The following is a 228,110-nucleotide window of genomic DNA, read 5'->3' on the forward strand; positions in this document are numbered from 1 at the left end:
AATCGGCGGTGAAGGCACCGGCGGTGATCAGGCCTTGTTTGGTGCCGGTGACGGACATGTAGGCAGGTGTTGCCATGGGGGTTTGCTCCTTGCAGAAAGTGAAGCCGAACAGGCGAAAAATGCCGTGCGACTGCAAGGAGACAGTTCAAGACCCGTGCCAACTGAAATTTAATTGTTGTTAATCAGTAGCTTGTGTTTTTACTGTACGTTTTTTGAGCACTTTTACGCGAGAAAACCCGAAAAAGTGCGCAACTTCTTGCGCAGTACTGTGCAAGAAGTTGCGCAGTTGGCTGCAGGCCACGTTGAGTATGGCCCTCAGCAATGTATGCACAGGGTTATCCACATTTGAGTGCGCAAGAAGTTGCGCAGTTGGGGAAATCGGCCGGGAGCATTTCAAGAGGCAAAACGAGCGTCGACTGACCGATCGATCGTCGCCGACAGGCACCCACTCACTGACGACTGAATGCGCTCGCCATCGCACCTCATGCGCCATGACCCTGTAAACTGTCGGCCAACTTGTCCCCCCCTCAAACGAGAGCTGCCCATGGCCAACCACGACCTCACCTTCGTTCCCGATCTCGATGCCGACTCCATCTCCTCCGACGTTGTCGGTTTCGGCGGCGTGCTGGTCTCCACCCAGATCCCGACCCGGGCAGACGGCAGCCTGGAACTGGGCGACATCACCCTGCAGAGCGAATGCACCCTGCAAGCCCTGAAGGTGGCACTGGAGCGCGCCGGCAGCTCGATGGACAGGGTCATGCACCTGACCATCTACCTCACCGACATGGCCGACCGCGCCGCCTTCAATGCGGTGTACCAGCGCTTTTTCGCCAAGCCATGGCCAGTGCGGGCCGCAGTTGGCGTGGCCGCCCTTGCGGTTGAAGGCATGCGCGTGGAAGTGACCGCCATGGCGGCCAAGGGCTGAGACCAGCCGTAGGCGGTCGCCTGGCTCAGGACCGCGGCAGGCAGGCCAGCATCTGACGGATACGCTGCTGGGTATAGCCGGCTCGCGCAGCCGCCTCATCGATCGACTGCCGGGTCACTGTCTGCTCGATCAACCCGCCTTTGCGGGAAAATCCGGCCTGGCCAAGCACGACGAAATCGACCGGCTCGCTGATACCGTTGTAGGCACGGATATCGCTGGCGCTGCTGGCTGCTCGCCCTCTCCGGCAGCCGTCCCCTGGTTTGTCCGGGGACGACCGAAAAGGGGGCGTCAGGCCTGACTCGACAGCGCTGCAGCGCTGCCCCACAGGGATAGGGCCGGATGCCTGTGCGGTGATTGCATTGGTGTGCAACAACTGGTGCAGCGCGATTGAGCCTTCGCCAAAAGCCGGCCCGCTTTCGCCCACAAGCGCGAACGTGCCGTGCAGGCCCTTGCCTGCGACCCAGACGATCGATCCCAGCATGCTCGCCTTGGCGGCCACCGCTATGGGCAGTGTCTCGGAGTCCAGAGACTGCACCTGGCCATCCACCTTGTGGCGCAATGAGGTAGTGGAAACATAGCTCTGCACCGTGGCGCCGCTCACGGTGTCAAGCAGCGGCCCCTTGCGCAGGCGGCCCTTGCCATTTCCGATGAGGTAGCGCCCATTGCCGCAGGATGTTCTGGCCTGCCCTGGCGCAAAGGGCTCGACTTCCATCGCATACACGCAGAACTCCGGCGTGTGCTCGGCAAACCCTTTGAGTTCCGCCTTCAGAAAAGCGTTTCGGCAATCAAGGTCGCATCGATAGCGGACACCTTTGCGCATGATCGAAAGGCCGTTGGCGATATAGGTGAACCCATGATCGCCAACGGTGTAGGCGCCCTTGCCACCATCCGGATTCACTGCCAGCCGCGCACGCACGGCGATCGAGCCATCCTTGAACACTCGCGTCACCAACACTCGGGAATCACCCTTGCTGCTGGTCAGTGTGCCAGGCGTACCGCAATCCTCGGCGCCTGAAGCCATTGACGCGGCGAGCAGAAAGCCCGCAGCAAGCCCGGACAGTACCGTTGGGCCAGACATTCTCGATCCCCCCCTGCTCAAGGACCAGCCGCAGGAGCGGCGGAGATACTGATATAGAAGTCGATGGTGACTTCGCCCTTCTGGCTATCCGTCAGATAGGCCTTCAGCGGTTTCTGGGTCTGCCTGAGCGCCTTGACCTCCACCCAGTAGCTTCTGTTTTCAGTAATCACCCTGATTTCGGCAGCGCCCTGATCGGATGAGTCCTGGGTTGCGTAGGTGATGCGCAGGTCGCCGGAGGAGTTCAGGATCAGAAAGCGCTCCTGCCCGCCTGCCACCATGTCCAGTGTGGATCCGGATGGCAGCCCTTTGATCGAGGGCACTTGCCCCTGAAACGGGTTGCAACCGGAAGCATCACTGTCAAAGCCCGGTGCAGTGGTGTAGATGCGCGCAATCCATTCATTGGCCTCATCGGCCAGCAAGGCCGCCTGGAGCTGCTGCTGGGCATTGAAACGTCCATTGATGGAAATAGGCGCCAGGCCGGCTGGCCACGCGTTCTTCGTGCCGTCCGGCGGGGGAACCGGCCGTGACCCGATCGCGTCGGAGATGATCCGGTACGTCACCTCAGGGGCAGGCTGCAATGCAGCCAGGTAGTTATTGAGCGCCGCGACGATTTCGACCAGTTTCTCCTTGTACACCCTGTCGAATGCCTTCGCCCTGGAAATCGCGCCATACAACGAGTAGGCATTGGTAATCGACACGGCTCCAGAGCCAGCCTTCAGCTGGGCGATGCGCCTTATCAGCTCGTTACCGTCCTCCAGGCTGGCCCGCTCGTATATCGACTCGACACACATCACCGCTTGCACGCCACGGTGATAAAGCTGCTCTCTGGTGGGTTTGTACTGCGCAGCGGAAAAACCATAGAGCGATGCACTGCCAGCCGCAAGCGCTGCCACCTGGTGACCGTTGCCTGCAGTGACGGCCTTGTAGCCCCCAAGACCCAGCGCACCTGCCAGCGCCAATGACGATCCCGACTGCCAGTAGGCCAATCCGTTGGTCTTGCCCTGGAGCTCCATGCGGATCTTGCTGGCCAGTTGCGAGCCAGTGGCAGTCTTTGTTTCAGGCGCGATACTCTGCACATAAGGGTTGAACAGCGCACAGGATGCGAGCAGCGCGGCTCCGCCCATGACCAGCAGTCTGACCAGCCGTATCGTCATGATGCCAATCCTTTGGAAGGCTGTAACAACGACGATAGATCCGCCATGGCAAATAGCAAGTGCGCCAGTATTTAAGACGCCTGCAGCTGTCCTATGCTTCGACTCAGGGCCCAGTGCGAGCAGGATATGTTTCACCAACCCCCTGTTTCCAGTACCCTCGACGCAACTGCGGACATACATCTGATTCCATGCGAAAACTTCTGCTTGGCGCCCTGGCGCTTGTTCTGACTGCCATGCTCCTGGGCTATGGCCTGTGGACCGAACAACGCCCGGCCGGCCACTACCTGTCCGACCTTCGCGTTGAAGTGGCGCTGAACCAGGGCGTGCCCGCCGACAAGGGCAATCTGCTGGGCATCGAGCCACTGCTGTATCCGGGCGACTACCAGAACCTGGCCCTGCTGCACCGCAAGCTCGCCGCCTACCTTGAACACGCTCGCACCCAGGGCCTGGTCGGCCCGCGCACGATCGTGGTGCTGCCCGAGCATATCGGCACCTGGCTGTGGGCCCGCGGCGAAAAGAAAGAGCTGTACCAGGTCACCCGCCTGCAGGAGGCCTGGCAATGGCTGGAGCTGAGCAACCCGCTGCGCTACGGGCTGGCCATGTTCAACGCCGAGGGCGACGACCGCCGTGCCGATGCGCACCTGCGCATGAAGGCCACGCAGATGGCAGCCGACTACCAGCAACTGTTCGGCGGCCTGGCCAGGGAGTTCGGCGTGACCCTGGTGGCCGGTTCCATCGTGCTGCCCACCCCGTATGCAGAGCAAGGCATCCTTCACAGCGGCAGCGGCGCGCTGTACAACAACGGCGTGGTATTCGCCAGCGACGGCAAGGTGATCGGCCAGCCGCAACGCCAGCAATACCCCGACAGTGAAGTGCGCCGCTTCATCCGCAGCGGCGATGCCTATCCGCTGCAAGTATTCGATACACCCGCAGGCCGCCTCGGCGTATTGGTGGGCAGCGACAGCTGGTACCCGGCCAACTACCAGCAACTGGCCGCGCAGTCGGCACAACTGATCGCGGTACCCGCCTTCATCAGCGGCCGAGACAGCTGGACCGCCCCCTGGCGCGGCAACCGCCACCAGCCGATGGCCGTGAGCCTGCCGCTCAAGGCCGGCCAGGTCGAGGAAGGCCAGGCCTGGCAGCGCCTGATCGGCCACGGCCAAAGCGCCGATACCGCCCTGCTGAGCGTGTTCCTGCGCGGCCAGTTCTGGGAAATTGCCGGCGACGGCCTGGGCTTCACCAGCCGCGACGGGCACTACGTCAGTGCCAGCAGTCATCCCGGCGCGCGCCTGCTCAACCTCTGGCTGTAACCGATGAACCGACCACGGGTACGCCTGGGGGATCTGTCGGTGGGGTTCATCCAGAGCCTTGCGCAGGCGCTGCAGCAACTGGGGCATGATCCGGCCCCCCTTCTGCAACGCTACGGGCTTGTGCCTGCACGGCTGGCCGAAGCCGGTGCGCGCCTGTCGATTCCGCGCTACATGCACCTGGGGCATGCCGCCATTGCACTCAGCAACGAACCGGCGCTGGGCTTGCACATGGGCCGCCTGAGCCGCCTGAACCAGGCCGGCCTGGCCGGTGTAGCCGCCGCCCAGGCCCCTACCCTGGGCGAGGCCGCGCGTACGCTGGTGCGTTTCGAGCCGCTGTACGCCGCCAACTACCGTGGCCAGTCCAGCCTCCATGAGGACAATCAGGGCGCCTGGCTGCGCTTCTATTCGATCAGCCCGTACAACGACTACAACCGCTTCGTGGTCGACTCGGTACTGGCCGGCTGGCTGGCACAACTGTCGGGGCTGGTGGGGGTGGCATTGCAGGCGGAGCGTATGGAGATCGAGTTTTGCGCGCCCGCCTATGCCGACCGTTACCAGGCCCTGTGCAGCAGCCCGGTGCAGTTCGGGGCCACACATAATCAGTTGCGCCTGGACCGCGCCAGCCTGGCGCTGCGCAACCCGGCCCATTGCCCCAGCACCTGGCAGCACCTGTTGCAGCTATGCGAGCAGGAACTGGCGGAGCGCACGCGCATGCGCAGCCTGGCTGAGCGTATCGCCCATCTGCTGGGGCCGTTGCTCAACGGCGGACGTGAACCGGACCTGGGTGAAGTGGCGGCGCAGCTGCAACTGCCCACTTGGACCTTACGGCGCAAGCTGGCCGAGGAAGGCACGCAGTTTCGGGCGATTCTGAACGACACGCGCCGCGATCTGGCTGTGACCTACATCCGCGACACGGAGCTGGCCTTTGGCGAAATAGCCTACCTGCTGGGGTTTGCGTCGGCAGAGGCCTTCCAGCGCGCATTCAAGCGCTGGAACGGCGTGACGCCGGGGGACTTTCGCCGCAGCCAGCGGCGGGGCGCATAAGCCCGATCAGAGCTCGGTAGCGTCTTCGGCCGGCTCTGGCGGGTCGAGTTCGAATGCGCGGTATTCCAGCAGTTCTTCTTGATAGTCGTCCATTGCCTGCTCCTTGGTTTTCTCGATCATGTCATTGAGTCGTGCTTCACCCTAAAGTGCCCAGGTGAAGAAAAAATGACCGTGACGTGACAGGCTGGCGCAAGGTGGCTAGCCCTTCGCTGGCAAGCCAGCGAAAAGCACAAGCGCTCAGCCCATTGAGATAAACGTAGCAGGCAATCGATGATTTATCCGATGCGTCACAGCGGCGCAGGCGCGTCGGGCGTCGGGGCCGCTGGAGGCTGCGCCGGTGCGGCGGCAGGCTCGGTGGGCGGTGCAGTCTGTTCGACCGTGATCGGCGCCGCATCCTGGGGCGGCGCCACAGGCTGCGAGCTCTTGCTGTCGTCGACCAGCGGTGCAGCCGGCGCTTGCGCTGCCGGTACCGACACCACCGGCGCTGCGACCTCGGCAGTTGCCGCAGGGGCCGGAGCCTGCGCCGGCGCGGCCTCGACGGCCGGAGCGCTTGGCGCAGCAGGCGCAGGTTCGGGCACTCCCAGGTCGAGAGCCGGCTTGGCGGGTTCGGCCTTGGGCTCGACCTTGGCCTTCTTGCTCGGCTTGGGCAGGAAACTCTCGACCAACGCAAAGTAGCGCTCGTAGAACTTGGGCGAGGTCACCGTTTCGCTGGCCACTTTGACCATGGAGTCGTCCGACGAGCCGATCGGCATCGACACCGACCCCAGCACACCCACCCCGAGGCTGGCCGAAGTGTTGGATTTTTTCAGCGCATAACGGTCCTGCAGGGCATTGGCGAACATGGTCGAGCGCTGACCGGAACCGGTGTCGTTGGCACAGACCACGTTGAAGCTGATCTGCAGGTGCGAGTCGCCCGTCTGCTGGAAGCTCTTGTTGCCATTGACCTGGCCCGGTTCGCTGGTGGTGATGATGTAGCCCTGGCTGAGCAGCGCGCGCCGGGCAGCCTCGCAGGTACCTGCTTCGCTGACCGGAAAGCTGCGCGAGAAGGTGCCCGAGTCGTCGAAGTTCTCGTGTTCGTAGATGGCGGCTTTCTTCGAGGAACAGCCGGCAACGCCCGCCAGCACAAGGGCCAGCCCGAGCGCAGTGAAGACGGTTGACTTTGACATTGAAAATCCTGCGAAAAACGGTCGGCGCCTATTGTGCATCACATCCGCAGATGACTGAAACCGCAACCGGGCGATCCGGCACTAAATTTCACCTGCACAGCGGCTGGCCTGCACTACACAGCCGTCCTGAACCATTGGTCGCGATTTTTTTCGTTCACTATTTAACCAGCTTTCCCACGTCATACCGGGAAATGTCTGACTCCCCGCTACACCTTGAGCCCATCGATACTGGCCCGGCATGCGACAGAAAATGGCAATACGCCACTACGTCAGCCACTGACCATCGACCCAGGAGCATTCAAGGTGAAAAACATATCGGTGAAAGTGAAGCTGGCCCTCGGTTTCGCGAGTATCGTGCTGCTGATGGCGCTCCTCGCCGTGATCGGCATTCGCAGCCTCAACACCCTGACCACCCGTGCCGATCGGCTGGTGTCGGTCAATCACGTGCTCGACCACACCAATGACATTCGCGCCGCGCGCCTGTCGTATGAACACCACGGCGATGAAAACCTTGCGGCGCAATTGAACACCTCTTACAGCACCCTGGTGACGCTGATCGAGGAGAACCTCCAGCGCCTGGACGACGCAGTGTCCAGGCAGCAGTTGCAACACGTGCTGGAAAACATGCAGGGCTACATGCAGCAGTTTCGCCAGCTGCAAACCGCCCAGCAGGACATAGGCCGCATCCAGGCCGATTCCGAGCGCCTGGGCAGCAGCCTGCAGAACGATGTCCGTACGCTGACCCAGGCGCTGTACCAGGACGACGCCGGCAACGTCCGTCGCGACCTTGCCACCCTCAACGACGCCCTGAGCGACCTGCGCCAGAACAGCCTGGCCATGATGCGCGAGGGCAGCACCAAACGCCTGGACACGGTGCGTGAGGCCCACACACGCGCCAATGACAGCGTGAAGCGCCTGGGCAGCGGTCACCCGCAACTGGGTAGACTGCCCTCCGACCTGGACCAGTACCTGCAACTGGCCGAGCGCTTTGCCCGCGATGTCGAGCAGCAGGCCCGCAGCCGTACGGTGCTGGTGAGCAATATCGAAACCAGCCTGGAAGCGATCAATACGCTGATCGCACGCCAGAATCAGCTCAGCGTCGACGAATCCAGCCACAGCCGTGCATTGATGCTCGGGCTGCTGGTTGGCGCCATGCTGCTGGGCGGTGCGATCGGCTGGGTGATCATCCGCCAGATCACCCAGCCGTTGCAGCAGGCCGTAGTGATCGCGCGTCGTATCGGTGCCGGCGACCTGAGGGATAACAGCAGCGAGCTGCGCCGTGACGAGTTTGGCCAGTTGCTCCAAGCCCTCTCCCAAAGCGGCGACAACCTGCGCGGTGTGCTGGGCCAGGTGGGCACCGTTACCGCTCAGTTGTCAGCGGCGGCCGAGCAGCTCTCGGCCATCACCGAACAGACCCGTGCCGGCGTCGACAGCCAGAAACTGGAGACCGACCAGGTCGCCACGGCCATGAGCGAAATGGTAGCCACGGTGCAGGAAGTGGCGCGCAATGCCGAGCAGGCCAGTACCGCCACCCGCCAGGCCAACAGCCAGGCCAGCCAGGGCAATCTGGTGGTACAGCGCGCACTGACCCAGATCGACCAGTTGGCCGACGACATCGGCACCTCCGCCGACGCCGTCGGCAGGTTGTCCGAAGAGAGCGAACGCATCGGCAGTGTGATGACGGTGATCAATGCCATCGCCGAGCAGACCAACCTGCTGGCGCTCAACGCCGCCATTGAGGCGGCACGTGCCGGCGAGGCCGGGCGTGGCTTCGCCGTGGTGGCCGATGAGGTGCGCGGGCTGGCCCAACGCACCCAGCAGTCCACCGCAGAGATCGAGACATTGATCGGGTCATTGCAGCAGGGTGCGCAGAGGGCTGCAGAACGCATGCACACCAGCCAGGGCATGGTCGGTACGACAGTCGGGCTGGCCAATGAGGCAGGCGTGGAGCTGCAGGCCATCACACACACGGTCACGCACATCCAGGCCATGAACGTGCAGATCGCGACCGCCGCCGAACAGCAGAGCGCGGTAGCCGAAGAGATCGGTCGCAGCGTGATCAGTGTGCGTGATGTGGCCGAACAGACGTCCACCGCCTCGGCGCACACTGCCACCTCGGCGGCAGAGCTGGCGCGCCTGGGCACTGAGCTGCAAGGACTGCTTTCGCGCTTCAAGGTCTGAGGGGCATATTCTTTCGCCAGCAAGGCCGGCACCTGCAGGCAGTACGTCGCCAGCAGGTGCCAGCCTTGGCGGCCAGGCTTTTCTGCAGGCACAAAAAAAGCGACCTTAAGGTCGCTTTTTTTGTTGCTTCGAGGAGTTCAAGGGCCTCGAGGCGGATATGGCGCAGCGGACGGGACTCGAACCCGCGACCCCCGGCGTGACAGGCCGGTATTCTAACCGACTGAACTACCGCTGCGTATCGCACAGGCTTTCACCTGTTTGAAACTGGGATCTGGCCTGAAGCCTTGGCTTCGGACCTCAAACCGGTTGTTGAACCGATCTGGAGAAAAGTGGCGCAGCGGACGGGACTCGAACCCGCGACCCCCGGCGTGACAGGCCGGTATTCTAACCGACTGAACTACCGCTGCGCATAGTGGACTTGCGTCCTGTTCCTCTCTGGTAACACCGTCTTTCGAAAGTGTCGGGCCAGGAACATCTCAGGAAGTGGTGGGTGATGACGGGATCGAACCGCCGACCCTCTGCTTGTAAGGCAGATGCTCTCCCGGCTGAGCTAATCACCCGTGTGCTTCGCTGAGGTGGTGAAATTTACGCAGGTATCGAACCTAAGTCAATACCAGTGTTGAAGTTTTTTTCACTTTCGTAAAAAAACAGCTGCAGGCTTCAAGCAACAAGCTGCAAGTAAAAGCAGAATCAAAAGCCGATTGCACAGGTTCTTGCAACGTGCCGCGTGAAGCCCGCCGCTTACGTGTAAATCATCTTCTTGGTCATGCCACCGTCCACCACGAACTCCTGGCCGGTGACAAAACCCGCGTTGCGCGACAACAGCCATGCCACCATCGCCGCCACATCTTCCACGGTTCCTACCCTGCCCGCCGGGTGCTGCGCATGGTCGGCCTCGCTCAAGGGCTCGGCACGGCGCAGCGAAGGGTCCCGCGCATCGATCCAGCCAGGGCTGACAGCGTTGACGCGGATCTCCGGGCCCAGGCTCATGGCCAGTGCGTGGGTCAGGGCCAGCAGCCCGCCCTTGCTCGCAGCATAGGCCTCGGTATCGGGTTCGGACTGTGCCGCACGGGTGGACACCAGGTTGACGATGGCGCCGCAATGCGCGCGCAGGTAAGGCGCACAGTGCTTGGCCAGCAGCATCGGGCCACCCAGGTTGACCGCCAGCACGCGGTTCCAGTGGTTCAGGCTGAGGCTTTCGAGGGTGGTATTGTGCGGGTCGGCAATCGCCGCGTTGCACACCAGCGCATCCAGGCGCCCGAACTGCCCCAGCACCTCGGCCACGCCCACCGTCACCTGGGCCTCGTCGGCCACGTCCATGCCGACAAACCAGGCGTTGTCACCGAGCACCTTGGCCACCTTCGCGCCACGGGCCCGATCCAGGTCGGTGAGCACCACTTGCCAGCCCTCGCTGATCAGCCAGGCCGCGATGCCCAGGCCGATCCCGCGTGCAGCGCCGGTTACCAGCGCCACACGCCCGTTGTGGCTGCTCTCGCTCACCGACCAGTCGATCACAGCGCCGCCAGACCGCGCGCCAGGTCGGCCTGCAGGTCGCCCACGTCTTCCAGGCCCACGGCAACCCTGATCAGGCTGTCGCGAATCCCGGCGGCCTCACGCTCCTGCGGCGCCAGACGGCCGTGGGAGGTGGTGGCCGGGTGGGTGATGGTGGTCTTGCTGTCACCCAGGTTGGCGGTGATCGAAATCAGCCGCGTGGCGTCGATGAAGCGCCATGCGCCCTCCTTGCCACCCTTGACCTCGAAGCTCACCACCGCACCGAAGCCGCGCATCTGGCGCTTGGCCAGCTCGTGCTGCGGGTGGCTTGGCAGGCCCGCGTAATGCACCTTCTCGACACCGTCCTGCTGCTCCAGCCACTCGGCCAGGGCCTGGGCATTGGCGCAGTGGGCGCGCATGCGCAGGTTCAGCGTTTCCAGGCCCTTGAGGAACACCCAGGCGTTGAACGGGCTCAGCGTCGGCCCCGCAGTACGCAGAAAGCCCACCACTTCCTTCATGTGCTCGTTGCGTCCGGCGACCACGCCGCCCATGCAGCGGCCCTGGCCGTCGATGAACTTGGTCGCCGAATGCATGACGATGTCCGCGCCCAGCTTCAATGGCTGTTGCAGGGCCGGAGTGCTGAAGCAATTGTCCACCACCAGCAGCGCGCCCCGGGCATGGGCGATCTCGGCCAGCGCGCCGATGTCCACCAGCTCGGCCAGTGGATTGGACGGCGACTCGACGAACAGCAGCCTGGTATTGGGCTTGATCGCCTGTTCCCAGCCAGCCAGGTTGGCCAGCGGCACGTAGTCGACCTGCACGCCGAAGCGCTTGAAGTACTTCTCGAACAGGCTGATGGTCGAACCGAACACGCTCTGCGAGACCAGCACGTGGTCGCCAGCGCTGCACAAGGCCATCACCAGCGACAGGATCGCGGACATGCCTGTGGAGGTGGCGACCGCCTGCTCGGCGCCTTCCAGGGCGGCGATGCGCTCCTCGAAGGCCCTTACGGTCGGGTTGGTGTAGCGCGAATAGACGTTGCCTGGAACCTCGCCGGCGAACCGCGCAGCGGCGTCGGCCGCCGTACGGAACACGTAGCTGGAAGTGAAGAACAGCGGGTCGCTGTGCTCACCTTCCGGCGTGCGATGCTGGCCGGCGCGTACCGCCAGCGTATCGAAAGCGACCCCGTCGAGGTCGCTGTCCAGGCGCCCGGCATCCCATTGCTGTGTCATGCCGTTGCTCCCCTTGTCAGTTGTTGTAAAGGTCGATGATCGCGCTGACCGCCTGGTTCTTGACCTTGGAGGCGTCGTTGCGCGCCTGCTCGATCTTGTCCAGGTAGGCGGCGTCGATGTCGCCAGTCACGTACTGGCCATCGAATACCGCGCAATCGAAATGCTCGATCTTGATCTTGCCACCACCTACAGCCTCGATCAGGTCCGGCAGGTCCTGGTAGACCAGCCAGTCGGCGCCGATCAGTTCGGCCACGTCCTGGGTGCTGCGGTTGTGCGCGATCAGTTCATGAGCGCTCGGCATGTCGATGCCGTAGACGTTGGGGAAACGCACCGCTGGCGCGGCGGAGCAGAAGTAAACGTTCTTCGCGCCGGCTTCGCGGGCCATCTGGATGATCTGCTTGCAGGTGGTGCCGCGCACGATCGAGTCGTCGACCAGCATCACGTTCTTGCCGCGGAACTCCAGCTCGATGGCATTGAGCTTCTGGCGTACCGACTTCTTGCGCGCGGCCTGGCCGGGCATGATGAAGGTACGGCCGATGTAGCGGTTCTTGACGAAGCCTTCACGGAACTTCACGCCCAGGTGGTTGGCCAGTTCCAGCGCCGCGGTACGGCTGGTGTCGGGAATCGGGATGACCACGTCGATGTCGTGCTCGGGACGCTCGCGCAGGATCTTCTCGGCAAGCTTCTCGCCCATGCGCAGGCGCGCCTTGTACACCGACACACCGTCGATGATCGAATCCGGGCGGGCCAGGTAAACGTGCTCGAAGATGCAGGGGGAAAGCTTGGGCGCGATGGCGCACTGGCGGGTGTGCAGCTTGCCTTCTTCGGTGATGTACACCGCTTCGCCCGGCGCCAGGTCGCGGATCAGGGTGAAGCCGAGCACGTCCAGCGAGACGCTTTCGGAGGCGATCATGTATTCGACGCCTTCGTCGGTGTGACGCTGGCCGAACACGATCGGGCGGATGCCGTTCGGATCGCGGAAGCCGACGATGCCGTAGCCGGTGATCATCGCCACCACCGCGTAGCCACCCACGCAACGGTTGTGCACGTCGGTCACGGCGGCGAACACGTCTTCCTCGGTCGGTTGCAGCTTGCCGCGCACCGCCAGCTCATGGGCGAATACGTTGAGCAGCACTTCGGAGTCGGAGTTGGTGTTGACGTGGCGCAGGTCGGACTCGTAGATCTCCTTGGCCAGTTGCTCCACATTGGTCAGGTTGCCGTTGTGCGCCAGGGTGATGCCATACGGCGAGTTGACGTAGAACGGCTGGGCCTCGGCCGAGGTCGAGCTGCCCGCAGTCGGGTAGCGCACATGACCGATGCCCATGTGGCCCACCAGACGCTGCATGTGACGCTGCTGGAACACGTCACGTACCAGGCCGTTGTCCTTGCGCAGGAATAGTCGGCCATCATGGCTTGTAACGATACCGGCAGCATCCTGGCCGCGGTGCTGGAGCACGGTTAGCGCGTCATACAGCGCCTGATTGACGTTCGACTTACCGACGATACCGACGATGCCACACATGCGACGCAACCCCTACATTATGAAACTTGACGGATCAGCACTCAGGGCGCTTTGGGCCCAAGCAACTGTTCTTGAAACGGGAGATCAGCCGGTGCGCTGATTCCGCTGGCTAGCCACTGGCTGGTCAGCCCCAGAATGAGGTTTTTCGACCAGTCAGCCACCAATAGAAATTGTGGCAGCAGGCGAGACTCCTGCCACCACGGGTCCTGTTGTACCGGCCCCAGGCTCAGCAGCCCGACCGCCACCACGACGAGCAGGGCCCCGCGAGCGGCGCCGAAAGCCATGCCCAGGAAGCGATCGGTCCCGGACAACCCGGTGACGCGAATCAGCTCGCCGATCAGAAAATTGATCATTGCCCCCACCAGCAAGGTGGCGACGAAAAGAATGGCACATCCGGCTATCACCCGCGCCGACGGCGTCTGGATGTAGCCTTCAAGGTACTGCGAGATACCGCCACCGAACATCCAGGCGACCGCACCGGCGATGATCCAGGTAAGCAGCGACAAGGCTTCCTTGACGAAACCGCGCTTGAGACTGATCAGCGAAGAAACGGCGATGATCGCGAGAATCGCCCAGTCGACCCAGGTAAATGCCACAGTGCTGCCTGCAAACGGATAAGGCGGCGCATTTTACCAGAGCGGTGGGCTATCGGTAAGCGGTGATTTGCCGTCCGGCGGCAGCCGGACGGCGGGGGGTCAGCTACGTTCGGGCTGGAAGCGCACCACAAAACCCTTGAGGTTCTGCTGGCGGTTGATCACATCGCGCAGGCGCTCGGCTTCGGCACGCTCGATCAGCGGCCCGACGAACACCCGGTTGGTACCTTCGGCCGAGCGAATATAGGCGTTGTAGCCCTGACTACGCAGGGTTTTCTGCAGGTTCTCGGCATTGGCGCGGTTGGACAGGCTGGCCAGTTGCACCGACCAGCTCACCGGCAGGCCATTGCCATCGACCTTGGCAGGTGCACTGGCAACCGGCTTGGCCGGGGCCGCCGCAGGCTTGCTGACCGGCGCAGGCGTGGCCGGCTTGGCCTCCGTCACCGGCGCGGCGGGCGCTGGGGTGGGTGCAGTCACCACCGGTGCCGGGGCAATGGGCGTGCTCGGTGCGCTGGGTTCCTGGGCGGTGAGCGCCTCATCCTGGATCACCTGCGGCTCGGGCACCTCCACCGGCTCCACCTGCACCTGCGGCAAGGCCGGCACAGCCGGGGCGGCGGGCGCCTCGACATGCACCTGGCGCAGCTCGTCCTCACGGGTGAACAGCATCGGCAGGAAGATCACCGCCAGTGCCACCAGCACCAGCGCGCCCACCATCCGCTGCTTGACGACTTTATCCAGCAACGCCATTTGCCCCGTCCTCCATGGTCTGCCGGCTCAGCCACTGCAGGGCCTCGCCGACACAGAAAAATGATCCGAACAGCAGGATCTGGTCGCCTGCCGTCGCTTGCGCGCACTGCCCGTCAAGGGCGTCGGCGACGCTTGCATACGACTTCACGTCGGCGCCAAGGTTCTGCAACGCGGCCTGCAACTCGCTTGCAGGCCGGCTGCGGGCGGTATCCAGAGGCGCAACCGCCCAGTGGGCCACTTGCGCATGCAGCGGTTCGATCACCCCGGCCAGGTCCTTGTCGGCCAGCAGGCCGAACACCGCCAGGCGCCTGCCGGGCACCGGGCGCGAAGCCAGGCGCTGAGCGAGGTACTGGGCCGCATGTGGATTATGGCCGACGTCGAGCAGAATGCTCAGGTGCTTGCCCTGCCAGATGAACTGGCGACGGTCGAGACGCCCGACGATACGGGTGTCGCGCAGTGCCTGGGCGATCTGCGCGGCATTCCAGGGCAGGCCGGTCAGCAGGTAGGTCTGCAGCGCCAGCGCCGCGTTTTCCATGGGCAGATCGAGCAACGGCAGGTCGTGCAGCTCGACGGCATTGCCGTGCGCATCCACGCCCCGCCACTGCCAGTACTGGTCGGTGCTGGACAGGTCGAAGTCGCGTCCGCGCAGCAGGAACCGGCAGCCTAGTTCGCGTGCCTTGTCCAGCAACGGCTGCGGCGGGTCGAGGTCGCCACACAGCGCCGGCTTGTCGGCACGGAAAATCCCGGCCTTCTCGAAGGCCACCGACTCACGGGTATCGCCAAGGAAATCGCAATGGTCGACACCGATACTGGTGACCACGGCAAGGTCGGCGTCCACCAGGTTGACGGTGTCGAGCCGCCCGCCCAGGCCCACTTCAAGCACCACGGCGTCCAGCGCCGACTGCTGGAACAGCCAGAACGCCGCCAGGGTACCGGCCTCGAAGTAGGTCAGGGAGGTCTCGCCACGCGCCGCTTCGACGGCGGCGAATGCCTGGCACAGCTGCGCATCGCTGGCCTGCTGGCCGTCGATCTGCACCCGCTCGTTGTAGCGCAGCAGGTGCGGCGAGCTGTAGACCCCGACCTTCAGGCCCTGGGCCTGCAGCAGGCTGGCCACGAAGGCACAGGTAGAGCCCTTGCCGTTGGTGCCGGTAACGGTAATCACCCGAGGCGCGGGCTGGCCCAGCCCGAGGCGCGTTGCGACCTGCCGCGAACGCTCCAGGCCCATGTCGATTGTCGACGGGTGCAACTGCTCGAGGTAGGCGAGCCACTCGCCCAGGGTGCGCTGGGTCATACGTTGGCAGGCACCGGTGGTACCACGATCGGCTCGATCACGGGGGCGACGAACTTCGGCGTCGGCAGGCCCATCATCTGCGCCAGCAGATTGCCCAGGCGCGGGCGCAGTTCGGATCGGGCGATGATCATGTCGATGGCACCGTGCTCCAGCAGGAACTCGCTGCGCTGGAAGCCTTCAGGCAGTTTTTCGCGCACGGTCTGTTCGATAACCCGAGGGCCGGCAAAGCCGATCAGCGCCTTGGGCTCGCCTACGATCACGTCGCCGAGCATTGCCAGGCTGGCCGAAACGCCCCCGTAAACAGGGTCGGTGAGAACCGAGATGAACGGGATGCCTTCTTCGCGCAGGCGCGCCAGCACGGCGGAGGTCTTGGCCATCTGCATCAGCGAGATCAGCGCTTCCTGCATGCGCGCGCCGCCCGAGGCCGAGAAGCAGACCATCGGACAACGGTTTTCCAGGGCATAGTTGGCGGCACGCACGAAACGCTCGCCGACGATGGCACCCATCGAACCGCCCATGAAGGAGAACTCGAACGCACTGACCACCACCGGCATGCCCAGCAGGGTACCGCTCATGGAAACCAGGGCGTCCTTTTCGCCGGTCTGCTTCTGCGCAGCAACCAGGCGGTCCTTGTACTTCTTGCCGTCGCGGAACTTCAGGCGGTCGACCGGCTCCAGGTCGGCACCCAGCTCATTGCGGCCTTCGGCGTCGAGGAAGATGTCGATGCGTGCACGTGCGCCGATGCGCATGTGGTGATTGCACTTGGGGCACACATCCAGGGTCTTTTCCAGCTCCGGACGATACAGCACGGCCTCGCAGGACGGGCATTTGTGCCACAGCCCTTCGGGTACCGAGCTCTTCTTCACCTCGGAACGCATGATCGAAGGGATCAGTTTGTCTACCAACCAGTTGCTCATGCTTTCTTTCTCCAGTAGCGGCGACCGGCAGGCAAAAGTTGCCGGGTCACGCGTATGCCCTTGAGCTCAATTCGTGTATGACGCGATGATGAAACGTGGCCGGCGGTGCGCGTTCAGCGCGGTACCACCCTGCCCCAGCTTCATCGTCAACCTGTAAAGGCGACGCCGGTGGCGCCACCCGGTAATTTCGATCGGCCCGTGGGCGCGATCCGGCAGCAACGGGCTGCGAAAGCTATGGACGATGGCGCACCGCCAGCCGTCACATCGAGCATTCGCCCGCCCCTCACGCCTGGCGCACCGCGCGCATGAACGCCTCGATGCGGGCCGGGTCCTTGATGCCCTTGGCCTGCTCCACCCCACCACTGACGTCCACTGCGTAAGGACGCACCTGGGCGATGGCCGCCCCGACATTGTCGGCCGAGAGGCCGCCAGCCAGGATGATCGGCTTGCTCAGGTGCTCGGGTATCAGGGACCAGTCGAACGCCTCGCCGGTTCCACCCGGAACGCCGGCCACGAAAGTGTCGAGGAGGATGCCGCTGGCCTTGGCGTACTGCTGGCAGCCGGCCTCCAGGTCATCCCCGGGGCGAACCCGCAGGGCCTTGATCCAGGGACGGTGGTAGCCGTCGCAGTCGGCCGGGGTTTCGTCGCCATGAAACTGCAGCAGGTCCAGCGGCACGGCGTCGAGGATCTCGTTGAGCTCACAGCGGCTGGCGTTGACGAACAGGCCCACGGTGGTGACGAAGGGCGGCAGTGCAGCGATGATCGCCCGCGCCTGCTGCACGTTCACCGCCCGCGGACTTCTGGCGTAGAACACCAGCCCGATGGCGTCGGCGCCCGCCTCGGCCGCGGCCAGCGCATCCTCGATGCGGGTAATCCCGCAGATCTTGCTGCGAACGGCGGACATGGCCTGTGAACCTCAGCTGAACCGGAAAGCTCCGGATGTTAGCAAATGCCTTGCGGGCCGTCAGCCGTCAACGACTCGTAACCCGTAAGGAAATGTGGCCCGATGAAACGCTCGGGCAGTTCGAACTCGTCATGGTATTCCACCTGCACCAGGTACAGCCCGAACGGGTGCGCGGTCACCCCGCCGGTACGACGCACGCGGCTTTCGAGCACTTCCCTGGCCCACTCGGGCGGACGCTCGCCGGCGCCGATGGTCATCAGCACGCCGGCAATGTTGCGCACCATGTGATGCAGGAAGGCGCTGGCACGGACATCCAGCACGATCATGCGCCCATGCCGGCTCACCCGCAGGTGATGGATCTGCTTGATCGGCGACTTGGCCTGGCACTGGCCGGCGCGGTAGGCGCTGAAGTCATGGGTGCCCACCAGGTAGGCTGCGGCTTCGGCCATGCGCCCGGCATCGAGCGGGCGGTGATTCCAGGTGACCTGGTCGCCCAGGTGCGCCGGGCGGATCTGGTCGTTGTAGATCACGTAGCGGTAGCGCCGGGCAATGGCCTTGAAGCGCGCGTGAAAGTGCGCCGGCATCTGCCTGGCCCACGACACGCTGACGTCATGCGGCAGGTTGATGTTGGCGCCCATGGTCCAGGCCTTCATGCTGCGCACCGCCCGCGTGTCGAAATGCACCACCTGGCCGCTGGCATGCACGCCGGCATCGGTACGCCCGGCGCACTGCAGCGACACTGGCGAGTCGGCGACCTTCGACAGCGCCTCCTCAAGGGTCTGCTGCACGCTCGGCACGCCACTGGCCTGGCGTTGCCAGCCACGGTAGCGGGTGCCTTTGTATTCCACGCCCAGCGCGATTCTGAAAAAGCCTTCGGCGGCCATTTCGGCTGCGGCGTTATCGATGATTTCCAAGGGGATACAGCCTGTCGGTTTACGCAATGGCGCGGATTATAACGACAACGGCAGCCACGAGGGCTGCCGTTGGCCTTTCAGGTGGGCGTTCAGCTCATCTGCGAACGCAGTTCGATGGCTTCCTTGCGCTGGGTCTCGGTACCTTCCTTCATCACTTCATCGAGTATCTCGCGGGCGCCGTCGTTGTCGCCCATGTCGATGTAGGCACGTGCCAGATCGAGCTTGGTGGCGGCTTCGTCGGTACCGGAGAGGTAGTCGAACTCCGGCTCGTCGAGCATCAGGTCGGAGGCGTCCTCGGCGGTGAAGTGCGGCGCGATGGAAGGCTGCTCGAGGTTCTGCGAGAGCTTGTCGAGCTCGGCGTTGACGTCGTCCAGCTCGGCGGCAAAGCTGGCGTCCAGCGGGTCCGGCTCGTCGGCCAGGGACAGGTCGAAATCATCAGCCAGGTCCGGGAAGCTGTCATCCAGCCCCAGTGAGTCATCGAACGCGGCCAACTGGGCCTCGATATCCAGTGGCGCTTCAGGCGTAGCGGCGGGTGCAGCTTCAGGCGCCGGTGGCGCAAGGTCGGCGCCCATGTCGAGGTCGAAGTCGGACAGGTCATCCAGGATTGGCTCGGGCTCGACCGGTGCAGGTTCGGGCATCGGCTCGGCAGGCACCTCGGCGGGTGTCTCGGCCGGCACTTCAGTCACTGCCTGCTCCTGCACGTCGGGCACGTGCGGCGCTGGCGTCTCGGCCTGGGCCTGGGCCTGGGTCTGCTCTTGCAGCAGGGTATCGAAATCGAGGTCGTCGAGCGCCGCGATATCGGCAGGCGGCGTGGCCTGCGGGGCCTGAGGATCATCGATCTGCAGGTCTGCCAGGCCCTCGAGACCTTCGAGGTCTTCAAGGCCTTCCAACCCCTCCAGGTCATCCAGGCTCAGGTCGAAGGCGCTGTCCAGGTCGTCTTCGCCCGGCAACTCGATTTCCGGCTCGGGCTGCGGGTCGTCCTGCAGCAGGTCCTGCACATACTGGGCATCCAGCTCGGCGGCCAGGGCCGCAGCGCTGACGCCCGCTGCGGCCACGCCGAGCATGGCCGGGTAACGCTGCTTGAGCGATTCGACATCGGCGTGGTTCTGACCATTGGCAACCAGTTGGCGCTCGTGGCCGACAAAAGCGTCACGGTCGCCCTGGCGGGCATAGACTTCCATCAGCTTCAGGCGCAGGTCGGCGCGCTCGGGGGCCTGCTCCACCGCAGGCTCCAGCAGCTCGGCGGCATGGTTCAGACGACCGCGGGCAATGCTCAGGTCGACTTCCGCCAGCAGGGCATCGTCATTTGGCGCGGGGGCGTCCTCGGCCGGTGCCTGCACGGCAGCCGCGATGACGGCCGGTGCCACCACCGCAGCCGGGGCCGAAGACGGAACCTCTACCGGCTCGGGCGCGGGCTCGACCACGGGGGCCGGCTTGGGCTCGAATTCCGGCTCCAGCTCCAGCTCGGACTCCGGGTCCAGCCTGTCGTAGGCGGGTGCTACCTCGGCAGCCGCAGCCGCTGCAGCGGAGGCCGCCACCACACCCGGCGCCAGGGTCACGCTCGGCGCGGAGACCTCCAGGCCCTCGAAACTGCTTTGCGGCAGGTCCATGTCCGGCCCCAGGCCCAGGTCGCTTTCCTCGGCCAGGGCTCGCGCCATGCGCATGTGCTTTTCAGCCTCCTGCTGGGCACGACGCTTGCGCGCCAACAGCAGCAGAAGCAACAACAGCACCAGCAAGGCTGAACCTGCGATCAGCGCCAGCAGCCAGCTGTTGCCCAGCAGGTCGTCGAGCATCTTGTCCGAATCGCTCGGGGTAACGGCAGCCGGCGGCGTTTCGGCCACCGGCGCGGTATCCACGGCAGCCGGCGCCGGGGACACCACCGCTTCGCTCGGTACCGCCTGCTGCAACTGGGCATCGATCGCCGGCTGCTCGGGCGCAGGCACGCTCGCCGGCGCGGTGCTCTGGGCTTCCAGGCGCGCCAGCTGGTCGTTCTTCAGTTCGATCAGGCGCTGCAGCTTGTCCAGCTGGCTCTGCAGATCCGCCACACGGCTTTTCAGCTCGGCGTTGTCACGCCGGGTGGTGTCGAGGCTCTCTTCGGCCATCGCCAGCTTGTCGGCCAGGGCCTTGCTGTCGCCAGCCGCACCTTTGCCGCCGGGTGCCACCAGCTTGAGGTTGTCCTGCTGGGCGATACGCGCCGGGGCGGCGCCGGCCGCGTCACGCCGGGTGGCGTCGAGCTGGCGCGCACGCGGGCCCAGACGGCGCCCCTCACGCCAGGCCGCATACTGCTCGGCCACTTCCTTGACAGCCTGACCCTGGGGGATGGCGGCGATCTGCTGCTGGTCGGGCAGGCGCAGTACCTGGCCAACCTTGAGCTGGTTGATGTTGCCGTTGTAGAAGGCATCGGGGTTGAGCGCCTGGATCGCCAGCATGGTCTGCTGCACCGATCCACCCTGGCGCGCCTTGGCGGCAATCTGCCACAAAGTGTCGCGACGCACGGTGGTGTGGCGGGCGGGCGCGGTCACCGCAGGGGTGACGCCCGAAGCCGCCTGGGCCGCTTCGGGAGAGAATTTGGAGGCGTCGATCAGTACGCTGTAGTCGCGCAGCAGGCGGCCCTGGGGCCACATCACCTGCACCAGGAACTTGACCATAGGGGCCGGCAGCGGCTGGCTGGAGGTCACCCGCAGCACGCTCTTGCCACTGGGGTTGATCACCGGGGTGAAGGTCAGGTCGTTGAGGTACGCCTGGCGTTCGACCCCGGCCTTGCTGAACTCTTCGGCCGGCGCCAGGCTGGGCACCACTTCGGCGGGAGTGAGGTCACGCACATCGAGCAATTCGATCTCGGCATCCAGCGGCTGGTTCTGCCCCGACTTGAGGGTCAGCTCGCCCAGCCCCAGCGCATGCGCCATACCCGAGGACAGCGCCGATGCCGCGGCTATTGCTAACACCAGTTTGCGAATTCGAAGCATGACCTCATCCTTTGTATGAACCTTCCCCGGCTACCGAGAAGAAAGTGAAAAACCGCCGTGAGGCATTTGACTGGCATGACCACCGGATCATGTTGGCAAGGTGCCCCGCAAGCGCGTGACGGCCGCTCACTTCCAGTATTTCAGAAACAATGTGCAAATCGTCGCCAAGTATCTTTTACGCAAGGTGTTTTATCAACAACTCCGCCAGCTGTACGGCGTTCAACGCCGCGCCTTTGCGCACGTTGTCGGTGGTCAGCCAGAGATTGAGCTGTTCGGCCTCGTCGACACCGCCACGCACCCGCCCGACATACACCACATCCTGGGCCACCGCATCGCCGACCGGGGTCGGGTAGTCACCTGCCTCCACCAGTTCGACACTGTCGGCGTGCTCCAGCACGGCGTTCACCGCCGCCAGATCGACCGCCTTGCGACTGTGCACGGCCACAGTGTAGCTATCGCCGAAAAACACCGGGACTTGAACACAGGTCACGGAAATCTTCAGCGAAGGCAGGCCAAGCAACTCGCGCAGCTCACTCACCAGGCGACGCTCCAGCGCGCCATGGCCCTCGCTGTCGCTGGTACCCACCTGGGCCAGCAGGTTGAACGCCACCTGGCGATCGAAGAAGCGCGGCTCCAGCGGACGCGCATTGAGCAACTCGGCAGTTTGCCGGGCCAGTTCGCCCACCGCCTCGCGGCCCTGTGCCGACACCGCCATGCACGCCGTCACGTTGACCCGTTCCAGTTCCAGCAGGTGCTTGAGCGGGGCCAGCACCACCGCCAGGGCAACCGCGGCAGCGCTCGGGCTGACCAGTTGCACGGGCAGGCTCTGACTGTCGATGGCCTGTGGATTGGCCTCGGGCACCACTGCTGCCACCTGTTCGGCCGACAGCGCGCCGGACAGATCGATCACCGCACACCCGGCGGCACGCGCCTTGGCGGCGAAACTGCGGGTAACCGCAGGGCCTGCGGCGAAGAACGCCAGCTTGACCTGGCTGAAGTCGAAGGCATCGACTTCGCGCACGCGCAGGTTCTTGCCACGGTAGTTCACCGAGCTGCCCGCCGACTCGTTGCTGGCCAGCAGGTGCAGGGTGCCCAGGGGAAAATCGCGCTCCTCGAGGATTTGCACCAGGGTCTCGCCGACGGTGCCGGTGGCGCCGATCACGGCGATATCGTAGGTCTGAGTCATGGACAGTGCCTCTGGCAGAACGGGGGGAGCGGCACTTTACTCGGATTGCCGCAGCGAGACCACCCGGTGCCGGCAAAGGCATCAGGCCACCACAAAAAAGCCCCCTGCGTCGCAAGACGAGGGGGCCTGTTCTACCGCGCAGCAGCGATCAACGCTCCAGCAGGATCCGCAGCATGCGACGAAGCGGCTCGGCCGCGCCCCACAGCAGCTGGTCGCCCACGGTGAAGGCGCCCAGGTACTGCGACCCCATGTTCAGCTTGCGCAGACGCCCTACCGGGATGTTCAGCGTGCCGGTGACGTTGGTCGGGCTCAGCTCCTGCATGCTGATCTCGCGCTGGTTCGGCACCAGCTTCACCCAGGGGTTGTGCTGGCTGATCATGCCTTCGATGTCGGCGATCGGCACGTCCTTGTTCAGCTTGATGGTCAGCGCCTGGCTGTGGCAACGCATGGCGCCGATGCGCACGCAGATGCCGTCGACCGGGATCGGGTTCTTGAAACGACCCAGGATCTTGTTGGTCTCGGCCTGGGCCTTCCACTCTTCACGGCTCTGACCGTTGGGCAGCTCCTTGTCGATCCACGGGATCAGGCTGCCGGCCAGCGGCACGCCGAAGTTCTCGGTCGGGTAGGCGTCGCTGCGCATGGCCTCGGCGACCTTGCGGTCGATGTCGAGGATGGCCGCCGCCGGGTTGGCCAGGTCATCGGCAACCGCCGCATGGGTAGCGCCCATCTGCTTGATCAGCTCGCGCATGTTCTGCGCGCCGGCGCCGGAGGCCGCCTGGTAGGTCATGGCGCTCATCCATTCGACCAGGCCGGCTTCGAACAGGCCGCCCAGGCCCATCAGCATCAGGCTGACGGTGCAGTTGCCACCGATGTAGTTCTTGGTGCCGGCGTCCAGCTGCTGGTCGATGACCTTGCGGTTGACCGGGTCCAGCACGATGACCGCGTCATCCTGCATGCGCAGGCTGGAAGCGGCATCGATCCAGTAACCCTGCCAGCCGGCTTCGCGCAGCTTGGGGAACACCTCGTTGGTGTAGTCGCCACCCTGGCAGGTCAGGATCACATCGAGGGTCTTGAGCTCTTCAATGCTGTACGCATCCTTGAGCGGAGCAATGTCCTTGCCCACGGATGGCCCCTGGCCCCCGACATTGGAGGTAGTGAAGAACACCGGCTCGATCAGATCGAAATCCTGCTCTTCGAGCATCCGCTGCATGAGCACGGAACCGACCATACCGCGCCAACCGATCAGACCTACACGTTTCATCGCAACTACACCTTCGCTAAAAGTGGGCCGCCGCCTGGAAGAAACCAGCGGCGGGCCCGAGAGATTACAGATTCCGCAGCGCTGCGACTACTGCGTCGCCCATTTCCTGCGTACCTACCTTGCTGCAGCCCGCCGACCAGATGTCGCCGGTGCGCAGGCCCTGATCCAGCACCAGGCTCACGGCCTGTTCGATGGCCTCGGCCGCCGCCTGCTGGTTGAAGCTGTAACGCAGCATCATCGATACCGACAGGATGGTCGCCAGCGGGTTGGCGATGCCTTGCCCGGCGATGTCCGGGGCCGAACCGTGGCACGGCTCGTACATGCCCTTGTTGTTGGCATCCAGTGACGCCGACGGCAGCATGCCGATGGAACCGGTGAGCATGGAAGCCTCATCCGACAGGATGTCGCCGAACATGTTGTCGGTGACCATCACGTCGAACTGCTTGGGCGCGCGCACCAGTTGCATGGCGGCGTTGTCGACGTACATGTGGCTGAGCTCGACATCCGCGTAGTCCTTGGCCACGTCCTCGACGATTTCACGCCACAGCTGGCTGGAGGCGAGCACATTGGCCTTGTCCACCGAACACAGCTTCTTGCCGCGCACGCGGGCCATGTCGAAACCGACACGGGCGATGCGGCGTATTTCGCTCTCGCTGTACGGCAGGGTGTCGTAGGCCTGGCGCTCGCCGCCTTCCAGTTCGCGGGTGCCGCGCGGCGCACCGAAGTAGATGCCGCCGGTCAGCTCGCGCACGATCAGGATATCCAGGCCGGCGACGATTTCTGGCTTGAGCGAGGACGCATCGGCCAGCTGCGGGTAGAGAATGGCCGGACGCAGGTTGGCGAACAGGCCCAGTTGCGAACGGATTTTCAGCAGGCCGCGCTCAGGGCGGATATCACGCTCGATCTTGTCCCACTTCGGCCCGCCCACCGCGCCCAGCAGCACGGCGTCGGCCTGGCGCGCACGTTCCAGGGTCTCGTCGGCCAGCGGCACGCCGTGCTTGTCGATGGCCGCGCCACCGATCACATCGTGCGCCAGGCTGAAGCCGAGCTGGAACTTGTCGTTGGCCAGTTCCAGCACCTTGACCGCCTCGGCCATGATTTCCGGGCCGATGCCATCACCTGGGAGAATCAGAATCTGCTTGCTCATGGGTTCCTCATCATTCAATTCAAGCGGTGCGCCGCACTGGCGTACCGGGGGAAACTCAGCGTTGGGCCCAGAGCACGATCACGTCGGTGCTGAAGGAGCCATCGGCTTCTATCTGGTAATGCTGGCGAACTTCGTCGCCCATCGCCTGCTGCAACTGGCGAATCGCCGCACGCATCGGCTCGGGGGTGCGCATGCGCTCCACCCACGAGGTGTATTCCAGGCGCAGGCGCTGGCGCGTGTGGCTGCGGGTGCACAGGCCGGCTTCGCTGACCTGTTGCAGCCACTCGCCGGCAGAATAATCGCGCACGTGGCTGGTGTCGCGCAGTACTTCGACGCTTTGCAGGTAGGTGTCGAGCAGCGGGCTGCCCGGCGACATGACGTCGACGAACGCGGCGACGCCGCCGGGCTTGAGCACCCGGCGCACCTCGCGCAGGGCCAGGCCCAGGTCGCTCCAGTGGTGCGCCGAGTAGCGGCTGAAGACGAAATCGAACGAGGCGTCGGCGAACGGCAGGCGCTCGGCGGCGCCACGCTCGGTGACGATGTTGTTCAAGCCACGTTCGATGGCGGCGGCGCCGACCACGTCGAGCATCTGCTGCGACAGGTCATAGGCGACCACTTCGGCCACCAGCGGGGCGACATGGAAGCTCACGTGACCGGCACCGCAGCCAAGGTCCAGCAGGCGGGCGTCGGCGTGCCCGGCAAGCTCGGCCTGCAGCAGGGCGAATTCGCTACCCTGGGCATGCACGGCGCTGCTCAGGTAGGCAGAGGCTTGTTCGCCGAACTGGCGCTGGACGACTTCGGTGTGGGCGGTGCTGCGGGTCATCATGGATCTCCTGGGGCGGCTTGGCCGGCACATCACTGCATCATTCAGGCGTCGCGAAACAACCAGGGCTGGCTAGCACGGTGCCTGGCTTCAAACGCTGCAATCGCATCGCCATCCTGCAAGGTCAGGCCGATGTCATCCAGGCCGTTGAGCAGGCAATGCTTGCGGAACGCGTCGATCTCGAAGTGGAGCACCTTGCCGTCCGGCCGCGTCACGGTCTGCGCCTGCAGGTCGATGGTCAGCTGGTAGCCCGGGTCCGCCTCAACCTGCTTGAACAGCTCGTCGACTTCCTCGTCGCCGAGGATGATCGGCAGCAAGCCGTTCTTGAAGCTGTTGTTGAAGAAGATGTCGGCGTAGCTGGGCGCAATGATGCTGCGAAAGCCGTACTCTTCCAGCGCCCAAGGCGCATGCTCGCGGCTCGAACCGCACCCGAAGTTCTCCCGCGCCAGCAACACGCTGGCCCCCTGGTAACGCGCATGGTTGAGCACGAAATCCTGGTTCAGCGGGCGCTTGCTGTTGTCCTGGTAGGGCTGCCCCACGTCCAGGTAACGCCATTCGTCGAACAGGTTCGGGCCGAACCCGGTGCGCTTGATCGACTTCAAGAACTGCTTGGGGATGATCTGGTCGGTGTCGACGTTGGCACGGTCCAACGGGGCGACCAGGCCGGTGTGCTGGGTAAAGGCTTTCATGCTGCGCTCCCTTGGATCAACTCGCGTACATCGACAAAACGACCGGTTACTGCGGCAGCCGCCGCCATTGCCGGGCTCACCAGGTGGGTACGCCCACCGGCGCCCTGGCGCCCCTCGAAGTTGCGGTTGGAGGTGGAGGCGCAATGCTCGCCACTTTCGGGGCGGTCCGGGTTCATCGCCAGGCACATCGAGCAGCCCGGCTCACGCCATTCGAAACCGGCCTCGAGGAAGATCTTGTCCAGGCCTTCCTGCTCGGCCTGCGCCTTGACCAGGCCCGAGCCCGGCACCACGATGGCCTGCTTGATGGTCGAGGCCACCTTGCGACCCTTGGCGATCACGGCCGCGGCGCGCAGGTCTTCGATGCGCGAGTTGGTGCACGAACCGATGAACACGCGGTCGAGCTGAATGTCGGTGATCGCCTGGTTGGCGTTCAGGCCCATGTACTTGAGCGCGCGTTCGATGGAACCGCGCTTGACCAGGTCGGCCTCGGCAGCCGGGTCCGGCACGCGCTGGTCGACCGCCAGCACCATCTCGGGCGAGGTGCCCCAGCTGACCTGCGGCTTGATCTGCGCCGCGTCCAGCTCGACCACGGTGTCGAACACCGCGTCGCTGTCGGACACCAGGTCTTTCCAGGCTTCGACGGCCAGGTCCCACTGCTCGCCCTTGGGCGCATACGGACGACCCTTGACGTAGGCAACGGTCTTCTCGTCGGTGGCCACCAGGCCCACCCGCGCACCGGCCTCGATGGACATGTTGCAGATGGTCATGCGACCTTCGACCGACAACTCGCGAATGGCGCTGCCGGCAAACTCGATGGCATGCCCGTTGCCGCCGGCGGTCCCGATCTTGCCGATCACGGCCAGCACGATGTCCTTGGCAGTGACGCCGAACGGCAATTGCCCTTCGACGCGCACCAGCATGTTCTTCATCTTCTTGGCCACCAGGCACTGGGTAGCGAGCACGTGCTCGACCTCGGAGGTGCCGATGCCGTGGGCCAGGGCGCCGAACGCGCCGTGGGTGGAGGTATGCGAGTCGCCGCAGACCACGGTCATGCCGGGCAAGGTGGCACCCTGCTCCGGGCCGATGACGTGGACGATGCCCTGGCGAACATCGTTCATCTTGAATTCGGTGATGCCGTATTCGTCACAGTTTTCGTCGAGGGTCTGCACCTGCAGGCGCGACACCTGGTCGGCGATGGCCTCGATGCCGCCCTTGCGCTCTGGCGTGGTGGGCACGTTGTGGTCGGGGGTGGCGATGTTGGCATCGATGCGCCAGGGTTTGCGGTTGGCCAGGCGCAGCCCCTCGAAGGCCTGCGGCGACGTCACTTCATGAATGATGTGACGGTCGATATAGATCAGCGCCGAACCGTCGTCGCGCTGCTTGACCAAGTGCGAATCCCAGAGCTTGTCGTAGAGCGTTTTGCCAGCCATCAGACTTTCCTCATCAGTCTTTCTATGCCAATAACCCCTTGGCTTGTACGGACGATGCTATGGGGTTAGATTGAATAACTCAAATTCATAGTTTTTATGCTTTGGATAACTTTCAGGAATCCAAACCCGAGGAACTCATTCCGTGGACCTGGCCAACCTTAGTGCCTTCATCGCCATCGCTGAAACCGGGAGCTTTTCCGGTGCCGGCGAGCGCCTGCACCTGACCCAGCCGGCCATCAGCAAGCGCATTGCCGGGCTGGAGCAGCAGCTGGATGTGCGCCTGTTCGACCGCCTTGGCCGCGAGGTGAGCCTGACCGAAGCCGGCCGTGCCCTGCTGCCGCGTGCCTACCAGATCCTCAACGTGCTGGACGACACCCGGCGGGCCCTGACCAACCTCACCGGCGAGGTCAGCGGTCGACTGACCCTGGCCACCAGCCATCACATCGGTCTGCACCGCCTGCCGCCGCTGTTGCGGGCGTTTACCCGTCAGTACCCGGCTGTGGCTCTGGACATCCAGTTTCTGGACTCGGAAGTGGCCTACGAGGAAATTCTGCACGGGCGCGCCGAAATCGCCGTGATCACCCTCGCCCCCGAGCCCCACAGCCTGGTGCGCGCGGTGCCGGTATGGGACGACCCGCTGGATTTCGTGGTCGCCCCCGAGCACCCGCTGGCCTGCAAGGGCGCGGTGGGCCTGGCGGACATAGCCCACCACCCGGCCGTGTTCCCCGGCGGCAACACTTTCACACACCATATTGTGCAGCGTCTGTTCGAGGCCCAGGGCCTGGTCCCCAACATCGCCATGAGCACCAACTACCTGGAAACCATCAAGATGATGGTGTCGATCGGGCTGGCCTGGAGTGTGCTGCCGCGCACAATGCTCGATGAGCAGGTTGCATCCATCGACTTGCCGGGCATACAGCTGTCGCGCCAGCTAGGCTACATTCTGCACACGGAACGAACGTTATCGAATGCGGCCAGAGCCTTCATGGCCCTGCTCGACAGTCACGCAAGCCCGGCGTAGCCCGCCCCTGCCCCGGGCGGCCCGCCACCAAGGACGTATCACCCGCCAAAGGTCTGGTACCGATGCCCAAGTCAGCCAATCGTTTTGCGCGCCTTCCCCGTATCCACGCAGCAGACCCCCAGGAGCTGGAACAGGCCTGGGAGAGTGCGCCGCAGTTGCTCGCGGCGCTCAATGGTGCGCACCTTGGCGCCTGGGTGTGGGATGTGGGCAGCGGGCGCATCAACTGGTCACGAGGCACCCAGGCACTGTTTGGCTTCGATCCGCATCAACCGCTGACCCACGACATCGACTACCTCGACCTGCTGCCGGAAGAGGACCGCGCACGCATGCGCCAGGCCTTTCATGCAGTGCTCAACGGCGAGCCGGTGGACCAGGCCCTGCGCCATCGCATCCGCTGGCCGGACGGCAGCCTGCACTGGCTGGAAGTGAACGGCAGCCTGGCCACCAACCGAGACGGGCGCCTGCAGATGATCGGGGTGGTGCGCGAGATCACCCGCCAGCGCGAACGCGAAACCGCACTGATCAACTCCGAAAAGCGCTTTGCCACGCTTTTTCACCTGAGCCCGAACGTGGTGCTGCTGACCCGGCGCGCCGACGGGCTGATCCATGAGGTCAACCAGCACTTCGAGAACATTCTTGGCTGGCCCGGCGCCCAGGTGATCGGGCGTACCACGCTGGAACTGGGCCTGTGGGCCAACCCCAGGCAGCGTGACCAGGTGCTGGAGGCCACCAGCGGCAACAACGGCCCGGTGACCCTGGAAGTGCAGTTTCGCGCCAGCAGCGGGCAGGTCCACGATGGCATCCTCAGCACCCAGGCCATCGAACTCGAAGGTGTCACCTACCTGCTCAGCACCTTCGTCGACACCAGCGAGCGCAAGCGTGCCGAACAGGCCCTCAAGGACAGCCAGGAGCGCCTGGACCTGGCACTGGACTCTGCCCAGCTGGGTACCTGGGACTGGCACATCCCCAGCGGCATGCTGTACGGCTCGGCCCGCGCGGCACAACTGCACGGCCTGGCGCCGGTGCCGTTCCACGAGTCGTTCGAGGCGTTTTTCGAAGGCGTGCCCGAGCTTGAGCGCAGCGGCATGCGCCAGGCCTATCGCAGCCTGCGCGAAGGCCCCGCGGGCAACTACCAGATCACCTACCGCATCCAGCTGGAAAACGGCGCCTCACGCTACCTGGAGAGCCGCGCACGGCTGTACCGTGACGACCAGGGCAACCCGCTGCGCATGGCCGGCACCCTGCTGGACATCACCGAACAGGTTGAACGCGAACAGCGCCTGACCAGCTCGGAGGAAAAGTTCGCCAGCCTGTTCCAGGTCAGCCCCGACCCCATCTGCGTCACCCGCCAGGACACCGGCCAGTTCATCGAGATCAACCAGGCGTTCACCCAGACCTTCGGCTGGTGCGCCGACCAGGTACTGGGTCGTACCGCCGAACAACTGGGGCTGTGGGCCGAATCGGCCGCCCGCGCACGACGCATCGAGCAGGTGATTCGCGACCAGGCGTTGAACAATGTCGCGGTGGTGGTCAATCACAAGGATGGCCAGCCCCTGACCTGTGTGATTTCCAGCCGCCTGATCAAGGTCGACAACCAGCCCTGCAGCGTCACCACCCTGCGCGACATCACCCAGCAGCAACGCGGCGAAGCCGCACTCAAGGCCAGTGAGGAGAAGTTCGCCAAGGCCTTCCACTCCAGCCCCGACGCCATCACCATCACCGAGCGCGACAGTGGCTGCTACCTGGAGGTGAACGACGGCTTCTGCCGGCTCACCGGCTACAGCGCCGACGAGGTGATCGGCCAGAGCATGGCTCAGATCGGGTTGTGGGCCGACGACAAGCAGCAGACCCTGCTGTTCGGTGAAATGCGTGAGCGCGGGCGGGTGCACCACCGCGAAATGCTGGGGCGCAACAAACGCGGCGAAATCCTCACCGTGGAGGTGTCGATGGAGCCGATCACCCTCAACGAGACAGACTGCCTGCTACTGACTGCCCGCGACGTCAGCCAGCTCAAGAATGCCCAGGCGCAGATCCGTCACCTGGCCTACCACGACCCGCTGACCAACCTGCCCAACCGCGCCCTGCTGATGGATCGCCTGAGCCAGCAGATCGCCCTGCTCAAACGCCAGAACCTGCGCGGCGCCCTGCTGTTCCTCGACCTCGACCACTTCAAGCACATCAACGACTCGCTGGGCCACCCGGTGGGCGATACGGTGCTCAAGATCATCACAGCCCGGCTTGAAGCCAGCGTGCGCCTGGAGGACACCGTGGCGCGCCTGGGGGGTGACGAGTTCGTGGTGCTGCTGAGCGGCCTGGAAGGCAGCCGCGAAGAGGTCACCGACAAGGTTCGCCAACTGGCCGACACCTTGCGCGAGCTGCTGGCCGAGCCGATGTCGCTGGACGGCCAGCGCCTGCAGGTAACCCCCAGCATCGGCGTGGCGCTGATCCCCGACCACGGCACCACGCCGGCCGACCTGCTCAAGCGCGCCGACATTGCGCTGTACCGCGCCAAGGATTCGGGTCGCAACACCACGCAACTGTTCCACACCACCATGCAGAAGGCCGCCAGTGAACGCCTGCGCATGGAGAGCGACCTGCGCATGGCCCTGGCCAGGGGCGAACTGGCGCTGCACTTCCAGCCCCAGGTGGATGCCCGTGACAACCGCATCGTCGGGGCCGAGGTGCTGCTGCGCTGGCACCATCCGCTGTTGGGCCAGCAGCCGCCCAGCCAGTTCATCCAGGTGCTGGAGGAAAGCGGGCTGATCCTGGAGGTGGGCAGTTGGATACTCGACGAAGCCTGTGACGCCTGCTCGCGCATGCTGCAGGACGGGCTGATCGATCCGATGGATTTTAGCCTGTGCGTGAACATCAGCCCGCGCCAGTTCCGCCAGAACGATTTCGTCGAGCGGGTGCGGCGCAGCCTGGACGACTACCGCCTGCCCTACCAGATGCTCAAGCTGGAGATCACCGAGGGCATCGTGATCCAGAACCTGGAGGACACCATCAGCAAGATGCGCGAGCTGAAGGCGTTCGGGGTGAGCTTTGCGATGGATGACTTCGGCACCGGCTACTCGTCGCTCACCTACCTCAAGCGCTTGCCGGTGGATGCGCTGAAGATCGATCAATCGTTCGTGCGCGATGCACCGCTGGACCCCAATGATGCAGAGATCGTCAAGGCCATCGTGGCCATGGCCAGAAGCCTGGACCTGGCAGTGATTGCCGAAGGGGTGGAGCTGTCGGAGCAACTGGAGTTTCTGGAGCGGCTGGGGTGCCATCTGTACCAGGGGTACCTGCACAGCCGGCCATTGCCGCTGAACGAGTTCAGGGCGATGCTGCTGCAGGCACCGGCGGACTACTGACACACAGCAGCACGGCAGTTGCCAGCAAGGCTGGCCCCTGCAGTGAAGAGCCGCGCGAACCGGGCACAAAAAAGGGCACCCGAAGGTGCCCTCTTTCACTCAGCCCACACTCAGTTCAGCGCAGGTTTCTCGCCGTTGATCGGGATGCGCTTGGCCTTGGCTTCTTCAGGCACAACACGCAGCAGATCGACACTGAGCAGACCGTTGGCCAGGCCCGCCGACTTCACTTCGATGTGGTCAGCCAGGCGGAAGGACAACTTGAAGGCCCGCTGGGCGATGCCCTGGTGCAGGTAGGTGACGCTTTCACCACTGCTGTCACGCTTGCCGCCACTGACGGTCAGAACGCCTTTTTCCACTTGCAGGTCGAGGTCCTCTTCCTGGAAGCCAGCTGCAGCAACGACGATTCGGTAGTGGTCTTCGCCATGTTTTTCAACATTGTAGGGTGGGTAGGTGCTACCCGACTCGCTACGTGCCGCGGATTCGAACAGGTCGTTGAAACGGTCGAAGCCAACGGATTGACGGAACAGTGGAGCCAGAGAAAATGCGGTAGTCATGGTACATCTCCTGAAATATCAGCGAGTTGGTGATTGCGCGACCCGACTTCGGCATCGCGTACTCCCTAGATAAGGACCCGCCCTAACATTTCAAGCATCGACCACAAAAATTTTTTCAGGCCGCCTCGCTGACCGGAATACCCAGCAGCCGCGCCACGCGATCACAGTCGGTCTCGCGGCGCAGTTCGGTAAACAGTGCCGTGGCTTCGGGGTAGGTACGGGTCAGCATCGCCACCCACTGCTTCAGTCGCCCCGGTGCCTGACGCTCGGTCATCTGTTCCCGGGCCTGCACCCAGAAGTCCTGCAGCAGCGGTTGCAGTGCCTGCCAGTCCAGCGGCACGAACTCGATGCCCTGGCGCTCGGCGGCAATCTGCCGGGCCAGGTCCGGACGCGACACCAGGCCGCGACCGAGCATGATGTCCTCCACGCCGCTGACCTCGCGGCAGCGGCGCCAGTCTTCCAGCGTCCACACCTCGCCGTTGGCGAACACCGGCACCTTCACCACCTCCTGCACCCGCGCCACGTACTCCCAGTGCGCCGGCGGCTTGTAGCCGTCGACCTTGGTGCGTGCGTGCACCACCAACTGGTCGGCACCGCCTTCGGCCAGGGCGCGGGCGCAGTCCAGCGCACCGTCCGGGCTGTCGAAGCCCAGGCGCATCTTGGCGGTGACCGGGATATGCGCAGGCACAGCCCGGCGCACTTCGCGCAGGATGGCATGCAGCAGCTCGGGCTCCTTGAGCAGCACCGCGCCGCCGCGGGACTTGTTCACGGTCTTGGCCGGGCAACCGAAATTGAGGTCGATGACGGGGGCCCCCAGCTCGCAGGCCAGCACCGCGTTATCGGCCAGGCATGCCGGGTCGGAGCCCAGCAACTGCACACGCAAAGGCACGCCGGCGGCGGTTTGCGCACCGCGGCCAAGCTCCGGGGCCAGCTTCTCGTACACATGCGCCGGCAGCAACCGGTCGCACACGCGAATGAACTCGGTGACACACCAGTCGATGCCGCCCACCTGGGTCAGTACGTCGCGAAGGATGTTGTCGACCAGCCCCTCCATGGGGGCCAGGGCAATTTGCATGGCGTGGGTCTCGCGCGAAAAAGGCCGGCAGTCTAGCAAAAACCGTGGCTTATCGGGCTCCGGCCATCGCGGCGCCGTAGCCCTCGATGAATTCTGCCGGCATGCGCCTGGGCTTGCCGGTGGACAGCTCGATGCACACGAAGGTGGTCTGCGCCCGCAGCAAGGTGGTGCCATCGCTTGGTCGCACCAGCTGGAAGTGACGGGTCATCTTCAGGCGCTGGTCCCAGTCGACGATCCAGGTGGCCAACTGCAGGATGTCGTCCTCATAGGCGCTGGCCAGGTAGTCGATCTCGTGACGCACCACGGCCATGGCGCGGTCCAGGCGCCGGTACTCGGCCAGGTCCAGCCCCAGGCGCTGGGAATGACGCCAGGCGCAGCGCTCGAGCCAGGTGACGTACACCGCGTTGTTGGCGTGCCCCAGGCCGTCGATATCCTCGGCACCGACCTGCAGGTCGATGGTAAATGGCGTTGCCCGATCCCAGCTCATGCCCGCTCCCGATCTGTAGTGAACGGGCAGAGTGTAACGGATGCTCAGGCCGATTGGCGCACTGGCCGGGCACTGCGTTGCAGCAGCGCAAGCACGCCGTCGACCAGTTGCGGGTCGGACAGCACACGCATATGCCCGCCCTGGGGCAACAGCAGCAGCTGGCTGTCGAACCACGCCTGATGAATCAGCCGCGCCTCGCTGACGGCGACCAGCGGGTCGTCCTCGGCATGCACGATGAAACCGGGCAGTTCCAGCTGGTAGACGGCCACGTCCAGGCGCGAGATCGGCACCCCGACCTCTCGCTCCACCTGGCGAATGAAGGCTGCCCGCGCCCGCGCCGGCAACCCCAGGTGCCGCGCCATGCCGCGCAGCACCTCGAGCAGGCGCGCCGGCGCGGCGATGCTCACCGCCACCTCGGTACGCAGCCCCCACTGCAGGGCCAGCAGCGTACTGGCACCGCCCATGGAATGGCCGATCACCCCGTGCAATGGGCCCAGCTCGCCGGCCGCCTCGAGCAAGGCGTGGGCGAACGACACCACGTTGGCCTTGTTTCCACGCGAGCGGCCGTGGGCCGGCCCTTCGAGCGCCACCGCACAATAGCCGGCGGCCACCAGGGCCTCGATCAGATGGGCGAACTGGGTGGGGCGCCCCTCCCAGCCGTGCATCAGCAGCACCGTGGGGCCTTGCCCCCAGCGCAGCGCACTCAGGCCAAAGCGCAGGGTAATGCGCTCGGCACGCGCCAGCAGCGGCAGTTCCCAGTCGCGTGGCGGCAAGGTGCGCGGGCTCATGAAGGCCTGGCGCATCTGCCCGGCCACCCGATTGGGTGCCAGGCGTCCAACAGTGGCGTTGATACCACGAATCCAGCTCAGGCTGTTCATCACGTCGCTCCAGATCAGATCACCGCGGACTTGGCGGCACGCAACACACGGTCGGACAATTCGCTGGTACCCAGCGCTCGCGCCAGGGCCAGGCCGCCGACCATCAGGGCCAGGTCGGCCAGCACTTTGTCGGCGTCTTCGGGGGTGTCGGCCAGGTTGGCCATCATCAACTCGATATGCTCGGTCAGCACCGCGCGAAAGGTCGCCGGCAACTGATTGATCTCGCCCAGAGAGCTGGGCAGCGGGCAGCCGCTGTCGACGGCATCGCGGTGTTTGCGCGACAGGTAGAAGGCCGCCACCAGGGCACGACGCGCCTCCCCGTCCAGCGACGCGTCGACCTGTGCCAGCAAGGCCCGGCGCTCGCCAAGCAACTGGCAAAAGGCTTCGAGCATCAGCGCATCCTTGTTCTCGAAATGCGCATAGAACCCACCCACGGTGAGCCCCGCAGCGCCCATCACCTGCTGCACACTGGGGTCGGCCGGGCCGTTAAGGATCAGCGCACTGCGCGCCGCATCCAAAATGCGCTGGCGGGTCTGGGCTTTTTTGTCGTGCATGGCAGGCCTCCAAATATTATGGAGCTAATATTATGCTCATAATATTTATTGGCAAGCACTTTCTCCTGCGGCCCAAGGGCGAAAGAGATTTTTTCGAGGGAAAAAACAAAAGGCTCATTCAATAATCGAATGAGCCTTGAAATCCCGCAGAGCGGGTAAAATGGCGTCCCCTAGGGGACTCGAACCCCTGTTACCGCCGTGAAAGGGCGGTGTCCTAGGCCACTAGACGAAGGGGACTTGTAACCTTCGTGCAGGCTCGTTTTCACGAACCCTGGCAAAATTGGTGGAGCTAAGCGGGATCGAACCGCTGACCTCCTGCATGCCATGCAGGCGCTCTCCCAGCTGAGCTATAGCCCCAGATTTCTAGCCTCGCGGCCCAGCGATGTCTTGCAACATCACTTGTGTAAAACTGGCGTCCCCTAGGGGACTCGAACCCCTGTTACCGCCGTGAAAGGGCGGTGTCCTAGGCCACTAGACGAAGGGGACGAACCTTCTTACCACACAACCCGGCTGCTGGAACCCGATTGAACCCTGAGTTGTATGACCAACTCCGGATAGGGAATTTGGTGGAGCTAAGCGGGATCGAACCGCTGACCTCCTGCATGCCATGCAGGCGCTCTCCCAGCTGAGCTATAGCCCCACAATGTCGCTTTGAACTGAATCGCTTGGCTGGGTGCTTCGCGCTTCGTTTCGTTCATCGCTGTGGACGGGGCGCATATTAAGATCGGATTGAAGACCTGTCAAATAAATTTTCAACAAAATCCAAAAGAAATTTCCGAGATAACAAACACTTACCGGCCTGGGTCAGGAGAGCCCCCGCAAACTCGGGGGTCTCGCCCTTGCAGGAGCCGGCCTTGCCGGCGAAACAGGCGCTGCGCAATACCGGGTACCGCAGCGCTTTGTTCGCCGGCAAGGCCGGCTCCTACGGGAAAAATGCTCAGGCAATGGTGCCCAACAGCTTTTCCCATTCCTTGTTTTCTTTCTTCGACACACCACCCAGCAGGTCCAGCGCCTGGCGCAGGCGGTAGCGGGTCAGGTCCGGCCCGAGGATCTCCATGGCATCGAGCACCGACACCGAGCTGGCCTGGCCGGAAATCGCGGCGAACATCAGCGGCATCGCGTCACGCAGCTTGAGCTCCAGCGCCTCGACCACCGCCTGGATGCAGCCGGTGATGCGATCCTTCTCCCACTGGCGCAGCCCCTCGAGCTTCCACAGGATCAGCTGGATCACCTGGCGTACCTGGTCGGCCGACAGTTTCTTGTGCTCGAACAGCTTGGCGTCGAGCTTGAGCGCACCTTCGAAGAAGAACCCACCCAGCGGCGCAATCTGGCTGAAGGTCTCTACCCTGCCCTGCACGTGCGGCGCGATCTTCATCATGTAGTCGCTGTTGAACGCCCATTTCTGCACGCGCGCGGCAAACTCTGCGACAGGCAGCTCACGCAGCCACTGGCCGTTGAGCCACGACAGCTTCTCGATGTCGAAGATCGGGCCGCCCAGCGACACACGCGACAGGTCGAAGTGCTCGACCATTTCGGCCAGCGAGAACTTCTCGCGCTCGTCCGGCATCGACCAACCCATGCGGCCCAGGTAGTTGAGCATGGCTTCAGGCATGAAGCCCATGCGCTCGTAGAAGGTCACCGAGGTCGGGTTCTTGCGCTTGGACAGCTTGCTCTTGTCGGGGTTGCGCAGCAGCGGCATGTAGCACAGGGTTGGCTGCTCCCAGCCGAAGTACTCGTACAGCTTGATCAGCTTGGGCGCCGAAGGCAGCCACTCTTCGCCACGCAATACGTGGGTGATGCCCATCAGGTGGTCATCGACCACGTTGGCCAGGAAGTAGGTCGGCAGGCCATCGGTCTTCATCAGTACCTGCATGTCCATGCGGTCCCACGGAATCTCGACGTCGCCGCGCAGCATGTCCGGTACCACGCACACGCCTTCGGTCGGAACTTTCATGCGGATCACATGGGGCTCGCCGGCGGCCAGGCGACGCTGCACTTCTTCAGGCGAGAGCAGCAAGGCGCGCCCGTCATAGCGCGGGGTTTCGCCGCGGGCCATCTGCTCGGCACGCATCTGGTCCAGTTCTTCGGCAGTGCAGAAGCACGGGAAGGCATGGCCCAGATCGACCAGTTGCTGGGCGTACTGCTTGTAGATCTCGCCGCGTTCGCTCTGGCGGTACGGGCCGTGCGGGCCGCCGACATCCGGGCCTTCGCTCCATTCGATACCCAGCCAGCGCAGGGCATCGAAGATCTGCTGCTCGGATTCGCGGGTGGAGCGCAGCTGATCGGTATCTTCGATACGCAGGATGAATTCGCCACCGTGCTGCTTGGCGAAGCAGTAGTTGAACAGGGCGATGTAGGCGGTGCCGACATGGGGATCGCCAGTCGGCGAAGGCGCGATACGCGTGCGAACGGTGGTCATGAGAGTCTCGAACAAGAGGTGAAACAAAGGCTGGATGTTAACAGCACGGGGCCACCCGGCTCCAGCAATGGGCACGATCGGCGCTTGTGTTTGCCAAGGCAAACCTTGTTAAATTTGCTTACATTTTTGGAACGATCGTACCCATGCCTGCCCAACTCAAGCGTCGCCTGCTGATTTTCCTGACCCTGGTTCTGCTCATCGGCCTGAGCTTTCTGGCCCACTGGTACTTCAAGGGGCGCTTCTACGAGAGCACCGACAACGCCTACGTGCAGGGCGAGATCACCCGGGTTTCCAGCCAGTTGGGCGCGCGCATCGAGCAGGTGCTGGTCGAGGACAACCAGCATGTGGCCAAGGGCGACCTGCTGGTGCGCCTGGAAGGCAACGACTTCCAGTTTGCCGTGGAGCGCGCCCGCGCCACCCTGGCCACCCGCGAGGCCGAGCGCCTGCAAGCCGACAGCCGCCTGACGCAGCAGGCGAGCCTGATCGCCGCCGGCCAGGCACAGGTGTCGGCCAACCAGGCCACGCTTGGGCGTACCCAGCTGGACCTCAACCGTGCACAGGCGCTGCGCAAGCCAGGCTTTGTCTCGGAAGAACGGGTGACCACCCTGTCGGCCGAAAGCAACGTGGCACTCTCCCAGGTGAGCAAAGCCCAGGCCGACCTGCAGGGTCAACGCCAGCAGGTCAACGCACTGGCTGCCGAACTCAAGCGCCTGGACGCCCAGATTGCCACCGCCCGCACCGACCTGGCCCAGGCCGAGCTGAACCTGAGCCGCAGTGAAATTCGCGCGCCGATCAGCGGCATGATCGGCCAGCGCGCGGCACGCAACGGCCAGTACGTGCAGGCCGGCGCCTACCTGCTGTCGATCGTGCCCGATCAGGACATCTGGGTGCAGGCCAACTTCAAGGAAACCCAGATCGGCAAGATGCAGCCCGGCCAGCGTGCCGAGCTGGTGTTCGACAGCTACCCCGACACGCCGATCGAAGGTCGCGTCGACAGCCTGTTCGCCGCTTCCGGCGCGCAGTTCAGCCTGCTGCCACCCGACAACGCCACCGGCAACTTCACCAAGGTCGTGCAGCGCATTCCGGTCAAGCTGACCTTCGCCGCCGACAACCCGCTGCACGGCAAGATCCGCCCGGGCATGTCGGTGACCGCCACCGTCGATATCCGTACCGATGGCCGGTGATCAACTGATCCGTCCCGCCGGCGAACCCAGCCGGCGCGACTGGATCGCGGTGATGAGCGTGATGCTCGGCGCGTTCATGGCAGTGCTCGACATCCAGATCACCAACTCGTCGCTCAAGGACATCCAGGGCGCCCTGTCGGCGACCCTGGAAGAAGGCTCGTGGATCTCCACCTCCTACCTGGTGGCCGAGATCATCATGATCCCGCTGACCGCCTGGCTGGTGCAGCTGCTGTCGGCGCGGCGCCTGGCAGTGTGGGTGTCGGCGGGTTTTCTGGTGTCGTCGCTGCTGTGCTCGATGGCCTGGAACCTGGAAAGCATGATCGTGTTCCGCGCCCTGCAGGGTTTTACCGGCGGCGCGCTGATCCCGCTGGCCTTCACCCTGACCCTGATCAAGCTGCCCGAGCATCACCGCGCCAAGGGCATGGCGATGTTCGCCATGACCGCCACCTTCGCCCCGTCCATCGGCCCTACTCTGGGCGGCTGGCTGACCGAGAACTGGGGCTGGGAATACATCTTCTACATCAACATCCCGCCCGGCCTGATCATGATCGGCGGCTTGCTGTACGGCCTGGAGAAGAAGGAAGCACACTGGGAGCTGCTCAAAAGCACCGATTACACCGGCATCCTGACGCTGGGCGTCGGGCTTGGCTGCCTGCAGGTGTTTCTTGAGGAAGGGCATCGCAAGGACTGGCTCGAATCGGGGCTGATCGTCACCCTGGGCAGCATTGCCCTGGTCAGCCTCATTACCTTCGTGATCGTGCAGTTCTCGAAACCCAACCCGCTGATCAACCTGCGCATCCTGCAGAACCGCAATTTCGGGTTGTCGAGCATTGCCAGCCTGGGCATGGGTGTGGGGTTGTACGGTTCGATCTACCTGCTGCCGCTATACCTGGCGCAGATCCAGAACTACAACGCCCTGCAGATCGGCGAAGTGATCATGTGGATGGGGGTGCCGCAGCTGTTCCTGATCCCGCTGGTGCCGCAACTGATGAAGGTGATTTCGCCGAAGATCCTCTGCACCATCGGCTTCGGGCTGTTCGGGCTGGCGAGTTTCAGCTCGGGGGTATTGAACCCGGACTTTGCCGGCACCCAGTTCAACCATATCCAGATCATCCGTGCGCTGGGGCAGCCGATGATCATGGTGACCATCTCGCTGATTGCCACGGCCTATATCCAGCCGCAGGACGCAGGCTCGGCGTCGAGCCTGTTCAACATCCTGCGCAACCTGGGCGGGGCCATCGGCATTGCGCTGCTGGCCACGCTGCTGGATGCGCGCACCAAGGTGTATTTCGACTACCTGCGCGAGGCGGTGGTACCGACCAATGCCGCAGTGGCCGAGCGGCTGACCTTGCTGACCGAGAAGCTGGGCAGCGAAGGGGCAGCACTGGCCAGGCTGAGCGAGATCACCCATCAGCAGGCGATGATCATGGCGTACAACGATGCCTTCCATTTTGTCGGCATCGGGCTGGCAATCAGCATGGTGGCGGTGCTGTTGACGAAGAAGCTGCCGCAGGGGTTGAAGGCGGGCGAGGCGCACTAGACCGCGTTGAAGTCTTCGCTGGCAAGCCTGTTCCCGCAGGTACTCCATTGCCCTTGGCGTCAATGTGATCCTGTGGGGGCGGGCTTGACCCGCGAAAGGCCCGTCAGACCGTGAGCAGTCGCTCACGCAACTGCGCGATCTCGTCGCGCATCTGCGCTGCAGCCTCGAACTCCAGGTCCCGCGCCAGCTGGTACATCTTCTCTTCCAGCGCCTTGATGCGCTTGGCGATCTCGCCAGGCGAACGCAACTCGGCCTCGTAACGCTCGCGCTCCTCGGCGGCCTTGGCCATGCCCTTGCGCTTCTTGCTGCGCGAGCCGGGCACGTTGGCGCCTTCCATGATGTCGGTGATGTCCTTGACCACGCCCTTGGGCACGATGCCGTTGGCCTCGTTGAAGGCCATCTGCTTGTCGCGGCGACGCTCGGTTTCGCCGATCGCCCGCTCCATCGAACCAGTCATGTTGTCGGCGTACAGGATCGCGCGGCCGTTGAGGTTGCGCGCCGCGCGCCCGATGGTCTGGATCAGCGAGCGCTCCGAACGCAGGAAGCCCTCCTTGTCCGCATCCAGAATCGCCACCAGCGAGACCTCGGGCATGTCCAGGCCCTCGCGCAGCAGGTTGATACCCACCAGCACATCGAAGGTGCCCAGGCGCAGGTCGCGGATGATCTCGACTCGCTCAACGGTATCGATGTCCGAGTGCAGGTAGCGCACCCGCACATCGTGATCGGCCAGGTAGTCGCTGAGGTCTTCGGCCATGCGCTTGGTCAGGGTAGTGACCAGCACCCGCTCCTCCACCGCCACACGCTTGCGAATCTCCGACAGCAGGTCATCCACCTGGGTCGTGGCAGGACGCACCTCCACCTGGGGGTCGACCAGACCGGTCGGGCGCACCACCTGCTCCACCACACGGCCGGCATGCTCGGCCTCGTAGTTGCCCGGCGTGGCCGAGACGAAGATGGTCTGCGGGCTGACCGACTCCCATTCGTCAAAGCGCATGGGCCGGTTGTCCAGCGCCGAAGGCAGGCGGAAGCCGTACTCCACCAGGGTTTCCTTGCGCGAGCGGTCCCCCTTGTACATGGCCCCCACCTGCGGAACGCTGACGTGGGATTCGTCGATCACCAGCAACGCATCCGGCGGCAGGTAGTCGTACAGGGTCGGCGGCGGCGCGCCGGCCGGACGCCCGGACAGGTAGCGCGAGTAGTTTTCGATGCCGTTGCAGTAGCCCAGCTCCAGGATCATCTCCAGGTCGAACCGGGTGCGCTGCTCCAGTCGCTGGGCCTCGACCAGCTTGTTGTGCTTGTGCAGGTACTCCAGGCGTTCCTTGAGCTCCGCCTTGATCCCGTCCATGGCCTCCAGCAAGGTTTCGCGCGGGGTCACGTAGTGGCTCTTGGGGTAGAAGGTGAAGCGAGGCAGCTTGCGGATCACCTCGCCGGTCAGCGGGTCGAAGGCCGCGATGTTCTCCACCTCGTCATCGAACAGCTCGATGCGGATGGCCTCCAGGTCCGATTCGGCCGGGAAGATGTCGATCACGTCGCCGCGCACACGGAAGGTGGCGCGGGCAAAGTCCATGTCGTTGCGGGTGTACTGCAGGTCGGCCAGACGGCGCAGCAAGGCCCGCTGGTCGAGCTTGTCGCCACGGTCCACGTGCAGCACCATCTTCAAATAGGTTTCCGGGCTGCCCAGACCATAGATGCACGACACCGTGGTGACGATGATCGCGTCACGCCGCTCCAGCAGCGCCTTGGTCGCCGACAGGCGCATCTGCTCGATATGGTCGTTGATCGAGGCGTCCTTCTCGATGAAGGTGTCGGAGGACGGCACGTAGGCTTCGGGCTGGTAGTAGTCGTAGTAGGAAACGAAATACTCCACCGCGTTGTTCGGGAAGAATGACTTGAACTCGCCATACAACTGGGCGGCCAGGGTCTTGTTCGGCGCCAGTACCAGAGTCGGGCGCTGCACCTGGGCAATCACGTTGGCGATGCTGAAGGTCTTGCCCGAACCCGTCACCCCGAGCAGGGTCTGGTGCGCCAGCCCGGCCTCGATCCCCTCGACCATCAGGCGAATGGCTTCGGGCTGATCACCCGCCGGCTGGAAACGGGTGACGAGTTGAAACTCGGACATGGTGAACCCCTGGAAATGAACGGATACAGGCAACTGTATTTATAGACAGTACTTATACCCAATTGGTGGTGCCCGGCGCCAGTTTCAAGGCAAACCACGGCCTGTTTCACAGTATTGACCGGCGCAAGCGACTGACGGTCGAAAAATATTCGCGAAAACAGCAGTAAAAGCTGCGACAGACTGTCGCCGTGACCGATGGGTATCACTATACTGACTCCCCGTTTGTGCACCGCTTCAGTGCATTCGGCTGGAGCGTGCGACCTCTATCACTCTCCATTCAGAGCCAAGGTAAAAATGAGCCTGTTTTCCGCTGTCGAGCTGGCACCCCGCGACCCTATCCTGGGCCTCAACGAAGCGTTCAATGCCGATACCCGCACCCACAAGGTGAACCTGGGCGTTGGTGTTTACTGCAACGAAGAAGGGCGTATCCCACTGCTGCGTGCAGTCATCGAAGCCGAAACCCAACGCGCCGCCCAGCACGCCTCCCGCGGCTACCTGCCGATCGACGGCATCGTGGCCTACGACCAGGCCGTGCAGAAGCTGCTGTTCGGTGCCGATTCGCCCCTGCTGGCCGCCGGCCGTGTGGTCACCACCCAGTCCGTCGGTGGTACCGGCGCCTTGAAGATCGGCGCTGACTTCCTCAAGCAGCTGTCGCCCAATGCCACTGTCGCAATCAGCGACCCGAGCTGGGAAAACCACCGCGCCCTGTTCGAAACCGCCGGTTTCCCGGTCAAGAACTACCGCTACTACGACGCCGCCACCCATGACGTCAACCGTGCCGGCATGCTCGAGGACCTCAACGCGCTGCCGGCCGGCTCGATCGTGGTACTGCACGCCTGCTGCCACAACCCGACCGGCGTCGACCTGACCCCGGCCGACTGGAACAACGTGCTCGAGGTGGTCAAGGCCAAGGGTCACATCCCGTTCCTGGACATGGCCTACCAGGGCTTTGGCCAGGGCATCGCCGAAGACGCCGCTGCCGTGCGCCTGTTCGCCGAATCGGGCCTGGACTTCTTCGTCTCCAGCTCGTTCTCCAAGTCGTTCTCGCTGTACGGCGAGCGCGTCGGCGCCCTGTCGATCGTCACCGAGTCCAAGGAAGAGGCCACTCGCGTGCTGTCGCAGGTCAAGCGCGTGATCCGCACCAACTACTCCAACCCGCCGACCCACGGCGCCACCATTGTCGCCACCGTGCTCAACAGCCCCGAGCTGCGCGCAATGTGGGAAGCGGAACTGGCCGAGATGCGCCAGCGCATCCACGGCATGCGCAAGCAGATGGTCGAGCTGCTGGCCCAGTACGGCGCACAGCAGGACTTCAGCTTCGTCGGGCGCCAGTGCGGCATGTTCTCCTACTCGGGCCTGACCGTCGAGCAGGTGGCACGCCTGAAGGACGAGCATGCGATCTATGCTCTGGATACCGGTCGTATCTGCGTCGCCTCGTTGAACCAGAACAACATTCACGTGGTGACCAAGGCGATCGTCGAGGTCCTGTAACACCTGATTGCTCAGGGGGAGCTTGACTTCCCCTTAGCAATCAGTAAGATACGCCCCAGATTCCGCGATAGCTCAGTCGGTAGAGCAAATGACTGTTAATCATTGGGTCCCAGGTTCGAGTCCTGGTCGCGGAGCCAAACATCATTTCAGAGCGTGCTTGCACAGCCTCTGAAATACTCGAAAAACCCGCCTTTTGGCGGGTTTTTTCGTTTTGGTCTTCAGCCCGGGCCAGGACTACCGGGCGATACAGGCTGCGACAGGCTATTGCTGCCCGATTGGAAAGAACTGCCCCGCACTCCATACGCCCAGCCATGGCTGCCCATCGATGTCACGTGTTACAGCCAGCTCTACCAGCTGGTAAAACACGCTGCGATGGATCAGCGCCTCGAGGTTGTTGCGCATGTGCACGTAAGGCGAAGGCTCCTGTGTCAGCGGGTCGATCACGAAACGCAGCGGGTGCTCGGGCCCGGCCTCGACCACATCCTCCACATTACTGGTGAAGCGCAGCACCTGCTGCTCACCACTGCCCTGCACGTCCATGAGCACCGCCACGAACGGCGCATCATCGACCTGGATTCCGACCTTTTCCACAGGCGTGACCAGAAAGTAGTCATCCCCGTCGCGACGGATGATGGTGGAGAACAGACGCACCATCGGCTTGCGACCAATCGGGGTGCCCAGGTAGTACCAGGTACCGTCGCGGGCGATTCGCATGTCGATGTCGCCGCAGAAGTCCGGATTCCACAGGTGGACCGGCGCCGGGCCTTTGCCGACCTTCGGGAGTTGCGCCAACAGGTCATTGGCCTTGCCGGTATCCACCATCATCTGCTCCTCAGCGGCTCATGCCCAACAAACTGCGAGCGTAATCCTCAAGCGGTGCCGCAATCAAATCCTGCGGCTGATTGTCGTGGAACGTCAGCAAACCGCCACGGCTGCGGATGCTCACGGTATCGATCAGATAGCGGGTACTGGTTTCGATCAGCATCAGCTGAATTCTTCCGGTGTCGACACCCAGGCGGTCCACCGCCTGCTCGTCGTACCACTCGTCACCATTGCCGATACGGTTGTCGGCCTTGGCAAAACGCGCATACAGCAGGTAATGCGCGCCCACGTCGCGCGCCTGGGACAAGGCATCCTCCAGCCCCAGCGGACCCTCGGCACGTCGCACCAGCGGGAAGTACTCGACAAAGGCCTTGAAGGCTTCCTCGGCCACCACGTTGGGCCGCGGATAGGCATTGCCCGGCGGCACGAACACGCCCTGACCGATGAAGACGAACGAGTCGGGCTGCAGGCGCACCGACAACGAACGGCGGGTTTCGCTATGGTCGAGCAGGCCGGCGTCGCTCATGTGGTAGCGCACACCTTCGCCCATATCGCTCACATTCATGCAGCCACCCAGCGCCATCAGCGCCAGCAGCAGAACCAGGCTACGCATCTTTCCTCCAGAAGCCGGTGACGGAAAACCGGCGAACAGCCGCCAGATGCAGGTTTTGCGCCAGCTGGAGGGTATGGCTCAACCGCCGATGATCTTCATCACCGTGGCACCGCCTGAAAAAGCCACGGCCTGCTTGTCGCCCAGGGCCTTCATCAACATGCCCTGCAAGGCCGGCAACGCCTGGTGGCGCGGCTTGTCGAGCAGGTCACCGATGAAATGCCGGTTGCTCGACGACAGGCAGCCATGCAGCCACCCGGTAGAAGACAGACGCAGGCGCGAGCAGGTTCGGCAGAACGGCACGCTTTCGTTGGCGATCACGCCGAAGTGGCCTTGCCCCGGCACCCGGTAGCGCAATGCAGTGGCGTCCACTGGCGCATCGGCCTGGGCGTACTCGTGATGCTCGCCGATCAGTTGCAGCAACTGCTCCAGGCTCACGAACTGCTGCAGGAAAGCGTTGTGGTCGCTGGCCAGGTGCCCCATGCGCATCAATTCGATAAAGCGCAGTTCATAGCCACGGGCCAGGCAGTAGTCGAGCAGCGGCAGCACCTGATCGAGGTTGCGCCCGCGCAGTGGCACCATGTTCACCTTGATCTTCATGCCGGCGTCGCTGGCCTTGTGCATGCCATCGAGCACGCTGGCCAGATCCCCGCCACGGGAGATCCCGCGGAAGGCATCGGCGTCGAGGGTATCAAGGGAGACGTTCAGGCGCCGGATGCCGGCATCCAGCAGCAATGGCAGCTTGCGCGCGAGCAACTGGCCATTGGTGGTCAGGGCGATGTCATCGAGGCCGAGCACCGACACGCCAGCCAGGAAGGCTTCGAGCTTGGGACTGACCAGGGGTTCGCCACCGGTGATACGCAGGCGCTCGATACCGGCAGCTTCGATCAGCCAGGCCACCCCACGCACCATGGCCTGGGCCGAGAGCTCATCCTGCGCTGCGACCAGACGCTTGCCGTCCGGCACGCAATAGGTGCAGGCATAGTTGCACGCCGCGGTGAGGCTGACGCGCAGGTTGCGAAAACGTCTGCCTTGACGGTCGACGATCATGGAGCACTCCGGCAAGTGTGAATCGGGCTTGCAAAACCTGACTCAGAAATCAGTTTTTTGCAAGCCTCTTACCTGAGTATATGCCTGCACGGCGCCAGCGAGCATTCAGCTGCCAGATGGCTCCGGGTCGCGCTTGCGCTTGTTGCCCATGCGCACGCCAATGTCCATGAGGAACTGGAAGAAGCCTTCCTGGTCCTCCAGCACATTGCTCCAGAACGGCGAGTGATACAGTGCCACCGCGCCATGCACCAGGGCCCAGGCTGCGCAGTAGTGGAAATACGGCGGCACGTCCTCGAGCTTGCCCTCGGTGATGCGACCCTTGATCAGCAGGGTCAGGCGCTCGAAGTTTGAGGCACGGATCTTGTGCAGCTCCTCGACCATTTCCGGCACCTGGTTGCCTTTGACCACCTTCTCTTCGAGGCGGTCGAACAGGCGGTAGCGCTGCGGGTCGCGCATGCGGAATTCGAAGTAGGCACGCGACAGGGCCTCCTTGTCGCGATCCACATCGGCAGAGTGCAGCAGTTCGTTCAAATCGCGCTCGTAGTCGAGCATCAGGCGCAGGTAGATCTCCGCCTTGGACTTGAAGTGCTTGTAGATCGTGCCTTTGCCGATACCCACGGCGTCAGCGATCATCTCGACGGTGACACTGTCTTCACCCTGTTCGAGAAACAGCTTGAGCGCGGTATCGAGAATCTCTTGCTCTCGGCGACGAAACTCACGGACCTTACGAGGTTCTTTCTGCATAAGAAGGACTGGATCAAAATCGAAGCCCGTTATTATGCCTAACTTGCGCAAAAATGCACGGATCATCCGCGCATGCCTATGTTTCTTGATGAGTTTGAACAGGCCGGCGACCCGGTTGCCCGAAGCGGACCTCCCCTTCCCCCTGCCCCAGACGTGCAATCCAGGCGGTCAGGCGCACGGCAGAGCAATGCGTGCTCAGCAGGGCCGCACGTATTCCAAATCTGTTTAAAAAACGATCAACCCTTGGTGGAATCGCGGCGAACCTGACCAATACTTGAGGTGTTGGCGCGACGCATCCCCCCAAGTGACGCGCCGATAAGGGTGAACACGGACCGCTCGCCTTTGTTTTACTCCTAATGGTCTTAACCCGGATTCCCCCCCAGAACCCGGGTTTTTTTTGCCCGCGCGACCGCCACGGCGCCCGCGCAGCGGGGTCAGGCCACCCGCACCCGTGCCAGGGGGAACAGACGCCTGAAGTTCTCGGTGGTCTGTTGCGCCAGCTGCTCGTAACGCTCCCCCCGCACCAACGCGATGAACTCCGCCACGTCACGCACATACTCCGGCAAGTTCGGCTTGCCGCGGTGCGGAATCGGCGCCAGGTACGGTGAGTCGGTCTCTACCAGCAAACGATCTGCCGGCACCTGCCGCGCCACATCACGCAACGCGTCGGCATTGCGGAACGTGACAATCCCCGACAACGAAATGTAATACCCCAGGTCCAGCGCTGCCTTGGCCATCTCCCAGTCTTCGGTGAAGCAGTGCAGCACGCCTGCCTGCGGCAATGCCGCCTCGCGCAGCAGGGTCAGGGTATCGGCGCGCGCCGCACGGGTGTGGATGACCACCGGCTTGCCGGTGAGCCTGGCCGCCTCCAGGTGCAGGCGAAACGACGCCTGTTGCAACTGTGCAGCCTCGGGCTCGTAGTGATAGTCCAGCCCGGTCTCACCAATGGCCACCACCTCGGGGTGGTTCAGTTCGCCGAGCAGCCAGTCCAGCGCCGGCGCTTCGCCTGGCGCCAGGTCCAGCGGGTGAATGCCGACCGAGCAGTCCACATCAGGGTAGCGCGCTGCCAGCGCCCTGACCTGGGCCGCATTGTCGGCACTTACGCCGATGCACAGGAAATGCCCGACACCCCGTGCCCGCGCGGCATCCAGCGCGGCATCCAGGGAGCCACCATGGGCGGCGAGGTCGAGACGGTCGAGGTGGCAATGGGAATCTACAAGCATGGGCGTAATGACAACACTGAAAATGGAGGATCGAAAGGCCAGTTCAACGCTGACCCGGCAACAGGGCCCAGGAGGCCAGCAACGCTTCGAGCAACAGCACGCGGTTGAGGTTGGCCTTGTTCAGCACCTTCTGGCGCTGCACAAGAATCCAGTCCTGGATATCCAGCACCTTGCCCTGCGGGCTTTTCTGGGCAAGGTACTGCACGACCTTGCGCATGTCGGCCAGCCCCAGGCCCTCTTCGTCCTGGGTCAGCTGATAGCGCAGGATCAGGTTGGACCAGTCGCAGAACCAGTCGAACAGCAACAATAGCGGGATGCTGTTCCAGCCTTCGGCCAACTGGGTCGCGGACTGCTGCTGCTTGAGCAGCTTCTTGAGCCCCTCGACCACCTGCGCGCGCTGCTCGCGCACACCCTGGGCCTGCAGGCTGACAGCCAGCAGTGGCGAACCTGCTGCAAGGCTCAGCAGTTCGTGGCGCTCGGCCTCGTCACTGTCGGGTAACGCGGCTGCCAGCCACGCCTCGCTCTGCGCCTGACTTGGCAACGGGCAGGCCTGTTGCTGGCAACGGCTCCTGATGGTCGGCAGCAACCGGCTGGGCTGGTGACTGACCAGCAACAGCACGGTATCGCCCGAAGGCTCTTCGAGGCTCTTGAGCAAGGCGTTGGCAGCGTTGATGTTCATTGCCTCGACCGGCTCGATGAGAATCACCTTGCGTCCGCCCATCTGCGCGGTCTGCACCACGAAGCTGACCAGATCGCGCACCTGGTCGACCTTGATCGGCTTGTCGGCCTCTTCAGGTTCCAGGATGTAGTTGTCCGGGTGACTGCCCGCCTTCAGCAACTGGCACGACTTGCAGTGCCCGCACGCCTCAAGCCCCTCGGGCTGGCGGCACAGCAGAAACGCCATCAGGCGCTCGGCCAGCGCCCGCTTGCCGATGCCTTGCGGGCCGTGCAACAGGTACGCATGGGCATGCTGTGTGCGCCCGGCCAGTTGCTGCCAGAGCGTCGCCTGCCACGGGTAGGCCTCAGCCACGGCAACGCTCCAGGATCTGCGGCAGCAACGCATCCAGGGCGAGTTGAACCCGGGCCAGCGGTTGCGCGGCATCGACCAGGTGATAGCGCGCCGGGTCGGCGGCTGCGCGGGCCAGGTAGGCCTGGCGAACAGCCTGGAAAAACGCCTGGCCTTCCTGCTCGAAGCGATCCAGCCGCCCGCGCGCCGCTGCGCGCGAAAGGCCGACCTCCACCGGCAGGTCGAACACCAGGGTCAGGTCGGGGCGCAGGTCGCCCTGGACGAAGGTTTCAAGGGTGGCAATGCGCTCGACCGACAGCCCGCGGCCACCGCCCTGGTAGGCATAGGTGGCATCGGTGAAACGGTCGCACAGGACGATGGCGCCCCGCGCAAGCGCCGGGCGGATCACCTGGGCCAGGTGCTGGGCGCGCGCGGCGAACACCAGCAACAGCTCGGTGTCGGCATCCATCGTCTCATCGCTGGGGGCCAGCAACAGTTCGCGGATGCGCTCGGCCAGCGGGGTGCCGCCCGGCTCGCGGGTCAGCACCACATCCAGCCCGTGGGCGCGCAGGTGCTCGGCCAGGTACTCGCGATTGGTGCTCTTGCCCGCGCCTTCGGGACCTTCCAGGGTGATAAACAAGCCGCTCACAGGCAGTCCTTAATCAGGGTCATTGCGGGGTAGGTTCGCTGGCCGGGGGAACATCCGGCTGCACCGAGGGCTCGGCAGGCTGCGGTGCAGCCTGGGGCGCCTCGGGCGCAGGAACCTCGTTCGGGGTGTCGCCGGCGCTTGGCGCCGGGCTTGAACGGTAGTCGGCACGCCGCTTGATCTGGTACTCGCGCACGGCAGAATTGTGCGCCCCCAGGTCATCGGAGAACACATGGCTGCCATCGCCCCGGGCGACGAAGTACAGGCTGCTGCCCGGCTCCGGGTTCAAGGCCGCGTGAATGGCTTCACGCCCGACCATGGCAATCGGCGTCGGCGGCAGGCCGGCGATCACGTAGGTGTTGTAGGGCGTGGGCTCACGCAGGTCGGCGCGGGTGATCTTGCCGTTGTAGCGTTCGCCCATGCCATAGATCACGGTAGGGTCGGTCTGCAGCAGCATGCCGATCTGCAGGCGACGCACGAAGACGCCGGCGATCTGACCACGCTCCTGTGGCACGCCGGTTTCCTTCTCGACCAGCGAGGCCATGATCAGCGCCTGGTAAGGGTCGCGATAGGGCGCAGCCGGGGAGCGCTCGTTCCACTCCTTGGCCAGCACCTCCTCCAGGCGCGCGTACGCCTGCTGCAGGAACTCGACATCGCTCATGCCGCGCACGAACCGATAGGTATCAGGGAAGAAGCGCCCCTCGGGGAACACGCCCGGGTGCCCGAGCTTGTCCATGACCTCGCTGTCGCTCAGGCCATCCAGGGTCTGGCGGATCTTTTCATGTCTGGCCAGTGCCGAGCGCACCTGGCGGAAATTCCAGCCCTCGACCAGGGTCAGGCTGTACTGCACCACGTCACCACGCCGCCACGCCTCGAACAGGTCGCGCACGTTCATGCCGGGGGTCATGCGGTACTCGCCGGTATGCAAAGCCACGCTCGGCATGTTGAAGCGCCAGTAAAGGCGCAGCCAGAAGGCGTCGCGGATCACGCCGTCCTGCTGCATGCGGTAGAACATGCGGTTGGGCGTGGTGCCGGTAGGAACATCGAGCAACCGCTCGCCGGTCAGGTGCAGCGGCTGCTCCAGCGCCGAGTGCACCTTCCAGGCCGAGAAGCCCAATAGCAGGCCGGCCAGGATCAACCCGGTCTCCAGCAGCACCAACAATTTACGTCTCACGAATCAGGCATCCAGTAGCGTACGGGCAATGGCCTGCAGTTTACGGGTGAGCGGCCCCGGCGACCAGTTCAGCGATGCAAATGCACGCACCGGCCATACGCCATACACGCTGTTGCACAGCAACACTTCGTCGGCCTGCTCGAGATCGGCCAGCGCCAGGTCGACCACACGGGCCGTGATACCGTGGCGCGGCGCCTCGTCCAGCAAGGCAGCGCGCATTACCCCGGCCACGCCGCAACGCGCCAGGTCGGCGGTGTACAGCACGCCATCGCGCACCACGAACAGGTTGCTGTAGACACCTTCGATCACGCGCCCGGATACATCACGCATCAAACCTTCAGCGTACTCGGCGCCCTGCCACTCGGCCCGTGCCAGTACCTGCTCCAGGCGATTGAGGTGCTTGAGCCCGGCAAGCAAGGGTTGCTCGGCCAGGCGGGTCTGGCAGGCAAACAGCCTTACCCCCTGCTCGGCGTTCTGCGGCGGGTAGCTGGCGGCGGGGCTGGCCTGAAGAATGCGACGCGGCGGTGCACCGGCAGCCGGGGCATAGCCGCGCTGACTGTCGCCACGGGTGAGAATGAGCTTGAGCACGCCATCACCCAGCAAGCCGGCATAACGGCATACCTCGTCGCGGATGAGCGGATGATCGGCGTCGATCGCCAGGCGCTGGCAACCCAGCGCCAGGCGGTCGAGGTGATACGTCAGCAGTGAGGGCTGCCCGGCCCGCACGGCGATGGTCTCGAACAGACCATCGCCATAGGCCAGCCCGCGGCTGCCCAACGTCAGGGCGTCAGCCGGCAGGCCATCGACCCAGCTGTGCATCACTCGGCGAACCGGCGGAACACCAGCGAGCCATTGGTACCGCCAAAACCGAAGGAGTTCGACAGCACGACCTCGATCGGCATGTTGCGCGGCTGGTGCGGCACGAAGTCCAGGTCGCAGCCTTCATCCGGCTCATCGAGGTTGATGGTCGGCGGCGCCACTTGCCCATTGATGGACAGCACGCTGAAAATCGCCTCTACCGCGCCGGCAGCCCCCAGCAGGTGACCGGTCATCGACTTGGTCGAGCTCACGGCCAGCTTGTAGGCGTGCTCGCCGAACACCGACTTGATCGCTGCCACTTCGGCCAGGTCGCCGGCAGGCGTCGAGGTACCGTGGGCGTTGATGTAGCCGACTTCGCTGGGGTTCACGCCCGCATCGCGCAAGGCGTTGGCCATGCAGCGGGCCGCACCGGCGCCGTTGTCGGGTGGCGAAGTCATGTGGTAGGCGTCGCCGCTCATGCCAAAACCAACCAGTTCGGCATAGATGGTCGCGCCCCGCGCCTTGGCGTGCTCGAGCTCTTCGAGCACCAGCGCACCGGCACCGTCGGACAGCACGAAACCGTCACGGCCCTTGTCCCACGGCCGGCTGGCACGGGTTGGCTCGTCGTTGCGCGTCGACAGCGCACGCGAAGCGCCAAAACCGCCCATACCCAGGCCACAGGCCGCCATCTCTGCGCCACCGGCGATCATCACGTCGGCTTCGCCGTAGGCGATATTGCGCGCCGCCATGCCGATGCAGTGCGTGCCCGTGGTGCAGGCAGTGGCAATGGCGTAGTTGGGCCCCTGTACACCCAGGTGGATCGACAGGAAACCGGAAATCATGTTGATGATCGAGCCTGGCACGAAGAACGGCGAAATGCGCCGCGGGCCTTGCTCGTGCAAGGTCCGGCTGGTTTCTTCGATATTGGTCAGGCCGCCGATGCCCGAACCCATGGCCACGCCGATACGCTCACGGTTGGCATCGGTGACTTCCAGCCCGGCATTGCGCACCGCCTGGAACCCGGCCGCCAGGCCGTATTGAATGAACAGATCGAGCTTGCGGGCTTCCTTGACCGACAGGTACTGCTCGACTTCAAAGCCCTTTACCGAGCCGCCAAAACGGGTGGAGTAGGCAGACAGGTCAGTATGCTCGATCAGACCTATGCCACTGCGGCCAGCCAGAATGCCTTGCCAACTGCTTGGCACATCCGTGCCCAGTGGCGACAGCATACCCATACCGGTGACCACGACGCGTCTACGCGACACAGCACTCTCCTTATTCTATGGTCTACATCTCATGCAAAGAAAAAACCGCACGCCAGTAACGGCAGTGCGGTTTTTCCATGACAAGAAGCGACGACTACAAAGTCTTAAGCCTGGTGGCTGGTGACGTAGTCGATGGCTGCTTGAACAGTAGTGATCTTCTCGGCTTCTTCGTCAGGGATTTCGGTCTCGAATTCCTCTTCCAGAGCCATCACCAGCTCAACGGTGTCAAGGGAATCGGCACCCAGATCTTCTACGAAGGAAGCGGTGTTGACCACTTCTTCTTCTTTAACGCCCAGTTGCTCGGCGACGATTTTCTTGACGCGTTCTTCGATGGTGCTCATACCTAGTTTTCACTCCTAATGGATATATGTCAGGCAGCTGGCCGGTGTGTAAGTTTATAGAAAGACGCCCGCTTTTCAAGCGTAATGCATCCCTCGAACTTCACACCCACCTGCCGCCTAGAATTTGGTTGCAGCTTTATAACGGATTTTAGACAGCTCGTATGACATTTTTTTGAAGCAATCCGTCACATTTAACTACATGTACATCCCGCCGTTGACCGGGACAGTAGCACCGGTCACGTAAGCTGCGCCGTCAGAGGCCAGGAACGCAACCACTTTCGCGATTTCGTCGACCTGACCCAGACGACCCAGCGGAATCTGGTTTTGCAGCGCTTCACGCTGCGCCTCTGGCAGTTCGCGGGTCATGTCGGTATCGATGAAACCCGGCGCTACCGAGTTCACGGTGATCGCACGGGAGCCGACTTCACGCGCCAGGGCGCGGCTGAAGCCTTCCAGGCCGGCCTTGGCGGCGGCGTAGTTGACCTGGCCGACGTTACCCATGGCCCCAACGACCGAACCGATGCTGATGATACGACCCCAGCGCGCCTTGGTCATGCCGCGCAGCACGCCCTTGGACAGACGGTAGAGGCTGTTGAGGTTGGTATCGATGACGTCGAACCACTCGTCGTCTTTCATGCGCAGCATCAGGTTGTCGCGGGTGATGCCGGCGTTGTTGACCAGGATGGTCGGCGCACCGAACTGCACCTGGATAGAAGCGAGGGTGGCGGTGACCGACTCGTCGCTGGTCACGTTCAGCTCCAGCCCGGTACCGGCGATGCCGTGCTCCTTGAGGGTCGCGGCAATACGCTCGGCGCCGGAGGCGGACGTGGCGGTACCGATGACGGTGGCGCCCAGACGCCCCAGTTCCAGGGCGATCGCCTGGCCAATGCCACGGCTGGCGCCGGTGACCAGTGCAACTTTACCTTGCAGGCTCATGCAAGTTTCTCCTAAATCAGGCCAGCGCCGCACGGGTGGCGGCGAAAGCATCCGGGGTATTGAGGTTGAAGGTGTTCACGCCGTCGGCGCAGCGCTTGTTCAAGCCGGCCAGCACCTTGCCGGGGCCGCACTCGACCAGTTGCACCGCGCCATTGGCGGCCAGGGTCTGCACGCATTCGACCCAGCGTACCGGCTTGTACAGCTGCTCCAGCAGGTCGCGTTTGAGGGTATCGAGATCGCCAGCCACGCCCGCACTGACGTTCTGCACCAGCGGGATCTGCGGGGCCTGCCAGTCGATGGCGTTCACCGATTCGGCAAACCGCTCGGCGGCCGGGCGCATCAGCTCGCAGTGCGACGGCACGCTGACCGGCAGCGGCAGCGCACGTTTGGCGCCGGCGGCCTTGCAGGCTTCCATGGCGCGCTCTACAGCAGCCTTGGCACCGGCAATGACAACCTGGCCCGGGGAGTTGAAGTTGACCGCACTGACCACCTCACCCTGCGCAGCCTGAGCACACAGGTCCACGACCACGGCGTCATCCAGACCCAGAATCGCAGCCATGGCGCCCTGCCCGGCCGGCACGGCCTCCTGCATGAGCTCGCCGCGACGCTTGACCAGCTTGACCGCCTCACCCAGGCTCAGGCTGCCGGCAGCCACCAGCGCACTGTATTCACCCAGGCTGTGCCCGGAAACGAATGCAGGGCGCGCGCCACCTTCGGCCAGCCACAGGCGCCACAGGGCGATCGAGGCGGTCAGGATGGCCGGCTGGGTTTTGTCCGTCTGGTTGAGTTGTTCTTCCGGGCCCTGCTGGGTCAGTGCCCACAGGTCGTAACCGAGAGCCTCGGAGGCCTCACGGAAGGTATCGATGACCAGCGGGTACTGGGCGCCCAGCTCGGCAAGCATGCCGAGCGACTGCGAACCTTGGCCAGGAAAGACGAATGCGAGGGATGCAGACATTGAACAAGCCCCTAATGATCTTGTCGTCGAAAATAGCGCCCAGCCGGGGCTGAGCGCGAGAAAACTGACAATTGGATGGTAACGAGAACCAAGCGGTCACATTTATGCACGTCGTTGTGCCGATGCCTAAGGCAGCAGATCCTCCAGACGGCCGTGCAAGCGCTGCGGCAGGTTCTCCTGGATCTCGATCAGCGCCCGCTGTATCGCGCTCTGGAAACCCTGCACACCCGCCGAGCCATGACTCTTGATAACGATGCCCTGCAGGCCGAGAAAACTCGCGCCATTGTGGCGCGCCGGCGCAAGGTCGGCCTTCAGGCGACTGAGCAGCGGCATCGCCAGGGCCCCCACCGCCCGCGCCATCAGGCCACGCTTGAACAGCGCCTCGATGCGCCCACCGATCATGGTGGCCAAGCCTTCGCTGGACTTGAGCAGGATATTGCCGACAAAGCCGTCGCACACCACCACATCCGCTTCGCCACGGTACAGGCCATCGCCTTCGACAAAGCCGATGTAGTTGAGGCCGCGGGCATTTTGCAGCAGCGTCGCAGCCAGCTTGACCTGCTGGTTGCCCTTGATGTCTTCGGTACCGATGTTGAGCAGCGCCACACGCGGCCGGGAAATGCCCAGCGCTTGCGCCGCCACCGAGCCCATCACGGCGAACTGGAACAGGTGCTCGGCGCTGCAGTCGACGTTGGCCCCCAGGTCAAGCAGCTGGCAATAGCCGGTCTGGGTCGGTATGGCCGCCACCATCGCAGGCCGATCGATGCCGGGCAGGGTCTTGAGCACATAGCGCGACAACGCCATCAGCGCGCCGGTGTTGCCGGCGCTCACGCAGGCCTGCACCTTGCCATCACGCAATAGTTCGAGGGCCACGCGCATCGACGAGTCGGGCTTGCCACGCAGCGCCTGGGACGGCCGCTCGTCCATGCCGATCACTTCGCTGGCCGGCACAATATGCAGGCGCGCGCGATCCGCTGCCGACTGGCCAGCGATCAGATCTTCAAGGAGGGAAGGTTGACCGACGAGGGTCAGGTGCAGCGAGGGAGTAGCCGACAGGCAAGCAATGCTGGCCTGAACAATGCTGCGGGGACCGAAGTCCCCGCCCATTGCGTCAATCGCGATCTGAGCGGACAAGGATTACTCGTCAGCGCCCTTGTCGATCACTTTGCGACCACGGTATACGCCTTCTGGCGATACGTGGTGACGCAGGTGCACTTCACCAGTGGTTTTCTCTACGGACAGAGCGTTTTCCGAGAGAGCGTCGTGCGAACGGCGCATGTCACGGGCAGAGCGGGATTTTTTGTTCTGCTGAACAGCCATAATTGATTAACTCCTAAACGTTTGGGTCACGCTTTAACTGCGCCAATACACTGAACGGGTTGGACCGCGTTACCTCGTCCTTGCTCGGTTCGGGCTCATCGGCGCCCGCCGGCTGCTGGCATTCTTCCGGATGATGAGCAGGCACGATGGGCAAGGCGAGCAGAAGCTCTTCCTCGACCAATGCTTGCAGATCCAAAGGATCTTCGCCCAGTTCCAGCACGTCATAACCTTTCGGTAACGACTGGGTATTCGCACCCTCTTTCACCACAGCATATGTAGATTCGCTGTGGATCGGCAGGGTGACCAGCTCAAGACAACGCTGGCAAACCATCTTGACCTCGACGGTCAGAGCACTGTGGATAACCACGGTTTTCTGTTCGTCTCGCTCAAAATCGAATTTAGCCTGCACCGTACCGACATCGTCGGAAAGCGGGTCGCAGAGTCTCTCCAAATCGGCGAGTAGCAGCGTTCCTTCGAGAGAAACACCACGATCGGCCAATTTGCGCGGGTCAACGTGAGGTGGAATCGGGTCATTCAACATAGGCGCAGCATTCTAGGGATGCCCCCCGCCTCTGTCAAAGGAAATTCGGCCCCGTTCAACATGTTAGAATCGGCGCACCTGCTCAGGAGTTCATCATGCTGCCCTTGTTACTGGCTTCCAGCTCACCCTACCGGCGCGAATTGCTGGCGCGACTGCAACTGCCCTTTGCCTGGGCAGCGCCCGATATCGACGAACAGCGCATCGGCGAAGAGCCCGCCCCAGAGCTGGTCAAGCGCCTGGCCAGGCACAAGGCCGAGGCATTGGCTGCCAGCCATCCGGGGCATCTTATCATCGGCTCCGACCAGGTTGCCGTGCTGGGCGAACAGATTCTGGGCAAGCCACACACCTTCGAAAAGGCCTGCGAGCAATTGCTGGCTGCGAGCGGCAATCACGTCACCTTCCTGACCGGCGTGGCGCTGCTCAATACCCAGAGCGGCCATTGCGAGGTCGATTGCGTGCCATTTACCGTGCACATGCGCGAACTGGACCTGCCACGCATCGAACGCTACCTGCGCGCAGAACAACCCTACGACTGCGCCGGCAGCTTCAAGTGCGAAGGGCTGGGGGTGAGCCTGTTCCAAAGCACCCACGGCTGCGATGCCACCAGCCTGGTGGGACTGCCGCTGATCCGACTGGTCGACATGCTGCTCAAGGAAGGGGTGAGCATACCGTGAGGGCAAGCCAATACCAGCAATAAAAAACCGGCCATCTGGCCGGTTTTTCATTAATCAGCACACTCAGCGCAGTGCCGGCCCCTGAAAGCCCATCCACATGGCAAGGTGCTCGGCGACGCTGGCACCCAGGCGCTTGGAGAAGCGATCAAACGGCGACTCTTCGACGGTGAAATCAACCAGGGTCTTCTCCCCCACCACCTCACGCGCCACATAATCGGCATTGCCCAGGGCGTCCACCAGCCCCAGCTGCACGGCCTGCTCACCCGACCAGATCAGCCCGCTGAACAGCTCGGGATGCTCCTTGTCCTTGAGCCGCTCGCCGCGCCCCTGCTTCACACTGGCAATGAACTGCTTGTGGGTGGTGTCCAGCACACCCTGCCAGAAGGCCGTTTCGTCCGGTTTCTGCGGCTGGAATGGATCAAGGAAGGCCTTGTGCTCACCCGCCGTATAGGTACGACGCTCGACACCCAGCTTCTCCATGGTGCCGACAAAGCCGTAGCCAGCTGCCGTCACACCAATCGAGCCCACCAGGCTGGCCTTGTCGGCATAGATCTGGTCAGCCGCACTGGCGATATAGTAGGCACCCGACGCACCCAGGTCGCTGATGACCGCGTACACCTTGACCGACGGCTTGGCGGCCTGCAGACGACGAATCTCGTCATAGATGTAGCCAGACTGCACCGGGCTGCCGCCCGGGCTGTTGATACGCAGCACCACCGCCTTGGTCTTGGCGTCGTCGAAGGCCGCACGCAGGCTGGCTATCACGTTGTCGGCGCTGGCCGGCTCCTTGTCCGCAATGATCCCGCGCACCTCGATCAGCGCCGTATGGCTCGCGCCACGGGCGGCGGTCTTGTCGATATCCATCAGCGGCGAAAACAGGGCCAGGATGCCGAACAGGTACACGAACGTCAGCAGCTTGAAAAAAATACCCCAGCGCCGGGCCCGACGCTGCTCCTGCACGCCCGCCAGCAAGGTCTTCTCGAGCAGCTTCCAGCTGGTGCGCTCTTCGTTCTTTTCGGCGTCAGGCGCCTTCCACTCGTCAGTCATGCTCACCTACCCTGGAAATTCGATTGCAGCGGTTCGGCCTAGCCACGCCTGCAATTGTGAAAAGTGCTGTATGGACAAATGCGGCTCGTAAACGCTCAATGCCTCGAGCGACAGCGCCCCATGCCCCACCGCCACCGAATGCATGCCGGCATTGCGCGCCATCAGCAGGTCGAACGACGAATCGCCCACCATCAACGCACGGCTCGCCGGCACCTGGCAATGGGCCAGGATCTCCTCGAGCATGCGCGGGTGCGGCTTGCCCATGGTTTCGTCGGCAGCCCGGGTAATGTCGAAGAACGTTTCCCAGCCATTGGCCACCAGCACCCGGTCCAGGCCGCGACGCGCCTTGCCGGTAGCGACTGCCAGGCGATAGCCATCGGCCCTGAACGACTCGAGGGCCTCGACCACGCCGGGATACAACGGCGACGGCTGGGTATCCAGGGCCATATAGATGTCGGCGTAATGCTGACGAAACGCCATGACTTCAGGCTGATCCAGATGCGGGTACAGCGTGCTGATCGCCTCGGGCAGCGCCAGGCCGATGATGCCCTTGACCGCCTCGTCCGAGCACAGCGCATAGCCGGCACGCTCGGCCGAGCGATGCATCGCTTCGACGATGCGCCCGATCGAATCGGCCAGCGTGCCGTCCCAATCGAAGATCAGCAGGTCGTAATCACGGCGCACTCAAACGCTCCACGGTCTTGGCCCACATGTCGTCCACCGGCGCCTCCAGCTTCAGCTCGCCGCCATCGGGCAACGGCACGGTCAGCGCATAGGCATGCAGGAACAGGCGCTTGCCGCCCAGCTCGCGGATCTCGCGAGTGAAATCCTCGTCGCCATACTTGCTGTCGCCGGCGATGCAATGCCCGGCATGCAGGGTATGCACGCGAATCTGGTGGGTACGGCCAGTAATCGGGCGTGCCTCGACCATGGTCGCGAAATCGCCGAAACGGCGCAGCACGCGAAACAGGGTGAGCGCCTCCTTGCCTTCGTCGTTGATTTCCACCATCCGCTCGCCGGAACGCAGGTTGCTCTTGAGCAGCGGCGCATTGACCTGCTTCTTGGCCGTGGCCCAGTGACCACGCACCAGCGCCATGTAGCGCTTGTCGACGCCGTCACCGCGCAACGCGGCATGCAGATGGCGCAACATGCTGCGCTTCTTGGCGATCATCAGCAGACCGGAGGTATCGCGATCGAGCCGATGCACCAGCTCCAGCTCCTTGGTATCCGGGCGCAACTGACGAAAGGCTTCGATCACACCGTAGTTCAGCCCGCTGCCGCCGTGCACGGCGATGCCAGCAGGCTTGTTGAGCACGATCAGGGCCTTGTCTTCGTACACGATAGCCGCTTCGAGTCGCTGAAGCAGGCCCTGTGCCAGCGGCACCGGCTCGTCACGCTCAGGCAGACGAACGGGCGGCACGCGCACGATATCGCCGGCCTGCAATTTGTACTCTGGCTTGATCCGTCCCTTGTTCACCCGCACTTCGCCTTTGCGCAAAATGCGATAAATCAAGGTCTTGGGAACGCCCTTGAGTGCAGTGATCAGGAAGTTGTCGATCCGTTGGCCGGCAAGTTCCGGCGCGACCTCGATCAGCTGGACGCCGGAGGTCGGAGGGGTAGTAGTCGTCATTTGCGAATCATAACAATTTTTTATGGATTTGAAGCACTTAATGATTGCTGCTATAGTCGCGAACGCCGCCAAAAGCGGCTGGCCAGCGGACCAATGGCTTTGAGCCGGCCCTGACCTACGCAATTCTCGAGGACGCGAGGCCGTCCGACGGGGCTTTCGCCAGTTTACAGAAGTGCCTGGAATCGCTACCAGCGCCGATGAGAGAAGACCGATAAAAAACAACAAGAGCGGTGTTTGACCCTCCTGCACGTTTTTTTCGATGCCCACTCCTTCAGTGCAGTCGCTTTCACGCAGTCACGGCGAATGCTTCGGAAATACCAGCCTTAGCCATAGAAAGCGCGGGCTCCCGTATGGAGCTGGCGATAACTGCAACCCGTTGCGGATTCAGCGCGCGGCAGCACCCGAATTATCAGGGATACGTGTAGGGTGGAGATGCACAACCGTCGGACCGTGTAGCACTGCGTCCAGTCCACAGGCCCTCTGGCCCGCGACCGGACCCGGTCTTGATCAAGATGCCCCAGGGTGTCCACGGCCGAAGGCTGATTCCTCCTCCTGACTGAGTGCATTTGACACCACAGCTAGCAGGACGCGTCGTCGCGACTTCGGCAGCACTGGGCGACCAGTCCGACCGCAAGCCGCTGGACACGGGATGGTCCGCCACCCCTGACGCACCCTGACACCGACCGTGAGAAGTCGTGTGTGCCGAACGCCGTTTCCGGCAGCCCGGAAACCGACGGTACTACATGAAAAGAATGCTGATTAACGCGACTCAACCCGAAGAGTTGCGTGTTGCTCTGGTAGACGGCCAGCGCCTCTACGATCTGGACATCGAGTCCGGTGCACGCGAGCAGAAAAAAGCCAACATCTACAAGGGCAAGATCACCCGCATCGAGCCCAGCCTTGAAGCCGCCTTCGTCGATTTCGGCTCCGAGCGCCACGGCTTTCTGCCCCTCAAGGAAATCTCCCGCGAATACTTCAAGAAGTCGCCCGAAGGCCGGGTGAACATCAAGGAAGTGCTGAGCGAAGGCCAGGAAGTCATCGTCCAGGTCGAGAAGGAAGAGCGCGGCAACAAGGGCGCCGCCCTGACCACCTTCATCAGCCTGGCCGGTCGTTACCTGGTCCTGATGCCTAACAACCCGCGTGCCGGCGGCATCTCCCGTCGCATCGAAGGCGAAGAGCGCAACGAACTGCGCGAAGCGCTCAACGGCCTGGTTGCCCCTGCCGACATGGGCCTGATCGTTCGCACTGCCGGCCTGGGCCGCAGCAGCGAAGAGATGCAGTGGGACCTGGACTACCTGCTGCAACTGTGGACCGCCATCAAGGAAGCGTCCCTCGACCGCGCAGCGCCGTTCCTGATCTACCAGGAAAGCAACGTCATCATCCGCGCCATCCGCGACTACCTGCGCCAGGACATCGGCGAAGTGCTGATCGACAGCGTCGACGCCCAGGAAGAAGCCCTGACCTTCATCCGCCAGGTGATGCCGCAGTACGCCAGCAAGATCAAGCTGTACGAAGACAGCGTGCCGCTGTTCAACCGCTTCCAGATCGAAAGCCAGATCGAGACCGCCTTCCAGCGCGTCGTCGACCTGCCATCGGGCGGCTCGATCGTGATCGACCCGACTGAAGCCCTGGTGTCCATCGACATCAACTCGGCGCGCGCCACCAAAGGCAGCGACATCGAGGAAACCGCCCTGCAGACCAACCTGGAAGCGGCCGAGGAAATCGCCCGCCAACTGCGTCTGCGTGACATCGGTGGCCTGATCGTCATCGACTTCATCGACATGACCCCGGCCAAGAACCAGCGCGCCGTCGAAGAAAAGGTGCGCGAGTGCCTGGAAGCCGACCGTGCCCGCGTACAGGTCGGCCGCATTTCGCGCTTCGGCCTGCTGGAAATGTCCCGCCAGCGCCTGCGCCCTTCCCTGGGCGAAAGCAGCGGCATCGTCTGCCCGCGCTGCAGCGGCACCGGCATCATCCGTGACGTCGAGTCGCTGTCGCTGGCAATCCTGCGCCTGATCGAGGAAGAAGCCCTGAAGGATCGCACTGCCGAGGTGCGTGCCCAGGTGCCGATCCCGGTCGCCGCGTTCCTGCTCAACGAAAAACGCAACTCGATCACCAAGATCGAACTGCGCACCCGGGCGCGTATCGTCATTCTGCCGAACGACCACCTGGAAACCCCGCATTTCGAAGTGCAGCGCCTGCGCGACGACAGCCCGGAAGCCCTGAACAACCAGTCCAGCTACGAAATCGCTGCGACCGAAACCGAAGAAGTGCAACCGGCTGCCGCCACCCGCACCCTGGTTCGCCAGGAAGCCGCGGTCAAGACTGCACCGGCCCGCGCCAATGCTCCGGTACCGGCTCCGGAAGCCCCTGCTGCCCCAGCCGCCCCGGTACACGCCCTGCCAGAGCCAAGCCTGTTCAAGGGCCTGGTCAAGTCGCTGGTCAGCCTGTTCGCCGGCAAGGAAGAACCTGTGGCCGCCGCACCGGTGGTAACCGAGAAGCCTGCCACCGAGCGTCCTCAGCGCAACGAGGAGCGTCGCAACGGTCGCCAGCAGAGCCGCAACCGCAACGGTCGTCGCGATGAAGAGCGCAAGCCACGCGAAGAGCGTGCCGAGCGCGCGCCACGTGAGCCGCGTGAAGAACGCCAGCCTCGCGAAGCCCGTGAAGAGACCTCGACCCGCGAGGAACGCGCACCACGCGCCCCGCGTGAAGAACGTCAGCCGCGTGCCCCACGCGAAGACCGTCGCCCACGCGAAGATCGCCCGGTACGCGAACTGCGTGAGCCTCTGGATGCCACCCCGGCCCCGGCCGTCCGCGAAGAACGTCCTGAGCGCGCCCCGCGCGAAGAGCGTCAGCCGCGTGAAGAGCGTGCACCGCGTGAAGAGCGCGCACCACGTGAAGAACGTGCCCCTCGCGAGGAGCGCGCACCGCGTCCGCCACGCGAAGAGCGTCAGCCACGCCCGGCCGAGCCGGTCGAGGATGCGGCCGAAGAGCAACTGCCAAACGAAGAGCTGCTGCAGGATGACAACCAGGAAGGCGCCGAAGGCGATCGTCCACGTCGTCGCTCGCGCGGTCAGCGTCGTCGCAGCAACCGTCGTGAGCGTCAGCGTGATGCCAACGGCAATGTGGTCGAAGGCAGCGAAGACGGCACCGAAGAAGGCGCCGAACAAGCTGGCGAACAACCTGCTGCCGCGGAAAAACGTAGCGAAGGCAATGCGCAGCCTTCGGGCGTGGAACTGGCTGCCGGCCTGGCCGTGACTGCCGCCGTTGCCACCAGCAACATCAGTGCCGACGCCGAGGCCCAGGCCAACGCTCAGGCCGAGCGTGCAACTGCTGCTGTCGATGACACCCCAGCCGTCGTGGCCGAAACGCCTTTCGAGGCCGGCACCGTCGAACCAGTGGTTGTCGAAACCAGCACCGAGTCGAACGAAACCGTTCAACAGCCCGCTGCCGAAGAAGCTGTTGCTGAACAAGCGGCCATCGCCCCTGTGATCGAACAACCGTTCGAAGCACCGGTGCAGGCAGTCGAGTCGAGCATCGAGCCTGTCGTCGAAGTTGCTCCGCAACCAGTCGAGGCCCAGATCGAGGCCGAGGCCAAGGTAGAGGCTCTGGTGGAAGCACCGGCTCAAGCCCCTGAGCAGGCGCCAGCTGTCGAAGCGCCCGTCGAGGCACCTGTAGCTGCCGAGCCGGTCATCGCCCTGCCGAGCGAGCCTGAAGTGCCGGCTGCAGTCGAAGCCGAGCCGGTCATTGCCGCTGAGCCAGCACCGGTCGCCGAGGCACAGGCACCGATCGCCGAGCCTGCCGAGGTTGAGGCACCGGTCGTCACGCTGGCCAACGGCCGTGCACCGAACGACCCGCGTGAAGTGCGTCGCCGCAAGCGCGAAGCTGAAGCCGCAGCGGCCGCTGCTGCCGAGCAGTCGCAGGAAGCTGCAGAAGAGCATAAACCGCTCGTCTGACGGCCATTAAAAAGCCCCGCCAGTGCAAACTGGCGGGGCTTTTTACTGCCTGCTGCCTGGTGGTGGATGTGTCACCGACAACGCCGAACCCGCAGGAATCGGCGCTGCCAGCAAACAAGCCGCCCAGTCAATACAAGTTGGGTTCCATCTCCAGCGCAACGCCGAAGCGCGCCAGCACATCAGCCTGAATCCGCTGCGCCAGCGCATGCAACTGCTTGCCACTGGCCTGCCCGTAGTTCACCAGCACCAGCGACTGCAAACGGTGCACCCCGGCATCGCCCTCGCGAAACCCCTTCCAGCCCGCCTGCTCGATCAACCACCCCGCCGCCAGCTTCACCTGACCATCGGCCTGTGGATAACCTACCGCATCCGGATACGCCTCGCGCACGCGCTGCGCCAGTTCGGCGCTCACCACCGGGTTCTTGAAGAAGCTTCCGGCATTGCCCAGCTCGGCCGGGTCTGGCAGTTTTTCGCGACGAATGCTGCAGATGGCATCGCTGACATTCTGTGCGGTCGGCTGACCGATGCCCTGCTCACTCAGCCGCTGGCGTACCGGGCCATAGTCCAGGTGCAGGTGCTCGGCGCGATTGAGCACGAAGCGAACCCGCAGGATCAGCCAGCGCCCGGGATTACGCTTGAACACACTGTCACGGTAGGCAAAATCACACTGTTCCAGCGCGAACTCGTGCAACTGGCCGGTTTCCCGATCCAGTGCCGTCAGCCCGGCAAACACGTCCTTGATCTCCACGCCATAGGCGCCGATGTTCTGCATCGGCGCCGCCCCGACGGTACCGGGGATCAGGCTGAGGTTTTCCAGCCCCGACAGTCCCTGGGCCAGGGTCCACTGCACGAAGGGATGCCAGGGCTCACCCGCCTCTGCCTCGACCACCACGCGCTGGCCATCATCCGACAGTATCCGCACACCGACACTGGCCATGCGCAGCACCAGCGCCTGGATATCGGCAGTCAGCAGCAGGTTGCTGCCGCCACCGATCACCAGCACCGGCAGGTGCTGTTCGGCTGCGTGCGCCAGCAGCTGGCGCACTTCGTCATCGTTGTGTGCCTGGGCGAAATACTGCGCCTTCACCTCGATTCCGAAGGTGTTGTAAGGCTTGAGTGAAACCTGCGATTGCACCTGCACGCTCATAGCCGGCCCTTCAGCTCGACCACCAGCTTGCTACAAGCCAGCTCAATGAGATCAAGCACCTGTTCGAAGCCCTCTTCGCCGCCGTAGTAAGGGTCGGGCACTTCATCCAGCTCACCCTCGTAGCGGCGCAGGAACAGGTCCAGTTCGGCGGTACCGGCAGACGGTTGCAGCGCCTTGAGGTGGCCGAGATTGCTGGTGTCCATAGCCAGGATCAGGTCGTACCGGCTGAAGTCCTGCGCGCTCACCTGCTGTGCACGCTGTGCGGACAGGTCGTAGCCGCGCGCCAGCGCAGCGCGGCGGGTTCGGCTGTCGGGCGGCTTGCCCACATGCCAGTCTCCCGTACCCGCCGAGGCCACTTCGACCTGATCCTCGAGGCCTGCCAGCTTCAACTGATGGCGCAACACGCCCTCGGCCGTCGGCGAGCGGCAGATGTTGCCCAGGCATACGAACAGGACGCGCATCAGGCCTCCAGCAAGCGCCGAACGCGCTCCAGGTCTTCAGGTGTGTCGACGCCCACAGGCGGCGCCTGCAAGGCATCGGCCACGTGGATGCGCACGCCATTCCACAGCGCACGCAACTGCTCCAGCGACTCGGTCTGCTCCAGGCCGCACGGGCCCCAGGCGACGAAGTCCTGCAACAGGCCTGCGCGATAGGCGTACATGCCGATATGCCGGCGATAAGGCACACTCGCCGGCAATTGCTCGCGGCTCTGGGCAAACGCATCACGCGCCCACGGCAAGGGCGCACGGCTGAAGGTCAGGGCCAGGCCGTTGCGGTCGGTGCTCACCTTGACCGCATTGGGGTTGAACAGCACTTCGACGTCTTCGATCGGCTCGGCCAGCGTGGCAATGCCCGCTTCAGGATGCGCCGCCAGGTTGGCCGCCACCTGGTCGATGATCGCCGGGGGAATCAACGGCTCGTCACCCTGCACATTGACCACGATCGCATCTGCCGACAGGCCCAGCTGGGTGGCGACTTCGGCCAGGCGGTCGGTGCCCGACTGGTGGTCCTCACGGGTCAGCAGCACCTCGGCGCCAAACCCCTGGCATGCAGCGACGATGCTCGGGTCATCGGTGGCAATCACCACGCGGGTGGCGCTGCTTCTGCGCGCCTGCTCCCAGACGTGCTGCACCATCGGCTTGCCGGCAATCGACAGCAATGGCTTGCCCGGCAGACGGGTGGAGCGCAGGCGCGCTGGAATCACAACGGTGAAATCCAGGCTCATTTGTCCAGGCGCTCGTCATCGGTCAGGGTTCGGGCTTCGCTCTCGAGCATCACCGGGATACCGTCACGAATCGGGTACGCCAGGCCGGCCCCCTTGCTGATCAGCTCGGTCTTGTCGGCGCTGAGCTTGAGCGGGCCTTTGGTGATCGGGCAAGCAAGGATGTCGAGCAATTTGGTGTCCATGGATATTCCTCAGGCCTGTGGCCGGAAAAAGAAAATGTCAGGGCTGGCGAGGCCCGGGCAGCAGACGCGCCAGCTGCGCGTCGAGCCAGGCCACGAAGGCCGGCGAAGGCAGTGCGTCGACCGCAAGATACCACCAGTCATCGGCGGCGAAAGCACGGCATTTCACCGCATCCTTCTCAGTCATGACCAGCGGCAATGACGGGGTGAAGCTCAGGGCCTGGGCGTTGTACGCCGCATGGTCGGCAAACGCATGCGGCACAGGCTGCCAGCCCAGCCCCTGCAGGGTGTTGAAAAATCGCTGAGGGTTGCCGATGCCGGCCACAGCGTGCAATGCCTGGCCCGGCGCAAAATGCTCAAGGCCTCGTCGCTCGCCGCTGCGCAGGTTGACCAGTGCCGTAGGGGCCAGGGTGAAGGCAAAGCCATCATCACGGTCGCTGAGGGCGCCGTTGTAGAGCACGGCGTCCACTTCATCCAGGCGCTCCACCGGCTCACGCAGCGGCCCGGCAGGCAGGCAGCGGCGATTGCCGAGGCCGCGGGCCGCGTCGATCAGCACCAGCTCGAGATCACGCGCCAGGCGGTAGTGCTGCATGCCGTCGTCGCACAGGATCAGGTCCAGCGGCTCGGCGTCGAGCAAGGCCCGCACGGCCTGGCTGCGATCGGGGTCGATCATCAGCGGCACGCCGGTGCGCTGCACGATCAGCAAGGGTTCGTCACCGGCCTGTTCGGCCGGTTGATCGGCACGCACGCGCCACGGCAGTTGCGGCGCAGTGGCCCCATAGCCTCGGCTGACCACCCCCACGCGCAGGCCGCGCTGGCGACAGTGCTCGATCAGAAACAGGATAAGCGGGGTCTTGCCGGTGCCACCCACGGTGATGTTGCCCACCACCAGCACCGGCACCGGTGCGCGATAGATGTCGCCCTGCCCGGCCAGAAAACGCTCGCGCTTGCCCCGCACCACCCGACGGTACAGGGCCTCGAGCGGGCGCAACAATACCAATGCCGGGTGGCCGGCATACCAGGCATGCAACAGGCGATCGGCAAGCGCCATCAAGGTGTCCCCTGGGCGGCCTCGACCGTGGTCATGCGCAACTGGCTGAAGCCGAGCTTGCCAGCGGCATCCATGGCGGTGACCACGGCCTGGTGCGGAGTCTTGCCGTCAGCGCTGATCGACAGCGGCATCTTGGTGTCGCCCTGTGATTCCTTCTGCAGGGCCTCGGTCAGGGTGCCCAGGTCGCTCTTGGGCAACAGGTGGTTGTTGACCGAGTACACGCCTTCGGCGCTGATGGTGATTTCCAGCTGCTTGGCCTCGGTGTCGGGCGCCGGAGCGCCGCTGACCGCCTCGGGCAGTTCGACACGCAACTGGGTTTCACGGGTGAAGGTGGTGGTCACCACGAAAAACAGCAGCAGGATGAACACCACGTCGATCAGCGAAGCGAGGTTGATGTCCACGGTCTCCCGTGGCTTGCGCCGGAATTTCACGCCTTGCCCTCGCTCAGGTCGACATCACGGTCCCCCTGGACCACTTCCACCAGCTTGATGGCCTCCTGCTCCATGCCCACCACCAGCTCATCGATGCGCCGTTGCAGGAAACGATGGAAGAATACCGCCGGGATACCCACCATCAGGCCGGCTGCGGTGGTGATCAACGCCTTGGAGATCCCCCCCGCCAATACCGAGGCATTGGTGGTCATGCCGGACCCGGTGAAGGCACTGAAGATATCGATCATGCCCAGCACGGTGCCCAGCAGGCCCAGCAGCGGCGCCATGGCCGCGATGGTGCCCAGTGCGTTGATGTAGCGCTCCAGCTCGTGGATGACACGGGCGGCGGCTTCCTCGATGCACTCCTTCATGATTTCGCGACCATGGCGGGAGTTGGCCAGGCCTGCGGCCAGGATCTCGCCCAGCGGCGAGTCGGCGCGCAGGGTCTTGAGCTTCTCGCTGGTGAGCTGTTTGTCCTTGATCCAGCGCCACACCTGGCCGAGCAGGTGCGGCGGGGTGACACGACTGGCGCGCAGGGTCCACAGGCGTTCGGCGACGATAGCCATGGCAGCGATGGAACTCAGAATGATCGGCAGCATCATCCAGCCACCGGACTTGACCAATTCCCACACAGTAGCGACCCCCTCGAAAAAGTCCGCCACTTTACCATAGGGGGCCACGGGGCCGAACAGCGTCATGTCGGCTCCCGCCAGAAGCGCCGCTGGCTGCGTTGCCCGACCGCCTGGCCAAAGCTGCCCAGCACCAGGCGCACCGCCCCGTGCAGGGCGCTGTCGTGCACGGTGATACCCAGCGCCTGGTAACGCGCCATCACCTGTGCGTGCGGATGCCCGAATGCATTGTGGCGCCCTCGCGAAATCAGCACGCCCCGTGGCCGGGTTCGCTCGAGAAAGGCCTGGCTCGACGAGGTGCGGCTGCCATGATGGGGCGCCTGCAACCAGTCGACCGGGTCGGCTGTCGACTCGCGCAGCCAGGCGCGCTCGGCCTGGGCATCGATGTCACCGGTAAGCAGCAGGGTTTCCCCGCCGGCATCCACGTGCAACACACAGGAGCGCTGATTGCTGTCGCCGGCCTGCTGCCAGCGCCACAGGCTGAAGAGCACGCCATCCCACTGCCATTGCTCGCCACTGGCGCAGGCCTGGGCCTGCAGTTGCCCGGGCAGCTCATCCGGGTCGCCGCCCACCACACGCACCAGCGGCACGCTGCGCTGCACCGCCAGGGCGCCGCCGGCATGGTCGGCATGGGCATGGCTGATCAGCGCCAGGTCCAGCTCGCGCACCCCCAGCTTGCGCAGAGTCGGCACGACCACCCGCTCACCCAGGTCGCTGCCACGGGTGGCCGGGCCTGCGTCATACAGCATCGCATGGTGACGGGTACGCAGCACAAACGCCTGGCCCTGGCCGACATCCAGCTGCCACACCTCCAGTTGCCCATGGGCGATCTCGTTGCGAGGCGCACAGCCGGCCAGCAGCAGCAAGGGCCAGCCCAGCACCCGCATCGGCAGCCCGCCCGGCAACAGCAGCAGTACCGCGCCACCGCCCACCATCAACCATGCCCATATCGGCAAGGCGACCGGTGTCCAGGCCGGTTGCCAATGTGCCACCTGTGCCAGTGTCCAGAACAAGGCTGCCAGCGATCCTCCAGCCAGCCACAACAGGGCCTCCCCCAGCAACGGGAGCCCCTGCAGCAGTGTGCCGGCCAGCGCCAGGGGCAACACCGCGATACTGACCCAGGGCACCGCAACCAGATTGGCCAGCGGTGCCGAGAGACTGATCGGCAGCCCCAGCGCCAGCAGCACCGGCAACAGGCCGATCGCGATCAGCCATTGGGCCCGGCACCATGCCAGCCAGGGGTTCCAGGCCCCCAGCCGGCCGCCGAACACATACACCAGCACCGCCACCGCTGCGAACGACAGCCAGAACCCCGGCTGCAGGCTGGCCAATGGCTCCACCAGCAATACACCGTTGAGGGCAAGCAGCAAGGGAATCCAGGCCCCAAGGTGGCGAAAACGCAGGCGCCACAACAGCACCACCGCCAGCATGATGCAGGCGCGTCGTACCGGTACCTGAAAGCCCGCCATCAAGCCGTACGCCAGGGCCGCCGCAAACGCCAGGCCGCACGCCCAGGGTAGCCAGGGCAGCGCCCTGGGCCATGCCCCCACACGTGCCAACCCGGCCACCAGGCCGTACACCAGACCGGCCAGCAAGCCGATGTGCTGACCGGAAATCACCAGCAGGTGCACCGTGCCGGTTGCCTGGAGCACCTGCCAGTCCTCCTGTGCCAGCGCCCCGCCGTCACCCAGCACCAGCGCCGCCAGCGCACCTTCGCGCCCATGGGCCTGAGCCCCGAGCAGGCGCTGGCGCACCGAATCACGCCACGCATGGCTGGCCGGGGCCAGTCGTTCACCTGCCCTTACGCGGCCGGTGGCACCGATTCGCCGAGCCAGCATGGCCGCTTCCTGGTCAGGCCCATGGGGGTTGAGCAGGCCGGAGGGGCGCTGCAGCTGCACCGCCAGGCGCCAACGCTCGCCACTGTTGACCGGCGGCCCGCCAAACCAGCTCAGGCTCAGCCGCTGCGGCAACTGGGCGCGGCGCGAGGAGGCTTCGGCCAGCTCGAAACGCACCGAATGTGGGCCCTGCTGCGCCAGGCCCACTACCCGACCTTCCAGCCACAGGGTGCGCCCCTCCAGCTCGGGCCGCAGTCGATCGTCCAGCGCCCATTGCGCCGAGCAACAGGCCCAGGCAAAACCAAGCAGGAACAGACCGGGCACTGCCCATCGACACACCAGGCATAACATTCCCGTTATGCCGATGCCCCAGAGCCAGCCGACCGACGGCAAGGCAGGTAGCACGTTGAGCGCCAACAGCCCCAAGGCCAGCGCCAACATCCTTGTGCGCATGGGTAAAGCTCCTGAGCAGATCTCACCCCAGAGGCTTAGATCACCCAGGCCCGCACCTTGCTTATTAATTGTCACAAAGTCTGAATTGGCGCTGTTTACAATCCGTGCATACTGGCCACTTCAGAACGCCGAGAGCCCACATGCCGCGTCGACTTTTCAAACGCTACATGCCAGATCCGACGAGCATTCGGGAACATAAATCCTTACGCTTTCTCGGCCGGCTGCTGCACGACCCCAACCTCTGGCACCTGAATCGCCATTCGGTGGCACGGGCCATGGCCGTAGGCCTTTTCGCAGCCTTCATCCCTATCCCGATGCAGATGCTGCTGGCCGCCAGCCTGGCGGTTCTGGTGCGTGGCAACATGCCCATCGCCGTCAGCCTGGTGTGGCTGACCAACCCCATCACCATGCCGCCGGTGTTCTACTGCACCTACCAGGTGGGGGCATGGCTGATGCAGATACCGCCACGCACGCTGCCTGAGGAACTCACCTTCGAATGGATCACCGACCAGCTGTCGACGCTGTGGCAGCCCTTTCTGCTGGGCTCGGTGGTGTGCGGCGTGCTGCTGGGGGCGCTGGCCTACTGCCTGACCATGCTCTACTGGCGCTGGTGGGTGGGCAGGCAGTGGCGCAGGCGCAAGCAGAAATCAGCTGCGCATTCCTCGCCCGCTGACCAGTAGGCGCACGCAGCCGATGTACAGCACCGCGGTGGCCACCAGCATGAAGGTGATGGCCACGCCGATGCGGATGTCCGAGACGCCCAGGATGCCGTAGCGGAACGAGTTGACCATGTGCAGCACCGGGTTGGCCAGCGACACGGTCTGCCAGAATGGCGGCAGCAGGGTGATGGAGTAGAACACCCCACCCAGGTACGTCAGCGGCGTGAGCACGAAGGTCGGGATGATCGAGATGTCATCGAAGTTGCGCGCAAACACTGCGTTGATGAAGCCCAGCAGCGAGAAGATCGTCGCGGTCAGCACCACCACCAGCACCGTCACGCCCAGGTGATGCACCTGCAGATGGGTGAAGAACAGCGACAGCAGGGTCACGATCACTCCCACCGCCAACCCGCGCAGCACGCCGCCCAGGGTGTAGCCGATGAGGATGGTGTGCGGCGACACCGGCGACACCATCAGCTCCTCGATCGAACGCTGAAACTTGCTGCCGAAGAAACTCGACACCACGTTGCCGTAGGAGTTGGTGATCACCGACATCATGATCAGGCCCGGCACGATGTACTCCATATAGGTGAAGCCACCCATGTCGCCGATCTGCCGGCCGATGAGGTTCCCGAAGATCACGAAGTACAGCACCATGGTGATCGCCGGGGGCAGCAGGGTCTGCGGCCAGATCCGCGTGAACCGCCGCACTTCTCGATAGACGATGGTATTGAGGGCAACCAGGTTGGCGCGCAGTTCCGAACTCATACCGCCACCTTCGCCAGGTTTTTTTCCACCAGGGACACGAACAGCTCCTCGAGACGATTGGCCTTGTTGCGCAGGCTCAGCACCTCGATGTTCTGCAGGGCCAACTGGCCGAACAGCGCGGTGATGCCCACGTCCTTGTCCACCTGCACTTCCAGGGTGTGCGGGGTGATCAGCCGGCACGGGTAGCCGGCCAGTTGCGGCGCCTGGGCCAGGTCATGCTTGAGGTCGAGCAGGAAGGTCTCCACATGCAACGTGCCCAGCAACTGACGCATGCTGGTGTTCTGCACGATGGTGCCGTGGTCGATGATGCCGATGTTGCGGCACAGCTGCTCGGCCTCTTCCAGGTAGTGGGTGGTCAGGATGATGGTGATGCCCTTCTGGTTGAGCTCGGTCAGAAAGCTCCACATCGAACGGCGCAGCTCGATGTCAACGCCAGCGGTAGGCTCGTCGAGGATCAGCAGGCGCGGTTCGTGGATCAGCGCGCGGGCAATCATCAGGCGGCGCTTCATGCCGCCGGACAGCGAGCGCGATGGCACGTCACGCTTGTCCCACAGGCCCAGCTGGGTCAGGTACTGCTCGGCGCGCTCCCTGGCCACCTTCATCGGGATGCCGTAGTAACCCGCCTGGGTCACGACGATATCGAAGGTCTTTTCGAACTGATTGAAGTTGAACTCCTGGGGCACCACGCCGATGCAGCGCTTGAGCGCGGCTGGCTCTCGGTCCAGGTCATGGCCGAACACATTCACCGTGCCGCTGGTCTTGTTGACCAGGGTCGAGAGAATGCCGATGGTGGTGGATTTGCCGGCGCCATTGGGGCCGAGCAAGGCGAAGAAATCACCTTCGGCGACATCCAGGTCGATGCCCTTGAGGGCCTGGAAGCCATTGCCGTAGGTCTTGGTTAGCTGCCGAATGGACAGAGCAGAACTCATAGCAGGTCTACACACCAGGTTGAAGGGTTCACAAGGCAGGCGGTCAGACAGGGCCGACCGCGACGAATGTGGCCATGGTGCTTGCCCAGGCCACGCAAGTACAGTGAAGTGTATCGATATTGACTATCAGGGTAATCGACAGGTTCAGGTCAGCGCGGTCATTACCGCCGCCTGGTAGGCCGGCCGTTGCCTGAGGCGCTCGTACCACGCACGCAGGTGCTTCATTTCCGGACGCTCGATGGGCATCTCGAACCAGGCATACACGAAGCAGCCCAGCGGGATGTCGCCCATGCCGATCGCTTCCCCCGACAGGTAGGGTTGCATGGCCAGGGCCTGATCGGCGATCGACAGCAGTTCGGCGCATTGCTTGTGCGCGGCGTTGATCTGCACCCAGTCCTGCTGGTCAGACGGGGTACGCAGGATGCCCCAGAACAACGGGCGAAATGGCGTAGCCAGCGATGACGTGGTCCAGTCCATCCACTTGTCTGCGCTGGCCCGGGCCGCCGGGTCGGCGGGGTACCAGTCAGTGTTTGGGGCATACCGGCCACACAGGTAGCGCACGATGGTATTGGATTCCCACAGCACCAGCTCGCCATCCTCGATCATCGGCACCCGGCCGTTGGGGTTGAGGGCACGGTAGTGCGGCTCGTCGACCACGCCGAACTCGCCACCGGCATCGATCGACTGGTAACCCAGGCCCAGCTCCTGGGCGCACCACAGCGCCTTCCTGACGTTTGACGAGTTCTTGCGTCCCCAGATCTTCAGCATGACGACTCCTGACATAGGCGGTGGGCACTCAGTCTACCCGAGCTGGCGAGGCTGACAATCGCTGGCCCGCGGCCCGAAAACGCGAACTTCCACAGGTCACGTCCTGTCACTGTTCTGACGGGTTGTTTGGCACAGGCGGTCTAAGCTCTGTCGGATAGCTATTTCTGGAGCTCACGGAGGAAAGCATATGTTGCTGTTGTGGTTAGTGGTGCTGGTGGTCGGTATTGCCTACCTGGCGCACCGGCGGGTTGCCCCCCTGCCCGCACTGGGCGTGGTTGCCGTCTACCTGGTGGCGATGGGCGCATTCAGCCATGCCCCCGGCTGGCTGTTGACGATCTTCTGGCTGCTGCTGGTGGCCACTGCCGTGCCCCTGGTGCTGCCCGATCTGCGCCGCAAATGGCTGACTGCCCCGCTGTTCGGCTGGTTTCGCAAAACCTTGCCGCCGATGTCGCAGACCGAGCGCGAGGCCATCGATGCCGGCACGGTCTGGTGGGACGGCGAGCTCTTCAGTGGCCGCCCCGACTGGAACACCCTGCTGGCCTATCCCAAGGTGCAACTGAGCGCAGAAGAGCAAGCCTTCATCGACGGGCCCACCGAGGAGCTCTGCGCCATGGTCAGCGACTGGCAGATCGGCCAGGACATGGACCTTCCCGCCGAAGCCTGGGCGCACATCAAGACCCATGGCTTCTTTGCCCTGATCATTCCCAAGGAATACGGCGGCAAGGGCTTTTCCGCCTTCGCTCATTCACAGGTCGCGATGAAACTGGCCACCCGCAGCGGCGACCTGGCCTCCACCGTGATGGTGCCCAACTCGCTCGGCCCGGCCGAACTGCTGCTGCACTACGGCACCGACGAGCAACGCAACCATTACCTGCCCCGCCTGGCCCGCGGTGACGACATCCCGTGCTTCGCCCTCACCGGTCCGCTGGCCGGCTCCGACGCCGGCGCCATGCCCGACACCGGGGTCATCTGCAAGGGCCAGTGGCAGGGCGAGGAAGTACTGGGCCTGCGCCTGAACTGGGAGAAGCGCTATATCACCCTGGGCCCGGTGGCGACGCTGCTGGGTCTAGCGTTCAAGGCCTACGACCCCGATCACCTGCTGGGTGACAAGGAGGAGCTGGGTATCAGCCTGGCTCTCATCCCGACCGACACCCCAGGTGTCGAGATCGGTCAGCGCCATCTGCCGCTGGGCGCCGCGTTCATGAACGGCCCCAACAGCGGCAAGGACGTGTTCGTCCCGCTGAGTTTTCTGATTGGCGGGCAGGAGATGCTCGGCAAGGGCTGGATGATGCTGATGAACTGCCTGTCGGTGGGACGCTCGATCTCCTTGCCGGCAGTCGGTACCGGTGCCGCCAAGTACACCAGCCTGGTAACGGGCCAGTACGCACAGGTGCGCGAGCAGTTCAACGTACCGCTGGCCGCGTTCGAGGGCATTCAGGAGGCTCTGGCCCGCATCGGCGGCAATGCCTGGCTGATGGACAGCGCACGCATGCTCACCGCCAACGCGGTGGACCTGGGTGAAAAACCCTCGGTGCTGTCGGCGATCCTCAAGTACCACCTCACCGAACGGGGGCGCGAATGCATCCAGCACGCCATGGACGTGCACGGGGGCAAGGGCATCATCATGGGCCCGAACAACTACCTGGGTCGCAGCTGGCAGGGGGCACCGATCTTCATCACCGTCGAGGGCGCCAACATCCTCTCGCGCAACCTGATGATCTTTGGCCAGGGGGCGATTCGCTGCCACCCGTTCGTGCTCAAGGAGATGGCCCTGGCAGCACGTGAAGACCACGACCAGGCGCTCAAGGAGTTCGACGCCCTGCTGCTCAGGCATGTGGGCTTCGCGGTGGGTAACGCGGCCAGCACGCTGGTCCTTGGGTTGGGCCTGGGGCGCTTTGAAAAGGCACCCGGCGATGCATTGAGCCAGGGATACTTTCGCGCACTCGATCGCCAGGCGGCGGCCTTCGCCCTGCTGGCCGACCTGTGCATGATGCTGCTCGGTGGCGAGCTGAAACGCCGTGAGCGCCTGTCGGCGCGCCTTGGCGACGTATTGAGCAACCTGTACCTGGGTTCGGCAGCCCTCAAGCGCTACCACGATCTCGATTCGCCCGAGTACCTGCGGCCGCTGTTGCGCTGGGCCATGGAAGAAAGCCTGGGCCAGGCCGAAAAAGCCCTGGACCGCCTGCTCGACAACTTCCCCAATCGGTTCCTCGGTGGCGCGCTGCGCTTGGTGGTGTTCCCGTTCGGGCGCCGTCATACCGGCCCGTCGGACGAACTGGATGCCGAGGTTGCTGCGCTGCTGGGTCGCGCCAAGGGTGATCCGGCACTCGAACAACTGCTGGCTGGCTGCTATCGCCCCACCGATGCAAGCGACCCGGTGGGCGCGTTGCAACAGGCCAGCGACCTGCTAAGGGCCAGCGCCCCGCTGCACAAGAAGCTGCACCAGGCCCACAAGGGCGGCCAATTGGCGCCGGCTCCCGGCGAATCGCTGATCGACGCAGCCTTGCACGCCAACACCTTGCAGGCCGGCGAAGCTCAAAGCCTGCACGAGGCCGAAGCCGCACGGCGCCGTGTGATCGACGTGGATGCGTTCAGCAAGGACGAGCTGCTGCCCACCGAGGGCAAGGTGCGCTGAGCATCACTCCAACGGGACATCGGGCGCGGGGAGCCTTATACTCCCGCGCCCGATTTTGCTCTAGAGGATCGCCCGCATGGCCAACGCCACTGCTCAACTGGAATACCACCTCGCCCTGCTCACCCACCTGCGCACCATCCTTGCAGCCCTGGGTGAGGCCGAACAGGTACCGGAAGAAAGCCACGCGCTGTTTCTGGAGCGTTTCGACGACCTGATGCAACAGTTGCCGGTCGACCCGGAGAGCACCTACCTGGGTCAGGACCTCATCTGCCAGGTCATCCAGCGCTACCCGCAGATCGCGCACCTTATCCCCCGCGACCTGCTGTGGTTCTTTGGCGGCGATTGCCTGCACTACATGCCGGAAGAAGAACTGGCCATGTACCAGGAGCTGGAAGAACGCCGCTACGAAGCCGAGCAGAACGACGAACCGTTCGACTGGAACCAGGAGAAGCAGTTGTTGAGCATGTCGGGCGACGACAGTAAGCACTGATGCGCAAGCTACCTGTCAGCGCGACCAGCAGAACTGGCAGGTAGCCCTCATGACCACGTCCCGCACAAAGCGCATTCACATGACTGCGTGTGCTTGAACGGGCTCAGAAGAAAAAGTACACGCCGGTATCGAGCTCGAGTGCCGTTCGCACCTGCGCCTCCACCTTCAGCAGTGCACCTACCTCGGGGCAGGCTTCGATACAGGCCGACACCAACGCACTGAATGCCGCCAACTGCACAGTGCCTAGAATCCTTTCATCTTCATACTCGTCGATGTTCAGCGCCAGCGCTCGATTGGCCTGCGTGAACAGCCCCGATCGCCACACGGCTTCGAATTCCTCTGCATCCAGCTGAACATCTAGCAGGTCTGCGTCCGTACAGGTATCGGTATCCAGCCGCGACATGGCGCCTCGGCTCAACGGCACACAGATTATTTTCATGCTGCCCCCTGCCATCGCGCGGCGTTTTTTACGCAAAAAAAAACGCCGTTCATACGAACGGCGTTTTCTTTGAATTTGGAGCGGGAAACGAGACTCGAACTCGCGACCCCGACCTTGGCAAGGTCGTGCTCTACCAACTGAGCTATTCCCGCAAATGGCGTCCCCTAGGGGACTCGAACCCCTGTTACCGCCGTGAAAGGGCGGTGTCCTAGGCCACTAGACGAAGGGGACACTGCCTGAAACACCATGGTGTAGTGTTTCAGCTCCAGAAATACACCCGAAGATGCTTTCTGGTTTCACTCAGCCCTGCCCTGAAGCAAAGCTGCTTAAAATTGGAGCGGGAAACGAGACTCGAACTCGCGACCCCGACCTTGGCAAGGTCGTGCTCTACCAACTGAGCTATTCCCGCAATGGCGTCCCCTAGGGGACTCGAACCCCTGTTACCGCCGTGAAAGGGCGGTGTCCTAGGCCACTAGACGAAGGGGACACGCTACAACATTCACTCCCTGCCGCGTTTCGCTGTGTGCTTTACGCTGCAAGTGGCGCGCATTCTAGGGGTGCTTTGAGAAGTCGTCAACCCCTAGATATAAATTTATTTAAATCAATGACTTCGCCCTGCTTTACGCTGCCACGGAGGCCGCAGCGCGCCTGAGCCTTGACGATTATTTTCTGACGCGCATACGCGACGCGGCCCAGTGCTGGCGGCACCTCAAGGCAAAATGCCAGCAATCCGCCCTGCTCAACTGCCAAACAGCTCTATCCGGGCAAAAGCGAAGCCACTACACTCAAACGGCAAACCTTCCTGTATGAGGCGTTAACGGTGACACCACTTCTGATCACCCTGCTTATAGTAGCGGGTATCGCACTCTTGATCGTGATTGGCTACCTGAACAATGTAGTCGAGAGCAACAAGCTGGAACGAGCCCGCCTCAAGATCGAGCTGGCCGACCGCTTGCGTCGTTGTGGCGAAATCACCGAAACCTTTCCCGGCCAGTTGATGACCCCGGCACTCAAGCTGCTGCTGACCCGCCTCGAACTGAACCTGAATCAGCGCCGCCTGGCCCTGGACAAGCACAACCGTGAAATCCAGGCACGCATCAGCGAGCTCCAGGGCCTGATTGCCCTGGGCGATGGCATACCGGTGAACAACCCTCCCGGCCCGATCCAGACCGAAGCCCGTGCCAAGGATGTACGCTTTCTGCTCGAAGCCCTGCACAGCCAGGTGGTTCGCGCCTCCCAGGAAGGCTTCCTGCCGACCAACGAAGCCAAGTACTGGGTAAAGGAAATTCGCCATATCCTGGTGCTGCTGCACATCGAGTTCTTCAACAACCTGGGGCAGCATGCGCTGCAGCAGAACCAGCCGGGGCAGGCCCGCCTGGCGTTCGAACGGGGGGTGCAGTACCTGCGCAAGCAACCTGATCCGGTGCTCTACCGCGAGCAGCTCGACTATATGGACAAACTGCTGGCACGCGCCAACGCCATGGTACTGAGCCAGAACCAGCCAACCGAAGACGAGGTCAACCCACTGACCGAAGGGCTGAAGTCCGACACCGAAGAAGACTGGAAGAAGAAAGTCATCTACGACTGATTGCAACACAACCCATTCGCCAGCCCCCCCCGACAGGAGCCTTGCTGGCGAATGGGCGCAACGCCTCTACCCGCCTCAGCAGTCCGTCGAATCCAGGAAAACCCGCGCCAGACGCTCCAGCCCGGCCTGATCCTGCTCACCAAAGCGTGCAAGTACAGGGCTGTCCAGGTCCAGTACGCCGATCAGCGCTCCGTCCTTGACCAGAGGGATCACCAACTCGCTGTTGGAGGCGCTGTCACAGGCAATATGCCCCGGGAAGGCATGCACATCCTCCACACGCTGGGTCTGGCGTGTAGCCGCCGCAGCCCCGCACACCCCGCGCCCGAACGGGATGCGTACACACGCCACCTGCCCCTGAAACGGCCCCAGTACCAGCTCTTCACCGCGCGCCAGGTAGAAACCTGCCCAGTTCAGGTCTTCGACCTGGCTGTACAGAAAGGCGGAAAGCTGCGCAGCGTTGGCAATGAAATCCCGCTCCCCGTCCAGTAGTGCCTCCAGCTGCGCCGCCAGCAGGTCATAGCCGCACTGGCCGCCCCCCACTGCATTCAAATCGATCATTACTGTTGCTCCAGCAGTTTCAGGCCCACCCAATAGCGGGCAAATTGATAGGCGCAGCGGCCATTGCGATTGCCGCGGCCGGTTGCCCAGCGGATCGCGGCCTTGTCCAGCTCTTCATCCCGCGCCCAGACCAGACCTGGCGCCAGCGCCAACTGGGTGATCCAGTGCTCGACCACATCAAGGAAGTGCTCCTGGGTGAACGGGTAGAACGACAGCCACAGACCGAAGCGGTCCGACAGGGCAATCTTGTCCTCGACGGCCTCGCTGGGGTGCAGCTCGCCGTCGACCATCTTCCAGTTCTCGTTGTCGCTCTGCTTTTCCGGCACCAGGTGCCGACGGTTGGAGGTGGCATACAGCAGAACGTTGTCCGGCGCCTGCTCGAGGGAGCCGTCCAGCACGCTCTTGAGCACGCGGTAGTCGCCCTCCCCGGCCTCGAACGACAGGTCATCGCAGAACAGCACGAAACGCTGTGGCAGTTTGTGCAGTTGTTCCACCACCCGCGGCAGGTCCGCCAGGTGGTCACGCTCGATCTCGATCAGGCGCAGCCCCTGTGGGGCGTACTCTGCCAGCAAGGCACGCACCAGCGACGACTTGCCGGTGCCGCGCGAGCCCCACAGCAGCGCGTGGTTGGCCGGCATGCCGTCGATGAACTGGCGGGTATTGCGGCCCAGTTGTTCACGCTGCCTGTCGACACCGATCAGGTCGGTCAGGCGCATGTCCAGGCTGACCTCGAGCGGCAGCAGAAAACCGCTGCGCCCTTCGCGCTGCCAACGGGCAGCCAGGCACTGGGTCCAATCGATGCTGGGGCGCAATGCCGGCAGCAGCGGTTCCAGACGCGCCAATACCGATTCGGCGCGCTCCAGGAAAGCATTCAAGCGAGAGTCCACGTTATGTCCTCGACACAGATTCTTGGGAAAGCCTGAATGTGCGACAGTACCTGCCAGCTACCGGGGGTGATCGGCTATGCTTGCGCAGCGCACGGAAAGTGGAACTGGCTCGGGATACATGGATATCAAGTTCACCAATCGCCTGTCTTACAAGCAAGCCCGGCTGACGGTCCTGGTCGGTTTCATCCTGGGAACATTGCTCAGTCTCATCCAGATCGGCATCGATTATGCCAGCGAAGACGCCTCTATCAATCGCGAGATGCAGGCACTGCTGCAAATCAGCCACAACCCTGCCTCGCGCATTGCCTACAACCTCGATGCGGAACTGGCCAACGAACTGACCCTGGGCCTGCTCAAATCCCCCGCCATCACCCGTGCGCGCCTGATCGACAACACCGACAGCGTGTTGTCCGATGTGCAGCGCCCGCGCGAACAAAGCAGCTATCGGATGTTGAGTGATTTTCTCTTCGGCCAGAGCCGGCAGTTCCAGGATCGCCTGATGCTCGACCAGATGCCCAGCGAATACCTCGGCACCCTGTATCTTGAAGTCGACACCTTCGCCTTCGGCAGCCGCTTTCTGAAGCGGGCCGAAGTAACGCTGCTCAACGGGTTCGTGCGCAGCCTGGTGCTGACCGGCATCCTGCTGGCACTGTTCTATTTCATGCTGACCAAGCCGCTGGTGCGGGTGATCAGCGCCCTTAGCAACAGCAATGCACGCGCGCCCAACCAGAACAAGCTGGCCTTCCCGCCCGGTCACGAACAGGACGAGATCGGCGTGCTGGTCAAGGTCGCCAACCAGCAGTTCGTGAGCATGGCCACCGAGATCCAGCAGCGGCGCAACGCCGAAAACCGCCTGACCGACTACCTCAACGAGCTGGAAAACATCGTTTCGGCCCGTACCAACGAACTCAAGTCCAGCAACACCCGCCTGAGCCAGTCCAACGAGGAACTGGAGCAGGCGCGACGCCGAGCGCTGGACATGGCCCAGGCCCGTGCCGCATTCCTGGCCAACATGAGCCACGAGATCCGCACCCCGCTCAATGGTCTGCTGGGCATGATCGCGCTGTCGCTGGACAGCCCGCTCAACGCCGAACAACGCCAGCAGCTGTCCATCGCCCACGACTCGGGCAAGGTACTGGTGGAACTGCTCAACGATATTCTCGACCTGTCCAAGTTCGACGCCGGCCAGCTGGAGCTGGAGCGCATCCCCTTCGACCTCGGCGCCCTGGTGGAAGACACCGCCAACCTGCTGTCGCAGAACGCGGCGCCCAGCGTGGAGCTGACCTGCCTGATCGATCCGCAGTTTCCCAGCAGCGTGCTGGGTGACCCCACGCGGGTGCGCCAGATCGTCAGCAACCTGCTGTCCAACGCGCTCAAGTTCACCCGGTTCGGGCGTGTCGACGTTCGCCTGGGCACCTACCCCGGCGGCGTGCGCCTGGAGGTCTGCGACACGGGCATCGGCATCCCGCTGGAAGCCCAGGTCAGGATCTTTCAGCCTTTCACCCAGGCCGGTGCGGGCATTACCCGCCAGTATGGCGGCACCGGCCTGGGCCTGGCGCTGACCCGCAACCTCTGCGAAGCCATGCAGGGGCGCCTGAGCATCAGTTCGGAAGCTGGCTTCGGCAGCCAGTTCAGTGTCGAGCTGCCGCTGGCCTCCCACACCCCGGCGATTGCACCCGCCCCCCTGCGCGGCAAGGTGGTGGCGATCAGCAGCGCCAGCAGCGGCCTTGCCGAACTGCTGCAGAGCTTGCTGCCACGTTGGGGGCTGACGTACTCGCGCCATGACAGCATCGACAGCCTGGTCGACCTGGAGCCCGACCTGCTGGTCACCGACAACCTGGATGGCCTGTTCGGCCTGCGTCCGTCACTCAAGGCGCCAATCCTGCTGGTGACCGCCTATGGCAACTTCCTGCCGGGGGAAGAAGCCGCCCAGTTGGCACCGCTGCAGCAGCAGGCCCGCCGCTGGCCCGCAACGCCCTGTACCAGACCTTGCAGCGCATTCTGCAGGGCAGTGACGATGCAGGCCCGGTCGCCCAGGCAGGCACCCAGACCAGCGAGCGTCGTGCCCGCATCCTGCTGGTGGAAGACAACCCGGTGAACCAGCTGGTCGCCAAGGGCATGCTGGGCAAGCTGGGCTGCGAGGTGATCGTGGCCGCCCACGGCGGGGAGGCCCTGGAGCAGTTGGAGCAAGCCGCCTTCAACCTGGTGCTGATGGACTGCAACATGCCGGTGATGGACGGCTACGAGGCCAGCCGACGCATACGCCAGAGCGGACGCTGGCCCGACCTGCCCATCGTGGCACTTACCGCCAACGCCATGCCCGAGGAACGCGAACGCTGCCGGGCGGCAGGCATGAACGACTACCTGGCCAAACCCTTTCGCCGCGAAGAGTTGCTGGCGCTGATCGATCACTGGGTGCCGCCAACAGCCCCTGAAACCTAGCGCAGCAGCTTTTCGATATCGCCCGCCAGCGCCTCGGGCTTGGTGCTGGGCGCATAACGGCTCACGGCACCCGACTGCGGATCGACCAGGAACTTGGTGAAATTCCACTTGATCGCCTGCGAACCGAACAGGCCGGGAGCCCTCTGCTTGAGCGCGGCGAACAGGGGATGCGCGCCCGCCCCATTGACCTCGACCTTTCTGAACAGGGGAAAGCTCACGCCAAAGTTGGCTTCACAGAACTGCGATATCGCCAGCTCATCGCCCGGCTCCTGCTTGCCGAACTGGTTGCAGGGAAAGCCCAACACCACCAGGCCGCGCTCGCGATAGCGCTGCCATAGCGACTCCAGGCCCTTGTACTGTGGCGTGAACCCGCACTGGCTGGCGGTATTGACCACCAGCACCGCCCTTGCCGGGTAATCCGCCAGGGTTTTCTGCTCGCCCCGCAGGGTGGTGCAGGGAATATTGAGCAAACTGTTGTCGGCCATGACCGCGTCTCCTGCGTTCGGGTGGGTTACTGTCGCGGCACCAGGTCAAGGCACACCGAGTTGATGCAGTAGCGCAGACCGGTGGGCGGCGGGCCGTCGGGAAACACATGGCCCAGATGGGCATCGCAAGTGGCGCAGGTGACTTCGGTGCGAATCATGCCATGTGAGGTATCGCGGATCTCGACCATCGCGTTGTCGGCGATAGGCTCGTAGAAGCTGGGCCAGCCGCAGCCGGAGTCGAACTTGGCTCTGGAATCGAACAGCGGCTTGTTGCAGCAGATGCAATGGTAGACGCCATCGGTGCGGGTGCTGTTGTACTTGCCGCTGAACGGGCGCTCGGTGCCCTTCAGGCGGCACACGTTGTACTGCTCGGGGTCGAGCATCGCACGCCATTCTTCCAGAGTTTTCTCGATCTTTTCCATCACCAGGCCTCGCTGAATTAAAAACCCCGCACTGCGTCTTTTCGACAACGCGGGTGGCACGTATTATTGCGCCTCATCAGACGTCAGTCTGGCACCCGCGTTACACGCATTTCAAACGTTTTCACAGCGCAATGCGCGGCGATCTTTTCTAATCGGGATCACATCATGCAGGTCAGCAAATCGAACAAGCTCGCCAATGTCTGCTACGACATTCGCGGCCCGGTGCTCAAGCACGCCAAACGCCTGGAGGAGGAAGGCCACCGCATCCTCAAGCTGAACATCGGCAACCCGGCGCCCTTTGGTTTCGAGGCGCCCGACGAGATCCTCCAGGATGTGATCCGCAACCTGCCCACCGCCCAGGGCTACAGCGACTCCAAGGGCCTGTTCAGCGCGCGCAAGGCGGTGATGCAGTACTACCAGCAGAAGCAGGTCGAAGGTGTCGGCATCGAGGACATCTACCTGGGCAACGGCGTGTCCGAGCTGATCGTGATGTCGATGCAGGCCCTGCTCAACAACGGCGACGAGGTGCTGATCCCGGCCCCGGACTACCCGCTGTGGACCGCTGCGGTGAGCCTGGCCGGCGGCAACCCGGTGCACTACCTGTGCGACGAGCAGGCCGACTGGTTCCCCGACCTTGCCGACATCAAGGCCAAGATCACCCCCAACACCAAGGCCATGGTGATCATCAACCCGAACAACCCCACTGGCGCGGTGTACTCGCGCGAGCTGCTGCTGGGCATGCTGGAAATCGCCCGCCAACACAACCTGGTGGTGTTCTCCGACGAGATCTACGACAAGATCCTGTACGACGATGCCGTGCACATCTGCACCGCCTCGCTGGCCCCCGACCTGCTCTGCCTGACCTTCAACGGCCTGTCCAAGTCGTACCGGGTGGCGGGCTTCCGCTCCGGCTGGCTGGCGTTGTCCGGGCCCAAGCAGCACGCCCAGAGCTATATCGAAGGCATCGACATGCTGGCCAACATGCGCCTGTGCGCCAACGTGCCGAGCCAGCACGCCATCCAGACCGCACTGGGCGGCTACCAGAGCATCAATGACCTGGTGCTGCCGCCAGGTCGCCTGCTGGAGCAGCGCAACCGCACCTGGGAGCTGCTCAACGACATTCCAGGGGTCAGCTGCGTCAAGCCGATGGGCGCCCTGTATGCCTTCCCGCGCATCGACCCGAAGGTCTGCCCGATCTTCAACGACGAAAAGTTCGCCCTTGACCTGCTGCTGTCGGAAAAACTGCTGATCGTGCAAGGCACCGCCTTCAACTGGCCGTGGCCCGACCACTTCCGCGTCGTGACCCTGCCACGTGTCGATGACCTGGAGCAGGCGATCGGTCGCATCGGCAATTTCCTCAAGACCTACCAGCAGTAAGCCCGAATGCCTGCCTGCGCCAGCCCTGGCGCAGGCCACGGGCCAACCTCAAGCCTGCCGCTCTGGCTCGCGCACCTGGCATTCTCCGCGCCTGCCCGCACAAGTACACAGTTTGAAATAGTCGCCCGGTTGAATACACGGAGCGCGCACCTTATATACCCCGCATACGCAAGCTTTCTATCCGTCAGGAGAACGTAACAACCATGATGCGCATTTTGCTGTTTGTGGCCACCAACCTTGCGGTCGTGCTGATTGCCAGCATCACCCTGAGCCTGTTCGGCTTCAACGGGTTCATGGCGGCAAACGGGGTTGACCTCAAGCTCGACCAGTTGCTGATCTTCTGCGCTGTGTTCGGCTTTGCCGGCTCGCTGATCTCGCTGTTCATCTCCAAGTGGATGGCGAAGATGAGCACCGGTACCCAGATCATCACCCAGCCGCGCACCCACCATGAGCAATGGCTGCTGCAGACCGTCGAAGAGCTTTCCCGCCAGGCAGGCATCAAGATGCCCGAGGTGGGCGTCTTCCCGGCCTATGAGGCCAACGCCTTCGCTACCGGCTGGAATCGCAACGATGCGTTGGTCGCGGTCAGCCAGGGCCTGCTCGAGCGTTTCTCGCGTGATGAAGTACGCGCCGTGCTGGCCCACGAGATCGGCCACGTCGCCAACGGCGACATGGTGACCCTCGCGCTGGTACAGGGTGTGGTCAACACCTTCGTGATGTTCTTCGCACGCATCATCGGCAACTTCGTCGACAAGGTGATCTTCAAGAACGAAGAAGGCCAGGGCATTGCCTACTACATCGCGACCATCGTTGCCGAACTGGTCCTGGGTATCCTGGCCAGCATCATCGTCATGTGGTTCTCGCGAAAACGCGAGTTCCGCGCCGACGAAGCCGGCGCCCGCCTGGCCGGCACCAACGCGATGATCGGCGCGCTGCAGCGCCTGCGTTCTGAACAAGGCGTGCCTGTGCACATGCCTGACACCCTGAATGCCTTCGGCATCAATGGTGGCCTGAAGCAGGGCCTGGCAGGGCTGCTGATGAGCCACCCGCCGCTGGAAGATCGTATCGAAGCCCTGCGTCGTCGCGGCTAAGCGAGCAGCAGGCAAACAGGAAGGGCGACCCACGGGTTGCCCTTTTTCATTTCAGCGTTGCAGACGGTACACCCGCTCCACCAGCCGATCAGCACCCGCCTTGATGAACCTGGGGCTCTGCGCCAACACGTCGTCCTGCGCGGCGATCGCCAACTGCCACTGCTCGCCAAACAGGCGCTCGACCTCTTCATCGGGCACGGCAAAGGGCGGACCGTCAGTGACCGCCTGATCGTAGTCAAGAGTGATCAACAGGCCCTTGCAAGGCGACGGCAGGAGCTGCTGCAGATGCGCCACATACCGCTCGCGCATGGCAGGCGGCAAGGCGATGATCGCGGCACGGTCGTAAAGGCCCGCACAGCCCCGCACGTCACCCGCAGTCAGTGCGAAGAAATCGCCACACCACAACTCGATGCCCTCGCTGCGGTAGACCGTGAAGGCCCCCTGCTGCGAAACCTGCGGCTCCCGCTCATGCTCGGAAAAAAAGTCCTTCACCGCCCGCTCGGACAACTCCACCCCAAGCACGTCGTGGCCTTGCGCGGCCAGCCACGCCATGTCCAGGCTCTTGCCGCACAGCGGCACCAGTACACGGGCACCAGGCGCAATGCCCAGTGCGGGCCAATGCTGCTGCAGATACGGGTTGACCTGCTGCTGGTGAAAGCCGATCAGATCGTTCTCCCAGCGGTTGTGCCAGAACGCGGGCTGCATAACCTTACCTCGATAAATTCGATTAAATACCGCAAAAACTTATATTAGATTTAGATCAATGATCTGCCTGAAGATGGCTGCATATTAACCTTCAGGACCACCCCGATGCTGCCCAGCCTGTTTATCTCCCACGGCTCTCCCATGCTGGCACTGGAACCGGGTGCCAGCGGCCCGGCACTTGCGCGCCTGGCGGCGCAACTGCCGCGCCCCAGAGCGATTGTCGTGATGTCTGCGCACTGGGAAACCACCGAACTGCGCGTGACTAGCAACCCGCACCCACCCACCTGGCACGACTTCGGCGGCTTTCCGGCCGCATTGTATGCCGTGCAGTACCCAGCCCCCGGCGACCCACAGCTCGCCGAACAGGTAAGGCAACGGCTCAATGAAGCCGGGCTGCCCACAACACTCGACGCCAAGCGGCCTTTCGACCATGGCGCGTGGGTGCCCCTGTCGCTGATGTACCCGGCGGCGGACATACCGGTGGTGCAGGTATCACTGCCCAGCCAGCACGGCCCGGCGTACCAGCAACAGGTAGGCCAGGCACTGGCGGCCCTGCGCGAAGAAGGCGTGCTGCTGATCGGCTCCGGCAGCATTACCCACAACCTGCGCGAACTCGACTGGCATGCCGGCCCCGAGAGCGTAGAGCCCTGGGCACTGGCGTTTCGCGACTGGATAATCGACAAGCTGGCTGCGGGCGACACGCCGGCCCTGCATGACTATCGCCGGCAGGCGCCGTTTGCGGTGCGCAACCACCCGAGCGACGAGCACCTGCTGCCGCTGTACTTTGCCCGCGGCGCGGGCGAGCGGTTCGCGATCGAGCACCAGGGCTTTACCCTGGGAGCACTGGGAATGGATATCTATCGGTTCGACTGAGGCGGCAGCCCTTTCCCCGGCAAGGCCGGCCCCTACAAGCGAAACAGGCCGCCCAGGCAAAAAAAATCCCCGAACCAGTCGGGGATTTTTCATTTCACTCGAAGATCAATCTTCGCGATAACGACGCAGCTTCAGCTGCTTGCCGGCAACGCGAGTGTCCTTGAGCTTGGTCAGCAGCTTCTCGAGGCCATCTTCCGGCAGCTCGACCAGGCTGAAGCTGTCGCGCACCTGGATGCGACCGATCGCTTCGCGGGCCAGGCCGCCTTCGTTGAGGATCGCACCCAGCAGGTTCTTGGCCGCGATACCGTCACGCGCACCCAGCGCGGTACGGCAACGTGCACGACCTTCACCCAGTGGCATCGGCGCGCGACGCTCACGCTCGCCACGCTCGGAGCGCTCACCGGCAGGACGATCACCACGCGGGGCCGAAGTCGGCACCAGCGGCTGCTCTTTCTCGACGGCTTCCAGGGTCAGCGCCTGGCCATTGGTGGCCTTGCGCAGCAGGGCCGCGGCCAGGGCACGCGGGCTGCAACCGATGTCGGCAGTCAGGCGGTCGAGCAGATCACCGTGGGTAGCTTCTGCATCGGCAACCAGCGGCGCGAGGCTGTTGGTGAGCTTCTTGATGCGCGCGTCCAGTACGGCCTGGGCGTTGGGCAGACGAACTTCGGCAACCTTCTGGCCGGTCACACGCTCGATCACCTGCAGCATGCGGCGCTCACGCGGGGTGACCAGCAGCAGTGCACGACCTTCGCGACCGGCACGGCCGGTACGGCCGATACGGTGAACGTAGGACTCCGGATCGTACGGCATGTCGACGTTGAACACGTGGGTGATGCGCGGTACGTCCAGACCACGGGCAGCGACGTCGGTAGCGACGACGATGTCCAGGCGACCATCCTTGAGCGAGTCGATGACGCGCTCACGCTGGTTCTGGGCGATGTCACCGTTGAGCGCGGCAGCCTTGTAGCCTTTGGCTTCCAGGGCGCTGGCCAGGTCCAGGGTGGCTTGCTTGGTACGTACGAAGGCGATCAGTGCATCGAACTCTTCGACTTCCAGCAGGCGCAGTACCGCCGAGACCTTCTGGTCGGCGTGGACCATCAGGTGTGCCTGCTCGATGGCAGTCACGGTCTGGGTCTTGGTCTGGATCTTGACGTGTTTCGGGTCACGCAGGTGACGCTCGGCGATCGCACGGATCGACTGCGGCAGGGTGGCCGAGAACAGTACGGTCTGGCGGGTTTCCGGCATGGCCTTGAAGATGACTTCCAGGTCGTCCATGAAGCCCAGCTTGAGCATTTCGTCAGCTTCGTCGAGCACCAGGTGATTGACGGTAGCCAGCACCTTCTCGTCGCGACGCAGGTGGTCGCACAGACGGCCAGGGGTAGCGACGACGATCTGCGCGCCGTTACGGATTGCTTTGAGTTGTGGGCCCATCGGGGCACCACCGTATACCGCTACCACGGTAACGCCCGGCATCTGCTTGGCGTAGGTTTCGAATGCGGTAGCTACTTGCAGCGCCAACTCACGGGTTGGCGCCAGGATCAGGGCTTGCGGCTCGCGCTTGCTCGGGTCGATGCGGTGCAGGATTGGCAGAGCGAAGGCAGCGGTTTTACCGGTACCTGTCTGCGCCTGACCGATCATGTCATGACCGGCAAGAATAATCGGGATCGATTGCTGCTGAATGGCCGATGGCTCTTCGTAGCCAGTGGCGATAACGGCGGCAACAATACTTGGATGAAGATCGAGAGCGGCGAAGCCGCCGGTTTCCTGGGTCATGGGTCTGCCTCTAAGTGCATCCGCAAAGACCCATGCTCCAAAGCTGCACATGCCTTGTAAGACCCGAAGGTCACCCTGGCAGCTTTGTCGGCGGGGATTTGCGAAAACGATTGAAGAAAAAAAGGAACGTCAAGGCAGAGTCCGCGGTGCGGACGCGCAGCCGAAGCTGGCTTCGGGGAATTGCACTACCTGAACGAGGTCCGGTAAAAGACCGGCGCGTACTATACCCGATTTCCTGCATAGCGTGAGACTTTTTTACAGGGAAGAGAAGCCCGGAGGCCTCGAATCGACAGCCCTTGCCGATGATCGAGGCCCACGCGTCTGTTGGCGGCGCGGCCGGAGCTGAAACGATTTATTCAAGATGCCGGTCGGATCACCTCGATCAGGCGCTGCAGGGAGTAGCCCAGGCGCGGTTCAAGAGCCCGGGCGCGCGCGGTGAGCGCCTCCCGGTCGAGGGTCTGGTCGAGGTCGGCGGGCACCAGCAGGATGACGTTGCCCTCCTTCACCGGCAGCTCCCAGTAATGGCGGTGATACAGCCCGCGCAACAGCGCAGCGCCCAGCGGCTTGCCGTCATCGGTGGCCCACTGGTTGATGACCAGCCAGCCGCCGGGGTTCAGGCGCTTCTGGCAGTCTTCGAGAAACTTCCAGGCCAGGTGGCCGACGCCGGGCCCGTGGTCGGTGTAGAGGTCGACGAAGATCAGGTCGGCAGGCTCGGCCGTCTCCAGCAGCTCGACCGCATCACCCACGCGGATGTACAGGCGCGGATCATCGTCCAGCCCCAGGTACTCGATGGCCAGGCGCGGCACCTCGGGACGCAGCTCGATGGCCTCCACGTCCTCCAGGGGCAGGAACTTCAGGCAGGCCTGGGTCAGGGTACCGGCACCCAGGCCGAGAAACAGCGCACTTTCAGGCTCGCAGTGGCACAGCGCGCCCACCAGCATGGCGCGGGTATAGTCGTACTCCAGCCAGCTCGGGTCGGCAGTGAATACGCAGCTCTGCTCGATGGCCTCGCCAAACTCGAGAAAGCGGTAGTCCTCGACTTCCAGCACGCTGATGGTGCCGAACTCGTCGTGCACCTGCGCCAGCAGCCGCTCTACCCGTTCCTCTGTCATGCTCTCTCCCGACACCTGCATGTGCCCAAGCAAAAACGACCATTGTCCGTCAATACAGGCGATGCAACAAGGCAGGGTCCAGGTGTTAGCATGTTCACAGCCCTTTTCCGATAGAAACCGAGCCTGTGATGAGCCAACCCTGGAGTCCCGATAGCTGGCGTGCCCTGCCGATCCAGCAGCAACCGCACTACCCCGATGCAGCGCACCTGCTCAAGGTCGAGCAGACCCTGGCCAGCTACCCGCCGCTGGTGTTCGCCGGCGAGGCGCGCGAGCTGCGCCGCCAGTTCGCCGAAGTGACCGAAGGCCGTGCCTTCCTGCTGCAGGGCGGCGATTGCGCCGAAAGCTTTGCCGAGTTCTCGGCAGCGAAAATCCGCGACACCTTCAAGGTGCTGCTGCAGATGGCCATCGTCATGACCTTTGCCGCCGGCTGCCCGGTGGTCAAGGTGGGGCGCATGGCCGGGCAGTTCGCCAAGCCGCGCTCGTCCAATGACGAAACCATCGGCGAGGTGACCCTGCCGGCCTACCGGGGCGACATCGTCAACGGCATCGGCTTCGACCCTGCCAGCCGCGTGCCCGACCCGGAGCGCCTGCTGCAGGCCTATCACCAGTCCACCGCCAGCCTCAACCTGCTGCGCGCCTTCGCCCAGGGTGGTTTCGCCGACCTGCACCAGGTGCACAAGTGGAACCTGGACTTCATCGCCAACTCGGCGCTGGCCGAAAAGTACAGCCAGCTGGCCGACCGCATCGACGAAACCCTGGCCTTCATGCGCGCCTGCGGCATGGACAGCTCGCCGCAACTGCGCGAAACCAGCTTTTTCACCGCGCACGAGGCGCTGCTGCTCAACTACGAGGAAGCCTTCGTGCGGCGCGACAGCCTGACCGGCGACTACTTCGACTGCTCGGCGCACATGCTCTGGATCGGTGATCGCACCCGTCAGCTGGACGGCGCCCACGTGGAGTTCCTGCGCGGGGTGAACAACCCGATCGGGGTCAAGGTGGGCCCGAGCATGAACACCGAGGAGCTGATCCGCCTGATCGACATCCTCAACCCGGCCAACGACCCGGGCCGGCTCAACCTGATCGTGCGCATGGGGGCCAACAAGGTCGGCGAGCACCTGCCGGGGCTGATCCGCAGCGTCGAGCGCGAGGGGCGCAAGGTGCTGTGGAGCTCCGACCCGATGCACGGCAATACCATCAAGGCCAGCAGCGGCTACAAGACCCGCGATTTCGCGCAGATCCTGGGCGAGGTCAAGCAGTTCTTCCAGGTGCACCAGGCCGAAGGCAGCCATGCCGGTGGCATTCACATCGAGATGACCGGTCAGAACGTCACCGAATGCATCGGCGGCGCCCGGCCGATCACCGAAGACGCGCTGTCGGACCGTTACCACACCCACTGCGACCCGCGCATGAACGCCGACCAGTCGCTGGAGCTGGCGTTCCTGATCGCCGAAACGCTCAAGCAGGTACGGCGCTGACACCTGCACGGCCCTCGACGGCCGTGCCGGCTCGACCCGCGGCGGGCTTCAGACCCTGAAGCCCAGCATCAACGCACACACCACCAGAAACACACAGAACAACGAGCGCAGGACCTTTTCCGGCAGCGCATGGGCCAGCTTCACGCCCCAGCTGATACTCAGCAAGCCGCCCAGTGCCAGCGCGATGCCCATGTTCCAGTCCACATGCTGGTGCAGCCCGTAGGTCAGCAGCGTGACCGAGGTACTGGGCGCCGCCAGTGCCAGCGACAGGCCCTGGGCAACCACCTGGGTGGTGCCGAACACACTGGTCAGCACCGGTGTGGCGACCACCGCGCCCCCTACACCGAACAGCCCGCCGACCACACCGGCACCCCCGCCCAGCACACCCAGCCAGGGCCAGGGCTGGCGCAACTCGGTCGAAGGCGGCGCGTTGCGAGTGAACATGCGCACCAGGTTCCACACCGTCAGCGCCACCAGAAACACCACGAAGCCGACGCGCATGGCCTGTGCATCCAACCCCACTGCCCAGATCGAGCCGAGCCAGGCGAACACGAAGCCGGCCAGCGACAAGGGCAATGCATGACGCAGCTCGATGCGATTGCGCTGGTGATAGCGCCACAGCGCCAGCAACACGTTCGGCACCACCATCACCAGCGCGGTGCCCTGGGCCAGTTGCTGGTCAAGGCCGAACAGCACGCCCAGCACGGGGATCGCGATCAGGCCGCCGCCGATCCCGAACAGCCCGCCCAGGGTACCCAGCCCTGCTCCCAATACGATGTACATCAACCACTCGACCATGTTCGCCTCTCTGCTCTGCAATAGCGCCATGCTACCGATGGCGGGCTAGCGGGGAAACGCACAGCAACGCACAATGGCTGTGCCCAATTCGCACAAGCAATTACCATGACCCCGGACGCCCTCACCCAACACCTGAGCCTGTTTCTCGATGTGCTCGAAAGCGGCAGCTTTTCTGCCGCAGCGCGACGCCACCCGCTGACCCCTTCGGCGGTGGCCCGACGCATCGATACCCTGGAGGCCGCCGTGGGCAGCCGCCTGTTCGTGCGCAGCACCCATGCGGTACGCCCCACGCCCGCCGGCAATGCATTCGCCGAACGCGCCCGGCGTATCGTCGAAGAGCTGCGTCTGGCCCGCGCCGAGGCCGTGTCGCTGAGCAATGCACCGGAGGGCCTGATCCGCATCGATGCGCCTTCGGCGTTCGGCCGCCGCCACCTGGCACCGGCCATCGCCGATTTTCTGGTGGCGTACCCGGGCCTGGATGTACAACTGCGCCTGATCGACAGCTTCGTCGACCTGCAGGGCGCGCACCTGGGCGAAGTCGACCTGGTGCTGCGTGCAGGCCCTCTGGCCGATACCCGGCTGGTGGCAACACCGCTGGCGTACATGGTGCGCATTGCCTGCGCCAGCCCCGCCTACCTGCAGGCCCGCGGCGTGCCTGCCAGCCCCTGCGACCTGCCAGAGCACGACGGGCTGGACTGGGATGGCCTGGCCCCACCCTTCGCCTGGCGCTTCGCGGTGGACGGGCAGATGCGTCTGCTGCGCCCCTCGCGCATGCGCATGAGCGCCAACAACGCCGAGACCCTGCTGTTCGGCGCCCTGGCGGGCCTGGGCATCGCGCACCTGCCCACCTGGCTGATCAGCGAGTACCTGCTGCGCGGCGACCTGCTGCCGCTGTTCTGCGAGAACGGGCTGCCCCCGGCCGAAACCAGCGGTGTCTATGCATTGCGCCTTGAACATGAAACGAACTCTCGCAGCCGTTTGCTGCTCGAATTCCTCAAGAGCCGCTTCAGCCCCATCCCCCCCTGGGACCTGGCACTGCAGAGCGAGCTGCGCTGGCAATAGCGCGCATAGCATGCGCGCCACCATTTCAAGGACCAGATAGAAAGGAGCCGCATGAACGCCACCTCCAAAGCGCCCGTTTACGATGAGCTGCTGCTCGACAATCAGGTGTGCTTCGCCCTGCACTCCACGTCACTGCTCATGACCAAGGTGTACAAGCCACTGCTGCAGGCACTGGGCCTGACCTACCCGCAGTACCTGGCCATGCTGGTGCTATGGGAGCAGGACGGGCTGACCGTCGGCGAAATCAGCCATCGCCTGCTGACCGACCCCGGCTCGCTCACACCCCTGCTCAAGCGCCTGGAAGCCGAAGGCCTGCTCAAGCGCACCCGCAGCCGCGAGGACGAGCGCGTGGTGATCGTGCAACTGACTGCCCAGGGGCGTGCCCTGCAAGCGCAGGCACGCTCGATCCCGCCGTGCATCCTGGGCGCCAGCGGCCACTCGCTGGAGCGCCTGCAACGCTTGCAGGCCGAGCTGCTGGCGCTGCGCGACAACCTGCAGAACAGCCTCTGACGGCGCCGCAGCCGCGCACGCAGGGCATAAAAAAACCCGGCCTTGGCCGGGTTTTCGTGTTCGCGCAGATCGCCAGGTTTAAACCTTGGCGCGGCCCTTGTAGGAGCCACCTTCGCGGGTGTCGATCTCGATCCAGTCACCGATCTCGATGAAGTCGGCAACCGACAGCTCGGTACCGTTCTTCAGTTTGGCAGGCTTCATGACCTTGCCGGAGGTATCGCCACGGGCGGAACCTTCGGTGTAGTCGACCTGACGCACGATAGTGGTCGGCAGCTCTACGGAAACCAGGCGGTCTTCGAAGAATACGGCTTCGCACACATCGGTCATGCCTTCTTCAACGAAAGGCAGAACGCTTTCGATGTCTTCGGCGTTCAGCTCGTACATGGTGTAGTCGGTGGTGTCCATGAACGTGTAGGTGTCGCCGCTGATGAAGGACAGGGTCGCTTCTTTGCGGTCGAGGATCACGTCGTCCAGCTTGTCGTCGGCGCTGTAGACGGTTTCGGTCTTGTAGCCGGTCAGCAGGTTTTTCAGCTTGGTCTTCATGATCGCGCTGTTACGGCCCGATTTGGTGAATTCAGCTTTCTGAACCAGCCAAGGGTCGTTGTCGATACGGATCACGGTACCGGGTTTCAGCTCTTTACCAGTTTTCATTGCGAGATATCCGAATTTGGATGGATTTACAAAAATCGAGGCCGCATATCATAGCGAATTTCGACAAAACTGTACCAGCGCCGTGGCAAGGTCCGGCTGAGCGGCCTGCGCGGCGCACCAGCGCTCGGCGTGGGCGCTCAGTTCCGGCCAGTGCGCCAGCAGCTCGCGCCACGCCTGGCCCATGTCGCGATCCATGTTCCAGGCCCGCCACAGCGCCACCAGCGCGGCGGCTGCCGGGGCCGACAGGCCCTGGGTGTAATGGTCCAGAAAGGCCTCGAGCTTTTCCCAGTGGGCGTACTCTTCCTGCACATAGATATGCCACAGCAGTGGCCGCCCGGCCCACTGAGCACGCACGAACGAGTCCTCGCCGCGCACCGCATTGAACTCGCAGCACCACAGCAGCCGATCATAGTCATCCTGGCTGACGAAGGGCAGGATCTGCACCGTCAGCGCCCCACGCTGCGTCACACTGCCCACCCCCAGCCCGCTCTCGCCCAGCCAGGCCTGCACATCCCCCAGGATGCGCCCCTCGGGCACCAGCAGGTGACTGGGGCGGGTGTCGGCGGCCAGCACATCGAGCCAACTGGCCAGGCCCGGGTTCTCATAGGCGAACAACGAGATCAGCCGTGCACCCTCATGCACCCTCACGCCCAGGCCGCGCAGGAATGCCTGACGGGCCTGCGGGTCGTCTTCGAACGCCTTGCGCCGCGTCAGCAACGTGGCTTCGCGCAGCAACCCGCCGGTACCGGGCGTGAACCCCGGAAAGAAGAACACCTTGCGCAGACCATTGGCCTGGGGCGACGGCAGGCCGTGGCAGCCTTCCACCCAGCCCTCGGCGCTCAGGTACTCCAGGTTCAGCCACACTGCCGGCACGGTGCGGTCCTGCATGGCCTGGACATAGGCCGCTGGCAAGTGGCAGCCGAAGGCGCCGATCACCACGTCCGGCACTGCCGTCGGCTGCCAGTCGGCCGGCCACAGGCACACCTCGACGCCTTGCTGCCATTGCTGCCGGGCCTGGGCGTCCGCCTCGGGGCACAGGCGCACGAAGGCCGCCAGTTCATCCACCCACAGGCGCACCGCCACGTCGTGTTCGGCCACCAGTTGCCGGGCCAGGCGCCAGGTGACGCCGATGTCGCCATAGTTGTCGACGACGCAACAGAAGATATCCCAGGTCGGTTTCATGGCAGGCACCTCACGTTGAGCCGGAAACAAAAAGCGCCGATTGTCCGGGTTAATCATTGCAGACAACAGTAGCGAGGCTGAATAAAACCCGCGCTGCATGCGACAATCGCCGCCATTGTCCTGGCCAGGAGGCTGCCATGTCGTACCGTGCGCGTCGCCGTGAACTGAAAATTTCGCAAAACCCGCTGCAACTGATCCTGTGCGTGGCCATCGGCCTGTGGCTGGGCTTCGTTGCCATCATGCTGACCCTGTGGCTGGGCTGGCAGTACCTGCCCGACCTGCGCCAGCCCCTGCACGAGGTGATCGCCCCGCCCGCGCCGGCCGTGGCGCCGCAGCAGTCGCCGGAGCAGAACCGCATGTTCGAGCAGTACAAGCAGATCCTGCACGATCAGGCGGTGCAGCAGGCCGAGGAGCAGGCCCAGGGCAGCCCGCGCAACCTGTCCAACCCCAGATGCCAGTTCTGGCTGCAACAGAACCGTACCGCCCCCACCGAGAAAAGCCGCGCCAATGTCCTTGAGTTCTGCAACTGAGATGAACAAGACCGACCTGCTGGCGCGCATCATCGAGCGCCTGGGCGTCGACCTCGACGTGGCGCAACGTGCTGCGCAGACCGCGTATGAGGCGGCCACTGCCGAGGAGAACATCGCCGAGAACAAGTACGACACCCTCGGCCTGGAAGCCTCGTACCTGGCCACCGGGCAGGCCCGGCGCATGGAGGAGATTCGCCAGGCACGGCTGGCGTACCAGCAACTGACCCTGCGCGACTACGACCCCGAGGCCGGCGTGCAACTGAGCAACCTGGTGCTGCTGGCCGACGAACAGGATCGCCAGCAGCGCGTGTTCCTGGGGCCGGAAGCGGCAGGGCTGAAAATCGGCGAAGGGCAGGCGCTGATCACGGTGATCACCCCGCGCTCACCTTTGGGGCAAAGCCTGATGGGCAAGCTCGAGGGCGACGAGGTGGTGCTGGTACTGGGCAATGGGCGCCAGGTCTACGAACTGGTGGAAGTGCTCTGAAGCACTTCGCTGGCTTGCCAGCGAAGTGGCCTCCACGGCTAACAGCTTGCCCTTGCCGCCAGGTTCTGCTCCAGCAACTGGACGAAGGCCCGCGCCGCCGGCGTCGGGGTGGTCGACCAGATCGCGTACAGGTGGCGCACCGGGGCATCGCACACCGGTACTGCGGCAACGCCCTTGAAGCCTGCGGCGATCCTTGCCGGTACCAGCCCCAGGGCCAGGCCACGCTGCACGAACTTCTCGATCAGGCCGATACTGCCCACCTCGAACTGCACCCGATGACGCACCCCTGCGGCGGCAAATGCCTCGTCGGTCTGTCGACGCGCGCCGCTGCCAGCCTGGAAGTCCACCAGGGGCTGGTCTTCCAGTTGCTCCAGCGCCAGACGCCCGATGCCTGCCAGCGGGTGCTGCAGCGGCAGCACCGCCACCAGCTCCTCGGCCGCCAGCAGGCGCGACGCCACCCCCGCCAGCGGCTCCCCCGGCCAGACGCCGATGAACGCCACATCCAGGCGCCGTTCGCGCACATCGGCAATCAGCAGCTCGCTCTTGCCGATCAGCCAGCGAATGTCCACCTGCGGGTACTGCCCGTGAAAACCGGCCAGCAGGTCCACCAGGTCCAGCTCGGTCAGCGAGCTGATCTCGCCGATGGACAAGCGCCCGCGCACTTCGCCACAGGCTGCGGCCACGTCCTCGGCGATGCGCCGGGTGGCCTCCAGCGCCGTGCGTGCGCTGAGCACGAAGGCTTCGCCGGCAGGTGTAAGGCGCACCCGGCGCGAGCTGCGCTCGAACAGCAAGGTGCCCAGTTGCGACTCCAGGCGCGCCACCTGATGACTCAAAGCCGACTGCACCACATGACAACGTTCGGCCGCACGGGTGAAACTACCGGTATCGGCCACCGCCAGCGCGTATTCGATCTGCTTGAGGTTCATCTTTCCATCTGTACAAGAGATTGATGGGATCTAAACGATTCATTGGCGTCATGCTAGCGCATTTTTGATAATGCACTCCCCTTCCCCCCTGACAACGAGACGGTCCATGGCCCCCGCCACAACTCACCTGAGCCGCGCCCTGATTCTGCTGATGGCCACCGCCACCGGCCTGGCCGTGGCCAGCAACTACTATGCGCAGCCCTTGCTGCACAGCATCGCTCAGCATTTCGGCCTGACCACCGCCACCGCCGGCAGCATCGTGATTGCCGCCCAGCTGAGCTACGGCGCCGGCCTGCTGCTGCTGGCGCCGCTGGGTGACCTGTTCGAACAACGCCGCCTGATCGTCAGCATGATCGCCATCGCCACGGTCGGCCTGCTGATCAGCGCCTTCGCCCCCAGCCTGATGTGGCTGCTGATCGGCACCACCCTGACCGGACTGTTCTCGGTGGTGGCGCAGGTACTGGTGCCGATGGCCGCCGGCCTGAGCGACCCGTCCGAGCGCGGGCGAGTGGTCGGCACGCTGATGAGCGGCCTGCTGCTGGGCATTCTGCTGGCGCGCACCGCTGCCGGGTTCATGGCGACCCTGGGTGACTGGCGCAGCATCTACCTGCTGGCCGCTGCGCTCATGGCCCTGAGCGCCATCGCCCTGGCCAGGGCCCTGCCCGAGCGCCACCAGCACGCCGGGCTCAAGTACCCCGCACTGATCGGTTCGGTGTTCCGCCTGTTCGTGGATGAGCCGGTGCTGCGCCTGCGCTCGTTGCTGGGGCTGCTGTCGTTCTGCCTGTTCGCGCTGTTCTGGACACCCCTGGCGTTTCTGCTGGCAGCCGAGCCTTACCACTACTCCGATGCGGTGATCGGGCTGTTCGGCCTGGCCGGTGCTGCCGGCGCCCTGGCCGCCAACTGGGCCGGGCGCCTGGCCGACCGCGGCAAGGGCTCGCTGGGCACCACCGTGGGGCTGCTGGCCCTGGTGCTGGCCTGGGTACCGCTGGCCTTCGCCCAGGTGTCGCTCGCCGCCCTGCTGATTGGCGTGCTGGTGCTCGACCTGGCGGTACAGCTGGTGCACGTGAGCAACCAGAACGCGGTGATCGCCCTGCGCCCCGAGGCGCGCAACCGACTCAATGCCGGGTACATCACCTGCTACTTCATCGGTGGCGCACTGGGCTCGCTGCTGGGTACGCAGTTGTTCCAGGCCCACGGCTGGAACGGCATCGTGGTGGCGGGGCTGGTGATCGGCGGCGTGGCGCTGGTGGTGTGGCTGTGGGTGGAGCGCCGCTCGGCTCAGGTGAAGGCCGCGTAACGGCGTTCGCCAGCAAGGCTGGCTCCTACCCGCAGGCCCCCTTCAGGTAACATGGCGCCCCGCCTGCCGGCGCGCCTGTTGCTGGCCCTCAAGGAACCTGCGCATGACCCTGCACCACCCTCGCCTGCCCCTGGGGCTGCTGAGCCTCGGCCTGGCCCTGAGCTCGTCCACCACCCTGGCCGACAGCGGCATCACCCTCGCGCCCCTGAACGTGTCCGATGTGCTCGAGGACGGCTACCAGCCGCGCCAGGCCTCGGTGGCCGGCTTTGGCGCGGCGCCGCTGCCCGACACCCCCGCCTCGGTGTCGGTGTTCACCGAACAGTTGCTGCAGGACCGCCAGGTGCACCTGCTCAGCGAGGTGCTGCAAAGCGATGCCTCGGTCGGCGAGAGCTATGCGCCCATCGGCTACTACGAGAACTTCAACGTGCGCGGCTTCGAACTGGACGCCGCCCACAGCTACACCATCAACGGCCAGACCATCGCCGGCGAGCAGAACGTGGCGCTGGAGAACAAGCAGCAGGTCGAGTTGCTCAAGGGGCTGTCGGGCCTGCAAAGCGGAGCAGCCGAACCCGGCGGGCTGATCAACTATGTGACCAAGCGCCCGCAGGACATCCGTTCGCTCACGGTATCGAGCACGGCCCTGGGCGAGCGCTACATCGCCACCGACCTGGGCGGCTGGTTTGGCAGCGAACGCCAGTTCGGCCTGCGCGCAAACCTGGCCCATGAAGATATCCGCTCCTACGTCGACCATGCCGACGGCCAGCGCGACTTCGCTTCGCTGGCCTTCGACTGGCAAGTGAACCCGGATGCGCTGCTGCAACTGGATGTCGAGTACCAGCAGCGCGAGCAGCGCTCGGTGCCCGGCTACCAGTTGCTCGGCGGCAACCGCCTGCCCCACGGCATCGACCCCGACGATCGCCTGGCCTATCAGCACTGGGCCAAGCCGGTGCAGATCGACTCGCTGAACCTGGGCGGTCGCTTCGAATACCGCTTCAGCGACACCTGGACCGGCAGCGTGAGCGCTTCGCGCAGCCGCGTGGTGATCGACGACTACAGCGCGTTCGCCTGGGGTTGCTACGGCGCCGCCAGCTGCGCAGGCTCGAAGGTGCCGAACTACTTCAGCCCCGAGGGCGACTACGACATCTACGACTACCGCAGCCCGGACGATACCCGGCGCACCGACGAGGCACAGGTCACCCTCAACGGCCAGTTTGCCCTGGCGGGCCTGGAGCACGAGCTGACGGTCGGCAGCAGCGCGCAACGGCGCACTGTCGACCAGCGACCGACGTTCAACGAGTGGATCGGCAGCGGCAACATCTACCAGCCTACGCCGGCACTGGAGCCCTTCGACGGCAGCCCGGGCCACCGCGAACGCCGCCTCGACAGCCGCCAGTACGGCCTGTTCGCCAGCGACCGGATCAGCTTCGACGAACACTGGCAGACGGTACTCGGTGCGCGCGTTGTACGCCTGGACGAGCAGGCCTTTGGTGAAGATGGGAACCTGCGCCGGCATACCCGGCAATATGAACTGCTGCCCAACGCCGCGCTGATCTACAAGCCGCGCGCGGACATTTCGCTGTACGCCAGCTACAGCAAGGGGTTGTCGTCGGGCAATGCCGCGCCGTGGTTCGCGCTCAACAGCCAGGACATCCTGGCCCCCACCACGTCACGCCAGCTCGAACTGGGTATCAAGCGTGAATGGCAGCGCATGAGCCTGAGCGCGGCGCTGTTCCAGCTGCGCCAGGGGTATCAGTATGCCCAGCCGGACGGCAGCGGTGACTTCACCTACGTGCAGCAGGGGCAGCAGAAGAACACCGGCCTGGAGCTGGCGGCCAGCGGCTGGGTAACGTCGAACCTGCAGATCAACGCCAGTGCCGCGGCCATTCGTGCACGGGTCGGCGGCAGCGGCACGCGGGCGTACGACGACCATCAGGCGCTGAACGTGCCGAATCTGCGCGCGGCGCTGCAGGCCGACTACAGCCTCCCGGGAGTACCGGGGTTGGCGCTGCTGGGTGGGGCGCGCTACAGCGCGAGCAAGTATGCCAACCAGGCAGGTACGGTGGCGGTGGGTGGCTATGCGGTGTTCGACATTGGCAGCCGCTATCGCACGCGCATCGGCGGGTATGACACGGTGCTGCGCCTGACAGTGGATAACGTGTTCGATCGGCGCTACTGGAGGGACGCGGGGGAGTATCTGGGCGACGGCTACCTGTTTCAGGGCGCGCCGCGAACTGCGCGGGTGTCGGCTGCTGTGAGCTTCTGAGAATGCGTTCGCCGGCAAGGCCGGCTCCTGCACAGGCGTTCGCGTTGCCTGCAGAAGCCAGCCTGGCTGGCGAACAGCGCGCAGCCGATCAGAACGGCTCGCTACCCTCGCGGAACTGCACTTCCAGTATCCCGGCGATTTCGCTCAGGTCGGCCGCCGCGGCCGGGGTGGTGATGAAGCCGCTGTAGCAGTCCTCCAGCGTCGACCAGTTCCACAGCACCAGGCCCTGCTTCTGAAGCTCGGCATGGACCAGCACCATCAGTTGCGACACGCTGTGGTTTTCCAGGAAGTCTTCATCTTCCGGGTCATCCACGCCAAAGGTCACCTGGGCGTCACGTGCTTCTGCCAGTTGCTGGACGCTTTGCACGAACGACTCGGTGTCCTTCCAGTCGACGTAGAACACCGACTCCCAGTCGGCGATGTCCTTGACCATCCACATCAGTTGCTTGGGATCATCCTCGAACTCTTCGATGTCATCCTCGTCCAGCTCCAGCTCGCGAAACGCCTGAAGATGCTCGGCGGCCATTTCGGGCGTGGGGCTGACAAGAGCAATCAATTGCTCGGCGGCAAGAATCTGCTGTTCGGAAAAGCACTCTGCAAGCATCTGAAACTTCCTTTTCAATGGCCCAACAAAAAGCCCCCGGACTCTTTCAAGTTCGGGGGCTCTTCGCGTATCTGAATATGGCGGTGAAGAAGGGATTCGAACCCTTGATACAGTTTCCTGTATACACACTTTCCAGGCGTGCTCCTTCAGCCACTCGGACACTTCACCGGTTCTCGCCAAGCTGTTCAGCCTGTCGAGGCGCGCTAATGTAGTCGAAAGCACTTTGAATGGCAAAGGTTTTTTTCAGAATATTCATGCGCTTAAGCCAGCAGTGGCAAAGCTGCCAATCTCTGGCGTGGTTCGGCTGTGGTCCATGCACGAAGCCCGTGGTGCCGGGGCCGGCGTGCTGCGCCTGACTCATCGGTCAGCCTTGGTGCTTTACCTGACCGCGGCAGCTGGGTAACGTCAGCCCCACTCCACCTAAAGGAACTCTGTCATGAGTGAGCTGGTTACCTACCAACTGGAAGACGGCATCGCGACGCTGACCCTGAACAACGGCAAGGTCAACGCCATTTCACCGGACGTGATCGCAGCCTTCAACGATGCACTGGACCGTGCCGTGCAGGATCGCGCCGTCGTCATCCTCACCGGCCAGCCGGGCATCCTCTCCGGTGGCTACGACCTCAAGGTGATGACCTCTGGGCCACAGGCCTCCATCGCGCTGGTGACCGCCGGCTCGACGCTCTCCCGGCGCCTGCTGTCGCATCCGTTCCCGGTGATCGTCGCCTGCCCTGGCCACGCCGTGGCCAAGGGTGCATTCCTGCTTCTGTCGGCCGACTACCGCATCGGCGTCGAAGGCCCGTTCCGCATCGGCCTGAATGAAGTGCAGATCGGCATGACCATGCACCACGCCGGCATCGAGCTGGCGCGTGATCGCCTGCGTCGCTCGGCCTTCCACCGCTCGGTCATCAATGCCGAGATGTTCGACCCGGCCAGTGCCGTGGATGCCGGCTTCCTCGACAAGGTGGTGCCGGTGGAGCAGTTGCACGCAACCGCCCTGGCAGCGGCGCAGCAACTCAAGACCATCAACATGAACGCGCACAAGAAGACCAAGCTTAAGGTGCGCAAGGCGCTGCTGGACCTGCTGGACGACGCGATCATTCGCGACCAGGAACACCCGGTCTGATAGCGGGTCGCGTCATTCGCCGGCAAGGCCAGCTCCTGCAGGGGACGCAACCGTTGCAGGAGCCGGCCTTGCCGGCGAAGCTTTAAGTTTGCCCCGGGCTGTGCACAACCGTACACTGCGCCGCGTTTTGTCCGGGGTTAACCACAATGCTGTTTCTGATCCGCATGCCCCTCCTGGGCCTGCATTTTGTTCTGGTAGGCATACTGGGTGTGCTCATCGGCCTGTGTCGGCCTTTCAACCCCGACAACAGCCGCGTGTTCGCGCGCCTGTATGGCTGGCCCGCCACCTGGCTGATGCGCCTGCAGGTACAGGCCGAAGTCGGCCCGCTGTTCGACCAGCCCCCGGGCTGCGTGATCGTAGCCAACCACCAATCCAACCATGACCTGTTCGTGCTCGGTCACGTGGTGCCGCCGCGCACGGTGTGCATCGGCAAGAAGAGCCTCAAATGGATCCCCCTGTTCGGCCAACTGTTCTGGCTGGGCGGCAATGTGCTGGTCGATCGCAGCAACGCCTACCAGGCCCGACGCGCCATGCAGACCACCACCCGCACCCTGCAGGAACAGGACACCTCGATCTGGGTATTCCCAGAGGGCACGCGCAACGCCGGCGATCGGTTGCTGGCCTTCAAGAAGGGCGCGTTCCACATGGCCATCGAAGCCGGCGTGCCCATCGTGCCGGTGTGCGTGAGCCGCTACGCCAGGCGCCTGAACCTCAACGGCTGGCGCAAGCAGAAGGTGATCATCCGCTCGCTGGCGCCGATCTCCACCACCGGCATGACCCACCAGGATGTTCCCGCCCTGGCCGAGCAGTGCCGCGAACAGATGCAACGCTGCATCGACCTGATGGAAAAAGAACTGCAGGCCAGCCGCGCAGTTGCCGATTTGTCGTAGTCATACCAAGCTAGGGGCATGACAACGGGGGAAAGGCACAACCATGGGTCGAGTCGTAGCGGCAGCGGTCTACAGCGCCGGTAGAAAAGTCACCAACATCAGCCTCGACGAGGGCGCCGAGTGGGCCAGCAAACCGGGGCACTTCGTGTGGATCGGGCTGGAAGAGCCCTCCGCGCAGGAACTGGCCAATCTGCAGCGCCAGTTCAACCTGCATGAACTGGCAATCGAGGATGCGCTGGAAAAGCACAGCCGGCCGAAGCTTGAAACCTTCGGCGATGCCTTGTTCATCGTGACCTATTCGCCGGTACGCCAGGACGGCAGGCTGGAGTTCATCGAAACGCATATCTTTGCCGGCAACGGCTACATCATCACCTGCCGCAACGGCCACTCCAAATCCTATGCCCTGGTACGCCAGCGCTGCGAGGCCCGGCCGCTGCTGCTCGAGCACGGCGAAGACTTCGTGCTGTATGCACTGCTCGACTTCGTCACTGAAAACTACCAGCCGGTGAGCGAGGCGATTCACAGCGAGATCGAAGAGCTGGAAAACAACGTACTCAGCAGTTCGCTGCAGGAAGACGATATCCGCCGCCTGCACGGCCTGCGTCGCGACATCCTGCGCCTGCGCCGCTATGTGGCACCGATGGTCGAGATCAGCGAAGAGCTGCAGCGCCTGGCCTTCCCCTTCATCGACAAGAACATGCGCCCGTATTTTCGCGACGTGCAGATCCACGTGACGCGGCAGATGGAAGACCTGTCGAGCATCCGCGACATCGCCAGCCAGACCATCGAGATCGGCATGCTGCTGGAGTCGTCACGCCAGAGCATCACCCAGCGCAAGTTCGCCGCCTGGGCGGCGATCCTGGCCTTCCCCACCGCCGTGGCGGGTATCTACGGGATGAACTTTCAGAACATGCCGGAGCTGAGCTGGCACTACGGCTACTTCACCGTGCTGGGGGTCATCGCCCTGGGCTGCACGGCACTGTTCGCCAGCTTCAAGCGCTCCGGCTGGCTGTAGGCCTCAGGCCGCGCTGCCCTGTGGCTTGTGCGCGACAAAGCGCATCATCCACTCGGCCACCGTGGTGCCCTGGTGCTGCTGGTCGAGGCTGGCCACGCCCTTGCTGTAGACCTCCGGGCCCAGGTGCTGCTGGCGCAGCTCGAGCAAGGCACGGGAATAGTCGTGGATGAACTCGGGGTGGCCCTGGAAGCACAGCACCTGGTCGCCAATGTGATAGGCGGCATAGGGGCAGAAGTCGCTGGAGGCGATCACCGTGGCGTTTTCGGGCAACTGGGTAACCTGGTCCTGGTGGCTGATCAGCAGGGTCAGTTCCTCCACCTGCGGGCTCATCCACGGCGCCTTGGCCGCCATCACGTAGCGGTGGGTTCCCACCCCCCAGCCCTGGTGCGCGCGCTCGCTGCGCCCGCCCAGCAACAGGGCCAGCAACTGGTGGCCGAAGCATACGCCCAGCAGCTTGTCGCCGCGCTTGTAGCGGTCCAGCAGAAAGGTCTTGAGCCTGGCGATCCACGGGTCGTCGCCAAACGAGTCGGCCTTGCTGCCGGTCACCAGGTAGGCGTCGAACACCTCGTCGTCGTCGGGGTATTCACCGTTCATCACGTTGTACACGCGAAATTCGGCGGCAATCGGCTGATGGGTGAACAGGTGCTCGAACATCCGTCCGTAGCCCTGATACTGATCGACCAGCTCGGGTCGCAGGACATCGGTTTCCAGGATGCAGATGCGTAACGACATAGATTTAGTCCCGAACGACATGAGGCACAAAGTGTCGCTAGAGCCTGCCGCGAATGGCGCTCGGAGGCAAGTGTTCACTCGGACGAACGGTCACACTGTGCAGGCCATGCCCCGGAGCGCACGCACGTGTCTAGCTGAAGGGATGGTCGCCGGATGGCCCTTGGCCTCATAGCCGTAGTGCCTTAGAACCCACCATTTAATACGAAAGCGTTCTAAAACACGGGTGACGTTGACCCTAAGGTTAGTTGTATATCGAAGCAAAGCAGGTCCGATGCGGGGGCAACGCGGACATTTCGACAGCGCTCGCGGGTTATCACGGACCCTGGCCAAGGACGCCACACGGCATTCAGGAATAACAACAAAAAGGCAGACCGCCATGTTCAAGCACTCCAAAGTACGTCAAGCCGGCCTCATCCTCTTCGCCACGACGCTGCTGCTGATCGTGCCCAACCTCACACGACTGTTCGGCTGAAGCCCACCCGTTCTGTAACCAGGCATCATCGCAACGCTGGTGTATCCTGCCGGCCTGAATGGTTGGAGAGCACCCGATGCGTCATTGCCTTGCCCTGATCCTGCTGTTGAGCCTGCCCCTGCACGCCGCACAGCTGACCCTGAACCTGGGCGGCGCCGAGCGCCAGTGGAGCACCGCTCAACTGCTGGCTCACCCGCAGGCGCGGGATATCCGCATCGACGGTGACGTTTCCTACAAGAAGACCATGCACTACCGCGCCGTGCCCATGGTGGCGCTGCTGGAGGGCGTAGCCCCCGGCGATCATCTGCAGGCCGTGGCGCTGGATGGCTTTGCCGCCGAACTGCCCGCTGCCCCGTTGCTCGGCAACGGCCCGGCACGCGCCTGGCTGGCCATAGAGGACCCCGCCCACCCATGGCCAGCCCTGAGCAAGGGCAAAGGCAGCGCCGGGCCCTTCTACCTGGTGTGGACCCAACCGCAGGCAGGCCGGATCAGCCCCGAACAATGGCCTTTCCAGCTTGCCACCATGCGCCGCCTGGCCCCTGTGGCATCGCGCTTCCCGGCACTGCTGCCAGACCCGCAACTGCGTGAGAACGACCCGGTCAACCTGGGCTTTGCCGTGTTTCAGAAAAACTGCCTGGCCTGCCACCGACTCAACGGTGCCGGCGATGCGCAGTTCGGGCCCGACCTGAACATGCCCTTCAATCCCACCGAGTACTTCCAGCCGGCGTTCTTGCGCCGATACATCCGCAACCCGCAAAGCCTGCGCCAGTGGCCACAGGCGCGCATGCCCGGCTTTGCCGAAACGGTGATCAGCGACGCAGAACTGGACCAGTTGCTGGGGTATCTGGCGCACATGGCCAGCCGCAAGCGGTCCGGGGTGGAAGTACCCTGAAAATGGATGGGGGCGGCATGGCCGCCCCGCGGATACACAGGCTCAGGCCAGCAGTCGCTCCTGCTTGACGCCCCAGCCCTGTATCTGGCCGCCCAAAGGGGAAACTGCCAGCTCGAAGTCATGCTCGAACTCGCCGATGCCGCCATAGGTGGCGAACATCAGTTTGCTCAACTCCAGCTGCCACCCCTCGTCGCTTTCGCGTACCTGGGTGTTGATCGATTCACCACGAAACTTGCCTGCGGCCCTGCGCGCCCGCTCCTCGTCCGGGAACACCGCATAGAACTCGATGGGATGGATCTGGGCAAAATCGAAACCGCCTTCTTTCATGCGGCGTAGAACCGTGCTGCTGATGTCCTCATACGGGCTGCTCATGAATCGTCCTCCTCGTCGCGATGGATAGACTTTCAGTGCATTACGCACTGACCCACCCTGCCAAACGTGGGTGGGCAACTCGAGCGGATGTAGCGGATGCAGCGATGGTTTAAGGGAAAAGGGCCGGCTGGGTAAATAACCCGTGACCCTGGCTGCAGACTAGCGCCAATCATAAGGGTATGCCAGTAGCGCGAGCGCTCAGGGCTGTTCTTTGATTTCCTTGATCTCCACGCCGCTGTCCTGCTTCAGCCATTCGGCAGTGGGCATCGACACGCGGCCCTCGAAATCATTGAGGTCCGCCTTGTCCACGACAGGATAGAGGTGGGCGCGAATCACCCGAGCCGCCTCTTCGATACTGGGCTGCTGCTCGGCGTCAAACGACAGCGAGGTCCTTTCGCCTTTCTGGTCAACAAAGGTAATTACCCACGCTTTCATTGGATTCTCCTCAGTAACGCGACTCAGGGTGAATCAGCCTTACCTTCCGTTGACCCCGCGCCTGGGCGGTTGTTCAGTCGGCCTGCGGCGCAAAACGATGGCCGCCCGGCAGCGCCCGGATGCTTTTCAGGGTCTGCAGCATATCGACGCGGGTGCGCTCGAACGCAAGCTGCGGCTGGGAATGATCATCGAGCACTGTCAGCCCCACGCCAGGCTGGTATCCAGTGGGCGGAGCGTCGCCGTCGAGCGTGAACGTTTCGTAATCCACCGGCTTGTGGTACGCATCATAGGCCTTGTAGCGCGCACCGCGAAGGTTGCCGTCGAGGGCGCCGACAAGCACGCGCAGCGGGCCGAAGATGTCGGTCTGGACGAGCGTCGGAAACCGCCTGGAAATCACCTGCTCCAACAGCTTCGGCATGAAATCGGCGTCTTTCCTGATCTCGCGCCCCATGCTCAGGCGGTGCAGCAGGTTCGGGTTGCCCACGGGGTTGAGGCCCAGCGTTATCGAATGATGCGGGGCGCCATCGTCGGCAATGAACCCGAACGGCAGGCAAAAGCCGCGCTGCTGCGGGATTTCGTATTGCTCGCGGGTTCGAAAGGCCGCCAGCAAGGCACGTGCCCTGGGCTCGACACGTTCCAGTGAGACCGGTACGCCGGCAGCGTCCGACCCTGCATGAAATACAAAGCGATAGATGCGCTGGTTACGCCAGAGATGGGCCGTCATCTCACCCGGCACCCAGTCGGCGAACGTATCTGCAATCCCCAGGTCCAGAAAGCGCTCTTGCTCGAACAATGCGTCGGTCGGCCACTTGGCCTGTTCCTCGAGATAAGCTGCGCGTTCAGCCTCCAGTTTGACGGTGGGGCGCCCCGTGGCCGAGAACTCGCGGATCATGTCGTTGAGTACGAACAACTCGGTGCTCACCCAGTTGATTCGCGTAATGGTGTCGTCCAGGGCGCGATGCTGTTCAAGCAACGCGGAATAGTCTTCGTCGTCAGCCTTTTTTGCATCGATCTGGGCTTGCAGCGCGTCGATCTGCGCACGTACCACGCGTGTTTGCGCCGAACCGCGATTAGGCCCGTGGATAAGCTGCAGGCGATCGAAGACATTGCGATCCGTCACGGGGCTGACTTCGATCTTCACCAGGTAGGTCTGCTCGGGTGTCACGCCCTCGCCATACATGATCTGCTGGCCACCCGGGGCGATGGTTGGGCGCACGGGGTCGAAGTCCGGCTTTTGCCAGTAGCCCCCGGCAAGGTGCCAGGCAATCTCCTTGGGCACATCGAACTGCACCCGCCCCATGCACTCGGTACGCCAACCCGGCGGCGTCTGGTAATCCGGCTCACCCAGCGCCGACAGGGGCGCTGCCAGCAACGCCAGCCACATCCAGCTCATGTGTAACGACTTCATGTACGTTTCCTTTTCTGTGCCACTTGCGGTGCGTTCGGCAGGGCCTGCACCTGCCCCAGTATCTCGACGGCTTCTGTCTCCAACAGCTTCAGGCTCAGGCCGTCGCGGCTGTGCAACTGGTCCACTTGCAGGATCATCGAAGGAACGGGCGTGGCGCCCAGGTGCGCTGCGCGCAGCTGGAATGTTTCGCGGCGATCCGTTTCGTGTTCGAGGTACCACTTGGTCAGCGTGGTGGTTTGCAGGATGGTCATCTGCCCCAGCCGGAACTGGCGTTCCGGCAGTTGCTCAAGTACGGGGAAATCAGCGCGATCGAGCGACAGGTCGGCGGCCCGCCGGGCCTCGAACTGCTCGCGCAGCGACTGGCTGGCCACCTGAAGGTCGTAGCGGACCGCCTCCTGGTGCCGCCCGAACCACGCGGCGCGCACCACATAGGGGGCTGTGCCGTCATCGGCCAGAAAGCCGAACGGCAGGCATATACCCGGTTGCCGAGGCACTTCGAAGGCGGCGCGGGGACGCAAGGCGGCGAGCACACGGCGCACATGCGGGTCCAGCCGCTGCAGCACCTGCTCGTTGCTCACTCCACGTTCGATGTAACCGAAGTTGAGCTTGTAGACGCGCGACTGGCGCCACAGCACCACGGTCAACCCATGCTCGTTGTACACCGCATAGCCATCCTCCAGGGCAAAGTCCGGCAGGACTTGCCACTTGAAGCGATCGGAGACGGGGTACCCCGCGTCTTCACGGTTGAGCCGCTCAAGCCGCGCCTGCAGCGTGTCCACTGGCCAGCCCTTGCCCGCGAAGTCGGCGATCATCGCCTCGAGCGACGCCCGCTCACCGGGGATCTTGTCGATGCGCTCGAAGGTGCGCGCTAGTGCCTTGTACCGTTCGTTCAAGGCGTAGTACTCGCTCGGCTTCTGGGCCTTTAGGTACGGGGTCATCAGGTTCCCGATGCGTGTCTGCTCGGCCATGATGTACTCGCCCTGCGCATTGGCCCGGCTCAGGACCAGACGATCCTTGAGGCGGTCGTACAGCTCACGGGTAGTGAGCGGGCTCACATCGATGGTGACCAGGTGCGATTCCCCGGAGAACACCGGCGCGCCATAGTCGGCCTGCCACGTATCGCCACCAGGCATGAAGCGGGCGAACGGCTCGCCCAGGCGAAGACCGCTCATTTGCCACTCCAGGCTGGCCGGTACCACAATGCGCGAGCGCCCTACACATTCCTGAGCCATCTGGGGCGCAGGCGATACGGCATCAGCCACCGCCTGGATCGAATGGCACAGGCAAACCAGCAACACGAACACACGCACGCAAACATCCTTTTTGCGGGACCGCTGTCGGCCCCTCTTGCTGAGGCGCGTGATTTGAGCACCCACAGCCCGAAAAGCCAAGACCCCGGCAAGCCGGGGTCCTGGTCAGTGCAACAGCCCGTGCGTCATTGCGGCGTGCTGTGAGTCACGCCGGCAGTGTTGTCCAGCAGGCTCTTGGTCGCGGTCTGGATGTAGGACTCCAGCTTGCGGCTCAATTGTGCCTGGTCCGGGCTTTCGATCACCTCGGCCTTGAAGTTGGCCCCAAGCTGGTAACGGTACATGCGCGGCGACATGTCCTTGGACTGGATCAGAATGCGATCGCCCTGCACCAGGCCGACGATCTGCTCACTGCCCGATGGCTTGATCATGCCGATGCCTTCATCACCGGCCGGCAGGTTGAGCAGGTCACGCCCCCAGCACTGATGACGGGTTTCGCCCCCCAGTCGGCCCATGATGGTCGGCACGATGTCGACCTGGGTGCCCACGGTGTGGCTGACCGCACCGAACTTTTCCTGGATGCCCGGCGCAATCAGCAGCAGCGGCACGTTGAAGCGGCCCAGGTCCAGTTCGGTGACCTGCTGGGCATTGCCGAAGCCGTGGTCGCCGACGATCACGAACAGGGTTTCCTTGAAGTACGGCTCCTTGCGCGCCTTCTCGAAGAACTGGCCCAGCGCCCAGTCCGAGTAGCGCATGGCGGTCAGGTGCTCGTTCAGGCGGCCCTGGTCGGTCACCGGCTGCACCGGCAGGTCCTTGGGCAACGCATACGGAGTGTGGTTGGACAGGGTCTGCAGCAGGGCATAGAACGGCTTCTTGCCATAGTTGTGCGCAAGCTCCTGTGCGCCGCGGTCGAACATGTCCTGGTCGGACACCCCCCACGTCGGGTCGGAGAACACCGGGTTGACGAAGTCATTGCGGCCGATGAAGGTGGTCATGCCCTGGTTGCCGAAGAACCCGGACTGGTTGTCCCAGGCGAAGTCGCCGTTGTAGACGTACACGTCGTCATAGTCGCGGGCGCTGAGCAGCGCCGGCAGGCCGGACAGCTTGTGGCCGCCTTCCGGCGTCTGCATCAGGTATTCGAAGCCTGGCAGGTTCGGGAAGCAGGCCATGGTGGCGAACATGCCCTGGTGGGTATGGGTGCCGTTGGAGAAGAAACGGTCGAACAGCAGACCTTCCTTGGCCAGCTTGTCGAAGTACGGGGTGATGTTGGTGGTACTGCCCAGCGCGCCCACCGAGTGGCCGGCGAAGCTCTCCATCAGGATTACCACGACGTTCTTGATCGGCAGGCTGTTGGCCGCAGGCGGGGTGAAGTCACGGCGGATCGCCGCACTGTCGGCATCCACCAGCTGGTCGTGCTCGGTCAGGATCATGTCGCGCACGGTCTGCTGGGCCTGGCTCTGGTCGAGGGTAGCCTTCCAGATGTTGCCGCGGTCTTCGCCAAAACGGCTGTGGGCGGCGTCGATCAGGGTCAGGGTGCCGTTAAGGCCCAACTGGTTGACGAAATTGGAGTCGGTAGTGAACGCGTCACCCCAACGCATCGGCGGGCCCTGGCGCAAGGTGCCACGGGCGGCGATCACGGCCACCAGCAGGATCACCACGAATACCGCGCCACGCAGGTACCAGGGCGCCACGCTGCGCAGGCCGGCGACGTTGCTGGAGTACTCGCCGCGCGGGCGGGTAAGACGGTCGATGCCCTTGAACAGCAGGCTCAGCACCCAGGTGCCAAAGGCCCAGGCCAGCAGGTAGCGCACCACCGGAAAACCGTACCAGAGCATGCTCAGAACGGTCTTGGGGTCTTCCTTCACATACTGGAACACCAGGCCGTTGAGGCGCTGGTGAAACTCGCGGTAGAAGTCCATCTCCATCAGGCCGAGGAACATCACCACGCTGGAAGCCAGGGTCAGCCATACGCGAAACAGGCCACGGGCGGCCATGGCGCGAGCGCTGAGGATCGCCAGCAGCAGCGGAATGCTCAGGTACACCACCACGCGCAGGTCGAAGCGCAGGCCGTTGAAAAAGCCTTCAGCGACGGTCGAGAGCGGGGTGTCACCGATCATGTCGCTGTTGTAGAGCAGCAGCGCCAGGCGCACGAGGCTCAGCATCAGCATGATCACCAGGCCGCACAGCAAGGTATAGGCGAGGTGTGATTTGAGCGTTGGTTGCAGCAACGGGCGCGAAGCGGCTCGCTGATGACTCAAGGCATCCGTGTTAGCCATGGACAGGAAGATCCCTAGGGTTCAGATTTTTATGAGGGCCGGGACATTGCGTGGCCCTTGGACGAACGGAAATTCGCGCGCGGATTGTCAGCAATCGAATGTGAAAATTATGTTGAAAACCGCGCCTCGAACAATAGCTCAGTGTTCGGGTATCGTGTGGGCCAGACATGCCCGGAGCCACTCACCATGTACTTTCGCTACCACCCCAGCCCTATCGGCCAGTTGCTGCTGGCCGGTGATGAACAAGGTCTGCACCTGCTGCACATGGACAGCGCCCACCCCTGGCAACTGGCCGAAAGCTGGCAGCCGGCGGGCGCGCAGCTGGATACGGTAGCGCGACAGCTCGATGAGTATTTCGAAGGCCGGCGCCAGCGTTTCGAGCTACCCCTGGCACCACGGGGTACCGAATTCCAACGTGCAGTGTGGTGGGCGCTGCAGCAGATTCCGTATGGCACCACCACCAGCTATGCACAACTGGCGCAGCGCGTCGGGCGGCCGAAGGCGATACGCGCGGTAGGCACGGCCAACGGCGCCAACCCGGTGGCGGTGATCGTGCCGTGCCACCGGGTGATTGGCAGCGACGGCAGCCTGACCGGGTTTTCAGGTGGCCTGGAGCGCAAGCAGCAGTTGTTGCAGCTTGAGGGCGCCTGGTTGATCTGAGCCGCCGCATCGCCGGGAGGCCCACGCCCGAGCCTGGACTGGCGCTACAGCCTAACGTTGCCCCGTGGCCCGGCAATCGCCCAGATGATAAGGCCCAGCACCGGCAGCAGCAGGATCAGCAGGATCCACAGCACCTTGGCCCCGCCACTGGCGCCGCTCTTGATCACGTTGATGATCGCCCAGATATCCAGCGCCAGAATGACCAGCCCCACCAACCCGTTGAACGTCGACCCCATGGTGATACTCCCATGATTGAACCTGCCTTCAGCGTAGCTGGCTATCGGCCCCATAGCGGCGAACCGCTCGTCGCACACGCCGCGCAGTGATTACACTCGATTGATCGACTCCGTACCACAGAGGCCTCCATGCCACCCGCCCAAAGCTCCGCCAACGCCAACCCGACCTCCCTGCGCAGCGCCTGGCTGCACCAGGTTCAGGCCACCCCATGGCTCAGTGCCGGCCTGGCCCTGAGCCTGCTCGCCGTGCTCGGCCTGCTGGTCGCCAGTGCCTGGAACGCGGTGCATGGCGACAACAAGGACAACCTGCACATGGCCCTGCTCGGCGGCCTGGCAGGGTTTGGCGCCACGGCGCTGGGCGCGGTACTGGCGGTGGTGCTGCGCGACGTCAGCGCCCGCTCGCAGGATGTGATGCTCGGCTTCGCCGCCGGCATGATGCTCGCCGCCAGTTCGTTTTCGCTGATTCTGCCGGGCCTGGAGGCTGCGCGTGAAATCACCGGCAACGGGCCTTTCGCGGCCTTGACCGTGGTGGTCGGCATGGGTCTGGGGGTGCTGCTGATGCTGGGCCTGGACCGCTTCACGCCCCATGAGCACGAAAGCACCGGCCCCTGCGGCCCACAGTCGGAACGCATCAACCGGGTGTGGCTGTTCGTGCTGGCGATCACCCTGCACAACCTGCCCGAGGGCATGGCCATCGGCGTGGGCTTTGCCAACGGCGACCTCAACGTGGGCCTGCCGCTGACCACCGCCATCGCCATCCAGGACATTCCCGAAGGCCTGGCCGTGGCACTGGCGTTGCGCGCCACCGGCCTGTCCAACCTCAAGGCTGCGCTGGTAGCGGTCGGCTCGGGGCTGATGGAGCCGATCGGGGCAGTGATCGGCCTGGGCATTTCCACCGGTTTCGCCATCGCCTACCCGGTGAGCATGGGCCTGGCGGCCGGGGCGATGATTTTCGTGGTATCCCACGAGGTGATCCCCGAAACCCACCGCAATGGCCACCAGACCTCGGCCACCCTGGGACTGATGGGCGGCTTCGCGGTGATGATGTTCCTGGATACCGCGCTGGGCTAGACGTGTACCGCGACCCGCAGCGCCTCCAGGGCAGGCGCCGCGGCGATGGCGACCTCGGCGCACAGCTCCAGCACCCGCGGCACGTCGTTGCCGTACACCAGCACCATCTGCAATTCGTCGTCCAGCAACTGGCTGAGGTTGACCAGGGTGTAGCCGCCGTTTTCCTTATTCATGCTGCCCATCTGCACCTGGATGCGGTTGAGTGCCGTGAGCGGCTCAACCTTGACCAGTTGCTTGGGCTTGATGTTGAAGGCAACGTCCTTGCCGAACGAGTCGGTGATCTGCTGGAACAGGTCACTGTAGGTGTCGGCCTGGAACAGCACGGTATCGGGCAGGCTGCCGATCACCACCCACTCCCCCAGCGGGATCGGGAAGGTGTCGTCGTAGTTGATGTCGGGGTTGGCCGCCAGGAACGCCTGCGGGTCGGCATAGGCCTGCGCCGCTTCGTCGGCGATGCGCTCGCTTTCGGCGTCCGGAAGGCAGCCGGAGCTGATTTTGCCGATGAGTTCGACCAGTTGGTTTTTCATGCGGGGGCCCTGCGAGGCGAAAAAAGTCGCCAAGGATAGCCGCAAAAGCCCCCTGGCAGTTAGCCGGCCAGCGCCTGCAACTGGGCGACGGTGTCGGGTGCGCCCATGGTTTGCGCGGCAACCAGTGCGGTGGCGCCCTGCGCGTCGCGGTGATTGGGGTTCGCGCCCTTGCCGAGCAGGTAGGTGACGATGGAGGTGCGGTTGAACATCGCGGCCAGCATCAGCGCGGTACGGCCATCGGCAGACGCTCCATCGATCAGCGCGCCCTTCTCCACCAGCAGCTCGATCATCGCCTGGTTGCCCTTGAAAGCGGCACCGGCAATCGGCAACTGGCCCTTGTCATTGGCAATCTGCGGGTCTGCGCCGTGCTCAAGCAGCACCCTTACCGCCTCAAGGTGGCCGTGGTAGCTGGCAAGCATCAGCAGCGTGTCGCCGTTACCATTGCGAAGGTTGACCGGCAGGCCTTTCTCCAGCAGACGGCCAAGCATGTCGGCGTCCCCCTTGCGCGCCCGATCGAACACTTCTTCGGCAAAGGCTGCGGCTTCATCGTCGTTCATCGGGGTGGGGGTTGGGTGGTCGGTCATCGGGAACCTCCTGGCTGCGGTAGATCCCAAGTCTTTGCCAGGGAAGGCTTTGGGTCAACCTCGCAGATCCCATGAGGACGACAGAGCGAATCTATTGGCCGCAGGGCACTGCAAAATGCACTGTGCAAATTGCACGACCATGCAGAATGCACGGCACCCATTGCGCACGACAACTTTAAGTCATTGTTTTATAAGCTTTTTTCAATCAAGGAAAACTGGCACGGTCGCTGCACCTATCACTTCATGTCTGCCACACAACAGTCAGGAGCTGATATGGACCTCATCCAGCAAAAATTCGCCTCGGTATTTTCCGCCTACGACGTCACCACCCAGGCTCGCCCTGATGGCGGTGTACTGCTGACGTTGCGCGCCGCCGACGGCAAACAGGTCAAGCGCTCGATTTCGTATGGCCAGCTGCACAGTGCCGAGCAACTGTCGTGGGCGATCAGCGCGATCCGCCGCGACCTGGCCGAGCAGGCCAGCGAGCTGCCGGTGATCTCGATGCTGCAAAGCCAACAGCGGTTCGCACTACCGACCTATCGCTGAATCGCGTAGCGGCCTTTGCTGGCAAGCCAGTGCCCACAGGATCACCTTGGTTCCTGTGAGCGCTGGCTTGCAAGCCAGTGGCCTCGGCGTGATCAATCGTCCAATCGCGCGTAGCGCTCGGCCAGCTTCTCCCCCGTGAACTGCGCCACCACCCCTTCAGGCTGATTGAACAGTCGCACCGCCACGAAGTGCGGGTTGTCCCCGCCATCGATCCATACCCGCAACCCCGCCGGCACCACGATCAGATCCCCCTTCTCGCACACCACCGCATGCACGTACTCCCCTGCCCGCACGCTGACCAGGCTGCGCCCGGCTGCGAAGAAACGCACCAGGTCATCCGAATACACATGCTCGTCCAGCAGTTCGCTCATCGGATCGCCACTGGCGCTGATCACGTCGACGGCGCGGTAACCGCCTTCGTGTTGCAGCCGGTCGATCTGCACCTGGTAGGCGGCCAGCACACCGGCCTGGCCAGTATCGGCCTGCACAGGCGACTGCGCCGTCCAGCGCTCGAACCTTATCCCCTGCTCGGCCAGTGTCGCGGCGATGTCTTCAAGGTGGGTCAGCACCTTGTTGGGAATGTCCGGGGTGGACTGGTGAAACACGCTCAGGCTGCTCATGGGGCCTTTCCTCTTTCATTCGAAACGCAATGATAACGGCTGCGACCAGCGCCGCGACGCTGGCAATACTAAAGGTGATGGTGGCGCCCAGGGCGTTCCAGCTGTAGCCCGAATACAGGGCACCCAGCGCACCGCCGGTACCCGCCAGGGCCGCATACAGCGCCTGCCCCTGGCCCTGCTGGCGAGCGCCGAAGCTGCGCTGCACGAAGGCGATGGCGGCCGCGTGAAAACTGCCGAACGTGGCGGCGTGCAGCAACTGGGCGAACAGCAGCACGCCCGGATACTCGGCAAAGGTCCCCAGCAGCCACCAGCGTAAGGCCGCCAGTAAGAGGCTCGCCAACAGCACCCGACGCAACGAGAACCGCGCCAGGATCCAGCTCATGGCCAGGAACATCAGCACCTCGGCCACCACCCCCAGCGCCCACACCATGCCGATGGTGCCGCGGGCATAGCCCAGGCGCTCCAGGTGCAGGGTGAGAAAGGTGTAATACGGGCCGTGACTCAACTGCATCAATGCCACGCACACGTAGAACGCGGCCACGCCAGGGCTGGCCAGTTGCCTGAGAAAGCCGCCACCATCGCTGCGCTCGTGCTGGCCTGGCGGCTGGGCATTGGGCACCCACAGGCTGGCCAGCACGATGCCGGCCATGATCGCCACCAGCGCCACCGGGTAGATGTCCAGGCTCAACCATTCGAACAATCGCCCCAGGGCCACCACGGTGAGGATGAAACCGATCGACCCCCACAGCCGCACCTGGCTGTAGCGCGCAGTCTGACCTTGCAGGTGGGCCAGGGTGATGACCTCGAACTGCGGCAGTACCGCATGCCAGAAGAACGCGTGCAGGGCCATTACCAGCGCCAGCCAGGCGTAGCTCTTGGCCACGAAGATCAACGAAAAGCTGGCCAGGGTGCACAAGGCCCCCAGACGCACGATCAGCAGGCGCTGGCCGCTGCGATCGCCCAACCAGCCCCACAGGTTCGGTGCCACGCAGCGCATCAGCATGGGGATGGCCACCAACTCGCCGATGCGCGCGCTGGAAAACCCCAGGTGATCGAAATACAGCGCCAGAAACGGCGCTGTCGAACCCAGCAAGGCGAAATAGAACAGGTAGAAGCTGGACAGCCGCCAGTAGGGAATCGGCGCCACGGCTCAGCGGGCCGTGGCGTCGACGTCGGGCAGGTGCACTACAGCTGGCCCAGCACCGGGGTGGCTACCCGCACATCGGCGTTCTGGCCGCGGTGGCGCAGCAGGTGATCCATCAGCACGATGGCCATCATCGCCTCGGCGATAGGGGTGGCACGGATGCCGACGCAGGGGTCGTGACGGCCCTTGGTGATGACCTCCACCGGGTTGCCATCCACATCGATGGAACGGCCCGGGGTGGTGATGCTGGAGGTTGGCTTGAGTGCCAGGTGCGCAATGATCGGCTGCCCCGAGGAGATGCCCCCCAGGATGCCGCCGGCATTGTTGCTGAGGAACCCTTCGGGGGTGAGTTCGTCACGGTGTTCGGTGCCGCGCTGGGCCACGCTGTCGAAGCCGGCACCGATCTCCACGCCCTTGACCGCGTTGATGCTCATCAGCGCATGGGCCAGCTCGGCGTCGAGGCGGTCGAAGATCGGCTCGCCCAGGCCGGGCATCACGCCTTCGGCGACCACGGTGATCTTGGCACCCACCGAGTCCTGGTCACGGCGCAGCTGGTCCATGTAGGCCTCCAGCTCCGGCACCTTGTCCGGGTCGGGGCTGAAGAAGGCGTTGTGCTCCACCGACTCCCAGGTCTTGAACGGGATTTCGATAGGGCCCAGTTGGCTCATGTAGCCGCGGATGCGGATGCCCTGGGTGGCCAGGTACTTCTTCGCGATGGCACCGGCAGCCACGCGCATCGCGGTTTCGCGGGCCGAGCTGCGGCCGCCGCCACGGTAGTCGCGCTCGCCGTACTTGTGGTGATAGGTGTAGTCGGCGTGGGCCGGGCGGAACAGGTCCTTGATCGCCGAGTAGTCCTTGGACTTCTGGTCGGTGTTGCGAATCAGCAGGCCGATGGCGCAGCCGGTGGTACGGCCCTCGAACACGCCAGAGAGAATCTCGACCTCGTCGGGCTCCTGGCGCTGAGTGGTGTGCCGGCTGGTACCGGGCTTGCGCCGGTCCAGGTCGTGCTGAAGATCGGCCAGCGAAAGCTCCAGGCCCGGAGGGCAGCCATCGACAATGGCGACCAGCGCCGGACCATGGCTTTCGCCAGCGGTGGTGACAGTGAACAGCTTGCCGTAGGTATTGCCGGACATGCAGGGCGCTCCGCGTTCAGCCTGATTTTTAACTGGATGGTAACAAGGCCAACCAGTATACGCAGGGTATACCCTTAGATCACCTCCGGGCGCGAACCTAATGCCGCCGGACGAGTCAAAACGCCACCTCCTCGCTAATGGCCTGATGATGCTGCGCACGTTCGCCCTGTTGTTCCTCCTGTTTACCGGCCTGGCCCAGGCCGCGGCCCCCACGGTACTGCAACGACCGATCAGCCTGGTGACCGACGACGGCACCCTGCAGGGCAGCCTGCTGTTGCCGCGCAGCGACACGCCGCCACCGGTGGTGCTGATCATCGCCGGCTCCGGCCCCACCGACCGTGACGGCAACAATCCCGCCGGCGGACGTATCGACAACCTCAAGCGCCTGGCCCTGCTGCTGGCCAACAACCGCATTGCCAGCGTGCGCTACGACAAGCGCGGGGTGGCCGCCAGCCGCGCGGCAACCCCCGACGAACGCAACCTCAGCGTCGAGCGCTATGTGGCCGATGCCGTTGCCTGGGGCCATCTGCTCAAGGCCGACCCGCGCTTCGGCCCGCTGATCGTGCTGGGTCACAGCGAGGGCGCACTGATCGCCAGCCTCGCGGCCGAACAGGCCGGCGCCAGCGCGGTAATTTCAGTGGCAGGCAGCGGGCGCCCGGTCGATCAGGTACTGCGCGAGCAACTGGGTGAACGCCTGCCGGCGACCGAGCGGGCCCAGGCCGTACGCCTGATCGAGCAGCTCAAGGCCGGCCAGCCCAGCACCCAGGTACCGCTGCACCTGCGCGACGTGTTTCGCCCCAGCGTGCAGCCGTACCTGATCTCGCTGTTTCGCCAGGACCCGGCCGCCGCCTTCGCCCGCCTCCACTTGCCGGCGTTGATCGTGCAGGGGCGCAACGACGTCCAGGTCGAGGTCAAGGATGCCGAGAGACTGCACGCTGCCAAGCCCGACGCCGAACTGGCACTGATCGACGGCATGAACCACATGCTGCGCATCAGCCCGCGTGCCATGAGCCAGCAGCGCGACAGCTACAACAACCCCGAGCTGCCCCTGGCCAGTGCCCTGGGCGAGCGGATCGTCGAGTTCATTCGTCGATTGCCGGCGGCATGAAGCGAATTGGCGCAAATTGTGTCTCCAGTCTTGCGCAAAGCGGCCGATAAGCCGGTGCAGGCGTCGCCCTTGCGACCCGCCTGCTGTGCACAAAAGGACCGCCGTGATGACTGAAGCCACCCCCCAGGACGCCCCAGACGCGACCGACGAATCGCCAGCCCCGGAAGCGGCCCCGCTGCCCTGGGCGGACGTTGTGCCCGAGCATTTCCAGATGCTGCGCCTGTCCCCGCAGCCCACCGACCGCAACACTGGCGCGCGGCCGCTGCGCTTCGTGCAGTACGGTTATGCCGAACGGCACAACAAGACCCACAGCCTGCTGCGCATGGAAGTGCGCCTGCCTGGGCAGAAGGTGCGCAAGGAGCAGAATCGCCTGGATATCTGGGTGGACCACGAGTTGCACCAGATCAAGATCGGCCCCGACAGTGGCTTGCAGATCGAGCCGGTCAGCCGTGGCCTGGGGCGCTTCCTGTTGTCGCAGGCGGTGCACTGGGTACAGCGCAAGTGGTCGCACTACCGGGTCGAGGGCATGGCCCTGGCCAACAAGGACGCACTCAACGAAGACACACGCCTGCGCCGCGACCAGGTGCTGCGCAGTCATGGCCTGGAGGTCGAGTACGCCGATGCGCAGCACCTGAAGGGGCGCTGCGTGGAAGTCCAGGCAGGTCAGCTCAAGGGTGGCTGGAATACCGACAAGGTACAGAAGGTAGACATCCTGGATGCTGCGGGCATGCTGCAGCAGGCCGAGCAGAACCTGCAGGAGAAGGAAGCACAACTGCGCGAGCGCGATGAGCGGGTCAACAAGTACCGCCGCGAAGACAGCGGGTTGCGCTTCACCATCACCTGCCTGGTGGCCTTTGCGGTGTTCCAGGCCGGGCTGCTGATCTGGATTGCCACCAACCGCTGAAAGCGTTGCGGGTCAAGCCCGCCCCAACACGGCAATGCGGCCCTGTTGGGGCGGGCTTGACCCGCGACAGGCTTGAAATCTGTATCCCTTACACCCGCGAAGCAAACAGCGCCTGATGCTGCCGGCATTGTTCGGCCGTGAGCATGAACACCCCGTGCCCGCCACGTTCGAACTCCAGCCAGGCGAAATCCACCTCCGGGTACAACTGCTCGACATGCACCTGGCTGTTGCCGACCTCGACGATCAGCAGGCCCTTCTCGGTCAGGTGATCCGCCGCCTCGGCCAGCATGCGCCGTACCAGGTCCAGCCCGTCATTGCCGCAGGCCAGGCCCAGCTCCGGCTCGTGGTGGTACTCCTGGGGCATGTCGGCGAAATCCTCGGCATCGACATACGGCGGATTCGACAGGATCAGGTCGAAACGCTGCCCCGGCAACCCCTCGAACCCATCGCCCTGCACGGTGAACACACGTTCCTCAAGACCATGGCGCTCGATGTTCTGGTTGGCCACTTCCAACGCCTCGAACGACAGGTCGGCCAGCACCACCTCGGCCTCGGGGAACACGTCGGCGCTGACGATGCCGATGCAGCCGGAACCGGTACACAGGTCGAGAATGCGCGCGGGTTCGGCAGCCAGCCATGGCTCGAAGCGTTTTTCGATCAGTTCGCCGACGGGGGAGCGCGGGATCAGCACGCGCTCGTCGACGATGAACGACATGCCACAGAACCACGCCTCGCCAAGCAGGTACGCGGTCGGCACGCGTTCTTCGATACGTCGCTTGAGCAGGCGCTGCAGCTTGACCAGCTCGTCGTCTTCAAGACGGCAATCGAGATAGGCGTCGGCCACTTCCCATGGCAGATGCACCGAACCCAGCACCAGCAGGCGTGCCTCGTCCCAGGCGTTGTCGGCGCCATGCCCGAAAAACAGCCCCTGCTCATGAAAACGGCTGACAGCCCAACGGATGTGGTCGCGCAGGGTGCGCAGGCGGGAAGTGATCACGGGCAGACTCCTTTAAAGACGACCGGCAATTCTAACAGCCTGGAACACAAATGGGCCCGCCAATACGCCTCTGGCCGCAATTGTGCTCATGCCTGCAGGCCGCTATCCACGCCGCATGCACGCTAAGCCATTCACATAAGTCGCCAAGCAGGGGACAATAGGTGAAAAGCCCTATCCAAAGGAGCCCCTGATGTCCGTTCCAACGACGATGTTCCACCTCAGCGGTCGCGGTTATCCGCCGGCCAAGCTGAGCAACGCCAGCCTGGTGATTATCGATGCGCAAAAGGAGTACCTGAGCGGGCCCCTGGCGCTGTCGGGCATGGACGAAGCGGTGGCCAACATCGGCAAACTGCTCGAGGCTGCACGCAAGGCCGGCCGGCCCGTGGTGCATGTGCGCCACCTGGGCACCGTGGGTGGCCTGTTCGACCCACAGGGCTCGCGCGGCGAGTGGATTCCGGGCCTGGAGCCGCAGGGCGATGAAGTCGTCATCGAAAAACGCATGCCCAACGCCTTCAAGAACACCACCCTGCACGAGACGCTGCAGAAGTACGGCCACCTGGACCTGATCGTGTGCGGCTTCATGAGCCACTCCAGCGTCAGCACCACCGTGCGCCGCGCCAAGGACTACGGCTATCGCTGCACCCTGGTCGAAGACGGCTGCGCCACCCGCGACCTGCCGTTCAAGGACGGCGTGATCCCGGCCGCACAGATCCAGCAGAGCGAAATGGCGATCATGGCCGACAACTTTGCTTGTGTCGCACCCGTCAACAGCCTGATCTGACCACCCGACAGGCAAGTGGAACCACTCTGGGGCGTTCGGGTCCAACCCCGGATACCCTTTGAGGAAAGTCGGAATGAAGTTATCCAGTTTCGACGCCAGGCGCCTGCGTCCCCGCGAACAACGCAATTGGGGCGCACGCCTGGCCACGGCGTTCTCGGCACTGCTGGCGATACTCGGCGTGCTCCTGACCATGGCCGGCGTCGCTGGCCTGCTGGGCCATGCCGAGGCGCTGGGCGAGCTCAACCACAACCGCCCCGGCGCTGCCGTGGTGCTGGGCCTGGGCTTGCTGTCGCTGTACCTGGGCGTCTGGTCCTGGCGCCGCAGCCGGCTGCGCCTGCGCCGTGCCAGGGGGCTGAACCTGTCGCCGCACCTGATGAAGAAACACGATTGACTGCAACCCTGTGGGGAGTCGCGTAAACTGCGCCGCCCAGGCGGAGGCTTACATGCAAGACGACGATTTTTCCCTGTTCAAGAGCCAGATGCACGGCGTCAAGCCGATCCGGCATGATCGCGCCGACACCGGCAAACCCAAGGCCGACCGCAAGCAGCTGGCCAGCCTGCGCCAGGCCGCGACCGTGCGCAGCGACCAGACGGTGATCGACGGCCTGTCCGATCAGTTCGTCATCGACGTGGGCCCGGAAGACGACCTGCACTGGAGCCGCGATGGCGTGCAGGAAAGCCAGATGCGCAAGCTCAAGCTTGGCCAGATCGGTTTCGAAGGCAGCCTGGACCTGCACGGCATGACCGTGGAGAAAGCCCGCGAGACCCTCTGGGCATTCCTGGCAGAGGCCACGCGCTTCGAGGTGCGCTGCGTGCGAGTCACCCACGGCAAGGCGGTGCGGCTCGATGGCAAGCGTCCGATGATCAAGAGCCACGTCAACACCTGGCTGCGCCAGCATGCCCAGGTACTGGGTTTTACCTCGTGCCAGGCGCGTCACGGCGGCACCGGCGCGGTGTATGTCATGCTCAAGCGGACCATGCTTGAAGGGCGTGACGAGTAACGCCGCGCTTGCAGCGCCGTCACAGCCGCCGTACCCTTCGCTTTTGCGATAAATCCCACAGGTAGATCCATGTCCCTGGAACAGCACTACACCGCGATTCTCGGCCAACTCGGCGAGGATGTTTCCCGCGAGGGCCTGCTCGATACGCCCAAGCGGGCTGCGAAGGCCATGAAGTACCTTTGCCGCGGCTACGACCAAACCCTGGAAGAGGTGACCAACGGCGCCTTGTTCAGCTCCGACAACAGTGAAATGGTCCTGGTCAAGGACATCGAGCTGTACTCGCTGTGCGAACACCACATGCTGCCGTTCATTGGCAAGGCGCATGTCGCCTATATCCCGAGCGGCAAGGTGCTGGGCCTGTCCAAGGTGGCGCGCATCGTCGACATGTACGCTCGCCGCCTGCAGATCCAGGAAAACCTCAGCCGCGAGATCGCCGAGGCGGTTCAGCAGGTGACCGGCGCGCTGGGCGTGGCCGTGGTGATCGAAGCCAAGCACATGTGCATGATGATGCGCGGTGTGGAAAAACAGAATTCGTCGATGATCACCTCGGTGATGCTCGGCGCCTTCCGCGACAATGCTGCCACCCGCAGCGAGTTCCTCAGCCTGATCAAGTAATCGGCCGAGGTTCTGCGAGCCGACCTGCCCAGGTCGGCTTTTTTCATTGTGAGGAGTTGCCATGATCGTCAAAGCACTGCGGGTTGGCCTTGGCCAGCTGATCGTCTTCCTCGACTGGGTCAGCCGCCCGAGCAAGCTCAAGCGTGATGCGGCCGCCCAGGCGAATGTCGAGCAGCAGGCCAAGGGGCTGAGCCTGTATCAGTTTCACGCTTGCCCCTTCTGCGTGAAGACCCGCCGTACACTGCACCGCCTGAACGTGCCGGTGGCACTGCGTGACGCGAAGAACAACGAACAGGATCGCCAGGCCCTGCTGGAGCAAGGCGGCAAGATCAAGGTGCCGTGCCTGCGCATCGAGGAAGACGGCAAGACCACCTGGATGTACGAGTCCAAGGTGATCATCGACTACCTGAACCAGCGGTTCTCGGCGGTCTGACAGCGCTTGGCCGGCAGGGCTGCTTCCTGCCGGCAAAACACCATCAATCGATCATGGGCACATGCCGCGGATGCGAGGCCACGCGTTCCAGCCAGGCGCGAATCTTCGGGTAATCATTCAGCAGGAAGCCGGCTTCGTGGGCCACATGGGTGTAGGCATACAACGCCACATCGGCAATCGAGTACTGGTCACCGACCAGGTAAGGTGTTTCCTGCAACTGTTTCTCCATCACCTTCAGCGCCTTGTGCCCGCCCTTCTGCAACGACTTGTATTCATCGACACGATCTTCGGGCATGCCCAGATAGAACTGGATGAAACGTGCCACGGCAATGTAGGGCTCATGGCTGTACTGCTCGAAGAACTGCCACTGCAGCACTTGCGTACGTAAACGCGGCTCACTCGGCAGGAACAGGCTACCTTCGGCGAGGTAGTTCAGAATGGCGTTGGACTCCCACAGATAACTGCCGTCCTCCAACTCCAGCACCGGCACTTTGCCGTTAGGGTTCTTGACCAGAAACTCAGGGCGCTCGGTCTCGCCATTGAGGATGTTCACGGGACACCATGTGTACGGAATATCAAGCAAGTGCAACATCAGCTTGACCTTGTAGCAGTTGCCCGACTGGTAATCCCCGTAGACCTTGTACATTGTTCCCCCCTCTCCAAAGCTGAAACGAAACCGCCGTCCATAGTTGGCGACTGTACGGTTAAATGCAATGGTTGCTGTATGGCAAAACTCGCCCTATCGCAGCGTAGTCTGAAAAACCCGCTTACACCCGCACAAGGATTACTGCATGCCTGACGCCACCTCTGCGCCAATGCGTCCGCTGGCCGACACCTCCCCCTCGGCGGTGGTCGCCGGTTTCATTGCCATGCTCACGGGCTATACCAGCTCGCTGGTGCTGATGTTCCAGGCGGGCCAGGCGGCCGGCCTGACCACCGCGCAGATTTCCTCGTGGATCTGGGCGCTGTCGATCGGCATGGCGGTATGCAGCATTGGCCTTTCACTGCGTTATCGCACGCCCATCACGGTCGCCTGGTCGACCCCCGGCGCAGCCTTGCTGATCACCAGCCTGGGCGGCGTGAGCTATGGCGAGGCAATCGGCGCCTACATCACCTGCGCCGTACTGGTGGTGATCTGCGGGCTCACAGGCAGTTTCGAACGCCTGGTACGGCGCATTCCGGCATCGCTGGCCGCGGCCCTGCTGGCCGGCATTCTGTTCAAGATCGGCAGCGAGATCTTTGTTGCGGCCCAGCATCGGACCGCCCTGGTGCTGGGGATGTTCTTCAGCTACCTGCTGATCAAGCGGTTGTCGCCGCGCTATGCGGTACTGACCGCGCTGGTGGTGGGCACCGCGATCGCCGCAGTGATGGGGTTGCTGGACTTCAGCGGCTTCCACCTGGAGGTGGCGACACCGGTATGGACCACGCCGTCGTTCTCGCTGGCCGCGACCATCAGCATCGGCATCCCCCTGTTCGTGGTGGCGATGACTTCACAAAACATGCCGGGTGTGGCGGTGCTGCGTGCGGACGGGTACCAGGTACCTGCCTCGCCGCTGATTTCAGTGACGGGCCTGGCCTCGCTGCTGCTGGCCCCGTTCGGCTCGCACGGCATCAACCTGGCGGCCATCAGCGCCGCGATCTGTACCGGGCCGCATGCCCATGAAGATCCGAGCAAGCGGTACACCGCGGCGGTCTGGTGCGGGATTTTCTATGGCATTGCCGGCGTGTTCGGCGCCACCCTGGCGGCACTGTTCGCCGCGTTGCCCAAGGAGCTGGTGCTGTCGATTGCCGCACTGGCGCTGTTCGGCTCGATCATGAACGGCCTGACGGTCGCGATGAGCGAGGCCAGGGAGCGCGAGGCGGCCTTGATCACATTCATGGTCACGGCCTCGGGCTTTACCCTGTTCTCGATCGGCTCGGCGTTCTGGGGGATTGTGGCGGGGGTACTGACGCTGATGATCCTGAACTGGCGCAAGCCTGCCTGATCGACACGGGAGGGCCTGGCCCTCCCCTGCCCCACCCGCTAGATAGCGGTGGCACCACCATCGATTGCCAGAGCCTGGCCAGTGGTGAATGCCGCACCGTCGCTGCACAGGTACAGGACCGCTGCAGCGACTTCCTCGACCTTGCCCACGCGGCCGACCGGGTGCATGGCGGCGGCGTATTCAGCCTTGCGTGGATCGGCCTCGTAGGCACGGCGGAACATGTCGGTGTCGATCACCGCCGGGCACACCGCATTCACCCGGATCAGTTTCTTGGCGTACTCGATGGCGGCCGACTTGGTGAGCCCGATCACGGCATGCTTGGATGCGCTGTAGATGCTCATCTTGGGCGCAGCCCCCAGGCCGGCGACCGATGCGGTGTTGACGATCGCACCGCCGCCCTGGGCGAGCATCAGCGGCAACTGGTGCTTCATGCACAGCCACACGCCCTTGACGTTGACGCCCATGATCGCATCGAATTCGGCTTCGCTGCCGTCGGCCAGGCGCCCCTGCTCGATTTCTATACCGGCATTGTTGAAGGCGTAGTCCAGACGACCGTATGCCTCGACAGTGCGCGCCATCAACTGCTGCACGTCCTGCTCGCGGGTAACGTTGCAAGGTACGAACAGTGCCTGGCCGCCGGCGGCCTGAATCAACCCGACCGTGTGTTCGCCACCGGCGACGTCCAGGTCTGCCACCACGACCTTCAGGCCTTGTGCGGCGAATGCCAGCGCCGTGGCCCGGCCGATGCCGGCGCCGGCCCCGGTGACCAGGGCAACCTGGCCGGAAAAAGTCATGCTCATCGATAACTCCCGCAACGTAGTGAGGACAATGGCGGGAGTCTAGTCATCGGCGGTGGCTCCTGGGCAGCATCATCAGGCACGCAGTGAACACACCATCGAACCGGGTGATTTTAGCTGCTAGGCTCAATCATCCAGATGGATCAATCACCATTCGCCACAAGGCTGGACCTTGCCGATTTGCCGATGCAGGCCTATCAACAGGGTTTGCCTTCCAGAGAGAACCTTGCCATGACTGACAGGACCAACCGCCGATTCCTGCTTGCCAAGCGCCCCACCGGGGCAGTGACACGTGATGACTTTACCTTTGAAACCGTGCCTGTGAGCGAGCCTGTCGAGGGACAGGTAGTGGTGAAGAACCTGTACCTGTCGCTGGACCCGGCCATGCGCGGGTGGATGAACGAGGGCAAGTCCTACATTGCGCCTGTAGGTATCGGCGAGGTCATGCGAGCACTGGGTGTCGGTGAAGTGGTGGCGTCCAGGCACCCTGACTATGCCGTGGGTGATACGGTGAGCGGAGCCCTTGGTGTACAGGATTACTTCATTGGCGAGCCCAAGGGCCTGCATAAGGTCGACCCTAGGCTGGTACCGTTGCCACGCTATCTCTCCGCCCTGGGCATGACCGGAATGACGGCCTACTTTGCCCTGCTGGAAGTGGGTGAGCCCAAGACGGGCGAAACCGTGGTGATCTCGGGTGCAGCGGGAGCGGTCGGCAGCATTGCCGGGCAGATCGCCAAGCTCAAGGGCTGTCGTGTGGTCGGGATTGCCGGCGGCGAGCAGAAATGCCGCTACCTGGTCGATGAACTGGGCTTTGACGGGGTTATCGACTACAAGGCCGAAGACGTACTGGAGGGACTCAAGCGCGAGTGCCCAAAAGGGGTGGATGTGTACTTCGACAACGTCGGCGGGGACATCCTCGATGCAGTGCTCAGTCGCCTGAATTTCAAGGCGCGGGTGGTGATCTGTGGTGCCATCAGCCAGTACAACAACAAGCAGGCGGTCAAGGGCCCGGCCAACTACCTGTCGCTGCTGGTAAACCGCGCGCGCATGGAAGGTTTCGTGGTGATGGACCATGTGGCCAAGTACGGCACCGCAGGCAACGAAATTGCCGGCTGGCTGGCCAGCGGCAAGCTCAAGAGCAAGGAGGATGTTGTCGAGGGGCTGGAGACCTTTCCCGAAGCGCTGCTGAAGCTGTTCAGCGGGGAAAACTTTGGCAAGCTGGTGTTGAAGGTATAAGGGGAACGACTTCGCCAGCAAGGCCGGCTCCTCCTTGTAGGAGCCAGCCTTGCTGGCGAAAAACCGGGTCGCTTAGCCGCGAATTTCGGCTACCACTGCAGCCAGCGCTTGAGCAGGGTCAGCCGCCTGGCTGATCGGGCGACCGATTACCAGGTAGTCGGAGCCGGCGTCCAGCGCCTGGCGCGGGGTAAGGATACGACGCTGATCGTCCAGGGCGCTGCCGGCAGGACGAATGCCCGGAGTCACCAGCTGCAACGACGGGTGCGCGGCCTTCAGGGCCGGGGCTTCCAGGGCGGAGCACACCAGGCCGTCCATGCCGGCCTTCTCGGCCAGGGCGGCCAGTCGCAGCACCTGCTCCTGCGGCTCGATGTCCAGGCCAATACCGGCGAGGTCTTCACGCTCCATGCTGGTCAGCACGGTCACACCGATCAACAGCGGCTGTGGCCCGCTGCGCTGGTCCAGCACGTCGCGACAGGCCGCCATCATGCGCAGGCCGCCAGAGCAGTGCACGTTGACCATCCACACGCCCATTTCGGCTGCGGCCTTCACGGCCATGGCGGTGGTGTTGGGGATATCGTGGAACTTGAGGTCCAGGAACACTTCGAAGCCCTTTTCACACAGGGTTTCAACGATGCCCGACGCACTGCTGGTGAACAGCTCCTTGCCGACCTTGACCCGACACAGCGCGGGGTCCAGCTGATCGGCCAGTTTCAGGGCGGCGTCACGGGTAGGGAAATCCAGGGCGACGATGATAGGCGTCTGACAGGCGGACATGGGCAGGCTCTCTGGGCAAGTCGAAATCGGCGCGCATTGTAGCCGATGCGCAGTGCCAATGGGGGCCGGTGATCGCGAATTCGCCCCCAGGTGGTGGGCCTCTTATACTTGAACCATCGACGCTCGTGTCGAGTCCAACATCACAGAGGCGGCGCCATTCGCCGTCGATAAGGAGAAGCTCATGCCCTGGTATGCCTGGTTGATCTTGCTGGTTGCCATCGGCTCGATTGTCGGTGGCTTGATGATGCTGCGTGATACGGCGAAGAAGCTGCCCTTGACCGAAGAGCAACTCAAGCGCGTGCATGAGCGCAATGCCGAAGCCGATGCCAAGGACGCGCAAGACCGATAAGCGTGGCGCTTCCCCGCCTTCTGCAGGCGCCGGCATTGCCGGCGATGAGCCCATGCCATTTGATGATAAAAACGGATCGAGCATTGCCCGACCCGCCCCTCCTCAGGTCACTTGACCGCCAGTTTGTCCCGGTTGCGCTCGATCAGCGCCTGGCCGATCCCCTTCACCTCCAGCAACTCATCCACTGACTCGAACGCGCCGTTGGCTTCGCGGTAGGCCACGATCGCTTCAGCCTTGGCCTTGCCGATACCTGCGAGCGACGACTGCAGTGTCGCCGCATCGGCAGTGTTCAGGTTGACGGTGGTTGAGGCGAGCGCTGCGCTGACTGTAGTGACTGGCAAGTCGCCCGCGGCCTTGGTGGCCGCCGCAAACGACGGCAGCGAGAGCGCGCTGAGCAGCGCGAGCAGCAGAGAAACAAGAAAGGTATTGCGCATAACGGTGGCACTCCTTGGTGTGTGAGCTTGCTAAGGCAGCGATTCCTTGGCTGCCTGTAAAACCTAGCGGCTCAAGAACAACTGATCCACAGTCAAGGTCAAAAGGATTCAAACAAGATGTGAAAGAAATGTAAAAATGTGTAGGAAATGTTACCGTTTTGGCCGTCGAAAAACTCTTACACGGGATGTGCAGCGGTGCGCGAAGGGAAGAACAAGCTGGTTGATGGATTTCCGTTTACATTCAAGCATCATCGCTCGACAGTTCATCTGAACGCGCCTGTGAGCACTGCGCTGGCGGCAACGCTTACGCTGTTGCTTGGCCAGGAACGCCCGTCAAACCGGACAAGCGCGCCACTATCTACAGGCGATAGCCCATTGTTTGCCAAGCGCCAAGCGATTGAGACCCTCCCAAAGAGGATCCGCTTTACGCGCGGTACCCGCAAAAGCTGTGGCATGTTCGACTGGCCAATCGAAGAGCTGATAAACACTGCGGAAGCGCACCGCCGCGGCGCGAGTGTGCCCGGCGTGGTTGGCTATGGGTATACCAGGTCACGCATGGGGTTGATGAATGACTTCGTCATCATCACAGAACTGTTGCAGAACTACACAGACGGCTATCAGTGGATACTCGCCAAGCCTGAAGAAGTGGAGCGGGTGATCGGTGCGGCGTTCGAGTTGTTGCTTTCGCTGAACAGCAGCGGGATCTATCACATGGATCTATGGGCGGCGAATGTAATGATGTGTAACGACGGGGTGGGGGCAACGCATGCGATCGATTTAGAGAATTGCTTTGCCGCCGCACCACGGTTTTTGAGTGAAACCCTGGGCTTTCAACTGGGGTTCTTCTATCGCAGAGAGGTAGGGGGGCTGGTTGGGGAGTCGGCGTACGACGCTTTAGTAGCGCGAGCCCTGGAAACCTGCGAGGGGATTAATCGGGAACGATTTCATGCTGTGTACCAAATGGCCAAGCACCATCATATTGGTCGCAAGGAACGACGGGATATTTTTTTGAGTGGGCGAGTGGTATTGGGGTGACGACGGGGCGCAGCCCCGCGTGACCATTCTTTTTGCGCGATCAAATCTTTATAGAGCCGGAGAGCGGAGATGGCATAATTCAGGAATACGGTAATAGTCGGTGAGTGGGTGACTTATGAGCAATCTGACGGAATTTAGGCCACTACCCGTCTCGGAGCTATAGCGGTAGCTCGAATATTAATTGAATCAATAAATTCTACCTCCTTACATCACTAATACCCCCAATGGGGATACCCTATACAAACGCCCGTCAAAAGACGGGCATTTGTTTGAGCCATTTGTTACACCATCCTTCTCTACAATTAGGGGTTGTGATTGTGCATCGTCGAGCGCCACGAGACCGCTAACAAAATTGCAATCGGAAGCCAGAATACGGTCCAGTAATCTCCTGGGCGAGTAAAGACTCGTTCGACATCTGTCATCATGGAAATCAGCGCGAAAATCAACGCAGGTGTCGCTAGACGCACCCACTTATCTTTGCGTAACTTCAACGCTTTGTAGGCGACTCCTAACAGTCCGGCAGCCATCAAAGCAAGCGAAATCAGACCACTATCATATACCTGTTGAAAATAAAGACTGTGTGCATGGGGAGAAATCAAATCCCGGTCAGGCCAAACATAATTAAATGGTGTTCCCAAACCATGCCCCACCAACCAATGTCCCGGCATGGTTGAAAAAAAGTAATCCCATATCGGGCCACGGCCAGACAACTGACGTTTAGTGACCTCAAATATTAAATTATCCCACCACATAAACGTCGCTATCGCCGCAAGAATTGCACTTCCCACAAAGAACAACCAGCCACGGCGAGAGTTTTGCAATATTACAACAGCTAGGCAGCTCGCGGCCACGCCGAACCATGCCCCGCGGGTATAGGTCAACAACACATAAATCACAAGTATGCAAAAAGCTAACAGCCAAAAAGCACAGGAAAGTATATTCCTTCTTCTATCTAATGCAAAACCCAATGCCCACGTTGCTGCCGCACCATGAAAAATACCTGCTGCTACGGGCCAGCCATAATTTGCAAAGTCCCGTATCCCCGACCGGTCGATTCGGAATGCCCGATAGGCAAGCGGTTGCTCCAATACCAAAAACTGATAAATTAAACTAACCAATGCTCCAAGCGTGATCATGGCGACACCTGCCATCAATACACGCAGTAACGTCGACTCATCACGGCGCATGAACAGTAGAATCGATACCAAATAAAGGGCAATGAATAAGCCACGCTTCATCAAGGAAAATGCTGGGTCTTCTGAACCCGTTGACCAGAGAACGCTAATCGCTCCCCAGAGCAAAAAGCACATCCAAGGAAGATACTCCCAACTGAAAGCAGAAAACGCCCTTCGAAAAGCAATGTCCAAGAAAAAAATGGCGGCAGGCAACAGCAGCCAGATGTAAACCTGAGTATTTTGAGCACTGTTTGACTCTAGCCAAACCTTTCCGCTCAGCTGAACAAACAAACCAATTGCTAATATCCAAACAACACTTCGCGACCAAAACGAACTGCCTCTATTCTGTTTCAAATCCATGCTGCCGCCTTCCCAAAGTTCCCGATAAACCGCTATCAAAAAGCATTCTTATTGATAAAACCCTTGAGCGCCGTGAGAAATATTATTCTTACATCCAACGAAAGCGACCAATTGTCAATATACCAGAGGTCAAACTCCACGCGCTTCTGCATTTTCTCCAGCGTATCAGTCTCCCCTCTATATCCGCTTACCTGTGCCCACCCGGTAATGCCTGGCTTGACTTTGTGTCTCTGCATGTAAGACTCAACCAGATCTTTATAATATTCATTGTGCGCCAGCGCATGTGGGCGCGGACCGACAATCGACATGCGCCCCTGCAGGACGTTGAAGAATTGAGGCAGTTCATCAAGGCTGGTACGACGCAAGAACGCACCCACACGGGTCACTCGCGCGTCATTACGCTTAGCTTGGGTCAATGTTCCGCTATTTTCGTCGTGCACAACCATGGAACGAAACTTGTAAACCTTGAATCGTTTACCGTTGATCCCCATCCGCATCTGTTTGAACAGAACGGGACCTGGAGAGGTAACCTTTATTACCAGTCCAATGATCATACATAGCGGCAGAATCATCAGACTGATCAGGCCACCAATCAGGACGTCTTCCAATCTTTTAATAACTCGTGCAGGGCCATCCATCGGGCTGCAACTTAAGTCTAAAGAGTAAACACCTGCAATGCGGCTGACCTTGTGATTCAGCAAGGGTATATCACCCCACTCGGGTATAAATCGCACAGCAACGGTGTAGTGGCGCAGTGCATAGAGAATAGAGCGCACAGCACCGCCTTCGCTCAGCGGCAAGCACAACCAAACTTCATGAACGCCATGCTCATTAACTTTTTCGACTAATGTCTCCAGCCATTGACCGCCAGCATTGTACGTCAAGTTTTTCTCAACTTTGAATCCGTACTCCCCCAGAGCTTGACCTGCATTCAGTTGCCCTGCAGACTCGCCCCCCGAGTCCACCAGCAATACTGACTTGAGATTCATTCCGGATGAACGCAACTGCCTAAGAAGGAAAAAAACAAAGACTCTTAACAAGAGACACAGCGAACCACCAATAACCAATATCGCAGTGAACCAGATACGAGAATAGTTTTCAGACAACTTCAAAAAAAAGGTAAGGGATAAAATAATTCCAGTAGCGGCTAGCCAGCACATTAATAAGACACTAAACTGCCGGGCGAAGGAATACCCCCTTTGCGATCCATACACACCACCAAACGACATACATAACACCACGACAACACTGGTAACCAGGGTCGCCGTACTGTATCGACCGCTCATTTCAAATGAGTTATAACGATACCAATAGGCCAGCACGCCAGCTATTACAACCACACCCAAGTCAAGCAGAGCGACAAATAAGGGTACAGGATAGCGCTCTGCAAATGTTGGATGGTAACGCTGAATGACTTGCATGTTATCTTATAACCCTAAGATATAGATTTTTTATAAAAAAATAAAAAATACAAATTCTATAAATTACAAACGCTCGCTGACTACCTAGCTGTCCAAATGCCCTAAGGATTCAGGCACACCCAGCCTTGTACGGAAACGTCGCGAGTAGATCATGTTCACCATGAATCTAACGACGGTATCCGTTAGGGTTATTTTTTTGCCACCTCCATGCATCTTTCATCATTTCCTCTAAGCCTCGTTCCGCTCGCCAGCCTAGCTCATTTTCCGCCTTCGAGACATCTGCCCAACATTCTGCGATGTCACCGGGGCGGCGAGCCGTCACACTATAGGGTATTACCAGACCACTGGCAGCCTGAAATGCATCGAGCAGCTCAAGGACGCTGTAGCCTTTGCCCGAGCCAAAATTCCAAATATGAAAACCTGCACGCAACTCAATGGCTTGAAGTGCCTTGAGGTGGCCATTCGCAAGGTCTACAACATGCACATAGTCACGCACCCCAGTGCCGTCGCGGGTCGGGTAATCGTTGCCAAATACTTTCAGCTCAGCAAGCTTGCCAATAGCCACTTGGCCAAGGTAGGGCACGAGATTATTGGGAATACCCAAAGGGTCCTCACCAATCAACCCGCTAGTGTGTGCACCGACAGGATTAAAGTAACGAACAGTGGCGATACTCCATCGACTGTCGGCCTTGGCCATATCCGACAATATCTCCTCGACCATCAGTTTTGATCGACCATATGGATTGGTAGGGGTAGCGATGGGAGTAAGCTCACTCAGTGGCATGCGCCCTGAATCCCCATAAACCGTGGCAGATGAACTGAAGACCAGACGAAAAACGCCCGCTTTATACATGGAGTTGAATAAACTCACACTCCCAGAGACATTATTAGAAAAGTACTTAATCGGTGATTTTACGCTTTCACCTACCGATTTTACTCCGGCACAGTGAATCACTGATTCAATCTGATACGTTGCGAAGAGACGATCCAAAACCTTGGCATCACAGATGTCACCTTTTACAAAAAAAGGTGCTGCACCCGTATAGCTCCCCACACGCTCTATTGACTCGACAGAAGCGTTTGAAAGATCATCCAACACCACAACATTCAAACCACTTTCCAGCAGCGACAGGACAATATGAGAGCCTATGTAACCAGCTCCGCCGGTTACTAGAATATATTTCCCCACGCCTGTCTCCCTACCTTTTTTCATAGTTTTATCTTGATGGCTCTCTACGCAGCATGATACGTATATCACTATACGCGACCATACTTGTCTTCAAATCGCACGATGTCATTTTCACCCAAATAAGAGCCCGATTGAACCTCAATCAACTCCAGCGGAATGACGCCTGGATTCTCCAAGGCATGGACCTGGCCAATGGGTATGAAAGTCGATTGATTTTCGGTCACAAGGTACACTTTTTCGCCATTCGTGACTTTAGCTGTGCCACTGACAACAATCCAATGTTCCGCACGGTGATGATGCATCTGAACCGAAAGCTTGGCGCCCGGCTTGACGGTAATCCGCTTGACCTGATACCTGTGGCCTGCGTCAACGGAGTCATACACGCCCCAAGGGCGGTACACCTCACGATGATTGACGTGTTCATTGCGGCCCGACGACTTTAATCTGGAAATCAGGGTTTTAACATCTTGCGCACAAGACTTATCAGCGATCAGTACCGCATCCTTGGTCTCAACGATAACTAAATCCTTGACACCAAGCGTCGCGACTAGCCGATGGTCAGAGTGAATATAGCTGTCGGACGTCGCCTCGCAAATAACGTCACCCTTGCTCACATTCCCCCATTCATCTTTGCTCCCCAACTCCCAAAGTGCGGACCACGACCCGACATCACACCAGCCTGCGTCCAATGTAACCATCACGGCTTGATCAGTATGTTCCATAACAGCGTAGTCAATGGACTCATCAGGGCATTCCAGGAACGCTTCTTTGTCTACCCGTGTAAAATATAGATCCTGCGCACCTTTCGACAGCGATAAACGACAGGCTTCAAGAATATCTGGTCTGAATATTTCGAGCTCTTCCAGGTAACGTTTTGCTCGGAACATGAACATTCCACTGTTCCAATAATGCAAGCCTCCCGCCACATAGGTCTCTGCTGTTGAGATATCTGGTTTCTCTACAAACGCGTCGACAAGGAACCCACTTTCCCCAATGGACTTCCCCTTCTTGATATAACCATATCCCGTTTCCGGCTTGATCGGGACAATTCCAAACGTCACCAACTTTCCCGCCACCGCATGAGCAACAGCAGTGTTCAAAGCACCTTGGAAAGCGTTTATATCTTGAATAAAGTGATCTGCTGCCAACACCAGCAGTATGGGATCTTCTTCCTGATTGCATAAGTTCAAGGCGGCAAGCGCTATAGCGGGAGCTGTATTACGACCTTCTGGCTCAAGAATTATATTTGATTGTTCCAAGCCAATTTGGCGTAACTGTTCTGCCGCCAGAAACCGATGCTGTTCATTGCATATAATTAACGGCGGTGCCATCTCCACGCCTTTCAATCGCTGACACGTATCCTGCAGCATTGAAATGTTCTCTTTCACCAACGGTATAAACTGTTTTGGGTGAAGCTCACGTGACAATGGCCACAACCTGGACCCGTAACCACCCGCTATAACGACAGCATGTAACATAATAGATTCCTACGCTATGAAATCAAACTAGAAGCATAAACCTCTGTCATCCTACATAGTCATCAGAAACTCATAAAATAGCCCGCGCCTTCCAGCGCGGGGACATCGAAAATCCCCTCAACCCCTCACGGAGTCAATATTTTCCACGTACCATCTGTAAGCATCACGCAATCCATCTTCCAACGTGATTCGAGCTTTCCACCCCAACGATTGTATTCGTTGAACATCGAGCAACTTTCTGGGCGCACCATCTGGCTTAGAGGTATCAAACACAAGCCTGCCAGAGAAGCCCGTCACTTTGGCAAGTGTCTGCGCAAGCTCACGTATTGTGCAATCGACGCCTGTTCCAACGTTGATATGAGACAGCATATCCTGTGTTGCACCTTGATACTGCTGCCTGTCTAACTCCATCACATGCACACATGCTGCTGCCATGTCATCAACGTGTAAAAATTCCCGCATCGGACTACCACTTCCCCAGATGGAGATTTCGTCGTCCTGTCGCACTACAGCCTCGTGATAACGTCGAAGCAAGGCGGGAATCACGTGGCTATTCAGCGGGTGATAGTTATCATTAGGACCATATAGATTTGTCGGCATGACGCTGCGATAGTTTCTACCGTGTTGACGATTGTAACTTTCGCATAACTTTATTCCCGCAATCTTTGAAATAGCATAAGGCTCATTCGTCGACTCTAACGCACCGGCTAACAATGCCTCTTCGTTCATCGGCTGCGGCGCATGCTTTGGATAGATGCATGAGGAGCCTAAAAACAACAGGTTCTGCACATTATTATTATGCGCCGCACTTATAACATTCGCCTCGATCATTAAATTATCGTATATAAAATCAGCAGGGTATGTGTTGTTAGCGTGAATACCGCCAACTTTAGCTGCTGCAAGATAAACCTGATCAATTTGGTTTTCCGCGAAAAACTGTTGAACTGCGCGCTGGTCAACCAAATTCAGTTCATCTTTCGTTGCAGTCAGTATGTTGACGTAGCCTCGTTCAACCAACTGTCTTACGATCGCTGCGCCCACCATACCCCGATGACCAGCAACAAATATTTTCTGATCGAAATTCTGCATTATTTCTAGTTCTCCACTGCCACAGAAACGTCATATCCGTGCTGTTTCAGCAGCGCGTGCCGTTGGGCAATCTTCAAATCTTCCGAAACCATCTCCGCGCACATCTCTTGCACCGTTATTTCTGGAACCCATCCCAGCTTCTCTTTGGCCTTGGTAGGGTCCCCGAGAAGCGTTTCAACTTCGGTCGGCCGGAAATAACGAGGGTCCACACGCACAATGATATCCCCCACCTTGAGAGCCGGGGAGTGAGTACCATCAATTTTTTCGACAATCGCACGCTCCTCAATGCCTTCCCCTTCAAACCTGAGGGTCACACCGAGCTCTTCTGCCGACCATCGAATGAAATCTCGCACCGAATACTGAACACCGGTAGCAATTACAAAATCATCAGCTACATCCTGTTGCAACATCATCCATTGCATACGCACGTAATCCTTGGCATGCCCCCAATCGCGCAAGGCGTTGAGATTACCGAGGAACAAACATTGCTCCAATCCCAATGCGATATTCGCCAAGGCTCTGGTAATCTTGCGTGTCACGAAAGTTTCACCACGCCGGGGAGACTCATGATTGAACAGGATACCGTTACATGCGTACATACCATAGGCTTCACGATAGTTTACCGTTGCCCAGTAGGCGTACAGTTTGGCCACTGCGTAGGGGGAGCGTGGGTAAAAAGGCGTTGTTTCCTTCTGCGGTGTTTCTTGCACCAGCCCGTACAGCTCAGACGTCGACGCCTGGTAGAAACGTGTCTTCTTTTCGAGCCCCAAAAGTCGGATGGCTTCAAGAATACGCAATGTTCCTATAGCATCGACGTCAGCTGTATACTCTGGAGACTCAAAGCTAACCGCCACATGTGATTGCGCACCGAGGTTGTATACTTCGTCAGGCTGAATATCTTGAATGATACGGGTTAGGTTAGACGAATCCGTCAAGTCGCCATAGTGCAGTACAAAGTTTCGGTTATCGACATGCGGATCTTGATAGATATGATCAATACGTTGCGTGTTAAAAGAAGAGGCACGACGCTTCAGGCCATGAACTTCATAGCCTTTTTCGAGCAAGAACTCAGCGAGGTACGATCCATCTTGCCCCGTTACACCGGTAATAAGCGCCTTCTTTTTGTTCATTTTTCCATCCTGATCAATCATCAAAAATTCTATTAAGAGTGTGCTTTACTTCTTCAATAGCTGACGGACTGCGTAATAGATAAACCAGCTATTTGTCGACAGATAACGCTTAAATAAACGTTTTGGCTCACTACTAAGACGGTGTAGCCACTCCAACCCCGAATGCTGCATCCACAGCGGCGCGCGCTTTATGACCCCTGCGTGGTAATCAAATGCCGCCCCTACTCCAATCATCACGGCATTGACTCTGTCGCGATGCTCGGCCATCCACAGCTCCTGTTTGGGGCAGCCCAAGCTAACCCAAACAGTTTTCGCACCAGATGTGTTGATAGCCTCGACGATCTGTTCATCCTCCTGCGCTGTCAGCTGACGGAACGGCGGCGAATAAGCGCCCGCGATCACCAAGCCAGGCATGCGCTCAGGCAGCACCTTGGTAAGAATGTCCAACGTTGACTGTGCACCGCCGTACAAATAGACCGGTTCACCACACGTAGCCGCTTCAGACAGGTACTTCCACATTAAATCCGGACCATTGATGCGCGCCTGCCCCTCAACGCCTAACCGACGCATCAGCCAAGCCACCGGAGCGCCGTCGGGAGTGGCCAAGTCAGCGTTGCGCACGACGTCGCCAAACTCTCGATCTTGCGTGGCCGTTACCACGGAATGCACGTTGCAAATACAGACGTAATAGCCTTTCCCCGTCTGTGCCATTTCGGCAACACTATCGAGGACGCTGGGCCAGCTCAGTACATCAATAGGCACGCCAATGACAGAGCTTGTAGTACGTTGCCTGCATCCCAATTGTTCACTCATTGCGCGAAACCCTAATTGCCTGCGTATAGATGTCCATCAACATTGAATAGTTGGCGTCTTCAGTATAATTGCTTTCAAATGCCCGCCTGGCGCCTTTACCCAAACGCTCCAATAATGTCGGCGTCGACCAGGCCTCACGTACAACCTGCAGCAGTGACTGGGGGGTCGCGGGGCGGAATACCACGCCATTGTCGCCGTCTTGTACGATAGAAGCCAGCGGTCCTATATCCGATACGGCTGCTGGTGTACCAAACGCAAAGGCCTCTCGGATCACCATCGGGAAACCTTCGAACCACTCCGACGGTAAAATTTGTAGGCACGCATGGGCAATCTGATATTCGGCTTCCTGTGACGATACTTGCCCAAGAAATCGAATGGGCAGGCCACGTGCCATCAGCTCAAGCTCGGGTCTTAGCGCTCCGTCCCCCACAATACGAAGCTCAGGTGCCGAAGCCCCCCATTCCTGCCATGCCCGCAGCAGAGAAACGACCCCTTTTTCAGCCGTCAAGCGACCGACGAATACGACATAAGGCTGGCGCTGCTCCCACGATACAACCTTAGGATTACCCGGGTAAAAGTTGGGTTTCACGTGCACTTTTTCACGTGGCAACCCTGCCGTTATCATCAGCTCTTTTTGAAACTCCGACAGCGCAATGAATGCATCTACCTGATGTGTCCAGGTACCTAAAGCACGATGCAGTTCGACGTTTATTGCCATGGGAATCGTCGCGACACGGCTATTTCGATAGCATCCGTGAAGCAGAGACGGTAACGCCGAGTGCCTATCAATGCACTCTGTACATACACGCCCCTCGCGCATCGGTATCGCAGCCGGACAAAACAATCGATAGTTGTGCAAAGTAAGGACACGAGCAGCGCGTTTGCCTATCGCATGGAAGACAGCCGGGGACAGCAAAGGAAAGGTATTGTGAACGTGCACAATATCAGGCTTGAAGGAATTAACAGCACTGCAAATGTCACGCTTTATACCAAGGCTCCAAGGTGTACCCAGTGCGGCCTTGACTACGCCAATCTTACCCTGTGCTGTAATTGCATCACTGTGCTTAGTAAAAAGTCGCACATCATCACCCCGACTAGCTAACAACATTTTCTCAGCCTCGAAAACCTGGTTTTCGCCCGAGGGAGTTGCTGAACTGTAGAAGTTATGCGTTAGAAGAACTCGCAACGTGCTGGCCCCTTATTAATTTTTCGCAAATAAAAATGGTGATAGCGATGCCTGACTGCGTAAAAAACACTCAGCAGGCATCGTATACCACCACCTACAGCACAACCTTAACTAAACCTCACCCAGCCATCCGCGAATTGTGGGTTCATCCAACTCGCTCACATTGCTCACGTTGGTGCTGCCAAGGCTGTCAAATAGACCAGCCACCTTTCCGCGTCCACCTACCTGATAGTCAATCCCATAAACATCCAAACCACTCGACAAACCAAATATGCAGGCATGAAACCTCATCGCGAGTAAATGAGTACATTGACCCAGCATATCAAGCATGATCGGAACACCGGGCTCATACTCGACGACATAATAATCGCGACTTGGCAGGACACCCTTGACCACTTGGTAAAAGGAACTAAAGTCAGAAAAACCGTAAGTGTCTGGGTTGAACGGAATGAACACCACCGCCCACTCGGCGCCCAGTTGGTTGATCACAGAAGTCACGTTCCGGGTCATACTGTCCACTATGCGACCCACACTGCCTTCGCTACCTTTTGTAGCGTAAGCACTCCAAATAGGCCGTAAATTGACGAACAATACTTTCTCACGCCCGGCGATATAATCTTTCAGCGAAGAAAGCTCTGTTCTTTCACGAGCACTGTAATTGATCTGGGGAAGCATAAACCTGTAGTAGTGAAGGTAATCAAACGCAGGATCCTGATCAACCTTTAAAACTTCAATTTTATTGTAAAATGGCAAACTTTCAAAATTGCTCTTGCTACGCAATGTAATTTGCTTGGCAAGCAGCAACATCAAAGAAGCAAAATATTTGCTTACTGTTCTTTTGTACGGCCCTAGACCGACCCCCTCGACAACAAAAGGAATCTTTTTCCACGTAGCCAGAAGAGAGGCATAAAGATAGAAACTCAAATTAACAGGTATATCCATGATTGGCCCGCCTGCGTACACCAGACCATCGCTTTGACCCAATGCAGTTCGTAAACTGCTACGCGAAAGCTTTACCACGGAAAAATCCACGCCATCAATTTTCAACGACTGAACCCACTTTTGAGTTCGGTCGGGCCTGAAGCTGAGAATGAAAAACTTTTGAGTCTGAAATTGTTTTTTCAGCCTCAATATCACACCACCAAGAATAGCGGCATCACCAACGTGCTCCCCACCGTAGGCACCCATAATGGTGACTACCGGCATCGCGTCCAGCGCTAAACCTTTAGGTGCTTTGATTTTTCTCAGCAGTGCAAAGGGGGCAATGGCCACAGCATTAAGAAGATTATCCGCCAACCGCAAAACCTTCCTAACAACAACGGTACCTTTCCACTGATTAATTTTATAGGCGAGGATAGAAAAGGGGCTCCAGGCACCGCTTTGATCATGGATACAGCTATCACAGTATTTATTTTTTGTAACTTCTCTAGCGACTTCAATCCCCTTCTCCGAAATACTGAAGTCGGATGCTCGCAGATCCTCAACTACTGCCGTTTTAGCAACCGAACAGGGGTAGAGCGCCAATTTCGATGTTAGCAACATGCCTTGATCTTTAAAGTAGCAGGGCATGGCTCTTGCGCCACCACCGGATGAAAGCCATCGCTGCATCCGACTATAGTAAAGCTTCCTCGACAGCGACCTGGTTTGAGCTAGCAATTCGCCAGAAGAAAAGAAGTCCGCGACAAAGGAGCGCTCTTCATTATCAATGAATACTTCAGAGCGATCAGCATTGTAGAGACGCTCAATATTTGTTGCTAATCTAAAGATTATTTCTATATTTTTATCACGCGCATAATCCAATGCAAGTTGCATCGAATAAACGTTCATTGTTGAGATCGTGTACTGAAGCTGAAGCTTCACATTCAACGCTTGTGCTATCTCGATAGTTTTAGTGGCCTTTGAAAATGCACCACTGATGCCTCTAATCAGGTCATGACGCTCACCGTACCCATCAATGGATATGTTCAAACTAAACGAAATACCTCTGCGCTGAACAATCTCCTTAATCAAGGGAAGAAATCGTCTCCATCGCGAGTTACTGTAGCCGTGCGAAGTAATAGAAAGTGTTTCGAGTAATGGGAGAGCATCTACGATAGCACCGACACACCTGACGAGGTCTTTGCGTAACGTCGGCTCACCGCCTGATATCCCTAGATGCTTAACTTTCGAAAACCTTGAATGAGACAACACCTTTGTTATCTCTTCCGGGCTTATTTCGTCCACAATATTGTTCTTCCAGATGTTACACATCGTGCATCTGGAATTACAGTTGTCCGTGATAGGAAAATTAACGACCCTTACATCCCGATTCAAACCAGCATAATCCTTCAGGTATTCTAAAACCTTCAAAACTTTCAACGGGTCCACCTCGAAATTCTTTTATCGTTAACAAAAAATATATATAGGAAGAGCGCACTCAGCGCATAGGCAGCAGCCATTGAGACCAAACTATCGGTCACACCAACGCCACCCTCACCAAAGCTATAGAAGCCAAACAGAAATGATAATTTCACTGCGACCGCGACCGCCAAAGATGCGATAACACTGGCTTGCTTTCCCAGCACACGTAAATTTGACTGCAGTAAAGAAATCACAATCATTGCGAATACGATTAGCGCGAAAGCAGCCCACATGAAAATCCCCTCAGATGTACCATGCAACAATGTACCATAAAGGATAGCAGCCACCGGGGTGACAATCAGGGTAATGGTCAAAGGCGCAACCCATACTTCGAGATAAGTCACTTTATAGCCCCCCCCCTTTGAAAATACGAAATTAATCATCGCACCAGATATCTGCTGTATTGGCGACAATAGCATTAGCAGTTTTCGTACCTCCACAATCGCAGCAGGGCTTCCCAGGCTTGCAAGAAACAGGTAGATGCCGTTTGATGGAAACCATAGCAACGGCACAAGCATGACTGATTTGGCCAACGCTGGTGGGTCAGCAAATATACTGAAAACATTATCCTTGAACGATTCATTTTTTTTCTTGATCGTGAGTAGTGACAAGTAAATGAGCGCCATGCAGTTAACCAGACAAACCAGCATCAACACGTCAACATAGACATTACACACGTATGCACTTAACGATGCGAGCGTCCCGACCACCAACGTTGCAGCGACGGAATATTTAACGCGCTTACTATCAAGGACACAAACACGCCTAATGACCCATAGCACACTGCTCGTAAACATGACCATGGCAAGCCAAAATCCACCTGCATAGGTGAACCACAATAAAAAATACAGAACCACACTGGCTATAAACAGCAACATACAAAGCACAAAAAAATCATTCGCGCTAAATAAGCGATCACTGGCAAACAGCAAGCGCTCCACCTTAATAGCGAAACCGAAATTCAATAAAAACGCTGCCGCTGAGATCATGATCGCGTACTGAGCAACATCATCTACATCAAATCTATAATCAAGAACGATAAATACAATAAAATTGACCGCCGAAAATAAAAATTGATCAACTATATACAGAATCTTTTCTTTCATTTTTTGACCACGAGAACAAAGCAAGAGAAAAGAACCAAAATGTCAGCACCGTATAAACGCCTCCAAATATAGTCATTGTTACACAACCAAGAATCAACGGTAAAGACAGAGCGGCAAGGTAGATATCTGGACTATTCTGCCTGCAGGCGAGATTCCTTAGAATAAGCTTCACTGCCTTGTAGAAAACAACAGACATCAGCAGAAGTGAAAGCACACCACCGGAAAGAAAGCTTTCGATTAGCGCATTGTGAGTATGCGGGGGGCAGCCAATAACTCTGAGTGAAATTGAGTCTGTAATACTCTTTGACACCCTCAACAAAACCGACACCTAGATACCAATGATCTAACGCGCCTTGCAGACCGACCTCCGCGACAACGCTTCGATTATTAAGCGTCAGAAGGTCATACAGCGGCCGCTCACCCTTCCCAATCAATGGCAATAAACGCTCAACAAAAAACTCATAGAAAAGTAATAATAAAGGGATGACAAATATCATACAAACCGCGCAAAGCAACGCTCTATCCATGACATTAAAGTTTAATAAAACCCATAGACAAATGGCAATTGCAACGGAAAACTGGGCCGTTCTGCTTCCTGTAAAATACAATGCCACGCCAAAAAACAAGCAACACATTAGAATCAAAAACTTTTTCAGCGTGGTGCGAGCCCTGCCCATCAAGTAGAGACTGGACAACATTCCAGAGGCGAATACCATCCCGATAAAATTTGGGCTGTATGCGTTTCCTCCAAGGCGAAAACGACCTTGCGTTTCCAAGGCATAAAAGTGATTCGGGGAAATGACTAGTCCGATGGCTATCATTATCACGATAGCAACGGCTGCCATTTGCACCCAACCAGCGAAAACTCTAACCGCCGCGTCCCGACCTTCAAGCCTGATTGTTTTATCAACTATATCTAATGCAAACAAAAGCAAAATATATTCGCACAACCGATAGAAACCTGTGACTCCAACGCCGTTCACTACGAGGCTCAACGTCAGAATAATCATGTAACAGAACAAAAGCTTCATGAGAGGAGACGGATGAGCAAACACTCGGCGAAACAATCTAGGCTTCAACAAACATACCGTAAGAATGCAAAATAAAAACCAAGCGACTCTGACCACCTTGTCAAGCGTGTTGTCAATCCCGGTGTCCAGGCCTGTCTTATCAACAACTGATAAATTGAAAGGCGTCAGCGAAATGAGAAGCACTATTAGTGTATCGACTTTCAGCTTCCATCCAGCAGTGCTGCTTTCCAGTTTTTTATCTAGATTCTCATCCACCGCACTGTCACTCACCTAGTAAATCAATCCACTGTCGTTCAACACCACGAAACGGAACAAGCAATCCAGTTTCCTAATGATTAATCGATGAAAAGTACGCCACACTGCAGGGCGTTCAAATTTTCTCCCCTGCTCCGCACCTTGGCTACTTGAGCACGCCTCTGACACTGCTCCAGAAAGCCAGTGAGCGTCACCCAGCGGCTCATCCGTCCGTTCTCCACTCGCCCATAACAAGAGGAGTGTTAACAACGGCCCAATTCCCTCCCGAGGTATACATGGCAGAACGTACCCTGGTTACTTGATCATTTGGTCGTCAAACCTAGCCAGTATGCCAACGAACGAAGCGGAAGGTGATGACTTGCTGGATACGCGGAGGACCACTGCAAAAATTCTACACCAGCTACTCGTGATGCCCTAGCCAAACAGTGTTGCCCAACGCTATCGCCATCATTATGGCATCACCTATAGAGACGGCAGTGCTAGTCTCAGCCATTGAAGCATTACAGGCTTGCGCCCTCGTCGCCTCAATGACGTTAATCTCTACAGTGCGGGTAAAGAGGAGCGAGCATCGGCAGCTACACTATGTGGCTTAGCGGCCGACTGCGTCTGACTGCCGCGGCGAGTATGGACGGCATTGCGTAGAATCGCGAGGAATAGACCTATACCCGCCCCCAGTATCAGCCCTAATGCTATCCATAAAAGTTTTTGGGGGGCGACCGGATTAACCGGTTCGACGGCAAATCGATCAATGCTCACCAAGCGTAACTGGCTCAGGTCCGTGGAAATATTTTCCAGTCGAATACGTTCAGCACGCAGGGGCTCTACCCCTTTCAGAAATATTTCTTCATTTTCACGCTTGCGCAACACTTCAACCTGCCGATTGCTGATCAACAGCGAAAGCTCTCTACGGATTTGCGCAATTCGTGGATCAGCAAAGTCATCTGACCGGCGCTTACGTAATACCTGACGCTCCGCTTCAAGCGCATCGGTACCCATGAAGTAAAGTGGTATTTGCTGGTTGTTGACCTCAGTGCGAATTACATTGCCTGATGCTTCACTATCAGCCATAGATGATGGGGTCGACGGCTTCTTCAGTCCGAGCGAGCGCGCAATATTGATGGCTTCGTCAAGCACAGAAATTCGGTCTTCCCGGCGCTGCTTAAGTTGTACACGCAGCGCCTTAAGTTCATCTTGCAACAAGGCACGACTGAGGCTGTCGCTCTCTAGCAGCTCTGCGATATTGCTTTCTTTGGTAGCATCATAATCTGCGCGCGCTGCTACCAACTTGGCATCCACTTCCTTAAGCCGATTACCGATGATAATTTTCAAGTCATCTGACACTTGACGACGCTCGTTTTCGATTGCGTAGTTGACGAGTTCGTTCAATACGTCATGCCCGCGCACCCCTTCTGGATATCGCATTTGGAAACCGATATATGCACTGAGCAAGTCTGCTTTCTTTGGATCCGGCTGTACCAACTTTAATGCATTGCGATTAAAGTCTTCAAATGCCTGCTCTGCGGTATATCCTGGTCGGGTGAACGCAGCCTGCAAATCGGGGTTAGATCGAAAATAACCAAGACGTGTTTCGTACGAGTCGAGCGCCGCTCCGACACGAATCAATGCGGTGCTTGGAGGCAAAGAGTAAATTTCAGAACGGTTCAGTGCGTCCAACTCATTCAGCGCAGCAGGACGCAATATAGTACTGACTTCATACTCAGGCGTGACGGTATAAGCGAACAGCGCTCCAATCACGCCAAAGAATAGTGAGCAGATCACAATGAGCTTTCTTTGGCGCCATACCGCTTGCAACAGGGTCAGAATATCAAATTCGTCGCTAGTCACTACTGAGGGGATACGAGAAATACTTGCCAAACGAAGGTCCGCCTGAATAAAAAGAGACATTCGCCCAGAAACAGGCACGCAACTCTTCGCTATCGACACCTTCGCCGAACTAAGCACTCGAAATCATCCCTGTCGCTAAGCGACGAGAGTATTGTGCCAGCTAACTGCGCACGTTGCCACCTGACAGTCGGCAATCAGGAATGATTTACATTAGCGGTTGCTTGTCATTTTTTTGGGGTGCTCGACCAGACGCGACGGAAAAGCGCCAATGTGATTCCTAGCCCAGCACCTGCCAACACGCCTAAAAACACGACAATAAATCTTTTGGGTTTGATGGGGCTATCAGGTAAATCGAGTGCGCCGTCCTGGCGGTACACCCCCACTACGCTAGGGTCGACTTCCAGAGAGCGATAGAACGATTCCTGAGATTGCTGCTCACGGAGGTTGCTGATAAAAGGGTCATCCGAGCCACGCTTCTGCAGATTCTCAATTTCAGCCTGTAGTGCTTTACTGCCTCGCATGTAGGTCAGGGCCCCATCCATCCCGGCGGAGACCTCAGTTGAGAGGTTCCCAGAAATGATGGGCGGTCGTTCCAGGTTAATCGATTTGGCAATCGTCAACGCTTCCTCCAGTTGCGCAATCTGGTCGTCGCGTAGTCTCTTCGCATTTTCCCTCGCCGTTGTTATCTGACGCTCAAGGTTGTTCGCTTTGACTGAAGCATCTGCCTTGAGATCCTTTAGGATTTCGAGCTTTGCTCGATACCCTGCCATTTCCCCATATTGCACCGCCCAGCTAACAGCTAGATTTGGGTCTGGCATATTGACAGTAATAGCGAAACGCGTCGGAATTTCCTTGTTCGCAATAGTCACTTTCAGCACTTTGCTCAGATCCTCATACAGCTCATCTTGGGAGCCTAGGCGCTCTTGAGCGCTCAGTGCCGGCAGGTAGACGTCCTGAAAAAACCTACGACGCAACGACTCCGACTGCAAATTACGTACATACACATCATAGACGTCCTTCACCGTCAGCATTCCCAGCTCGGAATCTCCCCCACGTCCGTAATTCAGATGCGCAATGTCATTCTGCGATGGCGGCTGCACGAACACCTTGGCCTCGTACACCGGCGTCGCCAGCAGCGCATAAGCTACAGCCGCCCCACCGACAACCAATGTCGTCAGAATGATGAGCAGCTTTTGTTGCCAGAGCCCACGGATCAGCTCAATCAAGTCGATCTCGTCATCTCTTACGACACGTTCACGGTGGTTGGACATTTATTATGTAATTCCTTAAACCCAAATTTTCGTTTGAGACCGGTGCAAGCTAAAAAGCAAGTCGTGAAAGCCTGATATCAATTGCACATCAACTTGGTTTATTTCGTTACCAAACCATAGCTTAGTGCCGTTTATCAAACCTGCACGCCCATCTGACGTATTTTCGTACGCAGCCAGCCCGATGCGGCACATCGAAATACGAGCGCGCAATCAGCCAAGAAGTTCCCTTCAACTCCTCGTCAAGTTCTCACCTACTACAACCTCGACCACCCCGCACTCATGCTATCAAAGTCTTGCAAAAAGCCTGCTCTGCGCGTGTACCCCCACGCACCAACCGAACCTGCTCAGGCCACACCTACATGCCCGTAACAAACTCGACCAACCCTGCATGCACGGAATATCCACTCAGGGTCGCCACCTTCGCCCTTTGTTTCATGCATTTCGCAATCCAGATTTACCGTTACGACACCTTGCGCATCTTCGCTGGCTTGAATCAACGCCTCTGGTTCACCCTTGCCCTGATACCCCAAAAAAACTCCTAGTGCCGCGAATCGCCAAGCATAGCTTTGAGGTAATTCACGATGTGCTCACCCTTACATATGCTATTGCCCAAGGCAGGCCCGTGATGGCCAGGTGGCTCGCACCCTGACATGCTTCGATCGTGATCAACTGACGAGAATGCAAGGGCCGCCTGCCCTACTCCAGTTGCTGGCCACGCATCGTCACCCCAGAATTCATTGAGCTCGCGATAATCCTAGGTAAAGAAGCTGGCTAGTGGCGACTCGAGATTGATCGGTAACTGCGGCCAATCTACCGCCTGCCGGTTACAGCGCAGTCGCTCATCTGCACTCAATGACCTAGATGCAGGACGACCTCGATCTCGTACAGCTGCTTCTGGGTGCGCTCTGCACTGAGAGCTGGTATGAGCAAAGTGCCGTGCCCACCATAGCCCGTTCGATCATGCGTTCAATGCGCTGACTGCGCGCTCCACATCGCGCTTGACCGAGGCAGCACCAAAGACCAACGCATCCTCTGGGACCAACGGCAGCAACTTTGCGGTAGGGTGGTTGAAATTAATCGGGCAACTGAAACCCGCAGACAGCAAATCCGGAGTACGGCCTACATTATCGAGGTGATTGCGAGTAAGCAGCGGCGCCTTAATGCCACCTATAGGAAGGTCAATGCATGCAGCTTCCGCCTGGAACAGGCTGCAGTCGATCAATATGCTGCAGTTGGCGTTTAGGTGCAGTTGATGGCAAGAGCCTGTGGCACCTTGAGTGGCGCCGTGTTCGGTGGCTGTAGGATGTATCATTAGGGCACGTTGTCCGGTGTGTTTTATGGAGGGCCATTACTCCATAAAACACGGGCACTGCCCCGTGGGCAATTCAGTCAGTAGCTGTAGGAAGGCTCCACTTTGGATAATAGATGGATGCACGCGGGCCCGATTTACTGACCACTGCGTCGCATGCGACCTCTGGCACGCACTGCAACATATGCCCCCATCACCGGCCCAACCAGCAACCCACCCACCAAGGCAACCAGCACCACAACCGACAACGGCAACGCCGGCGCAGCCCACCCAAACAGCACCAATGCCACCGACTGCTGGTTCTCCAGCACAAACAGCAGCACCACCGCCGCAACGGCCAGCACTACCAGCGCCAGCACTACACGCTTGAGGTTACGCATGACTTGCTCCTTGCTTCGAGGCCATCATGCGCCCTCCTCCTCATCGTTGACCCGATCACGCAACTCTTTACCGGGCTTGAAATGCGGCACGAACTTGCCGTCCAGACTCACCGACTGCCCCGTCTTCGGGTTACGACCCAGGCGCGGCGCCCGGTAATGCAGCGAGAAGCTGCCAAAGCCGCGGATCTCGATTCGATCCCCTGTAGCCAGGCACTGGGACATCTGCTCAAGCATGGTCTTGATGGCCAGCTCCACATCCTTCGATGAAAGCAGCCCTTGATGGGTGACAATACGTTCGATCAGCTCCGACTTCGTCATATTTTTCCCTTCTTTATCAAGCAGCTAGATCATTGCTTACTCTGTTTGTAGCACGCCCTAGCTGATTTGAACAGGGTGGTTCTTGACTTAATAAAATTTTCAAGATTTGCGCACAAGGGTGACAAGTGAGTGCCGCTGCCCGCAGGTGAGGCGGGCCAAGGGATTGGCGCATTTGCTTCGCCCTGACATGGACGAATGCGCCCTGGCGGAACACAGGAAGGCATGGGACCCCCTGCAGACTCATCGGCAAACAGGCATGAATCGCAGGCACAAAAAAGGGCGACCGAAGTCGCCCTTTTTAATGATCAAGCAGAACTCAGTTCTGTTTGGCCATTGCTTCGCGCAGCAGTGCAGCCATGGTGGTATCGGCGGCAGCTTCCGGAGCGGCTTTCAGGCTCTGGATTGCTTCTTTCTCTTCAGCATCGTCTTTCGACTTGATGGAGAGGTTGATTACGCGGCTCTTGCGGTCAACGCTGATGATCTTGGCTTCAACTTCTTCGCCTTCCTTCAGGACGTTACGCGCGTCTTCAACGCGGTCACGGCTGATTTCGGAAGCTTTCAGAGTGGCTTCGATATCGTCGGCCAGGGTGATGATAGCGCCCTTGGCGTCAACTTCTTTAACGATACCTTTTACGATAGCGCCTTTGTCGTTGACAGCAACGTAGTTGGAGAACGGATCGTCTTCCAGCTGCTTGATACCCAGGGAGATACGCTCGCGCTCTGGGTCAACCGACAGGATGACGGTGTCCAGCTCGTCGCCCTTCTTGAAGCGACGCACGGCTTCTTCGCCCACTTCGTTCCAGGAGATGTCGGACAGGTGAACCAGACCGTCGATGCCGCCGTCCAGACCAATGAAGATACCGAAATCGGTGATCGACTTGATGGTGCCGGAGATCTTGTCGCCCTTGTTGAACTGGCCAGAGAAGTCTTCCCATGGGTTCGACTTGCACTGCTTGATGCCCAGGGAGATACGACGACGCTCTTCGTCGATGTCCAGAACCATGACTTCCACTTCGTCGCCGACTTGTACGACTTTCGAAGGGTGGATGTTCTTGTTGGTCCAGTCCATTTCGGAAACGTGTACCAGGCCTTCCACGCCTTCTTCCAGCTCTGCGAAGCAGCCGTAGTCGGTCAGGTTGGTGACGCGCGCCATGACGCGGGTGCTTTCTGGGTAACGTGCCTTGATAGCAACCCATGGGTCTTCGCCCAGTTGCTTCAGGCCCAGCGAAACGCGGTTACGCTCACGATCGTACTTCAGTACCTTGACGTCGATCTCGTCGCCAACGTTGACGATTTCCGACGGGTGCTTGATACGCTTCCAGGCCATGTCGGTGATGTGCAGCAGGCCATCAACGCCGCCCAGGTCAACGAATGCGCCGTAGTCGGTGAGGTTCTTGACGATACCTTTGACTTGCTGGCCTTCCTGCAGCGATTCCAGCAGAGCTTCGCGCTCGGCGCTGTTTTCGGCTTCCAGGACACTGCGACGGGAAACGACAACGTTGTTGCGCTTCTGGTCCAGCTTGATGACCTTGAATTCCAGCTCTTTGCCTTCGAGGTGGGTGGTGTCGCGCACTGGGCGGACATCAACCAGGGAGCCCGGCAGGAACGCACGGATACCGTTAACGTCGACAGTGAAGCCGCCTTTAACCTTACCGTTGATAACGCCCTTGACCACTTCTTCGGCGGCGAAAGCTGCTTCCAGAACAATCCAGCACTCGGCGCGCTTGGCTTTTTCACGGGACAGCTTGGTTTCGCCAAAGCCGTCTTCGACCGCGTCCAGCGCAACGTGAACTTCGTCACCGACCTTGATGGTCAGCTCGCCAGCTTCGTTGTAGAACTGCTCGAGCGGGATGACGCCCTCGGACTTCAGACCGGCGTGGACAGTAACCCAGTCACCGTCGATATCGACAACGATACCGGTGATGATCGCACCTGGTTGAAGGTTGAGGGTTTTCAGGCTTTCTTCAAAGAGTTCTGCAAAGCTTTCGCTCATTTTAATTCCTGTAGATTAGGGCGAGACATACGCCCATCAGCCACATTCCAGACAATGTGGGTTTCGTTCATATAAAGGGAAAGCCTGCAGGACGTTGACTGGTGCCCCTGCATGCCGCCCTGTATCAGGCGATATCGCGAAGTGCGATCTCGCTTCTGATGCGTTGCAACACCTGTTCGATGGACAATTCCGTGGAATCCAGCTGGATTGCATCGGCCGCCGGCTTGAGCGGGGCCACTGCGCGCTGGGTGTCGCGCTCATCACGCGCACGTATCTCATCTAGCAGACTCGACAGACTAACATCATCGCCCTTGCCCTTCAACTGCAAGTAACGACGACGCGCCCGCTCCTCGGCGCTGGCCGTGAGGAAAATCTTCAAGGGCGCGCCTGGAAATACCACCGTCCCCATGTCGCGCCCATCGGCGATCAGGCCGGGAGACTCCTGAAACGCCCGCTGGCGCTGCAGCAGCGCATCACGCACCGCCGGCAGCGAAGCCACCATCGATGCGCCAGCGCCCACGGTTTCGGTACGGATCACATTGCTCACATCATCCCCCTCGAGGATGATCTGCTGCAACTTGCCCGGCTCGGCGGCGATGAATTGCACGTCCAGATGGGCGGCCAGCTTGACCAGCAGTTCTTCATTGGTCAGGTCGACACCGTGGTTGCCGGCGGCGAATGCCAGGAGGCGGTACAGAGCACCGGAATCCAGCAGCTTCCAGCCCAGCTCGCGGGCCAGCATGCCGGCAACGGTACCCTTGCCAGAACCGCTAGGCCCGTCGATGGTGATGACCGGTGCCAGCGCGTTCACGACTTGCCCTCTTCAGCTACGCGGATGCCGACTTCGGCACACAGCGCGAGGAAGTTGGGGAACGAGGTGGCGACGTTGGCACAGTCATGGATGCGAATCGGCGCGCAAGCGCGCAGCGAGGCGACACTGAAGGCCATGGAGATACGGTGGTCGCCATGCCCATGCACTTCGCCACCACCGATGCTGCCGCCGTCGATGATGATGCCGTCCGGGGTAGGTTCGCACTTCACGCCCAGCGCCAGCAGGCCGTCGGCCATGACCTGGATGCGATCCGACTCCTTCACCCGCAGCTCTTCGGCGCCGCGCAGCACGGTACGCCCTTCGGCACAGGCCGCAGCCACGAACAGCACCGGGAACTCGTCGATCGCCAGGGGCACCAGGTGCTCCGGAATCTCGATACCCTTGAGCCTGGCGCCGCGCACTCGCAGGTCGGCTACCGGCTCGCCGCCGACTTCACGCTGGTTTTCCAGGGTGATATCGCCGCCCATCAGTTGCAGAATGTCGATGACACCGGTGCGGGTCGGGTTGATGCCGACGTGCTCCAGTACCAACTCCGAACCCTCGGCAATCGAGGCCGCGACCAGGAAGAAGGCCGCCGAGGAGATATCGGCCGGCACCTCGATGTGGGTGGCGGTCAGCTTGCCACCGGACTCCAGCGAGGCGGTAGGGCCATCGACGCTCACGCTGTAGCCAAAACCGCGCAGCATGCGCTCGGTATGGTCACGGGTAGGCGCAGGCTCGGTGACGGTAGTCTTGCCCTGGGCATACAGGCCGGCCAGCAACAGGCAGGATTTGACCTGGGCACTGGCCATCGGCAGTTTGTAATCCAGCGCCTTGAGCGTATGGCCACCGCGGATGGTCATCGGCGGACGGCCCTCGGCGGCGCTCTCGATGACCGCACCCATTTCGCGCAGCGGGTTGGCCACACGGTTCATCGGGCGCTTGGACAGCGAAGCATCGCCGGTCAGCACGGTGTCGAACGGCTGCGCGGCCAGCAGGCCGGACAGCAGGCGCATCGAGGTACCCGAATTGCCCAGGTAGATCGGGCCAGGCGGCGGCTTGAGGCCATTGAGCCCCACCCCGTGAATGGTCACGCGACCATGGTGCGGGCCTTCGATGACCACGCCCATGTCGCGGAACGCCTGCAGGGTCGCCAGCGCATCCTCACCCTCGAGGAAGCCTTCCACCTCGGTGGTGCCTTCGGCCAGGGAGCCGAGCATGATCGAGCGGTGAGAAATCGATTTGTCGCCTGGTACGCGAATACGGCCGGACAGGCGGCCACCAGGTTGTGCCAGGAAAATCAGGTCGTTGGAGTTCATAGCGTCCACATAGGCCCGACGGGCCAGGATTTTACTGAAATGCTCGCGGGCAACCCGGGCGCGGGTGAAAACGCCCAGCAGCTGGTGCCCATCCCCTGCATCGACCGCGTCGCGCAAGGCGTCGAGGTCGCTGCGAAATGTATCCAGTGTGCGCAGGACAGCCTCGCGATTGGCGAGGAAGATGTCATGCCACATGACCGGGTCGCTTCCGGCGATTCTTGTGAAATCGCGGAACCCACCGGCAGCGTAACGGAAGATATCGAGGTTTTCATTGCGCTTGGCCAGCGAATCGACCAGGCCGAAAGCCAGCAGATGCGGCAGATGACTGGTTGCCGCCAGCACTTCGTCGTGGCGCTCCACCTGCATGTGCTCGACATCGGCATCCAGTGCACGCCACAGGCGATCGACCAGCGCCAGGGCGGCCGGGTCGGTTTCTGCCAGCGGCGTGAGAATCACCTTGTGACGACGGAACAGGGCGGCATTGGAGGCCTCCACCCCACTCTGCTCGGAGCCCGCGATCGGATGGCCAGGTACGAAACGCGGCAGTTTCTCGGCAAAGGCTTCGCGCGCAGCACGCACCACGTTGCCCTTGGCGCTGCCCACATCAGTCAGCACCGCCGCACCCAGGTCAAGCTGCGCCAGGCGCGCCAGGAGCTTTTCCATGGCCAGGATCGGCACCGCCAGCTGGATCACGTCAGCCCCGACACAGGCCGCAGCCAGGTCCTCTTCACAACGGTCGACCACACCCAGCTCGACCGCCAGCTTGCGCGACTGCGGGTCCAGGTCGACACCGACCACCTCGCGGCACAGGCCACTTTCGCGCAGGCCCTTGGCGAACGAGCCGCCAATCAGGCCCAGGCCCACCACCACCAGCCGGCCAATGACGGGCCCGCCTTGCTTTACGACTTCAACCACGGAGCAGGACCCTGTTCAGAACATCACGCATTGGCATACCTCAGAGCACCGCCTTCGGATACGAGCCCAGTACCTTCAGGGCCACCGCCTCCTGGCTGATCTGCTCCAGCACCGCCTTGATCAACGGGTCACGATGGTGGCCGACGAAGTCGATGAAGAACACGTAGGTCCACTTGCCGCTGCGCGACGGACGGGTCTCGATGCGGGTCAGGTCGATGCCGTTCTCGTGGAACGGTACCAGCAGTTCGTGCAGCGCACCCGGCTTGTTGCTCATCGAAACGATGATCGAGGTCTTGTCATCACCGGTCGGTGGCACTTCCTGGTTGCCGATCATCAGGAAGCGCGTGGCATTGTCCGGACGGTCTTCGATTTTCTCCGCCAGGCGTGTCAGACCGTACAGGCCGGCCGCCATGTCACCGGCGATCGCCGCCGAATTCCACTCGCCCTTGACCCGCTTGGCAGCTTCGGCATTGCTCGATACCGCCACCCGCTCGACGTTCGGATAATGAGCATCCAGCCACTTGCGGCACTGGGCCAGCGACTGGGCGTGGGAGTAGATACGGCTGATGCTGTCGGTCTTGGTATTCTCGCCCACCAGCAGGTGGTGGTGAATGCGCAGCTCGACTTCGCCGCAGATCACCATGTCGTGCTCGAGGAAGCTGTCCAGGGTGTGGTTGACCGCACCTTCGGTGGAGTTTTCCACAGGCACCACGCCGAAATTGACCGCGCCGGCGACCACTTCGCGGAATACCTCGTCGATGGCCGCCATCGGCTTGCTGATCACGGCATGGCCGAAGTGCTTCATGGCCGCGGCCTGGGTAAAGGTGCCCTCAGGCCCCAGATAGGCGACCTTGAGCGGTTGCTCCAGCGCCAGGCACGACGACATGATTTCACGGAACAGCCGGGCCATTTCCTCGTTGCCCAGCGGGCCCTTGTTGCGCTCCATCACGCGCTTGAGCACCTGCGCCTCGCGCTCGGGCCGGTAGAACACCGGCACCTCGCCTTCCGCCAGGGTCGCGGTCTTGACCCGGGCGACTTCCTGGGCGCAGCGCGCACGGTCGCTGATCAACTCGAGGATCTTCTCGTCGAGGCTGTCGATGCGCACGCGCAGGGCCTTGAGCTCCTGTTCGGACATCAGGCGTGTTCCTTCTCGAATTCACCCATGTAGGCCACCAGTGCCTCCACGGCGTCCAGGCCCAGGGCGTTGTAGATCGAGGCGCGCATGCCGCCCACCGAACGGTGACCCTTGAGGTTGAGCAGGCCACGCTCGTCGGCGCCCGCCAGGAACGCCTTGTCCAGGCGCTCGTCGGCCAGGCGGAACGGCACGTTCATCCAGGAACGGGCATTGCTGCTGATCGGGTTGGTATAGAAGTCGCTCTTGTCGATGAAGCCGTACAGGCGGTCCTTCTTGGCGCGGTTGCGCTGCTCCATGGCAGCGACACCGCCCTGCTCCTTGAGCCACTCGAACACCAGGCCCGAGAGGTACCAGGAATAGGTTGCCGGGGTGTTGTACATCGAGCCGTTGTCGGCCGCGACCTTGTAGTCGAGCATGGTCGGGCAGCTGCTGCGGGCACGGCCCAGCAGGTCTTCACGCACGATCACCACCACCAGGCCGCTGGGGCCGATGTTCTTCTGCGCACCGGCGTAGATCAGACCGAACTGCGACACGTCGACCGGACGCGAGAGGATGTCCGAGGACATGTCCACCACCAGCGGCACGTCACCGGTCTGCGGCACCCAGTCGAACTCCAGACCACCGATGGTCTCGTTCGAGGCGTAATGCAGGTAGGCGGCGTCCTTGGTCAGGTTCCACTCGTTCTGACCCGGGATGGCCAGGTAATCGTAAGGCTTGGCGCTGGCGGCGACATTGATGTTGCCATAGCGACGCGCTTCCTCGATCGCCTTTTTCGACCAGATGCCGGTCTCGATGTAGTCGGCCGTACCGCCCTCGGGCAGCAGGTTCAACGGGATCTCGGCAAACTGCTGGCTGGCGCCGCCCTGCAGGAACAGCACCTTGTAGTTGGAGGGGATGGACATCAGGTCGCGCAGGTCCTGCTCGGCCTTCTCGGCAATGGCCACGTAGTCGTCGCTACGGTGGCTCATCTCCATGACCGACAGGCCTTTGCCGCGCCAGTTCAGCATTTCTGCCTGGGCACGCTGCAGCACAGCTTCAGGAAGCGCAGCAGGGCCTGCGCAGAAGTTAAAGGCTCGTTTGCTCACATCCACTCTCGCTCTGCTCTTGATGTCTGTGGGAGCAGACACCGCAGTGGCGGGCCTGCCCGCCCCCACAGCCGCTCCCATAGGTTGCGCTACTACAATTTATTCCTGCGGCGTCTCTTCGTCAGCTGCAGCGTCCAGTGGCGACCCTTCGCCGGCGTCCACGTCAGCCTCGGCATCCGCCACGAAGTCTTCGTCGTCTTCCTCGTCGGACGGCTCCTGCACTCGCTCCAGACCCACCAGGGTCTCGTCGCTGGCCAGCTTGATGAGCGTCACGCCCTGGGTATTGCGGCCCAGGCTGGAGACTTCGCCGACACGGGTACGCACCAGGGTGCCCTGGTCGGAAATCAGCATGATCTCCTCGCCTTCCTGCACCTGTACCGCACCGACCAGACGGCCGTTGCGATCGTTGCTGACCATGGCGATGACGCCCTGGCCACCACGCTTGTACTCGGGGAACTCGGCGATGGCGGTACGCTTGCCGAAACCACGCTCGGAAGCGGTGAGGATCTGGCTGCCTTCTTCGGGGATGATCATCGAAATCAGCTTCTGCCCCTCGGCCAGGCGCATGCCGCGCACACCGCGGGCAGTACGCCCCATGGCACGCACGTCGGACTCCTTGAAGCGGGTGACCTTGCCGGCATCGGAGAACAGCATGACCTCGCGCTCACCATCGGTGATGGAGGCGGAAATCAGGATGTCGCCTTCGTCCAGCTCCAGCGCGATCAGGCCGACACTGCGCTGACGACTGAACTGCTCCAGCGGGGTCTTCTTCACGGTGCCGTTGGCGGTGGCCATGAAGATGAAGTGGCCTTCGGTGTATTCCTCCACCGGCAGCATGGTGGTGATGACCTCGCCCTCGCCCAGCGGCAGCAGGTTCACCAGCGGACGGCCACGTGCGGCACGCGACGCCTCGGGGATTTCGTAGGTCTTGAGCCAGTACACCTTGCCCTTGCTGGAGAACAGCAGCAGCGTGGTGTGGCTGTTGGCGACCAGCAGGTGCGAGATGTAGTCCTCGTCCTTGACGCCGGTGGCCGACTTGCCCTTGCCGCCACGGCGCTGGGCCTGGTAGGCCGCCAGCGGCTGGGTCTTGGCGTAGCCGCCGTGGGAGATGGTCACCACGCGGTCTTCTTCCGGGATCATGTCACCCAGGGTCAGGTCCAGGCGGGCATCGAGAATCTCGGTGCGGCGCACGTCGCCATATTCGGCGCGGATCAGCTCCAGCTCTTCGCGGATCACTTCCATCAAGCGCTCGGCGTTGTTCAGGATGCGAATCAGCTCGCCGATCTGCTTGAGAATCTCCTGGTACTCGGCCAGCAGCTTCTCGTGCTCCAGGCCGGTCAGGCGGTGCAGGCGCAGGTCCAGGATGGCCTGGGCCTGTTCGGGCGAAAGGTAGTACTTGCCATCACGCAGGCCGTACTGCTCGTCGAGGGTTTCCGGGCGGCAGGAATCGGCGCCGGCGCGCTCGACCATCACCTGCACGGCGCTGGACTCCCACGGCGTGCCGATCAGCGCTTCCTTGGCCTCGGACGGCGTCGGCGAAGCCTTGATCAGGGCGATGACCGGGTCGATGTTGGACAGTGCGACCGCCTGGCCCTCGAGGATATGACCGCGTTCACGGGCCTTGCGCAGCTCGAACACGGTACGGCGGGTGACCACCTCGCGGCGGTGACGCACGAACGCCTCGAGCAGGTCCTTGAGGTTCAGCACCCGCGGACGGCCGTCGATCAGCGCCACGATGTTGATGCCGAACACGGCCTGCAGCTGGGTCTGGGCATAGAGGTTGTTGAGGATCACCTCCGGCACTTCGCCACGGCGCAGCTCGATGACGATGCGCATGCCGTCCTTGTCGGACTCGTCGCGCAGCTCGGTGATGCCCTCGAGTTTCTTTTCCTTGACCAGCTCGGCGATCTTCTCGATCAGCCGCGCCTTGTTCAGCTGGTACGGCAGCTCGGTGATCACGATCTGCTGGCGGCCACCGACCTTGTCGATGTCCTCGACCGTCGAGCGGGCACGCATGTAGATGCGCCCGCGACCGGTGCGGTAGGCCTCGATGATGCCCTGGCGACCGTTGATGATCGCGGCAGTCGGGAAGTCCGGCCCCGGGATGAACTGCATCAGCTCATCGACCGTGATGTCGGCGTTGTCGATCAGCGCCAGGCAACCGTCGATGACTTCACCGAGGTTGTGCGGCGGAATGTTGGTCGCCATACCCACGGCGATACCGCTGGAGCCGTTGACCAGCAGGTTCGGGATCTTGGTCGGCATGACCGCCGGAATCTGCTCGGTGCCGTCGTAGTTGGGCACCCAGTCGACGGTTTCCTTGTGCAGGTCTGCCAGCAGCTCGTGCGCCAGCTTGGTCATGCGCACTTCGGTGTATCGCATGGCCGCGGCATTGTCGCCGTCCACCGAACCGAAGTTGCCCTGGCCGTCCACCAGCAGGTAGCGCAGCGAGAACGGCTGGGCCATACGGACGATGGTGTCGTAGACCGCGGTATCACCGTGGGGGTGATACTTACCGATCACGTCACCGACCACACGGGCGGATTTCTTGTACGGTTTGTTCCAGTCGTTACCCAGTTCACTCATCGCAAACAGAACGCGGCGATGCACGGGCTTCAAGCCATCACGCGCATCGGGCAGTGCACGCCCGACAATGACGCTCATCGCGTAGTCGAGGTAGGACTGTCTCAGTTCGTCTTCGATATTGACCGGTAGGATTTCTTTGGCCAGTTCGCCCATGAGAAGCCTGATTCCTTTTTCTGGTGAAACCTCGTCACATCCATATGGGACGAACGAAGCTCGCCGCTGCAAGCAGATGACCGGCAGCGACTTACGACAAATCAACGAGTTATGCCATGGATCTGCGCAGTAAAGACCGCCTCGGGAGGCGGTCTTGGAAACCGTCGGATGTTACCACAGTCCCGATAGGCTTGGGAGTATGGCAAACCGCCGCCGGATCTGAGGTCGGCTTGCCGGCAAAGGGCGCGGCGCGGACCTCAATGCAACCGCTTGCGGCACATCAACTGCGCCATCTTGGCCGCGTCCGGACGCTCGACGATGCCCTTTTCGGTCACGATCACGTCGATCAGGTCTGCCGGCGTCACATCGAACACCGGATTGAAGGCCTCTACCCCGGCCCCGACCCGTTCGCCGCCCACCTCCAGCAGCTCGCTGACATCCCGCTCCTCGAGCATCACCTCCTCGCCACTGGCCAGGTTGAGGTCGATGCTCGAACTGGGCGCCACCACCATGAAGCGAACCCCATGGTGCATGGCATTGACCGCCAGCTGGTAGGTGCCGATCTTGCTGACCACGTCGCCATTGGCAGTGATGCGGTCGGCGCCGACGATCACCCAGGTGATGCCCTTGGTCTTCATCAGGTGTGCGGCGGCGGAATCGACGCCAATGGTCACCGGCACCCCTTCGCCGGCAAGCTCCCAGGCGGTCAGCCGCGACCCTTGCAGCCAGGGCCGGGTCTCGGCCACGTACACCCGCTCCACCATGCCTTCCAGGTACGCGGCGCGAATCACCCCCAGCGCAGTGCCGAACCCGCCCGTGGCCAGCGCGCCGGCATTGCAGTGGGTGAGGATGGCCTGCTCGCTGCCCTGATGCCTGCGAATCAGCTCGGCGCCCAGCTGGGCCATGGTCAGGTTGGCTTCACGGTCGCTCTCGTGAATGGCCTCGGCTTCGGCCAGCATGATCGCCAGCACGTCATCCCCGGCCTTGATCCGCAACAGCCGCTCGCGCATGCGGTTCAGTGCCCAGAACAGGTTGACGGCGGTGGGACGGGCTTCGCCCAGCAGCTCGAAGTCCTCTTCCAGAGCCATTTCCCAGTCATCGCCATCCGCCAGGCGCTGGCGCAGCGCCAGCACCAGGCCATAGGCCGCACTGATGCCGATGGCCGGGGCGCCGCGCACCACCATGGTGCGGATGGCCTCGGCCACCCCGACGGCATCGGTATACGCCAGCCAGCGCTGCTCGAACGGCAGCGCACGCTGGTCGAGCAGATACAGGGCACCATCCCGCCAATCGATGGCCGTCACCTTCTCCGCAGCCAACAGTCGATCGCGCATGCCTCACCCCGTCATTCGGACATCAAAAGCGCACGATTATAACGAGCCCCAGCCGCGGACGCTCGGGTATACTTCGCCCCCACCTTCCGCGATACCGGGATTTTCGCACATGCCCAAGCCTGCCCCTCCCCTCGACCTGTTGCTCCTGCCCTCGTGGCTGGTGCCCGTCGAACCGGCCGGGGTGGTTCTCAAGGGCCACGGCATCGGTATCCGCGACGGCCTGATCGCCTTCATCGGCCCGCGCGAAGACGCCCTGCGCCTGCAGGCCACCGAGGTGCGCGAGCTGCCCGGCTGCCTGCTCGCCCCCGGCCTGATCAACGCCCACGGCCACGCCGCGATGACGCTGTTTCGCGGCCTGGCCGACGACTTGCCGCTGATGACCTGGCTGCAGGAGCACATCTGGCCCGCCGAAGCCCGCTGGGTCGATGAAGCCTTCGTGCGTGACGGCACCAACCTGGCCATTGCCGAACAGCTCAAGGGTGGCATCACCTGCTTCTCGGACATGTACTTCTTCCCCAAGATCGCCAGCGAATGCGTGCACGACAGCGGCATGCGCGCGCAGATCGCAGTGCCGTTGCTGGACTTCCCGATTCCCGGCGCCCGCACCTTCGACGAAGGCCTGCACCTGGGCGTGGAGCTGTTCGGCGACCTGCGCCACCATCCGCGCATCACCGTGGCCCTGGGCCCGCACGCACCGTACACGGTCAGCGACGCCAACCTGGAAAAGGTCCGGGTGATCGCCGAAGAGCTGGACGCGCCGGTGCACATGCACCTGCACGAGACCGCCTTCGAGGTGCAGCAGTCCATCGACCAGTGCGGCGAGCGGCCATTGGCGCGCCTGGCACGCATCGGCCTGTTGGGCCCGCGCCTGCAGGCCGTGCACATGACCCAGGTCAGCGACGACGACCTGGCCCTGCTGGTAGAAAGCAACACCAGCGTGGTGCACTGCCCCGAATCCAACCTCAAGCTGGCCAGCGGCTTCTGCCCGGTGGAACGCCTGTGGCAGGCTGGCGTCAACGTAGCCATAGGCACCGATGGCGCCGCCAGCAACAACGACCTCGACCTGCTGGGCGAAACCCGTACAGCGGCCCTGCTGGCCAAGGCCGTGTCAGGTTCGGCCAGCGCCCTGGATGCCCATCGCGCCTTGCGCATGGCAACCCTCAACGGCGCCCGCGCGCTGGGCCTGGAGGCCGTAACCGGCTCACTGGAGCTGGGCAAGGCTGCCGACCTGGTGGCATTCGACCTGTCGGGCCTGGCCCAGCAGCCGATCTACGACCCGGTCTCGCAACTGGTGTATGCCAGCGGGCGGGACTGCGCAAGACATGTCTGGGTGGCCGGCCGGCAACTGCTCGATGAGCGCCGCCTCACCCGGCTCGACGAACAGGCCCTGCATGCCAGCGCCTGCGACTGGGGCCAGCGCATCGGCGGCCTGTACGAATAACCCGTCGGCAGCCACGGCTGCCGACCTGTAGCGAATTATCAAAGTTTCTGAGGACCGTTCCATGAGCAACGTCGACCACGCCGAAATCGCCAAATTCGAAGCCCTGGCCCACCGCTGGTGGGACCGCGAGAGCGAATTCAAGCCACTGCACGACATCAATCCGCTGCGGGTCAACTGGGTCGACGAGCGGGTCAAGCTGGCCGGCAAGAAAGTGCTCGACGTCGGTTGTGGCGGCGGCATTCTCAGCGAGGCCATGGCCCTGCGGGGTGCCACCGTCACCGGCATCGACATGGGTGAAGCGCCGCTGGCCGTCGCCCGCCTGCACCAGCTGGAGTCCGGCGTCGAGGTGGAATACCGGCAGATCACCGCCGAAGCCCTGGCCGAGGAAATGCCCGAGCAGTTCGACGTGGTCACCTGCCTGGAGATGCTCGAGCACGTACCCGACCCCTCCTCGGTGATCCGCGCCTGCTACCGCATGGTCAAGCCCGGCGGCCAGGTATTCTTCTCCACCATCAACCGCAACCCCAAGGCCTACCTGTTCGCCATCATCGGTGCGGAATACATCATGAAGCTGCTGCCGCGCGGCACCCATGACTTCAAGAAATTCATCCGACCGTCCGAACTGGGCGCCTGGAGCCGCGAAGCGGGCCTGAGCGTCAAGGACATCATCGGCCTGACCTACAACCCGCTGACCAAGCACTACAAACTGGCCAGCGACGTGGACGTCAACTACATGATCCAGACCCTGCGCGAGGAATGAGCATGCGTTTGCGAGCAGTACTTTTCGACATGGACGGCACCCTGCTCGACACGGCGCCGGATTTCATCGCCATCTGCCAGGCCATGCTGGCCGACCGCAGCCTGCCGGCAATCGACGACGAACGGATTCGCGAAGTGATTTCCGGTGGCGCCCGAGCCATGGTCGCCGCCGCGTTCGCGATGAGCCCCGAAGCCCCCGAGTTCGAGGCGCTGCGCCTGGAATTCCTCGAGCGCTACCAGAAGGATTGCGCGGTGCACAGCAAGCTGTTCGACGGCATGGCCGAGCTGCTGGCCGACATCGAAAACGGCAACCTGCTGTGGGGCGTGGTCACCAACAAGCCGGTACGCTTCGCCGAGCCGATCATGCAGCAGCTGGGCCTGGCCGAGCGATCTTCGTTGCTGATCTGTCCGGATCACGTGAAGAACAGCAAGCCCGACCCCGAGCCGCTGATCCTGGCCTGCAAGACCCTGAACCTGGACCCGGCCAGCGTACTGTTCGTGGGTGACGACCTGCGCGACATCGAGTCGGGCCGCGACGCCGGCACCCGCACCGCAGCGGTGCGCTACGGCTATATTCATCCAGAGGACAACCCCAACAACTGGGGCGCGGACGTGGTGGTCGATCATCCGCTGGACCTGCGCAAGGTGCTCGACAGCGCCCTGTGCGGCTGCTGATCGCCGACACCCGCCAAAAGCTTCGCCGGCACGGCCGGCTCCTGCAACACCGCATCGATTTGTAGGAGCCGGCCGTGCCGGCGAATGCCTCACCACGATCTCGAGGGAATCCCATGTTCGACTACACCGCCCGCCCCGGCCTGCTCAACGGCCGGGTCATCCTGGTCACCGGCGCCGGTCGCGGCATCGGCGCCGCTGCTGCCAAGGCCTACGCCGCCCATGGCGCCACGGTACTGCTGCTGGGCAAGACCGAAGCCAACCTCAACGAGGTGCACGACCAGATCACCGCAGCCGGCCATCCGGCACCGGTGGTCGTGCCCTTCAACCTCGAAACCGCCCTGCCCCATCAGTACGATGAGCTGGCAGTGATGGTGGAAAACGAATTCGGTCGTCTCGACGGGCTGCTGCACAACGCCTCCATCATCGGCCCGCGTACCCCGCTGGAGCAGTTGTCGGGCGAGAACTTCATGCGCGTCATGCACATCAACGTCAACGCCATGTTCATGCTCACCAGCACCCTGCTGCCGCTGCTCAAGCTGTCTGAGGATGCCTCGGTGGTGTTCACCTCCAGCAGCGTCGGGCGCAAGGGCCGGGCCTACTGGGGTGCCTATGGCGTATCGAAATTCGCCACCGAAGGCCTGATGCAGACCCTCGCCGACGAGCTGGAGAACGTTGCTCCCGTGCGCGCCAACAGCGTCAACCCGGGCGCCACACGCACCAGCATGCGCGCCCAGGCCTACCCTGCCGAGGCACCGGAGAACAACCCGCTGCCCGAGCAGATCATGCCGGTCTACCTCTACCTGATGGGCCCGGACAGCAAGGGCATCAGCGGCCAGGCGCTCAACGCACAGTAGCCCTCAGGCGCCGACCAGGGCCGAGCGCGACCGGGCAGTGGAGCCCGGCTCGGCCTGTGGGGACTGCTCCAGCTGCAGACAGCGCTCCAGAAACAGGTACATGTAGTCGTAGCTCTTGCAGATCGCACGACGCAGCTGGGTCTGCAGCGCCTGTGGTGGGTTGTTGCCCGCCAGCGTGCAGATGATCTCCAACGCCTCCCAAGGGTGCTCGTCGTCATACTGCGCGTGCATCCTCAGCCATTTCATGGCGCGCTTGCGCCCGCTTTCGGGAAAGCCGTTGGCGTAGGTATCCGTCGAACACACCAGCGCCGACCATTCCCCCACCGCGCCTTCGATCGCATAGTTGGTCGCGGCCATGGCCACGATCAGCGAATCGGCCGCACAGGTATGCCAGCACCAGTCACTCAGCGCCTGCAACTCGGTCGGCACGTTCTGCTCGTTCAGATCGTCCAGGCTGACCCCGTGCGCCTGGGCCCAGTGCACCCAGTAGTCGGCATGGTTGAGCTCGACACGGATATTGCGCATCAGCCAGCGGCGCGCCATGTCTTCCCCCGGGTGGCGGGCAAAACTGGTCTTGGCCAGGTTCTGCGCCATGTACACCGAAAACTGTTCGACTACCGGCCAGCCGCCGATCAGATACTGGCGCAGGGTGCGCTGGCTCAGCTTGCCGTCGCGCAGGCGGTGATAGATTTCATGCTCTACCACCCGCTGCTTGCTCGCACTGCAATCCTCGATCAGTTTCTGAGCCCAGAGTGGATAACTTTGCGCGTCCATCAATGGACCCACTCGCTCAAATGCATCAATCACGGTCATATCCCTACATCCTTGTGATTTGAAGTGAACGCTCAGCGAAACGTCCCCGGCGTCCTGAACAGCAAGGGTCGCGAACGGATACGCCGGCGTTGCAAGCTTTCACAGGTGAACACCTGCGGCCGCTCGATCAGGTAGCCCTGGGCGTAATCGACACCAATTTCATGCAGCGCCTGCTCGATCAGGGGCGTCTCGACAAACTCGGCAATGGTGCGCTTGCCCATGACGTGGCCAATATGGTTGATCACTTCGACCATAGCCCGGTTAATCGGATCGTCAAGCATGTCCTTGACGAAACTCCCGTCGATTTTCAGGAAGTCCACGGGCAGGTGTTTGAGGTAGGCAAACGACGACATCCCGGCGCAGAAGTCGTCCAGAGAAAAGTGGCAACCCAGCCCTTTCAATTCGTTGATGAAACGGATGGCGCTGCCCAGGTTGGCAATCGCACTGGTTTCGGTGATCTCGAAACAGATCATTTCAGGCGGTATGGCGTACTCGACGAACTGGCGCTGCAGATAATCCAGAAACTTGTCATCGCCGATGCTGCTGCCCGACAGGTTGATGGCGCACATTGCCAATGGCCCCTTTCGCCCCTCGTCCAGCGCCTGGCGAATCACCTTGAACACTCTGTTCACCACCCAGCGATCCAGGGCCGTCATGAGCCCATAGCGTTCGGCGGCCGGGATGAAGCTGTCGGGCAGGATGATGCGCCCGCTCTCATCATGCAGGCGCAGCAGTATTTCCAGATGACCGGCATCCGACTCACCGGCCGCCAGTGGTGCGATTTCCTGGGCATACAGGCAGAAGCGGTCTTCCTCCAGGGCGATGTGCAGGCGCTGGATCCAGGCCATCTCGCCAAAGCGCATGGACAGCTCGGTGTCGTCGGGGTGGTACACCTGCACCCGGTTGCGCCCCTTCTCCTTGGCCATGTAGCACGCCATGTCGGCCGCACGCAGCGAGGCCTCCAGCGTATGGGGTGCCAGTTGCAGGTGGACCAGCCCCACGCTCACGGTGGTCATGAACGGGCGCCCCTTCCACACGAAGTGCAGGCTCTGCACGGTCTGGCGCAGATTCTCGGCAATGCGCTCGGCCTGCTCGGGCAGGCAGTTCTCCAGCAGGATACCGAACTCGTCGCCGCCCAGGCGCGCCAGCGTATCGCCCTCGCGAACGCCCGCCTGCAGCACCGCGCAAATGTGACGAAGCAATTCGTCGCCCGCCGCATGGCCACAGGTGTCGTTGACCAGCTTGAACTGATCCAGGTCCAGAAACAGCAGGGTGTGGCGCGCCGCCTGGCGGCCCAGGTCGCCCAGCGCCAGCTCCAGCCGGTATTCGAATTCGCGCCGGTTGGCCAGCCCGGTGAGGGCATCATGGGTGGCCTGCCACGACAGGTTGGCGATGTACTGGCGCTCCTGGGTCATGTCGTGCAGCACCAGCACGATGCCACTGACCTGACCGTCACTGATGATCGGCGAGCCCACCAGGGCCACCGACACCGTGCTGCCGTCCAGCCGCTGGATCAGCTTGGCGTGCTCGCTGCCGCCCTTGAGGGTACCGCTCAGAATGCGCTCGGTAAGGGACAGGCTGTCTTTTTCGGCGTTGTCGTCCAGCAGGCTGAACAGCGCCGCCAGCGGCAGGCCCTGGGCCTGTCCGGCGCTCCAGTGGGTCAACTGCTCGGCGGCAGGGTTCATGTAGGCGATACAGCCCTCGACATCGGTGGTGATCACCCCATCGCCAATCGACTGCAAGGTGATCTGCGCCCGATCCTTCTCCACCTGCAGGGCACTGGCAAAGGCCTGACGCTGCGCCAATAGCTTGTGCGTGCGCAGGCAGGCCAGCGCAATCAGAAACAGTGCCGTGGCCAGGTTGACCACCAGCAGCAGGCGCAACAGCATGCGCGATCCTTCGCCCAGGGCATCGCTGAACGCCATGGCGGCGGGGGTTACCGCCTCGTTGATCGCGGCGATCTCACCCTTCCAGGCTGCAACCCGCTGCGCAGTGACATTCCCGGTGACGATACCCTGGTGGATCCGGTTGGCCAGCGCATCCAGCTGCTGCAGGTAGTCGTCCCCCACCGACCAGCGTTCGATGGCGCGTTCCATGTAGCTGACATGGCGGAAATTCAGGTAGAGCCAGATGACGCTGTCGATGTCATCCGGGTGGTTGCCGCCCCTGAGGATGCCCTGGCGCGCAGCGGCCAGGTCCAGGGGCTTGGCGTCCAGCGCGGTGCGCAGCTGGTGCCCACCCTGGGGGATGGCGATGGCCTGCCGGTACTTCTGGTAGGCCGCCTCGTCCCGGCTGTCGGTATACAGGCTCAGAAAGTAGATGGCGTCCTTCTGCCCCTTGGACCACAGGCTCTCGCCCGCCACATAACCGCGCACGGCCGACAAGGCATAGAGGCTGATGCCCCCCAGCAAGGCCTGGAACAGTACGACCGCCACAAAAGGCCAGATGATGCCCAACAACCTGGGCGCTTCGAGAGTCCGTTTCTGCTTCATGAGGTCCCTTGCAGCAATGCGCAGCCCGATGAGTCTCATCCTGCACAGACACAGCCTAGGCCATTTGCCACCTGTCATCAGGCCCTTTTTCACCTGTACAACAGTTGTACAGTAGAAGGCCCTCAGCTCTGTTGCAAATGCCCATAGAGCTTGGCGTACAACCCGCCCTCGGCGATCAGCTGCTGGTGACCGCCATCCTCGGCGACATGCCCGCCGTCGAACACCAGCACGCGGTCGGCCTGCTTCACTGCCGACAGGCGGTGAGCGATGATCAGGGTGGTACGGGCGCTGAGGAAGCGGCTCAGCGCCTGGTGCAGGTTGTACTCGGTGGCCGCGTCCAGCGCCGAGGTGGCCTCATCGAGAATGACGACCTTGGGCTCGGCCAGCACCATGCGCGCTATCGCCAGACGCTGGCGCTGCCCGCCGGACAGACGCACGCCCGAACGTCCCACCACACTGTCCAGGCCCTGCGGCAGCGCGGCGATGGTGGCGTCGAGCTGGGCAATGCGCAGCGCCTGCCAGCAGGCCTCATCGGTACTCTCGCGGCCCATGGTCAGGTTGGCGCGCACGGTGTCGTTGAACAGCGACGGGTGCTGCAACACCACCGCCACATGCTCGCGCAGGGTTTCCAGGCCGATCTCCTGCAAGGTCGAACCGCCGAAGCGGATGCTGCCGGCCTGGGCGCTGTACAGGCCCAGCAACAGCTGCACCAGGGTGCTCTTGCCGCCGCCGCTGGCGCCGACGATGGCCACCTTCTCGCCGGGTGCGATGGACAGGTTCAACTGGTCCAGCACCGGCTCCTCGCCATAGCCGAAACGCAGCCCGCGCACCTCGATGCCCACGGTGGTCTGCCCCGCGAAAGGGTCGATGCCGCCGGGATACTGCGGCTCGTCGCTGCGCGCCAGCAGCTCGTTGATCCGGCTCAGCGCACCACCTGCCGCGTAGTAGGCGTACTGCAGGTTGAGCAACTGCTCCACCGGGCCGATCATGAACCACAGGTAGCTGAACACCGCCAGCATCTGGCCGATGCTGAGGTCGGAAAACAGCACCGTGAGCATGGCCGCTGCGCGAAAGATGTCGATGCCGAACTGGAACAGCAAGCCACTGGCGCGGCTGCTGGCATCGCTCTTCCATTGCGAGGACACCGCATAGTTGCGCACCTCCTGGGCACGCATGCCCAGGCGCCCGAGAAAGTAGCCCTGGCGGTTGCCGGCACGGATTTCCTGGATCGCATCCAGGGTTTCGGTCAGTGCCTGGGTGAAGCGCGAGGTGCTGTCGTTCTCGAGTTTCTTCAGGTGCTTGACCCGCTTGCCCAACTGCACCGTGGCAAAGATCACCAGCGGGTTGAACAGCAGGATCAACAGCGCCAGCTGCCAGTGCATCCACAACAGGATCGCCGAGGTGCCGGCCAGCGTGAGCATGGCCACCAGAAAGCGGCTGAGGGTTTCACCGACGAACTTGTCCACGGTGTCCAGATCGGTGACCAGGTGCGTGGTCACCGTACCGCTGCCCAGGCTCTCGTACTCGCTCAGGGAGATGCGCTTGAGCCGCTCGATCAGGCGGATGCGCAGCCGGTAGACGATGTCCTTGGCCAGCCCGGCGAACAGCTTGGCCTGCACCACGTTGAAGGCCAGTGCCGCACAGCGCAGCGTCAGGGTGAAAACCAGCATCAGGCCGATGTAGCCGGCCGCCACCTGCCAGCTGGCGGGCAGCAGGTTGTTCATCCACTTGAGCGCCGCATCGCCGTGCCCCAGCAGCACTTCGTCGACCAGCAACGGCAGCAGCAGCGGAATCGGCACACTGCACAGAGCCGCCAGCACGGCCACGCCGTTGGCAGTCCACAGGGCTTTCTTGTGGTGTTGCGCCAGGCGCCGGATCTCGGCCCAGCTCAAGCGATCGACAGGTGCCGGCGTCGGCCCGGGCACCGGGTCGGGGGAGCCAGGCAGGTCAAGCATTGACCGCATGCTCCAGCCAGCGCCCCAGCAGCGGCTGCAGCGCCCCCAGGGCCTGGTAGCCGTTGGTCAGCAGGGCCAGTTGGCCATTGCGCTCGGCGAGCAGGGTCGGGAAGCCCGCGATGCCCAGGTCCTGCACCCAGGTGAAGTCGGCGGCGGTGGCGCTGCGGGTGTCGCCGCTGCTGAAGGCCTCGGCGAAGGCGGCGCGGTCGAAACCGGCCTGCTCGGCCAGCTCCACCAGCTTGACCGGCAGGGTCACGTCTTCGCTGCGCTGGTAGAACGCCTGCTGGATCATCCCCAGCAGCGTCCAGGCCCGCTGCGGGTCGAGGCTGCGTGCAGCCACCAGCGCGCGGCAGGCAGGTTCGGTGTCGTAGACAAAGCCTTCGGGCATCGCGCCCTCGAGCTGGAACGGCTGGCCGGTGGCCTGGTTGACCGCCTGCCAGTGTTCAAGAATGTAGCGCCGGGTGGAGGCATCCAGCGCACTGCTGCCCGAGCGCAGGCCGCCGGGCACCAGGTGGGTGTCCACGCCGGCCTCGCGCGCCTGCCGTATCAGGGCCTCGGCCACGGGTGCGAAACCCCAGCACCAGGAGCACATCGGGTCCATTACATACAGCAGGCGAGCGGTCATCCATCACACCTCGGCTTTGCGATAGTTGTGGCCGATCGGGTGCGGCATGTTGCGGGCCTTGGCCAACTCGATCTGCTTCTGCCGATCGATGGCGCTGCGCCGGGTCTTCTCGCTCAGGCTGTCCCAGCAATGCGGGCAGCTGATGCCTGGCGAATAATGCTCGGAGGCCCGTTCTTCCACGCTGATCGGGGTACGACAGGCGTGGCACTGGTCGTAGTCGCCTTCGCTGAGGTCGTGACGCACGGTCACGCGGTTGTCGAAGACAAAGCAGTCGCCCTGCCAGCGCGTTTCTTCCTGGGGAACCTCCTCGAGGTACTTCAGGATGCCACCCTTAAGATGATAGACCGCTTCGAAACCCTCGCCGAGCATATAGCTGGAGGCTTTTTCGCAGCGGATGCCACCGGTGCAGAACATCGCCACCTTCTTGTGCCGGGCAGGGTCGAAGTTGGCCTTGATGTACTCGGGAAACTCGCGAAAGGTGGTGGTCTTTGGGTCGATGGCGCCCTCGAAGGTACCAATCGCCACTTCATAGTCGTTGCGGGTGTCGATCAGCAGCACTTCGGGGTCGCTGATCAGCGCGTTCCAGTCCTTGGGCTCGACATAGGTACCGACCGTCCGGTTCGGGTCCACGCCCGGCACGCCGAGGGTCACGATCTCTTTCTTGAGCTTGACCTTGGTGCGGTAGAACGGCTGTTCGTCGCAGTACGATTCCTTGTGATCGATGTCCACCAGGCGTGCATCGCTGCGCAGCCAGGCCAGCAGGCCATCGATGCCTTCGCGGGTACCCGACACGGTGCCGTTGATACCCTCTTCGGCCAGCAGCAGGGTGCCCTTGACCCCGTTGCGCTCCATGGTCTCGAGCAGCGGCTCGCGCAGCTCGACGTAATCTTTCAGGGTGACGAACTTGTACAGCGCCGCCACGACGATAGCTTGGGTCATGCCTTGATTCTCCAGGTGGTCACCCTCGCAAAGGGCGGACCGGGTCGACAATAAAAAACGCGCCGACAGGCGGCGCGTTGCGGATTCTAGCAAAAACCTGAAAGGGATTTCAGTGTTTGCTGCCTCCGGCGCAGGTGGGCGAAGCCGGCGCGCTGCCGACTTTCTGCCATTCCTGCGGGGTGTAGGTGTGCAACGCCAGGGCATGGAACTGCCCCATCAGGTCACCCAGGGTGGCGTAGACCTTCTGGTGGCGCTTGACGCTGTTCAAGCCATCGAACTGTTCGCTGACCAGCACGGCCTTGTAGTGGGTCTGCTGGCCCCGGCTGTGCATGTGGCTCTCGTCCAGCACCTCGAGGTGCTGCGGGGCGAGCGCCGCCAGGCTCTGTTCGATCTTCTGCTGCATCGACATGCTGGGCTCCGCTTAAGGTTTCTTGGCCGGTGCGGCCGCCTTGCCGGCGGACGGGTCCAGCTCGTTGGTCATGTCGGCCAGCAGCTTGTTGACCACCGGCACGGCGCTTTCAAGCTTCTGCTGGGTCAGCTGGGCCGACTGCTGGGTAACGGCAGGCATCTTTTCCAGGACTTTCTTGCCCAGTGGCGACTGGTAGAAGGCGACAAGGTCCTTGAGCTCGGATTCGCTGAAGGTGCTGGTGTACAGCTTGATCATGTCCGGCTTGAGCTTGTTCCAGCCGATGGCCTGGTCCAGGGCGGCGTTGGCCTTGGCCTGGTAGGTTTCAAGCACGGCCTTTTTGGACGCCGGCGCCTTGGTCTGCTCGAAGCGCTGGGCAAACATCTGCTGCACCTGCATGTAGACCGGGGTACCCAGTTTGTCGGCGTGCGCCATCACCAGGAATTTTTCAGCGCTGGCGTTGTGGCTGGCGGTATCGGCGAGTGCCTGGCCGCTGGCGCAGACCAGCGCGACAGCCGTGCAGAGGGCGCGAAGACGGGTCATCGAAATTCCTTAAAATAAAAAGAGGGCGTACCCAGAGTAGAGCATTCTGCGCCGACTGGGGCAGCCTGCTCAAGAGGGACGACAGGCAATGGAACCGCCATGCCGAATCAGGGCCTAAACTGCGCAAACAAGCCATTAAAGGAGTGCGTACCGCATGAGCCGTATCGAAACTGACAGCCTGGGCCCGGTTGAAGTTCCTGACGAGGCCTACTGGGGTGCCCAGACCCAGCGCTCGCTGATCAACTTTGCCATCGGCAAGGAACGCATGCCGCTGGCGGTACTGCACGCGCTGGTGCTGATCAAGAAAGCCGCAGCGCGGGTCAATGACCGCAACGGCGACCTGCCGGCCGACATCGCCCGCCTGATCGAACAGGCCGCCGACGAGGTGTTGGCCGGCGAGCATGACGACCAGTTCCCGCTGGTGGTGTGGCAGACCGGCAGCGGTACCCAGAGCAACATGAACGCCAACGAAGTGTTGGCCGGGCGCGCCAACGAGCTGGCTGGCAAGGGCCGCGGCGGCAAGGTGCCGGTGCACCCCAACGACCACGTCAACCGCTCGCAGAGCTCCAACGACTGCTTCCCGACCGCCATGCACATTGCCGCCGCACAGGCGGTCAACCAGCAACTGCTGCCGGCCATCGCCGAGCTGTCGGGCGGGTTGGCCGAACTGGCCGCACGCCACATGCAACTGGTCAAGACCGGGCGAACCCACATGATGGACGCCACCCCGATCACCTTCGGCCAGGAGGTCTCGGCCTACGTGGCCCAGCTGGACTACGCCCAGCGCGCCATCCGCGCGGCGCTGCCGGCGGTGTGCGAACTGGCCCAGGGCGGTACCGCCGTGGGTACCGGGCTGAACGCACCGCACGGGTTTGCCGAGGCGATCGCCGCCGAGCTTGCCGCCTTGTCGGGGCTGCCGTTCGTCACCGCGCCCAACAAGTTTGCCGCGCTGGCCGGGCACGAGCCGCTGACCACCCTGGCCGGTGCGCTGAAAACCCTGGCCGTGGCCCTGATGAAGCTGGCCAACGACCTGCGCCTGCTCGGCTCCGGGCCGCGCGCGGGGCTGGCCGAGGTGCGCCTGCCGGCCAACGAGCCGGGCAGCTCGATCATGCCCGGCAAGGTCAACCCGACCCAGTGCGAGGCACTGTCGATGCTGGCCTGCCAGGTGCTGGGCAACGATACCACCATCGGCTTTGCCGCCAGCCAGGGCCACCTGCAGCTCAACGTGTTCAAGCCGGTGATCATCCACAACCTGCTGCAGTCGATCGAACTGCTGGCCGATGGCTGCCGCAACTTCCAGCAGCACTGCGTGGCGGGCATCGAGCCAGACCCGCAGCAGATGGCCGAGCACCTGGAGCGCGGGCTGATGCTGGTGACGGCGCTCAACCCGCATATCGGTTACGACAAGTCGGCGCAGATCGCCAAGAAGGCCTACGCCGAAGGCACCACCCTGCGCGAGGCAGCGCTGGAACTGGGGTATCTGACCGATGCGCAGTTCGATGAATGGGTAAGGCCGGAGCAGATGCTCGAGGCCGGCGGCAAAGGCTGAAAAAAGCTCTGCTACGCAGCCCGTCGCGGGTCAAGCCGCTCCCACAAGGCTGTTGGAGTGCCTGTGGGAGCGGGCTTGCCCCGCGATGCGGCCAATGATCACTTCTTGTCTTTCTTGAACGCCGCCTCCAGCGCCTCGTTGATGGTGCGCAGCACCTTCACTCGCGCCCAACGCTTGTCATTGGCCTCCACCAGCGTCCAGGGCGCCACTTCGGTGCTGGTGCGGTCGACCATGTCGCCCACCGCCTCGGAGTACGCGTCCCACTTGTCGCGGTTGCGCCAGTCTTCCTCGGTGATCTTGAAGCGTTTGAACGGTATCTGCTCGCGCTCCTGAAAACGCTCCAGCTGGGTCTGCTCGTCGATCGACAGCCAGAACTTGACCACCACCACGCCAGCGTCGTGCAGTTGCTCCTCGAAATCGTTGATCTCGCCATAGGCGCGCATCCAGTCGGCCTGGCTGCAAAAACCCTCGATACGCTCCACCAGCACCCGCCCGTACCACGAGCGGTCGAACACCGTGAACTTGCCGCGCGCCGGAATGTGCCGCCAGAACCGCCACAGGTAGGGCTGCGCCCGCTCCTCCTCGGTAGGGGCGGCAATCGGCACGATGCGGTACTGACGCGGGTCCAGCGCGGCGGCCACGCGCCGAATGGCACCGCCCTTGCCCGCCGCGTCGTTGCCCTCGAACACCGCCACCAGCGCGTGGCGACGCATGCGCTTGTCACGCAGCAGGCCCGCCAGACGGGCCTGCTCGACAATCAGCTGCTCCTGGTAGTCGTTCTTGTCCAGGCGCAGGGTCATGTCCAGGCTGCCCAGCAGGCTGCGTCCGTCGATGGATTCGCCCAGCGGCGCGATGTTGGTCTGGCGCCCCAGGGTCTTGGCCTTCAAGGCGTTCTGCAGGCCCTCGAGCAGGATCTTGCCCACTGCCAGGCTGCGGTAGTTCGGGTCCACGCCCTCGATGATGTGCCAGGGTGCATAGTCACGGCTGGTGCGGCGCAGCACCCGTTCGCCGAAGCGCACGAACCGGTCATAGGTCTGCGATTGCTGCCAATCCAGCGGGCTGATCTTCCAGCTGTGCAGCGGGTCATCCTTGAGCGACTTGAGCCGCGCCTTCATCTGCTTCTTGGACAGGTGAAACCAGAACTTGAAGATCAGCGCGCCTTCGTCGCACAGCATCTTTTCCAGCCGTTCGGCACCGTTGATGGCCTGGTCGAGCACCGCGTCCTTGAACTGGCCATGCACCCGCCCCTGCAGCATCTGGCTGTACCAGTTGCCGAAGAAGACGCCCATGCGCCCCTTGCTCGGCAAGGCCCGCCAGTAGCGCCAGGCCGGCGGCCGGGCCAGCTCCTCGTCGGTCTGCTGGTCGAAGGTGCGCACCTCGATCAGGCGCGGGTCCATCCACTCGTTGAGCAGCTTGACGGTTTCGCCCTTGCCGGCCCCCTCGATGCCATTGATCAGCACGATGACCGGAAAGCGAGACTGCTGCTTGAGCTCGAACTGGGCTTCGAGCAAGGCTTCGCGCAACGCCGGCACTTCGGCGTCATAGGTTTCTTTGTCGATGGCGTGACCAATTTCGGCGGATTCGAACATACCAGGCTCCCTTCTTGGATAAGCAAGACTAGCGGATCACGCAGCCCTTTGTCGCAAGGCGATCGGCTAGAATGCACGCTTCGCTGTTGCCGAGCCGAACATGAACGACACCCCCGCCACCCCGACCCAGTACGCCCAGATCGAGTGGGATGAACAGGGCCGCCCGTATTCACGCCAGTACGACGACATCTATTTCTCCAAGGAGCAGAGCCTGGAGGAAACCCGTCATGTGTTCATCGAGCAGAACGACCTGCGCCAGCGCTTCGCCGCGATGGCCGACGGCAGTTGCCTGGTGATCGGGGAAACCGGCTTCGGCACCGGCCTGAATTTCTTCTGCGCCTGGCAGGTGTTCGCCGACTGTGCACCGGCCGGGGCACGCCTGCATTTCGTCAGCGTCGAAAAATACCCCCTCAGCCATGCCGACCTGGCCAAGGCCCTGGCCCTGTGGCCCGAGCTGACGCCGTTCAGCCAGCCACTGCTGGCGCAGTACGTGGCGGTGCACGAAGGTTTCCAGCAGTTCGTCTTCGACCAGGGTCGGGTGACCCTGACCCTGATGATCGGCGATGCGCGGGAACAGCTGCCGCAGTTGGACGCCCCCATCGACGCCTGGTTTCTCGATGGCTTTGCCCCGGCCAAGAACCCCGACATGTGGACCCCCGAGCTGTTCGCCCAGCTCGGCCGCCTGTCGGCGCCGGGTGCCACCCTTGGCACCTTCACCAGCACCGGCTGGGTGCGTCGCGGGCTGATTGCGGTGGGCTTCAAGATGAAGCGCATTCCGGGTATCGGCAAAAAATGGGAAGTGCTGCGCGGCGCATTCACCGGCTGGCCCGCCGAGCAAGCGCCGCTCGCGCCGGTTGCCCCATGGTTCGCGCGCCCCGCGCCGCTGGCCGGCCCCCGCGAGGCGCTGGTGATCGGCGCCGGCCTGGCCGGTTGCACCACCGCCGCCAGCCTGGCGGCGCGCGGCTGGCAGGTACGCCTGCTGGAGCGCCACGCCGCCCCTGCCGGTGAAGCCTCGGGCAACCCCCAGGGCGTGCTGTACCTGAAGCTGTCGGCCCACGGCACCGCGCTGTCGCGGCTGATCGTCGCCGGCTTCGGCTACACCCGCCGCCTGCCCGAACAGTTGCAGCGCGGCACCGACTGGGACGCCTGCGGGGTGCTGCAACTGGCCTTCGACGACAAGGAAGACCAGCGCCAGATCAAGCTCGACCAGGCGTTCAGCGACACCCTGCTGCGGCGCCTCGACCAGCCGCAGGCCGAAGCCGTGGCCAGGGTCGGCCTGCCCAGTGGCGGTCTGTACTACCCCGAGGGCGGCTGGGTGCATCCGCCCGCGCTGTGCCAATGGCAGGCCGGGCAACCGAACATCACCCTGCTGCCCCACCATGACGTGGTACAGCTGCGCAAGGTCGACGGCTTGTGGCAGGCATGGGACGGCGAGCGCCTGCTGGCCAGCGCGCCGCTGGTGGTGCTGGCCAGCGCAGCGGACATCCATCGTTTCGAGCCGTGCGCCGAGCTGCCGCTCAAGCGCATCCGCGGGCAGATCACCCGCCTGCCGGCCACCAACGCCAGCCGCGCGCTGGGCACCGTGGTGTGCGCCGACGGTTACGTCGCGCCGCCGCGCCTGGGCGAACACACCCTGGGGGCGAGCTTCGACTTCCACAGCACCGACCTCGCCCCCACCGCTGCCGAACATGCGAGCAACCTGGAGCTGCTGCGGGAAATCTCCGGCGACCTGGCAGAACGCCTTGGCGCTGCCGAGCTGGAACCTGCCAGCCTGCAGGGCCGCGCGGCGTTTCGCTGCACCAGCCCCGACTACCTGCCGATCGTCGGCCCGTTGGCCGACAAGGCGGCGTTCAACCAGGCGTATGCCGTGCTCGGCAAGGACGCGCGACAGCTGCCGGACAGTTCGTGCCCCTGGCTGGAGGGGCTGTATGTGAACAGCGGCCATGGTTCGCGCGGCCTGATCACCGCGCCTCTGGCGGGTGAACTGATCGCCGCCTGGGTCGACAACGCACCCTTGCCGGTGCCGCGCGACGTGGCCGAGGCCTGCCACCCGAATCGTTTCATGTTGCGCGAACTGATACGCGGCAAGGGCAAGCAAGGCTGAAGGCTTATAACAGATTGATCTAAAACTCACAGGATCCGCACCGGTCAGTTCCTATGTGCCCGAATTCAGGGCACCTTCCCCAACGGAAAAACCGGTAAGGACTTATGTGCGGATTAGCTGGAGAGTTTCGTTTCACCCCTGTAGCCAACACACCACGCCCAGCGGACCTGGCCGCGGTCGAACGGATGACCCATCACCTGGCGCCCCGCGGCCCGGATGCCTGGGGCTTCCATAGCCAGGGGCCCATCGCCCTGGGCCATCGGCGCCTGAAGATCATGGACCTGTCCGACGGCTCGGCCCAGCCCATGATCGACAGCCAGCTGGGCCTGTCGCTGGCATTCAACGGCGCCATCTACAACTTCCCCGAACTGCGCGCCGAACTCGAAAGCCTGGGCTATGCCTTCTACTCGGACGGCGACACCGAAGTGCTGCTCAAGGGCTACCACGCCTGGGGCGCCGATCTGCTGCCGCGCCTGAACGGCATGTTCGCCCTGGCGATCTGGGAACGTGACAGCCAGCAGCTGTTCCTCGCCCGCGACCGCCTGGGGGTCAAGCCGCTGTACCTGTCGCGCACCGGCGAACGCCTGCGCTTCGCATCGAGCCTGCCGGCCCTGCTCAAGGGCGGCGACATCAACCCGGTGCTCGACCCGGTGGCACTCAACCACTACCTGAACTTCCACGCCGTGGTGCCCGCCCCGCGGACCCTGCTGGCGAACATCGAAAAGCTGCCACCGGCCACCTGGATGCGCATCGACGCCCAGGGCCGCGCCGAGCAGCACGTGTGGTGGAACCTGCACTACGGCCCACGCACCGATGAACAGCACCTGACCCTGGAAGACTGGCGCGACCGCGTGCTCGACAGCACCCGCGAAGCCGTTGCAATCCGTCAGCGCGCGGCCGTGGATGTCGGCGTGCTGCTCTCGGGCGGCGTCGACTCCAGCCTGCTGGTCGGCCTGCTGCGCGAAGTCGGGGTCGAGGACCTGTCGACCTTCTCCATCGGCTTCGAAGATGCCGGCGGCGAACGTGGCGACGAGTTCCAGTATTCGGACCTGATCGCCAAGCACTACGGCACCCGCCACCACCAGTTGCGCATCGACGAGCGCGAAATCATCGAGCAACTGCCAGCCGCGTTCCGCGCCATGAGCGAGCCGATGGTCAGCCACGACTGCATCGCCTTCTACCTGCTCTCGCGGGAAGTGGCCAAGCACTGCAAGGTGGTGCAGAGCGGCCAGGGTGCCGACGAGCTGTTCGCCGGCTACCACTGGTACCCGCAGGTGGACGGCGCCAAGGACCCGTACGCGGCCTACCGCGAGGCCTTCTTCGACCGCAGCTACGACGAGTACCGCGACACCGTGCAGCCGGCCTGGCTGCTGGGCAATGACGCCGCCGGCGACTTCGTGCGCCAGCACTTCGCCCAGCCCGGCGCCAGCGCGGCAGTCGACAAGGCCCTGCGCCTGGACAGCACGGTGATGCTGGTCGACGACCCGGTCAAACGGGTCGATAACATGACCATGGCCTGGGGCCTGGAGGCTCGCACGCCGTTCCTCGACTACCGGCTGGTGGAGCTGTCGGCGCGGGTGCCGGCCCAGTTCAAGCTGCCCGATGGCGGCAAGCAGGTGCTCAAGGAAGCCGCGCGACTGGTCATCCCCAGTGAAGTCATCGACCGCAAGAAGGGCTACTTCCCGGTACCGGGCCTCAAGCACCTGCAAGGCGCCACCCTGGACTGGGTACGCGAGCTGCTGCTGGACCCGAGCCAGGACCGCGGCCTGTTCAACCCGGCCATGCTCGACCGCCTGCTCAGCGACCCGTATGGGCAACTGACGCCGCTGCGCGGCTCCAAGCTGTGGCAACTGGCCGCGCTGAACCTGTGGCTCAGCGAACAAGGAATCTGATCGATGAAAGCCCATGCCTCACCCTATGGCCAGCGCCTGCTGCGCGGCCAGGTGCCGTCCTATGAACGCCTGCAGGCGCAACTGGCCGGCGACGGCAGCGACCCGCACGACCAGCCGCGCTGGTTGCATTGCGGTTGGGGCCGGCTGCTGATCGGCCACACCTACCCCGACCCGGCCAGCCTGGCGGCGGCCCTGGCCAAGGAGCAGCCCGGCGAGCGCGATATCGCGCTGTACGTGGCCGCCCCCCAGCAGGTACTGGCCCAGGCGCCGCAACAGCTGTTTCTCGACCCCTCCGACACCTTGCGCCTGTGGTTCAGCGACTACCGCCAGGCGCAGCGAGTGTTTCGCGGCTTTCGTATCCGCCGCGCACAGAGCGACAGCGACTGGGCAGCCATCAACGAGCTGTACGTGGCCCGTGGCATGCTGCCGGTCGACCCGGCGCTGATCACTCCGCGCCACCAGGGCGGCCCGGTGTACTGGCTGGCCGAAGACGAGGACAACGGTGCGGTGATCGGCAGCGTGATGGGCCTGAATCATCAAAAGGCCTTCGACGACCCGGAGCACGGCAGCAGCCTGTGGTGCCTGGCCGTGGACCCCAACTGCACCCGGCCCGGGGTCGGCGAAGTACTGGTACGCCACCTGATCGAACACTTCATGAGCCGCGGGCTGAGCCACCTCGACCTGTCGGTGCTGCACGACAATCGCCAGGCCAAGCGGCTGTACGCCAAGCTGGGCTTTCGCACCCTGCCCACCTTCGCGGTCAAGCGCAAGAACGGCATCAACCAGCCGCTGTTCCTGGGGCCGGGGCCGGAGGCCGGGCTCAACCCCTATGCGCGGATCATCGTCGAGGAAGCCTACAAGCGCGGCATCGATGTGCAGGTGGACGATGCCACCGCCGGGCTGTTCACCCTCAACCACGGCGGACGCCGGGTGCGCTGCCGCGAGTCGCTCAGCGACCTGACCACCGCCGTGAGCATGACCCTGTGCCAGGACAAGAGCCTGACCCACAAGGTGCTCGAAGCCGCCGGCCTGAGCCTGCCGGCGCAACAGCTGGCGGGCAACGCCGCCGACAACCTGGCCTTTCTGGAAGACCACGGCGCGGTGGTGGTCAAGCCGCTGGATGGCGAACAGGGCAACGGCGTGGCGGTCAACCTGACCTGCCTGCAAGACCTGGACGCCGCCATCGAGCACGCGCGCCAGTACGACAGCCGCGTGTTGCTGGAAAGCTTTCATGAAGGGCTGGACCTGCGCATCGTGGTCATCGGCTACGAGGTGGTGGCCGCCGCGATTCGTCACCCGGCCTCGATCGTCGGCGACGGCCAGCACGCCATCGGTGCGCTGATCGAAGCCCAGAGCCGCAGGCGCCAGGCCGCCACCGGTGGCGAAAGCAAGATCCCGCTCGACGCCGAGACCCAGCGCACCCTGCACGCCGCCGGGGTCGACTACGACACCATTCTGCCCGCCGGCCAGCGCCTGGCCGTACGGCGTACCGCCAACCTGCACACCGGCGGCTGCCTGGAGGACGTCACCGCACGCCTGCACCCGACCCTGGTGGATGCCGCCGTGCGGGCCGCCCGCGCCCTGGACATTCCGGTGGTCGGCCTGGACCTGATGGTCAAGGCCGCCGACCAGCCCGACTACGTGTTCATCGAAGCCAATGAACGGGTCGGTCTGGCCAACCACGAACCCCAACCCACTGCCGAACGCTTCGTCGACCTGCTGTTCCCGCACAGCCGGCCGGTGCCGTGACAACGCCCCACGAGGAGTCCGCATGCCTGATCAATTGCCCGAACCGGACCTGACCTATCTGCAGAAGGTCCTGCTGGAAATGCTCGCCATCCCCAGCCCCACCGGCTTCACCGACACCATCGTGCGCTACGTGGCCGAGCGCCTGGAAGAACTGGGTATCCCCTTCGAGCTGACCCGGCGCGGCACCATCCGCGCCACCCTCAAGGGCCGCAAGAGCTCGCCCGACCGCGCCGTTTCGGCGCACCTGGACACCATCGGCGCCAGCGTGCGCACCTTGCAGGACAACGGCCGCCTGGGCCTGGCCCCGGTCGGCTGCTGGTCGAGCCGTTTCGCCGAGGGCAGCCGGGTCAGCGTGTTCACCGACACCGGCGTGTTTCGCGGCAGCGTGTTGCCGCTGATGGCAAGCGGGCACGCCTTCAATACCGCGGTCGACCAGATGCCGGTGAGCTGGGAGCACGTCGAGCTGCGCCTGGATGCCTACTGCACCACCCGCGCCGACTGTGAAACCCTGGGCATCGGCATCGGTGACTTCGTGGCCTTCGACCCGTTGCCCGAGTTCACCGAAAGCGGCCATATCAGCGCCCGTCACCTGGACGACAAGGCCGGCGTCGCGGCGCTGCTGGCCTCGCTCAAGGCCATCGTCGAAAGCGGCATCCAGCCACAGATCGACTGCCATCCGCTGTTCACCATCACCGAAGAAACCGGCTCGGGGGCCGCCGCCGCATTGCCGTGGGACGTCAGCGAATTCGTCGGCATCGACATCGCCCCGGTCGCCCCCGGCCAGCACTCCAGCGAACACGCGGTCAGCGTGGCCATGCAGGACTCCGCCGGCCCCTACGACTACCACCTGTCGCGCCACCTGCTGAGCCTGGGCCGCGAGCACAACCTGCCGGTGCGCCGCGACCTGTTCCGCTACTACTTCAGCGACGCGCATTCGGCGATCACCGCCGGGCATGACATCCGTACCGCGCTGCTGGCGTTCGGCTGCGACGCCACCCACGGCTACGAGCGCACCCATATCGACAGCCTGGCTGCCCTCAGCCGCCTGCTCAGCGCCTACCTGCTCAGCCCGCCGGTGTTCGCCAGCGATTCCAAGCCCACCGGCAGTTCGCTGGAAAGCTTCAGCCACCAGCTGGAACACGACGCACAAATGGAAAGTGATACCCGCGTACCGGCGGTGGACAGCCTGGTTGGCCAAAAAGGCTAGCCACTGCAGGCCACATGCAGGAAAGGTTTCGCGTAGCATGTGCGAAACCTTTCCTGATTCTGTAGCTTTTTTATGTTGATACCCTACGACCAGCTCGAAGCCGACACCCTCACCCGCCTGATCGAAGACTTCGTCACCCGCGACGGTACCGACAATGGCGACGACACCCCGCTGGAAACCCGTGTACTGCGCGTGCGCCAGGCGCTGGCCAAGGGGCAGGCGGTGATCCTGTTCGACCTGGACAGCCAGCAGTGCCAACTGCTCGCCAGGCATGAAGTGCCCCGCGAGCTGCTCGACGATCAGTGATCAGGCGCCCAGGCCGCCCTTGCCCAGTTGCTCGGCGATACGCCGATAGATTTCTGCACGGTGCACCTCCACATCGCGTGGTGCGCAGATGCCGAAACGCACCGTGTTGCCGTCTACCGACAGTACCTTGATCTTGATGTCGTCATCGATGGTGATGACCTCGCCGACTTCGCGCCCTATGACCAGCATTCTCCAATCCTCCACATCAGGGGAGAGTGAAGACTGAACCGGGTGCTGAAACGGTTCAACGCTCTGACAGGCAAATAGACAATTCCCACAACTTTGCGGGAATTTGCCTACAAGATCCTACTCGCTCAGCTGTTTTGCAGACGTGGTCCGATCACGATGATGGTGGCGCCGATCACGCACAGCAACGCACCGAGCCAGTCGCTGCCCATCGGCCGGGCACGCTCCACCACCGCCAGCCACAGCAGCGAAGTGACGATATAGATGCCGCCATAGGCGGCGTAGGCGCGCCCGGCGTAGGCCGCCTCGACGCGGGTCAGCAGCAGGCCGAACAGGGTCAGGCTGAGCAGCGCGGGGGCGATCCACCAGCCGCTCTTGCCCAGCCGCAGCCACATGTAGAAGGCATAACAGCCGGCGATCTCGAACACCGCCGCCAGAAAGAACCACACATAATTCATCACGTCCGCTGCTACCCGCGCAAAAGCGCCTAGCATACCGTAGCGAACAGCCTACGCCTGCGTCTGACGCCCCTTGGCACGCATTCGCACGGCCATCTCGGCCATTTCGTCATACAGCGCCTGCGGGTCGCGCTGCTTGAGCTGCCAGGCCAGGCGCCCCTGCTCGTGGGGCAGAATCATGAAGTCACCGCGCGCCACCCCCTCGTAGATATAGCCGGCAATGTCGCTGGCGCTGATCGGCGAGCTTTCCAGCAGTTTGCCCACCTGGGCCTTCATTGCCGGGGTGGGGCCGCGGAACGAATCCAGCAGGTTGGTCTGGAAGAACGACGGGCACACCACGTGCACCGCCACCTGCTGCTGGCGCAGCTCCACCAGCAGGCTTTCGGACAGCGCCACCACCCCGGCCTTGGCCACGTTGTAGTTGCTCATGGCCGGCCCCTGCATCAGCGCCGCCATGGACGCGATGTTGATGATGCGGCCCTTGCTGCGTTCGAGCAGCGGCAGGAACGCCTTGCAGCCCTTGACCACGCCCATCAGGTTGATCGCGATCTGCCAGTCCCAGTCTTCCAGCGACAGCTCGGCAAAAAAACCGCCCGACGCCACCCCGGCGTTGTTGACGATCACATCGATGCCGCCGAGCTTTTCTTCGCAGGCCTGGGCCAGGGCGGTGAGCTGGCTGTAGTCGCGCACGTCGCAACGCTGGACGAAGCCCTCGCCGCCCGCCTCGCGCACCAGCGTGAGGGTCTGCTGCAGGCCGGCCTCGCCGATGTCGCTCAGGGCCAGTTGCCAACCCTCGCGGGCCCAGCGCAGGGCAATCTCGCGGCCAAGGCCGGACCCGGCGCCAGTGATCATCATGCGGTTTTGCATAGCCGGATGCCTTGTTCCTGAAGTTGAAGGCCAGTGTAGCGAAGGGTGCAGCGACGCCCACGCTGTATCAGGATGCTGAATGGCGCGGGCAAACACATATCGAACTAAACTTTTAGTTGCCTGTGGGAGTCCGATTTAACAGGCGGACATGAACGTCATGACCGAAGAGATGGATCGCAACTGCATACGCTGATTACCGTACTCAACAAAAGGACTCTGCCATGGGCACCATACTTATCATCATCCTGATTTTGCTGTTGATCGGTGGCTTACCCGTTTTCCCGCACTCCAGAAGTTGGGGCTACGGCCCGTCCGGCATCATTGGTACCGTGCTGATCATCCTGTTGATCCTGTTGTTGCTCGGCAAGATATAGAAACCCGGGGGTGCAATGGCCCCCACATAAAAAAACGGCCCGAAGGCCGTTTTTTTATTGCTCAGGACTCAGTGCGAAACAGCACCGCTTGCCCCCAGGCCGGTTTGCGACCGGACAAACTGCGGGAAGAACAGCGCACGCTCGTCATCCGCTGCCTTGGACTTGTCGGTAACCGAGAAGAACCAGATACCGGCAAAGGCAATCAGCATCGAGAACAGCGCCGGGTACTCATACGGGTAGATGGCTTTCTCGTGACCCAGGATCTGCACCCAGATGGTCGGACCGAGCACCATCAGGCCCACCGCACTTACCAGCCCCATCCAGCCGCCGATCATGGCGCCACGGGTGGTCAGCTTCTTCCAGTACATCGAAAGCAGCAGTACCGGGAAGTTGCAGCTGGCCGCGATCGAGAACGCCAGGCCGACCATGAACGCGATGTTCTGGCTTTCGAACAGGATACCCAGGCCGATGGCCAGCACACCCAGTGCGACGGTGGTGATCTTCGACACGCGGATCTCGTCCTTGTCGTTGACCTTGCCCTTGCGCCATACGCTGGCATACAGGTCATGGGACACCGCCGAGGCACCGGCCAGGGTCAGGCCGGCAACCACTGCCAGGATGGTGGCGAAGGCCACTGCCGAGATGAAGCCCAGGAAGATGCTGCCGCCCACGGCGTCGGCCAGGTGCACCGCAGCCATGTTGTTGCCGCCCAGCAAGGCGCCTGCTGCGTCCTTGAAGTCCGGGTTGGTGCTGACCAGCAGGATCGCGCCGAAGCCGATGATGAAGGTCAGGATGTAGAAGTAGCCGATGAAGCCGGTTGCATACAGCACGCTCTTGCGCGCTTCCTTGGCGTCGCTCACGGTGAAGAAGCGCATCAGGATGTGCGGCAGGCCAGCGGTACCGAACATCAGCGCCAGGCCCAGCGAGAACGCGGAGATCGGGTCTTTGACCAGGCCGCCCGGGCTCATGATCGCCTCACCCTTGGGGTGAACCTTGATCGCCTCGGAGAACAGCGCATTGAAGTCGAAGTTGACGTGCTTCATCACCATCAGCGCCATGAAGCTGGCACCGGACAGCAGCAGCACCGCCTTGATGATCTGTACCCAGGTGGTTGCGAGCATGCCGCCGAACAGCACGTACATGCACATCAGGATACCCACCAGGATGACCGCCACGTGGTAGTCCAGGCCGAACAGCAGCTGGATCAGCTTGCCGGCGCCGACCATCTGCGCGATCAGGTAGAACGCCACCACCACCAGCGAGCCGGAGGCTGACAGGGTGCGGATCTGCTTTTGCCCGAGGCGATACGAGGCCACGTCGGCAAAGGTGTACTTGCCCAGGTTGCGCAGGCGTTCGGCGATCAGGAACAGAATGATCGGCCAGCCCACCAGGAAGCCGATCGAGTAGATCAGGCCGTCGTAACCGGAGGTGTATACCAGTGCGGAAATACCCAGGAAGGAGGCTGCCGACATGTAGTCGCCGGCAATCGCCAGGCCGTTCTGGAAGCCCGTGATTCGCCCGCCTGCGGCGTAGTAGTCAGAGGCCGACTTGTTACGCTTTGAAGCCCAGTAGGTGATGCACAGGGTGGCACCGACGAAGGCGACGAACATCAGGATCGCCGAGACGTTCAGGGGTTGTTTGTGCACCTCGCCGGTCAGGGCGTCGGCGGCCCAGACGGCAGGCGCGAAAGCGCCAAAGGCCAGTGTTGCCAGTAGACGCCGGATCATTGCTGAGCCTCCTTCAGGATCGCGTTGTTCAGCTCGTCGAACTCACCATTGGCACGACGTACGTAGATGCCGGTCAGCACGAAAGCCGAAACGATCAGACCCACACCCAGCGGGATACCCCAGGTAATCGAGGAGCCGGGGCTGAGCTTGGCACCCAGAATCTGCGGGCCGTAGGCAATCAACAGGATAAAGGCGGCGTAGAGGCCGAGCATGATCGCCGAGAGAATCCAGGCGAAGCGTTCACGTTTTGAAACCAGCTCCTTGAACCGCGGGCTGTTTTGTATCGAGAGATAAATGCTGTCGTTCATTGTTTTTGTCCTCGCAGCACAGATTGGGTAGTACCACGCCACTTTATGCTGCCTTGGGACGCACTCCAGACGACCTTAGTCTTAGATGTAAAACTCTTTTACCGGCTACGTAACAGCCGCCCATGCAAAGGGCCGCGCGGTGGCAAAACACCGCGCGGCCCTGGAAGGTGCCAGATAGAGGCCTCAGGCCATTATTTTGCGGTCCACTCGGCGACCCGCTCGGGGTGCTTGGCGACCCACTCCTTCGCCGCAGCGTCCGGCTTTGCGCCTTCCTGAATGGCCAGCATGACTTCGCCGATCTCGTCCTTGGATTGCCACGAGAACTTCTTCAGGAACGCTGCGACTTCCGGCGCCTTCGTATCGAGTTCCTTGCTGCCGATGCTGTTGACCGTCTCGGCGGCGCCGTACACGCCTTTGGGGTCTTCGAGAAAGCGCAGCTTCCACTTGGCGAACATCCAGTGCGGCACCCAGCCGGTGACCACGATGGGCTGCTGCTTGGCGTAGGCGCGCCCCAGTTCAGAGGTCATGGCAGCGCCGGAGCTGGCCTGCAGCTTGTAGCCGGCAAGGTCGTAGTCCTTGATCGCCTGGTCGGTCTTGAGCATCACCCCGGACCCGGCGTCGATGCCGACGATCTTCTTCTTGAAGCCGGCATCGCTTCCGAGGTCGGCGATCGACTGCGCCTTGACGTATTCGGGCACGATCAGGCCAATCCTGGCGTCCTTGAAGTTGGGGCCGTAGTCGACCACGTTGTCCTTGTTCTTGGCCCAGTATTCGCCATGGGTCACCGGCAGCCAGGCCGACAGCATCGCATCGAGCTTTCCGGTGGCCACCCCCTGCCACATGATGCCGGTGGCCACCGGCATCAGCTTGACGTCATAACCGAGCTTCTGCTTGATCACCTCGGCCGCCACATGGGTGGTCGCCACGCTGTCGGACCACCCATCGACGTAGCCGATGCTTACTTCCTTGGCCATGGCCAGGCTGGTGCCCATGGCCAGTATCAGGGCAGTGCCCGCCCCCAGGAGTCGTCGCATTTTCATCAAAGCATCCCCTCGTCACGTCACGGAACCTGCATCATCAACCGCCACTGGCGGCCAACCTGCTCTGTCAGCGACGTCGAAACATCGAGAAACGACATCACAACGCCAGCCAGGCCCGCTACCGGCCGGCATTTGCAGGTAGTATTGGCGGCTTTGTTTCCTGACCGGTCCGCGCCATGCCCTCGACTGCCCGCTTCCCGCTGCTGCCCTACCTGTTTGCCTGCCTGCTTGGCCTGTTCGCGTTGGGCGGGCTCTGGTACGGGCTCGGCAAGCCGGTATCGCTGCCGGACGCCGCCAGCCCCACGCACAAGTTGCAATGCGTCTCCTACACGCCCTTCGACAAGGACCAGTCGCCGTTCGACCAGCCCTTCAGCCTGCGCCCGGAGCGCGTGGAGGCTGACCTCGCCCTGCTTGCACAGCGCTTCGAATGCATCCGCACCTACTCGATGACGGGCCTGGAAGCGATCCCGCAGCTGGCGCGCAAGTACGGCCTGAAGGTGATGTTCGGGGCCTGGGTGAGTGCCGACCCGCTGGTCACGGCCAAGGAGATCAAGGCCCTGATCGCCACCGCCAATGCCAACCCGGACATCACCCGCGCCGTGATCGTGGGCAACGAGGTGCTGTTGCGCAAGGAAGTGACGGGCGATCACCTGGCCGATCTGATCCACCAGGTGAAAAGCCAGGTGCAGGTACCGGTGACCTACGCCGACGTGTGGGAGTTCTGGCTGCAGCACCCACAGATCGCGCCGCAGGTGGACTTCGTGACCATTCACCTGCTGCCCTACTGGGAAGATGATCCCAAGGGCATCGACGAAGCGCTGGCCCACGTTGGCGAGATCCGCCAGGTGTTCGGCAACCGCTTCGCGCCCAAGGACGTGATGATCGGCGAAACCGGCTGGCCCAGCGAAGGGCGCCAGCGCGAGACCGCCCTGCCCAGCCGGGTCAACGAAGCGCGCTTCATTCGCGGGTTCGTCGCCATGGCCGAGCAGAATGGCTGGCATTACAACCTGATCGAAGCCTTCGACCAGCCGTGGAAGCGCGCCAGCGAAGGCGCGGTGGGCGGTTACTGGGGGCTGTACGATGCCGACCGGCAGGACAAGGGCATACTCGAAGGCCCGGTGAGCAACCTGCCGTTCTGGCCGCAGTGGCTGGGCATCGGCGTGCTGCTGTTCGCCGCCACCCTGGCCCTGGCCGGGCCGGTGCGCGGCGTGCGTGGCGCCCTGGCGCTGCCCTTGCTGGCCGCACTGGGGGCCGCCAGCCTGGGGTTGTGGGGCGAGCTGGTACGGGTCAACAGCCGCTTCGTTGGCGAGTGGTTGTGGGCCGTGCTGCTGGCGGGGCTCAACCTGGTGGTACTGGCCCATGGCGCGCTGGCGCTGGCACAGCGCAGTGGCTGGCGTGAGCGCCTGTTCGCCTGGCTGCAGGCGCGTGCCGGCTGGTGGGTGATGGCGGCCGGCTTCGCGGCGGCGGTGAGCATGCTGGCGCTGGTGTTCGACCCGCGCTACCGCAGCTTCCCGAGCCCGGCGCTGGTGCTGCCGGCGGTGGTGTACCTGCTGCGACCGGTGCGGGTAACGCGCGCCGAGGTGGCCTTGCTGACCTTCATCGTCGGCGCCGGGATTGCGCCGCAGCTGTTCATCGAGGGCTTGAGCAGCCAGCAGGCGCTGGTGTGGGCCCTGGTGAGCGCGCTGATGACCGCGGCGCTGTGGCGCTGCCTGCGGATCAGGCAGGGCTGAGCGTCGGCTCTTCGCCGGCAAGGCCGGCTCCTGCAGGGACCGCGTTGAACCCGATAGGCGCCGGCCTTGCCGGCGAACGATACAGCGTGAGCCTCAGGCCGTGCGCCGCACCAGCCGCAACCCCGCCAGCACCAGCGCGAACGCCGCCAGGCTCACGGTGTACAGCGCCAGTGCCGGCAGCCCGAACACCAGTGACAGCACCGCCAGCCACCAGCCGGCCCGACGCGGCACCAGCGTCGCCACCACGGCCAACCCCAGGGCGACCCAGCCCAGCACCCGCAAGTGGATCATCAGGCCCAGCGTGGCGCGCAACTGGCACTCCCAGCTCACCTGGGGCGAGCTGCACACACCGACCCACCTGACATCCTCCATGAAGCCGTAACGCACCCCATAGCAGGCCGCAGCCCACAGCGACAGGCACACAAGCAAGGCAATCAGCGGCAAACGGCGGGACATGACAACTCCGGAAACAGGAAAACGGCGCCCAGCATAATCCCCCACCGGGCCTGTGCAAGGCAAAAGCGGCGGCCTGAGCTACTTTTATCAGCAAAGAAACAAAACCCGCTGTTGCCCTGGCACTGGCCAGCACGGCAACATCGGGGACGGTAAATGCCGGGGCACAAGGCAACTTTGCCGATAGCACGAGTGTCCTAGCCTGCAGTACACACTTTGCCTTGCCTTTCCTGGGGATCCGTCATGCTTCGATCACTGCGCCTTGCTGCCCTGCTGGGTGGCCTCTTGATGAGTGCGGCCGCGTCTGCGGTGGATGTCGATGCGGCCACCTATGGCTACCCGCTGACCAATCCCTTCGAGGCGACGATCGCCTCCACACCGCCCGACCTGCGCCCCGAACTGCCGACCGACGATGACATCGATCAGTCCGACTACAGCCTCAACCTGCGCCCCGAACGCGAGTTCACCCTTCCGGACAACTTCTGGGCGGTCAAGAAGCTGCGCTATCGCCTGGCCCGACAGGACCACGAGGCGCCGCTGATCTTCCTGATCGCCGGTACCGGCGCGCCCTACACCAGCAGCCTCAACGAGTACCTCAAGCGCCTCTACTACAAGGCCGGCTACCACGTGGTGCAGCTGTCCTCGCCTACCAGCTTCGACTTCATCAGCGCCGCCTCGCGCTTCGCCACCCCGGGCGTGAGCGCCGAAGACGCCGAAGACCTGTACCGGGTGATGCAGGGCGTGCGCGCCCAGCACCCGCGCCTGCCTGTCAGCGAGTACTACCTCACCGGCTACAGCCTCGGTGCCCTCGACGCAGCCTTCGTCAGCCACCTGGACGAAACCCGGCGCAGCTTCAACTTCAAGCGCGTGCTGCTGCTCAACCCGCCGGTCAACCTCTACACCTCGATCAGCAACCTCGACAAGCTGGTGCAGACCGAGGTCAAGGGCGTGAACAACAGCACCACCTTCTATGAACTGGTGCTGACCAAGCTCACGCGCTACTTCCAGCAAAAAGGCTACATCGACCTCAACGACGCACTGCTCTACGACTTCCAGCAGTCGCGCCAGCACCTGAGCAACGAGCAGATGGCGATGCTGATCGGCACCTCGTTCCGCTTCTCGTCCGCCGATATCGCCTTTACCTCCGACCTGATCAACCGCCGCGGCCTGATCACCCCGCCCAAGTACCCGATCACCGAAGGCAGCAGCCTCACGCCGTTCTTCAAGCGTGCGCTGCAATGCGACTTCGACTGCTACCTGACCGAGCAGGTCATCCCCATGTGGCGCGCCCGCACCGATGGCGGCAGCCTGCTGCAGCTGATCGACCAGGTGAGCCTGTATGCCCTCAAGGACTACCTGCAAAACAGCCCGAAAATCGCCGTGATGCACAACGCCGACGATGTGATCCTGGGCCCCGGCGACATCGGCTTTCTGCGCAGCACCTTTGGCGACCGCCTGACCCTGTACCCGCATGGCGGGCACTGCGGCAATATCAATTACCGCGTCAACAGCGACGCGATGCTGGAGTTTTTCCGTGGTTAAAAAACTTCTGATCGTGACGGCGTTGCTCGCCGCAGGCCTGGTACAGGCCGATGAGATCCCGGCGCGAGCCAGCGTGATCGAAGCCGACGGCTTCACCGATCCGCTCAAGGAACTCAAGTTCAACCCCGGCCTGGACCAGCGCGAGTTCGAGCGTTCGACCCTGACCGCGCTGAACGTTTACGACCCGTTCGAGTCGGTGAACCGCCGGCTGTACCACTTCAACTACCGCTTCGACCAGTGGGTGTTCCTGCCGGTGGTCAATGGCTACCGCTACATCACCCCAAGCTTCGTGCGCACCGGGGTCAGCAACTTCTTCAGCAACCTGGGCGATGTGCCCAACCTGCTCAACAGCCTGCTGCAGTTCAAGGGCAAGCGCTCGATGGAGATCACCGCGCGCCTGCTGTTCAACACCACCCTGGGCGTCGCCGGCCTGTGGGACCCGGCGACCAAGATGGGGCTGCCGCACCAGAGCGAAGACTTCGGCCAGACCCTGGGCTTCTATGGCGTGCCGGACGGCCCGTACCTGATGCTGCCGATCCTGGGCCCGTCGAACCTGCGCGACACCGGCGGGCTGGTGGTGGACTACAGCGCCGAGAACTGGATCAACTTCCTCAACATGGCCGAGGTCAGCAGCGACAACCCGGAGGTCTGGGTACTGCGCGCCATCGACAAGCGCTATACCACCAGCTTTCGCTACGGCCAGCTGAACTCGCCGTTCGAGTATGAAAAGGTGCGCTACGTGTACACCGAGGCACGCCGCCTGCAGATCGCCGAGTAGCGCTCAGGGCCGGGGCAGCGGCAGGCCGAGAAAGCGGCACAGCTCGCCCTGCTTGGTCAGCGCGTCGCGCCGGCCCAGTTCGATCAGCTCGCTGCAATACCCGGCTTCGAACAACAGGTAGCTGAGCACCCCGGCGCCGCTGGTCTTGGTCGCCCCCGGGCCGCGCAGGAACATGCGCAGCGCGGCGGGCAGTTCACGCCGATGGCGGGCGGCGATCTCGTCCAGCGGCTGGCTGGGCGCAACCACCAGCACCTCCACCGGGGCCAGGCCCAGGCGCCGGGGCTGCACGTCGCTGGGCAGCAGGTGGCTCAGGTGGTTGAGCCGCTGCAACAGCTCCAGGTCGTCTTCCAGGCTGTCGATGAACGTGCTGTTGAGCAGATGCCCGCCGATCTGCGCCAGGCTCGGCTGCTTGCCGCTGAACACCCGCTCGCGTGGATCACCCGGCGTCGGCCCCTGGGGGTTGCCGCTGACCCCCACCACCAGCACGCGGTTGGCGCCCAGGTGCAGCGCCGGGCTGATCGGCGCCGACTGGCGCACCGCACCGTCACCATAGAATTCGTGGCCCAGCCTGATCGGCGCAAACAGCAACGGGATGGCCGAACTGGCCAGCAGGTGCTCGACGCTCAGGCGGGTCGGCATGCCGATGCGTCGATGGCGCAGCCACGGGTCGATGGCGCCCTTGCCCTGGTAGAAGGTCACCGCCTGGCCCGACTCGTAGCCGAACGCGGTCACCGCCACCGCGCGCAGGTGCTGCTGGTCGATGGCATGGCCGATGCCGTCCAGGTCCAGGTGCTGGTTGAGCAGTTTGCGCAGCGGCGAGCTGTCGAGCAGCGCCACCGGTACCTGGGCCCCCAGGCCCAGCAGGCTGTGGCCGACGAAACGGCTGGCCTGGCGGATCACCCCGGGCCAGTCGCTGCGCAGTACCTGGTGGCTGCGAAAGCCCTGCCAGAAGCCGGTGAGGCGGCGGATGGCGTCGGCAAAATGCATCGCACCGCTGGCCAGGGTCACCGCATTGATGGCCCCGGCCGAGGTGCCGACGATCACCGGGAACGGGTTGCCGGCGCCGGCGGGCAGCAGGTCGGCGATGCCGGCGAGCACGCCGACCTGGTAGGCGGCACGAGCGCCACCGCCCGAGAGGATCAGGCCGGTGACCGGTTGGGGTGCTGGCATGGGGTACTCCCTGAATTCTGTGTCGCCGCCTTCGCCGGCAAGGCCGGCTCCTACCGGTACCGCACACCTATGTAGGAGCCGGCATTGCCGGCGAAAGCCACACCGCGATTCGTCCTAGTACAGCTTGGGCGCCCCCGGCGGGCGCGACTTGAAGCGTCGGTGTGCCCACAGGTACTGCTCGGGGCATTCACGCAGCACCGACTCGATCCACTGGTTGATGCGCAGGCAGTCGGCCTCTTCGCTCTCCCCCGGAAAATCCTGCAGCGGCGCATGGATCACCAGCCGGTAGCCACTGCCGTCCGCCAGGCGCTGCTGGGTGAACGGGATCACCCGCGCCCGCCCCAGGCGGGCGAACTTGGTGGTGGCGGTCACGGTAGCCGCCTCGATCCCGAACAGCGGCACGAACACGCTCTGCTTGGCGCCGTAGTCCTGGTCGGGCGCATACCAGATGGCGCGCCCCGAGCGCAGCAGCTTGAGCATGCCGCGCACGTCCTCGCGCTCCACGGCCAGCGAGTCGAGGTTGTGCCGCTCGCGCCCGCGGCGCTGCACGAAGTCGAACAACGGGTTCTTGTGCTCGCGGTACATGCCGTCGATGGTGTGTTCCTGGCCCAGCAGCGCCGCACCGATCTCCAGCGTGGTGAAGTGCAGGGCCATCAGGATGGCCCCCTGCCCGTCACGCTGCGCCGCCTGCAGGTGCTCCAGCCCCTCGATGTGCGCCAGGCGCGCCAACCGGGCCTTTGGCCACCACCAGCTCATGGCCATTTCGAAGAAGGCGATGCCGGTGGAGGCGAAGTTTTCCTTGAGCAGACGGGTTCGTTCGACAGACGGTAATTCGGGGAAACACAGTTCCAGGTTGCGCGCAGCAATGCGTCGACGGTCACCGGCAACACGGTACATCAGCGCGCCCAGCAGGCGGCCCAGCACCAGCAAAGCCCGGTAGGGCAGCTGCACGATCAGCCACAGCAGGGCCAGGCCCAGCCACAGCGGCCAGAAGCGTGGATGAAGAAAATAAAGGCGAAAACGCGGGCGATCCATTAAACATTCCGCAAAGACGATGGCCGGGCATTCTACAACGGTTCGCTGCGGGTTGCGGCTAACCGGCGTTCTCGTTATAAGTCTGAGCACTTTTTCGTAACAAGCTGCCTTATGCCAACCATGAGCCAAACCCAGACGCCAGACCAAGCCCCCGTGTTCCAGCTCAAGGGCAGCATGCTCGCCATCACGGTGCTCGAGCTTGCGCAGAACGACCTCGAAGGCCTCGATCGGCAACTGGCGGCCAAAGTCGCCCAGGCCCCCAACTTCTTCAGCAACACCCCGCTGGTGCTGGCGCTGGACAAGCTGCCGGCCGGCGAAGGCGCGGTCGACCTGCCCGGGCTGATGCGCGTATGCCGCCACCATGGCCTGCGCACCCTGGCCATTCGCGCCAGCCGTATCGAGGACATCGCCGCCGCCATTGCCATCGACCTGCCGGTGCTGCCGCCGTCCGGTGCCCGCGAACGTGCGCTGGAGCCTGCGGTGGAGGTGCCACCGGCGCCCAAGCCAGAGCCGGCCCCGGCCCCGCCGCCGGAGCCTGCGGTAAAACCGACAAAAATCATCACCTCGCCGGTGCGTGGCGGCCAACAGATCTATGCTCAGGGCGGCGACCTGGTGGTACTGGCTTCGGTCAGCCCCGGTGCGGAACTTCTGGCCGATGGCAACATCCATGTTTACGGCGCGATGCGCGGTCGCGCCCTCGCCGGTATCAAGGGCAACACCAGGGCACGTATTTTCTGCCAGCAGCTGACCGCCGAAATGGTCTCGATCGCCGGGCAGTACAAGGTGGCCGAAGACCTGCGTCGCGACCCGTTGTGGGGGGCCAACGTGCAGGTCAGCCTGTCCGGTGACGTGTTGAACATCACCCGTCTTTAACGGATACTTGCCGCCATTTTCAGCGCAACTTTTCCATATGTTGCCGGTTTGGATATTTCTGGGACCTCAACGTCCTTTTTCTTTAGGGGTGATACACCTTGGCCAAGATTCTAGTGGTTACATCCGGCAAGGGTGGTGTGGGTAAGACCACCACCAGCGCCGCTATCGGTACCGGCCTCGCATTGCGCGGCCACAAGACGGTCATCGTTGACTTCGACGTCGGCCTGCGTAACCTCGATCTGATCATGGGCTGCGAACGCCGCGTGGTGTACGACTTCGTCAACGTGGTCAATGGCGAAGCCAACCTGCAGCAGGCCCTGATCAAGGACAAGCGCCTCGAGAACCTGTACGTGCTGGCCGCCAGCCAGACCCGTGACAAGGATGCGCTCACGCTCGAAGGCGTGGAGCGGGTCCTGATGGAGCTCAAGGAGCAATTCGAATACGTGGTCTGCGACTCGCCGGCCGGTATCGAGAAAGGCGCCCACCTGGCCATGTACTTCGCCGACGAAGCCATCGTGGTGACCAACCCGGAAGTCTCCTCGGTACGTGACTCGGACCGCATGCTGGGCCTGCTGGCCAGCAAGTCGCGCCGTTCCGAACGCAACGAAGACCCTATCAAGGAACACCTGCTGATCACCCGCTACCATCCAGAGCGCGTGAGCAAGGGCGAAATGCTCGGTGTCGAGGACGTCAAGGAAATCCTCGCCGTCGCGCTGCTGGGCGTGATCCCCGAATCCCAGGCGGTGCTCAAGGCATCCAACCAGGGCGTGCCGGTGATCCTCGACGACCAGAGCGATGCCGGCCAGGCCTACAGCGACACCGTCGACCGCCTGCTGGGCAAAACCGTGGAACACCGGTTCCTCGATGTACAGAAGAAGGGATTCTTCGAGCGCCTGTTTGGAGGCAACTGACCAATGAACCTTTTTGACTTCTTTCGTGCCAACAAAAAAGTAAGCACCGCGTCGGTCGCGAAAGAGCGTCTACAGATCATCGTGGCGCACGAGCGCGGCCAGCGCAGTACTCCGGACTACCTGCCAGCCTTGCAGAAGGAACTGGTCGAGGTGATCCGCAAGTACGTCAACATCGGCTCGGATGATGTGCACGTCGCTCTGGAGAACCAGGGCAGCTGCTCCATCCTGGAACTCAATATCACCCTGCCCGATCGTTGATCGGCGCACAGGGGTAACCTGCCACGGCGGCGGCCGGGCCCGGGCTCATACAGCCCGGGCCCGGCCGCCGCCGTTGGCGTTTGCAGAGAACACGCAATGCCGCTGTCCAACGTTCACATCCTTCACCAGGATGCCGCCATCCTGGTGGTCAACAAGCCGACCCTGCTGCTGTCCGTGCCGGGGCGCGCCGACGACAACAAGGATTGCCTGATCACCCGCCTGCAGGAAAACGGCTACCCCGACGCCCTGATCGTGCACCGTCTGGATTGGGAAACCTCGGGGATCATCCTGCTGGCGCGCGACGCCGACAGCCACCGCGAGCTGTCGCGCCAGTTCCATGACCGTGAAACCGAGAAGGCCTACACCGCACTGTGCTGGGGCCAGCCTGCGCTGGACAGCGGCAGCATCGACCTGCCGTTGCGCTACGACCCGCCCACCAAGCCACGGCACGTGGTGGACCACGAGCAGGGCAAGCATGCGCTGACCTTCTGGCGCATCGTCGAGCGCTGTGGCGATCATTGCCGGGTGGAGCTCACGCCGATTACCGGGCGTTCACACCAGTTGCGCGTGCACATGCTGTCGATCGGGCATCCGCTGCTGGGGGATCGACTGTACGCCTACCCCGAGGCCCTGGCGGCGCATGAGCGGTTGTGCCTGCATGCCAGCATGCTGAGCTTCACCCACCCGGTGAGCGGCGAACGACTGCGCTTCGAGTGCCCGGCGCCGTTCTGATACACCGCGGCGCGGCCATCGCGGGTCAGCCCGCTCCCACAACGATCACCCTGAACGCTGTGGGAGCGGGCTTGCCCCGCGATAGGGCCCACGCAAATCCGTGATCAATACGTTAAACTCGCGCCACTGCTGTCTGGAGTGACCTATGCGCGATGCACTGAACCAAGGCCTGATCGACTTTCTCAAGGCCTCCCCCACGCCGTTCCACGCCACCGCCAGCCTGTCGCAGCGCCTCGAGGCCGCCGGCTACCAGCGCCTGGACGAACGTGACAGCTGGGCCACCACGCCCGGCGGACGCTACTACCTGACCCGCAACGACTCCTCGATCATCGCCATCAAGCTCGGCCGCCATTCGCCGCTGCTCGACGGCATTCGCCTGGTCGGCGCCCACACCGACAGCCCCTGCCTGCGCGTCAAGCCACAGCCCGAACTGCAACGCCAGGGCTTCTGGCAGCTGGGCGTGGAAGTCTACGGAGGCGCCCTGCTGGCCCCCTGGTTCGACCGCGACCTGTCGCTGGCCGGGCGCGTGACCTTCCGCCGCGACGGCAAGGTCGAAAGCCAGCTGATCGACTTCAAGCAGCCCATCGCGGTGATCCCCAACCTGGCGATCCACCTCAACCGCAGCGCCAACGAAGGCTGGGCGATCAACCCGCAGACCGAGCTGCCACCGATCCTGGCCCAGGTGGCCGGTGACGAGCGCGTCGACTTTCGCGCCCTGCTCACCGAGCAACTGGCCCGCGAACATGGCCTGAACGCCGACGTGGTGCTGGACTACGAGCTGAACTTCTACGACACCCAGGACGCCGCCGTGGTCGGCCTGCATGGCGACTTCATCGCCGGCGCGCGGCTGGACAACCTGCTGTCGTGCTACGCCGGCCTGCAGGCCCTGCTGGCCGCCGACAGCGACGAGACCTGTGTACTGGTGTGCAACGACCACGAAGAGGTCGGCTCCAGCTCCGCCTGCGGCGCCGACGGCCCGATGCTGGAACAGACCCTGCGCCGCCTGCTGCCCGACGGTGACGATTTCGTCCGGGCCATCCAGCGCTCGCTGCTGGTGTCGGCCGACAATGCCCACGGCGTGCACCCCAACTACGCCGACCGGCACGACGGCAACCACGGGCCCAAGCTCAACGCCGGCCCGGTGATCAAGGTCAACAACAACCAGCGCTACGCCACCAACAGCGAAACCGCCGGTTTCTTCCGCCACCTGTGCATGGCCGAGGAAGTGCCGGTGCAGAGCTTCGTGGTGCGCAGCGACATGGGCTGCGGCTCGACCATCGGCCCGATCACCGCCAGCCACCTGGGTGTGCGCACGGTGGACATCGGCCTGCCGACGTTTGCCATGCACTCGATCCGCGAGCTGTGCGGCAGCCAGGACCTGGCGCACCTGGTCAAGGTGCTGACCGCGTTCTACCTGAGCCGCGATCTGCCCTGACCTGACAGGCCTGCGCCCACAGCACTGCGGTGATCGCCAAACAGGCGCCGTACCTGTGGGCGCTGGCTTGCCAGCGAAGAGGCCACGACTGACCCCCATCAACCCGCGCGCAAACATTTGGCGCTATGCTTGCCCATCATTACACCTCCTACAGCATAAGGACCTTGCGCATGTCCGAGTTTCAAACGATGTTCCTCCCGGTGATCGCCGGGTTGATCCTGCTCACCGTCGGCTTCAGCATGCGCGAGCGCAACAGCGGGGTGCTGATGATGTGGATCGGCATGCTGGGCATCCTGGGCATCATGGTGTGGAAGATCCTCGAGAAACTCACCTGACAAATGCTCTACACTCGGGCGATTGAGTGTTCGAGGTTGATCGTCCGGTGCCTGCCTTCCTGCGTTTCCTGTCCCTGCTGCTGATTCTGTTCCTGCCCCTGGGCCACGCACACGCGGCCGGCCTTCCGGGCCTGCTTGGCGGTTCGAGCAAACCCCAGCCCGAGGCGACTGAACCCCTCGCGCAATCGCTCGACGATGTCATCAAGAACCTCGAGAACGACCAGCAACGCAGCAAGCTGCTGGCCGACCTGAAGAAGCTGCGCGACGCCACCAGGCAAGCCCAGCCCAGTGCCGAGCAAGGTGTGCTGGGCCTGATCGGCACCACCTTCAACGAACTGGAAAAGCAGTTCAGCGGCGAGGCCAGCCCGTTCAACCGCTGGAGCCGCGAACTGGAACTGGCCCAGATCGAGCTCAGTGCGCGGGTGGTGCCGGTGCATGAATGGCCGACGATCCTGTTCGGTTTCGCCGCCATCATCGCGCTCTGGAGCCTGCTGGCCTACGCGCTGAACTGGGTCAGCCACCAGGTGCGCCTGCGCTTCGGCCTCACCGAAGAGCTGCCGCAACACCCGCGCACCTGGGACCTGGTGCGCTTCGCCCTGCGCAAGCTCGGGCCTTGGCTGGTGGCGCTGATCATCACCGTGTACCTGAGCTTTGCCCTGCCCTCGTCGCTGGGCAAGTCGATGGCCATGGTACTGGCCTACGCCCTGGTGGTCGGCACCTGCTTCTCGGCCATCTGCGTGATCGCCTTCTCGCTGCTCGATGGCCCGCACCGCCACCGCGCCCTGTACATCCTGCGCCACCGCGCGTTCCGTCCGCTGTGGCTGATCGGCAGCTTTGCCGCCTTCGGCGAGGCGATGAACGACCCACGCATGGCCGCCGCCCTGGGCGACCACCTGGCGCACACCCTGGCGACCCTGGCCAACATTCTGGCGGCGCTGTCCACCGGGCTGTTCATCCTGCGCTTTCGCCGCCCCATCGCGCACCTCATTCGCAACCAGCCGCTGTCTCGGCGCCTGACGCGCCGCGCCCTGAGCGACACCATCGAGATCCTCGGCACCTTCTGGTACCTGCCGGCCCTGGTGCTGGTGGGCATTTCGCTGTTCGCCACGTTCGTGTCCGCCGGCGACACCAGCACGGCCCTGCGCCAGTCGCTGATGTGCACGGTGCTGGTGGTGATGTGCATGGTGGTCAATGGCCTGGTGCGCCGCCATGCGCTCAAGCCGCAGCGGGCCAACCGGCGCCAGGCGGTCTACGCCGAACGCCTCAAGAGCTTTGGCTACACCCTGGTGCACCTGCTCATCTGGCTGGTGTTCATCGAGCTGGGCCTGCGGGTATGGGGCTTCTCGCTGATCGGTTTCACCGAGGGCGAAGGCCACGAGGTGGCGGTGCGCGTGTTCGGCCTGGCCGGTACGCTGATCGCCGCCTGGCTGGTGTGGATCCTCAGCGACACCGCCGTGCACCACGCACTGACCCGCTCGCGCAAGGGCCTGGCCAATGCCCGTGCGCAAACCATGATGCCGCTGATCCGCAACGTGCTGTTCGTGGCCATCTTCATCATCGCGGTGATCGTGGCCCTGGCCAACATGGGCATGAACGTCACGCCGCTGCTGGCCGGTGCCGGTGTGATCGGCCTGGCCATCGGCTTTGGTGCGCAATCGCTGGTAGCCGACCTGATCACCGGCCTGTTCATCATCATCGAGGACTCCCTGGCCATCGATGATTATGTGGATGTAGGCGGCCACCTGGGGACCGTCGAAGGCCTGACCATCCGTACCGTGCGCCTGCGCGACATCGACGGCATCGTGCACACCATCCCGTTCAGCGAGATCAAGAGCATCAAGAACTACTCGCGCGAATTCGGCTACGCGATCTTCCGCATCGCCATCCCCTACAACATGAGCATCGACAAGGCCATCGGCCTGGTTCGCGACGTGGGCCAGAAGATGCGCAGCGATCCGCTGCAACGGCGCAATATCTGGTCGCCGCTGGAGTTCCAGGGGGTGGAGAGCTTCGAGTCCGGCTCGGCGGTGCTGCGCGCGCGCTTCAAGACCGCGCCGATCAAGCAATGGGAGGTGTCGCGGGCATTCAACCTGGCGCTCAAGCGCCAGCTCGACGAAGCCGGGCTGGACCTGGCTACCCCGCGTCTTTCGGTGCAGGTGGTGACCGCCGGCGGTGGCCCCGCGCAGGACACCGCCCCCGCCGACAGCAACGCCTAGCCCGCCTCGGCCACGATGCGAATCGCATCGTGGCGCCAGTACTCCAGGTCGCAGTCGATCAGCCGCCCGTGCTGGTCGCTGTTGACCCGGGTGATATGCAGGCCGGCACTGCCGGCCGACACCTTCAGCGCCATCGCCGCCGCTACCGGCAACGCGGTGGGCAGCGTCTCGAAACGCACCCGGCCATAGGCGATGCCGTAGTGCAGCGCGTACAGCTCGGTCAGCGACTGGCTCAGGTCGAAATCCAGAATCCCGGCAAAGTACTCGGGGTTGAGGTAATGCTCGGCATAGAGCACCGCGCGCCCATCGATACGCCGCAGGCGGCAGATCTGGATCACGCTGGACAGCGCCGGCAATTGCAGGCGCGCACAGATCGCCGCCGGCGCCGGCTGCAGGCGGGCCGACAACAGTTCGGTAGCCGGCTGTCGGCCCTGGTCGCGCACCATGGCGTGGAAGTGGCTGCGCTCGATCAGGTCATAGCTCAGGCGCTGGGGCGCCACGAACCAGCCACGGCGTTCCTCGCGGTAGATCAGCCCGCAGGCCTCCAGTTGCACCAGCGCCTCGCGCAGGGTGATGCGCGTGGTATCGAACACCTCGCTGAGCTTGCGTTCGGCCGGCAACTTGCAGCCGGGCGCCAGCAGGCCATGCTCGATCTGCTCTTGCAGGGCATTGCATATGGCTGTTACTGCACGCGTGGGCAGTCGATGCATCAAGGGTTACCTATCTGGACTAGTCCAGCCTGGTGCGTGTGCCAGAACGGCGCAGCGAAGATGGCCGGGCGGAGTAACCAAAGCCTAGGCAATCCACATGAACGGCACATGACAGCGCGCCGGACGGTCACGCACAGGCCCGGTCGAGCGCGGTCAAGGCGTTGCGGATCAAGCACTTGAAACTGGTCTACGCTCTATTTTCAGGGCCGCTGCACACACCTGGCGCGGCGTCTTCGACATCAAACTGTCATGCAACCGGCCTACCTTGGCTCGGGTATTGCTGACCTAGACCAACCGAATCGAAACCCTCTCAGCGTTTTGCACGGCACCCATCAAGGAGCTTCGGATGAAACAGCTTTTTCTGGCCTCACTGTTAGGCACCAGTATTGCCCTGTGCACCTCGGCCATGGCCGCGGACACCGACCTCAAGGCCCTCGAGGACGCCGCCCGCAAGGAAGGCGTCGTCAACAGCGTCGGCATGCCCGATGCCTGGGCCAACTGGAAGGGCACCTGGGCGGACCTGGCGAGCAAGTACGGCCTCAAGCACATGGACACCGACATGAGCTCGGCCCAGGAAGTGGCCAAGTTCGATGCCGAGAAAGACAACGCCAGCGCCGATATCGGCGACGTCGGCGCCGCCTTCGGCCCCATTGCGCTGGCCAAGGGCGTGACCCAGCCGTACAAGCCCAGCACCTGGGAGCAGATACCGACCTGGGCCAAGGACCAGGACGGACACTGGGCACTGGCCTATACCGGCACCATCGCCTTCATCATCAACAAGCAGCTGGTCAAGGAAGAAGACATTCCCAAGACCTGGCACGACCTGGAAAAGGGCAAGTACAAGGTCGCCATCGGTGACGTCGGCACCGCTGCCCAGGCGGCCAACGGCGTACTGGCTGCAGCCATTGCCTACAAGGGCGACGAGTCCAACATCGAGCCGGGCCTGCAACTGTTCACCAAGCTGGCCCAGCAGAAGCGCCTGTCGCTGGCCAACCCGACCATCCAGACCCTTGAGAAGGGCGAGATCGAGGTCGGCGTGGTGTGGGACTTCAACGGCCTGAGCTACCGCGAGCAGATCGACCCGAAACGCTTCGAGGTACTGATTCCGTCCGACGGCTCGGTGATGTCCGGCTACACCACCATCATCAACAAGTACGCCAAGCACCCGAACGCCGCCAAGCTGACCCGTGAATACATCTTCAGCGATGCCGGGCAGACCAACCTGGCCATCGGCCATGCGCGGCCGATTCGTGCCGAGCACCTGAAGCTGCCGGCGGACGTGCAGGCCAAGCTGCTGCCCAACGAGCAGTACGCGCCGGCGCAGCCGATCAAGGATGCAGCGGCATGGGAAGCCACCTCCAAGGCCCTGCCGCAGAAGTGGCAGGAGCAGGTCATCATCGAGATGGAGTGAAACCATCGCGGGTCAGGCCCGCTCCCACAAGGAGCGGGCCTGACCCGCGATGTGGTCATCGCTGTCACCGGAGCCACCCATGAACCACAACGTCATCCTCGTCATCCTCGACGGCCTCAACCACCAGGTGGCCCACCACGCCATGGGCCACCTGCATGCCTATGTAGAAGCAGACCGCGCCGCCCTGTACCGCCTGGAATGCGAACTGCCGGCACTGTCGCGACCACTCTACGAATGCATCCTCACCGGTGTGCCACCGATTGACAGCGGCATCGTGCACAACAACGTCACGCGCCTGTCCACCCAACGCAGCATTTTCCACTACGCCCGCGACGCCGGGCTGAGCACCGCCGCCGCGGCCTACCACTGGGTCAGCGAGCTGTACAACCGCTCCCCTTTCGAACCGCTGCGTGACCGCCACACCCATGCGCCGAAACTGCCGATCCAGCATGGCCTGTTCTACTACGCCGACCACTACCCCGACTCGCACCTGTTCGCCGACGCCGAGTACCTGCGGCGCAAGCACGCACCGAACTTCCTGCTGGTGCATCCGATGAACATCGACGATGCCGGGCACAAGCATGGCCTGGACAGCAGCCAGTACCGCAACAGCGCACGCAGCGCCGATATCCTGCTGGCCGACTACCTCAGCACCTGGCTGCAGGACGGCTACCAGGTGCTGATCACCGCCGACCACGGCATGAACAACGACCGCTCGCACAACGGCGTGTTGCCCGAGGAGCGCGAAGTGCCGCTGTTCGTGTTCGGCGACCGGTTCAGCCTCGACCCGGCCGCCAAGCCCCTGCAGACCGAACTGTGCGGCACCGTATGCGAACTGCTCGGCATCCCCCACGACAAGCCGGTATGCCGGGAGCTGCTCTCGTGAACTCGATCACCCGTGGCAAATGGCTGGCGCTGTTGTGCCTGCTGCCCTTCGCGGTATTTTTCATCATCTTCCAGATCGCCCCGCTGACCTGGGTGGCCGTGCACAGCCTGCAGGCCGAAAGTGGTTGGGGCCTGGACAATTTCAGCAAGGTGCTGGGCTCGAAGTTCTACCGCCAGGCCATCCAGCACAGCCTGGAGATCAGCTTCTGGTCGAGTCTGTTCGGCATCCTGATCGCCATCCTGGGCAGCTATTCGCTGCGCAAGGTGGACTCGCGCCTGCGCGACTTCGTCAACGCCTTCGCCAACATGACCAGCAACTTCTCCGGCGTGCCGCTGGCCTTCGCCTTCATCATCCTGCTTGGCTTCAACGGCGCGCTGACCCTGCTGCTCAAGCAGGCCGGGATCATCGAGGACTTCAACCTCTACTCCAAGACCGGGCTGATCATCCTCTACACCTACTTCCAGATCCCGCTGGGCGTACTGCTGCTGTACCCGGCGTTCGACGCCCTGCGCGAAGACTGGCGCGAATCGGCCGCCCTGCTGGGCGCCAGCGCCTGGGACTACTGGCGCCTGATCGGCCTGCCGGTGCTGACCCCGGCGCTGCTGGGCACCTTCGTGATCCTGCTGGCCAACGCACTGGGCGCCTACGCCACGGTGTACGCACTGACCACCGGCAACTTCAACGTGCTGCCGATCCGCATCGCCGCGCTGGTGTCCGGCGACATCTCGTTGGACCCGAACCTGGCCAGCGCGCTGGCGATGATCCTGGTGGGGCTGATGACCCTGGTCACGCTGGTGCACCAGTGGCTGTTGAAGAGGAGCTACCATGTCTCGCGCTGAATCGGGCCCGGCCGGGCTCTACCACCGCGTGGTGGTGTACGTACTGTTCGTGATCCTGCTGCTGCCGCTGGCCGGCACCCTGCTCTATTCGTTGTCCACCAGCTGGTCGGCCAGCCTGCTGCCCAGCGGGCTGACCTTCAAGTGGTACCTTGCGCTGTGGAGCGAGCCGCGTTTTCTGGCCGCCTTCGGCCAGTCGCTGCTGGTGTGCGTGGGCGCGCTGGTACTGTCGGTGCTGCTGATCCTGCCGCTGCTGTTCGTGGTGCACTACCACTTCCCCAGGCTCGACGCACTGATGAACATCCTCATCCTGCTGCCCTTCGCGGTGCCGCCGGTAGTGTCGTCGGTGGGGCTGCTGCAGCTGTATGGCTCGGGGCCGATGGCGATGGTCGGCACGCCGTGGATTTTGATCGGCTGCTATTTCACCGTGGCCCTGCCCTTCATGTACCGCGCCATCACCAACAACCTGCAGGCGATCAACCTGCGCGACCTGATGGATGCCGCCCAGTTGCTGGGGGCCAACACCTGGCAGGCCGCGTTTCTGGTGGTGCTGCCCAACCTGCGCAAGGGCCTGATGGTGGCGCTGCTGCTGTCGTTCTCGTTCCTGTTCGGCGAGTTCGTGTTTGCCAACCTGCTGGTGGGCACCCGCTACGAGACGCTGCAGGTGTACCTGAACAACATGCGCAACAGCAGCGGGCACTTCAACAGCGCGCTGGTGATTTCCTACTTCCTCTTCGTGCTGGTGCTGACCTGGGCAGCCAACCGCCTGAACAAGGACAAGACCTGAAATGAGCTTCGTCAGCATCCAGAACCTGCAAAAAAGCTACGGCGCCAGCGCGGTGTTCAACGACATCAACTGCGAGATCGGCCGCGGTGAGTTCGTCACCCTGCTCGGCCCCTCCGGCTGCGGCAAGTCCACCCTGCTGCGCTGCATCGCCGGCCTGACCGCTGTAGACAGCGGCAGGATCCTGCTCGACGGGCAGGACCTGGTACCGCAGAGCCCGCAAAAGCGCGGCATCGGCATGGTGTTCCAGAGCTACGCGCTGTTCCCCAACATGAGCGTGGAACAGAACGTCGCCTTCGGCCTGCGCATGCAGAAGATCAAGGGCCAAGACAGCCGCCCACGGGTACTCGAGGCGCTGCGCATGGTCGAGTTGCAGGACTTTGCCAGCCGCTACCCGCACCAGCTCTCCGGCGGCCAGTGCCAGCGCGTGGCCCTGGCCCGCTCGCTGGTGACCCGCCCGCGCCTGTTGCTGCTGGACGAGCCGCTGTCGGCGCTGGATGCACGCATCCGCAAGCACCTGCGCGAACAGATCCGCCAGATCCAGCGCGAGCTGGGCCTGACCACCATCTTCGTCACCCATGACCAGGAAGAGGCGCTGACCATGTCCGACCGCATCTTCCTGATGAACCAGGGCCGCATCGTGCAGAGCGGCGATGCCGAATCGCTGTACACCGCGCCCGTGGATGCCTTCGCGGCCGGCTTCATCGGCAACTACAACCTGCTCGATGCCCAGAGTGCCAGCCGCCTGCTGCAACGTACGGTGAACAGCCGCCTGGCAATCCGCCCCGAAGCCATCGCGCTGAGCCTGGAAGGCGAACGCGAAGGCCTGGTGCGCAGTCACAGCCTGCTGGGCAACGTGATCCGCTACCGCATCGAAGCGCGTGGTGTGGAACTGGTGGTGGATGTGCTCAATCGTTCAGCCGCCGATCTGCATGCGGACGGCGAGCGGGTATCCTTGTCCATCGATCCCACCGCCCTCTGCGAAGTTGCCTGAGGGCCGAACAGGAGTTTTGTTGTTATGGCTTTAGCGATTTTCGATCTGGATGAAACCCTGATCCACGGCGACTGCGCCTCGCTGTGGAGCGAGCAGATGGTGCGCCTGGGCTGGGTGGACGGTGAGTCGTTCCTGCGCAGGGACCGTGAGCTGATGGAGGCCTACGGCAAGGGGCACCTGGCGATGGAAGACTACATGGCGTTCAGCCTGGAGCCGCTGATCGGGCGCACACCAGAGGAAGTCGATCATCTGGTCGAGCCGTGGGTGGAAGACTTCATCGAGCCGATCATCTTCAGTGAGGCCACCCGCACCATTGCCGAGCACCGCAAGGCGGGGGATCGAATTCTGGTGATCTCGGCCTCGGGTGTGCATCTGGTGGGACCGATTGCCTCGCGCCTGGGGATCGACGAGTACCTGGGCATCGAGCTGGAAGTGGAAAAAGGGTTCTACACCGGCAAGACCGTGGGCACCCTGACCTACCGCGAAGGCAAGATCACCCGCTTGCTGGAGTGGCTGGACCAGCAGGAAGAGAACCTGGAAGGCGCAAGCTTCTATTCCGATTCGCGCAATGACCTGCCGTTGCTGCTGAAGGTTGACCACCCGTATGTGGTCAACCCGGACCCGGTGCTGCGCGAGCATGCCGAGAAGAATGGCTGGCCGATTCTGGCCTGGGCCTGAAAAAAGTTCGCCGGCAAGGTCGGCTCCTGCAGGAGTCGGCCTTGCCGGCGAACAGGGCCCTATACCAGGCTATCGTCGATCACCAGCACCAACTTGCCCGATACCTGGTTGCCCGCCAGTTCGGCATACGCCGCCTCGGCATCCTTCACCGCATAGCTGCCTACCAGTTGCGGCTTCAAGCGCCCTTCGGCGAACAGCGGCCACACCTGTTGGCCCAGGTCACTGAGCAGGTCGGCCTTGAACTGGTCATCGCGATTGCGCAGGGTCGAGCCGGTCACCTGCACCCGCTTGGCCAGTACCTGGGCCAGGTCCAGCTCGGCCTTGCGCCCACCCATCAGGCCGATGATCACCCAGCGCCCGTCACGGGCCAGCAGCTTGAGGTTGAGCGCCGCATAGTTGGCCCCCACCGGGTCCAGGATCACATCGAACGGGGCGAAGTCGTTCAGCGCCTCTATATCGTCACCGCGCACCACGCCACCGCTGGCGCCCAGCGCCTGACAATAGGCCAGCCGCTCGGCCGAGCCCACGCTGACCCAGCTGGGGCTGCCGAACGCCTTGCACAGCTGGATGGCCGCCGACCCCACGCCGCTGGCGCCGGCATGCAACAACACCTTCTCGCCCGGCTTGAGGCCGCCCAGCTGGAACAGGTTGAGCCAGGCCGTGGCGTATACCTCCGGGATCGCAGCCGCCTGCTGCAGGCTCAGGCCCTCGGGCACCGGCAGCACGTGGCGCGCGTCGACCACCACCTCTTCGGCCATGCCGCCACCGGCCAGCAGTGCGCATACCCGGTCGCCCACCTGCCAGGACACCCCGGCTCCCACTTCGCTGATCACCCCGGCACATTCCAGGCCCAGGAACTCACTGGCGCCCGGTGGCGGCGGGTACAATCCGGCACGCTGCAACAGGTCGGCGCGATTGAGCCCGGCCGCTGCCACGCGGATGCGTACTTGACCTACATCGCAAGTTGGACTTGTCGTCTCAACCCACTCCACATGTCCGTCAACGCCTTGCAATGCCTTCACAGTGCCTCCATAGTTGAGTCATGACTGAGCCTGGCTGCCTTGGCACCAGGCTTTTTGCATTATGCGTCCGGCTCCATGGAACCGGCGAATTCAAAGACGGCCTAATATGCGTGATCAATTGCCCCTACGTCGAATCAGCATGAAGCATCTCCTGCCCAGCACTGCCCTCGCCCTGATGATCGGCCTTGGCAGCTTGCCGCTGGCCGGCGCCGCTTCGGCCGCCAACAGTTGGGACAAGTTGCAACCAGACCGCGATGAAGTGGTCGCCAGCCTGAACGTGGTCGAGTTGCTCAAGCGCCACCACTACAGCAAGCCGCCACTCAATGATGCGCGCTCGGTCATCATCTACGACAGTTACATCAAACTGCTCGATCCCTCGCGCAGTTACTTCATGGCCAGCGATATTGCCGAGTTCGACAAGTGGAAGACGCAGTTCGACGACTTCCTCAAGAGCGGCAACCTGGATCCGGGCTTCACCATCTACAAACGTTATCTGGATCGCGTGAAATCGCGCCTGGACTTCGCCCTGGCCGAGCTGAACAAGGGCGTCAACAAGATCGACTTCACCACCCAGGAAACCCTGCTGGTCGACCGCAAGGACGCTCCGTGGCTGCAGAACCAGGCCGAGCTCGACGACCTGTGGCGCAAACGCGTCAAGGACGAGGTGCTGCGCCTGAAGATCGCCGGCAAGGAACCCAAGGCCATCCAGGAACTGCTGACCAAGCGCTACAAGAACCAGCTCGCGCGCCTGGACCAGACCCGCGCCGAAGATATCTTCCAGGCCTACATCAACACCTTCGCCCAGTCGTACGACCCGCACACCAACTACCTGTCGCCCGACAACGCCGAGAACTTCGACATCAACATGAGCCTGTCGCTCGAAGGTATCGGCGCGGTGCTGCAAAGCGACAACGACCAGGTCAAGATCGTGCGCCTGGTGCCGGCTGGCCCTGCCGCCAAGACCAAGCAGGTGGCCCCGGCCGACAAGATCATCGGCGTTGCCCAGGGCGACAAGGAAATGGTCGACGTGATCGGCTGGCGCCTGGACGAAGTGGTCAAGCTGATCCGCGGCCCGAAGGGCTCCGTGGTGCGCCTGGAGGTCATCCCGGCCAGCAACGCGCCTAACGACCAGACCAGCAAGATCGTCTCGATCACCCGCGAAGCGGTCAAGCTCGAAGAACAGGCCGCCAAGAAGTCGGTGCTCAAGCTCAAGCAGGACGGACGCGACTACAAGCTGGGCATCATCGAGATCCCGGCCTTCTACCTCGACTTCAAGGCGTTCCGCGCCGGGGATCCGGAGTACAAGTCCACCACCCGTGACGTGAAGAAACTGCTCACCGAACTGCAGAAGGAAAAGGTCGACGGCGTGGTCATCGACCTGCGCAACAACGGCGGCGGCTCCCTGCAGGAAGCCACCGAGCTGACCAGCCTGTTCATCGACAAGGGCCCCACCGTGCTGGTACGCAACGCCGACGGCCGTGTCGACGTGCTCGAAGACGAAAACACCGGTGCCTTCTACAAGGGCCCGCTGGCGCTGCTGGTCAATCGCCTGTCGGCCTCGGCCTCGGAGATTTTCGCCGGCGCCATGCAGGACTACCACCGTGCCCTGATCATCGGTGGCCAGACCTTCGGCAAAGGCACCGTGCAGACCATCCAGCCGCTCAACCACGGCGAGCTCAAGCTGACCCTGGCCAAGTTCTACCGGGTTTCCGGGCAGAGCACCCAGCACCAGGGCGTGTTGCCGGACATCGACTACCCGTCGATCATCGACACCAAGGAGATCGGCGAGAGCGCCCTGCCTGAAGCCATGCCGTGGGACACCATCCGCCCGGCCATCAAGCCGGCCGTCGACCCGTTCAAGCCGTTCCTTGCGCAACTCAAGGCACGCCACGAAAACCGCAGCGCCAAGGACCCGGAGTTCGTCTACATTCGCGATCGCCTGGCCCTGACCCAGCAGTTGATGAACGAGAAGACCGTCAGCCTCAACGAGGTGGAACGCCGCGCTCGCCATGCCGACATCGAAGGCAAGCAGCTGGCGCTGGAAAACATCCGGCGCAAGGCCAAGGGCGAAGAGCCGCTCAAGGAACTGAAGAAGGAAGACGAAGACGCCCTGCCGGTCGAGCCGGATGACACCAAGCCGGAAGATGACGCGTACCTCGCCGAAACCGGGCGCATCCTGCTGGACTACCTGGGGCTGAATTCCTCGGTGGCCAAGCACTGAAACGATAATGGCAAAATAATGTGACGGTGCCCTTTTCGGGTCATCAAACAGTCATCATTCTGTCGTGAAATAAGGGACTGGGCGCCGATGGCCCCAGTCCCTTTTTTTCAAGGTAGCCCTGCCATGACCGTGACCGAACAGCTCAGCGCGTTGAGCTCCATCCTGGCTCAAAGCGGCTTGCACAGCCTGTTCCAACCCATCGTCTGCCTGTCCGAGCGACGCATCCTCGGTTATGAAGCCCTCAGCCGCGGCCCGTCCAACAGCCCGCTGCACTCCCCCATCAACCTGTTCGCCGTGGCCCGCCATGCCGGCCGCCTGACCGAACTGGAGGTGGCCTGCCGCGAAAGCGCGTGCCGGCGTTTCAGCCAGCAGCAACTGGAAGGCAAGCTGTTCCTCAACGTGTCGCCCGAGTCGTTGCTCGAGCCGCAATACCAGTCCGGGCGCACGCTCAAGCTGCTGCAGAGCCTTGGCATCCCACCCAGCCGGGTGGTCATCGAGTTGACCGAACAAACCCCCACCGACGACTTCCAGCTGCTGTTCAACGCCCTGCACCACTACCGCGACATGGGCTTTTCGATTGCCCTGGACGACCTGGGCGCCGGCTATTCCAGCCTGCGCCTGTGGTCGGAACTGCGCCCGGACTACGTCAAGATCGACCGGCATTTCATCGACGGCATTCACCAGGATGCGGTCAAGCGCGAGTTCGTCGGCTCGATCCTGCAGATCGCCAAGGCGTCGCGGGCCAAGGTGATTGCCGAGGGCATCGAGCTGGCCGAGGAGCTGGCGGTGCTCACCGAGATGGGGGTCGACCTGGTACAGGGCTACCTGCTGTGCCGGCCGCAGGAGCAACCGCCCCGCGACGCTACCGCCATGCTGCCGTCAGCGACGCACAGTGGCGCGGTGGTGCTGGGTGAGGACGGCCGCGATCTGAGCGCGCTGCTCAACGAGCAACCGGCCGTGAGCGGTGATACGGCGACCCTGGAGGTACTGGCGCTGTTTCGCCGCCAGGCCAACCTCAACTCGCTGGCTGTTCTCGACCATGCACAGCGCCCCTGCGGCATCGTGCACCGCCATTCGCTGTCCGACGCGCTGCTCAAGCCGTTCGCCACCGACCTGTATGCGCGCAAGCCGATCAGCCGGCTGATGAACGAGGACTTTCTGGCGGTGGAGCTCAACCAGTCGCTGCAGAAGGTCAGCCGCCTGCTGACCAGCCGCGCGCGCCAGCGCATCGAGGAAGACTTCATCATTACCCAGAACGGTCGCTACCTGGGCCTGGGGCGGGTGATCGACGTGCTCAAGCTGATCACCGAACAGAAGCTGCAGCAGGCCCGCTATGCCAACCCGCTGACTCTGTTGCCGGGCAACGTGCCGATCCAGCAATGCCTGACCCGCTTGCTGCAGCAACAGCGCGAGGCGGCGATCTGTTATGTGGACATCGACAGCTTCAAGCCCTTCAACGACATCTATGGCTATGCCAAGGGCGACGAAGTGCTGTTGAGCCTGGCCCAGTGCCTGAGCGAACGGGTCGACCCCAGCCGGGACTTCGTCGGCCATATCGGTGGCGACGACTTCATGCTGGTACTGGGTTCGAAGGATTGGGAGCAGCGCCTGAACGTGCTGCTGGACGACTTTCAGAATGCCTGTCGGCGCTTCTACCGCACCGAGCACCTGGAGGCCGGGTGCTTCATCGCGCACAACCGCCTGGGCCAGCGCCAGGAATTCCCGTTGCTGTCACTCTCGATCGGTGTGGTGCAACTGCATGCGCATACCTGCGCGCAACTGGATGCCGGCCAACTGGCCGACCTCGCCTCCCAGGCCAAGCACCATGCCAAGGATGTGCCCGGGCACAGCCTGTACCTGATCGATACGGCGCTGGCGCCTCAGGCCTGTTCGGGATAGCTGTACTCGAACACCCGTACCACTTCCGAGGCATGCCAGGATGCTGCGGCCATGCCGTCCGATGGCCCGGAAAACCGCCCCAGGCGCTCGACGCATTCGAAAAAGCCGGTACGTGGCAATCGGCTGGCCCCCTGGCTGATCACCAACGAGCTGCGCAGTGGCTGCTCGGCGCGTGCATCGATCACCGCCAGGTACTCAAGCGCGGCGGTCAGGGTCTGCATCGCCGGGCTTGGCAGCTCCAGGCGTTCGAGCAAGGCGCGGTAGGTCAGCAGGTGGCGTTGCCGGCGTGCCACGTCCAGCTCGCCCAGCAGCCCCTCCCATTGCTGACGGCTGATCCGCACGCCGCTCACGACGGCTCGCTCCAGCCTGCCACGCCCAGCTCCCAGGCCAGGCTGCGGCGGATCGCGGCATCCGGCTCGCGCTCACCGCTTTCAATCAGCGCCAGGTACACCGGACTGATGCCCACCTTGCGCGCCAGCTGCTCGGCAGCCAGGCCCTTGGCCTCACGCAACGCGGCCAGCTCGCCCAACGCGGGCAGGCTGGCCGGCGTGGGTGCAGCGGCGCTTGCGTTGACGCCTGCCGGCTGCGCCGTGGCGGCCGGTTGACCTGCCGCCTTCAACAACGCTTGATAGTGCTCCCAGGGCACGACCGCGTACTCGGGTTGACCGTCTCGGCTGATAACCTGAATACCCATTACAACCCCCTTGTAAGAACCTGCGCATGTAATCGCTCGGTATAGCGCTTATGCCAAATATAGTACCAGCCGGCGCAGTATTGCAGGGTGTAACCGGATTTAGCGCTTTCCCTGCTCCAGCCGCAACGCTTCGGGGGTGTCGGGGAGGCGCTCGACCACGCGCAGTTTCTCGGGAGACTGACGATTGCGCCAGGCGCGAAAAGCCGCCAGCTCGCTGTCGAACGTCTTCAGCACCCAGGCCAGTACGGCGAGATCGTCGAGCAGGCCGATGCCGGGCAGCCAGTCCGGGATCGCGTCCAGCGGGCTGACAAAGTACAGCAGGCCGGCGACGATGGTCAGTAGCGCCCTTGAGCTGATGGCACGATACTCGCCACGCCACCACGCCACGCACAGCGCCTGCAGCAGGCGTACGTCATCCTTGAGCTTGCCCAGGCTCGGGCCCTTGCGCGCCACGGCGAAGATCAGCGCTGGCAGGCGCCCCCGGCTCAACAGGCGCTCGGCCAGCGGCAGAAAACGGGCAAAATTCCAGGGTGCTTTCATACCACCTCCAACGGCAGGGCCGGGAAGGTTATCCACAGTATTTGTGGATAACCTTGTGAACAGAGGCCATTTTCAGGCTCGACGTGCCCGTCAGGCAAGGGCCTGGGTCAAATCGGGCGTTTTTTACACACCTGTTTCATTACGCGGTCACTTTGCGAAAGCCGTCACAGTTGCGCACGCCACCAAGGTGTGACGTCAGATCGCTCCCACGGTTCAGCCCGATCCATAAACGACAACGCCCCGTCGAGACGGGGCGTTGTGCACACAGCGGGACGCTTACTTCTCAGCAGCGTCTTCTGCTGCCTTGGCCGGGTCCTTGATGGCGATCAGTTCCAGATCGAACACCAGTACCGAGTTGGCCGGGATCATCGGGCTAGGGCTCTGTGCGCCATAGGCAAGGTCAGCCGGAATGAACAGCTTGACCTTCTCGCCCACGTGCATCAGTTGCAGGCCTTCGACCCAACCCGGAATCACGCCGCTGACCGGCAGGTCGATCGGGCTGCCGCGCTCGACGGAGCTGTCGAACACCTTGCCGTCGATCAGCTTGCCTTCGTAGTGAACAGTGACCACGTCGGTAGGCTTGGGCTGGGCGCCTTCGGCCTTCTTCACGATCTGGTACTGCAGGCCCGACGCGGTGGTGACCACGCCGTCCTTCTTGCCGTTTTCTTCAAGGAACTTCTTGCCGGCGGCGGCCGACTCTTCGCTCATCTTGACCAGGCGTTCTTCAGCACGCTTCTGCAGCGCGGCGAAGGCTTCGACCAGGTCTTCGTCCTTGATCTTCTGTTCCTTCTTGCCGACAGCGTCCTCGATGCCCTGGGCCACGGCCTTGGAGTCGAGATCGTCCATGCCTTCCTGTGCCAGGCTCTTGCCCATGTTCAGGCCGATACCGTAGGAAGCTTTCTGTGCCGGGGTCTTCAGCTCGACGCTGGTCTGCGAATCGCAACCCGCCAGTACCAGGCTAACCAGGGCAACCGCAGCCGCCAACCGATGCTGTTTCATGCTATTTCCTTGTTCATGCGCCAAAAGGGCAATCGAGTAAAGCCGCGAGCTTATCAGGCGGCCACGACCAATGGCTACCGGCATGAGAGCGACAAAAGGTCGAGAAGTTCAGCCAGGTGAAGGCTTCTTCATGCAGCCGATAAGCCAGTGGCCAGTATTGCAGCCAACGCCCCGGATCTGGATGAAATCTACGGGTAGTGTCCTTCGCGGTACTGCCCCGCCACTTCGCGCAGCACCTGGCACAACCACTGGGCCGGCAGGGCCTGTGGCAGCGCGGCATTGCTGCAGATACCCACCGAGCCACCGGGTTCGCGCACGCCCAGGTCGAGCTCGCACAGCTCGCCCCGCTGCAGGTCGACCCGCACCGCATCACGCGGGGCCACCCACACCGCATCGCTGCCCAGCACATAGCGCCGGCTCAGTGCCGGGGAAAGCGTTTCCAGACGTTGCTGCGGTTGTTCGATGGCGCATTGCACGAACAGGCTGTCGGCATGCTTGCGAATGGTGGTGCCGGCCAGGGGCAGTACCAGCGGGTACTGGCCCACCTGGTTGCGCTCGATCGGGCTGCGTGCCAGCAGCGGGTGGCCGGGGCGCACCACCAGCGACATCGACTCGCTGTACAGATGCTCGAACAGCAGGCCCTGGATCTGCGGGCTGTCGGTCATGCGCCCGATCACCAGGTCCAGCTCCCCCACGTGCAACTGCGCCAGCAGGTGCGCACTGGGGCCGGTGGCAACGCTGACCACCAGGGCCGGGTGGCGCTGGTGCAGGCGGCAGATCACTTCGGGGATGAGCAGGCTTTCGACGGTCGAGAGCACGCCGATCTTCACCTGCGGCGGCGCGTGTTCCTCGCCGCGCAGGGTACTCACCCCTTCGCGCAGGGCCTGTACGCACGGGCCGGCGTAGCGCATGAAGCGCACCCCGGCCGCAGTCAGCTCGACACCCTGCTTGCCGCGCTCGAACAATCGCGTCTGCAGCAGTTCTTCGAGCTCCTTGAGGGTCTTGGAAATCGCCGGCTGGCTGATGGCCACGGCGTCGGCGGCCTTGGCGAAACTGCCTTGACGGGCGATTTCGAGAAAGCACAGCAGGTGGCGGAACTTGATGCGGGTATCGAGGTTCATGGCCGGAGTTTATCGCAACCGCAGCCCCTTTGCGGCGCCGGCCTCGAACAACACACCGGCTATATGCTATATATACGTTTCGTATACAGAGTGAGTATTAAAATGGGTATCGTCAAGATCGATGACGCGCTGCATGAAGACCTGCGCATTGCCAGCGGCGCGGTGTCGCGCTCGATCAACGCGCAGGCCGAGTACTGGATTCGCATCGGCATGCTGGCCGAGCTCAACCCGCACATGACCTACCAGGAACTGTTGCGCCAGTTGCTGCGCCAGGAGCAGGCCAGCCTCAGGGAGCTGATCGCATGAGCGAGGTGATCCTGAAGAACCCGCAGCATCTGGCCTTGATGCGTACCGCCGGGCAATTGCTGACGCGGGTGTTCGAGCACCTGGACGGCTTTGTCGCGCCAGGGGTCAGCACCTTGCAGATCAACGACCGTGCCGAGGCGTACATCGTCGATGTGCTCAAGGCGCGTCCGGCCAGCAAGGGGCAGTACGGGTTCAAGTATTCGCTCAACACCTCCGTCGACCATGTGGTGTGCCACGGCGTGCCAAGTGCCGACGAGGTGCTGAAGGCGGGGTCGATCATCAATGTGGACATCACCCTGGAACAGGGTGGTTACATTGCCGACTCGTCGAAGATGTATGCGGTGGGCGCCATTGCCGACGAGGCGCGGCAATTGGTCGATACCACCTATGCGGCGTTGTGGGCGGGCATTCGCCAGGTGCGGCCCGGGGCCACGCTGGGTGATGTGGGGCATGCGATACAGCGGCTTGCCGAGGGCGCGGGTTACAACGTGGTGCGTGAGTACTGCGGGCACGGCATCGGCAGGCAGATGCACGAGGCGCCGCAGGTGCTGCACTACGGACACCGCAACAGCGGGCTGGTGCTCAAGCCGGGCATGGTGTTCACCATCGAGCCGATGATCAACCAGGGTGGGCGTGGGGTGCGTACGCTCAAGGACGGGTGGACGGTGATCACCCGGGACCGCAGCCTGTCGGCACAGTGGGAGCATACGGTGGCAGTGACGGCGCAGGGGGTCGAGGTGTTGACCTTGCGTGAGGAAGAGCGGGGCATGGTCGGGTGACTGGCTCACCATCGCACTGCTGATCGTGCTTTTGATGTTCCGGTTCTTCAGGGGGGCTTGTGGGGCGCTTGGATCACCGCCCGTGCCGGATAATCTCTCGGCCCCCTTCCCGGGGAGCGACGGTTGTAAGGTTAGCGAGCTTATCCAGCATGGACAGACACGCCGAAGGCCCCTTCCGCTCTTACAGCGGCTTACTTTTTTCTTGGAAAAAGTAAGCAAAACCGCTCCGTCCAGCATCCGGCCCTACGCTTCGCTACGGGTCCCCTCATTCCACCCACGCTCCGTGGGGCCGCGCCGTACGGGCATCCCTGCCCGTCGGCACTTTCCGGGCCATCCATGGCCCTACACCCCACTACACGCAGGCTCCATTCGGCCTCCTGAAGGACGGAAGATCAAAAGCAAAGCAACAGCAAGAGCAAGAAAACCAGCACCGGTAGACACCACTGCCGAAAAAATCTGGATCCAATTGCCCCACCCGCCCCGCCTCTCTACAATCCGCGCCATTACGGTCGACCCCGCCCATTCCCCGTCGACCCCGGAGCCTTCTATTCATGGAAGAGATTGAACAGCACTGGCTGTACGCCCTTTCTGCCCCCATGGCCGCCCTCAACGGCGCCAGCCTCACCTCCCCCCGCTACTTCGAAGCCGAAGGGGACCTGGACCTGAAAAAATGGTGGGGCATCAACAACCGCCGCGAGCTGCTCGACATGCTGCGCATGGCCGACACCGGCCACGCCGAAAAACTCAACGACGCCTACTGGCAATACCCTCGCCGCCAACCCAGCCAATGGCAGGCACTGCTTGACGAGCTGGGCCCGCGCGAGCGCGCCAACTATGAATTTGCCGCACGCACCTATGCCGATTGCGGCTTCGGCGGCACCCGCGCCTGGGACCTGGGCCGCATGGGCTACCTGCTGCGCGCCGGGGTGTTCGAGAACCTGATCACCGAGCCCGAAAGCCTCTGGCTGCACAGCCGCCTGGCCCTGCGCGCACGCCACTTCTACAACAGCTGGGACACCTACATCGCCGGCTACATGTTCGGCAAATCGCTATGGAACTGCTCCAGCCATGACGACGACGTCTACCCCTACCGTATCGACCGCCAGGGCGCCGAGCACTGGAACCGCTGCATCATCATGAACATGCTCAAGCGCGGCAAGGCACTGTTCGCCAGCCTGCCCTGGGACCTGCCGCTGGACTACCCGCCCCGGCCCGATTCGCTCGAGGAGGGCACCTGGTCATGAGTTGCTGGATAAAGCTGGGCATCGAGCCCACCAAGGACCAGGACGTCATCCGCGGCGCCTACCGCGCCCGCCTGCCGGAGTTTCACCCCGAAACCGACCCGCAGGGCTTCCAACTGCTGCGCCAGGCCTACGAGCACGCGCTCAAGCTCGCCACCCGCACGGATGACGAAGACGAAGACGACGAGGACGCCGGCGAAGAACAGGCCTATGCAGAACGCCCGCCGCGCCCGCCCCGCGTGCACCCGGTCATCGCCACCTTCGCCCGCATGCTCGCCGACCCGGCCCGGCGCTACAACGTCGATGCCTGGCAGGACTACTTGCGTGAGCTCGACCAGTTGCCCCTCGAAGAACTCGAGGACGTCAGCTGGGAGCTGCTGTGGCGCCTGGAAGAAGCCGGCCAGCTGTCCAATGCCTGCGTGCAGGTGCTGGCCAAGCGCCTGGCCTGGGACAAGCAGTTGCTGCGCCTGGGCTTCGAAGAGGCGCAGGAAGTCGAGACGCTGCTGGCTCGCTTCGCCGCCCCCGACCCGTTCGACATGCGCCTGATGAACGACTGGTCTACGGCCGCGCAGTTGGAAACCCTGTGGTACCTGCGCAGCCTGGACCACCTCTACAACAACCGCCCGCTGTTCGAACTGGCCGCTTTCGCCCGGGAACACACCGTGGTCGCCCTGCCCCCGGACGCCGCATTGGTCGAACGCCTGCTGCTGCAGATCGGCCAGGCCGGGGTGGCCAGCCCGAGCCTGTACGCGCTGTGCGTCGAACGCCAGGCGCTACAACCCGACGATGTCGACGCGCTGTACCAGTTGGCCTGCCAGGCCAGCCTGCTGGGCAAGGAAGAAGAAGCGCTGTCGTGCTGGAGCCGCCTGTGGCTGGAGTTCCGCCACCCGGTGGCCGCCCGCGAGCTGCTGGACCTGTGCACCGCGCACCAGCCGCAACGCCTGCCGCTGATGATCCAGGCCTTCGACCGCCTGGCACCGGTGCGCACCTGGCCCGACGACCTGAGCGAAGACGAACAGACCCTGGGCAGCCCGGCGCAGCGCCCGGAAACCCTGACGCGCTGGTTCCAGGCCGCGCGTCTGGAACTGGACGGCATCGCGGGGCAGTTCGTCGACTGGCGGGCCACCGATGAGCGTGAGCTGGAACTGCTCGCCAGCCTGATCGACGAACACCCGGACCCGGCCCTGCAGCGTCTGTACCGCCACGCCTGGGCCCTGCACTGCGGTGACGCCGCGCTGCTGCAACAGGTGCTCGACGAACCGAAAAGCAGCCACCTGATCGATGAACTGATCCTCGACGGCTTGCGCTACCAGGCCCAACAGCAACTGGCCTGGCTGCAACAGGCGCCGATCCCCCTGGCGATCCAGGCGTTCCTGAACAGCAACTCGCCGCACCCACAACTGCCCGACGTGCTCAAGGACGGTGCCACCACGCTGTGCCGCGACTGGCTGCGCCGCCTGCGCGCCTACGACGGGCGCACCCTGGCCCGCCTGCACGAGACCTTCAGCCCGCGCGCCATGATGCCGGTACCATTCGGCCTGGAGATGCAATGCGAGCTGGGCGCCGCAGGCGTGGTGCTGCCTCCCGCCCCGGCCGGCGCCGAGTTGTGGCACTGGCACCGCCAGGCACTGTTCATGCTGGCCCTGGCCCAGGCGCCACAACGCTGGCTGGCGCTGGTGACGCCGAGCATGCTCGACACCCTGCAGTGCCCGCCCGGCCATCCGTTGGCAAAGGTCCATACCCTGCTGCTGAACCTGCTGCAGGAACAAGGCAACCTCGATGGGCTGCTGGGCTGGCTGGACAGCCGCGACCCGCTGCAAAAAGCCATTGCCGACAGCCTGCCCGCGCCGGACCAGGCCCTGAGCAGTGCGCGCCTGCCCAGCACGCTGGCGTTGCTGGCCAGCTACCAGAAGGACGAAGAGGCCTTCGCCGACGACCTGCTGGGCATGATGCTGTTCTGGGCGGTGCTCTACCACGACCCGGCACTGGATGCCGAACAGCACCGCGTGCTGCTGCGCACCATGGCCGACATCTCCAGTGAAGAGCCGTGGTTCGAAGCCTTTCGCAGCGGCCTGATCAAGGGCGAGCCGAGCCGGCCGCCGCGCGAGAAACTCGATGCCTACGGCATGGACAGCGCGGTGTTCTACCAGGTCATGGATACGCTCAAGGGCCTGATCCGCTACGGCCGTGTCGGCGTACCGCGCCTCAAGGTGCTCAAGCAGCTGCAAAAGGCCAAGGATGACCCCAGCACCGGTATCGGCCTGCGCTTTGCGCTGACCGCGGTGTTGTCCTGGTGCGAGCGCCTGCTGCTGGCCCAGGCCGATCTTCAGCCAGTATCGCCCTGGGCCTTCTGGCGCTGGAACACGCGCCTGGGCCGTGGCGCATTCGTCGGCCAGCTGATGTTGTGGTTCTTCGTTACCCTGGTGCTTGCCATCACCTCCAGCGATGCGCCCGAGGCCATGGTCAAGATCGGCCTGGGCCTGGCCCTGCTGTTCGGCACCTGCCTGCGCCGGCTGCACGACATTGGCCACGGGATCGTGGTGATGGTGCTGCTGGCTGCGCTGTCGGTAGCGCTGCCGTTCCTGCCGCTGGTGCTGGTGGTGATGCCCGGCGACGTGCTGCCCAACCGCTGGGGCGTGTCGCCGGAGCATCATGACCCCGACGCCCTCAGCGGCGGGCTGCAGGCTGTGCTGCGGCGCCTGATCGGCTAGAGGTTGAGTGCGTCCAGCGCCTCGTTCAACTGCTGGCGCTGGCTGGCGATCAGGCTGGACTGCTGGGTGGCCAGCACCTGGCTGAAGTCGCTCAGCCAAGTGCCGATCTGCTCGCGCTCATCGCCCAGGCACTGCATCCAGGCGCGCTCCAGGCGCGCCGTCAGGGTTCGGTTGGGCAATGCATCGCGCGGGTGGATCTTCAGCCCGGCCAGGCGCTGATGGCTGTTCTGGCGCGCCTCTTCATCCAGCCCGGTGGGGCTGCGGTCGATGCTGTGGCTGTGGCGCTTGCCGGTGTCCACCAGGGTCACGTCGACTTCGAGCAGGCCGTTGATGTCGTAGCTGAAGCGGATGTCCAGTGACTGGATCTTGTCCATCGGGGTCAGCTCGACGACGAAGCTGTCGATGAAGATGTTGTCACGCACCCACGGCCGCTCACCCTGGTAGACCTCGACGTTGATGGTCTTCTGCTGTTCGTGGGAGGTGTAGAAGCGCTGCACCCGCGAGGTCGGTATCACCGTGTTGCGCTCGATGATCGGCGAGAATACCCCGCTGATGTTGGCGCCGCGGGTGGTCTCGATGCCCAGGGTGTAGGGGCATACGTCGGTCAGGATCAGCTCTTCGATGGCCGAGTCGCGGGCCTTGCAGGCCGCCTGGCTGGCAGCGCCCAGGGCGACGATGGTGTCGGGGTCGAGGTGGCGGTACGGCAGGCGGCCGAACAGCTTGGCCACCATCTGCTGCACCACCGGCATGCGCGTGGCACCGCCCACCAGCACCAGGCTGTCGAGGTCGCGCGGGCTCAGCCGCGCGTCGCGCAGTGCCTGCTCGATGGGCGCGCGCACCCGTCCCAGCAGCGGCTCCCAGATCGTCTGCGCGCCCAGCTCGTCCAGGGTCCACTCGCGGGGCTCGCCGGCACCCTTCCAGTAGACCGTCTGCGGGCCTTCGCCCAGCTTGCACTTGAGCAGTTCGATGCTGTCGTACAGGCTCGCCAGCGCCTGCGGTTCGACGCTGGACAGGGTCATGCCCCAGTCCTTCAGGCAGGCCTGCAGCAGCGCTTCGGTGAAGTCTTCGCCGCCAAGAAAGTTGTCGCCGGTGGAAGCATGCACTTCGATCAGCGGCAGGGCGTATTCGAGCACAGTGACGTCGAAGGTACCGCCCCCTAGGTCGAAGATCAGGGTGCGCTCGAATTTCTGCTCGTGCAGGCCGTAGGCCATGGCGGCGGCGGTCGGTTCGTTGATCAGGCGCTGCACCTTGAGGCCCGCCAGCTCGGCGGCGAACACGGTGCGCTTGCGCTGTTCATCGCTGAAATAGGCCGGCACCGAAATCACCGCCTCGTGCACCGCGCAGCCCAGAAAGGCCTCGGCGTCGTGCTTCAGCGAGCCCAGCACCAGGGCCGAGAGCTCTTCGGGGCTGAATGCCTGCCCGCCCAGCTCCAGTCGCTTTTCGCTGCCCATGAAACGCTTGAATGCCGCGACGCTGCGATCGGGGTGGGTGGTCAATCGCGAACGGGCGGCGCGCCCCACCAGGATGCTGCCGTCGTCATCGATACTGACCACCGAGGGGGTAAGCACCTCGCCAAGGGCATTCGGGATCAGTTGGGCACGGCCTTGCTGCCATACGGCGATCAGGCTGTTGGTGGTGCCCAGGTCAATGCCCAGCAAGGGCGCGGCGGCGGGGGTTGCATCCTGCATATGAGGTCTCTGGCAGTGGTCGTCATCGGCCAGCGGCCGGAGCTCGCCCGGCCTGCTGAAAGGCGCCCTACTTTAACTGAACCCCCCACCTCGACAAACAGCGAATGCACACACGGCGAAAAAGGCCTGACCTGTAAAAAAACATATCTATGATAGTCATTCTCATTTGAGATAAGCTTGCGCATTACGTCGCACGAGCACAATGGATGTCCACCCCAACCTCCGCCGTCAACCCGCTGGTCAGCGCCTTCCAGGAGCATTACGCCGACCTTCTGGCGTTTCTTGCACGGCGCATGGGCAATGTGGAAAAGGCCGCGGACGTGGCCCAGGACACCTACCTGCGACTGGCCAGCCTGTCCGATACGGCGCAGATTCTCGAACCGCGTGCCTTTGTCTTTCGCGTTGCCAGCAACCTTGCCATCGACCGCCTGCGCCAGGAACAGCGACGCTCGGCGCTGCATGACGACGTCAGTGACAACCTGGACGTATGCGACCCCCTCGCCTCCCCCGAGAAGCAGTTCCTGGCTGCCGAAGCGATCGAACAACTGGACCGCAGCCTGGCCCAGTTGCCCAGCAAGGCGCGCCTGGCACTGCTGCTCAATCGCCTCGAAGGCTTGACCCATGCACAGATAGCCGTGCGCCTGGACGTGTCCGAAAGCACGGTGGGTAAGTACATTGTGCAAGCCATGCGGCACTGCCGCGATTGGCTACGTCAGTCGGAATCTATTTAGAATGCCCGGTACGCCCCCTCTGAAGGTTTCAGCAGCCCCTCATCATGACTAGACCCAACCCTTCCCAACCATCCCCTGTCGAGCTGGAGGATCAGGCCATCGAGCAGTGGGTGATGCTGATGTCGGGGAATGCCAGCGAGTCGGATCATGCCGCGTTTCGCCAGTGGCGCCAGCGCAGCCCGGCGCACGAAGCGGCGGCGCGGCTGGCCGAGCAGATGTGGCACGGGGTAGCACAGACGGCCACCGCGCAATCCTTCGTGCCGCCAGCGCCCCAACGCCGTGCAAAACCCTTGCGATGGGCTGCGCTGGCCGCCGGGCTGGCGGTGCTGGCCGTGACCCAGTTGGGGCAGCCAATGAAGGTGTACATGGCCGACCAGTCGACCGCCGTCGGCGAACGCAGGCACCTGGTACTGGAGGACGGCAGCGAGGTCTGGCTCAACAGCGCCAGCGCACTGTCGGTGCGCTATTCGTCCACGCGTCGCGATATCGAC

210 protein-coding genes, 13 tRNA genes and 5 pseudogenes (1 of these 228 running past the window's edge) are annotated in these 228,110 nt (G+C 62.7%); 81 read left to right on the forward strand and 147 right to left on the reverse strand.

Annotated elements, in window-relative coordinates; translation table 11 throughout:
* Positions 1 to 76: pseudogene (locus MF6396_RS03270) on the reverse strand (Hcp family type VI secretion system effector); the annotation flags it as partial.
* Positions 77 to 544: 468 nt separating this feature from the next.
* Here MF6396_RS03270 and MF6396_RS03275 point away from each other — a divergent pair.
* Entirely contained in the window at positions 545 to 925 is a 381-nt protein-coding gene (locus MF6396_RS03275) for a RidA family protein (protein ID WP_043862834.1), read from the forward strand.
* A 25-nt stretch (positions 926 to 950) separates the two neighbouring features.
* Here the strand turns inward: MF6396_RS03275 and MF6396_RS03280 are convergent, their stop codons facing one another.
* Positions 951 to 2,003, reverse strand: a complete 1,053-nt coding sequence (locus MF6396_RS03280) for a hypothetical protein (protein ID WP_078479723.1) — start codon at positions 2,001 to 2,003, stop codon at positions 951 to 953.
* A 17-nt stretch (positions 2,004 to 2,020) separates the two neighbouring features.
* Positions 2,021 to 3,157 (reverse strand): hypothetical protein, encoded by a 1,137-nt coding sequence (locus tag MF6396_RS03285; protein WP_078479724.1) that lies wholly within the window; start codon positions 3,155 to 3,157, stop codon positions 2,021 to 2,023.
* A gap of 188 nt (positions 3,158 to 3,345) precedes the next feature.
* On the opposite strand from MF6396_RS03285, the gene MF6396_RS03290 reads away from it, so the two are divergent.
* Both MF6396_RS03290 and MF6396_RS03295 read left to right on the forward strand, forming a co-directional pair.
* Positions 3,346 to 4,467: a carbon-nitrogen hydrolase family protein gene (locus tag MF6396_RS03290; protein ID WP_078479725.1), complete on the forward strand. Its 1,122-nt coding sequence runs from the start codon at positions 3,346 to 3,348 to the stop codon at positions 4,465 to 4,467.
* 3 nt (positions 4,468 to 4,470) lie between these two features.
* On the forward strand, positions 4,471 to 5,511 hold the full coding sequence (locus tag MF6396_RS03295) for an AraC family transcriptional regulator (protein ID WP_054916648.1): 1,041 nt from the start codon (positions 4,471 to 4,473) through the stop codon (positions 5,509 to 5,511).
* A 287-nt stretch (positions 5,512 to 5,798) separates the two neighbouring features.
* On the opposite strand, the gene MF6396_RS03300 is transcribed toward MF6396_RS03295, so the two are convergent.
* Complete coding sequence (locus MF6396_RS03300) at positions 5,799 to 6,677, reverse strand: DUF2242 domain-containing protein (protein WP_078479726.1); 879 nt, start codon at positions 6,675 to 6,677, stop codon at positions 5,799 to 5,801.
* 363 nt (positions 6,678 to 7,040) lie between these two features.
* On the opposite strand from MF6396_RS03300, the pseudogene MF6396_RS29380 reads away from it, so the two are divergent.
* Together MF6396_RS29380 and MF6396_RS29385 are read left to right on the forward strand one after the other, a co-directional pair.
* Positions 7,041 to 8,000 (forward strand): annotated as a pseudogene (locus MF6396_RS29380) (methyl-accepting chemotaxis protein); the annotation flags it as partial.
* Positions 8,001 to 8,027: 27 nt separating this feature from the next.
* Complete coding sequence (locus tag MF6396_RS29385; RefSeq protein ID WP_370409650.1) at positions 8,028 to 8,858, forward strand: methyl-accepting chemotaxis protein; 831 nt, start codon at positions 8,028 to 8,030, stop codon at positions 8,856 to 8,858.
* A 158-nt stretch (positions 8,859 to 9,016) separates the two neighbouring features.
* Here MF6396_RS29385 and MF6396_RS03310 read toward each other — a convergent pair.
* The 19 genes from MF6396_RS03310 to leuC form a co-directional block, all read right to left on the reverse strand.
* A tRNA-Asp gene (locus MF6396_RS03310) sits at positions 9,017 to 9,093 on the reverse strand.
* A 95-nt stretch (positions 9,094 to 9,188) separates the two neighbouring features.
* Positions 9,189 to 9,265, reverse strand: a tRNA-Asp gene (locus tag MF6396_RS03315).
* Between the two features lie 77 nt (positions 9,266 to 9,342).
* Positions 9,343 to 9,418 (reverse strand) — tRNA-Val (locus tag MF6396_RS03320).
* Between the two features lie 181 nt (positions 9,419 to 9,599).
* Positions 9,600 to 10,358, reverse strand: coding sequence for an SDR family oxidoreductase (locus tag MF6396_RS03325; protein ID WP_167400232.1), 759 nt, complete (start codon positions 10,356 to 10,358; stop codon positions 9,600 to 9,602).
* An 11-nt stretch (positions 10,359 to 10,369) separates the two neighbouring features.
* A complete protein-coding gene (locus tag MF6396_RS03330; protein ID WP_043862841.1) occupies positions 10,370 to 11,581 on the reverse strand; it encodes an O-succinylhomoserine sulfhydrylase in 1,212 nt (403 codons plus the stop codon).
* A gap of 16 nt (positions 11,582 to 11,597) precedes the next feature.
* Positions 11,598 to 13,103: an amidophosphoribosyltransferase gene (gene purF, locus MF6396_RS03335; RefSeq protein ID WP_043862842.1), complete on the reverse strand. Its 1,506-nt coding sequence runs from the start codon at positions 13,101 to 13,103 to the stop codon at positions 11,598 to 11,600.
* 41 nt (positions 13,104 to 13,144) lie between these two features.
* The gene (locus MF6396_RS03340; protein ID WP_043862843.1) at positions 13,145 to 13,699 is read right to left on the reverse strand and encodes a CvpA family protein; all 555 of its coding nucleotides are present in this window, start codon (positions 13,697 to 13,699) and stop codon (positions 13,145 to 13,147) included.
* Between the two features lie 99 nt (positions 13,700 to 13,798).
* Positions 13,799 to 14,443 carry an SPOR domain-containing protein gene (locus tag MF6396_RS03345; RefSeq protein ID WP_043862844.1) on the reverse strand — a complete coding sequence of 215 codons (645 nt, stop codon included), beginning with the start codon at positions 14,441 to 14,443 and terminating at the stop codon, positions 13,799 to 13,801.
* Positions 14,427 to 15,734: a bifunctional tetrahydrofolate synthase/dihydrofolate synthase gene (gene folC, locus MF6396_RS03350; protein WP_078479727.1), complete on the reverse strand. Its 1,308-nt coding sequence runs from the start codon at positions 15,732 to 15,734 to the stop codon at positions 14,427 to 14,429. The genes MF6396_RS03345 and folC overlap by 17 nt, the downstream gene beginning before the upstream one ends.
* Entirely contained in the window at positions 15,731 to 16,651 is a 921-nt protein-coding gene (gene accD / locus MF6396_RS03355; RefSeq protein ID WP_043862846.1) for an acetyl-CoA carboxylase, carboxyltransferase subunit beta, read from the reverse strand. Before accD ends, folC begins: the two co-directional genes overlap by 4 nt.
* A 283-nt stretch (positions 16,652 to 16,934) precedes the next feature.
* A complete protein-coding gene (locus MF6396_RS03360) occupies positions 16,935 to 17,555 on the reverse strand; it encodes a phosphoribosylanthranilate isomerase (protein WP_054916652.1) in 621 nt (206 codons plus the stop codon).
* 38 nt (positions 17,556 to 17,593) lie between these two features.
* The gene (gene truA / locus MF6396_RS03365; protein ID WP_078479807.1) at positions 17,594 to 18,439 is read right to left on the reverse strand and encodes a tRNA pseudouridine(38-40) synthase TruA; all 846 of its coding nucleotides are present in this window, start codon (positions 18,437 to 18,439) and stop codon (positions 17,594 to 17,596) included.
* A gap of 119 nt (positions 18,440 to 18,558) precedes the next feature.
* The gene (locus MF6396_RS03370; RefSeq protein WP_078479728.1) at positions 18,559 to 21,435 is read right to left on the reverse strand and encodes a FimV/HubP family polar landmark protein; all 2,877 of its coding nucleotides are present in this window, start codon (positions 21,433 to 21,435) and stop codon (positions 18,559 to 18,561) included.
* 175 nt (positions 21,436 to 21,610) lie between these two features.
* On the reverse strand, positions 21,611 to 22,621 hold the full coding sequence (locus tag MF6396_RS03375) for an aspartate-semialdehyde dehydrogenase (RefSeq protein ID WP_043862849.1): 1,011 nt from the start codon (positions 22,619 to 22,621) through the stop codon (positions 21,611 to 21,613).
* Positions 22,622 to 22,769: 148 nt separating this feature from the next.
* Positions 22,770 to 23,882, reverse strand: a complete 1,113-nt coding sequence (gene asd / locus MF6396_RS03380; protein ID WP_043862850.1) for an aspartate-semialdehyde dehydrogenase — start codon at positions 23,880 to 23,882, stop codon at positions 22,770 to 22,772.
* 64 nt (positions 23,883 to 23,946) lie between these two features.
* Positions 23,947 to 25,029 (reverse strand): 3-isopropylmalate dehydrogenase, encoded by a 1,083-nt coding sequence (gene leuB, locus MF6396_RS03385; RefSeq protein WP_043862851.1) that lies wholly within the window; start codon positions 25,027 to 25,029, stop codon positions 23,947 to 23,949.
* Positions 25,030 to 25,084: 55 nt separating this feature from the next.
* Complete coding sequence (locus MF6396_RS03390; RefSeq protein WP_043862852.1) at positions 25,085 to 25,852, reverse strand: class I SAM-dependent methyltransferase; 768 nt, start codon at positions 25,850 to 25,852, stop codon at positions 25,085 to 25,087.
* Positions 25,853 to 25,896: 44 nt separating this feature from the next.
* Complete coding sequence (gene leuD, locus MF6396_RS03395) at positions 25,897 to 26,541, reverse strand: 3-isopropylmalate dehydratase small subunit (RefSeq protein WP_043862853.1); 645 nt, start codon at positions 26,539 to 26,541, stop codon at positions 25,897 to 25,899.
* Positions 26,538 to 27,971, reverse strand: a complete 1,434-nt coding sequence (leuC, locus tag MF6396_RS03400) for a 3-isopropylmalate dehydratase large subunit (protein WP_078479729.1) — start codon at positions 27,969 to 27,971, stop codon at positions 26,538 to 26,540. The genes leuD and leuC overlap by 4 nt, the downstream gene beginning before the upstream one ends.
* Before the next feature lie 142 nt (positions 27,972 to 28,113).
* On the opposite strand from leuC, the gene MF6396_RS03405 reads away from it, so the two are divergent.
* Complete coding sequence (locus MF6396_RS03405) at positions 28,114 to 28,992, forward strand: LysR family transcriptional regulator (protein WP_043862855.1); 879 nt, start codon at positions 28,114 to 28,116, stop codon at positions 28,990 to 28,992.
* Positions 28,993 to 29,054: 62 nt separating this feature from the next.
* Complete coding sequence (locus MF6396_RS03410) at positions 29,055 to 32,351, forward strand: PAS domain S-box protein (protein ID WP_043862856.1); 3,297 nt, start codon at positions 29,055 to 29,057, stop codon at positions 32,349 to 32,351.
* Between the two features lie 110 nt (positions 32,352 to 32,461).
* Here MF6396_RS03410 and MF6396_RS03415 read toward each other — a convergent pair whose 3' ends face one another.
* From MF6396_RS03415 to gltX, 10 genes are all read right to left on the reverse strand, one after another.
* Positions 32,462 to 32,905 carry an Hsp20 family protein gene (locus MF6396_RS03415; protein WP_043862857.1) on the reverse strand — a complete coding sequence of 148 codons (444 nt, stop codon included), beginning with the start codon at positions 32,903 to 32,905 and terminating at the stop codon, positions 32,462 to 32,464.
* Positions 32,906 to 33,020: 115 nt separating this feature from the next.
* Positions 33,021 to 33,980 (reverse strand): tRNA dihydrouridine synthase, encoded by a 960-nt coding sequence (locus tag MF6396_RS03420; RefSeq protein WP_054916655.1) that lies wholly within the window; start codon positions 33,978 to 33,980, stop codon positions 33,021 to 33,023.
* Positions 33,981 to 34,029: 49 nt separating this feature from the next.
* Complete coding sequence (locus tag MF6396_RS03425; protein WP_043862859.1) at positions 34,030 to 34,467, reverse strand: acyl-CoA thioesterase; 438 nt, start codon at positions 34,465 to 34,467, stop codon at positions 34,030 to 34,032.
* 44 nt (positions 34,468 to 34,511) lie between these two features.
* The gene (locus MF6396_RS03430; protein WP_043862860.1) at positions 34,512 to 35,345 is read right to left on the reverse strand and encodes an alpha/beta fold hydrolase; all 834 of its coding nucleotides are present in this window, start codon (positions 35,343 to 35,345) and stop codon (positions 34,512 to 34,514) included.
* A 14-nt stretch (positions 35,346 to 35,359) separates the two neighbouring features.
* Positions 35,360 to 35,899, reverse strand: coding sequence for a TetR/AcrR family transcriptional regulator (locus MF6396_RS03435; RefSeq protein WP_078479730.1), 540 nt, complete (start codon positions 35,897 to 35,899; stop codon positions 35,360 to 35,362).
* Between the two features lie 161 nt (positions 35,900 to 36,060).
* Positions 36,061 to 36,136, reverse strand: a tRNA-Glu gene (locus MF6396_RS03440).
* A 44-nt stretch (positions 36,137 to 36,180) separates the two neighbouring features.
* A tRNA-Ala gene (locus MF6396_RS03445) sits at positions 36,181 to 36,256 on the reverse strand.
* A gap of 53 nt (positions 36,257 to 36,309) precedes the next feature.
* Positions 36,310 to 36,385: transfer RNA gene (locus MF6396_RS03450), tRNA-Glu, on the reverse strand.
* 78 nt (positions 36,386 to 36,463) lie between these two features.
* Positions 36,464 to 36,539 (reverse strand) — tRNA-Ala (locus MF6396_RS03455).
* A 297-nt stretch (positions 36,540 to 36,836) separates the two neighbouring features.
* Positions 36,837 to 38,318, reverse strand: coding sequence for a glutamate--tRNA ligase (gene gltX, locus MF6396_RS03460; RefSeq protein WP_043862862.1), 1,482 nt, complete (start codon positions 38,316 to 38,318; stop codon positions 36,837 to 36,839).
* Between the two features lie 143 nt (positions 38,319 to 38,461).
* On the opposite strand from gltX, the gene MF6396_RS03465 reads away from it, so the two are divergent.
* Positions 38,462 to 39,502, forward strand: coding sequence for an HlyD family secretion protein (locus MF6396_RS03465; protein WP_078479731.1), 1,041 nt, complete (start codon positions 38,462 to 38,464; stop codon positions 39,500 to 39,502).
* 49 nt (positions 39,503 to 39,551) lie between these two features.
* Positions 39,552 to 41,042, forward strand: coding sequence for an MDR family MFS transporter (locus MF6396_RS03470; RefSeq protein WP_173925078.1), 1,491 nt, complete (start codon positions 39,552 to 39,554; stop codon positions 41,040 to 41,042).
* 103 nt (positions 41,043 to 41,145) lie between these two features.
* Here the strand turns inward: MF6396_RS03470 and uvrB are convergent, their stop codons facing one another.
* The gene (uvrB, locus tag MF6396_RS03475; RefSeq protein ID WP_043862865.1) at positions 41,146 to 43,161 is read right to left on the reverse strand and encodes an excinuclease ABC subunit UvrB; all 2,016 of its coding nucleotides are present in this window, start codon (positions 43,159 to 43,161) and stop codon (positions 41,146 to 41,148) included.
* Between the two features lie 294 nt (positions 43,162 to 43,455).
* Between uvrB and MF6396_RS03480 the strand changes: the two genes are divergently transcribed.
* Positions 43,456 to 44,652 carry an amino acid aminotransferase gene (locus MF6396_RS03480; protein WP_078479732.1) on the forward strand — a complete coding sequence of 399 codons (1,197 nt, stop codon included), beginning with the start codon at positions 43,456 to 43,458 and terminating at the stop codon, positions 44,650 to 44,652.
* Between the two features lie 61 nt (positions 44,653 to 44,713).
* Positions 44,714 to 44,789, forward strand: a tRNA-Asn gene (locus MF6396_RS03485).
* 124 nt (positions 44,790 to 44,913) lie between these two features.
* Here the strand turns inward: MF6396_RS03485 and MF6396_RS03490 are convergent.
* The 16 genes from MF6396_RS03490 to MF6396_RS03565 all read right to left on the reverse strand — a co-directional run bounded on the left by MF6396_RS03490 (position 44,914) and on the right by MF6396_RS03565 (position 58,083).
* Positions 44,914 to 45,474, reverse strand: coding sequence for a DUF1285 domain-containing protein (locus tag MF6396_RS03490; protein ID WP_043862867.1), 561 nt, complete (start codon positions 45,472 to 45,474; stop codon positions 44,914 to 44,916).
* Positions 45,475 to 45,484: 10 nt separating this feature from the next.
* On the reverse strand, positions 45,485 to 46,087 hold the full coding sequence (locus MF6396_RS03495; RefSeq protein WP_043862868.1) for a DUF4823 domain-containing protein: 603 nt from the start codon (positions 46,085 to 46,087) through the stop codon (positions 45,485 to 45,487).
* 78 nt (positions 46,088 to 46,165) lie between these two features.
* Complete coding sequence (locus tag MF6396_RS03500; RefSeq protein WP_043862869.1) at positions 46,166 to 47,134, reverse strand: GTP 3',8-cyclase MoaA; 969 nt, start codon at positions 47,132 to 47,134, stop codon at positions 46,166 to 46,168.
* A gap of 105 nt (positions 47,135 to 47,239) precedes the next feature.
* Entirely contained in the window at positions 47,240 to 47,878 is a 639-nt protein-coding gene (locus tag MF6396_RS03505; protein ID WP_054915804.1) for a TetR/AcrR family transcriptional regulator, read from the reverse strand.
* A 434-nt stretch (positions 47,879 to 48,312) separates the two neighbouring features.
* Entirely contained in the window at positions 48,313 to 49,101 is a 789-nt protein-coding gene (locus MF6396_RS03510; RefSeq protein WP_054915805.1) for a TatD family hydrolase, read from the reverse strand.
* Positions 49,102 to 49,144: 43 nt separating this feature from the next.
* Positions 49,145 to 50,131 (reverse strand): DNA polymerase III subunit delta', encoded by a 987-nt coding sequence (locus tag MF6396_RS03515; RefSeq protein WP_078479733.1) that lies wholly within the window; start codon positions 50,129 to 50,131, stop codon positions 49,145 to 49,147.
* The gene (gene tmk / locus MF6396_RS03520) at positions 50,124 to 50,756 is read right to left on the reverse strand and encodes a dTMP kinase (RefSeq protein ID WP_054915807.1); all 633 of its coding nucleotides are present in this window, start codon (positions 50,754 to 50,756) and stop codon (positions 50,124 to 50,126) included. The genes MF6396_RS03515 and tmk overlap by 8 nt, the downstream gene beginning before the upstream one ends.
* Positions 50,757 to 50,775: 19 nt before the next feature.
* Positions 50,776 to 51,927, reverse strand: a complete 1,152-nt coding sequence (gene mltG / locus MF6396_RS03525) for an endolytic transglycosylase MltG (protein ID WP_078479734.1) — start codon at positions 51,925 to 51,927, stop codon at positions 50,776 to 50,778.
* Between the two features lie 3 nt (positions 51,928 to 51,930).
* Positions 51,931 to 52,746 carry an aminodeoxychorismate lyase gene (gene pabC / locus MF6396_RS03530; RefSeq protein WP_058541074.1) on the reverse strand — a complete coding sequence of 272 codons (816 nt, stop codon included), beginning with the start codon at positions 52,744 to 52,746 and terminating at the stop codon, positions 51,931 to 51,933.
* Positions 52,746 to 53,990, reverse strand: coding sequence for a beta-ketoacyl-ACP synthase II (gene fabF, locus MF6396_RS03535; RefSeq protein WP_043862876.1), 1,245 nt, complete (start codon positions 53,988 to 53,990; stop codon positions 52,746 to 52,748). Before fabF ends, pabC begins: the two co-directional genes overlap by 1 nt.
* 104 nt (positions 53,991 to 54,094) lie before the next feature.
* Complete coding sequence (gene acpP / locus MF6396_RS03540) at positions 54,095 to 54,331, reverse strand: acyl carrier protein (RefSeq protein WP_003175607.1); 237 nt, start codon at positions 54,329 to 54,331, stop codon at positions 54,095 to 54,097.
* Between the two features lie 195 nt (positions 54,332 to 54,526).
* Positions 54,527 to 55,267: a 3-oxoacyl-ACP reductase FabG gene (gene fabG, locus MF6396_RS03545; protein WP_043862877.1), complete on the reverse strand. Its 741-nt coding sequence runs from the start codon at positions 55,265 to 55,267 to the stop codon at positions 54,527 to 54,529.
* Between the two features lie 16 nt (positions 55,268 to 55,283).
* On the reverse strand, positions 55,284 to 56,222 hold the full coding sequence (gene fabD, locus MF6396_RS03550; protein WP_078479735.1) for an ACP S-malonyltransferase: 939 nt from the start codon (positions 56,220 to 56,222) through the stop codon (positions 55,284 to 55,286).
* A gap of 126 nt (positions 56,223 to 56,348) precedes the next feature.
* The gene (plsX, locus tag MF6396_RS03555; RefSeq protein WP_078479736.1) at positions 56,349 to 57,356 is read right to left on the reverse strand and encodes a phosphate acyltransferase PlsX; all 1,008 of its coding nucleotides are present in this window, start codon (positions 57,354 to 57,356) and stop codon (positions 56,349 to 56,351) included.
* A gap of 3 nt (positions 57,357 to 57,359) precedes the next feature.
* A complete protein-coding gene (gene rpmF / locus MF6396_RS03560) occupies positions 57,360 to 57,542 on the reverse strand; it encodes a 50S ribosomal protein L32 (RefSeq protein ID WP_010223221.1) in 183 nt (60 codons plus the stop codon).
* Between the two features lie 13 nt (positions 57,543 to 57,555).
* Positions 57,556 to 58,083: a YceD family protein gene (locus MF6396_RS03565; RefSeq protein ID WP_054915811.1), complete on the reverse strand. Its 528-nt coding sequence runs from the start codon at positions 58,081 to 58,083 to the stop codon at positions 57,556 to 57,558.
* Between the two features lie 95 nt (positions 58,084 to 58,178).
* Between MF6396_RS03565 and MF6396_RS03570 the strand changes: the two genes are divergently transcribed.
* Positions 58,179 to 58,757, forward strand: coding sequence for a Maf family protein (locus MF6396_RS03570; RefSeq protein ID WP_058541072.1), 579 nt, complete (start codon positions 58,179 to 58,181; stop codon positions 58,755 to 58,757).
* Between the two features lie 63 nt (positions 58,758 to 58,820).
* Here MF6396_RS03570 and sppA read toward each other — a convergent pair whose 3' ends face one another.
* The 3 genes from sppA to rluC are packed head-to-tail and all read right to left on the reverse strand — an operon-like array spanning position 58,821 to position 61,434.
* Positions 58,821 to 59,804: a signal peptide peptidase SppA gene (sppA, locus tag MF6396_RS03575; protein WP_058541100.1), complete on the reverse strand. Its 984-nt coding sequence runs from the start codon at positions 59,802 to 59,804 to the stop codon at positions 58,821 to 58,823.
* A 6-nt stretch (positions 59,805 to 59,810) separates the two neighbouring features.
* Complete coding sequence (locus MF6396_RS03580) at positions 59,811 to 60,488, reverse strand: HAD-IA family hydrolase (protein ID WP_058541071.1); 678 nt, start codon at positions 60,486 to 60,488, stop codon at positions 59,811 to 59,813.
* Entirely contained in the window at positions 60,478 to 61,434 is a 957-nt protein-coding gene (gene rluC, locus MF6396_RS03585) for a 23S rRNA pseudouridine(955/2504/2580) synthase RluC (RefSeq protein WP_043862884.1), read from the reverse strand. Before rluC ends, MF6396_RS03580 begins: the two co-directional genes overlap by 11 nt.
* Positions 61,435 to 62,177: 743 nt before the next feature.
* Here rluC and rne point away from each other — a divergent pair.
* Positions 62,178 to 65,387, forward strand: a complete 3,210-nt coding sequence (gene rne / locus MF6396_RS03595) for a ribonuclease E (protein WP_058541070.1) — start codon at positions 62,178 to 62,180, stop codon at positions 65,385 to 65,387.
* A gap of 127 nt (positions 65,388 to 65,514) precedes the next feature.
* On the opposite strand, the gene murB is transcribed toward rne, so the two are convergent.
* The 8 genes from murB to MF6396_RS03635 form a co-directional block, all read right to left on the reverse strand.
* The gene (gene murB / locus MF6396_RS03600; protein WP_043862886.1) at positions 65,515 to 66,534 is read right to left on the reverse strand and encodes a UDP-N-acetylmuramate dehydrogenase; all 1,020 of its coding nucleotides are present in this window, start codon (positions 66,532 to 66,534) and stop codon (positions 65,515 to 65,517) included.
* A complete protein-coding gene (locus MF6396_RS03605; protein ID WP_054915815.1) occupies positions 66,531 to 66,995 on the reverse strand; it encodes a low molecular weight protein-tyrosine-phosphatase in 465 nt (154 codons plus the stop codon). Before MF6396_RS03605 ends, murB begins: the two co-directional genes overlap by 4 nt.
* A complete protein-coding gene (gene kdsB / locus MF6396_RS03610) occupies positions 66,995 to 67,759 on the reverse strand; it encodes a 3-deoxy-manno-octulosonate cytidylyltransferase (RefSeq protein WP_078479737.1) in 765 nt (254 codons plus the stop codon). Before kdsB ends, MF6396_RS03605 begins: the two co-directional genes overlap by 1 nt.
* Positions 67,756 to 67,941: a Trm112 family protein gene (locus tag MF6396_RS03615; protein WP_003247142.1), complete on the reverse strand. Its 186-nt coding sequence runs from the start codon at positions 67,939 to 67,941 to the stop codon at positions 67,756 to 67,758. The genes kdsB and MF6396_RS03615 overlap by 4 nt, the downstream gene beginning before the upstream one ends.
* A 37-nt stretch (positions 67,942 to 67,978) precedes the next feature.
* Entirely contained in the window at positions 67,979 to 68,989 is a 1,011-nt protein-coding gene (lpxK, locus tag MF6396_RS03620; protein ID WP_043862889.1) for a tetraacyldisaccharide 4'-kinase, read from the reverse strand.
* Positions 68,989 to 69,420 (reverse strand): ExbD/TolR family protein, encoded by a 432-nt coding sequence (locus tag MF6396_RS03625; RefSeq protein WP_078479738.1) that lies wholly within the window; start codon positions 69,418 to 69,420, stop codon positions 68,989 to 68,991. Before MF6396_RS03625 ends, lpxK begins: the two co-directional genes overlap by 1 nt.
* The gene (locus MF6396_RS03630; RefSeq protein ID WP_162484877.1) at positions 69,417 to 70,052 is read right to left on the reverse strand and encodes a MotA/TolQ/ExbB proton channel family protein; all 636 of its coding nucleotides are present in this window, start codon (positions 70,050 to 70,052) and stop codon (positions 69,417 to 69,419) included. Before MF6396_RS03630 ends, MF6396_RS03625 begins: the two co-directional genes overlap by 4 nt.
* A gap of 62 nt (positions 70,053 to 70,114) precedes the next feature.
* Complete coding sequence (locus MF6396_RS03635; RefSeq protein WP_177346315.1) at positions 70,115 to 72,337, reverse strand: DNA internalization-related competence protein ComEC/Rec2; 2,223 nt, start codon at positions 72,335 to 72,337, stop codon at positions 70,115 to 70,117.
* A gap of 140 nt (positions 72,338 to 72,477) precedes the next feature.
* Here MF6396_RS03635 and MF6396_RS03640 point away from each other — a divergent pair, with 140 nt between their 5' ends.
* The gene (locus tag MF6396_RS03640) at positions 72,478 to 73,017 is read left to right on the forward strand and encodes a DUF2062 domain-containing protein (protein WP_043862892.1); all 540 of its coding nucleotides are present in this window, start codon (positions 72,478 to 72,480) and stop codon (positions 73,015 to 73,017) included.
* On the opposite strand, the gene MF6396_RS03645 is transcribed toward MF6396_RS03640, so the two are convergent.
* The 3 genes from MF6396_RS03645 to MF6396_RS03655 all read right to left on the reverse strand — a co-directional run bounded on the left by MF6396_RS03645 (position 72,985) and on the right by MF6396_RS03655 (position 75,461).
* Positions 72,985 to 73,764, reverse strand: coding sequence for an ABC transporter permease (locus MF6396_RS03645; RefSeq protein ID WP_058541067.1), 780 nt, complete (start codon positions 73,762 to 73,764; stop codon positions 72,985 to 72,987). The genes MF6396_RS03640 and MF6396_RS03645 overlap by 33 nt on opposite strands.
* The gene (locus tag MF6396_RS03650) at positions 73,761 to 74,693 is read right to left on the reverse strand and encodes an ABC transporter ATP-binding protein (protein WP_078479740.1); all 933 of its coding nucleotides are present in this window, start codon (positions 74,691 to 74,693) and stop codon (positions 73,761 to 73,763) included. The genes MF6396_RS03645 and MF6396_RS03650 overlap by 4 nt, the downstream gene beginning before the upstream one ends.
* A 144-nt stretch (positions 74,694 to 74,837) precedes the next feature.
* A complete protein-coding gene (locus MF6396_RS03655) occupies positions 74,838 to 75,461 on the reverse strand; it encodes a glutathione S-transferase (protein ID WP_054915819.1) in 624 nt (207 codons plus the stop codon).
* A gap of 187 nt (positions 75,462 to 75,648) precedes the next feature.
* Here MF6396_RS03655 and MF6396_RS03660 point away from each other — a divergent pair, with 187 nt between their 5' ends.
* Both MF6396_RS03660 and MF6396_RS03665 read left to right on the forward strand, forming a co-directional pair.
* The gene (locus MF6396_RS03660) at positions 75,649 to 78,096 is read left to right on the forward strand and encodes an acyl-CoA dehydrogenase (protein WP_043862896.1); all 2,448 of its coding nucleotides are present in this window, start codon (positions 75,649 to 75,651) and stop codon (positions 78,094 to 78,096) included.
* A gap of 76 nt (positions 78,097 to 78,172) precedes the next feature.
* Complete coding sequence (locus MF6396_RS03665) at positions 78,173 to 78,586, forward strand: PA2817 family protein (RefSeq protein ID WP_043862897.1); 414 nt, start codon at positions 78,173 to 78,175, stop codon at positions 78,584 to 78,586.
* A gap of 103 nt (positions 78,587 to 78,689) precedes the next feature.
* On the opposite strand, the gene MF6396_RS03670 is transcribed toward MF6396_RS03665, so the two are convergent.
* The 5 genes from MF6396_RS03670 to MF6396_RS03690 form a co-directional block, all read right to left on the reverse strand.
* The gene (locus tag MF6396_RS03670) at positions 78,690 to 79,025 is read right to left on the reverse strand and encodes a hypothetical protein (protein WP_063612007.1); all 336 of its coding nucleotides are present in this window, start codon (positions 79,023 to 79,025) and stop codon (positions 78,690 to 78,692) included.
* 76 nt (positions 79,026 to 79,101) lie between these two features.
* Positions 79,102 to 79,177 (reverse strand) — tRNA-Gly (locus MF6396_RS03675).
* A 3-nt stretch (positions 79,178 to 79,180) separates the two neighbouring features.
* Positions 79,181 to 79,256 (reverse strand) — tRNA-Glu (locus MF6396_RS03680).
* Positions 79,257 to 79,358: 102 nt separating this feature from the next.
* Positions 79,359 to 79,434, reverse strand: a tRNA-Gly gene (locus MF6396_RS03685).
* 2 nt (positions 79,435 to 79,436) lie between these two features.
* Positions 79,437 to 79,512, reverse strand: a tRNA-Glu gene (locus MF6396_RS03690).
* Positions 79,513 to 79,845: 333 nt separating this feature from the next.
* Here MF6396_RS03690 and MF6396_RS03695 point away from each other — a divergent pair.
* A complete protein-coding gene (locus MF6396_RS03695) occupies positions 79,846 to 80,613 on the forward strand; it encodes a hypothetical protein (RefSeq protein ID WP_043862749.1) in 768 nt (255 codons plus the stop codon).
* A gap of 75 nt (positions 80,614 to 80,688) precedes the next feature.
* Here the strand turns inward: MF6396_RS03695 and MF6396_RS03700 are convergent, their stop codons facing one another.
* Entirely contained in the window at positions 80,689 to 81,171 is a 483-nt protein-coding gene (locus MF6396_RS03700) for a GAF domain-containing protein (RefSeq protein ID WP_078479741.1), read from the reverse strand.
* The gene (locus MF6396_RS03705) at positions 81,171 to 82,058 is read right to left on the reverse strand and encodes an ATP-binding protein (RefSeq protein WP_058541064.1); all 888 of its coding nucleotides are present in this window, start codon (positions 82,056 to 82,058) and stop codon (positions 81,171 to 81,173) included. Before MF6396_RS03705 ends, MF6396_RS03700 begins: the two co-directional genes overlap by 1 nt.
* 118 nt (positions 82,059 to 82,176) lie before the next feature.
* On the opposite strand from MF6396_RS03705, the pseudogene MF6396_RS03710 reads away from it, so the two are divergent.
* Positions 82,177 to 84,500, forward strand: a pseudogene (locus tag MF6396_RS03710) (response regulator).
* Here the strand turns inward: MF6396_RS03710 and MF6396_RS03715 are convergent.
* Both MF6396_RS03715 and msrB read right to left on the reverse strand, forming a co-directional pair.
* Entirely contained in the window at positions 84,497 to 84,985 is a 489-nt protein-coding gene (locus MF6396_RS03715) for a glutathione peroxidase (protein ID WP_043862745.1), read from the reverse strand. The pseudogene MF6396_RS03710 and the gene MF6396_RS03715 sit on opposite strands and share 4 nt — an antisense overlap.
* 26 nt (positions 84,986 to 85,011) lie before the next feature.
* Positions 85,012 to 85,407 carry a peptide-methionine (R)-S-oxide reductase MsrB gene (msrB, locus tag MF6396_RS03720; RefSeq protein WP_043862744.1) on the reverse strand — a complete coding sequence of 132 codons (396 nt, stop codon included), beginning with the start codon at positions 85,405 to 85,407 and terminating at the stop codon, positions 85,012 to 85,014.
* Between the two features lie 165 nt (positions 85,408 to 85,572).
* On the opposite strand from msrB, the gene MF6396_RS03725 reads away from it, so the two are divergent.
* Together MF6396_RS03725 and htpX are read left to right on the forward strand one after the other, a co-directional pair.
* Entirely contained in the window at positions 85,573 to 86,784 is a 1,212-nt protein-coding gene (locus MF6396_RS03725; RefSeq protein ID WP_043862743.1) for a pyridoxal phosphate-dependent aminotransferase, read from the forward strand.
* A 203-nt stretch (positions 86,785 to 86,987) separates the two neighbouring features.
* Complete coding sequence (gene htpX, locus MF6396_RS03730; protein WP_043862742.1) at positions 86,988 to 87,875, forward strand: protease HtpX; 888 nt, start codon at positions 86,988 to 86,990, stop codon at positions 87,873 to 87,875.
* A 51-nt stretch (positions 87,876 to 87,926) separates the two neighbouring features.
* On the opposite strand, the gene MF6396_RS03735 is transcribed toward htpX, so the two are convergent.
* Entirely contained in the window at positions 87,927 to 88,580 is a 654-nt protein-coding gene (locus MF6396_RS03735) for a thiopurine S-methyltransferase (RefSeq protein ID WP_078479742.1), read from the reverse strand.
* Between the two features lie 105 nt (positions 88,581 to 88,685).
* Between MF6396_RS03735 and MF6396_RS03740 the strand changes: the two genes are divergently transcribed.
* Positions 88,686 to 89,453 (forward strand): DODA-type extradiol aromatic ring-opening family dioxygenase, encoded by a 768-nt coding sequence (locus tag MF6396_RS03740; RefSeq protein ID WP_078479743.1) that lies wholly within the window; start codon positions 88,686 to 88,688, stop codon positions 89,451 to 89,453.
* A 105-nt stretch (positions 89,454 to 89,558) separates the two neighbouring features.
* On the opposite strand, the pseudogene MF6396_RS03745 reads toward MF6396_RS03740, so the two are convergent.
* Together MF6396_RS03745 and MF6396_RS03750 are read right to left on the reverse strand one after the other, a co-directional pair.
* Positions 89,559 to 91,260: pseudogene (locus MF6396_RS03745) on the reverse strand (DEAD/DEAH box helicase).
* Positions 91,261 to 91,582: 322 nt separating this feature from the next.
* Entirely contained in the window at positions 91,583 to 92,338 is a 756-nt protein-coding gene (locus tag MF6396_RS03750; RefSeq protein ID WP_043862738.1) for a spermidine synthase, read from the reverse strand.
* Positions 92,339 to 92,466: 128 nt separating this feature from the next.
* Between MF6396_RS03750 and MF6396_RS03755 the strand changes: the two genes are divergently transcribed.
* Complete coding sequence (locus MF6396_RS03755; RefSeq protein ID WP_054915827.1) at positions 92,467 to 93,813, forward strand: class II 3-deoxy-7-phosphoheptulonate synthase; 1,347 nt, start codon at positions 92,467 to 92,469, stop codon at positions 93,811 to 93,813.
* A gap of 48 nt (positions 93,814 to 93,861) precedes the next feature.
* Here MF6396_RS03755 and MF6396_RS03760 read toward each other — a convergent pair whose 3' ends face one another.
* Entirely contained in the window at positions 93,862 to 94,611 is a 750-nt protein-coding gene (locus tag MF6396_RS03760) for a sulfite exporter TauE/SafE family protein (RefSeq protein WP_043862736.1), read from the reverse strand.
* A gap of 105 nt (positions 94,612 to 94,716) precedes the next feature.
* Between MF6396_RS03760 and MF6396_RS03765 the strand changes: the two genes are divergently transcribed.
* Together MF6396_RS03765 and MF6396_RS03770 are read left to right on the forward strand one after the other, a co-directional pair.
* A complete protein-coding gene (locus MF6396_RS03765) occupies positions 94,717 to 95,673 on the forward strand; it encodes a LysR family transcriptional regulator (protein ID WP_054915829.1) in 957 nt (318 codons plus the stop codon).
* 51 nt (positions 95,674 to 95,724) lie between these two features.
* On the forward strand, positions 95,725 to 96,183 hold the full coding sequence (locus tag MF6396_RS03770) for a MarR family winged helix-turn-helix transcriptional regulator (protein WP_043862734.1): 459 nt from the start codon (positions 95,725 to 95,727) through the stop codon (positions 96,181 to 96,183).
* 78 nt (positions 96,184 to 96,261) lie between these two features.
* On the opposite strand, the gene MF6396_RS03775 is transcribed toward MF6396_RS03770, so the two are convergent.
* Together MF6396_RS03775 and earP are read right to left on the reverse strand one after the other, a co-directional pair.
* Positions 96,262 to 96,834 (reverse strand): elongation factor P, encoded by a 573-nt coding sequence (locus MF6396_RS03775; RefSeq protein ID WP_043862733.1) that lies wholly within the window; start codon positions 96,832 to 96,834, stop codon positions 96,262 to 96,264.
* Between the two features lie 48 nt (positions 96,835 to 96,882).
* Positions 96,883 to 98,016: an elongation factor P maturation arginine rhamnosyltransferase EarP gene (gene earP / locus MF6396_RS03780; RefSeq protein ID WP_043862732.1), complete on the reverse strand. Its 1,134-nt coding sequence runs from the start codon at positions 98,014 to 98,016 to the stop codon at positions 96,883 to 96,885.
* Between the two features lie 137 nt (positions 98,017 to 98,153).
* Between earP and MF6396_RS03785 the strand changes: the two genes are divergently transcribed.
* Together MF6396_RS03785 and MF6396_RS03790 are read left to right on the forward strand one after the other, a co-directional pair.
* A complete protein-coding gene (locus MF6396_RS03785; RefSeq protein ID WP_043862731.1) occupies positions 98,154 to 98,546 on the forward strand; it encodes a hypothetical protein in 393 nt (130 codons plus the stop codon).
* A gap of 1 nt (position 98,547) precedes the next feature.
* A complete protein-coding gene (locus MF6396_RS03790) occupies positions 98,548 to 99,030 on the forward strand; it encodes a GreA/GreB family elongation factor (RefSeq protein ID WP_043862730.1) in 483 nt (160 codons plus the stop codon).
* Between the two features lie 38 nt (positions 99,031 to 99,068).
* Here the strand turns inward: MF6396_RS03790 and MF6396_RS03795 are convergent, their stop codons facing one another.
* Positions 99,069 to 99,956 carry a LysR family transcriptional regulator gene (locus tag MF6396_RS03795; RefSeq protein WP_078479744.1) on the reverse strand — a complete coding sequence of 296 codons (888 nt, stop codon included), beginning with the start codon at positions 99,954 to 99,956 and terminating at the stop codon, positions 99,069 to 99,071.
* A gap of 106 nt (positions 99,957 to 100,062) precedes the next feature.
* Here MF6396_RS03795 and MF6396_RS03800 point away from each other — a divergent pair, with 106 nt between their 5' ends.
* Together MF6396_RS03800 and MF6396_RS03805 are read left to right on the forward strand one after the other, a co-directional pair.
* Positions 100,063 to 101,253 carry an MFS transporter gene (locus tag MF6396_RS03800; RefSeq protein ID WP_043862728.1) on the forward strand — a complete coding sequence of 397 codons (1,191 nt, stop codon included), beginning with the start codon at positions 100,063 to 100,065 and terminating at the stop codon, positions 101,251 to 101,253.
* A gap of 103 nt (positions 101,254 to 101,356) precedes the next feature.
* Entirely contained in the window at positions 101,357 to 103,516 is a 2,160-nt protein-coding gene (locus tag MF6396_RS03805; RefSeq protein WP_078479745.1) for a TonB-dependent siderophore receptor, read from the forward strand.
* A gap of 88 nt (positions 103,517 to 103,604) precedes the next feature.
* On the opposite strand, the gene MF6396_RS03810 is transcribed toward MF6396_RS03805, so the two are convergent.
* The 3 genes from MF6396_RS03810 to MF6396_RS28385 all read right to left on the reverse strand — a co-directional run bounded on the left by MF6396_RS03810 (position 103,605) and on the right by MF6396_RS28385 (position 104,481).
* Complete coding sequence (locus MF6396_RS03810) at positions 103,605 to 104,120, reverse strand: DUF6630 family protein (protein ID WP_078479746.1); 516 nt, start codon at positions 104,118 to 104,120, stop codon at positions 103,605 to 103,607.
* Between the two features lie 78 nt (positions 104,121 to 104,198).
* Positions 104,199 to 104,288, reverse strand: a tRNA-Ser gene (locus tag MF6396_RS03815).
* Positions 104,284 to 104,481 (reverse strand): hypothetical protein, encoded by a 198-nt coding sequence (locus MF6396_RS28385; RefSeq protein WP_143516616.1) that lies wholly within the window; start codon positions 104,479 to 104,481, stop codon positions 104,284 to 104,286. Before MF6396_RS28385 ends, MF6396_RS03815 begins: the two co-directional genes overlap by 5 nt.
* 75 nt (positions 104,482 to 104,556) lie before the next feature.
* Here MF6396_RS28385 and MF6396_RS03820 point away from each other — a divergent pair, with 75 nt between their 5' ends.
* The 3 genes from MF6396_RS03820 (at position 104,557) to MF6396_RS03830 (ending at position 107,151) form a co-directional block, all read left to right on the forward strand.
* A complete protein-coding gene (locus MF6396_RS03820) occupies positions 104,557 to 105,246 on the forward strand; it encodes a crotonase/enoyl-CoA hydratase family protein (RefSeq protein ID WP_043862725.1) in 690 nt (229 codons plus the stop codon).
* Positions 105,247 to 105,392: 146 nt separating this feature from the next.
* Positions 105,393 to 106,136: a lysophospholipid acyltransferase family protein gene (locus MF6396_RS03825; RefSeq protein ID WP_043862724.1), complete on the forward strand. Its 744-nt coding sequence runs from the start codon at positions 105,393 to 105,395 to the stop codon at positions 106,134 to 106,136.
* A 43-nt stretch (positions 106,137 to 106,179) separates the two neighbouring features.
* Positions 106,180 to 107,151 carry a magnesium and cobalt transport protein CorA gene (locus MF6396_RS03830; protein ID WP_043862723.1) on the forward strand — a complete coding sequence of 324 codons (972 nt, stop codon included), beginning with the start codon at positions 106,180 to 106,182 and terminating at the stop codon, positions 107,149 to 107,151.
* Between the two features lie 3 nt (positions 107,152 to 107,154).
* Here MF6396_RS03830 and MF6396_RS03835 read toward each other — a convergent pair whose 3' ends face one another.
* Complete coding sequence (locus MF6396_RS03835; protein WP_043862722.1) at positions 107,155 to 107,883, reverse strand: amidotransferase; 729 nt, start codon at positions 107,881 to 107,883, stop codon at positions 107,155 to 107,157.
* A gap of 548 nt (positions 107,884 to 108,431) precedes the next feature.
* On the opposite strand from MF6396_RS03835, the gene MF6396_RS03840 reads away from it, so the two are divergent.
* Positions 108,432 to 109,247, forward strand: coding sequence for a c-type cytochrome (locus MF6396_RS03840; protein ID WP_078479747.1), 816 nt, complete (start codon positions 108,432 to 108,434; stop codon positions 109,245 to 109,247).
* A 42-nt stretch (positions 109,248 to 109,289) separates the two neighbouring features.
* Here the strand turns inward: MF6396_RS03840 and MF6396_RS03845 are convergent, their stop codons facing one another.
* The 5 genes from MF6396_RS03845 to MF6396_RS03865 all read right to left on the reverse strand — a co-directional run bounded on the left by MF6396_RS03845 (position 109,290) and on the right by MF6396_RS03865 (position 114,985).
* A complete protein-coding gene (locus MF6396_RS03845; protein ID WP_043862720.1) occupies positions 109,290 to 109,619 on the reverse strand; it encodes a ribonuclease E inhibitor RraB in 330 nt (109 codons plus the stop codon).
* Positions 109,620 to 109,817: 198 nt separating this feature from the next.
* Positions 109,818 to 110,054, reverse strand: coding sequence for a hypothetical protein (locus tag MF6396_RS03850; RefSeq protein ID WP_043862719.1), 237 nt, complete (start codon positions 110,052 to 110,054; stop codon positions 109,818 to 109,820).
* Between the two features lie 73 nt (positions 110,055 to 110,127).
* The gene (locus tag MF6396_RS03855) at positions 110,128 to 111,462 is read right to left on the reverse strand and encodes a hypothetical protein (protein WP_078479748.1); all 1,335 of its coding nucleotides are present in this window, start codon (positions 111,460 to 111,462) and stop codon (positions 110,128 to 110,130) included.
* Positions 111,459 to 112,634 carry a hypothetical protein gene (locus MF6396_RS03860; protein ID WP_152644119.1) on the reverse strand — a complete coding sequence of 392 codons (1,176 nt, stop codon included), beginning with the start codon at positions 112,632 to 112,634 and terminating at the stop codon, positions 111,459 to 111,461. Before MF6396_RS03860 ends, MF6396_RS03855 begins: the two co-directional genes overlap by 4 nt.
* Positions 112,635 to 112,897: 263 nt before the next feature.
* Complete coding sequence (locus MF6396_RS03865; RefSeq protein ID WP_078479749.1) at positions 112,898 to 114,985, reverse strand: LTA synthase family protein; 2,088 nt, start codon at positions 114,983 to 114,985, stop codon at positions 112,898 to 112,900.
* A gap of 186 nt (positions 114,986 to 115,171) precedes the next feature.
* Between MF6396_RS03865 and MF6396_RS03870 the strand changes: the two genes are divergently transcribed.
* Positions 115,172 to 115,645 carry a methylated-DNA--[protein]-cysteine S-methyltransferase gene (locus tag MF6396_RS03870; protein ID WP_054915836.1) on the forward strand — a complete coding sequence of 158 codons (474 nt, stop codon included), beginning with the start codon at positions 115,172 to 115,174 and terminating at the stop codon, positions 115,643 to 115,645.
* Between the two features lie 44 nt (positions 115,646 to 115,689).
* On the opposite strand, the gene MF6396_RS03875 is transcribed toward MF6396_RS03870, so the two are convergent.
* Positions 115,690 to 115,881, reverse strand: coding sequence for a PLDc N-terminal domain-containing protein (locus MF6396_RS03875; protein ID WP_043862715.1), 192 nt, complete (start codon positions 115,879 to 115,881; stop codon positions 115,690 to 115,692).
* 129 nt (positions 115,882 to 116,010) lie between these two features.
* Here MF6396_RS03875 and MF6396_RS03880 point away from each other — a divergent pair, with 129 nt between their 5' ends.
* A complete protein-coding gene (locus MF6396_RS03880) occupies positions 116,011 to 116,952 on the forward strand; it encodes a ZIP family metal transporter (RefSeq protein WP_043862714.1) in 942 nt (313 codons plus the stop codon).
* On the opposite strand, the gene MF6396_RS03885 is transcribed toward MF6396_RS03880, so the two are convergent.
* Positions 116,949 to 117,479, reverse strand: a complete 531-nt coding sequence (locus MF6396_RS03885; protein WP_078479750.1) for a hypothetical protein — start codon at positions 117,477 to 117,479, stop codon at positions 116,949 to 116,951. The genes MF6396_RS03880 and MF6396_RS03885 overlap by 4 nt on opposite strands.
* A gap of 59 nt (positions 117,480 to 117,538) precedes the next feature.
* Positions 117,539 to 118,063 carry an ankyrin repeat domain-containing protein gene (locus MF6396_RS03890; protein WP_054915837.1) on the reverse strand — a complete coding sequence of 175 codons (525 nt, stop codon included), beginning with the start codon at positions 118,061 to 118,063 and terminating at the stop codon, positions 117,539 to 117,541.
* Between the two features lie 273 nt (positions 118,064 to 118,336).
* On the opposite strand from MF6396_RS03890, the gene MF6396_RS03895 reads away from it, so the two are divergent.
* Complete coding sequence (locus MF6396_RS03895) at positions 118,337 to 118,609, forward strand: DUF3509 domain-containing protein (protein ID WP_043862711.1); 273 nt, start codon at positions 118,337 to 118,339, stop codon at positions 118,607 to 118,609.
* Between the two features lie 92 nt (positions 118,610 to 118,701).
* Here MF6396_RS03895 and MF6396_RS03900 read toward each other — a convergent pair whose 3' ends face one another.
* From MF6396_RS03900 to aroC, 3 genes and pseudogenes are all read right to left on the reverse strand, one after another.
* Positions 118,702 to 119,229 (reverse strand): acireductone dioxygenase, encoded by a 528-nt coding sequence (locus MF6396_RS03900; protein WP_078479751.1) that lies wholly within the window; start codon positions 119,227 to 119,229, stop codon positions 118,702 to 118,704.
* Between the two features lie 4 nt (positions 119,230 to 119,233).
* Positions 119,234 to 120,376, reverse strand: a pseudogene (locus MF6396_RS03905) (MFS transporter); the annotation flags it as partial.
* Between the two features lie 38 nt (positions 120,377 to 120,414).
* On the reverse strand, positions 120,415 to 121,506 hold the full coding sequence (gene aroC / locus MF6396_RS03910) for a chorismate synthase (RefSeq protein ID WP_043862708.1): 1,092 nt from the start codon (positions 121,504 to 121,506) through the stop codon (positions 120,415 to 120,417).
* Positions 121,507 to 121,651: 145 nt separating this feature from the next.
* On the opposite strand from aroC, the gene MF6396_RS03915 reads away from it, so the two are divergent.
* Both MF6396_RS03915 and MF6396_RS03920 read left to right on the forward strand, forming a co-directional pair.
* Positions 121,652 to 122,614, forward strand: a complete 963-nt coding sequence (locus tag MF6396_RS03915) for an alpha/beta hydrolase (protein WP_078479752.1) — start codon at positions 121,652 to 121,654, stop codon at positions 122,612 to 122,614.
* A 106-nt stretch (positions 122,615 to 122,720) separates the two neighbouring features.
* On the forward strand, positions 122,721 to 123,518 hold the full coding sequence (locus MF6396_RS03920) for a hypothetical protein (RefSeq protein WP_054915840.1): 798 nt from the start codon (positions 122,721 to 122,723) through the stop codon (positions 123,516 to 123,518).
* Between the two features lie 88 nt (positions 123,519 to 123,606).
* On the opposite strand, the gene prmB is transcribed toward MF6396_RS03920, so the two are convergent.
* Entirely contained in the window at positions 123,607 to 124,515 is a 909-nt protein-coding gene (prmB, locus tag MF6396_RS03925) for a 50S ribosomal protein L3 N(5)-glutamine methyltransferase (protein ID WP_078479753.1), read from the reverse strand.
* A gap of 190 nt (positions 124,516 to 124,705) precedes the next feature.
* On the opposite strand from prmB, the gene MF6396_RS03930 reads away from it, so the two are divergent.
* The 5 genes from MF6396_RS03930 (at position 124,706) to MF6396_RS03950 (ending at position 127,345) form a co-directional block, all read left to right on the forward strand.
* Entirely contained in the window at positions 124,706 to 125,296 is a 591-nt protein-coding gene (locus MF6396_RS03930) for a cysteine hydrolase family protein (RefSeq protein ID WP_054915842.1), read from the forward strand.
* A gap of 73 nt (positions 125,297 to 125,369) precedes the next feature.
* On the forward strand, positions 125,370 to 125,687 hold the full coding sequence (locus tag MF6396_RS03935; protein WP_078479754.1) for a hypothetical protein: 318 nt from the start codon (positions 125,370 to 125,372) through the stop codon (positions 125,685 to 125,687).
* Positions 125,688 to 125,739: 52 nt separating this feature from the next.
* Positions 125,740 to 126,297 carry a Smr/MutS family protein gene (locus MF6396_RS03940; protein ID WP_043862702.1) on the forward strand — a complete coding sequence of 186 codons (558 nt, stop codon included), beginning with the start codon at positions 125,740 to 125,742 and terminating at the stop codon, positions 126,295 to 126,297.
* Positions 126,298 to 126,366: 69 nt separating this feature from the next.
* Positions 126,367 to 126,912, forward strand: a complete 546-nt coding sequence (gene folE / locus MF6396_RS03945) for a GTP cyclohydrolase I FolE (protein ID WP_054915843.1) — start codon at positions 126,367 to 126,369, stop codon at positions 126,910 to 126,912.
* A 61-nt stretch (positions 126,913 to 126,973) separates the two neighbouring features.
* The gene (locus MF6396_RS03950) at positions 126,974 to 127,345 is read left to right on the forward strand and encodes a glutathione S-transferase N-terminal domain-containing protein (protein WP_043862700.1); all 372 of its coding nucleotides are present in this window, start codon (positions 126,974 to 126,976) and stop codon (positions 127,343 to 127,345) included.
* A 43-nt stretch (positions 127,346 to 127,388) separates the two neighbouring features.
* On the opposite strand, the gene MF6396_RS03955 is transcribed toward MF6396_RS03950, so the two are convergent.
* Positions 127,389 to 127,991, reverse strand: coding sequence for a glutathione S-transferase family protein (locus MF6396_RS03955; RefSeq protein ID WP_043862699.1), 603 nt, complete (start codon positions 127,989 to 127,991; stop codon positions 127,389 to 127,391).
* A 145-nt stretch (positions 127,992 to 128,136) separates the two neighbouring features.
* Here MF6396_RS03955 and MF6396_RS03960 point away from each other — a divergent pair, with 145 nt between their 5' ends.
* Complete coding sequence (locus MF6396_RS03960; RefSeq protein ID WP_078479755.1) at positions 128,137 to 129,330, forward strand: benzoate/H(+) symporter BenE family transporter; 1,194 nt, start codon at positions 128,137 to 128,139, stop codon at positions 129,328 to 129,330.
* Between the two features lie 38 nt (positions 129,331 to 129,368).
* Here MF6396_RS03960 and MF6396_RS03965 read toward each other — a convergent pair whose 3' ends face one another.
* On the reverse strand, positions 129,369 to 130,130 hold the full coding sequence (locus tag MF6396_RS03965) for an SDR family oxidoreductase (protein WP_054915845.1): 762 nt from the start codon (positions 130,128 to 130,130) through the stop codon (positions 129,369 to 129,371).
* A 228-nt stretch (positions 130,131 to 130,358) separates the two neighbouring features.
* Between MF6396_RS03965 and MF6396_RS03970 the strand changes: the two genes are divergently transcribed.
* Positions 130,359 to 131,363 (forward strand): NADP-dependent oxidoreductase, encoded by a 1,005-nt coding sequence (locus MF6396_RS03970; protein WP_054915846.1) that lies wholly within the window; start codon positions 130,359 to 130,361, stop codon positions 131,361 to 131,363.
* Positions 131,364 to 131,435: 72 nt separating this feature from the next.
* Here the strand turns inward: MF6396_RS03970 and pyrF are convergent, their stop codons facing one another.
* Positions 131,436 to 132,137, reverse strand: coding sequence for an orotidine-5'-phosphate decarboxylase (gene pyrF / locus MF6396_RS03975; protein ID WP_054915847.1), 702 nt, complete (start codon positions 132,135 to 132,137; stop codon positions 131,436 to 131,438).
* Between the two features lie 181 nt (positions 132,138 to 132,318).
* Here pyrF and MF6396_RS03980 point away from each other — a divergent pair, with 181 nt between their 5' ends.
* Positions 132,319 to 132,486 carry a DUF2897 family protein gene (locus MF6396_RS03980; protein WP_078479756.1) on the forward strand — a complete coding sequence of 56 codons (168 nt, stop codon included), beginning with the start codon at positions 132,319 to 132,321 and terminating at the stop codon, positions 132,484 to 132,486.
* A 107-nt stretch (positions 132,487 to 132,593) separates the two neighbouring features.
* Here MF6396_RS03980 and MF6396_RS03985 read toward each other — a convergent pair whose 3' ends face one another.
* Entirely contained in the window at positions 132,594 to 132,920 is a 327-nt protein-coding gene (locus MF6396_RS03985; protein WP_078479757.1) for a ComEA family DNA-binding protein, read from the reverse strand.
* A 195-nt stretch (positions 132,921 to 133,115) separates the two neighbouring features.
* Here MF6396_RS03985 and MF6396_RS03990 point away from each other — a divergent pair, with 195 nt between their 5' ends.
* Positions 133,116 to 133,955: a hypothetical protein gene (locus MF6396_RS03990; RefSeq protein WP_238596409.1), complete on the forward strand. Its 840-nt coding sequence runs from the start codon at positions 133,116 to 133,118 to the stop codon at positions 133,953 to 133,955.
* A 302-nt stretch (positions 133,956 to 134,257) separates the two neighbouring features.
* Here the strand turns inward: MF6396_RS03990 and MF6396_RS03995 are convergent, their stop codons facing one another.
* From MF6396_RS03995 to mtnA, 22 genes are all read right to left on the reverse strand, one after another.
* A complete protein-coding gene (locus tag MF6396_RS03995; protein WP_078479759.1) occupies positions 134,258 to 135,490 on the reverse strand; it encodes an O-antigen ligase family protein in 1,233 nt (410 codons plus the stop codon).
* A gap of 35 nt (positions 135,491 to 135,525) precedes the next feature.
* Positions 135,526 to 136,911, reverse strand: a complete 1,386-nt coding sequence (locus MF6396_RS04000; protein ID WP_078479760.1) for an undecaprenyl-phosphate glucose phosphotransferase — start codon at positions 136,909 to 136,911, stop codon at positions 135,526 to 135,528.
* A 166-nt stretch (positions 136,912 to 137,077) separates the two neighbouring features.
* Entirely contained in the window at positions 137,078 to 138,100 is a 1,023-nt protein-coding gene (galE, locus tag MF6396_RS04005; protein ID WP_238596410.1) for a UDP-glucose 4-epimerase GalE, read from the reverse strand.
* Between the two features lie 68 nt (positions 138,101 to 138,168).
* Positions 138,169 to 139,578, reverse strand: coding sequence for a mannose-1-phosphate guanylyltransferase/mannose-6-phosphate isomerase (locus MF6396_RS04010; protein WP_078479762.1), 1,410 nt, complete (start codon positions 139,576 to 139,578; stop codon positions 138,169 to 138,171).
* A gap of 117 nt (positions 139,579 to 139,695) precedes the next feature.
* A complete protein-coding gene (gene fcl / locus MF6396_RS04015) occupies positions 139,696 to 140,667 on the reverse strand; it encodes a GDP-L-fucose synthase (RefSeq protein ID WP_146094988.1) in 972 nt (323 codons plus the stop codon).
* 5 nt (positions 140,668 to 140,672) lie between these two features.
* Positions 140,673 to 141,797, reverse strand: a complete 1,125-nt coding sequence (gene gmd, locus MF6396_RS04020; RefSeq protein ID WP_078479808.1) for a GDP-mannose 4,6-dehydratase — start codon at positions 141,795 to 141,797, stop codon at positions 140,673 to 140,675.
* Between the two features lie 45 nt (positions 141,798 to 141,842).
* Complete coding sequence (locus tag MF6396_RS04025) at positions 141,843 to 142,610, reverse strand: WecB/TagA/CpsF family glycosyltransferase (protein WP_078479764.1); 768 nt, start codon at positions 142,608 to 142,610, stop codon at positions 141,843 to 141,845.
* Positions 142,603 to 143,718: a glycosyltransferase family 4 protein gene (locus MF6396_RS04030; RefSeq protein WP_078479765.1), complete on the reverse strand. Its 1,116-nt coding sequence runs from the start codon at positions 143,716 to 143,718 to the stop codon at positions 142,603 to 142,605. Before MF6396_RS04030 ends, MF6396_RS04025 begins: the two co-directional genes overlap by 8 nt.
* A gap of 189 nt (positions 143,719 to 143,907) precedes the next feature.
* Complete coding sequence (locus MF6396_RS04035) at positions 143,908 to 146,163, reverse strand: radical SAM protein (RefSeq protein WP_078479766.1); 2,256 nt, start codon at positions 146,161 to 146,163, stop codon at positions 143,908 to 143,910.
* A complete protein-coding gene (locus MF6396_RS04040; protein ID WP_078479767.1) occupies positions 146,151 to 147,302 on the reverse strand; it encodes a hypothetical protein in 1,152 nt (383 codons plus the stop codon). Before MF6396_RS04040 ends, MF6396_RS04035 begins: the two co-directional genes overlap by 13 nt.
* Before the next feature lie 131 nt (positions 147,303 to 147,433).
* Positions 147,434 to 148,603, reverse strand: coding sequence for an O-antigen ligase family protein (locus MF6396_RS04045; protein ID WP_078479768.1), 1,170 nt, complete (start codon positions 148,601 to 148,603; stop codon positions 147,434 to 147,436).
* Positions 148,604 to 149,128: 525 nt separating this feature from the next.
* On the reverse strand, positions 149,129 to 150,550 hold the full coding sequence (locus MF6396_RS04050) for a Wzz/FepE/Etk N-terminal domain-containing protein (protein WP_238596411.1): 1,422 nt from the start codon (positions 150,548 to 150,550) through the stop codon (positions 149,129 to 149,131).
* Between the two features lie 107 nt (positions 150,551 to 150,657).
* On the reverse strand, positions 150,658 to 151,704 hold the full coding sequence (locus MF6396_RS04055; protein WP_078479770.1) for an LPS O-antigen chain length determinant protein WzzB: 1,047 nt from the start codon (positions 151,702 to 151,704) through the stop codon (positions 150,658 to 150,660).
* Between the two features lie 1,446 nt (positions 151,705 to 153,150).
* The gene (locus MF6396_RS04065; RefSeq protein ID WP_078479771.1) at positions 153,151 to 153,393 is read right to left on the reverse strand and encodes a lipopolysaccharide assembly protein LapA domain-containing protein; all 243 of its coding nucleotides are present in this window, start codon (positions 153,391 to 153,393) and stop codon (positions 153,151 to 153,153) included.
* A 24-nt stretch (positions 153,394 to 153,417) separates the two neighbouring features.
* The gene (gene ihfB, locus MF6396_RS04070) at positions 153,418 to 153,711 is read right to left on the reverse strand and encodes an integration host factor subunit beta (RefSeq protein ID WP_043862681.1); all 294 of its coding nucleotides are present in this window, start codon (positions 153,709 to 153,711) and stop codon (positions 153,418 to 153,420) included.
* Positions 153,712 to 154,027: 316 nt separating this feature from the next.
* Positions 154,028 to 155,704 (reverse strand): 30S ribosomal protein S1, encoded by a 1,677-nt coding sequence (gene rpsA / locus MF6396_RS04075; protein ID WP_043862680.1) that lies wholly within the window; start codon positions 155,702 to 155,704, stop codon positions 154,028 to 154,030.
* Between the two features lie 124 nt (positions 155,705 to 155,828).
* Positions 155,829 to 156,515, reverse strand: a complete 687-nt coding sequence (gene cmk, locus MF6396_RS04080; RefSeq protein WP_078479772.1) for a (d)CMP kinase — start codon at positions 156,513 to 156,515, stop codon at positions 155,829 to 155,831.
* Positions 156,512 to 158,749 carry a bifunctional prephenate dehydrogenase/3-phosphoshikimate 1-carboxyvinyltransferase gene (locus MF6396_RS04085; RefSeq protein WP_078479773.1) on the reverse strand — a complete coding sequence of 746 codons (2,238 nt, stop codon included), beginning with the start codon at positions 158,747 to 158,749 and terminating at the stop codon, positions 156,512 to 156,514. Before MF6396_RS04085 ends, cmk begins: the two co-directional genes overlap by 4 nt.
* A 40-nt stretch (positions 158,750 to 158,789) precedes the next feature.
* Positions 158,790 to 159,884 carry a prephenate dehydratase gene (pheA, locus tag MF6396_RS04090; protein ID WP_043862677.1) on the reverse strand — a complete coding sequence of 365 codons (1,095 nt, stop codon included), beginning with the start codon at positions 159,882 to 159,884 and terminating at the stop codon, positions 158,790 to 158,792.
* The gene (serC, locus tag MF6396_RS04095) at positions 159,884 to 160,969 is read right to left on the reverse strand and encodes a 3-phosphoserine/phosphohydroxythreonine transaminase (protein ID WP_043862751.1); all 1,086 of its coding nucleotides are present in this window, start codon (positions 160,967 to 160,969) and stop codon (positions 159,884 to 159,886) included. The genes pheA and serC overlap by 1 nt, the downstream gene beginning before the upstream one ends.
* Before the next feature lie 99 nt (positions 160,970 to 161,068).
* Entirely contained in the window at positions 161,069 to 163,708 is a 2,640-nt protein-coding gene (gene gyrA / locus MF6396_RS04100; RefSeq protein WP_054915857.1) for a DNA gyrase subunit A, read from the reverse strand.
* A 257-nt stretch (positions 163,709 to 163,965) separates the two neighbouring features.
* Positions 163,966 to 165,042, reverse strand: a complete 1,077-nt coding sequence (gene mtnA / locus MF6396_RS04105; protein WP_078479774.1) for an S-methyl-5-thioribose-1-phosphate isomerase — start codon at positions 165,040 to 165,042, stop codon at positions 163,966 to 163,968.
* Positions 165,043 to 165,151: 109 nt separating this feature from the next.
* Between mtnA and MF6396_RS04110 the strand changes: the two genes are divergently transcribed.
* From MF6396_RS04110 to MF6396_RS04125, 4 genes are all read left to right on the forward strand, one after another.
* Positions 165,152 to 166,483 carry a TRZ/ATZ family hydrolase gene (locus tag MF6396_RS04110; protein WP_078479775.1) on the forward strand — a complete coding sequence of 444 codons (1,332 nt, stop codon included), beginning with the start codon at positions 165,152 to 165,154 and terminating at the stop codon, positions 166,481 to 166,483.
* Positions 166,484 to 166,544: 61 nt separating this feature from the next.
* Positions 166,545 to 167,243, forward strand: a complete 699-nt coding sequence (ubiG, locus tag MF6396_RS04115) for a bifunctional 2-polyprenyl-6-hydroxyphenol methylase/3-demethylubiquinol 3-O-methyltransferase UbiG (RefSeq protein ID WP_043862673.1) — start codon at positions 166,545 to 166,547, stop codon at positions 167,241 to 167,243.
* A gap of 2 nt (positions 167,244 to 167,245) precedes the next feature.
* On the forward strand, positions 167,246 to 167,917 hold the full coding sequence (gene mupP, locus MF6396_RS04120) for an N-acetylmuramic acid 6-phosphate phosphatase MupP (RefSeq protein WP_078479776.1): 672 nt from the start codon (positions 167,246 to 167,248) through the stop codon (positions 167,915 to 167,917).
* A gap of 113 nt (positions 167,918 to 168,030) precedes the next feature.
* Entirely contained in the window at positions 168,031 to 168,771 is a 741-nt protein-coding gene (locus MF6396_RS04125) for a YciK family oxidoreductase (protein ID WP_078479777.1), read from the forward strand.
* A 3-nt stretch (positions 168,772 to 168,774) separates the two neighbouring features.
* Here the strand turns inward: MF6396_RS04125 and MF6396_RS04130 are convergent, their stop codons facing one another.
* The 7 genes from MF6396_RS04130 to MF6396_RS04160 form a co-directional block, all read right to left on the reverse strand.
* Positions 168,775 to 169,578 carry a TenA family transcriptional regulator gene (locus MF6396_RS04130; RefSeq protein ID WP_054915876.1) on the reverse strand — a complete coding sequence of 268 codons (804 nt, stop codon included), beginning with the start codon at positions 169,576 to 169,578 and terminating at the stop codon, positions 168,775 to 168,777.
* 38 nt (positions 169,579 to 169,616) lie between these two features.
* Positions 169,617 to 172,076, reverse strand: coding sequence for an EAL domain-containing protein (locus MF6396_RS04135; RefSeq protein ID WP_043862670.1), 2,460 nt, complete (start codon positions 172,074 to 172,076; stop codon positions 169,617 to 169,619).
* Between the two features lie 122 nt (positions 172,077 to 172,198).
* Positions 172,199 to 174,031 carry an ABC transporter ATP-binding protein gene (locus MF6396_RS04140; RefSeq protein ID WP_043862669.1) on the reverse strand — a complete coding sequence of 611 codons (1,833 nt, stop codon included), beginning with the start codon at positions 174,029 to 174,031 and terminating at the stop codon, positions 172,199 to 172,201.
* A complete protein-coding gene (locus tag MF6396_RS04145; protein WP_043862668.1) occupies positions 174,024 to 174,656 on the reverse strand; it encodes a DsbA family protein in 633 nt (210 codons plus the stop codon). Before MF6396_RS04145 ends, MF6396_RS04140 begins: the two co-directional genes overlap by 8 nt.
* A gap of 3 nt (positions 174,657 to 174,659) precedes the next feature.
* Positions 174,660 to 175,595 (reverse strand): oxygen-dependent tRNA uridine(34) hydroxylase TrhO, encoded by a 936-nt coding sequence (gene trhO, locus MF6396_RS04150; RefSeq protein WP_043862667.1) that lies wholly within the window; start codon positions 175,593 to 175,595, stop codon positions 174,660 to 174,662.
* A gap of 109 nt (positions 175,596 to 175,704) precedes the next feature.
* The gene (locus tag MF6396_RS04155; protein ID WP_043862666.1) at positions 175,705 to 176,004 is read right to left on the reverse strand and encodes a BolA family protein; all 300 of its coding nucleotides are present in this window, start codon (positions 176,002 to 176,004) and stop codon (positions 175,705 to 175,707) included.
* Positions 176,005 to 176,016: 12 nt separating this feature from the next.
* A complete protein-coding gene (locus MF6396_RS04160; RefSeq protein ID WP_043862665.1) occupies positions 176,017 to 176,544 on the reverse strand; it encodes a DUF2059 domain-containing protein in 528 nt (175 codons plus the stop codon).
* A gap of 154 nt (positions 176,545 to 176,698) precedes the next feature.
* On the opposite strand from MF6396_RS04160, the gene MF6396_RS04165 reads away from it, so the two are divergent.
* Complete coding sequence (locus MF6396_RS04165; RefSeq protein ID WP_078479778.1) at positions 176,699 to 178,093, forward strand: class II fumarate hydratase; 1,395 nt, start codon at positions 176,699 to 176,701, stop codon at positions 178,091 to 178,093.
* A gap of 98 nt (positions 178,094 to 178,191) precedes the next feature.
* On the opposite strand, the gene pap is transcribed toward MF6396_RS04165, so the two are convergent.
* The gene (pap, locus tag MF6396_RS04170) at positions 178,192 to 179,682 is read right to left on the reverse strand and encodes a polyphosphate:AMP phosphotransferase (RefSeq protein ID WP_054915862.1); all 1,491 of its coding nucleotides are present in this window, start codon (positions 179,680 to 179,682) and stop codon (positions 178,192 to 178,194) included.
* 100 nt (positions 179,683 to 179,782) lie between these two features.
* Between pap and mnmC the strand changes: the two genes are divergently transcribed.
* From mnmC to MF6396_RS04195, 5 genes are all read left to right on the forward strand, one after another.
* Positions 179,783 to 181,786 (forward strand): bifunctional tRNA (5-methylaminomethyl-2-thiouridine)(34)-methyltransferase MnmD/FAD-dependent 5-carboxymethylaminomethyl-2-thiouridine(34) oxidoreductase MnmC, encoded by a 2,004-nt coding sequence (gene mnmC, locus MF6396_RS04175; protein ID WP_078479779.1) that lies wholly within the window; start codon positions 179,783 to 179,785, stop codon positions 181,784 to 181,786.
* Positions 181,787 to 181,890: 104 nt separating this feature from the next.
* Positions 181,891 to 183,678 carry an N-acetylglutaminylglutamine amidotransferase gene (locus MF6396_RS04180; RefSeq protein WP_078479780.1) on the forward strand — a complete coding sequence of 596 codons (1,788 nt, stop codon included), beginning with the start codon at positions 181,891 to 181,893 and terminating at the stop codon, positions 183,676 to 183,678.
* Between the two features lie 3 nt (positions 183,679 to 183,681).
* Positions 183,682 to 185,427 carry an N-acetylglutaminylglutamine synthetase gene (gene ngg / locus MF6396_RS04185; protein ID WP_058541030.1) on the forward strand — a complete coding sequence of 582 codons (1,746 nt, stop codon included), beginning with the start codon at positions 183,682 to 183,684 and terminating at the stop codon, positions 185,425 to 185,427.
* Between the two features lie 22 nt (positions 185,428 to 185,449).
* Positions 185,450 to 186,634, forward strand: a complete 1,185-nt coding sequence (locus MF6396_RS04190) for an osmoprotectant NAGGN system M42 family peptidase (RefSeq protein WP_043862659.1) — start codon at positions 185,450 to 185,452, stop codon at positions 186,632 to 186,634.
* 72 nt (positions 186,635 to 186,706) lie between these two features.
* Entirely contained in the window at positions 186,707 to 186,940 is a 234-nt protein-coding gene (locus tag MF6396_RS04195) for a YheU family protein (RefSeq protein ID WP_043862658.1), read from the forward strand.
* Here the strand turns inward: MF6396_RS04195 and csrA are convergent, their stop codons facing one another.
* The 3 genes from csrA to MF6396_RS04210 all read right to left on the reverse strand — a co-directional run bounded on the left by csrA (position 186,941) and on the right by MF6396_RS04210 (position 188,451).
* The gene (gene csrA / locus MF6396_RS04200) at positions 186,941 to 187,129 is read right to left on the reverse strand and encodes a carbon storage regulator CsrA (protein WP_043862657.1); all 189 of its coding nucleotides are present in this window, start codon (positions 187,127 to 187,129) and stop codon (positions 186,941 to 186,943) included. It lies immediately after the preceding gene.
* A gap of 125 nt (positions 187,130 to 187,254) precedes the next feature.
* Entirely contained in the window at positions 187,255 to 187,587 is a 333-nt protein-coding gene (locus tag MF6396_RS04205) for a YnfA family protein (protein WP_054915866.1), read from the reverse strand.
* A gap of 48 nt (positions 187,588 to 187,635) precedes the next feature.
* A complete protein-coding gene (locus MF6396_RS04210; protein ID WP_054915867.1) occupies positions 187,636 to 188,451 on the reverse strand; it encodes an SDR family oxidoreductase in 816 nt (271 codons plus the stop codon).
* A gap of 221 nt (positions 188,452 to 188,672) precedes the next feature.
* Here MF6396_RS04210 and MF6396_RS04215 point away from each other — a divergent pair, with 221 nt between their 5' ends.
* The gene (locus MF6396_RS04215) at positions 188,673 to 188,825 is read left to right on the forward strand and encodes a DUF3309 family protein (protein ID WP_010224169.1); all 153 of its coding nucleotides are present in this window, start codon (positions 188,673 to 188,675) and stop codon (positions 188,823 to 188,825) included.
* Between the two features lie 68 nt (positions 188,826 to 188,893).
* Here the strand turns inward: MF6396_RS04215 and MF6396_RS04220 are convergent, their stop codons facing one another.
* The 3 genes from MF6396_RS04220 to MF6396_RS04230 form a co-directional block, all read right to left on the reverse strand.
* Entirely contained in the window at positions 188,894 to 190,552 is a 1,659-nt protein-coding gene (locus MF6396_RS04220; protein ID WP_043862654.1) for a cation acetate symporter, read from the reverse strand.
* On the reverse strand, positions 190,549 to 190,860 hold the full coding sequence (locus MF6396_RS04225; RefSeq protein ID WP_043862653.1) for a DUF485 domain-containing protein: 312 nt from the start codon (positions 190,858 to 190,860) through the stop codon (positions 190,549 to 190,551). Before MF6396_RS04225 ends, MF6396_RS04220 begins: the two co-directional genes overlap by 4 nt.
* Positions 190,861 to 191,051: 191 nt before the next feature.
* On the reverse strand, positions 191,052 to 191,900 hold the full coding sequence (locus tag MF6396_RS04230) for a glycine betaine ABC transporter substrate-binding protein (RefSeq protein WP_054915868.1): 849 nt from the start codon (positions 191,898 to 191,900) through the stop codon (positions 191,052 to 191,054).
* Between the two features lie 176 nt (positions 191,901 to 192,076).
* On the opposite strand from MF6396_RS04230, the gene MF6396_RS04235 reads away from it, so the two are divergent.
* Positions 192,077 to 193,630, forward strand: coding sequence for a glycoside hydrolase family 17 protein (locus MF6396_RS04235; RefSeq protein WP_078479781.1), 1,554 nt, complete (start codon positions 192,077 to 192,079; stop codon positions 193,628 to 193,630).
* A 93-nt stretch (positions 193,631 to 193,723) separates the two neighbouring features.
* On the opposite strand, the gene MF6396_RS04240 is transcribed toward MF6396_RS04235, so the two are convergent.
* Positions 193,724 to 194,086: a hypothetical protein gene (locus MF6396_RS04240; protein ID WP_043862650.1), complete on the reverse strand. Its 363-nt coding sequence runs from the start codon at positions 194,084 to 194,086 to the stop codon at positions 193,724 to 193,726.
* Positions 194,087 to 194,326: 240 nt separating this feature from the next.
* Between MF6396_RS04240 and MF6396_RS04245 the strand changes: the two genes are divergently transcribed.
* Positions 194,327 to 195,625 carry a serine/threonine protein kinase gene (locus tag MF6396_RS04245; RefSeq protein ID WP_043862649.1) on the forward strand — a complete coding sequence of 433 codons (1,299 nt, stop codon included), beginning with the start codon at positions 194,327 to 194,329 and terminating at the stop codon, positions 195,623 to 195,625.
* Positions 195,618 to 196,403, forward strand: a complete 786-nt coding sequence (locus MF6396_RS04250) for an MlaA family lipoprotein (protein WP_054915870.1) — start codon at positions 195,618 to 195,620, stop codon at positions 196,401 to 196,403. Before MF6396_RS04245 ends, MF6396_RS04250 begins: the two co-directional genes overlap by 8 nt.
* A 3-nt stretch (positions 196,404 to 196,406) precedes the next feature.
* Here MF6396_RS04250 and MF6396_RS04255 read toward each other — a convergent pair whose 3' ends face one another.
* A complete protein-coding gene (locus tag MF6396_RS04255; protein WP_043862647.1) occupies positions 196,407 to 197,573 on the reverse strand; it encodes a patatin-like phospholipase family protein in 1,167 nt (388 codons plus the stop codon).
* Positions 197,574 to 197,687: 114 nt separating this feature from the next.
* Positions 197,688 to 198,608: a lipid A biosynthesis lauroyl acyltransferase gene (locus MF6396_RS04260; protein WP_043862646.1), complete on the reverse strand. Its 921-nt coding sequence runs from the start codon at positions 198,606 to 198,608 to the stop codon at positions 197,688 to 197,690.
* A 120-nt stretch (positions 198,609 to 198,728) separates the two neighbouring features.
* On the opposite strand from MF6396_RS04260, the gene minC reads away from it, so the two are divergent.
* From minC to MF6396_RS04290, 7 genes are all read left to right on the forward strand, one after another.
* Positions 198,729 to 199,481, forward strand: coding sequence for a septum site-determining protein MinC (minC, locus tag MF6396_RS04265; RefSeq protein ID WP_370409160.1), 753 nt, complete (start codon positions 198,729 to 198,731; stop codon positions 199,479 to 199,481).
* 98 nt (positions 199,482 to 199,579) lie between these two features.
* Complete coding sequence (gene minD / locus MF6396_RS04270) at positions 199,580 to 200,392, forward strand: septum site-determining protein MinD (protein WP_043862644.1); 813 nt, start codon at positions 199,580 to 199,582, stop codon at positions 200,390 to 200,392.
* 3 nt (positions 200,393 to 200,395) lie between these two features.
* Positions 200,396 to 200,650 (forward strand): cell division topological specificity factor MinE, encoded by a 255-nt coding sequence (minE, locus tag MF6396_RS04275; RefSeq protein ID WP_019693048.1) that lies wholly within the window; start codon positions 200,396 to 200,398, stop codon positions 200,648 to 200,650.
* Between the two features lie 96 nt (positions 200,651 to 200,746).
* Positions 200,747 to 201,382 (forward strand): RluA family pseudouridine synthase, encoded by a 636-nt coding sequence (locus MF6396_RS04280; protein ID WP_054914663.1) that lies wholly within the window; start codon positions 200,747 to 200,749, stop codon positions 201,380 to 201,382.
* A 145-nt stretch (positions 201,383 to 201,527) separates the two neighbouring features.
* Entirely contained in the window at positions 201,528 to 202,817 is a 1,290-nt protein-coding gene (locus MF6396_RS04285; protein ID WP_078479782.1) for a M18 family aminopeptidase, read from the forward strand.
* A 170-nt stretch (positions 202,818 to 202,987) separates the two neighbouring features.
* Complete coding sequence (locus MF6396_RS28770; RefSeq protein WP_167400231.1) at positions 202,988 to 203,152, forward strand: hypothetical protein; 165 nt, start codon at positions 202,988 to 202,990, stop codon at positions 203,150 to 203,152.
* Positions 203,153 to 203,199: 47 nt separating this feature from the next.
* Positions 203,200 to 205,368, forward strand: coding sequence for a mechanosensitive ion channel family protein (locus MF6396_RS04290; protein WP_054914665.1), 2,169 nt, complete (start codon positions 203,200 to 203,202; stop codon positions 205,366 to 205,368).
* Here the strand turns inward: MF6396_RS04290 and MF6396_RS04295 are convergent.
* The gene (locus MF6396_RS04295) at positions 205,365 to 206,078 is read right to left on the reverse strand and encodes a UTRA domain-containing protein (protein WP_043859984.1); all 714 of its coding nucleotides are present in this window, start codon (positions 206,076 to 206,078) and stop codon (positions 205,365 to 205,367) included. The genes MF6396_RS04290 and MF6396_RS04295 overlap by 4 nt on opposite strands.
* Positions 206,079 to 206,424: 346 nt before the next feature.
* On the opposite strand from MF6396_RS04295, the gene MF6396_RS04300 reads away from it, so the two are divergent.
* From MF6396_RS04300 to MF6396_RS04325, 6 genes are all read left to right on the forward strand, one after another.
* A complete protein-coding gene (locus tag MF6396_RS04300; protein WP_043859983.1) occupies positions 206,425 to 207,489 on the forward strand; it encodes an ABC transporter substrate-binding protein in 1,065 nt (354 codons plus the stop codon).
* Between the two features lie 79 nt (positions 207,490 to 207,568).
* Positions 207,569 to 208,375: an alkaline phosphatase family protein gene (locus MF6396_RS04305; protein ID WP_054914666.1), complete on the forward strand. Its 807-nt coding sequence runs from the start codon at positions 207,569 to 207,571 to the stop codon at positions 208,373 to 208,375.
* Positions 208,354 to 209,214 (forward strand): ABC transporter permease, encoded by an 861-nt coding sequence (locus tag MF6396_RS04310; protein WP_177332933.1) that lies wholly within the window; start codon positions 208,354 to 208,356, stop codon positions 209,212 to 209,214. The genes MF6396_RS04305 and MF6396_RS04310 overlap by 22 nt, the downstream gene beginning before the upstream one ends.
* Positions 209,201 to 209,998: an ABC transporter permease gene (locus MF6396_RS04315; RefSeq protein WP_054914667.1), complete on the forward strand. Its 798-nt coding sequence runs from the start codon at positions 209,201 to 209,203 to the stop codon at positions 209,996 to 209,998. Before MF6396_RS04310 ends, MF6396_RS04315 begins: the two co-directional genes overlap by 14 nt.
* A 1-nt stretch (position 209,999) precedes the next feature.
* A complete protein-coding gene (locus MF6396_RS04320) occupies positions 210,000 to 210,989 on the forward strand; it encodes an ABC transporter ATP-binding protein (protein ID WP_043859980.1) in 990 nt (329 codons plus the stop codon).
* 24 nt (positions 210,990 to 211,013) lie between these two features.
* Complete coding sequence (locus tag MF6396_RS04325) at positions 211,014 to 211,667, forward strand: HAD family hydrolase (RefSeq protein ID WP_078479783.1); 654 nt, start codon at positions 211,014 to 211,016, stop codon at positions 211,665 to 211,667.
* 59 nt (positions 211,668 to 211,726) lie between these two features.
* On the opposite strand, the gene MF6396_RS04330 is transcribed toward MF6396_RS04325, so the two are convergent.
* On the reverse strand, positions 211,727 to 212,689 hold the full coding sequence (locus tag MF6396_RS04330; protein ID WP_043859978.1) for an NAD(P)H-quinone oxidoreductase: 963 nt from the start codon (positions 212,687 to 212,689) through the stop codon (positions 211,727 to 211,729).
* A gap of 139 nt (positions 212,690 to 212,828) precedes the next feature.
* Here MF6396_RS04330 and MF6396_RS04335 point away from each other — a divergent pair, with 139 nt between their 5' ends.
* Both MF6396_RS04335 and MF6396_RS04340 read left to right on the forward strand, forming a co-directional pair.
* On the forward strand, positions 212,829 to 214,910 hold the full coding sequence (locus MF6396_RS04335) for a carboxy terminal-processing peptidase (RefSeq protein WP_177346316.1): 2,082 nt from the start codon (positions 212,829 to 212,831) through the stop codon (positions 214,908 to 214,910).
* 123 nt (positions 214,911 to 215,033) lie between these two features.
* A complete protein-coding gene (locus tag MF6396_RS04340) occupies positions 215,034 to 216,809 on the forward strand; it encodes a GGDEF domain-containing protein (protein ID WP_054914669.1) in 1,776 nt (591 codons plus the stop codon).
* Here the strand turns inward: MF6396_RS04340 and MF6396_RS04345 are convergent.
* The 5 genes from MF6396_RS04345 to pcaQ all read right to left on the reverse strand — a co-directional run bounded on the left by MF6396_RS04345 (position 216,791) and on the right by pcaQ (position 220,163).
* Positions 216,791 to 217,159: a hypothetical protein gene (locus MF6396_RS04345; RefSeq protein ID WP_043859975.1), complete on the reverse strand. Its 369-nt coding sequence runs from the start codon at positions 217,157 to 217,159 to the stop codon at positions 216,791 to 216,793. The genes MF6396_RS04340 and MF6396_RS04345 overlap by 19 nt on opposite strands.
* Entirely contained in the window at positions 217,156 to 217,503 is a 348-nt protein-coding gene (locus MF6396_RS04350; RefSeq protein WP_058541022.1) for a helix-turn-helix domain-containing protein, read from the reverse strand. Before MF6396_RS04350 ends, MF6396_RS04345 begins: the two co-directional genes overlap by 4 nt.
* Before the next feature lie 99 nt (positions 217,504 to 217,602).
* Positions 217,603 to 218,043, reverse strand: coding sequence for a YkvA family protein (locus tag MF6396_RS04355; RefSeq protein ID WP_043859973.1), 441 nt, complete (start codon positions 218,041 to 218,043; stop codon positions 217,603 to 217,605).
* A 276-nt stretch (positions 218,044 to 218,319) separates the two neighbouring features.
* Positions 218,320 to 219,042 carry an FKBP-type peptidyl-prolyl cis-trans isomerase gene (locus MF6396_RS04360; RefSeq protein WP_054914671.1) on the reverse strand — a complete coding sequence of 241 codons (723 nt, stop codon included), beginning with the start codon at positions 219,040 to 219,042 and terminating at the stop codon, positions 218,320 to 218,322.
* A 188-nt stretch (positions 219,043 to 219,230) separates the two neighbouring features.
* On the reverse strand, positions 219,231 to 220,163 hold the full coding sequence (pcaQ, locus tag MF6396_RS04365; RefSeq protein WP_043859971.1) for a pca operon transcription factor PcaQ: 933 nt from the start codon (positions 220,161 to 220,163) through the stop codon (positions 219,231 to 219,233).
* 102 nt (positions 220,164 to 220,265) lie between these two features.
* Here pcaQ and MF6396_RS04370 point away from each other — a divergent pair, with 102 nt between their 5' ends.
* From MF6396_RS04370 to MF6396_RS04385, 4 genes are all read left to right on the forward strand, one after another.
* Positions 220,266 to 220,469 (forward strand): ParD-like family protein, encoded by a 204-nt coding sequence (locus tag MF6396_RS04370; protein WP_043859970.1) that lies wholly within the window; start codon positions 220,266 to 220,268, stop codon positions 220,467 to 220,469.
* Positions 220,466 to 221,248: a type I methionyl aminopeptidase gene (map, locus tag MF6396_RS04375; RefSeq protein WP_078479785.1), complete on the forward strand. Its 783-nt coding sequence runs from the start codon at positions 220,466 to 220,468 to the stop codon at positions 221,246 to 221,248. Before MF6396_RS04370 ends, map begins: the two co-directional genes overlap by 4 nt.
* A gap of 551 nt (positions 221,249 to 221,799) precedes the next feature.
* The gene (locus MF6396_RS04380; RefSeq protein ID WP_043860023.1) at positions 221,800 to 222,492 is read left to right on the forward strand and encodes a DUF1266 domain-containing protein; all 693 of its coding nucleotides are present in this window, start codon (positions 221,800 to 221,802) and stop codon (positions 222,490 to 222,492) included.
* Positions 222,489 to 225,200 carry a molecular chaperone DnaJ gene (locus tag MF6396_RS04385; RefSeq protein ID WP_078479786.1) on the forward strand — a complete coding sequence of 904 codons (2,712 nt, stop codon included), beginning with the start codon at positions 222,489 to 222,491 and terminating at the stop codon, positions 225,198 to 225,200. The genes MF6396_RS04380 and MF6396_RS04385 overlap by 4 nt, the downstream gene beginning before the upstream one ends.
* On the opposite strand, the gene MF6396_RS04390 is transcribed toward MF6396_RS04385, so the two are convergent.
* On the reverse strand, positions 225,197 to 226,888 hold the full coding sequence (locus MF6396_RS04390) for a molecular chaperone HscC (RefSeq protein ID WP_054914674.1): 1,692 nt from the start codon (positions 226,886 to 226,888) through the stop codon (positions 225,197 to 225,199). The two genes, MF6396_RS04385 and MF6396_RS04390, sit on opposite strands and share 4 nt — an antisense overlap.
* A gap of 206 nt (positions 226,889 to 227,094) precedes the next feature.
* Between MF6396_RS04390 and MF6396_RS04395 the strand changes: the two genes are divergently transcribed.
* Entirely contained in the window at positions 227,095 to 227,619 is a 525-nt protein-coding gene (locus MF6396_RS04395; RefSeq protein WP_043860021.1) for a sigma-70 family RNA polymerase sigma factor, read from the forward strand.
* Between the two features lie 44 nt (positions 227,620 to 227,663).
* On the forward strand, positions 227,664 to 228,110 hold the 5' end (the start) of the coding sequence (locus MF6396_RS04400; protein ID WP_043860020.1) for a FecR family protein. 516 nt of this gene lie beyond the right edge of the window; the window shows 447 of its 963 coding nt (coding positions 1–447); the start codon lies at positions 227,664 to 227,666; the stop codon falls past the right edge of the window.

Source organism: Pseudomonas sp. MF6396 (genome assembly GCF_002018915.1).
In the GTDB taxonomy this organism is placed as follows: Bacteria; Pseudomonadota; Gammaproteobacteria; order Pseudomonadales; family Pseudomonadaceae; genus Aquipseudomonas; species Aquipseudomonas palmensis.

Coding starts and splice junctions, on each gene's coding strand:
- MF6396_RS03275 (WP_043862834.1), top strand. CDS start 545: ATGGCCAACCACGACCTCACCTTCGTTCCCGATCTCGATGCCGACTCC.
- MF6396_RS03280 (WP_078479723.1), bottom strand. CDS start 2,003: ATGTCTGGCCCAACGGTACTGTCCGGGCTTGCTGCGGGCTTTCTGCTC.
- MF6396_RS03285 (WP_078479724.1), bottom strand. CDS start 3,157: ATGACGATACGGCTGGTCAGACTGCTGGTCATGGGCGGAGCCGCGCTG.
- MF6396_RS03290 (WP_078479725.1), top strand. CDS start 3,346: ATGCGAAAACTTCTGCTTGGCGCCCTGGCGCTTGTTCTGACTGCCATG.
- MF6396_RS03295 (WP_054916648.1), top strand. CDS start 4,471: ATGAACCGACCACGGGTACGCCTGGGGGATCTGTCGGTGGGGTTCATC.
- MF6396_RS03300 (WP_078479726.1), bottom strand. CDS start 6,677: ATGTCAAAGTCAACCGTCTTCACTGCGCTCGGGCTGGCCCTTGTGCTG.
- MF6396_RS03330 (WP_043862841.1), bottom strand. CDS start 11,581: ATGACACAGCAATGGGATGCCGGGCGCCTGGACAGCGACCTCGACGGG.
- purF (WP_043862842.1), bottom strand. CDS start 13,103: ATGTGTGGCATCGTCGGTATCGTCGGTAAGTCGAACGTCAATCAGGCG.
- MF6396_RS03345 (WP_043862844.1), bottom strand. CDS start 14,443: ATGGCGTTGCTGGATAAAGTCGTCAAGCAGCGGATGGTGGGCGCGCTG.
- folC (WP_078479727.1), bottom strand. CDS start 15,734: ATGACCCAGCGCACCCTGGGCGAGTGGCTCGCCTACCTCGAGCAGTTG.
- accD (WP_043862846.1), bottom strand. CDS start 16,651: ATGAGCAACTGGTTGGTAGACAAACTGATCCCTTCGATCATGCGTTCC.
- MF6396_RS03360 (WP_054916652.1), bottom strand. CDS start 17,555: ATGTCCGCCGTTCGCAGCAAGATCTGCGGGATTACCCGCATCGAGGAT.
- truA (WP_078479807.1), bottom strand. CDS start 18,439: ATGGCCGCCGAAGGCTTTTTCAGAATCGCGCTGGGCGTGGAATACAAA.
- MF6396_RS03370 (WP_078479728.1), bottom strand. CDS start 21,435: ATGCTTCGAATTCGCAAACTGGTGTTAGCAATAGCCGCGGCATCGGCG.
- MF6396_RS03375 (WP_043862849.1), bottom strand. CDS start 22,621: ATGACTCAGACCTACGATATCGCCGTGATCGGCGCCACCGGCACCGTC.
- asd (WP_043862850.1), bottom strand. CDS start 23,882: ATGAAACGTGTAGGTCTGATCGGTTGGCGCGGTATGGTCGGTTCCGTG.
- leuB (WP_043862851.1), bottom strand. CDS start 25,029: ATGAGCAAGCAGATTCTGATTCTCCCAGGTGATGGCATCGGCCCGGAA.
- MF6396_RS03390 (WP_043862852.1), bottom strand. CDS start 25,852: ATGACCCGCAGCACCGCCCACACCGAAGTCGTCCAGCGCCAGTTCGGC.
- leuD (WP_043862853.1), bottom strand. CDS start 26,541: ATGAAAGCCTTTACCCAGCACACCGGCCTGGTCGCCCCGTTGGACCGT.
- leuC (WP_078479729.1), bottom strand. CDS start 27,971: ATGGCTGGCAAAACGCTCTACGACAAGCTCTGGGATTCGCACTTGGTC.
- MF6396_RS03410 (WP_043862856.1), top strand. CDS start 29,055: ATGCCCAAGTCAGCCAATCGTTTTGCGCGCCTTCCCCGTATCCACGCA.
- MF6396_RS03415 (WP_043862857.1), bottom strand. CDS start 32,905: ATGACTACCGCATTTTCTCTGGCTCCACTGTTCCGTCAATCCGTTGGC.
- MF6396_RS03420 (WP_054916655.1), bottom strand. CDS start 33,980: ATGCAAATTGCCCTGGCCCCCATGGAGGGGCTGGTCGACAACATCCTT.
- MF6396_RS03425 (WP_043862859.1), bottom strand. CDS start 34,467: ATGAGCTGGGATCGGGCAACGCCATTTACCATCGACCTGCAGGTCGGT.
- MF6396_RS03430 (WP_043862860.1), bottom strand. CDS start 35,345: ATGAACAGCCTGAGCTGGATTCGTGGTATCAACGCCACTGTTGGACGC.
- MF6396_RS03435 (WP_078479730.1), bottom strand. CDS start 35,899: ATGCACGACAAAAAAGCCCAGACCCGCCAGCGCATTTTGGATGCGGCG.
- gltX (WP_043862862.1), bottom strand. CDS start 38,318: ATGACCACCGTTCGCACGCGTATCGCGCCTTCGCCGACTGGCGATCCC.
- MF6396_RS03465 (WP_078479731.1), top strand. CDS start 38,462: ATGCCTGCCCAACTCAAGCGTCGCCTGCTGATTTTCCTGACCCTGGTT.
- uvrB (WP_043862865.1), bottom strand. CDS start 43,161: ATGTCCGAGTTTCAACTCGTCACCCGTTTCCAGCCGGCGGGTGATCAG.
- MF6396_RS03480 (WP_078479732.1), top strand. CDS start 43,456: ATGAGCCTGTTTTCCGCTGTCGAGCTGGCACCCCGCGACCCTATCCTG.
- MF6396_RS03490 (WP_043862867.1), bottom strand. CDS start 45,474: ATGGTGGATACCGGCAAGGCCAATGACCTGTTGGCGCAACTCCCGAAG.
- MF6396_RS03495 (WP_043862868.1), bottom strand. CDS start 46,087: ATGCGTAGCCTGGTTCTGCTGCTGGCGCTGATGGCGCTGGGTGGCTGC.
- MF6396_RS03500 (WP_043862869.1), bottom strand. CDS start 47,134: ATGATCGTCGACCGTCAAGGCAGACGTTTTCGCAACCTGCGCGTCAGC.
- MF6396_RS03505 (WP_054915804.1), bottom strand. CDS start 47,878: ATGCAGAAAGAACCTCGTAAGGTCCGTGAGTTTCGTCGCCGAGAGCAA.
- MF6396_RS03510 (WP_054915805.1), bottom strand. CDS start 49,101: ATGCTTGTAGATTCCCATTGCCACCTCGACCGTCTCGACCTCGCCGCC.
- pabC (WP_058541074.1), bottom strand. CDS start 52,746: ATGCACAGCTGGGTCGATGGCCTGCCGGCTGACGCCCTGACGTTGGGC.
- acpP (WP_003175607.1), bottom strand. CDS start 54,331: ATGAGCACCATCGAAGAACGCGTCAAGAAAATCGTCGCCGAGCAACTG.
- fabG (WP_043862877.1), bottom strand. CDS start 55,267: ATGAGCCTGCAAGGTAAAGTTGCACTGGTCACCGGCGCCAGCCGTGGC.
- fabD (WP_078479735.1), bottom strand. CDS start 56,222: ATGTCTGCATCCCTCGCATTCGTCTTTCCTGGCCAAGGTTCGCAGTCG.
- rpmF (WP_010223221.1), bottom strand. CDS start 57,542: ATGGCTGTTCAGCAGAACAAAAAATCCCGCTCTGCCCGTGACATGCGC.
- MF6396_RS03565 (WP_054915811.1), bottom strand. CDS start 58,083: ATGTTGAATGACCCGATTCCACCTCACGTTGACCCGCGCAAATTGGCC.
- MF6396_RS03570 (WP_058541072.1), top strand. CDS start 58,179: ATGCTGCCCTTGTTACTGGCTTCCAGCTCACCCTACCGGCGCGAATTG.
- sppA (WP_058541100.1), bottom strand. CDS start 59,804: ATGACTGACGAGTGGAAGGCGCCTGACGCCGAAAAGAACGAAGAGCGC.
- rluC (WP_043862884.1), bottom strand. CDS start 61,434: ATGACGACTACTACCCCTCCGACCTCCGGCGTCCAGCTGATCGAGGTC.
- rne (WP_058541070.1), top strand. CDS start 62,178: ATGAAAAGAATGCTGATTAACGCGACTCAACCCGAAGAGTTGCGTGTT.
- murB (WP_043862886.1), bottom strand. CDS start 66,534: ATGAGCGTGCAGGTGCAATCGCAGGTTTCACTCAAGCCTTACAACACC.
- MF6396_RS03605 (WP_054915815.1), bottom strand. CDS start 66,995: ATGCGCGTCCTGTTCGTATGCCTGGGCAACATCTGCCGCTCGCCGACG.
- kdsB (WP_078479737.1), bottom strand. CDS start 67,759: ATGAGCCTGGATTTCACCGTTGTGATTCCAGCGCGCCTGCGCTCCACC.
- MF6396_RS03615 (WP_003247142.1), bottom strand. CDS start 67,941: ATGGACACCAAATTGCTCGACATCCTTGCTTGCCCGATCACCAAAGGC.
- lpxK (WP_043862889.1), bottom strand. CDS start 68,989: ATGGCGCTTGCCGATCGCCTGTTGCATGCCTGGTATGCCGGCCACCCG.
- MF6396_RS03635 (WP_177346315.1), bottom strand. CDS start 72,337: ATGCGCACAAGGATGTTGGCGCTGGCCTTGGGGCTGTTGGCGCTCAAC.
- MF6396_RS03640 (WP_043862892.1), top strand. CDS start 72,478: ATGCCGCGTCGACTTTTCAAACGCTACATGCCAGATCCGACGAGCATT.
- MF6396_RS03645 (WP_058541067.1), bottom strand. CDS start 73,764: ATGAGTTCGGAACTGCGCGCCAACCTGGTTGCCCTCAATACCATCGTC.
- MF6396_RS03650 (WP_078479740.1), bottom strand. CDS start 74,693: ATGAGTTCTGCTCTGTCCATTCGGCAGCTAACCAAGACCTACGGCAAT.
- MF6396_RS03655 (WP_054915819.1), bottom strand. CDS start 75,461: ATGCTGAAGATCTGGGGACGCAAGAACTCGTCAAACGTCAGGAAGGCG.
- MF6396_RS03660 (WP_043862896.1), top strand. CDS start 75,649: ATGTTGCTGTTGTGGTTAGTGGTGCTGGTGGTCGGTATTGCCTACCTG.
- MF6396_RS03665 (WP_043862897.1), top strand. CDS start 78,173: ATGGCCAACGCCACTGCTCAACTGGAATACCACCTCGCCCTGCTCACC.
- MF6396_RS03670 (WP_063612007.1), bottom strand. CDS start 79,025: ATGAAAATAATCTGTGTGCCGTTGAGCCGAGGCGCCATGTCGCGGCTG.
- MF6396_RS03700 (WP_078479741.1), bottom strand. CDS start 81,171: ATGATCGATTTGAATGCAGTGGGGGGCGGCCAGTGCGGCTATGACCTG.
- MF6396_RS03715 (WP_043862745.1), bottom strand. CDS start 84,985: ATGGCCGACAACAGTTTGCTCAATATTCCCTGCACCACCCTGCGGGGC.
- msrB (WP_043862744.1), bottom strand. CDS start 85,407: ATGGAAAAGATCGAGAAAACTCTGGAAGAATGGCGTGCGATGCTCGAC.
- MF6396_RS03725 (WP_043862743.1), top strand. CDS start 85,573: ATGCAGGTCAGCAAATCGAACAAGCTCGCCAATGTCTGCTACGACATT.
- htpX (WP_043862742.1), top strand. CDS start 86,988: ATGATGCGCATTTTGCTGTTTGTGGCCACCAACCTTGCGGTCGTGCTG.
- MF6396_RS03735 (WP_078479742.1), bottom strand. CDS start 88,580: ATGCAGCCCGCGTTCTGGCACAACCGCTGGGAGAACGATCTGATCGGC.
- MF6396_RS03740 (WP_078479743.1), top strand. CDS start 88,686: ATGCTGCCCAGCCTGTTTATCTCCCACGGCTCTCCCATGCTGGCACTG.
- MF6396_RS03750 (WP_043862738.1), bottom strand. CDS start 92,338: ATGACAGAGGAACGGGTAGAGCGGCTGCTGGCGCAGGTGCACGACGAG.
- MF6396_RS03755 (WP_054915827.1), top strand. CDS start 92,467: ATGAGCCAACCCTGGAGTCCCGATAGCTGGCGTGCCCTGCCGATCCAG.
- MF6396_RS03760 (WP_043862736.1), bottom strand. CDS start 94,611: ATGGTCGAGTGGTTGATGTACATCGTATTGGGAGCAGGGCTGGGTACC.
- MF6396_RS03765 (WP_054915829.1), top strand. CDS start 94,717: ATGACCCCGGACGCCCTCACCCAACACCTGAGCCTGTTTCTCGATGTG.
- MF6396_RS03770 (WP_043862734.1), top strand. CDS start 95,725: ATGAACGCCACCTCCAAAGCGCCCGTTTACGATGAGCTGCTGCTCGAC.
- MF6396_RS03775 (WP_043862733.1), bottom strand. CDS start 96,834: ATGAAAACTGGTAAAGAGCTGAAACCCGGTACCGTGATCCGTATCGAC.
- earP (WP_043862732.1), bottom strand. CDS start 98,016: ATGAAACCGACCTGGGATATCTTCTGTTGCGTCGTCGACAACTATGGC.
- MF6396_RS03785 (WP_043862731.1), top strand. CDS start 98,154: ATGTCGTACCGTGCGCGTCGCCGTGAACTGAAAATTTCGCAAAACCCG.
- MF6396_RS03790 (WP_043862730.1), top strand. CDS start 98,548: ATGAACAAGACCGACCTGCTGGCGCGCATCATCGAGCGCCTGGGCGTC.
- MF6396_RS03795 (WP_078479744.1), bottom strand. CDS start 99,956: ATGAACCTCAAGCAGATCGAATACGCGCTGGCGGTGGCCGATACCGGT.
- MF6396_RS03800 (WP_043862728.1), top strand. CDS start 100,063: ATGGCCCCCGCCACAACTCACCTGAGCCGCGCCCTGATTCTGCTGATG.
- MF6396_RS03805 (WP_078479745.1), top strand. CDS start 101,357: ATGACCCTGCACCACCCTCGCCTGCCCCTGGGGCTGCTGAGCCTCGGC.
- MF6396_RS03810 (WP_078479746.1), bottom strand. CDS start 104,120: ATGCTTGCAGAGTGCTTTTCCGAACAGCAGATTCTTGCCGCCGAGCAA.
- MF6396_RS28385 (WP_143516616.1), bottom strand. CDS start 104,481: ATGAGTCAGGCGCAGCACGCCGGCCCCGGCACCACGGGCTTCGTGCAT.
- MF6396_RS03820 (WP_043862725.1), top strand. CDS start 104,557: ATGAGTGAGCTGGTTACCTACCAACTGGAAGACGGCATCGCGACGCTG.
- MF6396_RS03825 (WP_043862724.1), top strand. CDS start 105,393: ATGCTGTTTCTGATCCGCATGCCCCTCCTGGGCCTGCATTTTGTTCTG.
- MF6396_RS03830 (WP_043862723.1), top strand. CDS start 106,180: ATGGGTCGAGTCGTAGCGGCAGCGGTCTACAGCGCCGGTAGAAAAGTC.
- MF6396_RS03835 (WP_043862722.1), bottom strand. CDS start 107,883: ATGTCGTTACGCATCTGCATCCTGGAAACCGATGTCCTGCGACCCGAG.
- MF6396_RS03840 (WP_078479747.1), top strand. CDS start 108,432: ATGCGTCATTGCCTTGCCCTGATCCTGCTGTTGAGCCTGCCCCTGCAC.
- MF6396_RS03845 (WP_043862720.1), bottom strand. CDS start 109,619: ATGAGCAGCCCGTATGAGGACATCAGCAGCACGGTTCTACGCCGCATG.
- MF6396_RS03850 (WP_043862719.1), bottom strand. CDS start 110,054: ATGAAAGCGTGGGTAATTACCTTTGTTGACCAGAAAGGCGAAAGGACC.
- MF6396_RS03855 (WP_078479748.1), bottom strand. CDS start 111,462: ATGAAGTCGTTACACATGAGCTGGATGTGGCTGGCGTTGCTGGCAGCG.
- MF6396_RS03860 (WP_152644119.1), bottom strand. CDS start 112,634: ATGAGCGGTCTTCGCCTGGGCGAGCCGTTCGCCCGCTTCATGCCTGGT.
- MF6396_RS03865 (WP_078479749.1), bottom strand. CDS start 114,985: ATGGCTAACACGGATGCCTTGAGTCATCAGCGAGCCGCTTCGCGCCCG.
- MF6396_RS03870 (WP_054915836.1), top strand. CDS start 115,172: ATGTACTTTCGCTACCACCCCAGCCCTATCGGCCAGTTGCTGCTGGCC.
- MF6396_RS03875 (WP_043862715.1), bottom strand. CDS start 115,881: ATGGGGTCGACGTTCAACGGGTTGGTGGGGCTGGTCATTCTGGCGCTG.
- MF6396_RS03880 (WP_043862714.1), top strand. CDS start 116,011: ATGCCACCCGCCCAAAGCTCCGCCAACGCCAACCCGACCTCCCTGCGC.
- MF6396_RS03885 (WP_078479750.1), bottom strand. CDS start 117,479: ATGAAAAACCAACTGGTCGAACTCATCGGCAAAATCAGCTCCGGCTGC.
- MF6396_RS03890 (WP_054915837.1), bottom strand. CDS start 118,063: ATGACCGACCACCCAACCCCCACCCCGATGAACGACGATGAAGCCGCA.
- MF6396_RS03895 (WP_043862711.1), top strand. CDS start 118,337: ATGGACCTCATCCAGCAAAAATTCGCCTCGGTATTTTCCGCCTACGAC.
- MF6396_RS03900 (WP_078479751.1), bottom strand. CDS start 119,229: ATGAGCAGCCTGAGCGTGTTTCACCAGTCCACCCCGGACATTCCCAAC.
- aroC (WP_043862708.1), bottom strand. CDS start 121,506: ATGTCCGGCAATACCTACGGCAAGCTGTTCACTGTCACCACCGCTGGC.
- MF6396_RS03915 (WP_078479752.1), top strand. CDS start 121,652: ATGATGCTGCGCACGTTCGCCCTGTTGTTCCTCCTGTTTACCGGCCTG.
- MF6396_RS03920 (WP_054915840.1), top strand. CDS start 122,721: ATGACTGAAGCCACCCCCCAGGACGCCCCAGACGCGACCGACGAATCG.
- MF6396_RS03930 (WP_054915842.1), top strand. CDS start 124,706: ATGTCCGTTCCAACGACGATGTTCCACCTCAGCGGTCGCGGTTATCCG.
- MF6396_RS03935 (WP_078479754.1), top strand. CDS start 125,370: ATGAAGTTATCCAGTTTCGACGCCAGGCGCCTGCGTCCCCGCGAACAA.
- MF6396_RS03940 (WP_043862702.1), top strand. CDS start 125,740: ATGCAAGACGACGATTTTTCCCTGTTCAAGAGCCAGATGCACGGCGTC.
- folE (WP_054915843.1), top strand. CDS start 126,367: ATGTCCCTGGAACAGCACTACACCGCGATTCTCGGCCAACTCGGCGAG.
- MF6396_RS03950 (WP_043862700.1), top strand. CDS start 126,974: ATGATCGTCAAAGCACTGCGGGTTGGCCTTGGCCAGCTGATCGTCTTC.
- MF6396_RS03955 (WP_043862699.1), bottom strand. CDS start 127,991: ATGTACAAGGTCTACGGGGATTACCAGTCGGGCAACTGCTACAAGGTC.
- MF6396_RS03960 (WP_078479755.1), top strand. CDS start 128,137: ATGCCTGACGCCACCTCTGCGCCAATGCGTCCGCTGGCCGACACCTCC.
- MF6396_RS03965 (WP_054915845.1), bottom strand. CDS start 130,130: ATGAGCATGACTTTTTCCGGCCAGGTTGCCCTGGTCACCGGGGCCGGC.
- MF6396_RS03970 (WP_054915846.1), top strand. CDS start 130,359: ATGACTGACAGGACCAACCGCCGATTCCTGCTTGCCAAGCGCCCCACC.
- pyrF (WP_054915847.1), bottom strand. CDS start 132,137: ATGTCCGCCTGTCAGACGCCTATCATCGTCGCCCTGGATTTCCCTACC.
- MF6396_RS03980 (WP_078479756.1), top strand. CDS start 132,319: ATGCCCTGGTATGCCTGGTTGATCTTGCTGGTTGCCATCGGCTCGATT.
- MF6396_RS03985 (WP_078479757.1), bottom strand. CDS start 132,920: ATGCGCAATACCTTTCTTGTTTCTCTGCTGCTCGCGCTGCTCAGCGCG.
- MF6396_RS03995 (WP_078479759.1), bottom strand. CDS start 135,490: ATGGATTTGAAACAGAATAGAGGCAGTTCGTTTTGGTCGCGAAGTGTT.
- MF6396_RS04000 (WP_078479760.1), bottom strand. CDS start 136,911: ATGCAAGTCATTCAGCGTTACCATCCAACATTTGCAGAGCGCTATCCT.
- MF6396_RS04010 (WP_078479762.1), bottom strand. CDS start 139,578: ATGTTACATGCTGTCGTTATAGCGGGTGGTTACGGGTCCAGGTTGTGG.
- fcl (WP_146094988.1), bottom strand. CDS start 140,667: ATGCAGAATTTCGATCAGAAAATATTTGTTGCTGGTCATCGGGGTATG.
- gmd (WP_078479808.1), bottom strand. CDS start 141,797: ATGAACAAAAAGAAGGCGCTTATTACCGGTGTAACGGGGCAAGATGGA.
- MF6396_RS04025 (WP_078479764.1), bottom strand. CDS start 142,610: ATGAGTGAACAATTGGGATGCAGGCAACGTACTACAAGCTCTGTCATT.
- MF6396_RS04030 (WP_078479765.1), bottom strand. CDS start 143,718: ATGTTGTTAGCTAGTCGGGGTGATGATGTGCGACTTTTTACTAAGCAC.
- MF6396_RS04040 (WP_078479767.1), bottom strand. CDS start 147,302: ATGAAAGAAAAGATTCTGTATATAGTTGATCAATTTTTATTTTCGGCG.
- MF6396_RS04055 (WP_078479770.1), bottom strand. CDS start 151,704: ATGTCCAACCACCGTGAACGTGTCGTAAGAGATGACGAGATCGACTTG.
- MF6396_RS04065 (WP_078479771.1), bottom strand. CDS start 153,393: ATGCGTAACCTCAAGCGTGTAGTGCTGGCGCTGGTAGTGCTGGCCGTT.
- ihfB (WP_043862681.1), bottom strand. CDS start 153,711: ATGACGAAGTCGGAGCTGATCGAACGTATTGTCACCCATCAAGGGCTG.
- rpsA (WP_043862680.1), bottom strand. CDS start 155,704: ATGAGCGAAAGCTTTGCAGAACTCTTTGAAGAAAGCCTGAAAACCCTC.
- pheA (WP_043862677.1), bottom strand. CDS start 159,884: ATGTCCGAACAGGAGCTCAAGGCCCTGCGCGTGCGCATCGACAGCCTC.
- gyrA (WP_054915857.1), bottom strand. CDS start 163,708: ATGGGCGAACTGGCCAAAGAAATCCTACCGGTCAATATCGAAGACGAA.
- mtnA (WP_078479774.1), bottom strand. CDS start 165,042: ATGCGCGATCGACTGTTGGCTGCGGAGAAGGTGACGGCCATCGATTGG.
- MF6396_RS04110 (WP_078479775.1), top strand. CDS start 165,152: ATGCCCAAGCCTGCCCCTCCCCTCGACCTGTTGCTCCTGCCCTCGTGG.
- ubiG (WP_043862673.1), top strand. CDS start 166,545: ATGAGCAACGTCGACCACGCCGAAATCGCCAAATTCGAAGCCCTGGCC.
- mupP (WP_078479776.1), top strand. CDS start 167,246: ATGCGTTTGCGAGCAGTACTTTTCGACATGGACGGCACCCTGCTCGAC.
- MF6396_RS04125 (WP_078479777.1), top strand. CDS start 168,031: ATGTTCGACTACACCGCCCGCCCCGGCCTGCTCAACGGCCGGGTCATC.
- MF6396_RS04135 (WP_043862670.1), bottom strand. CDS start 172,076: ATGAAGCAGAAACGGACTCTCGAAGCGCCCAGGTTGTTGGGCATCATC.
- MF6396_RS04140 (WP_043862669.1), bottom strand. CDS start 174,031: ATGCTTGACCTGCCTGGCTCCCCCGACCCGGTGCCCGGGCCGACGCCG.
- MF6396_RS04145 (WP_043862668.1), bottom strand. CDS start 174,656: ATGACCGCTCGCCTGCTGTATGTAATGGACCCGATGTGCTCCTGGTGC.
- trhO (WP_043862667.1), bottom strand. CDS start 175,595: ATGACCCAAGCTATCGTCGTGGCGGCGCTGTACAAGTTCGTCACCCTG.
- MF6396_RS04155 (WP_043862666.1), bottom strand. CDS start 176,004: ATGTCGATGCAGCAGAAGATCGAACAGAGCCTGGCGGCGCTCGCCCCG.
- MF6396_RS04160 (WP_043862665.1), bottom strand. CDS start 176,544: ATGACCCGTCTTCGCGCCCTCTGCACGGCTGTCGCGCTGGTCTGCGCC.
- MF6396_RS04165 (WP_078479778.1), top strand. CDS start 176,699: ATGAGCCGTATCGAAACTGACAGCCTGGGCCCGGTTGAAGTTCCTGAC.
- pap (WP_054915862.1), bottom strand. CDS start 179,682: ATGTTCGAATCCGCCGAAATTGGTCACGCCATCGACAAAGAAACCTAT.
- mnmC (WP_078479779.1), top strand. CDS start 179,783: ATGAACGACACCCCCGCCACCCCGACCCAGTACGCCCAGATCGAGTGG.
- MF6396_RS04180 (WP_078479780.1), top strand. CDS start 181,891: ATGTGCGGATTAGCTGGAGAGTTTCGTTTCACCCCTGTAGCCAACACA.
- ngg (WP_058541030.1), top strand. CDS start 183,682: ATGAAAGCCCATGCCTCACCCTATGGCCAGCGCCTGCTGCGCGGCCAG.
- MF6396_RS04190 (WP_043862659.1), top strand. CDS start 185,450: ATGCCTGATCAATTGCCCGAACCGGACCTGACCTATCTGCAGAAGGTC.
- MF6396_RS04195 (WP_043862658.1), top strand. CDS start 186,707: ATGTTGATACCCTACGACCAGCTCGAAGCCGACACCCTCACCCGCCTG.
- csrA (WP_043862657.1), bottom strand. CDS start 187,129: ATGCTGGTCATAGGGCGCGAAGTCGGCGAGGTCATCACCATCGATGAC.
- MF6396_RS04210 (WP_054915867.1), bottom strand. CDS start 188,451: ATGCAAAACCGCATGATGATCACTGGCGCCGGGTCCGGCCTTGGCCGC.
- MF6396_RS04215 (WP_010224169.1), top strand. CDS start 188,673: ATGGGCACCATACTTATCATCATCCTGATTTTGCTGTTGATCGGTGGC.
- MF6396_RS04220 (WP_043862654.1), bottom strand. CDS start 190,552: ATGATCCGGCGTCTACTGGCAACACTGGCCTTTGGCGCTTTCGCGCCT.
- MF6396_RS04225 (WP_043862653.1), bottom strand. CDS start 190,860: ATGAACGACAGCATTTATCTCTCGATACAAAACAGCCCGCGGTTCAAG.
- MF6396_RS04230 (WP_054915868.1), bottom strand. CDS start 191,900: ATGAAAATGCGACGACTCCTGGGGGCGGGCACTGCCCTGATACTGGCC.
- MF6396_RS04235 (WP_078479781.1), top strand. CDS start 192,077: ATGCCCTCGACTGCCCGCTTCCCGCTGCTGCCCTACCTGTTTGCCTGC.
- MF6396_RS04240 (WP_043862650.1), bottom strand. CDS start 194,086: ATGTCCCGCCGTTTGCCGCTGATTGCCTTGCTTGTGTGCCTGTCGCTG.
- MF6396_RS04245 (WP_043862649.1), top strand. CDS start 194,327: ATGCTTCGATCACTGCGCCTTGCTGCCCTGCTGGGTGGCCTCTTGATG.
- MF6396_RS04255 (WP_043862647.1), bottom strand. CDS start 197,573: ATGCCAGCACCCCAACCGGTCACCGGCCTGATCCTCTCGGGCGGTGGC.
- MF6396_RS04260 (WP_043862646.1), bottom strand. CDS start 198,608: ATGGATCGCCCGCGTTTTCGCCTTTATTTTCTTCATCCACGCTTCTGG.
- minC (WP_370409160.1), top strand. CDS start 198,729: ATGAGCCAAACCCAGACGCCAGACCAAGCCCCCGTGTTCCAGCTCAAG.
- minE (WP_019693048.1), top strand. CDS start 200,396: ATGAACCTTTTTGACTTCTTTCGTGCCAACAAAAAAGTAAGCACCGCG.
- MF6396_RS04280 (WP_054914663.1), top strand. CDS start 200,747: ATGCCGCTGTCCAACGTTCACATCCTTCACCAGGATGCCGCCATCCTG.
- MF6396_RS04285 (WP_078479782.1), top strand. CDS start 201,528: ATGCGCGATGCACTGAACCAAGGCCTGATCGACTTTCTCAAGGCCTCC.
- MF6396_RS28770 (WP_167400231.1), top strand. CDS start 202,988: ATGTCCGAGTTTCAAACGATGTTCCTCCCGGTGATCGCCGGGTTGATC.
- MF6396_RS04295 (WP_043859984.1), bottom strand. CDS start 206,078: ATGCATCGACTGCCCACGCGTGCAGTAACAGCCATATGCAATGCCCTG.
- MF6396_RS04300 (WP_043859983.1), top strand. CDS start 206,425: ATGAAACAGCTTTTTCTGGCCTCACTGTTAGGCACCAGTATTGCCCTG.
- MF6396_RS04305 (WP_054914666.1), top strand. CDS start 207,569: ATGAACCACAACGTCATCCTCGTCATCCTCGACGGCCTCAACCACCAG.
- MF6396_RS04310 (WP_177332933.1), top strand. CDS start 208,354: ATGCCGGGAGCTGCTCTCGTGAACTCGATCACCCGTGGCAAATGGCTG.
- MF6396_RS04315 (WP_054914667.1), top strand. CDS start 209,201: ATGTCTCGCGCTGAATCGGGCCCGGCCGGGCTCTACCACCGCGTGGTG.
- MF6396_RS04320 (WP_043859980.1), top strand. CDS start 210,000: ATGAGCTTCGTCAGCATCCAGAACCTGCAAAAAAGCTACGGCGCCAGC.
- MF6396_RS04325 (WP_078479783.1), top strand. CDS start 211,014: ATGGCTTTAGCGATTTTCGATCTGGATGAAACCCTGATCCACGGCGAC.
- MF6396_RS04335 (WP_177346316.1), top strand. CDS start 212,829: ATGAAGCATCTCCTGCCCAGCACTGCCCTCGCCCTGATGATCGGCCTT.
- MF6396_RS04340 (WP_054914669.1), top strand. CDS start 215,034: ATGACCGTGACCGAACAGCTCAGCGCGTTGAGCTCCATCCTGGCTCAA.
- MF6396_RS04350 (WP_058541022.1), bottom strand. CDS start 217,503: ATGGGTATTCAGGTTATCAGCCGAGACGGTCAACCCGAGTACGCGGTC.
- MF6396_RS04355 (WP_043859973.1), bottom strand. CDS start 218,043: ATGAAAGCACCCTGGAATTTTGCCCGTTTTCTGCCGCTGGCCGAGCGC.
- MF6396_RS04360 (WP_054914671.1), bottom strand. CDS start 219,042: ATGAAACAGCATCGGTTGGCGGCTGCGGTTGCCCTGGTTAGCCTGGTA.
- pcaQ (WP_043859971.1), bottom strand. CDS start 220,163: ATGAACCTCGATACCCGCATCAAGTTCCGCCACCTGCTGTGCTTTCTC.
- MF6396_RS04370 (WP_043859970.1), top strand. CDS start 220,266: ATGGGTATCGTCAAGATCGATGACGCGCTGCATGAAGACCTGCGCATT.
- map (WP_078479785.1), top strand. CDS start 220,466: ATGAGCGAGGTGATCCTGAAGAACCCGCAGCATCTGGCCTTGATGCGT.
- MF6396_RS04380 (WP_043860023.1), top strand. CDS start 221,800: ATGGAAGAGATTGAACAGCACTGGCTGTACGCCCTTTCTGCCCCCATG.
- MF6396_RS04385 (WP_078479786.1), top strand. CDS start 222,489: ATGAGTTGCTGGATAAAGCTGGGCATCGAGCCCACCAAGGACCAGGAC.
- MF6396_RS04390 (WP_054914674.1), bottom strand. CDS start 226,888: ATGCAGGATGCAACCCCCGCCGCCGCGCCCTTGCTGGGCATTGACCTG.
- MF6396_RS04395 (WP_043860021.1), top strand. CDS start 227,095: ATGTCCACCCCAACCTCCGCCGTCAACCCGCTGGTCAGCGCCTTCCAG.